Origin of the sequence: Bradyrhizobium sp. 187 (assembly GCF_023101005.1) — a bacterium.
Taxonomy (GTDB): domain Bacteria; phylum Pseudomonadota; class Alphaproteobacteria; order Rhizobiales; family Xanthobacteraceae; genus Bradyrhizobium; species Bradyrhizobium canariense_D.
Map to the genome: position 1 here is coordinate 6408240 of NZ_CP064693.1, position 228637 is coordinate 6636876.

Annotated in this window: 217 protein-coding genes, 1 tRNA gene and 16 pseudogenes (2 of these 234 only partly in view); 96 read left to right on the forward strand and 138 right to left on the reverse strand. The window is 61.0% G+C overall.

Annotated elements, in window-relative coordinates; translation table 11 throughout:
* From IVB19_RS30940 to IVB19_RS30960, 5 genes are all read right to left on the reverse strand, one after another.
* Positions 1-835, reverse strand: partial view of an ABC transporter permease gene (locus IVB19_RS30940; RefSeq protein WP_247820573.1) — the 5' portion only. Its footprint begins 5 nt before the window's first position; only the first 835 of its 840 coding nucleotides appear in the window; the start codon lies at positions 833-835; its stop codon lies off the left edge, out of view.
* Between the two features lies 1 nt (position 836).
* Complete coding sequence (locus tag IVB19_RS30945) at positions 837-1619, reverse strand: ABC transporter ATP-binding protein (RefSeq protein ID WP_247820574.1); 783 nt, start codon at positions 1617-1619, stop codon at positions 837-839.
* Between the two features lie 141 nt (positions 1620-1760).
* Positions 1761-1925 carry a hypothetical protein gene (locus tag IVB19_RS30950; protein WP_247820575.1) on the reverse strand — a complete coding sequence of 55 codons (165 nt, stop codon included), beginning with the start codon at positions 1923-1925 and terminating at the stop codon, positions 1761-1763.
* 37 nt (positions 1926-1962) lie between these two features.
* Positions 1963-2175 (reverse strand): hypothetical protein, encoded by a 213-nt coding sequence (locus tag IVB19_RS30955; protein ID WP_247820576.1) that lies wholly within the window; start codon positions 2173-2175, stop codon positions 1963-1965.
* Positions 2176-2253: 78 nt separating this feature from the next.
* Positions 2254-3540, reverse strand: a complete 1287-nt coding sequence (locus IVB19_RS30960; protein ID WP_247820577.1) for a RidA family protein — start codon at positions 3538-3540, stop codon at positions 2254-2256.
* Between the two features lie 249 nt (positions 3541-3789).
* Between IVB19_RS30960 and IVB19_RS30965 the strand changes: the two genes are divergently transcribed.
* Together IVB19_RS30965 and IVB19_RS30970 are read left to right on the forward strand one after the other, a co-directional pair.
* Positions 3790-4242 (forward strand): SRPBCC family protein, encoded by a 453-nt coding sequence (locus IVB19_RS30965; RefSeq protein ID WP_247820578.1) that lies wholly within the window; start codon positions 3790-3792, stop codon positions 4240-4242.
* Between the two features lie 65 nt (positions 4243-4307).
* A complete protein-coding gene (locus IVB19_RS30970; RefSeq protein ID WP_247820579.1) occupies positions 4308-4781 on the forward strand; it encodes a (2Fe-2S)-binding protein in 474 nt (157 codons plus the stop codon).
* 213 nt (positions 4782-4994) lie between these two features.
* On the opposite strand, the gene IVB19_RS30975 is transcribed toward IVB19_RS30970, so the two are convergent.
* From IVB19_RS30975 to IVB19_RS31000, 6 genes are all read right to left on the reverse strand, one after another.
* On the reverse strand, positions 4995-5306 hold the full coding sequence (locus IVB19_RS30975) for a hypothetical protein (protein WP_247821749.1): 312 nt from the start codon (positions 5304-5306) through the stop codon (positions 4995-4997).
* Positions 5307-5495: 189 nt separating this feature from the next.
* The gene (locus IVB19_RS40515; protein ID WP_346283635.1) at positions 5496-5699 is read right to left on the reverse strand and encodes a hypothetical protein; all 204 of its coding nucleotides are present in this window, start codon (positions 5697-5699) and stop codon (positions 5496-5498) included.
* Positions 5700-5748: 49 nt separating this feature from the next.
* Entirely contained in the window at positions 5749-6675 is a 927-nt protein-coding gene (locus IVB19_RS30985; protein WP_247820580.1) for a PhnD/SsuA/transferrin family substrate-binding protein, read from the reverse strand.
* 64 nt (positions 6676-6739) lie between these two features.
* Positions 6740-7591: a fumarylacetoacetate hydrolase family protein gene (locus tag IVB19_RS30990; protein WP_247820581.1), complete on the reverse strand. Its 852-nt coding sequence runs from the start codon at positions 7589-7591 to the stop codon at positions 6740-6742.
* A gap of 47 nt (positions 7592-7638) precedes the next feature.
* Positions 7639-8439: an FAD binding domain-containing protein gene (locus tag IVB19_RS30995; RefSeq protein ID WP_247820582.1), complete on the reverse strand. Its 801-nt coding sequence runs from the start codon at positions 8437-8439 to the stop codon at positions 7639-7641.
* A 246-nt stretch (positions 8440-8685) separates the two neighbouring features.
* Positions 8686-8856 (reverse strand): hypothetical protein, encoded by a 171-nt coding sequence (locus IVB19_RS31000; protein WP_247820583.1) that lies wholly within the window; start codon positions 8854-8856, stop codon positions 8686-8688.
* Positions 8857-9143: 287 nt separating this feature from the next.
* On the opposite strand from IVB19_RS31000, the pseudogene IVB19_RS31005 reads away from it, so the two are divergent.
* Together IVB19_RS31005 and IVB19_RS31010 are read left to right on the forward strand one after the other, a co-directional pair.
* Positions 9144-9463 (forward strand): annotated as a pseudogene (locus tag IVB19_RS31005) (SOS response-associated peptidase family protein); the annotation flags it as partial.
* Between the two features lie 484 nt (positions 9464-9947).
* Entirely contained in the window at positions 9948-10217 is a 270-nt protein-coding gene (locus IVB19_RS31010) for a hypothetical protein (RefSeq protein ID WP_247820584.1), read from the forward strand.
* Positions 10218-10416: 199 nt separating this feature from the next.
* Here IVB19_RS31010 and IVB19_RS31015 read toward each other — a convergent pair whose 3' ends face one another.
* Positions 10417-10632 carry a DUF3606 domain-containing protein gene (locus IVB19_RS31015; protein WP_247821731.1) on the reverse strand — a complete coding sequence of 72 codons (216 nt, stop codon included), beginning with the start codon at positions 10630-10632 and terminating at the stop codon, positions 10417-10419.
* Positions 10633-10712: 80 nt separating this feature from the next.
* Between IVB19_RS31015 and IVB19_RS31020 the strand changes: the two are divergent.
* Positions 10713-11339, forward strand: a pseudogene (locus IVB19_RS31020) (ATP-dependent DNA ligase); the annotation flags it as partial.
* Between the two features lie 542 nt (positions 11340-11881).
* Here the strand turns inward: IVB19_RS31020 and IVB19_RS31025 are convergent.
* The 7 genes from IVB19_RS31025 to mdcA form a co-directional block, all read right to left on the reverse strand.
* The gene (locus tag IVB19_RS31025) at positions 11882-13252 is read right to left on the reverse strand and encodes an IS1182 family transposase (protein ID WP_026233905.1); all 1371 of its coding nucleotides are present in this window, start codon (positions 13250-13252) and stop codon (positions 11882-11884) included.
* A 421-nt stretch (positions 13253-13673) separates the two neighbouring features.
* Positions 13674-14072, reverse strand: coding sequence for a tautomerase family protein (locus tag IVB19_RS31030; protein ID WP_247820585.1), 399 nt, complete (start codon positions 14070-14072; stop codon positions 13674-13676).
* A gap of 118 nt (positions 14073-14190) precedes the next feature.
* The gene (locus IVB19_RS31035) at positions 14191-14715 is read right to left on the reverse strand and encodes an OsmC family peroxiredoxin (protein WP_524536714.1); all 525 of its coding nucleotides are present in this window, start codon (positions 14713-14715) and stop codon (positions 14191-14193) included.
* A gap of 47 nt (positions 14716-14762) precedes the next feature.
* Positions 14763-15389 (reverse strand): FMN-dependent NADH-azoreductase, encoded by a 627-nt coding sequence (locus tag IVB19_RS31040; protein ID WP_247820586.1) that lies wholly within the window; start codon positions 15387-15389, stop codon positions 14763-14765.
* Positions 15390-15563: 174 nt separating this feature from the next.
* Positions 15564-16343: an alpha/beta fold hydrolase gene (locus IVB19_RS31045; protein WP_247820587.1), complete on the reverse strand. Its 780-nt coding sequence runs from the start codon at positions 16341-16343 to the stop codon at positions 15564-15566.
* Positions 16344-16442: 99 nt separating this feature from the next.
* A complete protein-coding gene (locus tag IVB19_RS31050) occupies positions 16443-17741 on the reverse strand; it encodes a malonyl-CoA decarboxylase (RefSeq protein WP_247820588.1) in 1299 nt (432 codons plus the stop codon).
* A complete protein-coding gene (gene mdcA, locus IVB19_RS31055; RefSeq protein WP_247820589.1) occupies positions 17738-19408 on the reverse strand; it encodes a malonate decarboxylase subunit alpha in 1671 nt (556 codons plus the stop codon). The genes IVB19_RS31050 and mdcA overlap by 4 nt, the downstream gene beginning before the upstream one ends.
* A gap of 103 nt (positions 19409-19511) precedes the next feature.
* On the opposite strand from mdcA, the gene IVB19_RS31060 reads away from it, so the two are divergent.
* On the forward strand, positions 19512-20372 hold the full coding sequence (locus tag IVB19_RS31060; RefSeq protein WP_247820590.1) for a LysR substrate-binding domain-containing protein: 861 nt from the start codon (positions 19512-19514) through the stop codon (positions 20370-20372).
* A gap of 848 nt (positions 20373-21220) precedes the next feature.
* Here IVB19_RS31060 and IVB19_RS31065 read toward each other — a convergent pair.
* The 3 genes from IVB19_RS31065 to IVB19_RS31075 form a co-directional block, all read right to left on the reverse strand.
* Entirely contained in the window at positions 21221-21715 is a 495-nt protein-coding gene (locus tag IVB19_RS31065; RefSeq protein ID WP_247820591.1) for a DUF3455 domain-containing protein, read from the reverse strand.
* Positions 21716-21890: 175 nt separating this feature from the next.
* Positions 21891-22505, reverse strand: coding sequence for a hypothetical protein (locus IVB19_RS31070; protein ID WP_247820592.1), 615 nt, complete (start codon positions 22503-22505; stop codon positions 21891-21893).
* A 105-nt stretch (positions 22506-22610) separates the two neighbouring features.
* Positions 22611-23654, reverse strand: coding sequence for an LLM class flavin-dependent oxidoreductase (locus IVB19_RS31075; RefSeq protein WP_247820593.1), 1044 nt, complete (start codon positions 23652-23654; stop codon positions 22611-22613).
* A gap of 662 nt (positions 23655-24316) precedes the next feature.
* On the opposite strand from IVB19_RS31075, the gene IVB19_RS31080 reads away from it, so the two are divergent.
* The 3 genes from IVB19_RS31080 (at position 24317) to IVB19_RS31090 (ending at position 27404) form a co-directional block, all read left to right on the forward strand.
* Positions 24317-24724, forward strand: coding sequence for a cupin domain-containing protein (locus tag IVB19_RS31080; protein WP_247820594.1), 408 nt, complete (start codon positions 24317-24319; stop codon positions 24722-24724).
* A 143-nt stretch (positions 24725-24867) separates the two neighbouring features.
* On the forward strand, positions 24868-25950 hold the full coding sequence (locus tag IVB19_RS31085) for an amidohydrolase family protein (RefSeq protein WP_247820595.1): 1083 nt from the start codon (positions 24868-24870) through the stop codon (positions 25948-25950).
* Between the two features lie 128 nt (positions 25951-26078).
* Positions 26079-27404 (forward strand): glycosyltransferase, encoded by a 1326-nt coding sequence (locus tag IVB19_RS31090; protein ID WP_247820596.1) that lies wholly within the window; start codon positions 26079-26081, stop codon positions 27402-27404.
* A gap of 200 nt (positions 27405-27604) precedes the next feature.
* Here the strand turns inward: IVB19_RS31090 and IVB19_RS31095 are convergent, their stop codons facing one another.
* Positions 27605-28237: an NrsF family protein gene (locus IVB19_RS31095; protein ID WP_247820597.1), complete on the reverse strand. Its 633-nt coding sequence runs from the start codon at positions 28235-28237 to the stop codon at positions 27605-27607.
* Positions 28221-28829, reverse strand: a complete 609-nt coding sequence (locus tag IVB19_RS31100) for a sigma-70 family RNA polymerase sigma factor (protein WP_247820598.1) — start codon at positions 28827-28829, stop codon at positions 28221-28223. The genes IVB19_RS31095 and IVB19_RS31100 overlap by 17 nt, the downstream gene beginning before the upstream one ends.
* A gap of 298 nt (positions 28830-29127) precedes the next feature.
* On the opposite strand from IVB19_RS31100, the gene IVB19_RS31105 reads away from it, so the two are divergent.
* The 4 genes from IVB19_RS31105 (at position 29128) to IVB19_RS31120 (ending at position 32736) form a co-directional block, all read left to right on the forward strand.
* The gene (locus IVB19_RS31105; protein WP_247820599.1) at positions 29128-29610 is read left to right on the forward strand and encodes a MarR family winged helix-turn-helix transcriptional regulator; all 483 of its coding nucleotides are present in this window, start codon (positions 29128-29130) and stop codon (positions 29608-29610) included.
* On the forward strand, positions 29589-30896 hold the full coding sequence (locus IVB19_RS31110) for an HlyD family secretion protein (protein ID WP_247820600.1): 1308 nt from the start codon (positions 29589-29591) through the stop codon (positions 30894-30896). Before IVB19_RS31105 ends, IVB19_RS31110 begins: the two co-directional genes overlap by 22 nt.
* Positions 30889-32430: a DHA2 family efflux MFS transporter permease subunit gene (locus IVB19_RS31115; RefSeq protein ID WP_247820601.1), complete on the forward strand. Its 1542-nt coding sequence runs from the start codon at positions 30889-30891 to the stop codon at positions 32428-32430. The genes IVB19_RS31110 and IVB19_RS31115 overlap by 8 nt, the downstream gene beginning before the upstream one ends.
* A gap of 78 nt (positions 32431-32508) precedes the next feature.
* Positions 32509-32736 carry a hypothetical protein gene (locus IVB19_RS31120; protein ID WP_247821732.1) on the forward strand — a complete coding sequence of 76 codons (228 nt, stop codon included), beginning with the start codon at positions 32509-32511 and terminating at the stop codon, positions 32734-32736.
* An 82-nt stretch (positions 32737-32818) separates the two neighbouring features.
* On the opposite strand, the gene IVB19_RS31125 is transcribed toward IVB19_RS31120, so the two are convergent.
* From IVB19_RS31125 to IVB19_RS31140, 4 genes are all read right to left on the reverse strand, one after another.
* Positions 32819-34318 (reverse strand): DHA2 family efflux MFS transporter permease subunit, encoded by a 1500-nt coding sequence (locus IVB19_RS31125; protein WP_247821733.1) that lies wholly within the window; start codon positions 34316-34318, stop codon positions 32819-32821.
* A gap of 46 nt (positions 34319-34364) precedes the next feature.
* Positions 34365-34883, reverse strand: a complete 519-nt coding sequence (locus IVB19_RS31130; RefSeq protein ID WP_247820602.1) for an isoprenylcysteine carboxyl methyltransferase family protein — start codon at positions 34881-34883, stop codon at positions 34365-34367.
* Positions 34880-35929 (reverse strand): type III polyketide synthase, encoded by a 1050-nt coding sequence (locus IVB19_RS31135; RefSeq protein WP_247820603.1) that lies wholly within the window; start codon positions 35927-35929, stop codon positions 34880-34882. Before IVB19_RS31135 ends, IVB19_RS31130 begins: the two co-directional genes overlap by 4 nt.
* Before the next feature lie 269 nt (positions 35930-36198).
* Positions 36199-36795 (reverse strand): superoxide dismutase, encoded by a 597-nt coding sequence (locus IVB19_RS31140; protein ID WP_247821734.1) that lies wholly within the window; start codon positions 36793-36795, stop codon positions 36199-36201.
* Between the two features lie 1166 nt (positions 36796-37961).
* Between IVB19_RS31140 and IVB19_RS31145 the strand changes: the two genes are divergently transcribed.
* Complete coding sequence (locus tag IVB19_RS31145; RefSeq protein ID WP_247821735.1) at positions 37962-38510, forward strand: c-type cytochrome; 549 nt, start codon at positions 37962-37964, stop codon at positions 38508-38510.
* 348 nt (positions 38511-38858) lie between these two features.
* Entirely contained in the window at positions 38859-39098 is a 240-nt protein-coding gene (locus tag IVB19_RS31150; protein WP_247820604.1) for an efflux RND transporter permease subunit, read from the forward strand.
* Between the two features lie 164 nt (positions 39099-39262).
* Here the strand turns inward: IVB19_RS31150 and IVB19_RS31155 are convergent, their stop codons facing one another.
* The gene (locus IVB19_RS31155; protein WP_247820605.1) at positions 39263-39547 is read right to left on the reverse strand and encodes a hypothetical protein; all 285 of its coding nucleotides are present in this window, start codon (positions 39545-39547) and stop codon (positions 39263-39265) included.
* Between the two features lie 358 nt (positions 39548-39905).
* Between IVB19_RS31155 and IVB19_RS31160 the strand changes: the two genes are divergently transcribed.
* Complete coding sequence (locus IVB19_RS31160; RefSeq protein WP_524536716.1) at positions 39906-41114, forward strand: efflux RND transporter periplasmic adaptor subunit; 1209 nt, start codon at positions 39906-39908, stop codon at positions 41112-41114.
* Position 41115: 1 nt separating this feature from the next.
* Positions 41116-44298: an efflux RND transporter permease subunit gene (locus IVB19_RS31165; protein WP_247820607.1), complete on the forward strand. Its 3183-nt coding sequence runs from the start codon at positions 41116-41118 to the stop codon at positions 44296-44298.
* 479 nt (positions 44299-44777) lie between these two features.
* Here the strand turns inward: IVB19_RS31165 and IVB19_RS40810 are convergent, their stop codons facing one another.
* Complete coding sequence (locus IVB19_RS40810; RefSeq protein ID WP_524536717.1) at positions 44778-45080, reverse strand: UBP-type zinc finger domain-containing protein; 303 nt, start codon at positions 45078-45080, stop codon at positions 44778-44780.
* Positions 45081-45983: 903 nt separating this feature from the next.
* On the opposite strand from IVB19_RS40810, the gene IVB19_RS31170 reads away from it, so the two are divergent.
* From IVB19_RS31170 to IVB19_RS31180, 3 genes are all read left to right on the forward strand, one after another.
* Complete coding sequence (locus IVB19_RS31170; protein ID WP_247820608.1) at positions 45984-47561, forward strand: tetratricopeptide repeat protein; 1578 nt, start codon at positions 45984-45986, stop codon at positions 47559-47561.
* 52 nt (positions 47562-47613) lie between these two features.
* The gene (locus IVB19_RS31175; protein ID WP_247820609.1) at positions 47614-48189 is read left to right on the forward strand and encodes a tetratricopeptide repeat protein; all 576 of its coding nucleotides are present in this window, start codon (positions 47614-47616) and stop codon (positions 48187-48189) included.
* A gap of 502 nt (positions 48190-48691) precedes the next feature.
* Entirely contained in the window at positions 48692-50287 is a 1596-nt protein-coding gene (locus tag IVB19_RS31180) for a sensor histidine kinase (protein ID WP_247820610.1), read from the forward strand.
* A gap of 387 nt (positions 50288-50674) precedes the next feature.
* On the opposite strand, the pseudogene IVB19_RS31185 reads toward IVB19_RS31180, so the two are convergent.
* Positions 50675-50946, reverse strand: a pseudogene (locus tag IVB19_RS31185) (transposase); the annotation flags it as partial.
* Positions 50947-50955: 9 nt separating this feature from the next.
* Between IVB19_RS31185 and IVB19_RS31190 the strand changes: the two are divergent.
* A pseudogene (locus IVB19_RS31190) lies at positions 50956-51738 on the forward strand (transposase); the annotation flags it as partial.
* Between the two features lie 399 nt (positions 51739-52137).
* Here IVB19_RS31190 and IVB19_RS31195 read toward each other — a convergent pair.
* From IVB19_RS31195 to ku (IVB19_RS31205), 3 genes and pseudogenes are all read right to left on the reverse strand, one after another.
* A pseudogene (locus IVB19_RS31195) lies at positions 52138-52739 on the reverse strand (cell envelope biogenesis protein TolA).
* 25 nt (positions 52740-52764) lie between these two features.
* On the reverse strand, positions 52765-52998 hold the full coding sequence (locus IVB19_RS31200; protein WP_247820611.1) for a hypothetical protein: 234 nt from the start codon (positions 52996-52998) through the stop codon (positions 52765-52767).
* 67 nt (positions 52999-53065) lie between these two features.
* A complete protein-coding gene (gene ku / locus IVB19_RS31205; RefSeq protein WP_247820612.1) occupies positions 53066-53998 on the reverse strand; it encodes a non-homologous end joining protein Ku in 933 nt (310 codons plus the stop codon).
* 139 nt (positions 53999-54137) lie between these two features.
* Between ku (IVB19_RS31205) and IVB19_RS31210 the strand changes: the two genes are divergently transcribed.
* The 3 genes from IVB19_RS31210 to IVB19_RS31220 all read left to right on the forward strand — a co-directional run bounded on the left by IVB19_RS31210 (position 54138) and on the right by IVB19_RS31220 (position 55279).
* Positions 54138-54542, forward strand: a complete 405-nt coding sequence (locus tag IVB19_RS31210; RefSeq protein ID WP_247820613.1) for a hypothetical protein — start codon at positions 54138-54140, stop codon at positions 54540-54542.
* Between the two features lie 33 nt (positions 54543-54575).
* A complete protein-coding gene (locus tag IVB19_RS31215; protein WP_247820614.1) occupies positions 54576-55022 on the forward strand; it encodes a zinc ribbon domain-containing protein in 447 nt (148 codons plus the stop codon).
* Between the two features lie 104 nt (positions 55023-55126).
* Positions 55127-55279 (forward strand): hypothetical protein, encoded by a 153-nt coding sequence (locus tag IVB19_RS31220; RefSeq protein ID WP_247820615.1) that lies wholly within the window; start codon positions 55127-55129, stop codon positions 55277-55279.
* Positions 55280-55294: 15 nt separating this feature from the next.
* Here the strand turns inward: IVB19_RS31220 and IVB19_RS31225 are convergent, their stop codons facing one another.
* The 3 genes from IVB19_RS31225 to IVB19_RS31235 form a co-directional block, all read right to left on the reverse strand.
* Complete coding sequence (locus tag IVB19_RS31225) at positions 55295-55699, reverse strand: hypothetical protein (protein WP_247820616.1); 405 nt, start codon at positions 55697-55699, stop codon at positions 55295-55297.
* A 16-nt stretch (positions 55700-55715) separates the two neighbouring features.
* Positions 55716-55916, reverse strand: coding sequence for a hypothetical protein (locus IVB19_RS31230; RefSeq protein ID WP_247820617.1), 201 nt, complete (start codon positions 55914-55916; stop codon positions 55716-55718).
* 105 nt (positions 55917-56021) lie between these two features.
* Positions 56022-56186, reverse strand: coding sequence for a hypothetical protein (locus tag IVB19_RS31235; protein ID WP_247820618.1), 165 nt, complete (start codon positions 56184-56186; stop codon positions 56022-56024).
* 966 nt (positions 56187-57152) lie between these two features.
* Here IVB19_RS31235 and IVB19_RS31240 point away from each other — a divergent pair.
* A pseudogene (locus IVB19_RS31240) lies at positions 57153-57913 on the forward strand (IS5 family transposase).
* Here the strand turns inward: IVB19_RS31240 and IVB19_RS31245 are convergent.
* The 7 genes from IVB19_RS31245 to IVB19_RS31275 all read right to left on the reverse strand — a co-directional run bounded on the left by IVB19_RS31245 (position 57898) and on the right by IVB19_RS31275 (position 66319).
* On the reverse strand, positions 57898-58959 hold the full coding sequence (locus tag IVB19_RS31245; RefSeq protein WP_247820619.1) for an alpha/beta hydrolase: 1062 nt from the start codon (positions 58957-58959) through the stop codon (positions 57898-57900). The pseudogene IVB19_RS31240 and the gene IVB19_RS31245 overlap by 16 nt on opposite strands.
* A gap of 107 nt (positions 58960-59066) precedes the next feature.
* Entirely contained in the window at positions 59067-60734 is a 1668-nt protein-coding gene (locus IVB19_RS31250) for a dipeptide ABC transporter ATP-binding protein (protein ID WP_346283637.1), read from the reverse strand.
* A gap of 1 nt (position 60735) precedes the next feature.
* Positions 60736-61674: an ABC transporter permease gene (locus IVB19_RS31255; RefSeq protein ID WP_247820620.1), complete on the reverse strand. Its 939-nt coding sequence runs from the start codon at positions 61672-61674 to the stop codon at positions 60736-60738.
* A 10-nt stretch (positions 61675-61684) separates the two neighbouring features.
* On the reverse strand, positions 61685-62626 hold the full coding sequence (locus IVB19_RS31260) for an ABC transporter permease (protein ID WP_247820621.1): 942 nt from the start codon (positions 62624-62626) through the stop codon (positions 61685-61687).
* Between the two features lie 6 nt (positions 62627-62632).
* The gene (locus tag IVB19_RS31265) at positions 62633-64216 is read right to left on the reverse strand and encodes an ABC transporter substrate-binding protein (protein ID WP_247820622.1); all 1584 of its coding nucleotides are present in this window, start codon (positions 64214-64216) and stop codon (positions 62633-62635) included.
* Positions 64217-64295: 79 nt separating this feature from the next.
* Positions 64296-64733, reverse strand: coding sequence for a RidA family protein (locus IVB19_RS31270; protein ID WP_247820623.1), 438 nt, complete (start codon positions 64731-64733; stop codon positions 64296-64298).
* Positions 64734-64798: 65 nt separating this feature from the next.
* Positions 64799-66319, reverse strand: coding sequence for a M81 family metallopeptidase (locus IVB19_RS31275; RefSeq protein WP_247820624.1), 1521 nt, complete (start codon positions 66317-66319; stop codon positions 64799-64801).
* Between the two features lie 238 nt (positions 66320-66557).
* Here IVB19_RS31275 and IVB19_RS40135 point away from each other — a divergent pair.
* Positions 66558-67100: pseudogene (locus IVB19_RS40135) on the forward strand (LysR family transcriptional regulator); the annotation flags it as partial.
* A 76-nt stretch (positions 67101-67176) separates the two neighbouring features.
* On the forward strand, positions 67177-67485 hold the full coding sequence (locus IVB19_RS40140; RefSeq protein WP_253075553.1) for a LysR substrate-binding domain-containing protein: 309 nt from the start codon (positions 67177-67179) through the stop codon (positions 67483-67485).
* 312 nt (positions 67486-67797) lie between these two features.
* On the opposite strand, the pseudogene IVB19_RS31285 reads toward IVB19_RS40140, so the two are convergent.
* Positions 67798-68082: pseudogene (locus IVB19_RS31285) on the reverse strand (excinuclease ABC subunit A); the annotation flags it as partial.
* 117 nt (positions 68083-68199) lie between these two features.
* Positions 68200-68808: a DUF2478 domain-containing protein gene (locus IVB19_RS31290; protein WP_346283639.1), complete on the reverse strand. Its 609-nt coding sequence runs from the start codon at positions 68806-68808 to the stop codon at positions 68200-68202.
* On the opposite strand from IVB19_RS31290, the gene IVB19_RS40520 reads away from it, so the two are divergent.
* Positions 68735-68932: a hypothetical protein gene (locus IVB19_RS40520; protein ID WP_346283667.1), complete on the forward strand. Its 198-nt coding sequence runs from the start codon at positions 68735-68737 to the stop codon at positions 68930-68932. The two genes, IVB19_RS31290 and IVB19_RS40520, sit on opposite strands and share 74 nt — an antisense overlap.
* Before the next feature lie 157 nt (positions 68933-69089).
* On the opposite strand, the gene acuI is transcribed toward IVB19_RS40520, so the two are convergent.
* The 11 genes from acuI to IVB19_RS31350 form a co-directional block, all read right to left on the reverse strand.
* On the reverse strand, positions 69090-70076 hold the full coding sequence (acuI, locus tag IVB19_RS31300) for an acrylyl-CoA reductase (NADPH) (protein WP_247820625.1): 987 nt from the start codon (positions 70074-70076) through the stop codon (positions 69090-69092).
* Positions 70077-70135: 59 nt separating this feature from the next.
* Positions 70136-70363 carry a hypothetical protein gene (locus tag IVB19_RS31305; protein WP_247820626.1) on the reverse strand — a complete coding sequence of 76 codons (228 nt, stop codon included), beginning with the start codon at positions 70361-70363 and terminating at the stop codon, positions 70136-70138.
* A gap of 298 nt (positions 70364-70661) precedes the next feature.
* Entirely contained in the window at positions 70662-71456 is a 795-nt protein-coding gene (locus tag IVB19_RS31310; RefSeq protein ID WP_247820627.1) for an FAD binding domain-containing protein, read from the reverse strand.
* Between the two features lie 11 nt (positions 71457-71467).
* Entirely contained in the window at positions 71468-73816 is a 2349-nt protein-coding gene (locus IVB19_RS31315; RefSeq protein WP_247820628.1) for a xanthine dehydrogenase family protein molybdopterin-binding subunit, read from the reverse strand.
* Between the two features lie 86 nt (positions 73817-73902).
* Positions 73903-74388 carry a (2Fe-2S)-binding protein gene (locus IVB19_RS31320; protein ID WP_247820629.1) on the reverse strand — a complete coding sequence of 162 codons (486 nt, stop codon included), beginning with the start codon at positions 74386-74388 and terminating at the stop codon, positions 73903-73905.
* Between the two features lie 433 nt (positions 74389-74821).
* Entirely contained in the window at positions 74822-75664 is an 843-nt protein-coding gene (locus tag IVB19_RS31325; protein ID WP_247820630.1) for an oxidoreductase, read from the reverse strand.
* Positions 75665-75943: 279 nt separating this feature from the next.
* Positions 75944-76348: a VOC family protein gene (locus tag IVB19_RS31330; RefSeq protein ID WP_247820631.1), complete on the reverse strand. Its 405-nt coding sequence runs from the start codon at positions 76346-76348 to the stop codon at positions 75944-75946.
* Positions 76349-76471: 123 nt separating this feature from the next.
* On the reverse strand, positions 76472-77683 hold the full coding sequence (locus tag IVB19_RS31335) for a c-type cytochrome (protein ID WP_247820632.1): 1212 nt from the start codon (positions 77681-77683) through the stop codon (positions 76472-76474).
* Between the two features lie 75 nt (positions 77684-77758).
* Positions 77759-79468 carry a PQQ-dependent dehydrogenase, methanol/ethanol family gene (locus IVB19_RS31340; RefSeq protein WP_247820633.1) on the reverse strand — a complete coding sequence of 570 codons (1710 nt, stop codon included), beginning with the start codon at positions 79466-79468 and terminating at the stop codon, positions 77759-77761.
* A gap of 341 nt (positions 79469-79809) precedes the next feature.
* Positions 79810-80709 (reverse strand): N-acyl homoserine lactonase family protein, encoded by a 900-nt coding sequence (locus IVB19_RS31345; RefSeq protein ID WP_247820634.1) that lies wholly within the window; start codon positions 80707-80709, stop codon positions 79810-79812.
* A gap of 17 nt (positions 80710-80726) precedes the next feature.
* On the reverse strand, positions 80727-81821 hold the full coding sequence (locus IVB19_RS31350) for a mandelate racemase/muconate lactonizing enzyme family protein (RefSeq protein ID WP_247820635.1): 1095 nt from the start codon (positions 81819-81821) through the stop codon (positions 80727-80729).
* A gap of 500 nt (positions 81822-82321) precedes the next feature.
* Between IVB19_RS31350 and yghU the strand changes: the two genes are divergently transcribed.
* On the forward strand, positions 82322-83197 hold the full coding sequence (gene yghU / locus IVB19_RS31355; protein WP_247820636.1) for a glutathione-dependent disulfide-bond oxidoreductase: 876 nt from the start codon (positions 82322-82324) through the stop codon (positions 83195-83197).
* Positions 83198-83503: 306 nt separating this feature from the next.
* Here the strand turns inward: yghU and IVB19_RS31360 are convergent, their stop codons facing one another.
* Positions 83504-84514, reverse strand: coding sequence for an alpha/beta fold hydrolase (locus IVB19_RS31360; protein WP_247820637.1), 1011 nt, complete (start codon positions 84512-84514; stop codon positions 83504-83506).
* 28 nt (positions 84515-84542) lie between these two features.
* On the opposite strand from IVB19_RS31360, the gene IVB19_RS31365 reads away from it, so the two are divergent.
* On the forward strand, positions 84543-85577 hold the full coding sequence (locus IVB19_RS31365; RefSeq protein ID WP_346283640.1) for a GlxA family transcriptional regulator: 1035 nt from the start codon (positions 84543-84545) through the stop codon (positions 85575-85577).
* A 16-nt stretch (positions 85578-85593) separates the two neighbouring features.
* Here the strand turns inward: IVB19_RS31365 and IVB19_RS31370 are convergent, their stop codons facing one another.
* Positions 85594-86271, reverse strand: a complete 678-nt coding sequence (locus IVB19_RS31370; protein ID WP_247820638.1) for a glutathione S-transferase family protein — start codon at positions 86269-86271, stop codon at positions 85594-85596.
* Between the two features lie 452 nt (positions 86272-86723).
* Here IVB19_RS31370 and IVB19_RS31375 point away from each other — a divergent pair, with 452 nt between their 5' ends.
* Positions 86724-87713: an alpha/beta fold hydrolase gene (locus IVB19_RS31375; RefSeq protein WP_247820639.1), complete on the forward strand. Its 990-nt coding sequence runs from the start codon at positions 86724-86726 to the stop codon at positions 87711-87713.
* A gap of 354 nt (positions 87714-88067) precedes the next feature.
* On the opposite strand, the gene IVB19_RS31385 is transcribed toward IVB19_RS31375, so the two are convergent.
* A complete protein-coding gene (locus IVB19_RS31385; RefSeq protein ID WP_247820641.1) occupies positions 88068-89144 on the reverse strand; it encodes a mandelate racemase/muconate lactonizing enzyme family protein in 1077 nt (358 codons plus the stop codon).
* A gap of 534 nt (positions 89145-89678) precedes the next feature.
* Here IVB19_RS31385 and IVB19_RS31390 point away from each other — a divergent pair.
* A complete protein-coding gene (locus IVB19_RS31390) occupies positions 89679-90329 on the forward strand; it encodes a DsbA family oxidoreductase (protein ID WP_247820642.1) in 651 nt (216 codons plus the stop codon).
* 59 nt (positions 90330-90388) lie between these two features.
* Here the strand turns inward: IVB19_RS31390 and IVB19_RS31395 are convergent, their stop codons facing one another.
* The 4 genes from IVB19_RS31395 to IVB19_RS31410 form a co-directional block, all read right to left on the reverse strand.
* Positions 90389-90844, reverse strand: a complete 456-nt coding sequence (locus IVB19_RS31395; RefSeq protein WP_247820643.1) for an SRPBCC family protein — start codon at positions 90842-90844, stop codon at positions 90389-90391.
* Between the two features lie 344 nt (positions 90845-91188).
* A complete protein-coding gene (locus IVB19_RS31400) occupies positions 91189-92133 on the reverse strand; it encodes a 2-dehydropantoate 2-reductase (protein WP_247820644.1) in 945 nt (314 codons plus the stop codon).
* Between the two features lie 104 nt (positions 92134-92237).
* Entirely contained in the window at positions 92238-92660 is a 423-nt protein-coding gene (locus IVB19_RS31405) for a VOC family protein (RefSeq protein WP_247820645.1), read from the reverse strand.
* A 310-nt stretch (positions 92661-92970) separates the two neighbouring features.
* Complete coding sequence (locus IVB19_RS31410; protein ID WP_247820646.1) at positions 92971-95172, reverse strand: molybdopterin-containing oxidoreductase family protein; 2202 nt, start codon at positions 95170-95172, stop codon at positions 92971-92973.
* A 270-nt stretch (positions 95173-95442) separates the two neighbouring features.
* Here IVB19_RS31410 and moaA point away from each other — a divergent pair, with 270 nt between their 5' ends.
* From moaA to IVB19_RS31435, 5 genes are all read left to right on the forward strand, one after another.
* The gene (gene moaA / locus IVB19_RS31415) at positions 95443-96432 is read left to right on the forward strand and encodes a GTP 3',8-cyclase MoaA (RefSeq protein ID WP_247820647.1); all 990 of its coding nucleotides are present in this window, start codon (positions 95443-95445) and stop codon (positions 96430-96432) included.
* 129 nt (positions 96433-96561) lie between these two features.
* Positions 96562-96780, forward strand: coding sequence for a 4Fe-4S binding protein (locus IVB19_RS31420; protein ID WP_247820648.1), 219 nt, complete (start codon positions 96562-96564; stop codon positions 96778-96780).
* 19 nt (positions 96781-96799) lie between these two features.
* Positions 96800-98179 (forward strand): FAD-dependent oxidoreductase, encoded by a 1380-nt coding sequence (locus tag IVB19_RS31425; protein ID WP_247820649.1) that lies wholly within the window; start codon positions 96800-96802, stop codon positions 98177-98179.
* Between the two features lie 146 nt (positions 98180-98325).
* Positions 98326-99792, forward strand: coding sequence for a MocR-like pyridoxine biosynthesis transcription factor PdxR (gene pdxR, locus IVB19_RS31430; protein WP_247820650.1), 1467 nt, complete (start codon positions 98326-98328; stop codon positions 99790-99792).
* A gap of 307 nt (positions 99793-100099) precedes the next feature.
* The gene (locus tag IVB19_RS31435; RefSeq protein WP_247820651.1) at positions 100100-100474 is read left to right on the forward strand and encodes a nuclear transport factor 2 family protein; all 375 of its coding nucleotides are present in this window, start codon (positions 100100-100102) and stop codon (positions 100472-100474) included.
* 171 nt (positions 100475-100645) lie between these two features.
* On the opposite strand, the gene IVB19_RS31440 is transcribed toward IVB19_RS31435, so the two are convergent.
* From IVB19_RS31440 to IVB19_RS31490, 11 genes are all read right to left on the reverse strand, one after another.
* Positions 100646-102271 carry a GMC family oxidoreductase gene (locus IVB19_RS31440; protein ID WP_247820652.1) on the reverse strand — a complete coding sequence of 542 codons (1626 nt, stop codon included), beginning with the start codon at positions 102269-102271 and terminating at the stop codon, positions 100646-100648.
* Between the two features lie 93 nt (positions 102272-102364).
* Positions 102365-103126, reverse strand: coding sequence for an enoyl-CoA hydratase (locus tag IVB19_RS31445; protein WP_247821739.1), 762 nt, complete (start codon positions 103124-103126; stop codon positions 102365-102367).
* A 119-nt stretch (positions 103127-103245) separates the two neighbouring features.
* On the reverse strand, positions 103246-104511 hold the full coding sequence (locus IVB19_RS31450; protein WP_247820653.1) for a CaiB/BaiF CoA transferase family protein: 1266 nt from the start codon (positions 104509-104511) through the stop codon (positions 103246-103248).
* A gap of 293 nt (positions 104512-104804) precedes the next feature.
* Entirely contained in the window at positions 104805-105515 is a 711-nt protein-coding gene (locus IVB19_RS31455) for an SDR family NAD(P)-dependent oxidoreductase (protein ID WP_247820654.1), read from the reverse strand.
* Positions 105516-105773: 258 nt separating this feature from the next.
* Entirely contained in the window at positions 105774-106040 is a 267-nt protein-coding gene (locus IVB19_RS31460; RefSeq protein ID WP_247820655.1) for a hypothetical protein, read from the reverse strand.
* Positions 106041-106097: 57 nt separating this feature from the next.
* The gene (locus IVB19_RS31465; protein ID WP_247820656.1) at positions 106098-107225 is read right to left on the reverse strand and encodes an acyl-CoA dehydrogenase family protein; all 1128 of its coding nucleotides are present in this window, start codon (positions 107223-107225) and stop codon (positions 106098-106100) included.
* A gap of 354 nt (positions 107226-107579) precedes the next feature.
* Positions 107580-108464, reverse strand: a complete 885-nt coding sequence (locus tag IVB19_RS31470) for a LysR family transcriptional regulator (protein WP_247820657.1) — start codon at positions 108462-108464, stop codon at positions 107580-107582.
* A 228-nt stretch (positions 108465-108692) separates the two neighbouring features.
* Positions 108693-109481, reverse strand: a complete 789-nt coding sequence (locus IVB19_RS31475; RefSeq protein WP_247820658.1) for a molybdopterin-binding protein — start codon at positions 109479-109481, stop codon at positions 108693-108695.
* The gene (locus IVB19_RS31480) at positions 109471-110316 is read right to left on the reverse strand and encodes a cytochrome b/b6 domain-containing protein (RefSeq protein ID WP_247820659.1); all 846 of its coding nucleotides are present in this window, start codon (positions 110314-110316) and stop codon (positions 109471-109473) included. The genes IVB19_RS31475 and IVB19_RS31480 overlap by 11 nt, the downstream gene beginning before the upstream one ends.
* Positions 110317-110440: 124 nt before the next feature.
* Positions 110441-111208: an alpha/beta fold hydrolase gene (locus tag IVB19_RS31485; protein ID WP_148776617.1), complete on the reverse strand. Its 768-nt coding sequence runs from the start codon at positions 111206-111208 to the stop codon at positions 110441-110443.
* A 125-nt stretch (positions 111209-111333) separates the two neighbouring features.
* Positions 111334-111654 (reverse strand): putative quinol monooxygenase, encoded by a 321-nt coding sequence (locus tag IVB19_RS31490; RefSeq protein WP_524536721.1) that lies wholly within the window; start codon positions 111652-111654, stop codon positions 111334-111336.
* A gap of 207 nt (positions 111655-111861) precedes the next feature.
* Here IVB19_RS31490 and IVB19_RS31495 point away from each other — a divergent pair, with 207 nt between their 5' ends.
* From IVB19_RS31495 to IVB19_RS31505, 3 genes are all read left to right on the forward strand, one after another.
* Positions 111862-112824: a GlxA family transcriptional regulator gene (locus IVB19_RS31495; RefSeq protein ID WP_247820660.1), complete on the forward strand. Its 963-nt coding sequence runs from the start codon at positions 111862-111864 to the stop codon at positions 112822-112824.
* A 279-nt stretch (positions 112825-113103) separates the two neighbouring features.
* Entirely contained in the window at positions 113104-114603 is a 1500-nt protein-coding gene (locus IVB19_RS31500) for a CoA-acylating methylmalonate-semialdehyde dehydrogenase (protein WP_247820661.1), read from the forward strand.
* Positions 114604-114748: 145 nt separating this feature from the next.
* On the forward strand, positions 114749-115138 hold the full coding sequence (locus IVB19_RS31505) for a tautomerase family protein (RefSeq protein WP_247820662.1): 390 nt from the start codon (positions 114749-114751) through the stop codon (positions 115136-115138).
* A gap of 286 nt (positions 115139-115424) precedes the next feature.
* On the opposite strand, the gene IVB19_RS31510 is transcribed toward IVB19_RS31505, so the two are convergent.
* The 8 genes from IVB19_RS31510 to IVB19_RS31545 all read right to left on the reverse strand — a co-directional run bounded on the left by IVB19_RS31510 (position 115425) and on the right by IVB19_RS31545 (position 123248).
* On the reverse strand, positions 115425-115853 hold the full coding sequence (locus tag IVB19_RS31510; RefSeq protein ID WP_247820663.1) for an ester cyclase: 429 nt from the start codon (positions 115851-115853) through the stop codon (positions 115425-115427).
* A 347-nt stretch (positions 115854-116200) separates the two neighbouring features.
* On the reverse strand, positions 116201-117310 hold the full coding sequence (locus IVB19_RS31515; protein WP_247820664.1) for an enolase C-terminal domain-like protein: 1110 nt from the start codon (positions 117308-117310) through the stop codon (positions 116201-116203).
* Between the two features lie 152 nt (positions 117311-117462).
* Entirely contained in the window at positions 117463-117648 is a 186-nt protein-coding gene (locus IVB19_RS31520; RefSeq protein ID WP_247820665.1) for a tautomerase family protein, read from the reverse strand.
* Between the two features lie 15 nt (positions 117649-117663).
* Entirely contained in the window at positions 117664-117894 is a 231-nt protein-coding gene (locus IVB19_RS31525) for a tautomerase family protein (RefSeq protein ID WP_044999827.1), read from the reverse strand.
* A 28-nt stretch (positions 117895-117922) separates the two neighbouring features.
* Positions 117923-119347, reverse strand: a complete 1425-nt coding sequence (locus IVB19_RS31530; RefSeq protein ID WP_247820666.1) for an MmgE/PrpD family protein — start codon at positions 119345-119347, stop codon at positions 117923-117925.
* Between the two features lie 518 nt (positions 119348-119865).
* Positions 119866-120756 (reverse strand): LysR family transcriptional regulator, encoded by an 891-nt coding sequence (locus tag IVB19_RS31535; RefSeq protein WP_247820667.1) that lies wholly within the window; start codon positions 120754-120756, stop codon positions 119866-119868.
* Positions 120757-121116: 360 nt separating this feature from the next.
* Complete coding sequence (locus tag IVB19_RS31540) at positions 121117-122094, reverse strand: NAD(P)H-dependent flavin oxidoreductase (RefSeq protein WP_247820668.1); 978 nt, start codon at positions 122092-122094, stop codon at positions 121117-121119.
* Positions 122095-122276: 182 nt separating this feature from the next.
* Entirely contained in the window at positions 122277-123248 is a 972-nt protein-coding gene (locus IVB19_RS31545) for a LysR family transcriptional regulator (protein ID WP_247820669.1), read from the reverse strand.
* Positions 123249-123789: 541 nt separating this feature from the next.
* On the opposite strand from IVB19_RS31545, the gene IVB19_RS31550 reads away from it, so the two are divergent.
* The 6 genes and pseudogenes from IVB19_RS31550 (at position 123790) to IVB19_RS31575 (ending at position 129204) form a co-directional block, all read left to right on the forward strand.
* Entirely contained in the window at positions 123790-124968 is a 1179-nt protein-coding gene (locus tag IVB19_RS31550; protein WP_247820670.1) for an acetyl-CoA C-acetyltransferase, read from the forward strand.
* An 84-nt stretch (positions 124969-125052) separates the two neighbouring features.
* Positions 125053-125391: pseudogene (locus IVB19_RS31555) on the forward strand (SDR family oxidoreductase); the annotation flags it as partial.
* 84 nt (positions 125392-125475) lie between these two features.
* Positions 125476-126603 carry a Re/Si-specific NAD(P)(+) transhydrogenase subunit alpha gene (locus tag IVB19_RS31560; protein ID WP_247820671.1) on the forward strand — a complete coding sequence of 376 codons (1128 nt, stop codon included), beginning with the start codon at positions 125476-125478 and terminating at the stop codon, positions 126601-126603.
* An 11-nt stretch (positions 126604-126614) separates the two neighbouring features.
* Positions 126615-126932, forward strand: coding sequence for a proton-translocating transhydrogenase family protein (locus tag IVB19_RS31565; protein ID WP_247820672.1), 318 nt, complete (start codon positions 126615-126617; stop codon positions 126930-126932).
* A gap of 39 nt (positions 126933-126971) precedes the next feature.
* Positions 126972-128369, forward strand: coding sequence for an NAD(P)(+) transhydrogenase (Re/Si-specific) subunit beta (locus IVB19_RS31570; RefSeq protein ID WP_247820673.1), 1398 nt, complete (start codon positions 126972-126974; stop codon positions 128367-128369).
* Positions 128370-128418: 49 nt separating this feature from the next.
* Positions 128419-129204 (forward strand): response regulator, encoded by a 786-nt coding sequence (locus IVB19_RS31575; protein ID WP_247820674.1) that lies wholly within the window; start codon positions 128419-128421, stop codon positions 129202-129204.
* Between the two features lie 489 nt (positions 129205-129693).
* Here the strand turns inward: IVB19_RS31575 and IVB19_RS31580 are convergent, their stop codons facing one another.
* The 3 genes from IVB19_RS31580 to IVB19_RS31590 all read right to left on the reverse strand — a co-directional run bounded on the left by IVB19_RS31580 (position 129694) and on the right by IVB19_RS31590 (position 133386).
* Positions 129694-131193, reverse strand: a complete 1500-nt coding sequence (locus tag IVB19_RS31580; protein ID WP_247820675.1) for a CoA-acylating methylmalonate-semialdehyde dehydrogenase — start codon at positions 131191-131193, stop codon at positions 129694-129696.
* Between the two features lie 303 nt (positions 131194-131496).
* On the reverse strand, positions 131497-133107 hold the full coding sequence (locus tag IVB19_RS31585) for a sodium:solute symporter family transporter (RefSeq protein ID WP_247820676.1): 1611 nt from the start codon (positions 133105-133107) through the stop codon (positions 131497-131499).
* Between the two features lie 24 nt (positions 133108-133131).
* Positions 133132-133386, reverse strand: a complete 255-nt coding sequence (locus tag IVB19_RS31590; RefSeq protein WP_247820677.1) for a hypothetical protein — start codon at positions 133384-133386, stop codon at positions 133132-133134.
* A gap of 496 nt (positions 133387-133882) precedes the next feature.
* Between IVB19_RS31590 and IVB19_RS31595 the strand changes: the two genes are divergently transcribed.
* On the forward strand, positions 133883-134506 hold the full coding sequence (locus tag IVB19_RS31595; RefSeq protein WP_247820678.1) for a glutathione S-transferase family protein: 624 nt from the start codon (positions 133883-133885) through the stop codon (positions 134504-134506).
* Between the two features lie 99 nt (positions 134507-134605).
* A pseudogene (locus IVB19_RS31600) lies at positions 134606-135950 on the forward strand (IS5 family transposase).
* A 287-nt stretch (positions 135951-136237) separates the two neighbouring features.
* Here the strand turns inward: IVB19_RS31600 and IVB19_RS40815 are convergent.
* The 4 genes from IVB19_RS40815 to IVB19_RS31615 all read right to left on the reverse strand — a co-directional run bounded on the left by IVB19_RS40815 (position 136238) and on the right by IVB19_RS31615 (position 138274).
* Positions 136238-136528: a TetR family transcriptional regulator C-terminal domain-containing protein gene (locus IVB19_RS40815; protein ID WP_524536722.1), complete on the reverse strand. Its 291-nt coding sequence runs from the start codon at positions 136526-136528 to the stop codon at positions 136238-136240.
* A gap of 68 nt (positions 136529-136596) precedes the next feature.
* Entirely contained in the window at positions 136597-137061 is a 465-nt protein-coding gene (locus IVB19_RS31605) for a RidA family protein (protein ID WP_247820679.1), read from the reverse strand.
* Complete coding sequence (locus IVB19_RS31610; RefSeq protein WP_247820680.1) at positions 137055-137774, reverse strand: SDR family NAD(P)-dependent oxidoreductase; 720 nt, start codon at positions 137772-137774, stop codon at positions 137055-137057. The genes IVB19_RS31605 and IVB19_RS31610 overlap by 7 nt, the downstream gene beginning before the upstream one ends.
* A gap of 65 nt (positions 137775-137839) precedes the next feature.
* A complete protein-coding gene (locus tag IVB19_RS31615) occupies positions 137840-138274 on the reverse strand; it encodes an organic hydroperoxide resistance protein (protein WP_247820681.1) in 435 nt (144 codons plus the stop codon).
* A 119-nt stretch (positions 138275-138393) separates the two neighbouring features.
* Between IVB19_RS31615 and IVB19_RS31620 the strand changes: the two genes are divergently transcribed.
* The gene (locus IVB19_RS31620; protein ID WP_148776633.1) at positions 138394-139293 is read left to right on the forward strand and encodes a LysR family transcriptional regulator; all 900 of its coding nucleotides are present in this window, start codon (positions 138394-138396) and stop codon (positions 139291-139293) included.
* A gap of 60 nt (positions 139294-139353) precedes the next feature.
* Here the strand turns inward: IVB19_RS31620 and IVB19_RS40525 are convergent, their stop codons facing one another.
* The 3 genes from IVB19_RS40525 to IVB19_RS31630 form a co-directional block, all read right to left on the reverse strand.
* A complete protein-coding gene (locus IVB19_RS40525; RefSeq protein ID WP_346283641.1) occupies positions 139354-139575 on the reverse strand; it encodes a hypothetical protein in 222 nt (73 codons plus the stop codon).
* Positions 139572-140408, reverse strand: coding sequence for a pyridoxal-phosphate dependent enzyme (locus IVB19_RS31625; RefSeq protein ID WP_346283642.1), 837 nt, complete (start codon positions 140406-140408; stop codon positions 139572-139574). The genes IVB19_RS40525 and IVB19_RS31625 overlap by 4 nt, the downstream gene beginning before the upstream one ends.
* An 88-nt stretch (positions 140409-140496) precedes the next feature.
* The gene (locus tag IVB19_RS31630) at positions 140497-141177 is read right to left on the reverse strand and encodes a TetR/AcrR family transcriptional regulator (protein ID WP_247820682.1); all 681 of its coding nucleotides are present in this window, start codon (positions 141175-141177) and stop codon (positions 140497-140499) included.
* 12 nt (positions 141178-141189) lie between these two features.
* Here IVB19_RS31630 and IVB19_RS31635 point away from each other — a divergent pair, with 12 nt between their 5' ends.
* Complete coding sequence (locus IVB19_RS31635) at positions 141190-142134, forward strand: pyridoxamine 5'-phosphate oxidase family protein (protein ID WP_247820683.1); 945 nt, start codon at positions 141190-141192, stop codon at positions 142132-142134.
* A gap of 138 nt (positions 142135-142272) precedes the next feature.
* Positions 142273-143217: an MBL fold metallo-hydrolase gene (locus tag IVB19_RS31640; protein ID WP_247820684.1), complete on the forward strand. Its 945-nt coding sequence runs from the start codon at positions 142273-142275 to the stop codon at positions 143215-143217.
* Between the two features lie 286 nt (positions 143218-143503).
* Here IVB19_RS31640 and IVB19_RS31645 read toward each other — a convergent pair whose 3' ends face one another.
* From IVB19_RS31645 to IVB19_RS31665, 5 genes are all read right to left on the reverse strand, one after another.
* Complete coding sequence (locus IVB19_RS31645; RefSeq protein WP_247820685.1) at positions 143504-143977, reverse strand: nuclear transport factor 2 family protein; 474 nt, start codon at positions 143975-143977, stop codon at positions 143504-143506.
* Between the two features lie 218 nt (positions 143978-144195).
* The gene (locus IVB19_RS31650; protein WP_247820686.1) at positions 144196-144975 is read right to left on the reverse strand and encodes an MOSC domain-containing protein; all 780 of its coding nucleotides are present in this window, start codon (positions 144973-144975) and stop codon (positions 144196-144198) included.
* A 24-nt stretch (positions 144976-144999) separates the two neighbouring features.
* On the reverse strand, positions 145000-145794 hold the full coding sequence (locus IVB19_RS31655) for a haloacid dehalogenase type II (RefSeq protein ID WP_247820687.1): 795 nt from the start codon (positions 145792-145794) through the stop codon (positions 145000-145002).
* A gap of 386 nt (positions 145795-146180) precedes the next feature.
* Complete coding sequence (locus IVB19_RS31660) at positions 146181-147380, reverse strand: adenylate/guanylate cyclase domain-containing protein (RefSeq protein WP_247820688.1); 1200 nt, start codon at positions 147378-147380, stop codon at positions 146181-146183.
* A gap of 134 nt (positions 147381-147514) precedes the next feature.
* Positions 147515-148396 carry an alpha/beta fold hydrolase gene (locus IVB19_RS31665; protein ID WP_247820689.1) on the reverse strand — a complete coding sequence of 294 codons (882 nt, stop codon included), beginning with the start codon at positions 148394-148396 and terminating at the stop codon, positions 147515-147517.
* 334 nt (positions 148397-148730) lie between these two features.
* On the opposite strand from IVB19_RS31665, the gene IVB19_RS31670 reads away from it, so the two are divergent.
* Positions 148731-149318, forward strand: coding sequence for a TetR/AcrR family transcriptional regulator (locus tag IVB19_RS31670; RefSeq protein WP_247820690.1), 588 nt, complete (start codon positions 148731-148733; stop codon positions 149316-149318).
* A 129-nt stretch (positions 149319-149447) separates the two neighbouring features.
* Here IVB19_RS31670 and IVB19_RS31675 read toward each other — a convergent pair.
* Together IVB19_RS31675 and IVB19_RS40820 are read right to left on the reverse strand one after the other, a co-directional pair.
* Positions 149448-149771: pseudogene (locus tag IVB19_RS31675) on the reverse strand (LabA-like NYN domain-containing protein); the annotation flags it as partial.
* A gap of 692 nt (positions 149772-150463) precedes the next feature.
* Positions 150464-150706 (reverse strand): annotated as a pseudogene (locus IVB19_RS40820) (transposase family protein); the annotation flags it as partial.
* A 138-nt stretch (positions 150707-150844) separates the two neighbouring features.
* On the opposite strand from IVB19_RS40820, the pseudogene IVB19_RS31685 reads away from it, so the two are divergent.
* The 3 genes and pseudogenes from IVB19_RS31685 (at position 150845) to IVB19_RS31695 (ending at position 154032) form a co-directional block, all read left to right on the forward strand.
* Positions 150845-151875, forward strand: a pseudogene (locus IVB19_RS31685) (IS110 family RNA-guided transposase).
* Positions 151876-152248: 373 nt separating this feature from the next.
* Positions 152249-153277: an IS110 family RNA-guided transposase gene (locus tag IVB19_RS31690; protein ID WP_247820692.1), complete on the forward strand. Its 1029-nt coding sequence runs from the start codon at positions 152249-152251 to the stop codon at positions 153275-153277.
* A gap of 389 nt (positions 153278-153666) precedes the next feature.
* Entirely contained in the window at positions 153667-154032 is a 366-nt protein-coding gene (locus IVB19_RS31695; protein ID WP_247820693.1) for a hypothetical protein, read from the forward strand.
* 26 nt (positions 154033-154058) lie between these two features.
* Here the strand turns inward: IVB19_RS31695 and IVB19_RS31700 are convergent, their stop codons facing one another.
* Entirely contained in the window at positions 154059-154763 is a 705-nt protein-coding gene (locus IVB19_RS31700) for a hypothetical protein (protein ID WP_247820694.1), read from the reverse strand.
* 432 nt (positions 154764-155195) lie between these two features.
* Here IVB19_RS31700 and IVB19_RS31705 point away from each other — a divergent pair, with 432 nt between their 5' ends.
* Genes IVB19_RS31705 through IVB19_RS31720 form a run of 4 tightly spaced genes read left to right on the forward strand, consistent with a single transcriptional unit; the run spans position 155196 to position 157973 of the window.
* A complete protein-coding gene (locus IVB19_RS31705) occupies positions 155196-155750 on the forward strand; it encodes a hypothetical protein (RefSeq protein WP_247820695.1) in 555 nt (184 codons plus the stop codon).
* Positions 155751-156629 carry a hypothetical protein gene (locus IVB19_RS31710; RefSeq protein ID WP_247820696.1) on the forward strand — a complete coding sequence of 293 codons (879 nt, stop codon included), beginning with the start codon at positions 155751-155753 and terminating at the stop codon, positions 156627-156629.
* On the forward strand, positions 156613-156891 hold the full coding sequence (locus IVB19_RS31715; protein ID WP_247820697.1) for a hypothetical protein: 279 nt from the start codon (positions 156613-156615) through the stop codon (positions 156889-156891). The genes IVB19_RS31710 and IVB19_RS31715 overlap by 17 nt, the downstream gene beginning before the upstream one ends.
* A gap of 8 nt (positions 156892-156899) precedes the next feature.
* The gene (locus tag IVB19_RS31720) at positions 156900-157973 is read left to right on the forward strand and encodes a hypothetical protein (RefSeq protein WP_247820698.1); all 1074 of its coding nucleotides are present in this window, start codon (positions 156900-156902) and stop codon (positions 157971-157973) included.
* Here IVB19_RS31720 and IVB19_RS31725 read toward each other — a convergent pair.
* Positions 157943-158200 carry a helix-turn-helix domain-containing protein gene (locus tag IVB19_RS31725; RefSeq protein ID WP_247820699.1) on the reverse strand — a complete coding sequence of 86 codons (258 nt, stop codon included), beginning with the start codon at positions 158198-158200 and terminating at the stop codon, positions 157943-157945. The two genes, IVB19_RS31720 and IVB19_RS31725, sit on opposite strands and share 31 nt — an antisense overlap.
* A gap of 124 nt (positions 158201-158324) precedes the next feature.
* Between IVB19_RS31725 and IVB19_RS31730 the strand changes: the two genes are divergently transcribed.
* The 3 genes and pseudogenes from IVB19_RS31730 to IVB19_RS31740 form a co-directional block, all read left to right on the forward strand.
* Positions 158325-159287 carry a hypothetical protein gene (locus tag IVB19_RS31730; RefSeq protein ID WP_247820700.1) on the forward strand — a complete coding sequence of 321 codons (963 nt, stop codon included), beginning with the start codon at positions 158325-158327 and terminating at the stop codon, positions 159285-159287.
* Positions 159284-161389, forward strand: coding sequence for an AAA family ATPase (locus tag IVB19_RS31735; protein WP_247820701.1), 2106 nt, complete (start codon positions 159284-159286; stop codon positions 161387-161389). The genes IVB19_RS31730 and IVB19_RS31735 overlap by 4 nt, the downstream gene beginning before the upstream one ends.
* A 42-nt stretch (positions 161390-161431) precedes the next feature.
* Positions 161432-162322 (forward strand): annotated as a pseudogene (locus tag IVB19_RS31740) (3'-5' exonuclease); the annotation flags it as partial.
* A gap of 300 nt (positions 162323-162622) precedes the next feature.
* Here the strand turns inward: IVB19_RS31740 and IVB19_RS31745 are convergent.
* The 3 genes and pseudogenes from IVB19_RS31745 to IVB19_RS31755 all read right to left on the reverse strand — a co-directional run bounded on the left by IVB19_RS31745 (position 162623) and on the right by IVB19_RS31755 (position 165314).
* Positions 162623-162814 (reverse strand): hypothetical protein, encoded by a 192-nt coding sequence (locus IVB19_RS31745; RefSeq protein WP_247820703.1) that lies wholly within the window; start codon positions 162812-162814, stop codon positions 162623-162625.
* A gap of 986 nt (positions 162815-163800) precedes the next feature.
* Positions 163801-164140: pseudogene (locus tag IVB19_RS31750) on the reverse strand (oxidoreductase dimerization domain-containing protein); the annotation flags it as partial.
* A 124-nt stretch (positions 164141-164264) separates the two neighbouring features.
* Positions 164265-165314, reverse strand: coding sequence for a hypothetical protein (locus IVB19_RS31755; protein ID WP_247820704.1), 1050 nt, complete (start codon positions 165312-165314; stop codon positions 164265-164267).
* Between the two features lie 507 nt (positions 165315-165821).
* On the opposite strand from IVB19_RS31755, the gene IVB19_RS31760 reads away from it, so the two are divergent.
* On the forward strand, positions 165822-166670 hold the full coding sequence (locus tag IVB19_RS31760) for a hypothetical protein (RefSeq protein ID WP_247820705.1): 849 nt from the start codon (positions 165822-165824) through the stop codon (positions 166668-166670).
* Here IVB19_RS31760 and IVB19_RS31765 read toward each other — a convergent pair.
* The 5 genes from IVB19_RS31765 to IVB19_RS31785 all read right to left on the reverse strand — a co-directional run bounded on the left by IVB19_RS31765 (position 166657) and on the right by IVB19_RS31785 (position 172981).
* Positions 166657-167781: a hypothetical protein gene (locus IVB19_RS31765; protein WP_247820706.1), complete on the reverse strand. Its 1125-nt coding sequence runs from the start codon at positions 167779-167781 to the stop codon at positions 166657-166659. The genes IVB19_RS31760 and IVB19_RS31765 overlap by 14 nt on opposite strands.
* Complete coding sequence (locus IVB19_RS31770; RefSeq protein WP_247820707.1) at positions 167772-168122, reverse strand: hypothetical protein; 351 nt, start codon at positions 168120-168122, stop codon at positions 167772-167774. The genes IVB19_RS31765 and IVB19_RS31770 overlap by 10 nt, the downstream gene beginning before the upstream one ends.
* Positions 168122-168694 carry a hypothetical protein gene (locus IVB19_RS31775; protein WP_247820708.1) on the reverse strand — a complete coding sequence of 191 codons (573 nt, stop codon included), beginning with the start codon at positions 168692-168694 and terminating at the stop codon, positions 168122-168124. The genes IVB19_RS31770 and IVB19_RS31775 overlap by 1 nt, the downstream gene beginning before the upstream one ends.
* Before the next feature lie 414 nt (positions 168695-169108).
* Positions 169109-171004: a UvrD-helicase domain-containing protein gene (locus IVB19_RS31780; protein ID WP_247820709.1), complete on the reverse strand. Its 1896-nt coding sequence runs from the start codon at positions 171002-171004 to the stop codon at positions 169109-169111.
* Positions 171005-171133: 129 nt separating this feature from the next.
* Positions 171134-172981 carry an ATP-dependent nuclease gene (locus tag IVB19_RS31785; protein ID WP_247820710.1) on the reverse strand — a complete coding sequence of 616 codons (1848 nt, stop codon included), beginning with the start codon at positions 172979-172981 and terminating at the stop codon, positions 171134-171136.
* A 106-nt stretch (positions 172982-173087) separates the two neighbouring features.
* Here IVB19_RS31785 and IVB19_RS31790 point away from each other — a divergent pair, with 106 nt between their 5' ends.
* On the forward strand, positions 173088-173492 hold the full coding sequence (locus tag IVB19_RS31790; protein ID WP_247820711.1) for a hypothetical protein: 405 nt from the start codon (positions 173088-173090) through the stop codon (positions 173490-173492).
* 166 nt (positions 173493-173658) lie between these two features.
* Here IVB19_RS31790 and IVB19_RS31795 read toward each other — a convergent pair whose 3' ends face one another.
* From IVB19_RS31795 to IVB19_RS31805, 3 genes are all read right to left on the reverse strand, one after another.
* Positions 173659-174450 carry a hypothetical protein gene (locus IVB19_RS31795; RefSeq protein ID WP_247820712.1) on the reverse strand — a complete coding sequence of 264 codons (792 nt, stop codon included), beginning with the start codon at positions 174448-174450 and terminating at the stop codon, positions 173659-173661.
* A gap of 405 nt (positions 174451-174855) precedes the next feature.
* The gene (locus tag IVB19_RS31800; protein ID WP_247820713.1) at positions 174856-175110 is read right to left on the reverse strand and encodes a ribbon-helix-helix domain-containing protein; all 255 of its coding nucleotides are present in this window, start codon (positions 175108-175110) and stop codon (positions 174856-174858) included.
* A complete protein-coding gene (locus IVB19_RS31805) occupies positions 175097-175741 on the reverse strand; it encodes a hypothetical protein (protein WP_247820714.1) in 645 nt (214 codons plus the stop codon). Before IVB19_RS31805 ends, IVB19_RS31800 begins: the two co-directional genes overlap by 14 nt.
* Before the next feature lie 142 nt (positions 175742-175883).
* Between IVB19_RS31805 and IVB19_RS40825 the strand changes: the two genes are divergently transcribed.
* From IVB19_RS40825 to IVB19_RS31840, 7 genes and pseudogenes are all read left to right on the forward strand, one after another.
* Positions 175884-176171 (forward strand): S-4TM family putative pore-forming effector, encoded by a 288-nt coding sequence (locus IVB19_RS40825; protein WP_524536774.1) that lies wholly within the window; start codon positions 175884-175886, stop codon positions 176169-176171.
* A gap of 1486 nt (positions 176172-177657) precedes the next feature.
* Positions 177658-178023 carry a DUF2946 family protein gene (locus tag IVB19_RS31815; RefSeq protein WP_247820716.1) on the forward strand — a complete coding sequence of 122 codons (366 nt, stop codon included), beginning with the start codon at positions 177658-177660 and terminating at the stop codon, positions 178021-178023.
* A gap of 126 nt (positions 178024-178149) precedes the next feature.
* Positions 178150-180513 (forward strand): TonB-dependent receptor domain-containing protein, encoded by a 2364-nt coding sequence (locus tag IVB19_RS31820; RefSeq protein ID WP_247820717.1) that lies wholly within the window; start codon positions 178150-178152, stop codon positions 180511-180513.
* 40 nt (positions 180514-180553) lie between these two features.
* Entirely contained in the window at positions 180554-181375 is an 822-nt protein-coding gene (gene exbB / locus IVB19_RS31825; RefSeq protein WP_247820718.1) for a tonB-system energizer ExbB, read from the forward strand.
* A 3-nt stretch (positions 181376-181378) separates the two neighbouring features.
* Positions 181379-181810 carry a TonB system transport protein ExbD gene (gene exbD, locus IVB19_RS31830; RefSeq protein ID WP_247368159.1) on the forward strand — a complete coding sequence of 144 codons (432 nt, stop codon included), beginning with the start codon at positions 181379-181381 and terminating at the stop codon, positions 181808-181810.
* Positions 181807-182532 carry an energy transducer TonB gene (locus IVB19_RS31835; protein ID WP_247820719.1) on the forward strand — a complete coding sequence of 242 codons (726 nt, stop codon included), beginning with the start codon at positions 181807-181809 and terminating at the stop codon, positions 182530-182532. The genes exbD and IVB19_RS31835 overlap by 4 nt, the downstream gene beginning before the upstream one ends.
* A 704-nt stretch (positions 182533-183236) precedes the next feature.
* Positions 183237-183350 (forward strand): annotated as a pseudogene (locus IVB19_RS31840) (oxidoreductase); the annotation flags it as partial.
* Between the two features lie 33 nt (positions 183351-183383).
* On the opposite strand, the gene IVB19_RS31845 reads toward IVB19_RS31840, so the two are convergent.
* From IVB19_RS31845 to IVB19_RS31855, 3 genes are all read right to left on the reverse strand, one after another.
* Positions 183384-183848, reverse strand: coding sequence for an AAA family ATPase (locus tag IVB19_RS31845; RefSeq protein ID WP_247820720.1), 465 nt, complete (start codon positions 183846-183848; stop codon positions 183384-183386).
* Positions 183848-185125, reverse strand: coding sequence for a metallophosphoesterase family protein (locus IVB19_RS31850; protein WP_247820721.1), 1278 nt, complete (start codon positions 185123-185125; stop codon positions 183848-183850). Before IVB19_RS31850 ends, IVB19_RS31845 begins: the two co-directional genes overlap by 1 nt.
* Before the next feature lie 121 nt (positions 185126-185246).
* Entirely contained in the window at positions 185247-185624 is a 378-nt protein-coding gene (locus IVB19_RS31855; RefSeq protein WP_247820722.1) for a hypothetical protein, read from the reverse strand.
* 177 nt (positions 185625-185801) lie between these two features.
* Here IVB19_RS31855 and ku (IVB19_RS31860) point away from each other — a divergent pair, with 177 nt between their 5' ends.
* The gene (gene ku, locus IVB19_RS31860; protein ID WP_247820723.1) at positions 185802-186731 is read left to right on the forward strand and encodes a non-homologous end joining protein Ku; all 930 of its coding nucleotides are present in this window, start codon (positions 185802-185804) and stop codon (positions 186729-186731) included.
* Between the two features lie 483 nt (positions 186732-187214).
* Here the strand turns inward: ku (IVB19_RS31860) and IVB19_RS31865 are convergent.
* The 4 genes from IVB19_RS31865 to mnmA all read right to left on the reverse strand — a co-directional run bounded on the left by IVB19_RS31865 (position 187215) and on the right by mnmA (position 189953).
* A tRNA-Met gene (locus IVB19_RS31865) sits at positions 187215-187291 on the reverse strand.
* Between the two features lie 362 nt (positions 187292-187653).
* The gene (locus IVB19_RS31870) at positions 187654-188010 is read right to left on the reverse strand and encodes a hypothetical protein (protein WP_063994841.1); all 357 of its coding nucleotides are present in this window, start codon (positions 188008-188010) and stop codon (positions 187654-187656) included.
* Between the two features lie 44 nt (positions 188011-188054).
* Positions 188055-188693: a class I SAM-dependent methyltransferase gene (locus IVB19_RS31875; RefSeq protein WP_018453892.1), complete on the reverse strand. Its 639-nt coding sequence runs from the start codon at positions 188691-188693 to the stop codon at positions 188055-188057.
* A 78-nt stretch (positions 188694-188771) separates the two neighbouring features.
* Positions 188772-189953, reverse strand: a complete 1182-nt coding sequence (gene mnmA / locus IVB19_RS31880) for a tRNA 2-thiouridine(34) synthase MnmA (protein WP_027570436.1) — start codon at positions 189951-189953, stop codon at positions 188772-188774.
* 348 nt (positions 189954-190301) lie between these two features.
* Here mnmA and IVB19_RS31885 point away from each other — a divergent pair, with 348 nt between their 5' ends.
* From IVB19_RS31885 to IVB19_RS31925, 9 genes are all read left to right on the forward strand, one after another.
* Positions 190302-191945, forward strand: a complete 1644-nt coding sequence (locus IVB19_RS31885; RefSeq protein ID WP_247820724.1) for a flagellar hook-length control protein FliK — start codon at positions 190302-190304, stop codon at positions 191943-191945.
* A gap of 13 nt (positions 191946-191958) precedes the next feature.
* Positions 191959-192666, forward strand: a complete 708-nt coding sequence (locus tag IVB19_RS31890) for a flagellar hook assembly protein FlgD (protein WP_085349195.1) — start codon at positions 191959-191961, stop codon at positions 192664-192666.
* A 353-nt stretch (positions 192667-193019) separates the two neighbouring features.
* Positions 193020-193295 (forward strand): CtrA inhibitor SciP, encoded by a 276-nt coding sequence (gene sciP / locus IVB19_RS31895; RefSeq protein WP_002714638.1) that lies wholly within the window; start codon positions 193020-193022, stop codon positions 193293-193295.
* A 192-nt stretch (positions 193296-193487) separates the two neighbouring features.
* On the forward strand, positions 193488-195095 hold the full coding sequence (fliF, locus tag IVB19_RS31900; RefSeq protein WP_247820725.1) for a flagellar basal-body MS-ring/collar protein FliF: 1608 nt from the start codon (positions 193488-193490) through the stop codon (positions 195093-195095).
* 17 nt (positions 195096-195112) lie between these two features.
* Positions 195113-196204 (forward strand): flagellar motor switch protein FliG, encoded by a 1092-nt coding sequence (fliG, locus tag IVB19_RS31905; RefSeq protein ID WP_018453886.1) that lies wholly within the window; start codon positions 195113-195115, stop codon positions 196202-196204.
* Complete coding sequence (locus IVB19_RS31910; protein WP_247820726.1) at positions 196204-196824, forward strand: FliH/SctL family protein; 621 nt, start codon at positions 196204-196206, stop codon at positions 196822-196824. Before fliG ends, IVB19_RS31910 begins: the two co-directional genes overlap by 1 nt.
* 3 nt (positions 196825-196827) lie before the next feature.
* Entirely contained in the window at positions 196828-197178 is a 351-nt protein-coding gene (gene fliN / locus IVB19_RS31915) for a flagellar motor switch protein FliN (RefSeq protein ID WP_007614079.1), read from the forward strand.
* A 44-nt stretch (positions 197179-197222) separates the two neighbouring features.
* Positions 197223-198608 carry a sigma-54-dependent transcriptional regulator FlbD gene (gene flbD / locus IVB19_RS31920; protein WP_247820727.1) on the forward strand — a complete coding sequence of 462 codons (1386 nt, stop codon included), beginning with the start codon at positions 197223-197225 and terminating at the stop codon, positions 198606-198608.
* 216 nt (positions 198609-198824) lie between these two features.
* The gene (locus IVB19_RS31925; RefSeq protein WP_247820728.1) at positions 198825-199973 is read left to right on the forward strand and encodes a M20 family metallopeptidase; all 1149 of its coding nucleotides are present in this window, start codon (positions 198825-198827) and stop codon (positions 199971-199973) included.
* A gap of 60 nt (positions 199974-200033) precedes the next feature.
* On the opposite strand, the gene IVB19_RS31930 is transcribed toward IVB19_RS31925, so the two are convergent.
* The 10 genes from IVB19_RS31930 to IVB19_RS31975 all read right to left on the reverse strand — a co-directional run bounded on the left by IVB19_RS31930 (position 200034) and on the right by IVB19_RS31975 (position 208533).
* Entirely contained in the window at positions 200034-200192 is a 159-nt protein-coding gene (locus IVB19_RS31930) for a hypothetical protein (protein ID WP_247821750.1), read from the reverse strand.
* Between the two features lie 95 nt (positions 200193-200287).
* Positions 200288-200869 carry a flavin reductase family protein gene (locus IVB19_RS31935; protein WP_247820729.1) on the reverse strand — a complete coding sequence of 194 codons (582 nt, stop codon included), beginning with the start codon at positions 200867-200869 and terminating at the stop codon, positions 200288-200290.
* 32 nt (positions 200870-200901) lie between these two features.
* On the reverse strand, positions 200902-201738 hold the full coding sequence (locus IVB19_RS31940) for an ATP-binding cassette domain-containing protein (RefSeq protein WP_247820730.1): 837 nt from the start codon (positions 201736-201738) through the stop codon (positions 200902-200904).
* 20 nt (positions 201739-201758) lie between these two features.
* Positions 201759-202565: an aliphatic sulfonate ABC transporter permease SsuC gene (gene ssuC / locus IVB19_RS31945; RefSeq protein WP_247454006.1), complete on the reverse strand. Its 807-nt coding sequence runs from the start codon at positions 202563-202565 to the stop codon at positions 201759-201761.
* The gene (ssuD, locus tag IVB19_RS31950) at positions 202562-203740 is read right to left on the reverse strand and encodes an FMNH2-dependent alkanesulfonate monooxygenase (protein WP_247820731.1); all 1179 of its coding nucleotides are present in this window, start codon (positions 203738-203740) and stop codon (positions 202562-202564) included. The genes ssuC and ssuD overlap by 4 nt, the downstream gene beginning before the upstream one ends.
* Positions 203737-204690 carry a sulfonate ABC transporter substrate-binding protein gene (locus tag IVB19_RS31955; protein ID WP_247820732.1) on the reverse strand — a complete coding sequence of 318 codons (954 nt, stop codon included), beginning with the start codon at positions 204688-204690 and terminating at the stop codon, positions 203737-203739. The genes ssuD and IVB19_RS31955 overlap by 4 nt, the downstream gene beginning before the upstream one ends.
* Positions 204691-204728: 38 nt before the next feature.
* Positions 204729-205679 (reverse strand): sulfonate ABC transporter substrate-binding protein, encoded by a 951-nt coding sequence (locus IVB19_RS31960; protein ID WP_247820733.1) that lies wholly within the window; start codon positions 205677-205679, stop codon positions 204729-204731.
* 349 nt (positions 205680-206028) lie between these two features.
* On the reverse strand, positions 206029-207195 hold the full coding sequence (locus IVB19_RS31965; protein WP_247820734.1) for a cytochrome P450: 1167 nt from the start codon (positions 207193-207195) through the stop codon (positions 206029-206031).
* 78 nt (positions 207196-207273) lie between these two features.
* Complete coding sequence (locus IVB19_RS31970) at positions 207274-208062, reverse strand: helix-turn-helix transcriptional regulator (RefSeq protein WP_247337666.1); 789 nt, start codon at positions 208060-208062, stop codon at positions 207274-207276.
* A gap of 111 nt (positions 208063-208173) precedes the next feature.
* Complete coding sequence (locus IVB19_RS31975; RefSeq protein WP_085395137.1) at positions 208174-208533, reverse strand: DUF2200 domain-containing protein; 360 nt, start codon at positions 208531-208533, stop codon at positions 208174-208176.
* A gap of 321 nt (positions 208534-208854) precedes the next feature.
* Between IVB19_RS31975 and IVB19_RS31980 the strand changes: the two genes are divergently transcribed.
* Positions 208855-209436 carry a hypothetical protein gene (locus IVB19_RS31980; protein ID WP_247820735.1) on the forward strand — a complete coding sequence of 194 codons (582 nt, stop codon included), beginning with the start codon at positions 208855-208857 and terminating at the stop codon, positions 209434-209436.
* Between the two features lie 28 nt (positions 209437-209464).
* Here IVB19_RS31980 and IVB19_RS31985 read toward each other — a convergent pair whose 3' ends face one another.
* The 3 genes from IVB19_RS31985 to IVB19_RS31995 form a co-directional block, all read right to left on the reverse strand.
* Positions 209465-210670 (reverse strand): LLM class flavin-dependent oxidoreductase, encoded by a 1206-nt coding sequence (locus IVB19_RS31985; protein ID WP_247820736.1) that lies wholly within the window; start codon positions 210668-210670, stop codon positions 209465-209467.
* Positions 210671-210769: 99 nt separating this feature from the next.
* A complete protein-coding gene (locus tag IVB19_RS31990; protein ID WP_247820737.1) occupies positions 210770-211999 on the reverse strand; it encodes an acyltransferase family protein in 1230 nt (409 codons plus the stop codon).
* An 85-nt stretch (positions 212000-212084) separates the two neighbouring features.
* Positions 212085-213209, reverse strand: a complete 1125-nt coding sequence (locus tag IVB19_RS31995) for an AraC family transcriptional regulator (protein ID WP_247821740.1) — start codon at positions 213207-213209, stop codon at positions 212085-212087.
* A 204-nt stretch (positions 213210-213413) separates the two neighbouring features.
* Here IVB19_RS31995 and napE point away from each other — a divergent pair, with 204 nt between their 5' ends.
* From napE to IVB19_RS32025, 6 genes are all read left to right on the forward strand, one after another.
* A complete protein-coding gene (napE, locus tag IVB19_RS32000) occupies positions 213414-213599 on the forward strand; it encodes a periplasmic nitrate reductase, NapE protein (RefSeq protein WP_085349182.1) in 186 nt (61 codons plus the stop codon).
* A 25-nt stretch (positions 213600-213624) separates the two neighbouring features.
* Complete coding sequence (locus IVB19_RS32005) at positions 213625-213939, forward strand: chaperone NapD (RefSeq protein WP_085349181.1); 315 nt, start codon at positions 213625-213627, stop codon at positions 213937-213939.
* 16 nt (positions 213940-213955) lie between these two features.
* Positions 213956-216469 carry a nitrate reductase catalytic subunit NapA gene (gene napA / locus IVB19_RS32010; protein ID WP_247820738.1) on the forward strand — a complete coding sequence of 838 codons (2514 nt, stop codon included), beginning with the start codon at positions 213956-213958 and terminating at the stop codon, positions 216467-216469.
* Positions 216466-216936, forward strand: a complete 471-nt coding sequence (locus tag IVB19_RS32015; RefSeq protein ID WP_247820739.1) for a nitrate reductase cytochrome c-type subunit — start codon at positions 216466-216468, stop codon at positions 216934-216936. Before napA ends, IVB19_RS32015 begins: the two co-directional genes overlap by 4 nt.
* Entirely contained in the window at positions 216933-217586 is a 654-nt protein-coding gene (locus IVB19_RS32020) for a NapC/NirT family cytochrome c (RefSeq protein WP_247820740.1), read from the forward strand. Before IVB19_RS32015 ends, IVB19_RS32020 begins: the two co-directional genes overlap by 4 nt.
* Before the next feature lie 101 nt (positions 217587-217687).
* Positions 217688-218803: an ATP-dependent DNA helicase gene (locus tag IVB19_RS32025; protein ID WP_247820741.1), complete on the forward strand. Its 1116-nt coding sequence runs from the start codon at positions 217688-217690 to the stop codon at positions 218801-218803.
* Between the two features lie 120 nt (positions 218804-218923).
* On the opposite strand, the gene IVB19_RS32030 is transcribed toward IVB19_RS32025, so the two are convergent.
* On the reverse strand, positions 218924-220621 hold the full coding sequence (locus IVB19_RS32030; protein ID WP_247820742.1) for a caspase family protein: 1698 nt from the start codon (positions 220619-220621) through the stop codon (positions 218924-218926).
* Between the two features lie 245 nt (positions 220622-220866).
* Between IVB19_RS32030 and msrA the strand changes: the two genes are divergently transcribed.
* The 4 genes from msrA (at position 220867) to IVB19_RS32050 (ending at position 222784) form a co-directional block, all read left to right on the forward strand.
* Positions 220867-221571 (forward strand): peptide-methionine (S)-S-oxide reductase MsrA, encoded by a 705-nt coding sequence (gene msrA, locus IVB19_RS32035; protein WP_247820743.1) that lies wholly within the window; start codon positions 220867-220869, stop codon positions 221569-221571.
* Positions 221572-221586: 15 nt separating this feature from the next.
* The gene (msrB, locus tag IVB19_RS32040) at positions 221587-222006 is read left to right on the forward strand and encodes a peptide-methionine (R)-S-oxide reductase MsrB (protein ID WP_247820744.1); all 420 of its coding nucleotides are present in this window, start codon (positions 221587-221589) and stop codon (positions 222004-222006) included.
* A gap of 108 nt (positions 222007-222114) precedes the next feature.
* A complete protein-coding gene (locus tag IVB19_RS32045) occupies positions 222115-222279 on the forward strand; it encodes a DUF3309 family protein (RefSeq protein WP_083926348.1) in 165 nt (54 codons plus the stop codon).
* Positions 222280-222490: 211 nt separating this feature from the next.
* Positions 222491-222784, forward strand: a complete 294-nt coding sequence (locus IVB19_RS32050) for a hypothetical protein (protein WP_007596188.1) — start codon at positions 222491-222493, stop codon at positions 222782-222784.
* A 79-nt stretch (positions 222785-222863) separates the two neighbouring features.
* On the opposite strand, the gene IVB19_RS32055 is transcribed toward IVB19_RS32050, so the two are convergent.
* On the reverse strand, positions 222864-223421 hold the full coding sequence (locus IVB19_RS32055; protein ID WP_247820745.1) for a DUF4112 domain-containing protein: 558 nt from the start codon (positions 223419-223421) through the stop codon (positions 222864-222866).
* Between the two features lie 61 nt (positions 223422-223482).
* Positions 223483-223908: a DUF5413 family protein gene (locus IVB19_RS32060; RefSeq protein WP_085349175.1), complete on the reverse strand. Its 426-nt coding sequence runs from the start codon at positions 223906-223908 to the stop codon at positions 223483-223485.
* Between the two features lie 133 nt (positions 223909-224041).
* On the opposite strand from IVB19_RS32060, the gene IVB19_RS32065 reads away from it, so the two are divergent.
* From IVB19_RS32065 to IVB19_RS32075, 3 genes are all read left to right on the forward strand, one after another.
* Positions 224042-224287, forward strand: a complete 246-nt coding sequence (locus IVB19_RS32065; protein WP_085384905.1) for a cysteine rich repeat-containing protein — start codon at positions 224042-224044, stop codon at positions 224285-224287.
* A gap of 37 nt (positions 224288-224324) precedes the next feature.
* Positions 224325-224552: a hypothetical protein gene (locus tag IVB19_RS32070; protein ID WP_018453858.1), complete on the forward strand. Its 228-nt coding sequence runs from the start codon at positions 224325-224327 to the stop codon at positions 224550-224552.
* Between the two features lie 260 nt (positions 224553-224812).
* Complete coding sequence (locus IVB19_RS32075; protein WP_051112961.1) at positions 224813-225088, forward strand: hypothetical protein; 276 nt, start codon at positions 224813-224815, stop codon at positions 225086-225088.
* 156 nt (positions 225089-225244) lie between these two features.
* Here the strand turns inward: IVB19_RS32075 and IVB19_RS32080 are convergent, their stop codons facing one another.
* Together IVB19_RS32080 and IVB19_RS32085 are read right to left on the reverse strand one after the other, a co-directional pair.
* A complete protein-coding gene (locus tag IVB19_RS32080; protein ID WP_085349173.1) occupies positions 225245-226870 on the reverse strand; it encodes a hypothetical protein in 1626 nt (541 codons plus the stop codon).
* Between the two features lie 37 nt (positions 226871-226907).
* Positions 226908-228200 (reverse strand): adenylosuccinate synthase, encoded by a 1293-nt coding sequence (locus tag IVB19_RS32085; RefSeq protein WP_018453855.1) that lies wholly within the window; start codon positions 228198-228200, stop codon positions 226908-226910.
* A gap of 366 nt (positions 228201-228566) precedes the next feature.
* On the opposite strand from IVB19_RS32085, the gene IVB19_RS32090 reads away from it, so the two are divergent.
* Positions 228567-228637 carry the 5' end (the start) of a DMT family transporter gene (locus IVB19_RS32090; protein WP_085395142.1) on the forward strand. 862 nt of this gene lie beyond the right edge of the window, so only the first 71 of its 933 coding nucleotides appear in the window; it begins with the start codon at positions 228567-228569; its stop codon lies off the right edge, out of view.

Here is a 228637-nt window from a genome sequence, read left to right on the forward strand (position 1 = left end):
CGACAGACACGACGGACACATAGCGCGACAAAACTCGATCGACGAGCCAGCGGAAGATCCGGTCCACCACAAATCCCAAAATACTGATCGTCAGCAGTGCAACGAAAATTCGGTGCGTCTGAAGCATTATCGCCGATTTCTGCAGCAGATAACCCAAACCTGAGTCAGCGGCGAGTATTTCTGCTGGGATGATACTCATGAAGGACGAAGCCATCGCGATCCGCATGCCCGTAACAATGTAGGGTGCGGCTGACGGGATGACGACCAGCGCGAAGATCTGAAACCGATTGGCGCCCAGACACTCCGCCGCGCGCTGCCGGACAATTGGAGCCCGCCACACGCCAGCCGTCGCATTCACCAGAACGATGAAAAATGTACCCCAGAAAATTAGAAAATACTTCGACATCTCACCAATACCAAACCAGATCAGCGCGATTGGTATCATTGCGGTGGGCGACAGATAGCGCAGCAATTCGATGATCGGATCGAGCAGGTCGTGCAGCAGGCGAATCCGCCCGAGCAGTACGCCGAGGATGATTCCCGCGCACGAGCCGACTACGAATCCCACAAGCACGCGCACCATGCTGGCCGAGACGTCAACCAGAATTTCGCCGCTCATTATCATCGGAATCGCGGCGCGGATCACTTCCACAGGAGGCGGAACAAGAAACGGATTGAACGCGAAAGTGGAAAGAATCTGCCAGATCAAAAATCCAAGCGCGACCGAAAGCGCTCCCAGCACTTGGCTGCGATAGCGCCAGAGCGGGTTTATCCCATCGAGGGCCACTGACTGCCCAACCCTCGTAGTAGGATTTTCTGAACGGTCGACAGTCATGTCATACCCCTCCGCACTCCACGGCGCCCGCGGCCCGCCGCTCTGAACGCAGAATTTCGGGAGACAGCTCCGCCTCGATTTCGTTGAACAATCTAGCGGCTGCCGGGTTGGTGAAATCGCGCGGCCGCGGCATGTCGAGCGTGATGATCTTGGTAATGTTTGATCCGGGACCGACAGACATCATCGCGATGCGGTCTCCGAGCGATATCGCTTCTCCGATATCATGGGTCACGAATACCACCGTTTTGCCGGTGCGCTGCCAGATATCAAGCAGCACACCATGCATGCGGCGCTTGGTCAGCGCGTCGAGCGCCGCGAAAGGCTCGTCCATCAGCAATACGGCAGGCTCGACTGCGAGCGCGCGTGCGATTTGCAGACGCTGACGCATTCCGCCGGAAAGCTGCGTCGGCATTTTGCGCCGATGCCGATCGAGATCAACCATGCGTAGATAACGGTCAATGATCTCGTCCCAATTCTGCTTCGGCACTTTGCGCACGCGTAAGCCGAAGCGAACATTTTCTTCAACCGTGAGCCAAGGTAGCAACGCCGAGCCGGCATCCTGGAAGAACATCATGCGATCGCGGCCGGGCCGCACGACGGGGGCGCCGTTGAACATCACCGTGCCCGTGTTCGCGACTTCGAAGCCGGCCATAATGTTGAGCAGCGTCGACTTGCCACAACCGGATGGTCCGAGCAGGCAGAGGAATTCTCCGGAGGCAATGTCGAGATCGATACCATCGAGCGCGACATACCTATCCGCTCCTGCGCCGTACGTCTTGCTCACGTTCCGAATTTTTAACAAGCGCACCCCACATGGCTCAGATCTTAGAGCCGACAAGTCACCAGGTCACTTACAATAAGAAGTATCGGCCAGTCCCGCCTTTGTCAACCCAACTAACGGCAGTGTGCGTTAATTGAACGCACCCTAACTTTGTAAATTGCGTAGCTGCCGGCAGCGCACGCGCGCGTCCTCGTGGTCGCCGATCGTGTGGTGCACGGAGCGCGGCCGCTTGCCGGCGCGTCGCAGGATTTCCTTGTGCAGATAGACCTTACGGTGCTTCCGCAGGCCGCCGACGGTCGATGACGTCATCCGGGTCGCGTAGAACGGCACATAACGCGCGGAAGACTCACTGACGCGTGTCCTCTGTGCCGTGCCTGGCGTCGAGTGCGTGCATCAGGAGATCGCACTTCGCCTTGCCGTGGTGCTTGACGAGTGCGCCGAGCGACGTCTTCGCCAACTCCGCGATTATGACGTTCGGGTTGGCGCACGCGAGCACGGCCTGCTCGAAGTCGGCGGGCTCGGCTTCTGTGAACGGCTGCGCGTGCGCGAAGGTGTTCAATGCATTAGTCCAACGGCCAACGGCGTGAGAGCATGGCGACCAACACGGGCCATGCTCTCGTCGTATCGCGCTAGATGCTTACTTGCCGGGGCAATAGAACCAGGCATCGACGGTCAGGTCGCAGCCGGGCACCGGCGTCGGCGTCGACATGGCAACGGCGGCGAATGGTATTGGTGCGCCGTTAAGCTTCCCGTGCCATGCCTGCAGCGCAGGGTACACCGTGGTAATATCGCCGACGAAGTGGTGGACCCGCAAAAGGTTCTCCAACGAGGTTCCTCCGGCCTTGCAGATATCTTCGAGGGCGCCAAGGATCGCGTTCATCTGATGGTTTACCGGCACCCCAAGATGGCGCAAGCCTGCGCTTTTGATCGCGGCCGGTATGGCGCCATTTGAATCCGCCGCATAAAGCGCGGACGGGCACAATAGATCGCCAGCGCGCACTGCCGCGGGGCCCAAACGCATTGATTCCGAACCCTTGTGCTTGATGATCTCTTTCTTGATCTTTCCGTCATCGCGCACGCCAAAGATGTTGATCTCGACTTTGCATTCGGTCACCCCCAACATTTGCGTGTTGACAACTGTCAGCGCGCACGGCTGATCGCCAACGTGGGCGTTCCAAACATCCATGAATTCCGGAAGATCTTGCATATCGGTCAGGTACACTTGCGCCTTGACGGCGTTCTTGAACGAACTCCCGCCTGCGGCGAGTGCCGACTTCAGTCGGCTCACGACTACCTCAGTTTGAAGGCGGATATCGGTGTTCGCCCAAGGAGCAGTCTTGGGACGGAAGGCCTTAGAATCAACGCCAGTCAGCTCCACATTGTTGGCAAGCTGTCCGGCGACGAAAACGTAGTCCCCCACGACCAGCGAGGGGATGAAGCCGGAAGTCGGCGCCACCGGCACATCTGCGGGCCTGGCGGCTTTCGGCTCGGGCACACTTCCTGGCATCACAGCCATCATGGACACGTTCATTCGCGCATCCTTCACCAGAAGGTCGTTCATGATGGCCGACGTGCTTGGTGGGATGTGGTCCTTTAGGAGTGCCTTGCGGGCGTGGTGATAACCGGCCGGGGAGTCTCCGGTTGGATAGAACTGGTCGACGCGAATGATGTGCCGGAGATTGCTGCCCTCCCCCTCAACCAACTTTGCCAGGCGCCCGAGAATAAAGTCACCCTCGCGCCGAGTTCGGGCCTTGCCCGCAAGTGGGAGGGCGGGGACTCCCGCGACAGCCGGCACGATCCCGCTATCGTAGTCGGTAGCCTCGTGGCCCGTGAAGAATAGCCATTGGCCGGCGCGCACGCCTTGGGCAAATCGTAGTCCGGTGTCTCCGACCGGGACAGAGGCAATTGGTCTTACGGTGGACATGCTCAGCTTCTCCTGGAAAAGTGTTTTGAAAGGTGATAAGGTCACCTGGTGAGTTTCGATTATTAACCGATCGCTTTTCGCTTGGCAAGCCAACCGGGGATAGAAGCGACCGCAACGACGAAGATCGATGATGCTGCATGACCTGTCTGGGGTGATGCGACTGCAGCGAGATTTTACGGCGAGCGTATAGTTGGTTGATAAGATAACCAATCGCCCGCTTCGCTTTACGTTTCCAGCAAGGAGTAATTCATGGCAATGACGATGATCGGCGCGGTGCAGCTGCCGGCGCCACGCGAAGTAGTTTGGCAAAAGCTCAATGATGCCGAAGTGCTTAAGGCATGCATCCCCGGCTGCGAGGAATTGGTCAAGACGTCCGACATTCAATTCAAGGCAGTCGCCGTGTCGAAGATCGGGCCAGTCAAGGCCCGCTTTAAAGGCAATGTGCATCTTGCCGATCTCGACCCCCCAAACGGCTACAAGATTTCGGGTGAGGGCGATGGCGGCATGGCGGGCTTCGCTAAAGGAGCCGCCACCGTGATCCTGACCGACAAGGATGGAGGTACCCTGCTGACCTATAACGTCGAGGCGCAGATCGGCGGCAAAATGGCACAGCTCGGTCAGCGACTCGTGAACGGCGCGGCAAAAAAGGTCGCTGACGACTTTTTCGCGAATTTCGCCAAAGCAGTGCTGTCGGGCTCTTAACCGTCCGGACTTTTTCTCGCCTCGACCGCCACTACCACCCTGAGGCAAATACTTGGGAGGACTGAATGCCGAAAGTGTCCATGACCGTGAACGACAAGACTGTTTCCAGCGATATCGAAGAACGCACTTTGCTTGTGCAATTTCTTCGTGAAAACTTGATGCTCACCGGGACCCACGTTGGCTGCGATACATCGCAGTGCGGGGCTTGCGTTGTGCACGTAAACGGTCTTGCGATGAAATCATGCACGCTGCTCGCACTTCAGCTCGAGAGCCAGAACGTCACCACGATTGAAGGCATCGCGCCGTCGGCGGCGGAGTTGCATCCGATGCAGGAGGCCTTCCGCGAAAATCATGGCTTGCAGTGCGGCTTCTGCACGCCGGGCATGATCATGACAGCGATCGATATCGTCCGTCGGAAAGGCAACGATCTCGACGACCACACCATCCGTGAGGAACTCGATGGCAACATTTGTCGCTGCACCGGCTACCACAACATTGTCAAGTCGGTCGCGGCCGGCGCAAAGGCGATGGCGTGCTAATTATAAATTCTCGCGGCCTCACGTGCCTTTGCCTTAAAGTTTTCGTTAGGCTTCGCATTGCTTACATGCGCTACTTGACGAGTTCGATTATTAGCTCTCGAGTGTCAACCTGCGTACCTGGCGTCATGAGGGTCGCGACCGTGCGGTCGCGCAGGGCGGGAAGGATCGTCTCTCAATCCTTATCGCCCCCGGCGTGAGCAGCAGGTCACGGGCCTAATCTTCTGTCCCGCAGCGGCGCTGATCGACGACACCGAGCCCCGGCGTCAGCGTGGATGCATGCGCGTCGTCGCCGTCCTCGGCCTTGCGCCGCGCCTTGATGCTCGTACCCGCTTTGCGGTTCGTCATGATGGTGACGTGCGGCTGGCCGTTGAGCCCAAAGAACACCGACCTGCCCATACTCGCGCGTGTCGCCGAGCGCAGTAAGCGGTGCCACCGCGCCTTGCCCTTCTCGATCTCGAGCGTGACTTCTTCGCCCGGTTCGTGATGTAGAAGAACATCGGCATCGGCAGCATTGAGGCGGGCCATTATTTGGGCCCGGTCGCAGCGTGTTCAGTGAACAGTGGGTGTCGCCGGCGGTGCGCGCCAGCGCTTCGACGATCGAACCGAGACACGCTCGCGAGGTCGCGCCGCTCATCGCATCGTATCGCAGCATCGATGGCATCGGCGTCGGTTTCGACCGTCGCGAGTACGGTCGCGCCGGCAATGCCCTACGTGTCATGGGTGTGGAAGTGGATCGGAAGGCGCATCTCTTCCTTCAGCGCCCTGAACAGCAAGCGCCGCCGCGGCCGGCTTCAACGGGCCTGCCATGTCGTTCAGCTCCACTATCCGATGCTTGACGAGTTTCATATAATACAGCAGCGAATATTTCGCGCGCAGGGTCGAGGATGTCGAATAACAGATCGCGTCTTCGGCGAGCATGCCTCCTGTCACGAACGCCACTTAAGCGTCTAGTAGCGCATTGGTTCGCTTATTCGGCCCACTCGACCGCTTCACTCGGAAACAGCGCTTCCACTGTCGGCCTGTTGGGTATAAAGCCCTGCTCGTTCAAATAACCGATTAACAATTCGATAACTCGCCGATTTGAAGCCGTGAGGCCATATGGATGCGAGTCGCCGTCGAAGTCGTCGAGAATCTCAGACCATACGCGATCAGACCAAGGCAGGAACGTCGTCCCCAGTTTGCGCTTTAATGCGTTCTTTTTGGCTAGAGAGTATGCGTCAAAAATCCGCTTTAAGCCTTCCGGTTCGCCGCTTATTGCCTCTTTGCGGGCCACTACCGTGTGCATGATCGGAAATATCTGCATTCGCTGAAAATACTCTCGTTCCACTTCTTTGGCATTCGGCAAAAGTGTGCGCAGCGCTCGATTCCCTTCGCGTTTACTGAACTCCTTCGGGGGAAATAGCATCGCCGCGTCAAGCTTACCCGCGATTAGCAATTCTTCAATATCTTGCTCGGTCGCGCTTAGGTTGACACCGGCAGGCGGCGTAAAACGTTGAGCTTTTGATGATACCCAATTTACATCGCGCCAATGCACGCCATACTCTTCATTAAGAAGCCCTCGGAGCCATACAGCGGCGGTTTGAGAATAGTCCAATAAGCCGATCGTCTTGCCTGCAAGCTGGCTGAAAGATTTGATTGCGCTGTCCTTTCGGACAACTATATGCGAATGTCGAAAAACGCGGCTTGGAAAGACAGGGACGGCGGACAGCCAGTCATCTCCAGAGCATCTGTAGATTATGTAGTTGGCGAGAGAAAACTCGCTTGCTTCGAATTTGCCCCGGGCAAGAACTAATTTAAAGCATTCAGCCACTGGCCGCGGCTCATATAATACGCCGGATTGATCAGACGAGCCGAGCCCTAACGTATGCTCATAGTCACCACCTATCACTTTCATTACATGCTCCTTCTTGGCAAGTTTGCGTCAGCCACGCATCAGATCACACACGCGTACAAGTCGCTCAGTTCCTGAATTTAACGACCTTCTGCTTTTGCTCGCCAAGGCCTTCAATGCCCAGACTCACGACGTCGCCGGCCTTCAGCCACACCGGCTCGGGCTTCATGCCGAGTGCGACTCCGGGTGGCGTGCCGGTCGCGATGACGTCACCCGGATCGAGCTGGAAGAACTGCGAGCAGTACCAGACAATGTGCTGGATATCGAAGATCATGGTCCTGGTGTTACCGCGCTGGCGCTTCTCGCTATTCACGTCGAGCCACATGTGAAGCTTCTGAACGTCGTTGATCTCGTCCTTGGTGACAAGCCAGGGCCCGAGTGGTCCGAAGGTCGGGCAACTCTTGCCCTTAGTCCATGTGCTGCCGCGCTCGATCTGGAAATAGCGCTCCGACACATCGTTGCAGACGCAATAGCCGGCAACGATGTCGAGCGCGCTCTTCTTCGAGAGGTACTTGCCGCTCTGGCCGATCACGATTGCGATTTCGACTTCCCAATCGAGCTTCGTCGAGCCCTTCGGCACCACGGTGTCGTCGTTCGGGCCGACGATGCAGTTCGGTGCCTTTTGGAAGATGATGGGCTCCTTCGGGATCTGCGCGCCACTCTCGGCCGCGTGATCCGCGTAGTTGAGGCCGATCGCCACGAAGTGGCGCGTACCACCAACGCAGGGGCCGAGCCGTGTGCCCGCCTTGACAACAGGAAGCTTGGACAAGTCCACCTTTGCAATCTTGGCGAGACCCTTTGGCGAGAGCGTCTCGCCGCCGATGTCAGGCACGATTTTGGACAGATCACGGATTTTTCCATGCCTGTCCACGATGCCGGGCTTTTCGCGACCGCGCGCGCCAAAACGGACGAGCTTCATAATGCTTTCTCCCTTGATATCGAGCTTGCGATCGAAGACGCTTGAGCTCACACGTTGGCGACCTGGACTGCGCGGCGCGCGAGCACGCCGATCAGATGCGCGCGATATTCGTCGCTGCCATGGATGTCGCTGTTGAGGCCTTCGGCAGACGCGGTGACACCGTCGAGGCTCTCGGCGGCGAAGCGCGGCTTAAGCGCCTTCTCGAAGGCGGTGGCGCGGAACACGCCGTTCGCGCCCGCGCCGGTGACGGCGACGCGCACTTCCGAGGGACGGCAAGCAACGAATACGCCAACCAGAGCATAACGGGACGCCTGGTTGCGGAATTTCTGATACGCCGCCTTCTTCGGCAGCGGGAACATCACCCGGGTGATGATTTCGTCCACTTCGAGCGCAGTCGTGAACAGGCCCTGGAAGAACTCATCCGCCTTGATACGCCGCTTGTTGGTGACGATAGTCGCGTCGAGCGCGAGGCAGGCTGCCGGATAATCCGCGGTCGGATCGTTGTTAGCGAGCGAGCCTCCAATGGTGCCGCGGTGGCGCACTGCGGGATCGCCGATCATGCCGGCGAGATGCGCCAGCGCCGGGATCGCTTCGCCGACGATCGGCGAGTTCGCGACATCACTATGACGCGCGGTCGCGCCGATCACGAGCGAACGGCCGTTCATCTCGATGCTGCCGAGACCCTGGACACGGCTGATGTCGATGAGCATCGAGGGTTGGGCGAGCCGCTGCTTGAGAACCGGCACCAGCGTATGTCCGCCGGCGATAATCTTCGCATCCTCCGTTTTGGCGAGAAGATTGGCGGCCTGACGGACCGTGCCCGGACGGTGAAATTTGAATTCGTACATTGTTTCAGTGTCCGACGTGATTTCGTTCTTGTGTAATGCCGTTGCTGCGCCATCACCTTAACGCCGACCGCAGACCCTCCCACGCCAAGTCATCGAAATAGATCTTGTCGACAGTGAACGTGCGATGGCGATGTCGTAATCCGCGCGGGTTGCGCTCCCGTTGAGGTCGAACTTGGTCCCGGGATAAGCGGCCACTGCTGCAAAGTCCGTTTAGGCACCCGGCCTTTCCCTTAATGCTGTCGAACATCACCGCGCGCCCGTATTCACGACTTCGAAGTTGGCCATAAGATTGAGCGGCGTCGGCTTGCCGCAGCCAGATGGTCCGAACAGGCACAGGAATTCTCGAGAGGGGATGTCGAGATCGATACCCTTGATCGCGACACGGCTGACCGCCGCGGCGCCACGCGTCTTGCTCACGGTCCGGAATTAACAAGCGCACCCCCGCACGGGTATTACCAAGTCACCAGGTCACTTATATTAAGGTCTATCGACCGACCGAACCTTTGTCAATACGAGCTTGGCATGAATCGCGTTCACACCAGCGCGGTCAGGCATTTCGGACGCACGCGACGCGAGGCGTGCGGGCGAAGCGTTTAAGTCCTGATCATTCCAGCAAGTGCCCGCCTTCATGAAAGGGCTCCGAGCCATGCAAGGAACGGCGCCGACGGCGACGCGCCCAAGTGGGGGGCGTTTTATGCCCGTGGCCGCACTGGTTTGCGCCAGACGAAAGCCGACCGCTGCTCGCGTTCGGCGGCATCGGGCAAATTGGACATCCGTCCGCGAGGCGAGGGAGGGCGAAGTCACCGTCGACGTATATTCGGCTTCCTGACCTGCGAGCCGAACGCCGACGTCAAACTCGTCCATCCGAAGGCGATGCCGGTCATCTTGACCACGACCGAGGAGTACGACGTCTGGATGCGCGCCTCCTGGGACGAGGCCAAGGCGCTGCAGTGCCCGCTGCCGGATGGGTGCGCTCAAGATCGTCGCGACCGGCGAGAAGGAGGACGGAGGGGTCGAGGGATGAGCCGCGGCGCGGCCCGTAGGAATACGGGATCGTCGTTATCCCGCTCTCGAAGGGCTTGCCTTTCCGCAACGCGCGCGAGCGAATGTCTCTTCGGCACGCATGAGGGATCGGTGGAGGAGGGCACGTTCAAACTGGCAAGCCGCCTCCTGGATTTCCAGGCGCTGCGGCTACTGCGCGCCTTTTTCAGGATAGCCGACCCCAAACGCCGACAAGAGGTCATCCTGCACGCTGAGGAGCTCGCTTCTTCGATTCCAGATACCTTTCCGCCTCCGGATGGAGTGGATCGATAGCCCGCTACGTTGCCACTGCGTGGCCCGAAGAATTTGGCACCACGCTGCTGCGCAATTGGCCCAACGCCGTTTTGAAAAGGTGGGCGGAACACGTGGAAAAACTGCAGTCACGACGATTTCGAATCCCTCCCCTGTGTTAGCAGGCCGGAACGAATTGGCGGGCGCAAGGATTCGCCCTGTCAGGAGCGATCCAGATGCTGATGACGAGAGAGAGACGACCCGCGATCCGGACGCTGCGCGGCTGGGCCATCTCGGTGCTGCAGGAGGCCGGCGCCATCCGCGAGTGTGAGGAGCACGGCTGGATGCAGGACCGCGCTGATCCGCACGCCCGCGAGCGCGCAATCGCCATTGCCCGCCAGCATGCGCCCGCCGGGATCTCGGCGGAGGAAGCAGTCTCGGCGGTAAGCAACATACCGGATTCGATCGGCGATACCTGCCCCGAATGCCCGGCTGGCTCCGATTAGCCGACGTTGGCGATCGCGTCGCCAAGGCTGCAATTGGGATTCGAGCGATAGCTGCCCCGTCGTGACCACTCGCTGGCCATCGACAAAGGTTGGCAGGAGGGGCGCATAACCGCGCTGAATTTCGTGGCACGCTTTCTAGCCGCGCTCCAGCAGCCTGGACCCCGCTACCGCAGGCACCACTGGCTGTCGTTCGCGGCCCCTAACGACCGAGGCGCTTCTCAACGCGCTTGCGGGAGTTGCCGACCTTCTTGACGGCCTTCTTGACGGCGTAGGCCGAGCGGCCGGTCTTCTTGGCTTCATAGCCGACTTCGTACTTCTGCCCGCCAGCGATGCGGGCCCGGTCCTGTTTGCGTCCTCGCGCCGTTTCTTCTTCGCTGCTGCAGCCATCGCTCTGCTCCTTAAGAGGTGGAGACAGTGCAACGCCGAAGGATTCAACGGTTCCGGAACGAATCCTCTTGTCTCACTTTGAATCACGGTGTTGCGTGGAGTTCGTTCGTGGCCTTTCAGCGTAAAAAGCCAGCCGATATCGGCGTGAAGGCACCCTTTCCGGATTTCGTCGAGCCGGCCTTGGCATCCTCGATCGAGAGGGTCCCGTCCGGATTCCGGTGGATTCACGAAATCAAGTTCGACGGCTATCGCGTCCAAGTGCATCTGCACCACGAGTCCGTGAAGGTGTTCACCAGGAGGGGCCACGACTGGACGCACCGCTTCAAGAAGGTCACGCAAGACGCGTGGCGCATCAAGGCGAGTTCGGCGGTCATCGACGGCGAGGTCGTCGTGCCGGCTGCCGACGGCACGACCGACTTCTCGGTGCTGCAGAACGAGCTCAAGGGCGGCTCCAAAAGTATCGTGCTGATTGCCTTCGACCTGCTCTACCTGAACGGCCGCGACCTGCGAAAGCTTCCGCTCTACCAACGCAAGGCCGTCCTCAAGAGGATCATCACGGGGACCGACGTCCAGTTCAGCGAGAGTTTCGAGATCGAGGGCGGTGAGACGTTTGTCCACGCCTGCAAGTTCGGACTGGAGGGCGTGGTGTCGAAGGTGCGCGACAGCACATACGCAAGCGGTCGCGGCAAGAACCGGGTCAAGAAGACCTGCGCGCAGCGGGAGACGCTGACCATCGAGTAATGGGATAGGTAAGCAAAATAGCCGACCTGCGACCGACTTTCATGCCGGTCGCAGGTCGATCATACGGACATCGGGCATAAAGCCTTTGAAACTCCTTCGCAGAGGAGGGAATTGACTTCCAATATTCGAACCGGCTCACCGTTCGGAAGCACGTCTCACATTTGTCCGGGTCTCAAGCGGTGAGGGAGACGCGCTGGGCGTACTGTGGCGAATTTAAACTAGGCAACTCCACGCGAGGGGCCGGTCGATGCAACACATTTGCAACATGACGAACCTAAGCTAGTGAAATCGTTGAGCTGAAAAAGGTTTGCGAAACCGTAGGTCGCATGCTCAAGTCATGCGGCGATCCCAAAGTCATTAGCCGAGCAATTCCGCGCTTCTGGCAACACTTCGAATTGTCATGCGATGTCCGAGCGGCAGCTTTTGGCCGATTTTGTTGCAAAAGTTGGCTGCAATGGATTTGGCCGCTGGGCCTTTTGTTGGGCCGCGCTTTGAAGCGCTGGCCCTGACGCATTTTACGCAACTTTGACGCTACGCTACGCGATGCGCAGAACCTGAGCCGGCGGCGGTCGTGCGACCAGCGATGCAAACCGCCTCAGATTCTGAGCGATGGCGGCTAGAACAAACTCATCCTGGGCACCTTGCGGGCCTCGCAATCGGAGCCGACCAAGCTTCAGGATGCGCTTCAAGTGTGCGAACCTCATCTCGATCTTCTTGCGCTGACGCCGAGAGAGCTCGAAGCCCTCGGTGCCAGCGAACGACCGGGCAACGTCTCGGGCATGCTCATGGATATCGCGCGGGATCTTGCGTGATGGTTCCTTTGGGCAGCACTGCGGTTTGAGCGGGCATACATCGCAGTCGAGCTTGCTGGCACGATACAGAAGGGTCTTGCCCTCGTGCACGGTACCGCTCGTCCCAAGCCGCTTACCACCCGGGCAGTGGTAAACGTCCCCGGTTGGGTCATATCGAAAGTCGCTCCGCGAGAAGGTGCCATCATCCCGCTTCGACTTATCGAACACAGGGATATGCGGCGCGATGCCCTTCTCCTCGACCAGCCAGTTCAGCATCGGAGCCGCTCCGTAAGCGGTATCCCCGACAAGTCGCTCTGGCTTGAGACCAAAGCGCTCCTCGGTTCGTTCGATCATGGTTTTTGCTGCACCGACCTCGGCCTGGCGAATGGCGCGGGAGGCCTCGACATCCACGATGACGCCGAACTTCACGTCGATGAGATAGTTGTCGGAGTACGCGAAGAATGCCGGCCCCTTGTGAGCGCCGGTCCACTGCGCTGCCGGATCGGATGGCGAGACAAACTTCGGGATGACATCGCTGGCGGCGCCCCACGCCGGATCGTCGAGGGTTGCCAAATACTCCTTCACCGCGCGGCTGGACCTGGCCGGATCGCGATCCCTGCGCCAGTCCTGACCTGCGATCGAGCGCTGCTTGTTCGCGTCGGCCGCAATCAGGCTCGCATCGACTGCAAATCCTTCGCCACCAACCAGACCGGCGGCAATGCATGTCTCGACAATCCGTTCGAACACGCGGCGGAGAACATCTCCATCACGGAAGCGCTCGTTGCGGGCGCGCGAAAATGCCGAATGATCCGGGACAGCGTCCTCGATACCAAGCTTGCAGAACCAGCGATAGGCGAGGTTCACCTGCACTTCACGGCAGATCAGCCGTTCCGAGCGGATCGCAAAGACATACCCCACGACCAGCATCCGGATCATCAGTTCCGGATCAATCGACGGGCGCCCCATCGACGAATAGTGAGATGCTAGTTCACCGCGAAGCCAGGACAGATCGAGAGCAGCATCGATCTTCCGCACCAGATGATCTTCGGGTATCGCGTCGCCAAGACGAAACTCGTAGAACAGTTGACCTTGGTCACTCTTCAGACGGCCCATCATGGATCGACCTCGCCGAGATTCGCGTCAACACAACGGAATCACGGTTCGTGACTTGTCTCAACCGACTTTTGCAACAAAATCGGCGCGAAGCGGACATTCGCAAATTGCCGATGTGGGTAAGTACCAGCAACGAACTACAAGTATTGCAGCCGTACCAAGTTTAGCAGCAACGGGCTTGGGATCGGACTCGCCACCGATCCGCGTTAAGAACCGATTCAGCAAGTACCTATGGCAGAATTCGCTATCCCCTATCGGAGATGGCTGCACTCACGTCGCCTCACAATGCGGCCTTACGGCCGCCATCAGATATGCCGGGCTTGGCGCGCTTCAGGCTTGAATGTCGCAAGGCGACATGACCCCGTAGCCCACTTCCCCGAGTAGCTCTTTCGCTGCCTCCACGAGCTGGTCGCGCTTCGGCGGCTTAGACATCCGCTGTCGGATCTCGCCTGGTCGACGCAGCAGGAAAGCGCGGGAGGTTCGGTTCCACCTCGTAGAAGGCGAACAGGATGTCCTGGGGCGCGAGGTGTAGGCGCTCGCCGAACAGTCTGACCGCTTCGTCCGCAATGGTGGCGGCGGTTCCCGTCGGCCTTCCGCTGGAGATGATGACCTCAACGACCATGAAGCGATCGGTTCTATTTGTTGCGTAGTCGGGGAAGCGGGGATCTATCAGAAGGTCATCCCGGTCAACCTCGAGAAAGCGGTGAAAGCGGTCGGCTCGGTGATAGCCGGCGGCCACCTGGGCTTCTGACATTGCCTCCGATAAGCGGGACTTGTCGGCGGCGCTGAGGCCGCGCGGGACGGTGAAGGTTACAAACGGCATCTGCAGCCTCCACGGTTTAGGATGCACCAATTGCGTTGATGCGCTGAGTGCGCGCACGCCTTAGCCGCCATCCTGCCGATCCTCGACACAGTCACATCCGCTGAGTGCGCAAACTACTTCACCAATGCCGGATATGACCAAGCCTAGTCTCATTTCGCTCTAATAAGAGAGGCGCACAGCGCGGCGATCCACCCTGCGCGCCCCTTCGGCGCAGACTCACGAGAGGAGAGTGGCTCCGAAGCCAATCTCGACCTTCATCAGTTTGGAGACAGGGCAACCGGCCTTTTGCTGCTGCGGCGATTGACTGGAACGCCGCCTGGTCGATGCCTGGTATCTTCGCGGTGACGGTGAGATGGACCGAGGTAATGGAAAAGCCATCGCCGTCCTTGTCGATAACGACTTCCGATTTGCTGTCGACCCGCTCCGGCACGAAGTTCGCCATGCCGAGTAGTCTGACGAACGACATGGTGAAACAGGCGGTATGAGCCGCGCCAAGCAGTTCCTCCGGATTGGTACCCGGCTTTTCACCGTAGCGGCTGAAGAACGTGTAAGGATAGGTTTCCAGCGCGCGACTTTCGGTCGAGGCCGAACCCTTGCCTTCACGCAGGCCGCCGCTCCAGGTGGCAGATCCAAAGCGTTTCATGGCTCCTTGCTCCTTTCGTGCAGTTCCTGAATTGAACGCGACAGCAGTCAAAACTGCCTCGCCAACGCCGCCGCTTGTCTCTTTCCCGCCTCGATCATGTCGACCGCGCGGCCATCCCAAGTGTGTTCGACGGCAAGCGATACAACGCTGCGGACGCCTATGAACTGCAGCCAAAACTCAACGCAACCGCTGAGATACTTGAAGCCAGGCTGAGAGACAGTTTTGAACCCTGCCTCGTCGCTTTGTCCCCTGACATAAGCGACGAAAGCCTTATCAATGCTCAACGACGGTCCATAGAATTCTCCGTCGAACGTGAACAGCAAATTTCTTTGACAAGACAGATCGATCAGCTGCTTGAGTTTGTAGGGGACAGAGAAATTCCACATCGGCACGCCCAGGACGATGCGATCTGCCCGTTGGAAGCGTGAGGCCAACTCTCTGATCTTTTCCCATGTTGCCGTCTCGACCGGCGTCATCGATTCGCCTGAGACACCCTGGTATTTGGCACTGATCGCTTCCGCGTCGAACTCGGGAAGTTGCTCTTGCCAAATATCCAACGTATCAACGGTGACGTTGCCTGTATGCGCTCTATATTCCGAGAGGAATGCATTGACGATGGCGGTGGACGCGGATTTTTCCTTCCGCGGCGAGGTCACTATGTTCAAGATATCCATGTTCGTTGCCCTTCTCATTAGGGGTGTAGAGGCCTCAAGCCGGTATCCGAAAACATGTCCCGATATGTTTCGTTGAGGTGGACAGCGACGGTCTGAGCGGGGAGACGCGGCCCCGGCTGGACCGTGCCTCTTGTCTGTGAAGCCGAGTCTTCTACTCGGCCTCACCCTCTCACCTCATCCGCGCCGGCCGGCAGCCTCCAGGATCAGTCGCGTGATTTCGTCGGGATGGGAGATCAGCGAGAGATGGCTGGCCTTCACTTCGATGGTCTTGGCGCCCATCCGCTTGGCCATGAAGCGCTCAAGGTCCGGATTGATGGTGCGGTCTTCGGTCGAAACGGCATAATAGCTGGGCTTGGATCGCCAGGCCGCGTTGGTGGTTTTGCCGGTGAGCAGCGTCTTTTGGAATGGCTCCTGGACTGCGTAGAGCACTTTTGCTTTTGCCTTCGGCAGGTCGCCCGCGAAATCGCGCAAAAATGCCTCTTCGCTGAGACGTCCTTCATCGCCGTCGAATACGATCCCGGCGCTCGCCGGCGGCGTCGGATAGGTCTTGGCCAGGGCCATGTAGTCCTCGCCCGCATCCGGCGCGCGCGCCGCCACATAGACCAGCGCGGAGACGTTCGGATGCACGCCGGCCTCGGTGACGATCATCCCGGAGAAGGAATGACCCACAAGCACCGTCGGGCCGTCCTGCCGCGCCAACACCCGCTCGGCAGAAGCCACCGCCTCAGGCAGCGTCGTCAGCGGATTTTGCACGGCCGTGGCGTTGAGCCCCGCCGCCTGCAATTGCGCTATCACTTCGGACCAGCACGAGCCATCGGCGAACAGCCCGTGCACAAGCACGACGTTCCTTGCCCTCACCGGAGTTGAATTTGCGGCCATGCCACGTGTGGAGATCAGCGAAGCCGCGACACCGGTCACGAGGGCGGCGGAAAACGCGCGTCTGTTCATCGTCATGATATCTCTTCCTTCAAGGATAGATGGGAATGTCTGGTTCTATGGCGTGGGCGGTGCTGAGCGGCACCGGACGCCCGAGATTCGATGTCGTATCGTCGTTCACCCATTTTCAGCCACCTTGGTGCGAGTTTCGAGCAGTGCGTCGACATCGGGCGAACGCACGATGGTCCTGTCACGCACAAACGCCTCATGGTTGTCCTCGATGCTGTCATGGTCGTAGAGATAGTTGACCATGACGCCGAAGGATTCCTGGATCGCACGGGGCGTGGCGTTGCCGAGCCAATTGATCCGTTCCAACCGAGCACCGTTGCCGAGGTGAAAGCGCGCTACCGGGTCGATGCGTATCGAGGGTTGCCGCGTCAGATAGCGGGCGCAAAGCCGCAGCAAGGGCGCGCGCAGCTTCTCGCTCTGCGCCGGGTCATTCCACCAGCCGCCGCTCTCGAGTTGTGGCAACAGCGCGGCGTCGGGATCGCCGCCATTCGCAAGCCGTTGACCGAGCCAGCGCCGAAACCCAGGTACCGGCGACAGGGTGGAAAAGCGCTTCAGCTGCGGAAACTCCGCCTCGAGCTCCTCGACCACCTGCTTGATCAGGAAATTGCCGAACGATATGCCGCGCAGGCCGTCCTGGCAGTTGGAGATCGAATAGAAAATCGCGGTGTCAGCGCGCGCAGCTTGCGCCCGTGCGGCCGCTTCATCCGGCTCGAGTGCGAGCAGCGGCGGCATCGCGGTAGCCAACCCCTGCACCAGCGCGACTTCGACGAAGATCAGCGGCTCGCCGGCAAGCGCGGGATGGAAGAAGGCGAAGCAACGGCGGTCGGGCGCAAGGCGCCGCCGCAGATCGTCCCAGCCCTTGATCTCATGCACCGCCTCATAGGCGATCAGCTTTTCCAGCACCGCCGCCGAGGACTGCCAGTCGATCCGTCGCAGTTCGAGAAAGCCGCGGTTGAACCACGAGGCGAAGAGATGCCTGAGGTCGGCGTCGAGCAGCTTCAGTTCCGGCTCGTCATGCAGATGCGCGGTGAGTTCGCTGCGCATCGCGATCAGCGCGCCGGTGCCCCCGGGCGCCATGTTCATGCGCCGCAGCAGCTCCTGCCGCGGCGGATCGGCGGCTCGCGCGAGCGCGGCTGCGGCTTCGGCCGTGGTGGTGGCGAGATAGCGCTCCGCTGCCGTGCGCAGGGCCACTTCGTCGGGCTGGAACTCCGTGGCGAGATAGCGCTCGAAGCCGTGCCGGTCGTCCGCATCGAGGGCGCGCAGCACCTCGTGCAATCGCCGCGCGACCAGCGCTCCTGACGCCTCACTGCGTTCGGACAGCAACGTTGCTGCGAGCTCTTTCGCCCGATCGACGGGCGCGGGTTTCGAGTTAAGCAGGCCGCTTGAGGTTTGCGTGTTCGGGGTCATTGTTGCCTCCTGTGTTCAACGTGGGCGACCGTGGCCGGGAGGAATTTCGCCGGCGGCACGTACAGTCCGCCTGACGCCGACACGAGATCGTCGATGGATTGGGCCGCAAGCCAGTCGCGGGTTGCGGTGCTGACATCGATGCCGAGATCGGATGGGAACATCACGATGCCGCGGCGGCGCAGGCTGTCGCTCGTTTCGGACGGCTGCCGCCTGCCGAACTCGGTATCGCCGGCGACGGCGCGCAATGCCGCCTCGCGTTCCTGCGGCGACCGGCAACGCAAGAGGTTGGCCACGCCACGTTCAGTGATGACATGCGTGACGTCGTCGCCATGGATCATCACCGGCGGTAGCGCAAAGCCGGCCGAGGCAGCGAGATCGAACGCGTCCAGCCGTTCGACAAAGCTCGGTGCGCCATTCGGCTGATGGGTCTGCACCATCTGGACCACAAGCTTGCGTCCGCGCAGGCTCTCGCCCGCCTCTCGGCCGGCGCGCCGCCAGGCGGGGCTGTCGTGGCGGCGGCCACGCGGGTCGGCGCCCATGTTCGGCGCGCCGCCGAAGCCCGTGATCCGGTCCTTGGTGGCCGTCGAGCTGTTGCCCTGCGCGTCGATCTGCAACGTGCCGCCGATGAAGAGGTCGCAGGCATATTGTCCGGCGACCTGTGCGAGAGCGCGGTTGGACCGCAGATTGCCGTCGGCGCCGACCGGGAAAATATCGGCGCGGTTCGAGACGTAGCGTTCCATGCCCAGCTCGGAGCCGAAGCAATAGACGCTGTCGACGAAGCCGGCTTCGATCGCGGGGATCAGGGTCGGGTGCGGGTTGAGCACGAATTGGCTGGCGATCTTGCCCTTCAGTCCGCGCTTGGCGGCGTAGGTTGGCAGGATCAGTTCGATCGCCGCGGTCGCATAGCCGATGCCGTGATTGAGCCGCTGCACCTCGTAGGGTTCGTAAACTGCCGCGATCGCCATCATCGCCATCAGCACGTTCTCGTTCCGGACCTTGGCGGGATCGCGCGTGAACACCGGATCAATCAGATACGGCTTCGGGCTCGGCACCACGACATTGACCCAGTCGCCGGGCACGTCGACGCGCGGCAGCCGATCGACGATCTCGTTTACCTGTGCGACGACGATGCCACCGCGAAATGCTGCGGCCTCGGCGATTGTCGGCGTGTCTTCGGTATTGGGGCCGGTGTAGAGGTTGCCATTGCGATCCGCCTTGTCGGCGACGATGAGCGCCACGTGCGGCGTCAGGTCGACCAGCATGCGGGCATAGAGTTCGAGATAGGTATGGATCGCCCCGATCTTCACCGTCTTGTTCGCGACCAGTTCGGCCAGCTTGCGGCTTTGCGGCCCCGCGAAGGCGAAATCCAGGCGGTTGGCGATACCGCGCTCGAATACGGCGAGATGGTCGGGCAGCGCCAGCACAGACTGCACCATGTGCAGGTCGTGCACCCGCGCAGGATCCACCTTGGCCAGGGCTGAGGCGAGAAAATCCGCCTGCTTCTGATTGTCGCCTTCGATCGTCACGCGGTCGACGGGCTCGATGATGGCTTCGAGCAATCGCGTTGCGCGGTCGGCGGGGCACACCTTTCCGCCCGTGCTGCTGAGCGCGGCAGCCCGCGCGAGACGGGAGGCGCGATCCGCTCCGCGCCGTGACGTGTCTGACATGATGACTCTCCTTCGCTGTCCCTGAAGCGAAAGGTAGGAGGCCATGATTGATTACAAAAACGACATTTCGTAATATGATTGATCGGGAAAGAGGATCAATCCCATGCTGGATTTCGAGCTGTTGCGCGCCTTTGTCGCCGTGGCCGATTGCGGCGGTTTCCACCGTGCCGCGGAGCGGCTCAACCTGACGCAGTCGACGGTGAGCCAGCAGATCAAGCGGCTTGAGCTCGAGACCAAACGGCCCTTGTTCCGGCGGACAACGCGCAGTGTCGCACTGACCGACGATGGCGAGATGCTGCTTGGCGACGCGCGTCGCCTGTTGCAACTTGAGGAAGCGGCCCGTCATCGCCTGGCGGCGCCGCGGCTGTCCGGCATGGTGCGTCTCGGCGTGGTCGAGGAGGTCGCCGGCGGCTCGCTGCCTTCGGCGCTCGGCCGCTTCGCCAAGCTCTATCCGGGCGTGAAGCTCGAGGTGCAAATCGGTGTCAGCGCGGAATTGATCGAGCAACTCAATGCGGGGCGGCTTGACGTCGTGTTCGCAAAGCGCCCGCTCGGAACCTCGAAGGGGCGTCTGGTGTGGCGTGAGCCGCTGGTCTGGGCCGCGGCCGACACGTTCGATCATGTTCCGGGGGCGGCGCTGCCGCTGGCCCTGTATCGCGAGCGATCGGTTTCTCGCGAGGCTGCTCTCGCCGCGCTCGACGGCAACGAACTGACCTGGGAGATCGTCTATACCAGCCCCAGTTTGACAGGCGTGCGCGCGGCGGTGCTCGCGGGCCTCGCCATCACCCCGCTTCCTGCCAGCGCGCTGATCGCGGGCTTGCGCATTCTCGGTGTGGAACAGGGGCTGCCGCGGCTTCCTGACCTCGAATTCGCGATCTACGAGAAGGCACGGCCCGACAAGGCCGCCGCGGCATTGGCTGCCGTTCTGCTGACGCTTGCACAGGGACCGTCGCGCCCGGCGATCTGATGAACCGGGACTTCAATCGTCGGGAGACGACGCTGGGTCAACAGCCGAGTTGAGAAGAATGACTGCTTCTGTGAAGGGTTTCGGATGCCGGCCCCATGACGGTGTTGCCGCGCACACGGGGGCCGGCGTCCGAAAGCCTCCAAAGGAGGAAACCGCGCTGGGGGACGTAGGACGATGCCGCGTGATCGAGCTAGTCGCGTCAAACAACCTTCAGACGATCAGGACCATCGCCTATGGGGATTTAATGTTTGGCGGCACCTGTACTTTCAATGGCTTGGCTATAGCAAAAATACCACACCACACAATCTAAACGTGAGCTCCTCGATATTTGAAGGCCATGAGGCAAACTGATCTCTGGCGGCTGGAAAGCCCCCGGAGCTATCAGAGCCGAAACTGTTTCGAGCTGCTCGTCAAGAGCATCACCGCAATTGTAAGTCTGCTTACGTCGAGATGCCTGGACGGGGTCCAACTAGCGCGACGTTAAACACAATCGCGATCGAGGATTCGAGTTGGCTCTTGTGCAATGGTTGGTGCTCTGCCACGAACTTCCAGATCAGCACGTCCTCGATCATCGGATCGTCGCCAGCTACGCACCAATTGCCCCGCTCGTCACGATGAGAGGTCGCCTATTGCTTCGCCGTGTCGCCAGCCGCGGCGTTCTACCGCGCGAGCGGTTTAGTCCTTTGGCGCGAAGCGGACGTTCGGCAAGCGGGCCATTTCCGCTGAGTGCCAGAGATCAAGGATCGCTCGAAATTAAAGAAGGCAGAAATTTGACGGAGCCCCGCAAGATGGATCCCGCGAGTGTGAGCTCTGTGTTTTTGGCTACAAGCCGATGCCAGCGAACCCAATCACTTGTAGAAGATGTAGTCAGCTGTGTAATCGGCACGCCGCTCTGTTCCGGCCGTGGGACACGCGCCGGTTGGGCCGACTCCGCCGGAGGTATTGACCCGTTGGACGAAACGCGCGCCTCCAAGTACCCCCGATCCCGCGGATGCTGCCGACAACAGCAGCCAAGGAATCGCGCCCGTCTGTGGAGCGGGCTCACTCGCTAAAATCTTGCCAACGATCTTCGAGCCATCGGAAGCTTCCCAGGTCGGGCCGGCGTAGTGCTTGGCGAATGGTTTGCCCTGCGCGTCGATAAGTTCGGCCTCGGGGGCCTTGAAGCTCCATTCGCTACCGGCCCCTTTGAAGGTGCAGACATATATCTGAACGCCTTTCGCGGTGTACTTGCCGACCAGCGGTGCCTCCTGCGGAGGCGCAAGTTTGGCCGGAATGTTCTGAGCGATCGCGGGAATCGCGAAAAGCGAAAGAGCAGTAAAGCTGAATAGAAAGCGGGTGAGCATGAAGTTGTCCTCGCAAAGTTTACAATCATGCGGGCTGAGACGTTGTCGTCGCCGATCCTGTTCGCGTCGGCGACGACAACCGTCCGATGCCTGCGCCTTTTTGCAGAGACGATGCCGCCGTCGCGTCCGGTCGCGGCGCCGATCTGTCGAACTCTTGATTGTTGTCGAATGCGGCTTACATCGGCGGCGTGATGCCGTCACGACCGACCAGCACGCGCTTCGATGATAGTGTGCCGTCGCTCTGTTTCGCGACGAATGCAATGATCTTGGCGCCAGCCGTCAGTTCGCTCTTTGCGCCATCCACAAAGTTGACGATCGGCGTATCCGGGGAAACGATGACTTTCTTCTCGCCGTCCTTGTACTTGATCGAGAGGGATTTGCCGTCATTGCCATCGACTTCCTGTGCGACGGTCGCGTTGGTCATCGTGCTGTTCGGGCGCAAGTCATACTGGCGAAAGCCTTCTGCGGTGCCACGCGCTGACTCAGGAAAAATATGGATCTCGATCGCCTTCTGGCTGCCGTCGGGTAGGGGCATTCCGGTGACGCCGACGTAGGAGCCGGGCTTCACGTCAGCGAGCGTGGTCTTGACGAGACCTGTGACGACCACGTCGCTCGCCAGGCCGATCTTCTGCGTTGTACCGTCGCGCGCCGTAACTGTGAGTTTGTTGCCGTCGACGTTGTCGATGGTTCCGCGGATCCGTGATGGTCCTTGCTGCGCGGCCGCGGGGAACACGTTCAGCAGAGCGCACAGGACTGTGGCGGCAAGTAGCTTTGGAGTGGTGTTGGGCATGAATGACCTTCTTTGGCGGGTGGAGGGTGATACCTGTTCAACCCCCGCTTTGGGGATCGCGATTGATCGTAGTGCCGGCGCGAGCCTTGCTATTGGGGCCAGCCCTCATACGGTCTGACTGGCCCATCCAGTGAAGTCCGGGATGATGGTCGAGCGCATGGCCGAGATCGTCTGGAGCGATGCAGCGAGCGGCAGGTCACCGAAAGCGAGTTGGCACATGACGTATGTAACACCAGCCTCAACGATCTGGCTTTTGAGCGTTTCTCGCACCGTGGAAGGTGATCCGACCAGGCAGAAACCGTCATCCAGGGCTTCCTCGAACGAGTTCGGCAGATTCGACGGAACGGGCAAATTGCCAACGCGCGACAGAAAGGTGAATGTCTTGAACCAGCGCGCATAGGCGGGAGCGGCCAGAGCACGCGCCTCAGCGTCGGACCCGGCGATCACGACAATGCGAACCATGCCAAGCAGCGGCATCAAGTGCGGCGGCCGAGCCACCCAGTGTGCCCGGTACGCATCCGTAATTGCCCGGATCGCGCTGCTCTCTCCGACACAAGCGATGTTGATCGAGTTCTCCGCAGCCCATCGGGCTGTCTCCGGCTTCATCGCCCCGTACCACAGCGGTGGATAGGGCTTTTGGAAGGGTGAGAGCGTAATCGGCACGTCGGAGATGCTGAAATGGCGGCCCGTGTAGGTAAGCGTATCGGTTTCCATGGCCTTGAGAACAATCTCAGCCGCTTCATTGTAGCGATGTTGTGCGTCTGCGGGCGAAACACCGAAAAACGAAAGTTCAAGTGGGACGGCGCCGCGGCCAATGCCAAGATCAAGTCTGCCCCCGCTCAGCTGATCCAGCATGCAGATCTCTTCGAAAGCGCGTAGTGGGTGATAGAGATTCAACAGCATCACCAACGGTCCGAGTCGCAGTGTTCTGGTGCGTTGCGCGACGGCGGACAAGAACAAGTTGGGTGAAGCCGCCAGACCATGTGGTGTGCCATGATGCTCTGCGACGTGATAGGCGCGAAAGCCAGCCTCGTCGCACGCCGCGGCGATTTCCAGTCGGTCGTTGTACTGCTGGCGAAGGCTCCCGCCCGCATGATCCAGATGATCAAAAATGCCAAAGCTGACGGTCGGTGACGTTGCGAAGTCCATGGCCCCTTCCTTTCAGCCCAACAGTTGCGAGTTCACATCATCCAGTTCGTCGCCATTGGCGCGGTCGTAACAAGTTCACGGGAATGTTTTCAACACGAGGCCATTCGTCACGTGTCGGTGACCGTGTTGCGTTGCGTTCTCTTCGGTCGAACTGCTCAAGGCAACGCAATTTTTCCGGCGTGGCCAGTCACGGAGTGTGATCGATGAAGAGTACGAGGATAGTCGTGGCGTTAACCGCGAGCGGCCTGCATCAATACCCGCGGCTCAGACAAAACCTCCCAAAGAGCTTCGGAACGGTCGCGCGGACGAGGGCGTCGATCGCCGTGGTGTTGCGCTTTGGCGGTCGGCGTTTACGTTCTTCGTGGAAGCCCTTGCCGCATATGCAGCTTCGATGCATCCGAGCACGGCATTTTCCGTTGAGGCTGCCCTGATTGCCGCAAAGCGCATCTACCCGTGGCCGGCAGGCCGCACGCCGACACCGCCGAGCATGAGCGTGGTCCACATCCGATATTCGGGCGTGGTAATGCCGTCGAGCTTGAGCACGTTGCGGCGATTCCAGCCATCGAGGTCGCCGGAGTTGGTTGAACTCGTAACGAGAAAATACCACGAGAAACCTGATGCGATTTCGGTGCTTTTGGCTTCACAACGAGAAAGGAAGCGTGATGAATCCGAAAAACTCTTCCAAGGAACCCTTGAACGATCAAGAACGCGAGGACAGGTGGTCGGAGGTCACCCGCGGAGAACGCTATGTCATCCGAACGACTTCAGAAGAAGTGAACGGTGCCTATTCGATGCTGGAGGTTATTGCGGATCCGCGAAACGGTGTGCCCATGCACGTTCACGATAATGAGGAAGAGCACTTCATTATTCTGGAGGGAAAAGCGCTCATCGCAAATGGAGACAGTCGAGCGGAGGCCGGTGCCGGTTCGTCCGTCACCATCGGAAGAGGCGTAGCGCATGCCTGGTGCAATCCTTCCGAAGATAATCCCCTCCGGATGCTGGTGCTCTTCACCCCGGGAGGACTCGAAGAACTGTTCCGAAGAAATGCCGGAACTGAGCCTACCGATTGATCGCCCTGGCCGCTAAATTCGGCACTCGGATCAGGGGCCCTGCGCTGTTCGACAACCTTCACACGATATCGTCGCCTCGGCCCTGAAGGCAATCTGGGTCGTACCTGGTCAACATTGGCATAGCAGTGCCTGAACGAGGCTACATGACAAACGTATTCGGCCGTCACCAGTCTGGTACTTGCACTTATTGCCATTCGTCGCGCCGCGGCTTCATCGAGGGCGCCGCTGCACTTGGCGTGGCTGCTGCCTTGTTCGCGAAGCCATCAGCGGCGGCACCGAGCACGATGCTGATCGACACCCATCACTACTTCTTTCCACCGGCCTACCAGAAGGCGTGGCTCGAATGGGAAGAGGCGCGCCAAGTGCCGCACTTTCCCTCTCAGGTGGCCTGGTCCAAAGGCAAGGCGATCGAAGCGATGGACGAGGCGGGCATCCGAACCGCGGTGTTGTCGATCGCGTCGACCCCCGGGGTCTGGTTCGATCTCGATGCCGAGAGGGCCAGCCAAATGGCCCGTGACTGCAATGATTATGCGGCCGAATGGATGCGCGAGAAGCCCGGCCGCTTTGGCCTGCTCGCGACGCTGTCGATGATCGACATCGACCGAACGCTCAAGGAAATTGAGTATGCGTTCGACACCTTGAAGGCGGATGGCGTCGGTCTCCAGTCGAGCTACGGGGACAAGTGGCTCGGCAATAGCAAATACAGACCGGTGTTCGACGAGCTCAATCGGCGCGGTGCCGTCGTATACGTTCATCCCCTCGTTGCCGACTGTTGCGGCACCCTCAGCGTCGGCACGTTTCCCGCGGTCATTGAAGTTCCGCACGACACCACGCGATGCGTCACCAGCCTCCTGCTCTCAGGCGGTTTTGCACGATGGCGCGAAATCCGGTGGCTGTTCTCATACGCCGGCGGAACGATCCCGATGATGGCGGGCCGTATTGACGCCTTCTACGGGATACGTCCGAATTTGAAGGAGTTCGCGCCGGCGGGGATTCTCGGTGAACTGCGGCGGCTCAACTACGACACCGCCAACGCGACCAGCGCGCCGACGATGGCGGCTCTGACCAAGCTCGTGCCCGCGTCTCAAATCACCTACGGCAGCGACTATCCCTATTTCGGCCTGGGCCAGTTCAAGATGTTGGAAGACGCTGGTCTGTCCGCGGTCGAGTTGGAGTCCATCGGCAGCGGGAATGCCACCCGCCTCATTCCGCGACTTCGAAGCTGAAGCGCAAGGGCGGACGTCGTTACGCTCTTCCGCGCCCGACCCACCCCCCAACTGAGACACCCAAGTCGGACTGACCTCCGGCAATGCCGGATCGCGTTCCACACCAAGATTCACAGCAGGAGAAATACATGAAAGTTCTCATCGTTTCGACGCCCGCGACGGGTCATCTCAATCCGTTGCTACCGATCGGCCGCAGCCTGATGGAAGAACATCACGAGGTCGTGTTCTTGACCGGAAGCGCGCTGCGTCAGCGCATCGAGGGCGTCGGCGCAAAGTTCTTGGCCTTTCCACCGGAGGCCGATCTCGATCTTCGCGACCACCATGCGGTCGTGCCTGAGCTGAAGGAAATCGCCCCAGGCCCGGAATGGCTGCGTGTTGCCCTGGAGCGCATCTTTGTCGACACCATTCCCGCGCAGTATGCCGGGATGCGGCGGGCCTTGCGCGATTTTCCGGCAGATATCATTGTTGGCGATGACATGATGTTCGGCGTCGTCCCGATGCTGCTTGGGCCGCGCTCGGAGCGACCGCCGATCGTTCTTTGCGGCACCTCGATCCTGCACTTGCGACGCGATGACGGCGCGCCACTTTTCCTGGGCCTGCCGCCGGCGAGCAACCAAGCGCAGCGCGACGAATATGCGGCGATCGCGCGCGATTATGACCGGATCGTCAACCTACCAATCGCGCTTCGCCTGAATAAGATCTTGAAAGAGCTTGGTGTCGGACCGCTGTCGACAGGCATGTTCGAATCCGTCGTTGAGCTCGCCGATGCCTATATGCAGCTCTCGGTTCCGGGCTTCGAGTATCCGCGTGACGTTCCGGCCACGGTGCATTTCGTCGGCACGCCGCCGATCATGCCGAACCAGGTGCCGCTACCGTCCTGGGCGCGCGATCTGGATGGTTCGCGCAAGGTGGTGCTGGTCACCCAGGGAACAGTGGCAAATCATGATTTTGACCTTCTGGTCCGCCCCACCCTGGAGGCTCTTGCGAAGGAGCCCGACCTGCTCGTCGTTGCGACCGCGGGCGGTCGCCCAGTCGATGCGATCCCGGGTCCCATTCCCGATAACGCGCGAATGGCAAGCTATTTGCCCTTCGAATGGATTTTGCCCAAGACCGACGTCTTCGTCACCAATGGGGGCTATGGCAGCGTGAACCAGGCGTTGAGCTTCGGGATCCCGATCGTCACCGCCGGGCTGACGGAAGACAAGGCCGATGTCAACGCGCGCATTGCGTGGTCCGGCGTCGGCATCAATCTCGCCACCAACGAGCCTGCACCGCGCGCTCTTGGCGAGGCTGTCCGCACCGTTCTGGCAAAGCCTACCTTTCGCGCGCATGCGACCGCGATGGCCGCCGAGTTCGCAAGGCACGACACCCGGACAGAGATGCTTCGCATCGTCAGCGAGACCGCACGGACCGGCACCTGGCTCAGGACGTGGCATAAACAGCCCGCTTGGTGAAAGAGGCGATCCAGCAAATTCAAGCGCCTATTCGCGCTTGCGAACCGTGCATTTCGGGGGAACTCAAGATAGACGACAGCACGGTGGCTGAGAAAGGCGCAATAGAGCGGGACGCGGTCGATGCTGCAGAGGTGGCATGGGCCAGAGGCACGCAACTTCCGATCCGGACCGATTCGATCCACAGACATAGCGCCGCTATCTCACCAGCGCAGGACACGGTGCCCAACGATGGCGCCAACGGCCGCCATGATGGCGCAGGCCACTGCGTACCAGATCGCGACAAAGGCCGTGCCGTCATTCCTGCATGCCAGGGTATAGGCCAAAGCCCCGATAGATCCGGAAAGCATTCCAAGGACCGCTCCCGCGAAAAGGGGCTGCGTCGGCGCGGCTTTCCACATGAAGACGAAGGTCAGGATCATAGCTGGCAGCGAAAGAAAAAGAATGCGGCCCACGCAGATAGCAGCGGCAGTGCTGGTCATCCCCATGATCGGAAAACCGGTTGGATCGAACATGACGCCGCAGGCCAGGAAAATGGTCGCGGGCAACACAGCGTACAACGCGGTCGCAGATGCGCTGGGTGTCGCGGCGTAGAGGGCCACGACCGACGCTCCCACCACCAGGGCGCCTGCGTAGAAAACCTTGAACGCGAACGGCATGCGGACCGCCATATCGGCGAAGTCATGGCGGATGCCGATAATCGAAAAGAGGAGAAGGAGCGCGAACGCCAACGACGCGACACCAGTGACTGCGAAAACGACCTGGAGGGAAGCGCCCCGCCGCCGCGTGCCGGCCGTGCTCGCAAGGGAATGAATGAGGTCATCGGTGCTCGTCATGCCCGCTCCTTGAGCGTCGTGTGATCGTCGGAGTAGCGTCCGCAGCCTCCAGAAGACGATTGATCGCGCGGTGCAGCGTCATCCGGACCACGCCCTCGCTGGTCGCAAGCTCCTGGGCGACGTTGCGGACGGATGCGCCTTCGACCGCAATCGCGCGGACGACCTTGCGTTGGCCAACGGGCAGTACCGCAAGGTGGCGATCCAGCTCCCATGTTGAGCGAATGGCCTCGTCGGACGGCGGGTCAACCATTTCGAGCCAATCGTCAAGAGGCAGATCGACACGCCGCCGCGTGTCATTTCGGCGGCGGCGCATGAAGTCGATGAACTTGTAGCGAGTTATCGTGTGCAACCATGGCAGGAACGGCCGTGCCGGATTCCAGGTATGCCGCTTGTTGTGCAGAGCTATGAGTATTTCCTGCACCAAATCTTCAGTCTCATGCGCACCGAAGCCCACACGAACGAGACGCGATGCTAGCGATCGACGCAGGGTAGACGCAAGTTCCTTGAGCATGCGCTCATATACGACGGCTTCGCCGCGCCGCTCGGCGCGCATGGCCTCTGCCCAGAGCTGCTCTCGCTCTTCCACAGTCATCTATTCGGCTCTCGCTGCTCTTCGCATGAGAAATTCGGATCGCAGCCCTGTGAGCCGGTCGCAAAAGCTGCATTCGTCCGAAGGACCTATCGGTGCGCATTGTGATGCTTTCAAGGAGAAGCAGCGCAAGCGGCCGACGCAGGGCAGTCGCAACTTCTTTGAGGATGCGCTCATTGCGACCGATGATCCGTCCCCTTCACGATGACGTGTTTACAAGGGACGCGCGCTTGCCGTTTTCATAAGCAAGCTTATTAAAACGATAAGCAAGCTCATAATAAGCTTACGTAGGAGATGGACCATGGAGGTCGAATCCCCCACCCTTGGTTTTCTGCTGCACGAAGTCGCGCGGCTGCTCAGGAAAAGGTTTGAGCAGATTTCCCGCGAATCCGGGTTGACGCGATCGCAATGGCAGGCGCTGGCCTATCTGGCCCAGAACGAAGGCATCAACCAAAGCGGATTGGCAGAACTCCTCGACATAGAGCCGATCACCCTTTCGCGCATCTTGGACAAGCTAGAGGCCTGCGTACTGATCGAACGACATCCGGATTCGTCGGACCGGCGGGTCCGGATCCTCCGGCTTGCGCCGGCAGCCCGGCCAAAGCTGATGCAGGCGCGCAAGCTCGGCGAGATCACCCGCCGCGAGGGGTTGACTGGTCTATCCGAGGCGGACGGTTTGCGCCTGCTGCAGACCCTCAGAGTTCTGAAATTCAACCTCACCGAAGCGTGCGACTTCGGTGGAAAAGCAGAGGCGAGCAAGTCATGGGTAGTACCGGCGAAGTAAATCCCAAACGGCACGGTGACGGCGTCGAAAAGGCCATCCCCCATGGTGATTCACAGGGCGCTGAGGACAAGGTCTATCGTTTGACGCGCCATCCGCCGGAGGCGAGGGATGCTCCAGACGCAGATGCAGCCGCCGAGCCGGCAGCGAAAGAGCGGTCGGACGATCGCAAGTCGTCTGGCGAACCGAAGCACCTGCCTGCGTCGGCCGCTCCGGGAGCACCGAAAAGATCCCGAAAGCGGATTCTGATGTTTGGCTTGTTGCCGGTGGCGCTGATCGTCGGCGGCTATCTCTATGTGACGGGGGGCGCTGTCATGTCGACTGACAACGCCTACGTCCAGGCCGACATGGTCGGATTGTCCACCGACGTTTCCGGGATTGTCACCGACGTGTTCGTTCACGACAACCAGAAGGTTGCGAAGGGCGACGTGCTGTTCAAGCTGGACGACCTGCCATTCCGGCTGGCGCTGGATCGCGCTGAAGCCCAGATCGGAAACACGCGGAACGATCTCGTCGCGCTGCAGGCCAGCTACCGCAACATGCAGAGTCAGGTCGAGCAGGCCAAGACTGATGTCGATTTCAACAATGTCAACTTCAAGCGCCAGCAGCAGTTGATCACCAACGACTTCACCCCGCGCGCGACTTTTGACGCGGCCCGCAATACGCTGCAAGCGTCGCAGCAGAAGCTGGCCTCGCTGGAAGCGCAGCTTGCCGGAATCGCCGCAAACCTTAACAGCAATCCGGACGCTCCGATTGAGGATCATCCGCGCTACAATGATGCGCTGGCCGCGCGCAACGAGGGCGCGCGCCAGCTTTCCCATACCGTTGTCAAAGCACCCTTCGCCGGAATCGTGACCAACGTGCCGTCGTTGCAGCCTGGCCAATATCTCGCCGCCGCAGCAACAGCATTCAACATCGTGTCGACCGATCATGTCTGGGTTCAAGCCAGTCCGAAGGAAACGGAACTGACTTATGTCAAGCCCGGACAGAAGGTAACGGTCGACGTCGATAGCTATCCTGGTAAGCGATGGGTTGGCACGGTCGAAAGCATAAGCCCGGCGTCGGCATCGAGCTTCTCATTGCTTCCGGCCGAAAATACCAGCGGCAACTGGGTCAAGGTTGTCCAGCGCATTCCGATGCGTATCCGAGTCAACAATGCGCCCGACAAGCCGTCATTGCGCGTCGGTATGAGCGTGGAATTGAACGTCGACACCGGACACGAGCGCGGACTGCCCAGTTTCATCGCTGACCTGTTCAGCTCCTCGACCTGGGAAAGCGAAAATGACTGATTCCACGGCCGTCGAGGCTCGGCGGATCAACCGGCCCGCCATCACGGCCTGCGTGATCCTCGCCGTGATCATGCAGGCGTTGGATACCACAATAGCCAACGTCGCGCTTCCCTACATCCAGGGGAGCGTTTCGGCCAGCGCGGATCAGATCAATTGGGTACTGACATCCTACATTGTGGCCGCCGCGATCATGACCCCGCCATCCGGCTTTCTCGTCAACAAGTTCGGGCGCCGGCAGGTCCTGATGGCGGCGGTCGCCGGCTTCGTTATCGCATCCGTGCTGTGCGGCATCGCGCAGTCGCTGGTCCAGATCGTGACGTTCCGCCTGCTGCAAGGCTTTTTCGGCGCGGCGCTGGTGCCAGTGTCCCAGTCGATCCTGCTCGACGTCTACACCCCCGAAGAACGGGGATCGGCGATGGCGTTATTCGGCGTGTCCGTGATGGTCGGGCCGGTGCTCGGTCCGGTCATCGGCGGCTGGCTCACGGACCATTACACCTGGCGCTGGGTTTTCTATATCAATGTGCCGCTTGGTGCCCTTGCCCTTGCTGGCATCTCGTTCTTCCTGCGGGAAACTAAAACCAGCGCAGCCGCCAGGCTCGATTGGGTCGGATTTGGCAGCCTGAGTATCGCTATCGCCGCGATGCAGGTCTTTCTGGATCGGGGCGCGCAGCTCGACTGGTTTTCCTCCTTCGAGATCCTGATCGAGGCCGTTGTCGCGGTATCGGCGTTCTACGTCTTCCTTGTTCATACCTTCACGGCCGACGACTCGTTCGTCAATCCGAAGCTGTTCCTCGATCGCAACTTCACGGTGGGAATGCTGTTCATTTTCATCGTCGGCATCACCTATCTGGCTTCGCTGGCGCTGATGACGCCCTATCTGCAAACGCTGATGGGGTACCCCGTCGTCACGGCTGGGCTGGTCATGGGTCCGCGCGGTATTGGGACCATGGTCTGCATGTTCGTGGTCGGCAGGCTGGTCGGGCGGATCGATACCAGGATGCTTCTCATGATTGGTCTGCTGCTGACGGCGTGGGCGCTGTATGACATGACCGGTTGGAATCCCAACGTCTCGCAATGGACGATCGCGGTGACCGGGTTCATCCAGGGCGCGGGACTCGGATTTCTTTTTGTCCCGCTAACCACTGTGACCTTTGCCACGCTTGCGCCAGGGCAGCGGGCTGACGCAACCGGTCTATACAACCTCTCACGAAACGTTGGCTCCAGTGTCGGGATCTCCGTCGTTTCCTATCTTTTGACCAGGAACGGCCAAATCAACCACGCCATCATCGGAAGCCATGTCACGGCGGTTAGTCCCGGATTGAGAAACAGCGTTATCGCGCACGCGTGGAGCCCATGGACCGCCTCAGGACGGGCCGCCCTCGATCAGGTCATCCAGAACCAAGCTTCCATCATCAGCTACATCGACGACTTCAAATTGATGATGGTTCTCTCGCTGGGCGCCATCCCTCTGGTGCTGTTGCTGCGGCGTACCGTGTCGGAGGCGAGTAGCGACCATGCGATGGCCATGGAGTGAAACGGACATGGAGTGAAGCTGCGCCGCGGCGATCTACGACCGTTGAACACGGCGACCACAAAAGAGGAAGGAACGCAGATGAACAGAGTCCTCCTGGCCCTCGCGGTGTTCGCGAGCCTATCAACCGAAACCTTTGCTCAGCACGCCGGTACCGATCAGGACGAGAAGGCCTGCACCCACGATGTTGAGCGACTATGCCGCAAGTGGAGGGATCAAGGCGATTTTACTATTCTGGCCTGCCTGAAGGAAAATCGCGCCAGGCTACATCCAGCTTGCCGAGACGTGCTGATCAGACATGGGCAGTAGCGGCGCAAGCGCGAAACAAACCCACCGTCAACACTGCCTGAGGCGGTAGCTTCGGCGGCCTCTCTGCGATGTGGCTTCGTTATTAAAGTTGATCCGTGCCCGCATCAGTGTCTTCCGATGGACCAGCCGCGAACGGAATGAGCAATAGTGCGAGCAGCGCCACGCAGGCGAGGAAGGCCCAGGCTTCGTTGGCACTGAGCGCGAACGCGGCCTTTTCGACCATGGGACGCAGATAGGCTTCAATCGTGGCATCGGATACCTGCGGAGGGCGGTGGGTAAACAACGTCAGGTCAAGCCCGATCGCCTGAGCCGCGGTCACATCGCCCGCAATCAGACGCTCGCGCAGAGCGTCGGCGTGCCCGCCGGTGCGCCCATAAAGGATCGTATCGATCAGCGCGATACCGATTGCGCCCCCGACGTTTCGCATTAGATTGAACAGGCCGCTTGCGTCGGGTACCCGTGATGCAGTCAGCGAACCCAACGCCAGTCGGGTCGGAGGCAGCAGGCAGAACATGATCGCAACGCCGCGCAAGACTTGCGGCCAGAACATTTCTTGGAAGTCGGCGACACGGCTCTCGAATGCACTGCAACCCAGTCCGATCGCGAACAGACCAAATCCCGCCGCCGACAACCAGCGGGGATCGAACCTGCTTTCCAACAGGCCCGCAATCGGCGCGGTCATAAGCTGCGAAACGCCGGTGGCGAGCATGATCGTGCCGATTTCAAATGCGTCATGATGTCGAACATAGGCGAGGAAGACCGGCATGAGATAGACCGAGCCAAACAATCCAATTCCGAGGAAGAAGCTCAATGCGCAACCGATCGCAAACGAGCGCGATCGAAATGTCGACAGATCGACCACTGGATGCGCGGCCCTGAGTGTTCGGATGGCGAAGACAGTTGCCGCGGCAACACTCAAGACGATCAGGATAGAGCAGAATGGCGAAAGCCACCCATGTTGCGGGCCTTCCTTCAGACCGATCTCCAGGCATGCAAGCGAACCCGCAAGAAGTGCGAGAGAAGGCACGTCGAGGGTGGCCAGATCAGAAAGCCGGGGTCGTTCGCGCGGGAGCAACATTGGCGTGGCGAGTGCGGCGACCACGCCGGGGGCGACATTGATCAGAAACAGCCAATGCCAGGACCAATTGTCGGTGATCCAGCCACCGACCACGGGCCCGACCGTGGGCGCCAGCACGGCCATGATGCCGGCCATGGTGGTGGCCACGGGATGCAAACGGATCGGAAACAGCAGGAAGACCGCGGAAAAAACCGCAGGAATCAGCACGCCGCCAGCAAAACCCTGAAGTACGCGGAAGCTGACAAGCGTCGTAAAACTGCCGCTGAACGCGCAACCGATGGAGGCGAGGGTAAAGAGGCTGATCGCAATAACGAACAGCCATCGCAGCGTCAGAGCGCGCGTAAGCCACCCGGTCAGTGGAATGGCGATGATCTCCGCGATCAGATACGCGGTTTGAATCCAGCTCATCGCTTCTCGCGATATGGCGAGTGTACTCTGGATCGTAGGTAGCGAAGTGGCGACGACCTGAATGTCGAGGATCGCCATGAACATGCCAAGACACATCAGGACGAAGCCAAGCCACGTAGCCGCGCTCGGCTCGGTAACCCGTTCAGTCATTATGCGCCACGCACAATGTCTCACGGGATGCGGCGAGGGCGCGGTTTTCGGCCCATATGCGGATCGCGAGAGCCGTAGCGTTGAGGATGGTGAAGACGACGGCCAGCAGCGGCAGACCTAGAACCAACGGAAGCACGGCGATCTCGCCAGCGACCACGGCATAGTTTGGATGCGACAGAAATCGATAGGGTCCCGCCGACACGAGCGGCTGTCCGGGCAGAACAATAATCCGCGTCGTCCATCGTGAGCCGAGCGTCCAGATTACCCAGAAGCGAAGGCACTGAAGGAAGAGGTAGCCGGCCAGGGCAACGACACTCACCGGCTGATCTCGTCCGAACACCCACAGCGACAACAGCCAGGCTGTATGAACCGTGATGATCAGCGGATAATGCCGGGGTGCCACCTCAACGGCGCCGCGGGCCAGGAGCTTTCGAGTGTTAGCGCGCGAAATGACAAGTTCGCCCACACGCTGCAGCGTGATGGCGCCGAGAATGAGCTCAGCAAACGTCACGCAGTGTGCCGTAGCGCGACACAGCTCGCGGTGAAGCCGGGTCCGAGCGCCGTCAACAGCGAGCGCGGCGGTAGCCCCTTCGCGCGGGCCTGCTCAAGCACGAACAACACAGTGGGTGACGACATGTTGCCAAAGTCGGCAATAATCTGCCGTTCATGGGAAAGCGTTCCTTGGTCGAGCGCGAGAGCGCTTTCTAATGCACTGATAACCTTCGCACCGCCGGGATGGCAGATGAACCGGTCGATGTCTTGCATCGAAAGGCGCATGCTGGAGAGAATTTCCGTCACGGCGGAGTTGAGATGCCTCGTGACGAAGTCTGGTATGGTACGGCGAAAGATGACGCCGAATCCTTCCGGGTCGACACTCCATCCCATGATGCCAAGCGTATCCGGCCAAAGGTGTTCGCCGGTAGCCTCGATCTGCGTCGCACCGCCATCGCCCGCACGCAGCACGATTGCAGCAGCGCCGTCGCCGAACAGGCTGACGGCGACAATGTTAGCCTTGGTAAGTTCGTCCAGGCGAAGTGCAAGTGAGCAGAGCTCGATCGTGACCAGCAGGACGTTGGTGCCTGGTCGCGCTTGCGCGAGGCGCGCCGCGATCGATAATCCCGAAACCCCGCCCGCACAGCCAAGGCCAAACACTGGTACACGCATCACGTCGGACCGGAACCCCATCCGGCGGCTAACGCGCGCCTCGAGACTTGGAGTCGCGATTCCCGTGGAGGAGACAGTCACGACGGTGTCGATGTCGCCGCCAGCAAGTTGTGCGTTCGCAAGCACTTTCTCGGCGACATCTACAAATAACGCTTCGGCTCCTTCGAGAAAGGCCTCGGTGCGTTCCGGCCAGCCTCGTCGTTCGAGATACCAGTCGAACGGCTTGACACCATGACGTTTGACGATCCCGGTATTCAAAAAAATGCTGGAGAACCTTTCGAATTCAGGAAAGCGGGCGCCGAAGACATCCCAGGCTGCCGTCAGAACGTGCTTTTGCAAAAACACGTGGGGAGGCACCGACGTTGCAAGGGAGACCAGGGCAGCCTTGGGCATCGAGGATCTTCGCGCTTCTGTCATCAGCATAAGAAACATCGGCGCGGTGCAAATATTTCGACGCTTGCAAGAAATGATCTAGCCGGACAGGTCACTAAAACTTGAATGGCGCTACGACTTCCCAGGTTTCGACTGCGACATGCAGAGCATGTTGTTCTGGTTGCGCTAGGATTTGTGACGTTCGGCAGCTCATGACCGAGCTCCGTCGTAAGCGCGCCGCATCGCCGGCAAATTGTGCACCTCTACGCAAGATATCTCGCACCCAACCACTAGCCTTCATGGCTGTACTGATCGTACAGCTTGGCAGCGTTGTCCCAGCGGATTGCCTCCATATAGATGTCGACATAGCGCGCCGCCGCCGCACCATAGTCCATGTGATAGGCGTGCTCGTACATGTCGAGCACCAGCACCGGGCGACCGCCGGCCAGCGTCGTGGTGTGGTCCGCCGCCCATTGGTTCACAAGGCGCTTGTCGCGTGGCGAGTAGGACAGGATCACCCAGCCAGAACCGCCGCCTTCTGCCTTGCCCATCGCGACAAATTCCGCGCGCCAGCGCTCGAGGCTACCGAAATCACGGGTGATAGCCTCCGCCAGCGCGCTGCTTGCGCCGGCACCACCACCGAGTCCGTCGAAATATATCTCGTGCAGGATCATCGAGTTCGCGGCGATCAACTCTTCGCGCTTCAGGCCGTTGACTATGAAATTCGGCGCCTTGGTGAAATCGGGCTCGGCCAGCTGCGCGCCGATCGCGTTGAGGCGCTTTACGGCGCCAACGTAGTTATTCTCATAATGGCTTACGAGAACCTTCTCCGAGATGCCCTTGATGGACTTCGGGTCGAGTGACAGGGGTTTTGCTTGATATGGCATCGTTCTCGCTCCGTTCGGTTGGTTGGCTTGGGCGAATGCGGGGCTCGCCGCCAGCACCGTTGTCGATGCGGCGGCAGCAACGAGTCCCCGCTCCTTGAATGAAGCTTCGGCGTTCGGTTTTGATGGTCTTGGGAATCTCCTTGGGTTGGCGTCTCCCCGAAAGGTGCGCGGGGGCAGATGACTGGTTCGTTGTGGACTCATGGCAACGATGCGATCTCGATCTGGTCGAAGCGCGTGACGCTGTCGCCCTTGGTCCAAAGTGCGATGCGGCCCGGCTTCGATAGAGTTCTGTCGAATCCCGTGAACACCCAAGTGCCATCGAGTGAGACGACGAATTGGTCGTCGCTGGCTCGGACTGCCAGGGTGCGCCAAGTGTGCGGAGCGATGTCGGCATCGACGCCGACTTTCTTTGGGCACCCCATCGGCTACGAGCAAGAACAGAACCCTGTCTCTCAGCGCATCCAATTTGACGAGATAGTAGTTGTTGGGTGTTCTCAGGCGCAGGGCGAAGCCGCCGTCACGATCCGACGTGCCTCCGGTCGTCTCAAGGCGGAGGCTGACCTCGACATTTTTCAGCGGCGCTGTTTTGGAGATTGCGAGCGGAAATCGGTCCTCGGTAGCTTCTACGCCAGGCTGCTCGATCGCGTCGGCAACAAGTGTGTCGGCACCGGCAAAGTCGGTCTCGCGCCGCACATCGACGATGATTGGCGCAGCATCGGTACCCAGCCGCGCATACAGTTCATTGGGTGAAATAGAGTGCTTGCTTTGGTCCATGCGCAAATCTCCTCGACAAGTCGAGCGTTGCGCAGTCGTTGGACCGGAGTCTCAAGGGGACACTGCATTTCCCCTGTGGCAATTACTAATTTCGCCCATTCGAAAATGCAATATGAACAATAATCGGGCGCGGCTGAAGATCTCGTTGTTTCGAACTTTCGCGCCGGATTTCCACAAACCGCGTGGCCTGAAGCCCGCTGATCAGTGATCAAAAAATCGTGGTGTGGTGAAATTTGTTCATTGAGGCGTCGGAACCTTCCCAACCGAAGCGATTTAGGACGATCGGTCTGGTTCACGGGTCTGGCTCTGCTGCGGCGCCAAAACGGAAGTTTGCCATGAAGCGAATTCACATGAGCGTCACAGAGCCCTTTTCTTCGATATTGGCGGCCGTGATGCTCGTCCTGTCGGCCGACGTCGCAAGCGCGGCGGACGAATCGGTCAGGGAAAAGGCCGCACAATGCACGCCATGCCACGGTGAAGCAGGCGCGTCTCAAACCGAGAACACGCCGTCGCTGGCGGGACAGCCTGATTCCTTCTTGCAGTGGCAGCTGGTTTTTTTCCGAGCCGGCTCCCGGAAAAGCGAGGTGATGCAGCCGATCGCCGAACAGATCAGCAATGAAGACATTCGAAATCTCGGTACCTATTTTGCCTCGCTGACGCCGCCGAAGGCTTCGACACCCGATGACAACCCCGATCTATCCAAGAAGGGTGCAGAGGCGGCCGCCGGACGGCGTTGCGCGTCGTGCCATGGCGATACATTCGCCGGGAGCAAAGCGGTTGCGCGCCTCGCCGGCCAGAGGGAGGACTACTTGACCAAGGCGCTGCATGACTACAAGTCAAACGTGCGAGTCGGCGGCGGCGTCGCGGCGATGGCGGAGGTCGCCTATCCCCTGAGCGAAGAGGAAATCACCGCGCTCGCGCATTATCTTGCACATCTTTAGCCGTTACCTTTCCGCAATAAATTTCGGTCTCAAAAGACCGTCGCGTCTGGGCATCACAAATTCGTGCGGATCAGGCGTAGCAAATCTGAAAGTCAATTTACTTGAGACGACCGCATTTGATTGCGATGTTGGATCGTCATTTACCGCCGGGGCCTGCAGACCCCCGGCACTCCAAGACGGTTCGCCGTCCAAGCTCTGCTCACCGCCCGAGATTGATGGACCTCCGGGGGCTGGGCGTTTGGACGAACATATGAGCCGCATTTCTCCGAAACGTCCGGCTGGTTTCCATTGCTGCAGTCAAAGCGCGCCCGGCCGTCCGGGCGCGCCGGCGTGGACTGAGGTGGCACGATGAACTTGGTGTCGTTTGCATTGCGACGTCCGATCTCGCTTTTGACGATGGTCATAGCCGTCGCGTTGGTGGGTTTTCTGGTGGTCGATCGCATGCCTCGGGACATCTTCCCGGATATCGGGGTGCCCGTCCTGTATGTGGCCCAGCCGTACGGCGGCATGGACCCGGCGCAAGTGGAAGGGTTCATACGAAAGCTTATCAGTTGCGGCGGTGCCTACCAGAGCATGAGTCTCTGCTGAGCAGAAGAGATGCCGGCGAAAGAGCTAGACCCATCGCGACGCCGCCTAATCTGGGTTATTGGATTAGGAAATGAACCTAGTCTGAAATCGCCGTCGTGCCGCTGGCGGCATTGTAACCGTAGATTTGGTCGGCGCTGATCGGCGAAGGGACAGCAGGCTGCTTTTCAATTACTGTACTCTGATTTATCCAAGCGCAGGTTCGATTGCTCGAGTTTCGAAAAATCCTCTGTTGCAATGAATACGAGAAGCCCGAGCAAAACCATTGCCGCGATATTCGCACGCATGCTGGCGCCACTCTCGACAGCGGGGCGATTGTGCTCGAACTTCGAGAGGTCGAGCATGCGAAAGATGTTGTCGGACCGCGCATCTTCAACTGGATCTCTGCCGTCTCCTGATCGCGTTCGAAACGGTACGACATTTCCCCGGTGGTTCGGTTGACTGGCCTTCATCTTGCGCCTTATTCCCGTCAAGCAGCGCTTGCTGAATTTTGATGATAAGGCCGGACTTGAGGCGGACGTTCCGGAAATCCTTGATCGCTGGCGCAATTCAGCGTGAGTGCTGCGGCGATCTCTCGTGTCTCCACATCTCGCTTCTGTTTGTTTCTGCCTTTCCTTCGCTGGACGTTTTTCGATTTGAGCGACTGCGTTTCTCGGCAAGCGAGCATGACAATTTGTACAGAGTCTCGCACGCGATCGTCATTTTGACGCTAGGATCTTGTACGCGATACTTTCAATTCCAGGCGGCGATTTCACCTGCAATCAGTCGGTTTACCTGAAGGCAGGTAAAATCAGTTAGAGGGTTATCGATTTGAGAAGGCGACCGAAGTTTAGCGTTGCGCTGTTTGGAATTCTTGCGATAGCTGCTGTCGCCTACGGCCTGTGGTATGAGCTCCTCGGAGGCGTGAAGGCCGTCGCTGCGGCCGCGCAAAGTGCTTCCAGTCAAGCAGCGGTAAAGATTCCCGTAACCTCGTTCGAGGTGAAGCGGGCCGACTTTCCCGTGCACACCTACGGTCTCGGAGTCGTCTCGCCGTTCAGGACGGTAACGGTCAAGAGTCGTGTCGACGGTCAGATCACGAAGGTGTTCTTCAAGCAAGGTCAGATGGTGAAGGAGGGCGATCCGCTTCTGGAGATCGACCAACGCCCCTTTACCGCGGCTCTCGAGCAGGCGGTGGCGAAGAAGGCCCAGGACGAGGCCAATTTGAGGAACGACCAGCTGAACCTGGAGCGATTTCAGAAGCTCGCGAAACAACAATTCGAGACCCAACAGAATCTCGATGCCCAGCAAGCGCTGGTCGATCAGTTGACCGCGCAGGTGAAGGGCGACCAGGCCGCCATCGACAATGCGCAGACCAATCTCGGTTACACCTCGATCAAGGCGCCGATCAGCGGACGAACGGGCTTCCGCCTGGTTGACCCCGGCAACATCGTGCATGCCGCGGATACGACGGGGATCGTCACCATTGCCCAGCTGCAGCCAATAGCCGTGCAATTCACGGAGCCGGAAGAGCAATTACAGGCCATCTCCAAGGCTTACGAGGCCGGCGAGGTGCCCGTCGAGGCGCTGACCTCGGACGGAGTCAGGACGCTGTCGCAAGGTAAGCTCGTGGTCATTGACAATTCGGTGAACCAGGCCACCGGGACCATCAGCCTGAAAGCGCGTTTCGACAACAAGGACAACGCCTTGTGGCCCGGCCTGTCCGTCAATACGCGGATGCTGATCGACACGCGCAAGCAGGTCATCGTCGTGCCGCAGGACTGCGTGCAGCACGGGCCGACGGGTCTGTTCGCCTACGTGATCGGCGACAACGGCAAGGTCAGCGCCCGGCCGATCAAGGTCAGCCAGAGCGGCGACGCAAACGCCGTGGTCTCCGAAGGCCTGAACGTCGGAGACAGGATCGTCGTGGCCGGGCAGTCGCGCTTGTTCGATGGCGCGCTGGTCGACGAAAAGCCGCAGGCCGCGCCAACGGTGGATGCGAGCGCCACAGCCATCCAGCCCAAGACCAGATCGGCTGACTGATATGGCTGGCGGTATCTCGGCTCCTTTCATTCGCCTTCCCATCGCGACGTCACTGCTGATGGTCGGCATTCTTTTCGTCGGAATCATCGCCTATCCGCAATTGCCGGTGGCGCCTCTGCCGGAGGTCGATTTCCCCACCATCCAGGTCTCCGCCAGCCTTCCCGGCGCGGACCCCGAAACGATGGCGTCCTCGGTGGCGCAGCCGCTTGAATCGCAATTCGCCCTGATTCCCGGCGTCTCGGAGATGACGTCCTCGAGCCAGACCAGCTCGACCCAGATCGTTTTGCAGTTCGATCTCTCGCGCAACATCGACGGTGCGGGGTCCGACGTGCTCGCCGCCATCAATGCGGCGAGCGGGCAGTTGCCCAAGAATATGCCGAGCGCGCCGACCTACAGGAAGGTCAATCCGGCCGACTCTCCCATTCTTACGCTCGGCGCCACATCGACGACGCTGCCGATGACGCAGGTATCCGACGAGACCTACACCAAGCTCGCGCAGGCCATCAGCCATATCAGCGGCGTCGGCCAGGTCAGCGTCGGCGGGCAGCAGGCGCCGTCGATCCGTGTCCAGATCGATCCCGCCAAGCTGGTCGCCAAGGGCCTGTCGCTGGAGGACGTGCGCACCCCGCTCTCGGTCATCACCGTCAACAATCCCAAGGGAACCCTCAACGGAGACACCCGCACCTACACCGTCTATGCCAACGACCAGTTCACCAAGGCCGAGGCCTGGAACGACATCGTCATCGCCTATCGGAACGGCAGTCCCGTCCGCGTCGGCGACATCGGCCATGCCGTGAGTGCGCCGCTGGACAATACCCAATACGGCTGGGTTGATGGCAAGCCCGGCGTCTTCCTCGTCATCTTCAAGCAACCCGGTGCCAATGTCATCGACACCGTCGACAACGTCATGAAGCAACTACCGCATCTGCAGGCCGGCGTCTCGCCGGCCATCAAGGTCTCGGTGCTGTCGGACCGCACGCAGACGATCCGCGCGGCGGTGAAGGACGTGCAGTTCACGCTGCTGCTGACGATCGGCCTCGTCGTGATGGTGATCTTCGTCTTCCTGCGCAGCGTCTGGGCCACCATCATCCCGTCGATCACGGTGCCGCTGGCGCTGCTGGGCGCATGCGCGCTGATGTGGATAGCCGGCTACAGCCTCGACAATTTGTCCCTGATGGCCCTCACCATCGCAGTCGGATTCGTGGTCGACGATGCCATCGTGATGCTGGAGAACATCACCCGCTATACCGAGGAGGGCGAGACGCCGATGGCCGCCGCGCTCAAGGGCGCGAGCGAAATCGGCTTCACGATCATCTCGATCTCGATTTCGCTGATCGCGGTGCTGATCCCGCTATTGCTGATGAGCGGCATCATCGGCCGCCTGTTCCGCGAATTCTCGGTGACGCTCGCGATGACGATCGTCGTGTCGGCTCTGGTGTCGCTGACGTTGACGCCGATGATGGCCTCGCGCTTCCTCAAATCGCACGACGAGGAACATCACGGCAGGCTCTATATGCTCAGCGAGCGGATGTTCCAGGCCCTCGTGAACGGCTATGCGCGCGGCCTCGACGTGGTGCTGCGCTTCCGCTTCGCGACCCTGATGGTTTTCTTCGCGACCATCGCGCTGACGGTCTATCTGTTCGTGATCATCCCGAAGGGGTTCTTTCCGCAACAGGATACCGGGCTAATCACCGGCATCGTCGAAACGTCGCAAGACGTGTCGATCGCTGACATGGCGAAGCACATGCAGGAGATCGGCGCTGTCGTGCTGAAGGATCCGGCGATCGACCACATGGCGATGCGGATGGGCGGAAGCGGCAATACGCTCAATGACGGCACCATGTACATCACGTTGAAGCCGCGCGACGAGCGCACCGCCTCGGCCGACCAGGTCATCCGTCGCCTGCAGGCCCAGACGGCGAAGGTTCAGGGCGCGCGTCTCTTCCTCCAGTCGGCGCAGGACGTACGTGTCGGCGGCCGGGCGTCCCGGACGCAATTTCAGTTCACATTGCAGTCGACCGACATGGACCAGCTCAACACATGGGCCCCCAGGCTGCTCGCGAAGATGCAGCAGATGCCTGAGCTGCGCGACGTCGCATCCGACCAGCAGACGTCAGGCACCACGCTGACGCTGTCGATCGACCGCAATCAGGCCGCCCGCTTCGGGCTCACCCCCGACGTCATCGACGCGACCCTGTATGACGCATTCGGGCAGCGGGAAATCGCGACTTATTTCACCCAATTGTCCACCTACTATGTCGTCCTCGAAGTGCTGCCCTCGCTGCAGAAGAACCCGTCCACGCTCGAGCAGATCTACCTGCGTTCCCCGACGACGGGGGGAGAGGTGCCGCTGTCGGCGTTCACCAAGTGGACCACGGCTCCGGTGCGTCCGCTGGCCATTAACCATCAGGGCCAGTTTCCAGCGGTGACGATCTCCTTCAACCTCGCGCCCAACATCGCGCTCGGCCAGGCGACGCAGGCGATCGATGCGGTGCAAAGGCAGATGAACGTGCCGGCCGCCATCACCTCCACTTTCGCAGGCACGGCGAAAGCATTCCAGGAGTCGCTCTCCTCCGTGCCCTTGCTGATCGTGGCGGCGCTGATCGTGGTCTATCTCATTCTCGGCGTGCTCTACGAGAGCTACATTCACCCTCTGACGATCCTGTCGACCCTGCCGTCGGCCGGCGTCGGCGCGCTGGCAACGCTCCTCATCTTCCATTTCGACTTCAGCCTGATCGGGCTGATCGGCCTGGTCCTGTTGATCGGCATCGTCAAGAAGAACGGCATCATGCTGGTCGACTTTGCGATCGTGGCGGAGCGGGATCAGGGCCTGTCGCCGGTCGAAGCCATTCGCCGGGCCTGCCTGCTGCGCTTCCGCCCGATTCTGATGACGACGATGGCGGCCGTGCTGGGCGGCGTGCCGCTGATGCTGGGACACGGGACCGGCTCGGAACTCCGTCAACCGCTCGGGTACTCCATGGTCGGCGGTCTGCTGGTCAGTCAGGTCCTGACGCTTTTCACCACACCGGTGGTTTATCTTTATCTCGACCGGGTCTCGCATTGGTTCAACCCTAAACGGCATGCGGAACGCGATCGTCAGGAAAAGGACTTTACCGAAGACCCCGAGCCGGAAACTATCGACACAGTGCTCGATAAGAAATCGAGGGTCGTTGCTGCCGAGTGATCGTTATTGCGGGTCTAGGTGAACACAAAAGGGTAATGCTCAGCAGTAACCCTTCCGGACGAGGGTGCTGGTGGCTTTTACGGCAATGTTGGAGTCCATGTGGATTCGGTTCGCCATAGGGTTTCGAGTAAAACAGAGTCAGTTCGCGCACTGATAAGCTTTTCGTTATCAGTGCTGAGATGCTCGTCTACAACCTCGGCAAAACGCGTCAGTCGCCCAAGTTTAGTACATCAATTGCGCAAAGCGGTATTGACCTATTTCTCGCTCGTCTCTTGAGCAGCGTGAGATGTCAGCTACATGTCCTCGGCGAGAGGAAAATCTAGTCCGCTATGTCCCACTGAGCCAGTTCAGCGAGATATCGCCGTTGCTGGGCCAATGAGATGGCAGCAAGGAGCTGCTACTTACTCATGACGTAGCGTTGCCAATTTGAAGGCACCGCTTCAGGCGGTCGGGGCACAGCTTGATCTAATGGACGCGAGCTAGGGGGTGAAGATTTGGGCCGGCGAAGGTCTCTCCTGTACGATAGTCGTAAAACCATCGCTCGCCCGGCTCAAGCTCGTGATTGTGGGGTGACCTGTTGTCTCGTTATGCTTCGATCCGTGCTGACTTGGGGAAGGATCACAGCAGCCGATGTGTCTGCATTTGACACATCTGCGAAGATGCAGCTTGGAAAAATCATTGAGGCTTTTCGTCGAGGAGGCGGTCTCGGGAAGCCCATCATTCTGCAAGCGGCATTGTGATGGGCCCCGACCGAGGAGGAAGGTGAAGCCGAGGCGCTCCACCAATGGACTCCAAACGTATTCCCCGCCTAACGCATCGGCTTCGATGCGGTCTATAGCATCGTGGACGAACAGTCTTTCGACGCGGAATTTCGCTGGTGAGATGTTGGAAGCAGTCGCGGTTTCGCGAGAGCCAAGTGCCCTTGTCTGGTCAACGGAGCTTTTCGTTGAGATCGTCGGCTACCATTTCTACAGCGCGCTGGCATTGGCCGTCGTCTCGGAGGAATCGTCTGAGTAGCAGCGCCTGGCGAACATCGAAGAGATCGAGGCGCACCGACGGCAGATAGGAAGGTATGCGAAGGGATGTTCGGAAAATCACGCGCATCGTGAAGCTCTGTTGTCCGCCGAGCTCGCAAGCCTCGCCCCCATTACTGCTCGCTTTAGACCCCCGCCGCCCACCTCGGCGGGTTTTTCTTTGCCGCACGCTGTTGACCAAAGGCCCGAAAGCATCAATTTTGCGCCGGGAAGTAGACTAGGTCTGAAGGCGCTGGCAAGACCAACGAACATAGTCGGCATGTTCAAGAAGCGTCCTAATCCTGGGAATGCGGCTGCCCGAAAAAGGGCAAGATGGCCTTACCTTTTGATCTCCCGCAGGATTGCGATTTAACTAGTGATTCACTGTGCGAAAGCGCACAGTGAATCGATCATCGCCCCGTCTTTGATATTTTCGTACTGGCTGAGAGCGTTGCGCTCCCGCGTCGCGAGGCGAACATCAGGCAATGGCGCGCCTTGGACCGATGCGTTTGTCCGCATCGTAAGCCCTTCGCAGGACACCTGGGCAACAGCCAAAATCTGGAGCCAGAGGAATAGACGGAGCCGTACGCGACCGATGAAGCAATCTCGCGGAACATCGCGCCCGGAAACTCAGAAAGGGCACTTACAATGAACACGAAATTGGGAGGAACCTTGTTTGCCGCCGGCCTGATCACTGCAGCGCTCGCAAGCGGCGCAATCGGCCAGCAAGACGAAAAGCTGGGCAAAGTGGTCTTCCCTACCTCCTGTGCCCCCACTGTGCAGGCCGAGTTCGACCGCGGCGTCGCCATGCTTCATTCGTACTGGTTTTTGATTGCCCGCCGAAAATTCGAAGGGATTCTACAGCAGGATCCCACTTGCGCCATGGCGTATTGGGGCGTGGCGATGGACTTCCTCGGCAACACCCTTGCAGCTACCCCGACGCGCGCCGACGCGCAGGCGGCCTGGGACGCACTGGAAAAAGCCCGCGCCATCGGCGCGAAGACCCAGCGCGAGCGCGACTGGATCGAGACGCTAAGCACTTATTTCCGCGATCATGACAAGGTCGCCGTGAACGCCCGACTGGCAGCCTACAGTGCCGCTATGGCGCAGATGGCGCAAAGCTATCCCGACGACTACGAGGTCCAGGCCTTTTATGCTTTGGCGCTTCAGGCCGCGGCGCCGAAAAGCGACCTCACCTACGCCAATCAGATCAAGTCCGCCGCGCTGTTGGAGAAACTCTTCGAGCAGAACCCGCAGCATCCGGGTGTGACGCACTACCTCATTCACGCCTACGACTTCGCGCCGCTTGCCGAGAAGGGAATCGCGTCAGCGCGGCGCTATGCCGGCATTGCGCCGGCCGTGCCGCACGCGCGGCACATGCCGTCGCACATCTACTCCATGGTCGGACTTTGGGAGGAATCCATTGCCTCCAACGCGTCGTCGCTCGAGATCCAGCCCGACTACTATCACGCGTCGGATTTTACGGTCTACGCACATCTGCAGCTCTCGCAGGATGCCAAGGCCGATGCGATGATCAAGAAGTCGCTCGCCACCGCCGACCGCGGCGATCGTCCGATCAATTTCGTCAATTTCACCGCCAAGGCCGCGATGCCGGCGCGTTACGTCCTGGAACGAGCGGATTGGGCCGGCGCTGCCGCTTTGCCGATGACTGCCACCCAATATCCCATGGCGGATTCGTTGATCCGCTTCACACGCGGTCTTGGCATGGCGCGCACTGGCGATCTTGCCGGGGCCAAAGAAGAGGTCGAAGCGATGAAGGCCTTGCGAACAACACTGCAGCGGGCCGACCAATCCTACTGGGCCGACCGTACCGAGGAGCAGATGCTTGCCGTTTCGGCCTGGGTCGCACTGAAGGAAGGTGCGGGCGATCAGGCGCTGCAATTCATGCGAGCAGCGGCTGACAACGAAGACGGCAGCCTCAAGCATGTGGCGATGGAGAATCGTCTCTATCCGTTCCGCGAATTGCTGGCGGAATTGCTCCTTGAGACGGGGCAGCCCGCTGCTGCCCTGAACGAGTTCGAGATCGCGCTCAAGCAGACCCCCAACCGCTTCCGCGCGTTCTCGGGAGCCGCCCGCGCCGCCGACAGCGCAGGTGACCACCAGAAAGCCTCCGATTACTTTGGCAAGCTGGTGAACCTGGCCAAGAACGCTGACACGGAGCGGCAAGAAATCCGTGAGGCCCGAGCATACTCGCGCCAGGACGATACGACAGGTGCTGCACGAAAATAATTGCCTGGTTGCCCGGACCCCCGCCCGGACGCCATCAGGCCGAGAGATAACGATGATCCGGTTAGTCGCATTGGGAATAATGCTCGGTGTGCTGGTGAGCGGCGTGGCAGCCTATACCATCAACTCGCCGGGCTGGCGGACCCCAACGACACCACCGTCCGGTGGGCTCGAGCGTCGGGCCGAGACGGCCACCACGGCAGAAGCCTGGCCGATCTGCACCACCATGGCATCCGTTGCATCGGACGCCGACTGGGCGCAAGTCGATCCCGATTTCAACGCCGGAAAGAAGGCGCTACGCACCGACAATTGGAATGGCGCAATCGCAGCGTTCAAGCTCGCTGCGCTGCGCGACCCGACCAATGCCGATATCCAGAACTACATCGGCTATGCCTATCGGCGGCTGAGTCAGATAGGTCCGGCTATTGACCATTATCAGAAGGCACTGATGCTAAATTCCCGCCACCGCAGCGCGCATGAACATCTCGGTGAGGCTTATCTGCTGCTTGGGGAGCCGGCCAGGGCACAGCAACAGTTGGGGGCGCTGGAAAACCTCTGCCTCATTTCTTGCGAGGAATATGAAGATCTCAAGCGGGCCATTGCGGCGTACAGAAGGCTGGCCACGCGCTGAGATCAGAAGCTAAAGACAGCTCACCAGCCTTTTCACTGCTGGAGTTCCGCGCGGCGTGTAAGCCACCGCGTTTCGGACGAAGTGCGCCCTCCGCTGATTGCTGCCGTGCATGAGTCCGTTTGTGGCCCATCGCGTCGGCCGGCGCAGTGCACAGGCAGGTCGGGACTCAGGGGCAGAGCAGAAGTCATCGCCTCCGGTGCGGACCGCCGCCTTTGACCCCGACCGGACATCGATCTCTGCGCCCAAACGAGATACACTGAGGTCACGCTGGGTGTCCAATCGAACCGGGGAGAGCCGGAACGATGGAGCGAAAAAGTGTTCTGAGGTCGGTCGCTGGCGCGATCACATGCGCCGCCGGAGGAAACCTTGCCAGTCCAGCCTGTTCAGAGGCCGCGACGCTTCCTTGCTCGTCGTCAGCCGTCCCAATGGACAGAACTGGCCGCGAACCGAGACAGCATGTGACGAGAGTGGCGCGCTCCAGCCGCTGCGAGGAGTCGCTCCGATGGTGAACGCAGCCGCCGCCCCAGAGGAACAGCACTTTATCCTCTCGAACCTGTCGCCGAGCCTGGCGCAAAAGCGGCTCGCGCTTGGCGTCGTGCTGGTTTTGCTTGTCGCATTTTTCATCACGGCAGGGCCCCTCGCGAGGGTTCAACTGGCGCGGATCGACGCCTTCATCCCGGCTTATGCCACGGCGATGTTCGTGAACGATTCGATCACCGCTGTCCTGCTGTTTGCACATTTCTCCATCCTGCGTTCGCGTGCACTCCTCGTGATCGCGAGTGGATATCTCTTCACTGCGCTTATGTTAATCCCGTGGATGCTGACCTTTCCGGGCGTGTTCGCGCCAGGTGGCCTGCTTGGCGCCGGGCTCCAGAGCACGGTATGGCTCTACACCCTGTGGCACGCCGGTTTCCCTGTCTTCGTAATCGCCTATGCCCTCCTGAAGGATGCCGATCCAACCAAGCGGTTGTGGCAGGGCCCCCTGCATGTGGCCATCCTTTTGAGTGTGGCTGTGACCGCGGGCATCGTGTGCGCAGCGGCTTTGCTTGTCACCGCGGGGCACGAAGTATTGCCCCGCATAATGCTCGATACGGTCCATCTTTCGGCTCTCTGGCCTTATATCGGCGGCTTCACGGCACTGTTGAGCGTCCTTGCGATCGTTGTGCTCTGGACGCGGCGACGTTCAGTGCTCGATCTGTGGCTGATGGTGGTGATGTTCGCGTATGTGATAGAGATATGTTTGATTTCACTCCCCAATCCGGGCCGTTTCAGCATTGCCTGGTATACCGGCCGGATCTTTGGGGTCCTGTCCGGCAGTCTTGTGCTGTTTGTCTTGCTGTACGAGATAACGACGCTTTATGCGCGGCTGCTCCGCGCGCTCTTGGCGCAACGTCGCGAGCGCGAGGCGCGGCTGATGACCGGGGATGCGGTGTCGGCTTCGATCGCTCACGAAGTCAAACAACCATTGTCGGCGATGGTAATGAATGCCGAGGCCGGCTTGCACTGGCTTTATCGCACGACGCCCGATCTCGAACAAGCGAAGGCGTCGTTCAAACAGATCAGCCTTGATGGCCATCGTGCCGGAGCGGTGATCGATGGCATTCGGACGATCTTCAAGAAGGACGGCCGGAACAGAACGTCGCTCGACATCAACGACCTCATCGGCGAAGCCCTCGCCTTGACGCGCGACAATCTGCAGAGACACCGGATATTGGTCGAAGCCGAGCCGAATGCACAGGTACCGCGGGTAAGAGGGGATCGAACCCAGCTGCAGCAAGTGCTTCTGAACTTGATCACGAACGCGATCGATTCGATGGCGGCCAAGGATGGCGCGCGGGTCCTGTGCGTGAGGTCCGAGGTCCACGACGGCGGCGGCGTAATCGTATCGGTGGCGGACACCGGAACAGGAATCGGCTCGCATGAGCTCGAGCGGATATTCAATCCGCTGTTCACGACAAAATCGGACGGTATGGGGATGGGTCTGGCGATCTGCCGCTCGATCATCGAAGCCCATGATGGCCGGTTGTGGGTTGCGCCGAACAAACCCGAGGGCGCCGTCTTTCAATTTATGTTGCTCGCCGACGGTGCTACTCGGTAGACGCTCCAGAAATTGATTATGCTGTTTTGTCGCGGGCATGAGTCCGGTGGTGGCCCATCGCGCCGGTTGACGCAGCGCATCGGCAGGTCTGGAGTCTGGGGTAGAGCAGAAGTCCTCGCCTCCGTTGCAGACCGCCGCCTGTGACCCTGGCTGTTCTCTAATTCCGGGCGCGAGGTCAAGCTCTCCTTGAACATCCTTGCCGGGTCCATGGTTCTCTCCGCGGTAGGGGCGTGTGCTCCGCATAATGGCGTAAGATGACGTTAGCGGATCAATGTGTGAAGCGCGCTTTGCCCTCTCGAGCACCGCAAAGCCAGGGGCGATCTCACCAACGCCAGCGTCCCGGCAGGGACGGTTCACTCCCGCTGTTCGGCGGGAACTCGTTATCCTTTATGCAGGCTGATCAGCAGTGTCCTTTGACGACCATTTAAATTCGGTACCATCGATCCACATCCGATGCAGAATGACAGCAAGTTTCGGGCAACCGCAACCTTGGCTTTGCGTAGCCCGCTTCGTTTGGCAAGCCGAATGCCCCACGCTTTGAGTGCTGATCATTTTGCTACGCGTGTGAGCAGCACATTGGCCGCCTCGTAAAGGTAACTTCGCAGCATCTTATCGCCGCATTTCGAGATTCGGCCCGTCCAGTCAATCTCGCCGGATGCGTAAAACAGGTTCTGGCGTCGCCCGATCAGCAGATATCGTTCACGGATGCTGACAGCCGTTCGATGGCCACGAGCGGCCGTGGTTCCGGCATCGTCGGCTACAACGTGCAGACGGCGGTCGATACAGAAAACCATCCGATCGTCGCGCACGAGGTGACAACAAGTGGCTCAGACCGGTCACAACTTGCAAACATAGCACAGCAGGCCAAAGCCATTCTTGAGGCCGACACGCTCGACGTCGTCGCCGATCGCGGCTACTTCAAGGGCGAAGAAATCCTGGCGTGCGAGCAATCTGGCATCACGGTGACGTTGCCTAAGCCGATGACATCGGGTGCGAAGGCTTCGGGGCGCTTCGGCAAACAGGACTTTGCTTATCTGCCAGATCGGGATGTTTATCGCTGCCCGGCCGGTAAGCAACTCAAATATTATTATACCAGCGAGGAAGACGGCCAGAAGCTGCGCAACTATTGGACGAACGCCTGCACAACCTGTCCACTCAAATCGAAGTGCACGCCGAGCCCGCAACGTCGTATCAAGCGGTGGGTGCACGAGGACGTTCTCGAACGCGCTCAGGCGCGGCTCGACAAGAATCCAAACGCCATGCGCACACGCCGCGAGACCGTCGAGCATCCGTTCGGCACACTGAAGATGCGCATGGGCGCGACGCACTTCTTGTGCGTGACGCTGCCGAAAGTAGCGACCGAGATGGCGCTGTGCGTGCTCGGCTACAATCTGACACGCGTGCTGAACATCGTCGGGATGAAACCGCTGCTGGCGGCGGTGAGGGCGTGATACGGGCGCTGGCGCGCGCCTTGCGAGTCATCGGGCGCGTGAAAGAGCCCGACATTGCGTCAGGATGAGTTCTGGTCGAGTGGCCGTAAACTTTGCCCAAATTGATCGAATTGCGGTAGCCTGAGCTCAACCGCGCTGGTCCGCGTCATGCAACAGTGTTTTTACACGACCAAGACCCGTAGCCGACACACGGCGGTGTGCTCACCTACCGCGAGCTGATTTCAGTAGGCCGAGCGCGATAATTAGAAAAACCGGGACGACCGCCACAAAGGAAAGAGTTGCCGTCAGGCTCTTATGCCAAAACAGAAAGTAAGTTGCGCCTGAAATGGCGACCGTCGACAGCACCGAGCCAACCAAAGCCAACGTGTGTTTTGTGCGGTTCATAGCGCCCCTAGACGGTCAGACACGTGCCAGTTCTGCAACACCAAGCAGTAACGCACACCGGGTGTCTTCGGCTTCGACCCGCTTCTCGATCGCGGTCCGCTCCGCATCGAGGGATTCGCTCCGCTCTTCGTGCTCCCGCTGCGCCTTGTCGAGCGCCGCCTGCGCTTTCGCGACCGCCTTCTCGCGCGTGGCGCGCTCCTTTGCCCTCGCCGCCTCTTCCTTGCGGCGCTCAACGTCCCGCCGCTTCTGCTCGCGCTCGAAATCCGCGGCGGCCTTCTTGGCATCCTTCTCGCTGATCTTGGGGGCCGGCCGCCTCTTCGGCTCCAGACGACGGCTCTTCTTTCGTCGGCCACCGGTCTCACCGCTGCCGAGGTCAGAGGGCAAATCGGCGTGCTCGGCGAAGCGTCCGTTCGATCCGGCGGGGCGCTTGAGGACCATGCCGGGCTTGGCTATCGTCGCCGCGACGACGTCGGGGTCATCGGCCTCTCTCGCGAAGCCCTGATGGAAGAGATTGCTGCCGGCGCCCCAGGCTTCCAGAGCCACCTTCATCGAGGGGGCCGCGATCGCAAGATCGTAGAAGCCCAAGACGTCTGAAATGTCTTGAGCTTTCTCGGCATCAAGCTTGCGCAACGGTTCGCGGCTCTAGCGCCGGCGAGCCACCCACACGCCCAGCAGGAACGCGATGCAGAGCGACTGCAGCGGCGCCTTCACGGTCACCTCGCGCAAGCGCTCCGCTAGACGCATCGCGGCATCCGGCGAACGAAAATTTCCTCCCGCAGCGCCGCCTGACCTTGCTCCGGAAGCGCGCCCGGCGCCGTCCAGTTCGTCCACGACGCCCGAGGCTTCCGTCATCGCGGAGGCTTCCCTCATGTCCATGCGCACCCTCCCATGGTCGCGGCGGAGCAACCGGTCCGTGGACCGCTTGGTTCCTACTTGGCCGCACCTATGCCGACCTGCGCTTGGCCTCGGCGGCGGGCTTCTTGGCGGCAGCGTCCTTCGCCGACTTCTTGCCGGAGATCGGCATCAGCATCTCCTTCTGGCCGGCCGCTGCCTTCTTCGGCTTCTTGGCCGGCTTCTTCGGAGCCGCGGTCTCGGCCGCGGCGGCGCCGCCGACGCTCTTGCGTAGCGCGTCCATCAGATCGACGACGTTCACACCGCGCGGGCGCTCCTTCGGCACGATCGGCTTGCCGGCCCGCTTCTGGTTGATGAGCTCGACCAGCGCCGTTTCGTACTGGTCTTCGAACTTGTCGGGCTCGAACCGGCCCGCCTTCTGGTTCACGATGTGCTTGGCGAGATCCAGCATGTCCTTCGTGACCTTCACTTCTTGGATCTCGTCGAAATACTCCTGCTCGCCTCGGACTTCGTAGGGGTAGCGCAGCAGCGTACCGACGAGACCCTTGCCCATCGGCTCCAGCCCGATGATGTGCTCGCGGTTGGTCAGCACGACACGACCGATAGCGACCTTGTCCATCTCGCGTATGGTCTCGCGGATCACCGCGAAGGCGTCGTGGCCAACCTTGCCGTCCGGCCGAATGTAGTAGGGACGGATCAGGTAGCGCGGATCGATATCGGCCTTGTCTACGAACTCGTCGATCTCGATGGTGCGCGTGGACTCCAGGGCGATCTCCTCGAGCTCCTCCTTCGTCACCTCGATGAACTGGTCCTTCTCGAGCTGATAGCCCTTGACGATGTCCTCGTTGGGCACCTCGTCGCCGGTGTCGGCGTCGACCTTCAGATACTTGATGCGGTGGCCGGTTTGCCGGTTGAGCTGGTTGAACGAGATCTTCTCGCTCTCGGACGTGGCCGAATAGAGCGCCACCGGACAGGTGACGAGGGACAAACGCAGGAAGCCTTTCCAGTTCGCTCGGGGGGCCATGTACGCAAAACTCCGGTTCGGACGGCTTGGACTCAAGACGAACGACCGCGACCCGGTTCCGACATACGCCAGGCAGATGGGAAGCATTTTTCTGACAGTCGGACTCGACCTTATGTTCTTGTTATGTTCTATTCAGATCATGACCGACCGACCCGCTAGTTGGCGCTTTCCGACCACGAAACAGATCCAGAAGCTCGCCGATGCCCCTATCGTCGCCAAAAACGAGCCACCGACACCGGCCGTCGGTCCAACCGACGACTTGCCGGCTGCGTATTGGGCATCGCTCCTCGGAGATGCCCGCGCCGATGCCGTCCGCACCGAAAAGCCGATCGAGGCGCAGAAATTGTTCGAGATCGGCCGTCACGTGCTGCGGGTCTCCTGCAGCCGCTGCGAACGGATCGTGGAAATTCAGAAGGCAGACGCCACTCGCTTCTACGGAGCAGACGCGACTTGGCGAGAGGTCGGCCAGCGCCTGTTGAACAACACCTGCACGGCGCGCACCGGCCGCCATGAAGAAGACGGTTGCTGGGCTTCGTTCGAGTAGCTGCGCCGGTGCACCTGACGCCAGGTTATCCAGATGGCTCCTCGTTATCATCCAACGCCCCTCTCCGGAGGAGATCGCAAGGCTCTCGGGAAAGAGCTCTCCAAGTCGCGCGCGATGACGACGGTCTTGGCCCGGCGATCCGAGGAACGTCGGGCAGAAGGCGAGGCTCTGATCCGCGAGGCCGACAAGCTTCTCGCGGAAAGCTGGAACGAGCGCATGTGGGCCGACGGCGGCCCCATCGACCCTTCGCCGTCGATCGACCAAGCCGTGAACGGCGGCTACTCATGGATCGAGATCGAATGCTCGCGCTGCAAGACTCGACGCGAGGTCGATTTGGCGGCGCTGCGCCATCCGCCAACCACCGCCATCCATGATCTGGCTGGACGGCTTCGCTGCAGCAAATGTGCTAAGGCGGGGCGCCGCCCGGCTGCCACCCTCCTGCAAATCACGCCCCGCCGCCGCCAGGCTCCGGAAACCTGAGATGCGCAAAGCTCGCCACCATGGCGGACTGTGAGAACCAGTTCACACGCCTCAGCACCATGATCGGCTAGAATCCAGCCCACCAGTTAGCGAAAGATTTAGCAATGGACGCCGAGGCACGGACGCTTTCCCGAACGACCAGCTCGAATGTCGACGAAGAGCTCAAGACCATCGCGATTTTCTGCGGAATCGGACTGCTGCTTTCCCTGCTGGCGGTCATGAGCTTCGGCATGGATCTCGGGAATGTTCTCTTCTGAAGGCATCGCCGCCAGCTAGGAAGCGGCGGCCCGCGCCCGTTCCGCGGCTTCGAGCCGGCGCTCCCGACGTTCGCGCCGTCGCCTCGCCCGCTCTGCGGGTAGCGGTAGCGCGGGTATCGTCACATCCGCCGACTCGGCGGGAAACACTTCGACGATCTGGCCGGCGGCGGGGCGCGCCTCCATGAATTCCAGCACGGCGCGTCCCTCGTCGGTGATCTTCCAGCCGCCGCTCTCGCGCACGACCAGTCCTTGCGAAAAGATATCGAGGTCCGGCACGCGCGCGGCCAGCCGCCTGGTACGATCGGCCCAGTCGCGACCGCTGGTCGCCAGCAGCGCCATGTCGCGCTTGAGATCGTCCATCACGGCGAACCCGTCCGGATAACTCACCAGGACCTTCAGCACCGTGACTTGGAAATTCACGCCCGCCCCTCGCTCCTCAGCGCCACATCGTCGGCGCTTGCGAGAGCGCTTCGCGACCGACCTGCCTGAGACCCTCGGGCGACATCTCGCCCCTGTTGGCGGCCTCGAGCATCTTGGAAGCGACATGCGTGCGCGCACCGGTCTCTGACCGAGAAACGCTCGCGCAGACCTCGTGGAGCACCACGCGCAAAAGCGTGGTCGTGGCTTGATCGAACATGAAATTGCCCCTCTGAAAAGGCCCTCCTAGCGCAGTTTTCCGATCTTGGGATTCAATAATGTTAAACATCGCAAGAGGTCAGAGTAGCTGACCGAACGACTGCCATCAGGTCGGCAGCTCCACGCCCTCCGGAAGGTCATCCGGATCGAGCTTCATCTCGAGACGGAAGCCGTTCAGCGTCGCTCGCCGGTGAGAGAACCGCGTGCCATCCGCCACGACGAACTTGAAGCGGTCGACGATCATCACCCCGTGATCGCATCGCGTGGCCATCGAGCGACCCAGGGGCCCGTCACATTCCCGCTCAGAGTGAGCGGTGATGGTGAAAACACCGTCGAAGGCACAATCGAACTGAGCGTCCACGGCGACAACATTTCAAATCCACCTCTGGCCCCGCCTTCCGTTCGCATTGCCTTCAAAGAACAGTCGACGATCGAGGCGGCGCGCGCACTTGTTGACGTCCTCGGCCGATCGGCTTGTCAGCAAGGCCGGCTCTGACGGTCGCTTTCAGCAGTCCGCATCCGGTCACGGATCGGCTCTCGCCTTCACCTTTTTTCGTTCGCCAAACGATGGGTGAGCTGTCGGCCCGCCTGTCCCACAAACCCTTCGGGTCGCAGACGAACAGCGAACAAACCGACCTTTCCGTGTTGCATCCGTGTTGCACGGAACAGACGGTACTGGGGCGTAACCCGTTGTAATCAGTGGTACTGAGCGTAATGGACGGTAATATCGTTTTGGCGCTCATTTTTCGCCGGAACGGAGCGCGTACGGCGCAGAAACCCCCTTAATTAAAGGGTTTCCTTGCGGTCGGAGACTGGCGATCCCGGCATGACTCGAACATGCGGCCTACGGTTTAGGAAACCTTTTTCAGCTCAACGATTTCAATAGCTACGTTCGTCATGTTGCAAATGTGCTGCATCGACCGGCCCCTCGCGGGTAGTTGCCTAGTTTAAACCCGCCACAGTACGCCCCGCGCGTCTCCCTCACGGCTTGGAAACCCGGACGAATGTGAGACGTGCTTCCGAATGGTGAGCCGGTTCGAATATTGGCAGTCAATTCCTCCTCTGCGAAGGAGTTTCAAAGGCTTTATGCCCGCTGTCCGTATGATCGACCTGCGACCGGCATGAAAGTCGGTCGCAGGTCGACTATTTTGCTTACCTATCCCATTACTTAGGGTCTGTACCTAATTAGCGAGTTCTGATTCCCTGGTGCCAAGTTGATTCGGCACGGGGGACTTCGATGCGGAAAGGACTGTTCTGGCTCAACGACAAGCAGTGGGCTCAGATAGAGCCGCATCTGCCAACAAACCAGACCGGCCCGGCGCGCGAAGACGATCGACGCATTATCAGCGGTATCATTCACATGCTCCAGTGCGGCGCACGCTGGCGCGATTGCCCGTCCGACTATGGCCCTTACACGACGATCTACAATCGGTTCAATCGCTGGGCTAAGCGCGGACATTGGCAGGCGATCTTTGAAGCGCTCGCCCGCTGCGGCAAGGACCGAGTGGCTTTGTCGATCGACTCCACCTCGATCAAAGCGCATCGCTCGGCGAGCGGCGGAAAAGGGGGGAGTGTGAACAGGCGATCGGCCGCTCGCGCGGTGGGCGGACCACGAAAATCCACGCGCTGAGCGACCCTGATTGCAAACCTTGCGCATTTCATCTCACTCCGGGACAAGCCGCAGACATTGCCGCAGGGCCGGCCCTTTTGAAGCTCGCGCCGCCCATGTCTTCCCTCATTGGGGACAAAGGCTACGATGGCGACGGCTTTCGCGCCGAAATCGTCAATCGCGGCGCGAAACCCGTCATTCCAAACAAATCCAACCGGGTAACCCTCCACAGCTTCAGCAAGCGCCTCTATAAAGGGCGCAATGTTATCGAGCGCTGTTTCTGCCGGCTCAAGGATTTCAGGCGTGTTGCTACTCGCTACGACAAACTTGCCAGAAACTTCTTGGCCGCCGTCCACCTCGCCGCTCTCGTCGCTTATTGGATCAATTGAGTCTGAACCCTAAGATTGTCAGCGTCAATGACCGCTTGAGAGAATGCCAGCGGCGCCTCTTGCGGAAGATTGTGACCGATTCCGCCGGTCAGCGTCCTGTGTTGATATTTACCGCTGAACTTTTTCGCGTAGACGCTTGGTTCAGGATGAGGAGCACCGTTTGCGTCACCTTCCAAAGTGATGCTCGGAACGTTTATATTCGGGAAGCTCGCGAGCTTCTTCTCGATGTCATCGTATTTTGCTTCACCCTCGGCAAGTCCGAGGCGCCAGCGATAATTGTGAACCGAGACTGCAACGTGGTCGGGATTGGCAAAGGCAGTCGCAGAACGCTCGAAGGTCGCGTCGTCAAACGCCCACTTTGGTGACGCTTGTTCCCAGACCAACCGAGCGAACTCTTTAGTGTACTTCTGATATCCAAGCAGGCCCCGTTCGGTCGCGAAGTAATATTGATACCACCAGAGCAACTCCGCCTTGGGCGGCAGCGGCCCCTTGTTGAGCGCCTGACTGCCGATCAGGTAACCGGAGACCGCCACCAAGGCCTCGCAGCGCTCGGGCCAAAGCGCTGCGACGATGGCCGCCGAGCGTGCACCCCAATCACAGCCGCCGACAACGGCACTCTTGATCTTGAGCGCATCCATCAATGCGATCACGTCCGCGGCAACCGCCCCTTGCTGCGCGTTGCGCATCGCGGAGTCGGAGCGGAATTTGGTGGAGCCATAGCCGCGCACATAAGGAACGATGACGCGATAGCCCGCCTTGGCGAGCTGCGGCGCGACATCGACGTAGCAATGGATATCATAGGGCCAGCCGTGCAGCAGCACGACCGGCTTGCCATCCGCCGGACCAACATCGGCATAGCCAATGTTCAGGTCACCCGCGTCGATCTGCTTGATTGTACCGAACGACGTGTGGGTGCCGCGGATCGTGTCCGGCGTGGACTGGCTGGCGCCTTGCGCAGTTGCAGCGCTGATCCGGGTGAATGGCAGCGCGGCGGCAATGCCCGCCGCGGCAACCAGCAAACGTCGCTTGGGATCTACGTCTTCCATATCGTCTCTCCAGTTAACGGGAATTCCCGATTCTATCGTGAGGTGCGCTTGTATCTTGGCTGTGTCCGCATGAGCCGCGCTTGTAAGCTCATGTAGCAATCGGCGGTTTAGGCGACGACCTCGACATTCTCCGACGGCAGATCACCGCCGAAAGCAAAGCCTTGGCCGGGCGCAGCCGCGAATAGTCGGCGGGTATAATCTTCTTTCGGACTACCAAAGACCTCGAGGGTCGTCCCCTGCTCCACCACCCGTCCGTTTCTCATCACGACGATCCGGTCGCACAACTGACTGGCGACACGCAGATCGTGCGTGATGAACAAGATGCCGACGCCAGTCCGTGACTGAATGTCTTCCAGGAGTTGAAGAATCTGCGCCTGAACGGACACGTCGAGCGCGGACACCGGCTCGTCGGCGATAATCAGGCGCGGCTGGCAAGCAAGCGCGCGCGCGATGGCGATACGTTGCCGTTGTCCGCCCGAGAACTCGTTTGGATAACGACGAAGCGCGTCCGGCTGCAGGCGGACCAGCCTCATCAATTCTTCCGCACGCTGCCAGGCGATGTCCGCCGATACACCGAAGTTCAGCGGCCCCTCCACGATCGAGGCGCCCACCGTCTGACGCGGATTGAGCGAACGGTAGGGATCCTGGAAGATCACTTGCACGTCGTGCCGGACCGGCACCAGCTGGCGGGCCTTAAGATAGGTGACATTGCGCGAGTTGACGACGATCGTTCCGCCTGACGGCTCAGCCAGGCGAGCGACACAGCGGGCAAATGTCGATTTGCCCGAGCCGGATTCGCCGACGATGCCGACCGTCTCACCGGCCGCCACCGACAGGGACACCCGCTTGACCGCTGCAACCGTCGTCTTGCGCGCAGGCCACTGGCCTCGAACGAAGCTCTTGGAGACGTCCGTTGCGGACAACAGCGTAGCGGCATCAGCGCGTGCCGGACGTGTCTTGGGGTTCAGTGGAGGGACAGCCGCCATCAGCGATCGCGTATAGGGATGCTGAGGCCGCTTCAGCACGTCTTCCTTGCGCCCGGCCTCGACCATTTGTCCCAGGCGCAACACCACCACGCGATCGGCGATATCGGCGACCACACCGAAATCGTGGGTGATGAACAGGACCGCCGTGCCGTTCTCGACCTGCAGCTCGCGGATCAGCTTGAGGACTTCGGCCTGGGTTGTCACATCAAGCGCAGTCGTCGGCTCGTCGCAGATCAATAGCACGGGCTTCAGTACCAATGCGATCGCGATGACGATCCGCTGCCGCTGTCCGCCCGAGAGTTGATGCGGATAGGACCGATAGAGCCGCTCGGGGTCTGGGAGATTGACGCGTGCCATCATCTGAAGGATTGTCTGAAAGCGTGCGTCCGCACGCATCCGGACGTGCTGGCGCAGCATCTCGTCGATCTGCTCGCCGCAGGTCACCACCGGATTGAGCGCGGTCATCGGTTCCTGAAACACCATGGCCATGGATGGCCCGCGCAAGCCCGGCAGCGCATTCTCGCCCAATCCGACCAGTTCACGGCCTTCGAGCTTGATCGATCCGACTGATGGACGCAGCCCGGTTGGCAACAGCCCCATGATCGCGCTCGCGATCATCGATTTTCCGGAGCCGGACTCTCCAAGCAGACAGACCGTCTCGCCTTGATCGACCTGAAAGGACGCATTCTCGACCGCGTATGGGCGATCCGCCCTCGGCGGCAACGGAATCGTCAGTTCGTTGACCGCAAGCACGGGTTCGTTGCGTGGCATGATTGGCGTCGTCGTCATGTCACTCTCCACGCTTGTTGAACTTGGGATCCAGCGTATCTCTCAAGCCATCGCCCAGCATGTTGACTGCGAGAACGGTGAGCGCGAGGAAGATTCCCGGAAACAGCACGTTGTGGGGGAATTGATTGAACCGGGAGCGTCCTTCCGCCATGATGTTTCCCCAGCTTGGCAGATCCGCTGGCAAACCGATGCCGAGGAAGGACAGAATGGCCTCCACCAGAATCGACGATGCGCAGACATAGGTTGCCTGAATGATCAGCGGCGCAAAGGAATTTGGAAGCACGTGCCGGAGCAGGATCTTCCAGGTGGGACTTGCCAGCGCGATAGCGGCCTCGACATAAGGCTCTTCGCGGATACTCAAGACCAGCGAGCGAACCAGCCGTGCGACACGGGGCACCTCCGGCAGGGCGATCGCAACGACCACGCTGGTCAGCGTCCCGCCGAACAGGGCGATCAGGGTGACGGCAAGCAGAATCCCCGGAATGGCCATGACGCCGTCCATGATCCGCATGACAAGACCATCAAGCCACTTGAAGTAGCCGGCCATCAATCCGAGCGCCACGCCAAGCGTGACCGCGAATACCGCAACCGAAAGGCCCACGACGATCGACACGCGACCGCCATAGAGCGTCCGGCTCCAGATGTCGCGCCCGAGGCTGTCCGTTCCCATCAAAAACCAGTGCGGGATGACATTGCCGTCAAGCGTCGTAAAATCAGCGTGTGTCCCCGGGAGCGCATTGCTGATCGATGGATCGATCGCGGTCGGGTCCAGCGTGCCGAGCCAGGGCGCAAAAAACGCCATCAGCACCAGAACGAGGAGCACCAGGCCCGATATCCGCAGCGACCAATTGCTGAACAGTCGCGCAAAGATCGACCGGCGACGCAATGCGCTGGCCGTGGGCGATGCCGCAGCGAGCGTTTCAATGGTTGCCTCAGTCACGCGAGCCTCCTTATTGGCGGATGCGAGGGTCCAGCAACAGATAGCTGAGATCGACCAGCAGATTGATCCCGACATAGATCGCCGCGAACAGCAGCGTGATGCCCTGGATCAGTGGAAAATCCCGCGACAGCACCGCATCGACCGTCAACGATCCCAATCCTGGAATGGCAAACACAGATTCCGTGATCACGACGCCACCGATCAACAGCGCAATACCGATGCCGATAACCGTCACGATCGGAATGGCCGCATTGCGCAAAGCGTGATGAATGAGGACGCGCAATTCAGAGATACCCTTGGCGCGAGCGGTTCGGATGAAGTCCTCGGTCAGTGCTTCGGCGACAGAGGCGCGGGTGACCCTCGCGATCAGGGCCAGGTAGACGATCGACAGGGTCGTTGCCGGCAGGATCAAATTGCGCAACCAGGGCAGCACGCCGTCGGCGATCCGGTTATAGCCCTGCACGGGCAGCAGTTGCAGGCGGAGCGCAAATATCCAGATCAGGACATAACCTGTCACGAACACGGGCACGGAGAAGCCGAGCGCCGAGAACGTCATCAAGCCACGATCGAGCCAGCCACCGTGCCGCCATGCCGCAAGGACTCCGAGCGGGACGGCGAGCAGGATCGTGACGATGATCGTGAGCGTGGACAGCGCAATGGTCGGTTCGATGCGCTGCCCGATCAGCTTGGACACAGGCTGCTTCATGAAGAACGACTGGCCGAGGTCGCCATGCAGCACGCCGAGCAGCCAGCGTCCGAATTGCAGCAGCAGCGGGTCCTTCAATCCGAGCTGCGCCCGCACCGCCTCAAGTGCCGCAGCGCTGGCATCATTGCCCACGATCGCAGCCGCCGGATCCCCTGGCGCAAGTCGCGTCATGAGGAAGATGATGACCGCCACGACCAACAAGACCGGAATCGTGGCGATCAGCCGCCTGATAAGGAATATGGCCATCGGAGATCAACCCTTCTGGATGCCCCAATACACACACACCGGTGAGCTGACGGTGCCGGTGATCACGTCCTTGCGCGCTGCCGTGATGGTCTTGTACTCGCCAATCGGCGCGACGATTGCCGCATCGTAGTTCCGCTCCTGGATCTGATCGGCCAGCGACTTGCGCTGCTCATTGGTTGTCGCCAACAAGAACTCGTCCTTGAGCGCCTCGAGCTTTGCGTCGGTTGGCCAGCCGAACCAGCCGTTTTCGCCGTTGCCGGTGAGCGGTGCGTAGAACAGCGGGTTGATGTTGTCCGGGATGTTCCAGCCGGTGATGAAGGCACCCCAGCCGCCCTGAGCAGGAGGCGTCTTCAGGGCACGCCGCGCGACCAGTGTCGGCCAATCCATCGACTGCATATCGACGTTGAAGCCGGCCTGCTTCAACAATGCCGCCATTACGGGCGGGAATTTGTTGAGGATCGCGAAACTCGCCGGATACATCAACACGACCGGCTCGTTGTTGTAGCCTGCCTCCTTGAGAAGTGCGCGGGCGCGGGCAAATTGCGGCTTGCCTGTGTAGTAGGAGATTTTTTCGGAATGGTAGACTGTGCCCGTCGGATAAAGCGACGTATTGGTGTTGTACAGATCGGGGTGAACCATCTGCGCCTTCATCAGCGCATCCTGGCTGATCGTCATATAGGCCGCCTGCGCGATCTTCGGGTTGTTGAATGGCGGGTACAGATGGTTGAGATGAAGTGCGAAGGATCCCTTCGGCACGAGATCCACAAACGCGATCTTCGGGTTATTCCTCAGCGCCACATATTGATCGGCCGGCACCCATTCGATCAGGTCGACTTCACCGTTGATGATGGCATTGGTCTGGGTTTGGCCGTCGGTCAGAATGATCCATTCCATGCGGTCGACATTGACCACCTTGCCGCCCGCTGTTCCCGACGCCGGCTCGTTCCGGGGCACGTAATCCGTGTTCTTGACATAGACGACCCGTTCGCCCGGCCGATATTCGTCCGTCTTGAAGACGAACGGTCCGGAACCGATCTGGCTGGTGATCTGTTGATCCGGGGAAGTTTCTGCGACCCGCTTGGGCATGATGAAGGGAGGCACCGACGCCGGCTTCGACAGCGCTTCCAGGACCAGTCCAAAACGCTGCTTGAGCGTGAGGATGAATGTGTCGTCGCCCTTGGCATCCAGCGAGGCGGTTGCCGCCAGCAATCTTTGGCCGAGATTGTCGCGCGCCCCCCAGCGCTTGAGCGACTGGATGACGTCCGCCGACGTCACCGGCGCGCCATCGTGGAACTTGAGGCCCTTGCGGAGCGTGAAGATCCACACCTTGCCATCGTCGCTCTGACTGTATTCGGAGACCATCTGAGGCTTGACCTGGCCCTGGCCGTCTACACCGAACAGCGTGTCGTAAATGGCATAGCCGTGATTGCGCGTGATGATCGCAGTCGTCCAGATCGGATCGAGAATCTTCAGATCTGACTGCGGCACGACGCGCAGGACCTTCGGTCCCGCGGCAACGCTTTTCCGCGGCGCTGCAGCTGCAAGTATGAGGCCGCCAGTCATTGCCAGGAATGAACGCCTATCAGTCATTTGCCCCCTCCTATTGCTTGTTCGAATGTTTGAATGTCGAGCGCGGCCTAGGCGGCCCCTGGCTGGGCAAGTTCGGCGATCAGCTCGATCTCGACACAGCGCGCAGCGGAAGCTGGACGACACCGAATGCGCTTCGCGCATGCGGTCCCTTGTCTGGAAACACCTCGCCGAACAGCTCGCTCGCGCCGTTGGCAACCAGATGCTGCTCGAAGAAATTCGGCACCGAGGCGACCATGACGGTCAGCGTGGCAATGCGCGCGATGGAGTCGAGATTGCCGGTCGCATGCTGAAACGTCGCAAGCAAATCGATCGCGGTGGCGCGCGCCGCAGACCGGCCCTCCTCCAGCGCGATGTCATCGCCGAGTCGGCCGGTCCAGACCGCACCATTGCGCCTGGCGAGGTGACCGGACAAATGCAGAGTTTGGCCCGTACGCAGATAGGGCGCGTAGGACGCCGCCGGCGCTATGATCGGCGGCAGCACGATGTCCATGGCCTGAAGACGTTGATAGATGCTCATCTTGACCTTCTCCATCGTCCGCTTCCCTGGCTCGCACCAGGAGGGCTGGCGGGGTGATCGAGGCTCTACGCCGAGAGTTTGGCAGGTGTTGCGTGGGTTGCGGCCTTGAACACGGGACCGTTCGGACCGAGCCGAATGCCGTCACGCAGATGCTTCCACGGCAGCGCGGTCGGATCGGCCAGGAACGGCCCGGGCGAGGCCACCACGATGATCTCCTCGGAGATGGCCGCGAAGTCGGCACGGAAATGCACCGAGCTCTTGTTGACCAGGATGCTCATCTTTTCCGGATCGATACCGACGGTCCGATACATGTTGCGATCGAGCAACTGGGCTTTCGCCGAGGTCACGACGATGCGGATGTCGTCGATTTTCAGACAGGCGGTCGGGCCAAGATTGGCCTGCTTGCCATTCATCATCGGCCCGCCATAGATGAGCTTGCCGTCTGACAGCGTTTCGACCCGGAAGCGGGCGGTCAACGGGCTGTCGCCCAGGACCTCGGCGCATCCGCCGAGATCGATAGAGATCTCGGCGCCGACACCGGCGGCATGGGCGGCGGCAGCGGCCTTGGCATCGCAGATTAGGCCAATCGCCGCATCCTTGGCACCGTGCCGGATCAGCGCCTTCAACAGGCCCGTTGTTTTGGAGTTACCACCGACACCCGGATTGTCCTGCGTATCGGCAAGGATGACCGGACGCTTCGCGGTCCGTGCGATCGCTATGGCGCGCACCACGGCATTGTCGGCATCTTCAAACTCGATGCTCCAAGCTTGCTCGGCATCGACGATGTGCTGGTAGATCCGTCCCACGGCACGTTCGACCGCATCGCGGTCGCTGCCATAACCCCAGACGGTGGCGCCGCATTCGGGAAAGTCGGCCGCGGAAAAGCCCGGTGCGAATGACAGCGAGGTCACAGCACCCTCTTGCTGTTCCAGCAAGTCGTAAACGCCGCGCGCCGGCTGCAGCATGGTCGACATCGCGTTGACGGGGATCAGGAAGGGGATGCGCCTAGCTGCGCGGTGAAGCGGCGCGCGCGACGACACCAGATGAAGCAGCAGCTCGGCGGCGCGCCGTCCGGTGTCGGCCATGTCAACGTGCGGATAGGTGCGGTAGGCAACGACCGCGTCGGCCAACTCAAGCATCTGATCGGTGACGTTGGCGTGCGAGTCGAGAGACACAGAGATCTTGATCTCGCGCCCGACGATCGCGCGAACCCGCGCCAACAACTCGCCCTCCCCGTCATCGAGATGCTCGGTCACCTGCGCACCGTGCAGGTCGAGATAAATCGCATCGTAATTCTTGCGCTTGACCGCCTCGAGAATTTCGCCCGCGATCCGCTCGTAGGCGTCCTCAGTGGTGTGAGCTGACGCGCCGGCGCCTGCCCAGATCACAGGCAACACCTCGTGCCCATGCGCCTGGACATGCTTGATGAAGCCGCCGATCGGAATGTTCACGTCCAGCAGGCTCAGGACATCCTCGCCCCTCACGAGGCTCGGAAAGTCCTCGCCCCGGACGAAGCTCTCGTAGGTGGCCTTGGACGGCGCGAACGTGTTGGTTTCATGTTGAAAGCCGGCGACTAGAATCTTCAACGGAGCTTCCTCTTCCTTGTTGACCGCGTGCGGGCTCACCGCCTGCCGTACGGAGGCTGTGGGCGGTTCGTGCTGGTCTGGCTCGCAATTTCGATGGACGGCCGGCCTTCCGACCTACGCTGTCGTTGCCGATTGAAATCCGCACCGGCTGGACGTGTGGGAGAATGGGCTTGACCTGCGTTCGAGCAACAGCAATCTTTGTTCTGGTTCGTTGCCCAAATAGCAACAGAGGCCGATCATGCGAGAACCGAGTCAAAGCCGCCTGCGCTATTTCGAGGCCGTCTGCCGGCACGGCACGATCCGTGGTGCCGCCGACCAATTGAACACGGCGCCCTCAGTCATCACCCGCCAGATCGTGCTGCTCGAGAAAGAGCTCGGGCTAAAACTGTTCGAGCGGCAGGCGCGCGGCATGAAGCTGAATGATGCGGCGGCCCATGTCCTCGAGTATTGGCGCAGCTGTCAGGCCCATCGCCAGCAGTTGACGGAGCGGCTGGAGGCCATCGACAGGCTGGACGAGGGCTATGTCAGGATCGTGTTGAGCGAAGGCTATGTCGATCATCTGATCGAGCACATCGTGGGCCCGTTCTGTGCGCAGCACCCGAAGTTGTCGATTGCGATCGACCCGCTACCCGTCCTGGACATCATGAATCAGGTCGGAGAGGACGCCGCCCATATTGGACTGGCGTATAATCCGCAGGCCGATCCCCGCATCCAGTTCATCGCAAGCGTGCCTGCGCCAGCCCGACTGCTGGTCCGCGTCGACCATCCGCTCACGCGGCACCGCCGTCCGATCACCATGAACCAGTTGGCGGAATTCCCGTTTGCATCGATGCCGCGAGTGTTATGGCGTCAGCCAATTGATCGATGCGCTAGAATATTCCGAGCACGTCAAGCTTCGGCCGACCTTCATCAGCAGCTCAGTGGTAGCCCTGCGGCGCTATGTCAGGGCGACGCAAGGCGTCGCGATCCTCGGCTCCGGCGTCGCCGCCGCCCCCGACGTCGCGCGCGGTGAGGTCGTCATGCTGGATATTGACCACACCATTTGTGCCAAGGCCAAGCTACGGCTGATTACACGCCGTGCCCGGCCATTGTCGCCCGCGGCGGCGCGGCTACTGAGCAATATGCGAAACCGGCTTGCCTCGTTCGGCATTACGCAGGGCAAGTAGCCGGCTTTGATGCCGCCTCCGTCGACACTTGCCACGATAGGCACCTGTCAAAGCCCGGTCAGCCGGTTTCGCGCATGATCGTCGAGACGCGAGCGATCTCCTCAAGCTTTGCGATGCGTACCTACAAGGCCGCAGGAGCATTGCCGATAACGGGACGCCATATTTGGTAGTGAACCAGGAGGCAGCTATCCCGGATCGCAATCTGCCTGCCTTGAAAACTGGCCGGGAGCTGTCTGACCCGCCATCCAACACAATGTGTCCTGGCTGCCAGAGCACACTTTGCAGAGCTATTCCAGCAGTGAAGCTGCCAAGCAAGCCGTCGATTGCATCGACTTGCGGGACCGCCATCTGGAAAAACAAGCGCCTCGCATAAGGAGAGACCGACTCCAGGTGGCGGCGTTGTGCTTCGGCGTACAACGTCCCAAACGCGAGCGATGATTTCCCCGATCCGGAAATGCCGGTGAACACAACCAGCGCGCCCCGCGCAATATCCACCGATACGTCCTTGAGGTTATGTCCACGGGCGCCTCGTACGCCGACGAATCCTGTCGATGGACCAACGACCGGTCCGGACTTGCGGTTCGTCAACTCGTCCATTCAAAGATCCCCAAGGCCTCCGATAGTCAGATCCAACGGACCTGAAGCACCCAGTCCGATGATCGCAAAACGACGGCGGTAGCTCTTGAAGCATATGTCCCCGACACACAAACGATTCTAAGGAGGCAGGTCCATCATCGCTGCCTTTTCCAAAGGTGTGCCGCTTACCGTCCGAACCAGCCACCCCTCGACGTCGCGCGAATCGTGCAGTTCGGCTGACAATTCTCCCGCAAACTCCCTCCAAGCGTGGAGATTGCACACAGGAACACCAACGATCGCCGGGATGCCCATCCAGGCCGCTTTCGCGATCAGATCGCGCATACCCGCGCCTTCGGCTTCGACTTTGCCAAACTTGTTCAGTATCAGGAGTTTCGGGCTGCCCTTCAGCTCCCGCTCAATCTGCGACACGACCTGCAGCATGGCATCTTGGTCCAGTTGGCACCCCTTGGCGCCACGGCCTCGGCCCGCGAAAATCGAAGACTGCTGCCCGGTTGCCAGATCCTCGAGCAGCATGTCACATCGATGACCGGCTTCACGTGACCTATGCTGAACGACGCCCGCCAAACGGAAACCCCGCGCGCGACAGCGGTCAACTACTTCCTTTAAGATGTCGTCCGGATAGGCCTGCTCGTTGTAAACGAGAGCGGCCAGAATGGGGCAGGACATCTCGCTGTCGCGCACGGCTACCTTACAGTCAGGTTCGAGCATTGCGGCGGTCGCTCTCATCAGCTACCGGTCATCGACATGTGGCGGGCTCGTCGGTGACCGACCGGCGGTCAAAGATGAAATCATGCCCAAGAGGCTTTCGACGCATGGCGGTGTCGATAGCTTCGGTCAACAGCTCATCTGACGAAGACGCCCGGAGCCGGTCGTCCTTGCCAAGACACACGAACACCGTCCCAAGGTTGCCCAAGAGGCTTACGGGCACGCCTACCCGTTGCGCTGTCCGGGCCGATATGCCTGTTCGGCCTGTTTCACCGACCGCCCATGGACGAATACTCAATCTCTTAGGCAATTTTTACAACAATTCGACCACGAATCCGCCCCTCGAGGATTTCGGAGCCTCTATCGAACACTTGATCAAGCCCAATCTCGTGAGTGATTTCGGATAACTTCCTGGAATCCAGGTCACTGACCAGACTGACCCATGCGGCCTTTCGCAGCTCAATTGGGCACATCACAGAATCGATACCCAATAGACATACACCCCGCAAAATAAATGGCGCCACCGAGGTCGGCAGATCCATGCCGCCCGCGAGGCCGCAAGCCGCGACGGCCCCCCGGTACTTCGTCATCGACACGAGATTAGCCAGCGTGGTTGAGCCCACGCTATCGATCCCGCCTGCCCAGCGTTCTCTGGCCAGCGGCTTGGCTGGGCCGGTGAGCTCATTGCGATCGATCACCTCGGACGCACCGAGGTGGCGCAGATTGTCGGCCTCCGACATGCGCCCGGTCGATGCGATCACCTCGTAGCCACGCTTCGACAACACCGAGATGGCCACCGAGCCGACACCGCCTGCCGCGCCGGTCACTACAATCGGACCGCTCGCCGGGGTAATGCCATGCCGCTCCAACGCAAGTACTGCCAGCATAGCCGTATAGCCGGCAGTGCCGATCGCCATCGCGTTGCGCACGGACATGCTGTCAGGGACACGCACCAGCCAATCTCCGTTGACGCGAGCCTTCTCGGCATAAGCGCCCAGATGTGTCTCGCCCAGCCCCCAGCCGTTACAGATCACCTTGTCGCCGGCCTTCCAATGCGGATGCGACGACTGCTCGACCGTGCCCGCAAGATCGATGCCCGGAATCATTGGAAAACGCCGTACGACCGGCGACTTGCCGGTGAGGGCAAGACCGTCCTTGTAATTCAGCGCCGACCATTCCACCCGCACTGTGACGTCGCCATCCATCAGGTCCGCTTCGTCGAACTGGGTGAGCCTGGCAACGGTGCCCTTGTCCGCCTTGTCAATCCTAATCGCCTTAAACGTCGCCAATGCAGATCTCCACGCGTGGCTTGAGGTGAGGGGCGTGCTCTAAGGGAAGCAGTTTCAGCTCAAGGTCCACGGGCTCCATCCACGATCGACACCTTCTCCATGAGCGATCGAAGTCGAACGAGGGCTTCTCCTGCTCGCATACCATCGTCGGCAATGCTGTTGAGCGAACGTCGGACCTCTTCGAGATTTTGCGGTTCGGCGCTCAGCCATTCAGACCCCGCCTGGGCATTAAGGACATTCGCCGTGATCGCGTTGACGACCGCGGTATAGGTACGCACCAGTTCCACCGGGGCCTCCAACGAATCTTCCCCGTTCGCGGCCGCAATAGCTCTTTCCGTCCGCTGAATGGGGGTCACACTCAGCGCCCCTTGCATATCGATTGATCCATTCCCTTACTCCTTCTAATCATTCGTACTGGCCGAATGGAGGGCAAAGCTTTGGTAAGCCCGGCAAAAGGCGGCAACGGTGTTGGAGCAATGTCAATCATTCCGCCCCGGGGTATCGTCACCACCTTGACTTCATCGATGGCAAGCGCGGTTGCATCGGTGCGAAATGCTAGTTCATCCATTGCCAGACATCGTATATTCAAACTGCCAGCGCTCGCTGCGCCATCACCTTAATCAGGTGAGCGCGATAGTCCGAGGAGCCATGAAGATCGTTCAACAAGCCGTCGTCTGAGATCGCCACATCGTCGAGTGCGGCCGCCGACCAGTCCGCCTGCAGGGCCGCCTCTATCGCCGGCGCTCGCATGACGCCGCTTTGTGAAGCCCCCGTCACGGCGACGCGAACCTCGCCCGACTTGGTCTTGGCCACGAACACACCGGCCAATGCAAAGCGCGAGGCCGGATGTGGAAATTTGGCGTAGCCGGCCCTCGCCGGGATTGGGAAAGACACGGCGGTGATGATCTCCCCCTCCTCCAGCGCGGTGGTGAACAAGCCCTCGAAGAAATCATCTGCCGCAATTGACCGCCTGTTGGTCTTGATGGTGGCGCCTATCGCCAGAACCGCGGCCGGATAATCTGCGGCGGGATCGTTGTTGGCGAGCGAGCCGCCGATGGTGCCACGATGCCGCACGGCCGGATCGCCAATCAGCGAGGCGAGGTACGCCAGTGCCGGAATCGCCGTTTGCACAGTCTTGCTGGTAGCCACGTCGCAGTGAGTCGTCGCTGCCTTGACCGTCACCGCGTCACCCGACGCTTCGATGCCGATGAGTTCCTCGATCTTTCCGAGATCGATAATGTCGGAGGGCGATGCTAGACGCTGCTTCATGACGGGAATCAGCGTATGGCCGCCGGCAAGGTATTTCGATTCCGAGCCTTTAGTGAACATCGTCGCGGCTTCGTCAACGCTGGAGGCGCGGTGGTAAGTTGTCTCGTACATGGCAATGCTCCCTACTGCGCTTCGCCGTGAATGGCGTGCCAGACCCGATTGGGCGTCGCCGGCATTTCGAGTTTGTTGTTGCCAATGGCATCCGTGATCGCGTTGATCACGGCGGCAGATGCGCCGATCGCGCCGGCCTCGCCGCAACCCTTGACACCGAGCGGATTGCCGGGACACAGCGTGGTGGTGTGGCTCAATTGGAACGACGGCAGGTCGTCGGCGCGCGGCATAGCGTAGTCCATAAATGACGCCGTCACCGGCTGCCCGTTGGTATCATAGACGGCGTGCTCGAGCAGCGCTTGGCCGATACCTTGCGCAAGCCCGCCATGGACCTGGCCCTCGACGATCATCGGGTTGATCAACCGGCCGAAATCATCGGCCGCGACAAAGTTGACGAACGAAGTCTTTCCAGTGCCGGCATCGACCTCGAGTTCGCAGATATAGGTGCCGGCCGGGAAGGTAAAGTTGGTCGGGTCGTAGAAGGCCGTTTCTTTCAGGCCCGGCTCCATGCCGTCAGGCAGGTTGTGCGCAGTATAAGCGGCGAGCGCCACCATCGGCAGCGCGATCGCCTTGTCGGTGCCGGCAACCTTGAACTCGCCGTTTTCGATCACGATGTCGCCCTCGGAAGCCTCCAGCGCGTGGGCTGCGATCTTCTTGGCCTTGGCCTCGACCTTCTCCATCGCCTTGATGATGGCCGCGCCACCGACCGCGAGCGAGCGCGAACCGTAGGTGCCCATACCGAACTGCACTTTGTCGGTGTCGCCGTGGACGATCTGTACCTGGCTGATCGGGACGCCTAAGCGCTCCGAAATCAACTGTGCGAACGTCGTCTCATGGCCCTGGCCGTGGCTGTGCGATCCCGTGAGGATCTCGATGGTGCCGACCGGATTGACGCGGACTTCGGCCGATTCCCACAAGCCGACGCCGGCGCCCAGGCTGCCGACCGCCTTTGACGGCGCGATGCCGCAGGCCTCAATGTAGCAGGAGACGCCGATGCCGCGCAGCTTGCCTTCCGACTTGGCTTTGGCCTTCCGGCCCGCGAAGCCAGCGTAATCGATTGCTTTCATCGCGGCATCGAGCGAAGCGCCGAAATCGCCGATGTCATAGGCCATGATCACAGGCGTCTGATACGGAAACGTCGTGATGAAGTTCTTACGGCGCAGTTCGGTCGGATCGACCTTCAACTGACGCGCCGCGGTTTCCATCATGCGTTCCAGCAGATAGCTCGCCTCGGGCCTCCCCGCACCTCTGTAGGCATCGACCGGCGTGGTGTTGGTGTAGACACCCATCACCTCGGCATAGATGGCCGGGATCATGTACTGGCCGGACAACAGCGTTGCATAGAGATAGGTCGGTACCGCTGACGAGAACAGCGACATGTAGGCGCCGAAATTGGCGTGGGTCTTGACCCGAAGCCCCAGGATCTTGTTGTCCCTGTCGAACGCCATCTCCGCCTTCGAGATATGGTCGCGGCCATGGTGATCGGTGAGGAAGGCTTCGGTCCGATCACTGGTCCACTTCACCGGGCGGCCGACCTTCTTCGACGCCCACAGCGCCACCATCTCTTCCGGATAGATGTAGATCTTGGAGCCGAAGCCCCCACCGACGTCAGGCGCAATAACCCGCAGCTTGTGCTCAGGCGCGATGTTGTAGAAGGCCGACAGAACAAGACGGGCGACATGCGGATTCTGCGAAGTCGTGTAGAGCGTGTAGTGCTCTTCGGCCGTGTCGTAGTCGGCGATCGCCGAGCGCGGTTCCATCGGATTCGGCGCAAGGCGGTTGTTGGTGAGGTCCATTTCCACCACGTTCGCGGCCTTGGCAAAGGCGCCTTTTACCGCTGCCTCATCGCCGATATGCCAGTCGTAGACCACATTACCCGGCGCTTCCGGATGCAACTGCGGCGCGCCCTGCTTGATGGCCGCGCGGATATCGGGCACGGCCTCAAGCTCTTCATAATCGACGACGACGGCTTCCGCGGCGTCCTTGGCCTGATTCTTGGTTTCGGCAATCACGACAGCGACCGCCTGCCCCACGAAGCGCACGGTCTCCGGCGCCATCGCCGGCCACGCCCCCATCTTCATCGGCGAGCCGTCTTTCGACGTGATGGCCCAGCCGCAAATCAAATTGCCGACCTTGTCATCGACGATCTGCTGGCCGGTGAGCACCGCGACCACGCCGGGCATTTTCATCGCTTCGGATGAATCGATGCCCTTGACCTTGGCATGCGCGTGTGGACTACGGATGAAATGCGCGTGTGTCAGGCCCACCAACTTGATGTTGTCAACGTAGCGGCCCTTGCCGGTAATAAAACGGCGGTCTTCCTTACGTTTGACGCTTGCGCCAATGCCCTCAACGCCCATGTCCTGTCCTCCCGACCGGAGTTACTGTTTCTGCGGTTTCCATCGAAACGCAGCGGTCATCAATTCAAGCCGATGGTCTGCGGCAGCTATTCCGCCGCCTTCGAGACCTTCATGCGGCCGGCCGCGTCCAGCACCGATTTGACGATATTGTGGTATCCGGTACAGCGGCAGATGTTGCCTTCGAGCTCGTGCCGGACGGTCGCCTCGTCCAGTTTGCCGCCATAGCGGTTCACGATGTCGATTGACGACATGATCATGCCCGGGGTGCAGTAGCCGCACTGCAGGCCGTGGTTGTCGCGGAACGCAGCCTGCATCGGGTGCAGCTCGTCGCCGTTGGCAATGCCTTCAATGGTGGTGACGTCGCAGCCTGCGGCCTGTCCCGCCAGCATGGTGCAGGATTTTACCGCTCGCCCGTCGACATGGACGACGCAGGCGCCGCACTGGCTGGTATCACAGCCTACATGGGTGCCGGTCAGATTGAGGTTTTCGCGCAGGACGTGAACAAGGAGGGTTCTATCCTCAACGTCTACAGATACAGCCTTCCTGTTGATCGTCAAATCGACTGTCGGCACGCCTGAACCTCCCGCCCTTTCACTTCCGAGCATCTCTCTCGAGATCGCACACGGAAGTCCGCACATTGGTTTGCGGATACAAACTGTCAGTATCGCTGCGTCACTATCGTGACGCGAATACGCGAGGTGCGAGGTAGACCACGACACCTCGCACATACGGTCTGGGGCTACGCATCATCCAAAACCTTGCGGGCGTCGGCTCGGCTCCACGTCGAACCCACACCGCAACAGCCGCAGCTGTTCGTCAGTTTTATTCGAACGCATAGGGCGGCCATAGCTCCGGTCGATATGAAATCAGTGGTACCAGACTGCTCGATAGCGGCGGTGTACCGCTTCAACCACTCGTTGGAAGCATTCCCCGCCCATGAGACTGGAAGCCCGACCAACAAATATGTCGCGAGGCCCGCCGCTTGAGCATGTCACCTTCGGCATCCTATGCATATTCAGTCGATCGCGTCATCGATTCCCACGCATCGATCTCTTGCTGAAGCGATTCCAGTTTTTGGCGGATCAGCTTCAGGGCATCGGTACCAAGGAGAAGATGCACCGGCGGGTCCTCGGCTTCCACGACCCTCACCAGCGCTCGGGCGGCCCGGACGGGATCTCCAGATTGTTTTCCACTCTTTTCCGCGCGGGCTTGCCGGACAGGGTCAAAGAGTGAGTCGTAATCGCCTATGCTCCGCGGACTCCGAACCATCGACCGCCCTGCCCAGTCGGTTCGGAAGGAGCCCGGCGCAATCGCAGTTACCCGGATGCCGAGGTGACGAACTTCCTTCGCCAGCACCTCCGAGATACCTTCGAGAGCGAACTTGCTGCCCGCGTAATACGCGATGCCCGCCAAACCCACGTATCCGGCCATCGAAGTGATGTTGATGATATGTCCACGGCGCCTCCCGCGCATGTATGGCAGCACAGCCTTCATCATCGCAACTGCGCCGAATACGTTTACGTCGAATTGACGCTTAATCTCCTCCAGCGGAGACTCTTCGAGAATACCTTCGTGCCCATATCCGGCATTGTTCACGAGAACATCGATCGGAGCCATTTCGCTTTCAACCTTCGCAACCGCAGAATCGATTGCCGCGAAGTCGGTGACGTCCAGTAGCAAGGCCCGGGCTCGCGACGGATGCATTGCCTCGAAGGCCAACCTGGCCTCCTCGCTCCGCACCGTCCCTACGACCGAGTGTCCGGATGAAAGCGCCTCAGTTGCAAATGCTCTCCCCAACCCGGAGCCAGCGCCGGTAATCAGGATGTTGCACCTCGCATGCGTCGTCATAAACTTCTCCGTGGTCGCGCGCGGCGTGGATTGCCGGCAGCGGGTATGTATTGTGGCCAGCGAAGAACCTCGCACTCGCCGAGGCCCCACCATGACCGCGAACGCCCATCCGGACCATCAACCTCGGCTCTCCTAGGCGACACTGACAAGACGAAATGCGCCCTGTGACAGCATGAGATGGCAATCAAGCTCATCATCTTCAGAAGACGCCGGTCCTGATCATCGTTGCAGCGATATGCCAACCGTATGGGCCCCTTGCGTTGCAGGATTCGAAATTCGCTATCCAACAGCAGGGGAAACGCAGGCGAACTCGACCCGGGTACCGCCCGGCTCTCGTACCATAAAGTGCACCTTCGGGCCCTTGCCCGATCGTTCCGGCGCAAACTCAACCACGATGCCGGGCCAGGCCGCGACACGTGCGTGCAAGGCGTCAAGCGCGCTACGGTCCACCACTTTCAGAGCGAGATGATGCAAACCGACGTTGCGACGGCGGTCGAATGGGACGCACTTCTCGGGATCCTCGACTTGCCAGAGCGTCACGATTCCACTTCCATCCGACACGAACGACGCTGGATAATTCTGGTTTTCGCCGACAACTCTCCAGCCGAGGCAATCACAAAAGAAGCCACGCGCAAGCGCTAGATCCTTCACGGCAAGTCCGACGTGATCGACTCCGGCCGTCAACGGAACATTATCTTGCATAGTTCATCTCCTGGCACGCGCGTGCGTTGGTGAAGCATTTCTCATTCAAGCGGTAGCCGAACACACCGGTCGATCGAATTAGGTCCGATTTTCTGGCGGGCCCCTTCAATTCGCCGAACCGGCCGAAGCCTGCACGGTGGTCAGATAGGCGTATATGTTGTTGAAATCCTCGTCGGTAAAGACGTCTTTCCAGGCCGGCATGCCTTTCGAAGGACGCCCTTCGTGGACGGTTGTCCAGAACGTCGAGCGCGCATTCTCGCCGTAACGAAGCTGCAATCTTCGGAGATCGATCCGACGCTCGCCCTGCACGGCGTTGGTCCCGTGGCAATGGGCGCACGTTGAATTGAAGACTTCCCTGCCTGCCTCGATACTGGCGGAGTCACCTGCATGCGCTTTCGAGTCCTTCGATGTAGCCGAAGGAGAGTGCGGAGCAGAAGGAACCTCTGTCGCGGCGGTCGGAGGGACGAGGAGACTCGGCGAATTTTCGGATACCAGGAGCCTGGTCGACGTGTCGCCTGGCAAACCATATTTTGTGGCCAGATCGCCGATTGTCTGATCGAGGTCCGGCAAGACCGCATCGACCTGATCACGGAGTTCTACCGAGGTTTTTGCAAATCCGATCGCGGCGTCCCAAGATAAACCCTTCCCTTCGACGGTGCGGATCTTGTAGCGGTTTTGGTATTGCGTCTTATTAAGCCAGCCGGCAGTTGGCCCCCAGACAAAGGCGACCTCGGCCGTACCGACATCCAGCGCCTTCATGCCTTCGTCCGGGCTCATTACGGTGACTTTTTCGATATCATCCCGAAGAGCGAGCAGGTTTTGTGGTGTCGTTTGGTACTGGACCGCCACCCGCTTCCCCCTCAGATCTTCAATGCTGCCGACGACCAGCTCTTTCCCGGTGACGAGGGCGTAGGCCTGCTCCGAAATCTTTCGAGAGAAGATAACCGCAGGCCCCATAAAGTCGTCGGAGAGTGGCAAGCCCATCATTGCGTCGCATTGCTTTCCCAGCAAGGTGACGCGCACGCTGCGCTTGCCAAAATAGGTCTTGTACCAATTGTAAGTCACAGGACGGCCCAGCGCCTTTCCAATCGCCTGACCGACCTCGAGGTAGAATCCTGGCTCGGAAGCATCATCGCTGGAGTACGGCAGATTAGTCGGATCTGCGCACAAACGTAGCGGCTTGACGTCGTCCGCATCGACGCTGGAGCTCGCACCAACCGACGCAAGAATAGCTATCAACGCAAGAGGACTCGCTCGCAGGAGCACGTAGAATTTGCTGCATGAGACCTTGAAGTTGCCCGTGACGTTCACTGACATCCACGGTTCCCCTCTGTTATGCACGACGTCCGTCACACATTGCGCTGGTGCGACGGACGATGCCCGATTGGTTGGCTATTGAACGGCAAATACGAAGAGCGAGCCACCTTCAGGTGCAGCTGCCGTCATCTTCTTTCCGATCTCTCCCAGGAATGCAGGAATGGAAGCCGTACGACCAACGACGACGGCGACATATTGCTTGCCGTCGACAGCGTAAGTCACGGGGCCTGCTCCGATGCCGGAACCAAGATTCTTCTTCCAGAGGATTTTGCCGTTTGTGGCATCAATTGCGTGGAAGTCACCGTGCAGATTGCCGTAGAAAACCAGGTTTCCACCGGTGGTCAACGTGCCGCCGTTGAACGGTAGGTCCTGCTTGATTGACCACACCTTCTTGTTATTGACCGGGTCCCACGCCATCAACTCACCAAGGAAACCTCCCGGACCTTCTCTGGCTGGGAAATCGGCGCCCAGATAGAACAGGCCGCGCTTATACGAGACATCGGTGTTTGAAAAGTCCATGCAGAAATTGTTGGACGGAATATAGACCAGCCCGGTCTGCGGATTGAATGACATCGGCTGCCAGTTCTTGCCGCCGATCACGTTCGGACAGATGTCCTTGACTGGATGGCCAGGCCCCGGACGTTTGTCGGGATTCTCGACAGCGCGCAACGTTGCGACGTCCCACTTTTCCGCCCAATTGGCGAAGACGAATTTCTCTGCCGACAGAAGCTTGCCGGTTTCTCGATTGGCGACGAAGAAGAAGCCGTTGCGGTCAGCTTTCATCAAAGCGGGAACGGTGCTGCCGCCGATGCTCAGGTCGGCCAGAACATTCTCATTAACGCCGTCGTAGTCCCACGCGTCGGCCGGGGTACTCTGAATATGCCACTTGATCTTGCCGGTATTCGGATCGAGCGCAAGCGTGGAGGACGTGTATAAGTTTGTCAATTTTCCGAAATTTCCGTCGCCGGTAGATCGGACGCTAGTATTCCACGGGCCTGCGTTGCTGGTACCCCAATAGACGGTATCGGTCTTGGCGTCGTACGAGCCGACCAGCCACGGAACTCCGCCGCCCCTCAATCCTGTGTCACCTTTCCAGGTTTCGCTCGCGGGCTCCCCCGGCGCCGGGACGGTAAATGTCTTCCAGACCTGCTTACCGGTATTCAAATCGAACGCCTGAAGCGCACCGCGAACACCATATTCGCCGCCACCGAAGCCAGTAATCACCTTGTCGCGCACGACCAGCGGAGGAGAAGTGATGACTGACCCTTGCTTGTAGTCGACGACCTCAGTGGTCCAGAGTTCCTTACCTGTTTCTGCGTTGAGCGCCGTCAACTTGCCGTCGAGCCGGCCAACGAAAATCTTTCCATCCGCGAAGGTGACGCCACGGTTGTCCACGTCGCAGCAGGCGTACTGCAACACATCGTCCGGAATCTCCGGCTCATAGGTCCACTTGCGTGCGCCGGTCGCGGCGTCGAGCGCGTAAACATATTTCGGACCCCATGAGGTCGAGACATACAGCGTGTTTCCGATCACGATCGGCGACGACTCGTTCGACCGCAGCGAACCGAGCGAAAACGAATAGGCCAGGGACAGCTTACTGGCGTTGTCCGAATTGATCTGACTGAGAGGACTGAAGCGCGTATTGCCGTAATCATGGCCGGCGATCGCCCACTGATCGGTGTTGGCGACGGCCTTGACGACCGAGTCGTTGGCACCGGCAACCGACGCTGCGGCAGCCGCACCGATAGCGATCGAAATAGCCGCAATGAACTTTCTGCCCGTCATTCGTTTCCTCCTGGACATTGTTATCACCGGGTCGACAAGTGGCGACGCACGTACCGACGCAGCCGCAGATTCAGCACGCTAGTTTACGACGATTGCTGCGGGTTCGAAGATCTCCCGCTAGAAAGACACTGTCCCGTCAAGCGAAACAACGGCAGGACCGGCCGACCAAACGCACCCGAAAAACCTGCACGAGCAGTCCGTGCACATCCGCGATATGTTTGCATGCTGCCGGCCATGTTGCGCGTGTGAACGTTACTTGGACGGCGGAACGACGCTTTGACCCTTCGATCAACGATCGCGGAACTGTCTGCGAGTTTGAAGAGCTGGCGGTTCACAACAAGTCAGTCATAGAATGCCGGCAGCAACTTAAGGCCGTCGGTTTGCTTCTTGTCGTGATTGATGAACATTGTGGCATTGTAGGTCTTGATGATCTGCCTGATCTTGTCCATCGATTCCACGGATGCCCGTTTATCGGTATTGAGCGAAGGAACCCTGCTCTTGGCGAAATTCTCTTCGAGATGGACGACATCGCCCGACAGTATGATGAAGCCGGAATTTCTGAGGTGGACGAGCAGCGACTGGCTACCGGGCGTATGCCCTGGCGTAGATATGAGCGTAACACTTCCGTCATCGAATACGTCGAGATCTCCGTCAACCAGTCGCATACCCCTGGGATTTCCAAGCAGGCGGCGCGCCAGCGCCATCAGCTGATTCACGTTTTCGTTTGGCCCATTGCTTCCATGGATCCACTCATACTCCGCGCGCTGCATTAGGATCCTAGCATCGGGAAACAGGCCGACGTTACCGATGTGGTCCCCGTGGGTGTGGGAAATGGCGACGTAAGCGACGTCGGATGGCTTGAGACCGATCTCCGCAAGCTGACCCGTTAGAGTCTTGTCCAAGCGATAAACGATCAGCTTGGGCAGTGTCGACCAACCGTTCGGATCGTTAACCGTCGCCTCCGGCACTCCAGTATCCCAGAGCAACCAGTGGTTTCCGCGCTTAACCAGCCAGCAGGTCGATGAAAACTCGATGCTGTGCCCCTGGTTTTCGCCCGGGGTCCAAACCGATTGATCGTTGGCAAGCGAGTGCCCGCAATCCAGCCTGTAGAGCTTCTCTACGAAACCAGCGCTACTCGCGTCCGGCAACTCCCGCGAAGAAACATTCTTGGTACCCACAGAGACAGATAGCACCAGGAGCAACAACACGCCTGCGTAAACAAGGTATCGCCTGAGAAACATGTTTCTATCCGTCACTCTCAACTTCGGACTCGGAAGCTCCGAACCACGTCGGCATCAGGGTCGAATCCCAGGCCAGGCCCTTGAGGAACTGTAATCGTTCCATTCTTCGGCCGCACTGCATCGCCATATAGCTGTGCCTCGAGGTCAAAGTACCGCCACTCCACCAGGGCGTCTTTCGGGCCTAGCGCGGCGCTTGCGTGTACACTCGCGAGCAAGCCGGGACCGTCATAGAACGAGTGGACCATCACGGTGGTCGCACTTGCCGCGGCAAGCGAGAACACTTTCTGAAGTTCCGAGATGCCCCCCATCTTGGCCGGGCTGGGTTGGACAAAGTCGACCGCGCCAGCCGAAAGCATCTGCTGGAACTCCACCAACGTCGAAGCATTTTCTCCTGCCGCAATGGGTATTCCACCCTCGCGACGCAATCGAGCCAGGCCGCCAAAGTTCTCTGGTGGCCAAATGGGCTCTTCCAACCAGCGCAGATTAAACTGTCGCAGCTTGGCGCTCATATCGAGGGCCTGGCGCACGGTCCATGGGCAGTTGACGTCCAGCGTGATCTCCACGTCGTCGCCGGCGGCATTTCGCGCCTCACGAACCGCATCCACGGTGATCTCATGAAGCTTCAAATGGGAGAAGCCATCGGCCATAGCTCGATCGACGTTCGCGACGAGAAGCTGCGGGTCAGTATAGCGAACGAGACTTGCGTAGCAGGTCAGCTCGGATACTGCCGAGCCACCCAAAAGCCGGTGGAGGGGTTGGCCGGTTGCCTTTCCCAGGATATCCCATAACGCAATATCGATCGCGGAAATCCCGAACATGATGGCGCCGCTTCGCCCGAATATGTGAAGGCGCTTCTGAACGTCGAGCATCAACGATCCGATGTTCAACGCGCTGAGGCCGATACACAAGGGAGCGATAACCTGTTCTATCGCAGCTTTGACGGCGGGAATTGCGGTGAAGCCGAACGCCTCGCCCCAACCGGCAATTCCGCCCTCGGTCGTTACCTTGACCAGCAACGAGTCGGCGTTACCGGCATTCTTTCTTCCCCACGCCGATTCGGCTGACTTACTGCCTCCTGCGAACGGGATACTGACTGCGATGACCTCGATCATTGCAATCTTCACATCTCGGTCCGCAGTTTCCTGGTCAAGCGGCACTGGAGCTCTCCATTGACCTCGTCTCATATGCGGCAGGTGCGCCGGCCTCGCGTGGTGCGAGGACATCGGCAATGGCCCGGTTAAGGGGCGTCGCCACTTGATAAGGGCACAACGTCGATCCGAAAAACGAATAATTCAGATTGCACCTATCTCGGCCGCAGATTGTGAACAGACCGGCGAGGTGTGCCCGTAGGTCAAAGTTGCCCGCGAAATCGCATCACGCCGTGTCAGCGGGCTGAAACGGACTGATCTAACTGGGTCAGTCGAAAGTAGGACGGATCCGTTGCTTCCAAAGATCCAACCTCGATCTCACACTCGATCGCTCAACGAAACAGTGTGCACCGGACAACGGGCATTCACGGTCGTACGGAGGAGACATAGGCTGAAGTGACCGATGCGATTTCTCTCGTACTAGCGATTAGACCTGCGGTGAGGAACGACCTGGAGTTTTTAGAATGACTTCCTCGTTTGAATATGCGCCGCCGAAAGTTTGGAGTTGGGACAAGCCGAATGGCGGACGGTTCGCGAATATCAACCGACCGGTCGCAGGCCCGACGCACGACAAGGAACTCCCACTGGGCCGCCACCCCATCCAACTCTATTCCCAGGGGACGCCAAACGGCGTGAAGGTGGCCGTCATGCTTGAGGAGCTGCTGGCGCTCGGCAACAGCGGCGCAGAATACGACGCCTGGCTTATCAGAATCGACCGTGGCGACCAATTTGGGAGCGGCTTCGTTGCGCTGAACCCCAACTCCAAGATCCCGGCCGTGGTCGACCAAAGCGGACCATCGCCGATCCGGATCTTCGACTCAGGAGCGATCTTGATATACTTAGCCGAGAAATTCGACACCTTCCTGCCGACCGAACCCAGTGCACGAGCCGAATGCATGTCATGGCTGTTCTGGCAGGCAGGGAGCGCGCCATACGTGGGCGGAGGCTTCGGCCACTTTTACGCGTACGCGCCGACCAAGATCGAATATGCCATAAATCGATTCTCCATGGAGACAAAACGCCAACTCGACGTGCTGGACCGGCGGCTCGAAACGAACGAATTTATCGCTGGCAGCGACTACACAATCGCCGACATCGCCGCCTGGCCCTGGTACGCTGGCCTGACGAGGGGTTGGCTTTACGGAGCGGCTGAGTTTCTTCAAGCACAGGAGTACAAGAATATTGCGCGCTGGGTAGACGCGATCGCCGAGCGGCCGGCCGTCCAACGCGGGCGAATGGTAAACCGCGTCACTGGCGACGCCTCAAGTCAACTGCATGAGCGACATGACGCCAACGATTTTGAGACGAAAACACAAGACAAATTGACGACCGGAAGATAGCCGCTTGCAGCGGGCACGCGCCGGCGGCACCATTCCGTAACTCTTGAAGGAACATCTAGCAGCACCGCGTTGTAGCAAGTCAAACGTAGTCGCAGGTCGATTTTAGCGGCTTGAGCGCGAACGAAGATCAATCATCTTCGCAGCGCGGCGGGCTACACGCCGAACGCGCTTTGCGATATGCCCCGGGATTTTTCGTTCAGAGGGAGATATCGAAATCGTCCTGCGGCCACTGATCTTCAAGACGCAGCCGGCTAGACTGCGTCCCGTAAGAATCCTTCCCTACATGCGGATCGCGATCAATCTTGGCTATCCGAGAAACCTCACAAGCTCTGCGTTTACTTGATCGGCGTGCGTCCACAACACACCATGCGAACCTTCCTTGAGTTCAACGAGTTTGACGTCCTTAAGCATTTTCGCCTGCGGCCTGGACGTGGAATCTGGCGGCAAGATCCGATCGGCATCGCCGTGCAGGATCAACGTCGGCACAGCGTTATGCCTGATGTCGTCGCGAAAATCTTCAAGCCAGGCGTCGACACACGCCAACGTGCCGATTGCAGATGCATTGACCGCAATGTCCCAGTTGGCGTCGAGAACACGCTCGCTGACGAGCCTTCCGCCCGTGACGTCGTAATTGTAGAAGTTTTTTAAGAACTCCAGCAAGAACGCCGGCCGATCGGCTCTCAGGGCGGCGCGAGTACGTTCGAACACGCGCGCATCCAGTCCCTCCGGATTGTCTGCCGTCTTTACAAGGTAAGGACCAAGCGTGCCGATAAGTACGGCCTTGTGCACGCGCTTGGCACCATACTTTGCGAGGTAGCGCGTAACCTCACCCGTGCCCATTGAAAATCCGACGAGTGTGACCTCGTTAAGATTCAGCGTCCTCAGAACCACATCGAGGTCTGCTGCGAAGGTGTTGTAGTTGTAGCCGGTCGATGGCTGGCTGGACCTTCCGAACCCGCGTCGATCGTAGGTAATTACGCGGTGCCCTCCCTCAAGCAGCGCCGTCGTTTGCTTCTCCCACGAGGCGCCACTCAGCGGCCAACCATGGATGAGGACGACCGGTGAGCCAGATCCATGGTCCTCATAGTAGAGCTCTATTGGCGTCGAGTTTTCTTGTCCCACTGTGATGAAGCTGCCCGTCGGGCTCCTTCCATTGCCGTTCGCAGTGCGCCCCTGCGCCTCCTCTGCAGCGAGCGGACGAGCCGAAACCAATGGTGTGGCGAGGGCGGCCGCGCCGAGCGTCAGCGCGCTACGCCGGCTAAAGCGGCTTTTCGTTGGGCTAACGGGAGCACCGTCGTCGCCGGGGAGATTTTCCATTGCAAGCTTCCTGTTGAGGTGAACCGGGATGCGCAAAGTAGGCATGCCGCGGCGCTTGTTAGGTATTGGCAAGTTTGCCAAGTTTGATATCATAATTGCCATGCGCGTTCACATTCTCGCTCTCAATGGCGTGTTCGATACCGGCCTGGCCGCGGCACTCGACGCCTTCGGCACCGCCAACGCGTTGGCAGAGATGACCGGCCTTTCCTCGCTGCGCTTCCAGATAAAGGTGGTGGGCCTGCGCAAGATCATCACCACCACGCATGGCCTGAGCGTGCCGGTGACCGCGGCGGCGCGCGCGCAGACACCCGACGTGGTGTTGATGCCTGCCATCAACCACTTGAAGCCGGAACCGCTGGTGCAGGCGCTGGCAAGCGACGAGGTGCGCGAGGCCGGCGCGATACTGCGCAAATGGTCGGGGCGCGGCGCGATGACCGCGGCCGCGTGCGTTGGCACTTTCGTGCTGGCGGAAGCGGCCCTGCTCGACGGCGAGGAGGCCACCACCACCTGGTGGCTGGCGCCGCTGTTCCGACAGCGCTATCCGCGCGTGCGGCTGGACGAGTCGCGAATCATCGTGCAGTCCAACGCGGTGGTCACCGCCGGCGCGGCGCTTAGCCATCTCGATCTGGCGCTGACCTTGATCCGGCGCGCCAGCCCGGACTTGGCCAGCCTCACAGCGAAATACCTTGTGACTGATGTGCGCACCTCACAGGCTGCATACACGGTCGCAGACCACCTGGCCCACGGCGATCCGCTGGTGCAACAGTTCGAGCGCTGGGCGCGGCAACGCCTGGCCGAAGGCTTCTCGCTCGACCATGCTGCGGCGGCGCTCGCCACTAGCAAGCGCACCCTGGCCCGACGGATGCAAAGCGTACTGGGTAAGACACCCCTCGCCTACTTCCAGGACCTGCGGACGGAGCGCGCCGTGCATCTGCTCAAGACCAGCCACGCCAGCGTCGACCAGATCGCCGCTGAAGTTGGCTATGCTGAAGGCGTGACTCTGCGCGCGCTGCTGCGCCGGAGGCTTGGTTGCGGCGTCCGTGAAATCCGCCGCAACCTCTGAGGTCGGCTTGCCCGCCTCAGCTCACGCCCCTACCCGCCGCTGCGGCAGCGAACAACAAATCCCAGCCGAACCGGGGCGCTGTCGCCTGATAGCTCGGCATTGTTTGTATCTGCTCCCACCACCGGGCGAAACCGTCTACCGCGAAGACTTCGTTAGCATCCGGGGTCAGTGAAACGAGGCAACAGATCGGAGCGACGTAGAAATCACCCAGTGAGGGACGCTCACCCGCGATAAAGGCACTAGCGCCACGAATTTTCATAAGCTCCTCCAGCACACGACGGCTGCTAACGATCGCTTGCTTTCTCGCTTCTTCATTCCGCCCGCCGATCAGGTCGGGAAACAAGTGATATCCAGCGGCAGCAATCAGCGCGCCGTAGCCATAGGAATCAATGATGCCCATCGCCATGCGCATTCGCGCTCGGTCCTTTGAACCATCCGGCGTGAACGACGGGCCCGGCAGCACCTCGTCCAGATATGGCGCGATAGCGCCGGTTTCGATGATGCGGAAGCCATCGTGGTCCAGCACCGGCACTTTACCGAACGGGTGGCGCGCCATGTGCTCGGACTGGCGCGGTTCGCCCTTGAGCACATTCACTGGCACCTGTTCGTATTGCGCGCCTTTCTCTGCGAGCAGCATCCGGACTGTCCGGACATACGTACTGCCGTCGAAACCATAGAGGACGATCCCAGTCATTCTATTCCCTTTTGCTTGGACATCGCTCCAGCTTTTTGCATTTGGACGTGTCGCCAATTCGTCAGTTAAGATGACGCGCAAGCCGTCCCTCTGACGGTACCAGCAACGGAACAACTTCAGTGGTTTTGTACGCACTCGTCCCACTGCACTAGCTTATCTGCGTCGTAGGTTTGCGCTCGAGCGAATTCACGCTAGGCACCGACCGGTATCGCTATCAAACGCTTTTCCGAGATAGCCATATCTCTCATTCAGATTACTCGGCATTCTCGAGGTCGCGCGAACGGTTTGGTCCAATAGCGCGTTCGGGCACCGTGTTACACCGAATGTCCACTTCGCGCCGACACTCGACGTCCTCAGATTGACGCGAATGACCCGAACAAACCTCGCGCGGCAATTTGGGCGGTGTTATCGTGCAGACGACAGAGCTACGACCACTGGGGGACGGCCACCAAATGAGCTATTCAGAACTACCGTTGACACGGTACGCGATGAGCGGCGACATAAGTGTCGCTTATCAAACCATGGGAGATGGCCCCATCGATATCATCGCCATCCCCGGTTCCATTTCGCATGTCGAGTTCTTGCACGAGGTGTCCGGGTATACGGCGTTCCTGCAACGTCTTTCAAAATTCGCGCGCGTCATCACCTTTGATAAGCGCGGCCAGGGACTGTCGGACAGGATTTCAGGCGCCCCTACGCTCGAAGAGCGCATGGACGACGTGCGAGCTGTTCTCGACTCCGTTGGCGCACAGCGGGCGGCTCTGCTCGGATTTTCCGAGGGTTGCGCAATGAGCGCCATGTTCGCTGCGTCCTACCCCGAGCGCGTTTCGCACCTCGCTTTGTTCGGAGCGTTTGTCCGCTACCGGGATCTTTTTACGGACGCTGATCCAGAGGTAGTCGCTCAGGAGCAGATGAAGAATTGGGGGACCGGTGCCCTGATGAAAGGTGTGATATCCAGCAGGGCGTCCGACCCTGATGCTGTCGCGAAGTTTGCCAAGTTTGAGCGCCTGTCGGCGAGCCCCGGCGCAATGAAGGCTACTCAATTGTTGAACTTCCAGATCGACGTCGGTCATATCCTTCTGGCTGTGCGGGTCCCGACACTCGTGCTGCACCGGACAGCCGACGCACTGGTCCCCGTCCGTTTGGGACGCGACTTCGCTGCGCGAATTCCCGGCGCCAAATATGTCGAGTATCCCGGCGTGGATCATGCATTCTGGTCAGGCGACGTAGAGGCGTTGCTCGGTGATATTGAAGAGTTCATCACCGGGCATCGCGAGACTGTATCGGCGGATCTGGAGCGCATCCTGGCGACTGTGCTGTTCACCGACATCGTCGATTCAACTCGTCGCGCTGCCGAAATGGGCGACCAGAATTGGCGTGATTGCTGGACAGTCACGATCAGCTGGCACGCCAGATGGTCGAAAGACACCGTGGTAACCTGATCAAGAGCACCGGTGACGGCATACTCGCAACCTTCGACGGACCAGGTCGTGCTGTACGTTGCGCGCTGGCGTTCTCGGCCGCAGCCAAGCAGATTGGCCTGCCCCTGCGTTCGGGTCTGCATACGGGAGAAATCGAGGTCAGGGGCCGCGATATCGGTGGCATCGCAGTTCACGCGGCGGCCCGTGTCATGGCAAATTCGGGGCCCGAGGAGGTCCTCGTATCCCGCGTTGTCTCGGATCTCGTAGCGGGGGCCGCACTGAAATTCGACGAGCGGGGAGCATATGAACTCAAAGGCCTTCCCGGTCGATGGGATTTGTTTGCAGCCAGCGCGTGAAAGATGAGCCCCGGGAGCATCAGTCCGCCAATACGGACGGGTCGATGGTGAAGCCCCAACCTGGCCTGTTAGGCACGATGCTTGCGCCTCTTTCGTCCCTCAACAGGGGCTCCTGGTAGAGCGCGTCAAACCAATTGATATATTCATGATAGCTCGCGTTGGGCACGCACGCCATGAGCGCAAGGCTCATTTGCGGAAAGACATGGGACGACACAGGGATATCGAATGCCTCGCAAATGGCCGCGGCTTTTAGGAACTCGGTCGGCCCGCCCATCCTTTGCAGATCAGGCATCAGAATATCAGCAGCCTTGAGCTGCAGCAGCTCAAAAATGCCTTGGTGGTTATACGTATACTCACCGGTTGCAACCGGGATATCGATAGCGGCGGCGACCTTGGCTTCTGAAAGCGGATTGCTGCCCATGACGGGTTCTTCGTACCAACCGATATCGAACTCCTCGATGCGGCGCGCAAGCTTGATCGACGCCTCAGGCGACGCAATCAGTTGCGCTGCATCAACCAGCAGTACGACATCGGGACCCAACATTTCTCGAACCGCCCTAACACGCTCCACGTCTTTGCCGGGATCCGGCAATCCAACGTGCATCTTGATTGCACGAAAGCCCTGCCTCACAAGGCCCTCTGCTTCCTTGTGAAGTTCGTCGATCGTTGCCGATAGCCACAATGAGTTCACGTAGCTGGGCACGGTGGTTCGACAGGCGCCAAGAATATGAGAAATGTTGACGCCAAATTGCTTGCCTCGCACGTCCCAAAGCGCCTCCTCTACGGCAGAAATCGCCAGAGCCGAAATCCCTTGTCGCCCAAAGGCGCGAACATCATTGAACGCGTTGAGAACAAAGCTGCCGCTCTGACCGAGGTCGAGACCAACGACAAGATGCTCGAGGCTTACGATCATCTCCCGCAGCACCTTTAGTCGGCGCCCGTTCGTCACATAACACATCCCCTCCCCAACGAGACCCTCGTCCGTCTCCAGAAATACGCACACACAGTCGACCGACCGCACGTCGTACCTGCCTGTCGAAAAGGGCTTTGCGACAGGCAAGTGGGCGACGCGGGTACGCAGGCGCGAGATCTTCATAGACTTCCTCTCTGGGCGCTGTCGCGGAAGTGGTTGAAATATCTGTGTCGGCGATCACTGGCGCAGTTCGGGATAGCGCGCCCCTTATCTCGCTTTTGGCAAGATCATGGGCGACGATACAAGAGGCCATCATACCCGGGCATCAACCAACCGCAATCTCCTTGCCGAGTGCTCGCTTACGGGCGGTGCGGCCGCAGCAGGGGTGCGGCGCACTCCGCATTATCGACGTGATCGACAAACAATGCTGGTGGTCTGCTTGTTCTTTGATCGAATTGCGTCTGCCGTCCCCAGAATGAAAAGGCCATGTCCCTCAGCGTAATTCAGTATGTCTGGCTTTAGGTGGCTGTTGCTTCCGGCAGTGTCCGAACGCGCTTATGCATCCGGCCGAAAGCACATGAGTGTACCGATCTACGGAAGAGTGTATTCCAGCCAGCAGCGGTTCAGCCGATGGTTAAGTCACCCTATCTGGCTAATGAGCTCGGAGACGCGTGGCGTCCCCGAAACGTGACCAAGCGAATAGCGAGCGACCTTTCCATGACTAAAACGGTCAAGATCGACTTCATATCTGATGTATCATGCCCCTGGTGCGTAATCGGGCTAGGAAACCTGGATGTTGCCCTGAAGCGCTTTGAAGGGCAATTGACGGCTGACATCCATTTCCAGCCCTTCGAACTCAATCCAGCGATCCCGCCGGAGGGTGAGAGCCGTTTCGACAACGTGGCCCGCAAATACAATGTCGGGCGCGAGCAGGCGATCGCGAACCGTGAGCGCCAGCGTGCCCTCGCCGCGCAAGTGGGCTTCGACATGGTGACTACCGACGAAACCCGCTTCTACAACACATTTGACGCGCACCGCTTGCTGCACTGGGCGCGGATCGAGGGGCGGCAAGAAGAGCTGAAGCGCGCGCTGCTCGCCGCCTACCATACAAACATGCAGAATCCCGGTGATCACAGCGTGCTCGTCGCCGCTGCTGAATCTGTTGGCCTTGAAGGCGCGGCTGCGCGCGATGTGCTCACCTCGGGGCGCTACACTGACGAGGTGCGCGACGCCGAAGAGAAATGGCATCGAGCAGGGATAAGCAGCGTTCCCGCCGTGGTGGTCAACGATCGCTACTTAATCACAGGAGCCCAGCCGCCGGAGGCGTTCGAGAAGGCCATCCGCAAGGCCGTGTCCGAAGTCGTCTGACCGGCGCGGCCCTCGCCGCAGGCTCACCAGGCGCGACGGCGCGCAGATACGCTAAAGAGTTAGCCGGGTGGACCTTTGACTACATCTGCGAAGCGCGAGAAGAACTCGTCGGCGATCTTCTTCGCCGACCCGCTGATCAAGCGCTGACCTAACTGCGCCAGCTTCCCACCTATTTGCGCCTCTACGCCATAGGATAGCAACGTACCTTCCTCGTTCGCCACTAACGCGACCGTGGCTACGCCCTTAGCGAATCCTGCGATGCCCCCCTCACCTTCGCCCGAGATCCGGTAGCTGCTCGGGGGAACGAGATCGCTCAGAGTGACTCGCCCCTTGAATTTCGCCGAGACTGGGCCGACCTTCATCTTTGCAATCGCACTAAATTGATTGTCCGCCGACCTCACGAGTTCTTCGCAGCCCGGAATGCACACCTTCAGAACATCCGGATCATTCAGTTTCTCCCACACAGTTTCCCGGTTCGCGGCAAGTTGGACCTCTCCGGCCATCGTCATAGGCATAAGACGTAACCTCCAATGAAGCGGCCGTCGGACCGCTTTGGCAACATGCGAGCGAGCCAACCGCCGCGCAGACCCGACGGCGTGTCATCCAGGTAGATCTGCATGTGATACGGGACGTTAGGTTCAGAACATTGCTCAACTGATGTCGGTAGTGATAGACGCCCTCATCGAACTTCATCAGCCGTATTCGCGAAGGTCAAACGAATAAACACGATCATCTTATCGCCGGAAGCGATTGGTCCATTTTGGCTTCACGGATCTATTCATGCGATGCGATGTTCTGGCGCGTACCAGCTGACTCGCAGTGCAGTTCAAGTGCGCTATTGTAGTGTGATAGCTTGCGATCAGGGCAGACGGCCTGCCGCGCGTCTCTGCTCGAGAGCTTTTATGTGCGTATAGGCGAGCATCAATGTGCGATGCTCAATGTTCGCGTCAATCGCCCTGTTGAGCATGAAGCCCAGGATGTGATCGACCTCTGTCGACCCACCGCGTTCGACGTCGCGCAGCATCGACGTCGCGTATTGTGACTCCCGCTGCGAGAACGTCTCTTCCCACAGTTTCATAAAGCTATCGCTGGGCTCGTGGCCGCCGGCGGCGGCCACCGCGGCACCGCACCGAAGCTGCTCGAGGAAAAGCTCACGGCCATAGGGCGTGCGGACAATCTCGCCGACATTCGCGCGCATCAGGCAGGTCATCGCAGCAGCCGTCGAGAGGTGGACGATTTTCTCCCACATCCGTTGCACGATGTCGGTTACCGCAAAGGCCTCGACGCCCTTCGCAGGAGCGAATAGAGCCGCCAACGTTGTCACGCGTTCCGTCATCTGGCCAGATTGCTCGCCAAAAGTGAGCGTCCGCCAATCGTTGAATTGGCGGATCGCGCCGCTCGGCGTGAGGGTCGCTTGAATCTTGGCAGTACCCCCGAGCACTCGGCGCTGACCGAATCTTTGGTTCAGGAGGTCGATATGGGCAATACCATTCAGGAATGGCAAGACGTAGCCGCTCGGTGCCACGGCCGGCGCGATCGTCGCTATGGCCGCATCGAGGTCGTATGCCTTGCAGGTCAGAATCACTCCATCGAAAATCGGTGCCACTTCGGACGCGACCACGGTCTTCACAGCCAACTGCGCATCCCCGAATGGGCTCTCGAGCCGTAGCCCTTGCTCGGAGAGGATTTTGCGCCGTCCTTCCCGGACGAGGAACGTGACATCGGCACCGCTTTCGGCCAGACGGCCGCCAAAATAGCCGCCAATACCCCCGGCACCAAGAACCAATATCTTAGGACTACTCACGAAGGTCTTCCTTTTGACACGCCGGGCTCGGCACGACGGAACGGGGCATTACTAGAGAGGCACTTGACCGATCGGCGGGGCGGCGTTCACCAACCGGAGCTCGGCTAACCGGTGGCGGGAGACACGCAGGCAAACTCAATCCGGAGGCCGCCTGGCCCTCGTATCATAAAGTGGAACTTCGGACCCTTGCCCGACCTTTCCGGCGCAAACTCAATCTCATTACCAGGCCATGCCGCGACACGCTCGTGCAATGCGTCAAGTGCCTTGTGATCCACAACCTTCAACGCAAGGTGATGCAGACCGACATTACGGTGGCGCTCGAACGGCACGCACGTCCCCGGATCCTCGACTTGCCACAACGTTACAATGGCATTTCCGTCCGATACGAAGGCTGCTGGATAGCTTGGATTCTCTCCAACAACCCGCCAACCAAGGCAATCGCAGAAGAACTTCCGCGTCAGCGCAAGATCCTTTACGGTAAGCCCTACGTGATCGACACCGATCGTTAGCGGCACATTCTCCCGCATTGCAGCTCTCCAGACGCTCACACGAACCTGCGGCGCGAGCAGCCACGCATACGCAGATCTAAGCATTCAGGCTAGTGCGAGTCGTCACTGACTTGAAGAGCCGTTACTGGAAAGACACTGTTGCTTCTAACGGAACATTGGCTGGTTGGTCGATCTCAAGCCCAGCGGTCGGAGATCGGACAATTTTGCGAGCCTTGGGCGATCGATATTTCCTCTAACGCCGTGTTAGGTGCGGCGCCATGCTGATCATTCCCGCCAGCAGGCCCACAACTATCAAGCTGCGGACCCGCAAGCGCATGTTGTCAGACGGCTAGGCTCGCACCAACGCGACCGGCTCAGGCTCGTACATGCTCCGTGCGGCATTCCTGCCCACGATCCGCTCCACCTGAACGAGATTGTCCGAGAATGTAGGACAGTTGCCCATCCCACCGAACCGGGCTGCGGATACGCTATTGACGGTACCTTCTTCGTTATGCGTCCGCCAATAGCCGACAGTAGCGATAACCAGTCCGGCCTGAACGTCATCGGTGATATGGGCGACGCCGTGGAAGCCGCCCGTCCTGTTGTACACCTTCACCTTGTCGCCGTGCTCGATCATACGCTCAGCGGCGTCCTGCGGACTAAGGAGAACGAACTGATCCCCCTGCAGTCTCCGCTTCTTGGGTTCATTGGCGTAGTTGGTATTGAGAAATGCGTGGCTTTTCGGGGCTATGATGCTCAGAGGATAGAGCTTGGCAAGCTCAGGTTCGTCAGCCGCACTCTCATAGGGCCTGGTATAGCCGGGAAGCGGTTCGATCGGCTCGCCGCTTTGCATTTCGTTGTAAAGTTGACGAAACGGCGGTGCTACGAAATTTGTGGCGCCGGTGAGCAGGATCTCACATTTGCCCGACGGCGTCTTGAAATTTCCCTCAGCGTGCGGTGTTCGCGTATCCGCCGGACCCAAGTTCAACTTGGCAAAGCCTTGCTTCCGCAAAAGATCCATATCGACACCCGCCACCTGCGGCGCGGTCCAGTCGATCGTGCTTTCGGCCAACTCGAGATCCGATTTCAGGAACTCGGGGTCTGTCAATCCCATCGTCTTCGCAAGCCTGCGGAAGATTTCTGCATTCGAGCAGGCCTCACCGGGCGGCTCAATGGCCTTCTGATTGAGCGTGAGGTAGTAGTGTCCCCAGGAGAACATCATGTCATCGTGTTCGGCCGCCATCGTCGCCGGCAAGATGATATCTGCGTAAGCGGCAGTGTCGCTTATGAAATGATCCGCGACAACAGTGAATAGGTCATCACGCTGAAGCCCTCGGACGATCTTGTCGACATCCATCGCCTGGGTCACAGGATTTGTATTGTAGACCATGATCGAGTTGATCGGCGGATCAAGCTTGGTCTCGCCGAGCAGCGCTTCGCCTAGCTTGAGCAAATTCACCACCCGCGTGCCGGGCTTGATCCAATCAGGGCGACAAATCGCTCCGAAGTTTACGGGGAATTCCCACAGCGGTGCTTGGTAGATGCCGCCGGCGACATCCTTCCAGGCACCGGTCAATGCGGGAATCGCGATGACAGCGCGGATGGCCTGAGTACCGCCTGCGGTACGCTCTAGCGCCACACCGATGCGGATCGAGGCGTTGCGCGACTTTGCGTATTCCCGGGTCAATTTTCGTATGTCATCGGCACGGATGCTTGTGATCTTCTCGGCCCACTCGGGCGTGCAGGTTGCCGCATGTTCCTTGAGCTCCGGGTAGCCCAAAACGTACTTGTCGACATAATCGCGATCGACCAGGTCTTCAGCGATCAACGTTTGGATCATTGCCATGGCTAGAGCGCCGTCGGTGCCGGGCTTCGGCGCGATATGCCAATCGGCCTGCTTGGCAGTACGCGACCGGTACGGATCGATAACAACGACTTTCGCACCCTTTTGACGCGCCTCGGTGACGAAGGGCCAATGATGCAGGTTGGTGCTGACGGAATTGCAGCCCCAGATAATGATGTATTTCGAATAGGCGAAGCTTTCCGGATCCAGCGCATTCGTGGGCCCGACCGTGAGGAGCCAAGCGGTGGAAGAACCCGATGCGCAATAGGTTTTCTCGCAAACGGTAGCGCCGAGTCTGTTGAAGAAGGCATCACCGACCGTCAGGCCCTGCACGAGGCCTTCATTGCCGAGATAACTTACTGGCAGGATGGCCTCTGCACCATTGCTTGAAATGATCTTCGTCCAGCGATCTTTAATTTCCGCGAGTGCCTGTTCCCAGCTGATCCGCACAAAGGCCCGGCTGCCCTTCGGCCCATTGCGCTTCAGGGGATACAGCACACGATCAGCGTTGTAGTGGCGATCCGCGTAATCGTTGAGCTTGACGCACAAGCCGCCGCGCGTGATCGGGTGTTTGGGATTACCGCGGACATTGACCAGTTTGTTGCCTTCCACCGTATAAAGCATTGCGCAGGTGTCAGGACAATCGTGGGGGCAACCGCCAAACAATTCTTTCGTGCTCGCCTTTGTTGTTTGGATGCTGGCAGACATCGGCATATTCCTTCTACCGTCCGGTTAAGGGAAATCTGCGCCTGGGACTTACGGTCACCAAGAGCGGCCGTTCGCAGTTAAATCCAACGACTCAATCGAATTGAGTACCGGTTGCCCCGAATCTCTTGGTGCCGGCTTGCCTTTGCCGTCCGTCCGGACTCAGACCTTTCATCTGCACCGGTACTTCACCAACCCGGATCCAGGGACCGATCATTGGTGAATCCTTGGTCGTGCGCATTGCGTGTCGAAATAAAATCGCGGCAGCATCATATGAGATCGCAAGCCCCACTCCTGGTAGACACATTCGGGCGCCGAATTGAATATTTGCGGCTTTCGGTTACCGACCGATGCGATCTGCGCTGTACCTACTGCATTCCAAGCGGATTCCGCGGATTTCAGGAACCAGCCTCCTGGTTGCGGTTCGATGAGATCGAGCGCCTGATATCGATTATGGCTCCTCGTGGACTGAAGCGTATCCGCCTCACGGGAGGAGAGCCACTCGTTCGGCGGGACTTGCCAAACCTTGCGGCAAGACTTGCGGCAATACCGGGCATCGAAGACCTATCTTTGAGCACCAACGCGACCCGCTTGCAGGTGCTCGCCGCCCCTCTACGAGAGGCTGGGGTGCAGCGCATCAACGTCAGCTTGGATTCTCTTCGTGCCGAGCGCATCGCGGCAATCTGCGGCCGCGATGTCCTCGCCACGATATTGGGCGGCCTCAAGGCCGCCAAACAAGCGGGCTTCGCGCCAATCAAGATCAATATGGTCGTGATGCGCGGTGTGAACGACGATGAAATCGACGAGATGATCGATTTCTGCGTCGAGCAGGAATTTGTTCTTCGTCTGATCGAAGCGATGCCGATGGGCACAACAGGCCGGAACGCCCAATACCTCGACCTCCAACCTGTCCGGCGACGCCTGCAGCAAGAGCGCGGTCTCATTGCAGCCGACGTGCCCGGCGGTGGACCGGCTCGGTACATGAAAACGCCAGATGCACGATTGAGCATCGGCTTTATCACCCCGCTGTCAGAACATTTCTGCGCCACCTGCAATCGCGTGCGGCTGGCAGCCGACGGGACAATGTATCTCTGTCTCGGTCAGCGAGAGCAGCTGGCTTTCGGCCCACTCTTGCGTCGCGGCGCCACCGATGACGAGATAGTGGGAGCACTTCGCTCGGCCATGAGCCTAAAGCCGGAGCGTCACGAGTTCAATGAAAAGCCAGAGAAGATTTCACGAATCATGGCCGCGACGGGCGGCTGATGCGCGAAAACAACGTTCGAGTGAGGAACGACCATGCCCCACGTGGTTACTGGAAACTGCAGCGACTGTAGATTCACGGATTGCGTTCTGGTCTGCCCGGTAGCGTGCTTTCACGGGGACGATCAGCGCATGTATATCGATCCCATCGCATGCGTCGATTGCGCCGCATGCATTCCGGCCTGCCCGGTGCACGCGATCAGTGAAAGCGGGGATCTCTCGCAAGACCAGCAGATGTGGATTCAAGTCAATGCCGACAAATCCAGCAGCACGCCGGTGATCCGGAGCAAGCAGACGCCATTAACAGGTGCCGAGGCGCGGCGCGCTGCCCTCGGCTACGGCCCCAGCTAGACAGAATGAGCCAGTCGCCGTGAACGCAATCGGAACGACAAACAACCCCTTACGTGTGGCAATAATTGGCAGCGGGCCCAGCGGTTTCTACGCAGCTGAGGCTTTGCTGCAATCCGAACACACGACAGTAGTTGATGTTATCGAACGGCTCCCGGTGCCCTATGGTTTAGTTCGTTATGGCGTCGCACCCGATCATCCGCGCTTGAAAGACGTGGCCAACACCTACGCCGAGATCGCTCGGGATCCCCGCTTCTCATTTATCGGCAACGTCGAGTTTGGCAAAGACTTCACCCTGCGGGAGCTGACGGACTGCTACCACGCGGTGATCTTTGCCACGGGAGCAGCGACCGATCGGAAGCTTGGCATTCCCGGCGAGGATATTCAGGGATGTCACGCCGCGACTTCCTTTGTCGGGTGGTACAACGGACATCCTGACTATCGCGACCTCAAATTCGATGTGTCGGGCGACTCCGCCATCATCATCGGTCAAGGCAACGTCGCAATTGACGTCTGCCGCATTTTGGCCAAATCGCCTGATGAGCTGCGAAAGACGGATATTGCGGCGCACGCACTGGATGCTCTGGCCGAAAGTCGCATTCGTGAGATCCATCTCATTGGTCGCAGAGGTCCGGTTCAGTCACGGTTCACCAGCAAAGAGCTGCGCGAACTCGGCCAACTGTCTGAATGCGATCCGTTTGTAGATCCTAATGACCTGCTCCTGAACGACGTCTGCAAGTCCGAATTGGCCGATGTGCGCGAGCCGGCTCGAGCGCGGAATTTCGAAGCATTCAAGAGCTTCGCTTCCCGGCGGCGGGAGAAGCCCAAATGTTGTCGGATCCATTTTTTTCTGAGCCCAAAAGAAGCACGTGGAGAGCATAAGCTCGAAGAACTCGTTCTCGAGCGAACCAGGCTCGTTGGCGCTGCCGGCCGTCAGGAGGCCGTCGGGACGGGACAGACGCTGTCGATAAAAGCCGGGCTCATGATCCGGAGTGTCGGTTATAGCGGCCGCGCCCTGGAAGGAATTCCTTTCGACAACGCGCGCGGAACGATTCCTAACAAGGATGGCCGTTTGGAAATGACATCACCCAACGAATTGCCTGTCTACGTCGTAGGGTGGATCAAACGTGGACCAACCGGGATCATCGGCACCAACCGAGCGGACAGCATGGCGACCGTCGCGACGCTTCTTGCAGATTTGCCAACCTTTGAGTCTCGGCAGAAGCCAGGCCGTGAGGCGTTTGCTTCCCTCTTGGCACAACGGGCGACGCGGTCGGTATCGTTTCAAGATTGGGAAATGATCGATCAGGCAGAGAAGGCCCGCGGTACGCCCCTGGGCAAACCGCGAGAGAAGTTCACGAGAATTCCCGAAATGCTTGCGGCAAGCATCGGCCGGCCGTAGGCTTCCCGCAGAACCAGAGGGTCGCCTCCCGGAAGTGCCGCGGCCCCCAAGTTGCCCACGAGCTTTGATCCAACGAGCAGGTGACAGACGCAGTCGCGGACCGGCATCTTTGCCAAGTACCGACTGTCGAACGATTGGAGCAGCCGATGCAATTAGCACTTGAAATTGACCTATCCGCCGCGTCGCTGCAGAATCAAGTTTTCAAGCAAATCCACGGCTTGATCGTGTCTGGCCGCTTGAAACCTGGCGCACGCCTTCCCGGTACCCGTGCCCTCAGTGAGCAGCTCGGGGTCTCTCGTAATACAATCATACTAGCCTATGAAACGTTGACATCCGAAGGCTATCTGGAGTCGCGGGAGGGCGCTGGAACATACGTGTCGACGACTTTTCCCGACAACTCTCTGTCGGTTGCAAGCGGCTCGAACCACGATGCCACCTACCATAAGCCGGTTCACTTGTTCGTTCCGGTTGCTGACGACAAAAAGCGATCCGTGTCCCCCAGTGAAATCGTTTGTGACTTTGCACTCGAGAGCACTGATCCGGCCTGCTTCCCACGCAGCGTATGGCGTCGCCTAACGAATTGGCGCATGCAATCGTCAAAATTCAACTTGACGTATTCCGGAACGCCCAAGGGACTTCGGGAGTTGCGTGAAACGCTTGCCGCGTATCTTGGCGCTTCGCGCGGCATTTCATGCACCCCGGATCAAATCGTCATCGTTACAGGCGTTCAGCAAGCGTTGAATGTCGCCGCTCACCTGTTCGTCCGCGCGGGTACGACAGTAGCAATGGAAGCACCAGGCTGCCGGACAACAGCGGACCTTTTCCGGGCCTATGGCGCGCATATTGCGCCTGTTCCCGTCGATCAAAGCGGGATCGTTGTAAGACACTTGCCGCAGTCCCGGAACTGCGTCGCCTTTGCCACTTCAGCGCGTCAGTATCCGATGGGCGTCATGCTGTCAGCTTCCCGACGCGACATTCTGCTGAGCTGGGCCGATCAAACGGACTCTCACATTGTCGAAGTCGATTTCGACACCGAGATCAGGTATCAGGGTTCACCGCCGCCCCCTCTGAAGAGTCTCGATAGCCACGGGCGGGTCGTCTATGTTGGCTCGTTTGCAGCTTCCATCGGCCCAGGGCTGAGAGTGGGCTACATGGTCCTACCGCCGCATCTGGTTGATCCGGCCGTTCATGCCGCTTCATTGCTCGATCACGGCTTTCCGTGCACCGGCGTCCCTTGGCTTGAGCAGGCGGTGCTGAACGATTTTATCGAGACCGGTGCCTTTGAAAAGCATCTGAGAAAAATCCGCAAGACTTATATGGCGCGGCGCGACTGCTTGATCCTGGCGCTTCAAAAGCATATCGGATCCGTCCAGATAAACCCGGTACATTGCGGCACGCACCTAGTGTGGGAGTTGCCGCCGGATTTTCCGAGCGCCGTCAAATTGCAGACGCTCATGTTGAAGCAGCAGATCGGCGTTTACACGTTGCGCGACCAGAATATCGGCGACGCGGATTACCTCGAGAATTGCGACAGATATCTTCTGCTCGGGTTCGCGGCATTGTCAGAAACGGCGATCGAAGAGGGAATTTCGAGGCTCGCCAAGGCACTTTGACGCTTTCCAGGAAGTGAGGCCAGCCATGGTGCCTAGCTCCTTGGCCAGGCGGCCTTACGCGAAGCGGACTGCGCGCGTGTTGTCTCGCACTGCGTTTTAGAGAATGCCCACCAGCTCAACATCGCTGTGAACCGGTACCATATGCTTTGCCTGCACCGGGGCTGTGAGGAGCACTGGTGTCTTACTAGGTTATGGCTGGAAATTGCGGGCGAGCTCCTACTGCGACGGCGCCGGCAGTTAGGGGCGCCGGCGGGTGTTTTCCACTTCGGCCATGGCGCCACCGCTAGATTTCACAAGGGAGTAAAAGATGAGTGGCACAGCAACGAACTTGGGTGACTATGAAGCCATCACGAAGGTCGTTCAACACTATCTGGACGGCGCCAAGTCGGGCAAAGGAAACGATATGAAGCCCGCCTTCCACAAGGACGCGACGATTTTCGGATATGTCGGGCCCGACTTGTTTGCGGGGCCAATTCAGGGGCTGTTCGACTGGAATGACCAGAACGGAGCGGCCGCGGGAATCCAATCTCGCATTTCAGAGATCGACATCGTCGGCACGATCGCGAACGTGCGTTTGGAGATCGATAACTGGAAGGGATCGCGCTTCACCGACATGTTCACGCTGCTGAAGACGGACGGGAAGTGGCAGATCATGAACAAGGTCTTCCATCTTCACAGCTGAGTTATGCCGTGCTCAAGAGCCTCGCGCGAGATCGATACGGTGTCGATCTCGTGGACTGGGGGCTCTTGACGCCGGCCATTTGCGGCTCCTTTCCACGGCGAATAGCCATGCCGTGGGATACCTCGACCCGGCTTCGGCCGGGTTCTTTCTTGAAGGATCTGCCGCATCGATCTAGACGGCGTCCCACAGAACAAAGTTTGCGCCTTTGTCAGCAATCATGATTGTCGGCGTATTCGTGTTGCCCGAAGTTATCGTCGGCATCACCGACGCATCGATAACGCGCAACCCATCCAGACCAATCACGCGCAGGTGCCGATCCACGACCGCGAGCGGATCGTGCTCCAAGCCCATCTTCGCTGTGCCAACCGGATGAAAGATGGTCGTTCCGATATCGCCGGCGGCCTTGGCGAGAGCGCTCTCGCTGTCATCAACCGACAGGCCTGGGATAAACTCCTCAGGGCGGAAACGGCGGAGCGCCGCTTGCTTCATCAGACGGCGTGTAACGCGAATGGCGTCGGCCGCCACGCGGCGATCGTCGTCGGTCGAAAGATAGTTCGGCGCGATAATAGGCTTCGCCGAGGGATCCACCGAGCGCAGGCGGATGGTACCGCGGGACGTCGGCCGGAGATTGCAGGCCGCGACCGTGATCGCAGGAAAGCGGTGCAGCGGCTCTCCAAACTTATTGAGCGAGAGAGGCTGAACGTGAAACTCGATGTTTGGACGATCGAAGTGGGGCGATGAGGTTGTAAAGATCCCAAGCTGAGACGGCGCCATCGTAAGAGGACCGCGCCGAAACAATGCATATTCGAGCCCCATCAGTGCTCGTCCAATCGGCGAGTGATAGGTCTCGTTGAGTGTCTTGGCGCCGTGGACCCGGTAGATCGCTCTTTGCTGTAGGTGGTCTTGCAGATTGCGCCCAACACCAGGCCTGTCGGCGACGGTGGAAATGCCAAGTTCGCCGAGCCATTCCGCCGGTCCGACGCCGGATAGTTGAAGGATCTGGGGCGAACCGACCGAGCCGGCGCATAGGATCACCTCGCCTTTCGCGCGAACATCGGTCGTCCGCCCATGCTGCTGGAATCGGACACCCACAGCACGCTTGCCGTCGAACAGCACCTTCTCGACCAAAACGCCTGTTTCAAGACGCAGATTGGTACGATGAAGTACTGGCTTGAGGAAGCCGCGCGCCGATGACCAGCGAAAGCCTCGCTTCTGATTGACGTGGAAGTAGCCGACACCGGTATTGACTCCGGTGTTGAAATCGGTCGTCGCTGGGATGCCCATCTCGACTGCCGCTTCCGCCACGCTATCGAGGATATCCCACTTCACACCTGGCCGTTCCACGCGCCACTCGCCGCCGACGCCATGATGCTCAGATTCACCCAGGAAATGGTCATCGAGGCGCTTGAACACCGGACGGACATCGTCCCAGCCCCAACCGGTGAGACCGAGTTGGCGCCAATGATCATAGTCTGACGCCTGTCCGCGCATCGAAATCATGGCATTGATCGCGGACGAACCGCCAATCACCTTGCCGCGCGGATATTTAAGTGAACGGCCGTTCAGCCCCGGTTCGGTTTCGGTCTCGAACATCCAGTCCGAACGCGGATTGCCGATCGCGAACAGGTAGCCAACCGGAATGTGGAACCAGATCCAGTTGTCCTTGCCGCCGGCCTCCAAGAGTAGCACCCGCTTCTTTGTATCGGTCGACAATCGGTTTGCGACGACGCAGCCCGCGGACCCGGCTCCCACCACGATGTAGTCGTAGTCGCCGTCCAGTTCAGTGCTGGAAACCACCGTCTTCTCCGATTGTTGAGGGTTAACGTTGTAGTGCGCTGCGCCTGGGCCAGCGTGTCTAGATCACAGACCGCCGTCCGGAACGGTGAGCTGTCAGCGGTGGCGGAAGACCGGCGCCCGCTTGTTGACGAAGGCGTTCATGCCTTCCTTCTGCCCTTCGGTCGCAAACGCTGCCTGAAACAGAAGACGTTCATGCCGCAGCCCTTCCGAAAGGGGTCCTTCGAACGCACGATTAACGGCTTCCTTGGCCATCTTGACGGCCGGCGCGTTATAGCCGGCAATGGTATGCGCGGCTTCCAGCGCAACCTGTAGAAGATCGCTGCTTGGGACGACTCGCGCAACGAGACCAACAGCCTTCGCCTCGGCGGCTCCAATGGTACGGCCGGTCAGAACGAGATCCATGGCAAGCGATTTGCCGACCGCCCGGGTTAGCCGCTGTGACCCTCCAATACCGGGCAAGATACCGAGCTTGATCTCCGGTTGGCCGAATTGTGCGTCTTCCGATGCAATAATGAAATCGCAGAGCAGCGCCAGCTCGCAGCCGCCACCAAGCGCAAACCCGCCGACCGCCGCTATGATCGGCTTGGAAATGGATTTGACGTCATCCCAGGGTCCGAGAAAATCATTCATGTAGAAATCGGTGAAGGGCTTCTCGGCCATTTCTGCGATATCTGCCCCGGCGGCAAAGGCGCGCGCACTGCCGGTGATCACGATCGCACCGACTCGATCGTCGGCATCGAACGCCTTCAATGCCGCCAATGTCTCGACCGCCAGTTGACCGTTCAGGGCATTCAAACTCTTTGGCCGGTTCAAGGTAATGAGACCTACACGATCGCGGCGCTCCATGATAATCATCTGCGGCGAGCTCGTCTCGGGCGTTACGGCAGGCTGTTCGGAGGAGGATGGGCCGTCCTTACGGATGGGCGCGACGGTATTGCTCATGGCCTGTTTCCTACGTTTGGGAGATGCCCGGGTCATTCGGCCGCTCGCGGCAGCGAGCCGACTGCATCGACATCGTCAGGGTTAACGTCTCCGGCCACTGCGGTCGCATAAGCGCCGTGTGTCGCCATGAGCTCGTTCAGAATTGCTTCGCGGTGCTGATTAAGGCCCGGCGAACAGGCGGGCGTTTCGACATCGTTTTCGGCGTATCCGCTCAGACGGATCGGGTTGCCGGCAGTGCGGATGTGACGGGCGCCCTCACCTCTCACCTTCACGATCATGTTCCGCGCCTTGAGCTGCGGGTGATCAAACAGCTTGTCGATCGTGTTGATCGGTGAGCAAGGAACGCCGGCCCCATTGAGTTTTGCGATCCAGTGCTCAACAGGCTCGCGCGTGGTGATCGCCTCGATGGCCGCAATCATAGCGGGGCGATTGCTGCATCGCAGATCATTGCTCATGAAACGAGGATCCAGTGCCAACGCAGGCGATCCAAGCGCGTCTGCCATCAGCATGAAAAGCGTGTCGTTGCCCGCGGCTATGATGACGCGCCCGTCTTTTGCGGCGAAGCTTTCGAACGGAGCCAATGAAGGGTGACTGTCGCCGGTACGGCCAGGTATCTTACCTTCCACGTCATAGCGTGCGAGAGCCGTCTCCATCAGAGCCGCCTGGCAGTCAAGCATGCCGATATCCACACGCGTTCCTTGTGCGTTTTGTACGCGCTTGTAGAGCGCGGAAAGGATGCCGACTGTCGCGAAAAGAGCGGCGCCGAGGTCACCAAAGCTGGTCCCGACACGCGACGGCGGGCCGTCCGGCCATCCCGTCAAGCTCATCACCCCGCCCATGGCTTGCACGACCATGTCGTAACCGGGCAGATCACTGAAGGGCCCAGTATGGCCAAATCCCGAAATCGACGCATAGACGATGTGCGGGTGAGTTTTGGCGAGCCGTTCGGCGCCATAACCAAGCCGGTCCATGACGCCGGGACGAAAGTTCTCGACAACCACATCGGCCTTGTCCAGCAGCCGCTCGAGCAACTCTCTGTCGCGCGGCGACTTGATATCGAGAACAATGCTCTCCTTGCCCCGATTGAAGCACATGAAGTAGGCCGACTCGCCGTCGACGAATGGGCCGAACGCGCGCGTATCGTCGCCGGTGCCGAACTTCTCGATCTTGATAACGCGCGCACCGAGATCGGCCAGGACCATCGTGCAATACGGTCCGGCCAAGACCCGCGAGAAATCAAGGACCGTAATGCCATCGAGAGGCCCCTTCTTCGACGCCTGAATAGGTGTGCCCTGCATAGTACCTCCTCCCAAGACGCTGCCGGCGTGCTCTCGCCGCGAACAGACACTGGGAATTTCGCTCCGTTAGAGCTCGCGTCGGCTCGTTTCCGCCTTTACCGGCCCGGGGTCGCCAACGCCGAGCTGATGGCATCCCAGCTCAAAGCGGCGAACCGCGATTATCAAATCGAGACGCTTGCCCGGTGAAGTACCGGTCCGGTTGAAAGGTCTGAGTCCGCCAATAGCCCGGGAACCCAACCCGCGGTCCAGAAGAGCGAACCGGAGAACTGGCACCGGCCGCCGCTCCATAGAGATCAGCGACCGGCGCTCTGGCCGCCGTCGACGTGTAAAATCTCGCCGGTGACGAAGGGAGCGTTTTCGAGAAAGAGGATCGCGTCGACGACGTCCTGAATTTCTCCCATCCGCCCGACAGGATGTTGCTTTGCAAGAAATTCATACTTTTCGGGAGCATGCATTGGCGTCTTCATGACACCAGGAGCAACGGCGTTAACCCGGACTCCCTTTTTTGCATACTCGATCGCGAGCGACTTCGTGGCTGCGTTTAGCCCACCCTTGGTCAGCGAGGCGAGGACCGAGGGAACATTGCTGTTGGCGTGATCTACGAGGCTGGTCGTAATCTGCACGATATGGCCGGAGCCTTGCTTCAACATTTCGGCCGCGACGCGTTTAGTGATCCGGAAGAAGCCTCCAAGATTGATCGCAACGACCGAAGCATAATCTTCCTCGGTATAATTGATCAGCGGCTTGGCGATGAATATCCCCGCATTGTTGATGAGGGTATCGATACGTCCGAAACGTGCCAAGCCTTCCTCGACGATGCGATCAGCCGTCTTGGGGTCCGCGACGTCGCCCGCGATCGTCAAGATGTCCGGGTCCGTGCTGGGCTTGATGGAGCGTGAGTTGGCAATCACGCGGTAATTGCGATCGCTGTACGCCTTCACGAGTCCGGCGCCGAAGCCCCGCGATGCACCGGTGATGACAACTACTTTCTGCTCAGTTCCCATGCCTGCCTCACCTCATCAGCGTGCGACGTCAATATCACCCGCCAGACGGTCCACGTCTGATCCCACAAACCTAGTGCGGGTTGGGCACGCGCCGAATGGCCGTCATCCGGCAGGTTCTGTTCCAGAAACTGGAACAATGGGCTGTCACACTAGAAGCAACCGAGGCCGCCATTTTTCGTTCAAAGAGCAGGTGGCCGCCCGCCGAACTCAGCCAGGAGCCGAGTTCGGAAGTGGCAGTCTTTCAATGCACGCGCCCCCTTAGGCCGTTTCGCGCATTTTCGTCTTGGACTGATCTCGCGCGATCATCTGCAGAATCTCATCTACCGCGGCTTCGGCCCACCGATGGAGCTCTGCCGTGGTTCTATTCTGAAGCGGATGCGCCACGTACACCGCGGCACCATCCAGACCGATCGATGCTTTCTGGGACTCGAACGCCTGCCGAAATTCAGTCGTCAGGACACTAACCCCGGCAAGGCGACGCGGCAACTCCGCGATGATCTCATCGACACTAAGCGAACGAGCCACGCACTACCTCCGCACGACTGGCCTTTGCGCTATTCGGCGCGGCCGCTCCATTGACACCTACAAAGCTTGATTTACGCGCGGCCGAAGAGACCTTGCGATGACAACATTCTGTATCTCTGTTGTTCCATCCAGGTACTGGGCAGCTTTAGCGCCAGCGAGATGGCGCGAGATCGCTGTCTCGGCCAAGAGTCCGCGCGCACCGCTAAGCTGCATGCATTGAGCGACCGCGTTCAACGCTACTTTTGTAGAAAATTTCTTGGCGTGCGCAGCATCAATCGTCGCCCGCTCCCCTCGATCAAGCTTCGATGCGGCAGCTCTGAAGAGCAGCTCCGAGGCCGAAAGATCTGTGGCGACGTCGGCCAACATCCATTGCACCCCCTGAAAGTCGATCGTCCTTGAGCCAAACGCTAAACGCTCGGCCGTCGCCTCTATCGCGAATGCGAGGCTTGCTTCCATCATTCCGCAACACATGGCGCTAACCAGCGTACGCGCGACATCAATCCCGCTCATCGCCCGCTTGAACCCATCACCGGGACGAGCAAAAAGCGCTTCATGGGGCACGAAGCAGTCGGCGAGTTCGACGCCGGCAAGACCCATGGAATGACATCCGACGAGGTCATACGGAGCCGTGATGGAGAGGCCTGGACATTTCCTCTCGATGAGAAAGGCGGCAATGCCTGCCGGCCCCGCCCCAGAGTCGGTCTGGGCGTATACAAGAAAGAGATCCGCGGACGTGGCATTGGTAATCCATGCCTTGGATCCGCTTATGCGCCAGCCACCTTTGTCAGGCGTCGCTGTCGTCCGCATGGCGGCCGCATCGGAGCCTGCTGAGGGCTCGGTTATGCATACGGACAGTATCCGCTCTCCGGATTTTACAGAGCGAAGGTATCGACCGATCTGAGCCGGCGTTCCGTGCTCCGATATCGATCCGGCAACCGCGCTGTGCACCGCCAAGCTGAACGCGAACGCGAAGTCCGCGGAGGCTAGGATTCGCAGGACGGCTCCTGTGGACGAATAGTCGAGACCCAGGCCGCCATACTCAGCGCCGATTCTAATTGATCCAATTCCCGCATTGATCGCTTCACGGATTTCGGCCGTGGCCATCGCGCGCGACCTCTCCCAAACAGGGGCTCTGGGCAATATCGTCGTCCGAGCGAACTCCGCCGCGATCGTTGTTATGTTCATCAATCTTCCATAGGAAGCTGGGGACCTGGTCACGTCCGCTGGTCGGGTTGGCGCTTGAGGTTGTGAACAGCATTCAGCGCAATACGTAGGCGGGCTGTGGATGCTGGGTGCGGAATTTCCCGGTGCGTTCGAACTCCCATCGGGTTGATATTAGATCCTGCCGTCTTGAGGGCAGCCTTCGCGTTCCCGCAAAATTCGTGATCAAGCCTGTTCAGAGCTAGGCAGTCACCGGTCTCGCCATCAAGCGCATTTTTGAGATAGACGTATCTCTATTAGAGATAAGTGGAGGGCTGACATCGTTCTTCATGCCGTCCATTTGCTTGACCGCGGAACGACGTGGAAAAGGCAAACCGTTTAACCCGTGAATTCCCGGCGGGCCGAGCGCACCCTCGCCACGATGTGCGCATGAACCTCCGAAACTCTGCGTGTATGGTGCGTGTCGGGATGCGAAATCAGCCAATAATTTCGCACAAAGCGAACCTCAGGTAGCAACCGCTTGAGCTCCGGAAAACGCCGCGCAGCGTAATCGTGAAGTATACCCACGCCGTGACCGCCCCTCACCGCCTCCATCTGCGCCACAACGCTCCCGCACTCGTAGTGCCTGGTCATGACTTTTCCGAGCGAAGACGCGTAGTCGAGCGCGCGGCTGTAGACGAAATCCTCGACATGCGTCACGAAAAGATGGCCGGCGAGATCAGCCTGCTTTCGGATTGGTCCTAAGCGCTTCAGATAGCTCTCTGCACCGTAAACACTGAGTGTGTAGTCCGTAAGCTTTTTGACAATCAGTCGCCCTTGCTTCGGGCGGTCCAAGGTGATCGCAATGTCGGCCTCCCGCCTCGACAGCGAGAATGTCCGTGGTAGCGGAACAAGCTGAATGAGTAGGTCGGGGTGCTGCGCGGCAAGCGCACCGAGGTGGCTGGCTAGAAAGTAGTTGCCCAATCCATCAGGAGCGCCGACGCGGACCGTGCCAGAGATGGCGTCCGATGATCGGCCAAGTTGGGTACCGACCTGAAGGAAGTCGGATTCGGCGCGCTCCGCCGCGGCGACGAGGGCCTCGCCTGCGCTTGTCAGGACACAGCCCGTTGTACGACGTTCGACCAACCGGGCTTTCAATTCCTGCTCAAGCGCGGTGAGTTGCCGTGCAACGGTCGCGTGGTTTACCCCCAAGCGCCTAGCGGCACCGAGAATTTGGCCCGTGCGGGCGACTTCTAGGAATATGCGGATGCGGTCCCAATCCATCGAGTTCAGTTCCCGCAAGCACACCGCGAATTTTTCTCAATGATGTGCAGATTCCAACTTTCCATATCGAATCTATGGAAGCAAGCAGGCTACGCCTGCGTCGCCAAAGCGAAGGATGACAGTCAGAAGCTTGCAGTATTGGTCATTGCGACGTCCAGCGCCTACCTCGCGGCCTTGCCCGCGGAAGGAGGCTTGGATATTGGCCGCTTATGATAAACAAGGATTCGCTCAGATCCCCGCGTACCACTCATAGCCGCGATCTTCCCAATAGCCGCCTTGACCGCCATGCAGGCCAGAGAGGCCTTGCACCAGTTCGATACGCATGATGTATTTGGCCATCTTGTAGCCGAGCTGCCGCTCGACGCGCAATCGCAGCGGCGCACCGTGGCGAACGGTCAGAGGTGTACCGTTCATGTCATAAGCGAGGATCGTCTGCGGATGCGCAGCATCGATGAGATCGATACTCTCATAGTAGCGGATGTTCTCGGAACCAGGAGATTCGCCGCCATCGTCCAAGGTATCGGCGCAATGGAATATGGCAAAGCGCGCCGCTGGTCTCACGCCAGCGTGCAACAGAATTTCCGAGAGCGGCACGCCGGACCATTTAGCTATGCAGCTCCAGCCTTCGACACAATCGTGCCGGGTGATCTGGGTCCGTGTGGGCAGGGAGCGCAACTGTTCAAGCGACAGCGACAGTTCGTGCTCAACGAGGCCGTGAACCTTCAGGCGCCAATCGACGAAATGATTGCCGACGAGCTTGAGGTAGTCCTCGTCCTGCGGATCGATTGAACCATTGGGGCGAAACGCCGGCGAGATGTCGGCCTCACTATATTCAGGCGCGAGCCGATGAGCCCCGATGAGGAGGCGCTGTATTTTATAAGTGAAGCCGCTTGCCGCATTGAGGACAGAACGGATGCGCGGTGCGACCGCGACGCGGTCACAGCCCGACAAAGCGAGGCCACTAGTTGCCGCAAATGCCCACAACAGATCGCGACGCCGTGGATGTTCAAGCGACATCTGGCGTCCTCGGATTGCCGAGATCGTACCAGCCGGTGATCATTGAGCGCAGATTGTTCCAGACACCCGAGGCCAGCACCATCACGAGATGTACGATGACGAAAAACGTGAGGCTCGATGCGACGAGGAAGTGGATCAGCCGCGCCGTCTGGCGCCCGCCGAACAGCGTGAGCAGCTGCGGTACGGCGCTATCAATCCCTGGCGACATCGTAAGGCCTGTGAGGATCATCAACGGGAACAGGACGAAGACGACCATGAGATAGGTAAGCTGCTGCAGCACATTGTACCGCCTCGCCGCTGCACCGCGTGGGAAGCGCAGGCGCAGATGCTCAAGGACCTCCCTTCCGACATGGCTGAGCTCGCGACGGCTGGGAAGAAGATCCCGGTCGAAATGTCGCCTTACGCAGCCCCAGGTAAAATAGACGAGACTATTCAGCACCAGCAGCCAGGCAAAGAAAAAATGCCAACGCCGGCCAGTCGCCAGATCCTGGTTGTTCGGGATCGTGATCCAACTGGGAAAGGCACGCTGCGAGATTTGTCCGTCCTCGTTCGAGATACCGAGTATGCCCGACGTATCGAAGGAATGGCCGGCGAACATCGTCTCCCCGACGAGGCCGTTCTCGGACAGGCGCGCACGGATCGACATGGCCGGATGGTCAAAGTCCGATTGCTCCCCGACATAGAGAGCGGGATGGGCATTAAAGATCTGCAGTCCGCTCATCAGGAGCAGCACGAAGCAGACGGCGTTGATCCAATGCGTCGCACGCACCAGCGCGGCATGGCGGAAGTACCAGCGCTCGGCGACAGGCCGATCGGGGCCGGGAAATGCGGCCATATCATGCTCCGGCGCTTCGGAAGCGCTACCTGCCAAGCGCACATACTTCACGTGTCGGTGGACCGCAAAGTATGCGCGCTCTGGCGGGATGAGGCGATCAAAGGCGTGATCGCCAGTTCTTCATCTACTTCGCGGCGTCCTCGATCACGCGGGCGATCGCGGCGGGCTGCGAGACGAAAACAGCGTGGCTTGCGGGCACTTCGGTGACCTTGGCGCCCGAACGCTTGTACATCCAGCGCTGAAGCTCAGGGCTGATCACGTGATCCTCAGTGGTCAGAATGGCGTAGCTGGGCTTGTTGTGCCATGCCGCCACCGAGAGCGGTGCACCCATGGCTTTCTGAGCAAGCTGCTGCTCCGAGTCGGCCATGAACTGAGCTTGCTCCGCCGGGACGTCCTGAGCATAGGTTTCCCGGAACTTCGCCGCCGGGATGAAGAAATACTTGTTGTCCGGCGTAGCCTTGTTGACGGACACCCGCATGGCATCGTTCGGCGCGGCGAACTTCGACATCAGCGCGCCGCTGGCCTCTCCCTTGTCGGGCTGCAAGGCGGCCACATAGACGAGGGCGCTGACCTTGGGGTCGGCACCGGCTTCAGTGATCACCGAGCCGCCATAACTGTGACCGACCAGCACAACGGGACCGGTCTGCTGATCGATGACCCGCTTGGTGGCATCGACGTCCTCGGCGAGGCCGGTGAGCGGCTCCTGCACGATCGTCACATGGAAACCATCCTTGGTCAGGATGTCGTAGACGGCGCGCCAGCCTGAGCCGTCCGCCAGTGCGCCATGGACGATGACAACTTCCTTCGCAGCCGGCTTCGTCTGGGCGTGGGCGACTGCACCAGTCATGGCAAGCACGAGCGCAATCGCGGAAGTCTTTCGTAGTAAGGACATGGGAGTCTCCTGGTATGTTTCAGTTTGCCCGTTTCGCAGGACCATCTCGGCGCCGGGCGGTGACCGGTGATGACCAATCAGTGTTCGTAGAGGCGAGTTCGCATCTGGCTTGGCAGACGCCAAGATCAGGCCGGCTGATTTTTCACGGCCAGAACGTCGACCGGCTCGACTGACGGCGGTCTTGCCAGCATTTCCTCGACCCGCGACATCAAGGCCTTGGCCATGTTGCCAGCGAGATGTGCTTGGCGATCTTCTTCGCTGGTAAAGGCGTCGAACACGCCGAACGTCGTCGGCGAGAGCTGCATGGCGAACCAGACCGGCGTGCCCGCTCTTGATTTGTTAGGTCGAGGCCACTGACGAGAAAATCCTTCACCGCCCGTTCCTTGCCTGGCTTGGCTTCCAGCCGGACGAATAACCCACACTTGAGCGCCATTGTTCTTCTCCACTCGTTGATTGCCAAAACTGCAGAGTGGATGCATCTCTATGAGATAATCGGCTCAGCTCGTATTGGCAGAATTGCCAATTTTGATACCGATTAGGCCAACACATAGCCGGATTCCGCTAATTTTTGAGCCGTACTGGATTGCAAATCCGAGCTGAGTCCATAGTCCGAGTTTTTGGCAAAACGCCTAATTCTGATATCGTTTTTTGCCATGCGTATCCATGTCCTTGCTCTGAACGACGTACTCGACACCGGTCTCGCCGCGGTCCTCGACGCCTTTGCCTTCGCCAACGCGCTGGCGGAAATGCACGGCATTTCCTCGGTGCGCTTCAAGACGAAAGAGGTCGGATTGCGTGAGACCGTCACAACGGCGCAGGGCCTGAATGTTCCAGTGACCTCGGCAGTACGCGCGCAGAAGCCCGATGCGGTGGTGATGCCAGCCGTCAACCGGATCATGCCGAAGCCGCTGGTACAGATGCTGGCCAGTGGCGAAGTGCGCGAGGCCGGTGCGGTGTTGCGCAAATGGTCGGAGCGTGGTGCGCTGGCTGTGGCCGCCTGCGTCGGAACCTTCGTGCTGGCGGAAGCGGCCTTGCTCGACGGCGAAGAAGCAACCACCACCTGGAGGCTGGCGCCCCTGTTCCGAGAGCGATATCCGCATGTGCGACTCGACGAGTCGAAAATCATCGTTCAGTCCAATACGGTCGTCACCGCTGGCGCGGCGCTCAGCCATCTGGATCTGGCGCTGACCTTGATCCGACGCGCGGACCCTGCGCTGGCCGACCTTACCGGCAAGTATTTGATGGCCGACGTCCGCAACTCGCAGGCCGCCTACGCGATACCTGGGCACGTAGTCCACGGCGATCCACTTGTGCACAAGTTCGAACGATGGGCGCGGCAGCGGCTGGCCGAGGGATTCTCGCTGGATCAGGCTGCCGCGGAGCTCGCCACCAGCAAGCGTACGCTGGCGCGCCGGATGCAGGGCGTGCTGGGCAAATCACCGCTGGAATATCTCCAGGATTTGCGAATCGAGCGGGCCGTTCACCTGCTTACAACCGGCCATGCCAGCGTCGATCAGATTGCGGCGGAGGTCGGCTACGCCGAAGGCGTGACGTTGCGCGAGCTGCTGCGCCGGAAGCTCGGCCGCGGCGTGCGCGAAATCCGCCGCAGCGTCTGAGACCACATCACTCTTGCGGGTGCTACGGAAGCTCACGCTGCCCAATGGCCTTGTGATGATCCGCTCGACCTTTGTCGAGAGGGGCAAAACTCCACTCAATAAATGGACGTCATCAGCGCGATCAACACGCCATGGCTGGAGACGATTCACGCAAATGCCGCGTCATTGCTGATTCCGCTCCCTAACTTGAATTTCCGCACAACAAATGCGCGATAGTTCTCGTTGATGTGCAGGCTTGGGTATTTCATATGGCGCTTGCGGAAAACAAGGAGGTTCATCGTGGTTCGGCAAGTTCAGCACTATATCAATGGCCAGCGCGTGTCTGGCCGTAACGAGCGGTCATCGTTCGTCTTCAATCCTGCGACCGGTGAGCAAGCGGCATCGGTGCCGATCGCGAACGCCGCGGATGTGGCGGATGCGGTGGCGGCAGCCGTGAAGGCTGCGGCGGGGTGGGCGGCGACAACACCCTTGCGACGAGCGAGGATCCTCAACCGTTTCCTCAGAATCCTCGAGGAACGTACCAGCCAGCTGGCAGACGTCATCGTCGCCGAGCATGGAAAGGTCCACTCCGACGCGGTCGGCGAGATTCAGCGCGGCATGGAGGTCGTCGAGTTCGCGACGGCCGCCCCGCAGCTGTTGAAGGGCGAGATCACCGAGAACGTCGGAACGCGCGTCGATAGCTACTCGGTGCGCCAGCCTCTCGGCGTGGTCGCCGGCATTACCCCGTTCAATTTCCCCGCCATGGTGCCGATGTGGATGTTTCCGGTGGCGCTTGCCTGCGGCAACACCTTCATCCTGAAGCCCTCCGAGCGCGATCCGTCGGCGTCCGTGATCGTGGCAGAATGGCTCAAGGAAGCGGGCCTGCCCGACGGCGTATTCGGGGTGGTTCATGGCGACAAGGAGACCGTCGACGCGCTGCTGCATCATCCCGATATCTCGGCGATCAGCTTCGTGGGATCCACGCCGATCGCAAAGTACATCTACGAGACCTCCGCCAGCACCGGAAAGCGCTGCCAGGCGCTGGGCGGTGCCAAGAACCACATGATCATCATGCCGGACGCGGACATGGACCAGGCGGTCGATGCCCTGATGGGCGCCGCCTTCGGCTCGGCCGGTGAGCGTTGCATGGCGATCTCCGTCGCAGTGCCGGTCGGCGAGACAACTGCGAACCGGCTGATCTCGGCGCTGGAGCCGAAGATCCGCGGTCTCAAGATCGGACCCGGCACGGATCCGGAAGCGGAAATGGGTCCGCTGGTCACGAAGCAGCATCTGGACAAGGTCAGGGGCTATATCGACGCTGGCGTCGCAGAGGGTGCCAAGCTGCTCGTCGACGGGCGCGGCTTCAACATGCAGGGCTACGAAGACGGTTACTTCATCGGCGGGTCGCTGTTCGATCATGTCACTCCGAGCATGAAGATCTACAAGGAAGAGATCTTTGGCCCCGTCCTGTCTGTTGCCCGTGCGCCCGACTACGACACCGCCGCGCGCATGATCAACGAGCACGAATTCGGCAACGGCACCTCGATCTTTACGCGTGATGGCGACGCGGCTCGGGAGTTCGCGCACAAGATCAAGATCGGCATGGTCGGCATCAACGTGCCGATCCCGGTGCCGATGGCATTCCATTCCTTCGGAGGCTGGAAGGCGTCGATCTTCGGCGACCACCACATGCACGGCCCGGAAGGCGTCCGCTTCTATAGCCGAATGAAGACGATCACGAGCCGCTGGCCAACCGGCATTCGCGTCGGCGCCGAGTTCGTGATGCCCACGATGTCATGATCGCAACGGCCGGCTCGCTGCTAACCAGCAGCGGGCCGGCCAGAAAAACGGCGGCGAAAGCCCGTCGGTTTCAACACTCGATCTACAGCCGCGATCGCGCTCTTGAAGACGAAGCGACAACCCATAGCGACACGGAAAATGGATAATGCCCCTTTTGTGCTTCGATCTTGTTGAGGGACGTTCGGAACGGCAGCTCAGAAAGATACTAGACGTCACCCATGAGGTGTTGGTCGACACATTCAACGTACCTCATCGCGACCGCTATCAAATCGTGAGGGAGCACCCGCCTTCTAGAATGATCATCGAGGACACGGGCCTTGGTATCAAGCGCACACCCAACATGCTTGTCCTTCAAGTCACGACTCGCCCTCGCAGCCGCGTGATGAAGCAAACATTCTGCAGTTCGTTGGTGGAACGGCTTGCCGATCAATGCGGCATTTCGTCGAGCGACGTTGTCGTGACGTTCGTAACGAACACCGATGAGGATTGGTCATTTGGGCTGGGACGTGCCCAGTTTCTCACGGGTGAGCTCTAACCTGTCGAAGCCACGGTTGGACCTAAAGGAACTCGGGATCAATTTTTGGCTTGCCAGCGGCCGGATGATGCCGCTCGGGGCACCTGTCTGCCGATCATCACAAAATACGCCGTCGGGCACGAAATCGAGTGTCCCGACGGCGCTGAAAACTGGGTCCTTGAAGTCCCCAGCGGTGCTGGATTTTGAATCACAATCCCGCCGGTTGAAATAGCCCGTTTTAGCCGGGCGTCACCCGAGGAGATGTAACTCTCGCAAACACTGAGGTGAAGGCTTGAACAGTTGCCGGTCAGGCCTTCAACTGCGCTAGGACTCCGGCGATATCGCCCATGCCCCAATGCTCCACAATCAGGCCGCCTTGAACCCTGAAGATATCGCAGGAGGTGAATCGGAGCGTGCGACCGGTTGGCGCAACTCCCGAAAGCGGGCCGTTATGGGTGCCGCTATAGACGAAGCTTGCAGCCGCACGATCGCCCGACGCGACCGTGGACTCGATCTCCACCTTGAGGTCCGGTATTCCCGCCAGCCGCGCAGTAAAAACTGCCACCGTCCCCTGCTTCGGCGACTTGCCCTGCGGCGGCGGCGGTGCGGCTGCGCTGAGCTGGTGGTTGACGTAATTATCAGAGAACAGCGCCGCGAACGCCGCGAGGTCGTGCGCGCTCAAAGTCGCTGCAAACTTTTCAATCAACGGTGCGGCTGCGCTCTTCTTGTCAGCCATGGCCGGCGCGACAAGTGCCGGCAGGGCAAGTGCCGATCCCGCCAACGTAACCGTCTTCAAGAGATTCCTTCGATCCATAACGTTTCCCCGATCTGATCATCACATTTCCCGCCGTCGAATGTAGGAGCGGAACGCGCGGCAAAGTGGCACTTATATCTCTTGGTGGCCAAACCACGTTTCGTTGTAGCCGACGAGTCTTTCAGAGAGCCGATATCAGCGGAAACGATCGCTCGAACCTCGCTGCTCAGAGCGCTTCTGACGATCTAGTATCCGTTCGACTGGATACAGCTCCGCAACAACTCGCGCGTTTCGGGAGCCATGGCGTTGGGGGTCTTCTTTGTCCGGACTCAGATTGCAACAAGGCGCTTTAGCTTGGCCTCGTCCCATGAGATCCCGCTGCCGGCACTCTCCGGCGTGAGAACCATTCCGTCACGGATTTTCAATGGTTCTTCGACGATCGAATCTGCCCAATCAACATACTCAAGCCAATGGGCGGTGGGCGTGGCGCAAAGAAGATGCGTGCTGACTTCCGGCATCAGATGCGACGACATTTCGATACCCTGGGCTGCAGCGATACCGGCCGCATGCAGCCAGCCGGTTACACCGCCAATCCGCGCGACGTCGACCATGACGTAGTCGCTCGCGCCGGTCGTGACGGCACGCAACAGGGCATCCGGACCGTTGAGGTTTTCGCCGATCTGGACCGGAACCTTCAGTTCACGCGCCAGTGCGGCGCTCGCCACATAGTCATCGTGGGCTATCGGCTCTTCGAGCCAGTAGATCCCCTCTTTTTCCAGCTCTCGTCCACGAAGAACTGCTTCCGCGGGTGTCAGGGCCTGATTGTAGTCCACCATGATCGCAATATCTGCGCCGGAAACACTATTGCGGACAGCCCGCAACGCGGCCAGGTCCTCAAAAAGCGAGGGGTATCCGAGCCGGACCTTAACTGCTCCTAAACCGCTCTCCAGAAGCGCCCTCACCTCCTTGGCAAGGCTATCCGGTTCCATCAGCCCAAGCCCGCGGCTGTCGTACGCGCGTAGCGATTTGGGCCCTGACCCGAGTAGGGCGGACAGCGGAGCACGATGCATCTGCGCAGTCGCATCCCACATGGCCATATCGAGCAGTGAAAGAGCCATCCGCACAGCGCCGGTCACGCCGAGTAGGGAAAACTGGCGCGTGAGGGTCTGCGATGCCTCAAAAGGTGTGGCATTCTTGCCCTTGAGGAGTTCGACCGCCTCGTGCAAATGTGAGGATATGGCAGTCGCGCCCGAGGGCCGGTAGCAAAACGTGTAGGCCTTGCCCGTCACACCATCTTCGTTCAGCAAATCGACAAGCAACAGCGGCACTGCCCTTACAACGGCCGCGCTCGTTCCCAGCGTAAATCTCAGCGGGACCATCACTCCGCGGGTCGTTACCGAGCGAATTCGTTGCCCTGCGGTACTCACGCTGTTCGTCATTTTGATCTTTCACTACGTTTCGGGAAATCGGATCGACAAGCGATGCGCCCCCTCTACTCGGCAGCCCGCACCCATCTTGCCCGGGCCGGTGCGCCTAGCCTGGGCTTTTCTGTACTGGCGAAGCCGCTCGAAATCGCTTCCTGCCAGCTAAGCTATTCCTCGCCGTGTATCCTTCCGGAAATGCTCATGTTGTCGGCCGGATGCTCAAAAAGGAGAACATTGATGATCTTCGGATCGGAGCCGATCGATTCGTGGGTAACCTTGACGACGTCACGGATCAACTGCGTCTTACGGGTTTTGGTGAGACCCGCTGCGATATGACACTCAATATAGGGCATAGTTGCCTCCCTTTCCTATTTCAGGCGAGCAATGAGCTCTTTGTCGTTGGCATTGCCTTCGACAAATTCGGGCAGGTGTTGCCCATGCTCGACGAAGTTAATGCCTCGTCCCTCTCTGATGACAAAGAAGATATTGTTGGCCGGTTCACCGGTCGCTTCGCTGACGACACGCAGCAGGCCGGCCGAAAGCGCCCGCTTTTGCTCATCCGAGCGGCCGTACCGCATGTCGCAAGAAATCATTGACATCGGGATACTCCTTGGTTGACGCGAATGACTATTGAATTCCGGGGTGAAGCGCAGGGTGGACCGCCTTGGGGTTCACTTTCCCAAGGATATCCATCAAATCAGAGATCGGTCGCTCGTCGATTTTCTCGACCGCCTTGATGATACTGTTACGCAGTGCTTCATCTGCAAACGGCTCGCTCAGCCAGTTGAACTTCTCGACCGTGCGTTCCCATGACATCGGGTTGCCGAGCCCGCCTTCGTATCCAAGCTGCTCGCGATCGAAGGTACGACCGTCTTTGGCCTTGATAGCGATCCGGGTATTCAGCTCGTGCGGGTATCTGGCGGTGAAAGCATCGTCGGAAGCTATCGTTACCTTGCTCAATAGGGCTTGTGCGTCATCAGCCTGGACACGCGCCTGCTCGAGCTGCGCGGGCCCGACCTCATCGTCCAAAAGCGCCGCCGCAATCAGGTACTTCAAGTTGTAATCCGCTTGCTCCTTGGTCTGCGGTCTGTCTTTTGAGCCAAATGCGCCGCCGCCCGCGATGTCGAAACCTGACTGGAAGATGTCGCAACGGACGGTCTCGATATCGCCGGCCGCCAACTTATTGTCGCGCTTCAACTTGAGCACGGCTTCGAGAACCGGCTGACCGTGAATGAGCGAACAGAATTTCTTCATGATCGTAAGCTTGATGATCTCGAGCGAGTCGTCCGACCAATCAACGTCGATCCTTTGATCAAACATCCGCAGCAACCCGTTCGGTCCCTCAAACAGCCCAGATGGACCGGTGAAGCCACGCTTAGCGAGCGATGCGGAATAGACTGCGCGCATCCCTGTCATTCCGGGAGAAAAGCCCTTCCACTGCGATACCGGCTCGACATGAACGCAAGTGAGGGAAATGTTGTCGACAGTCGCGATCGAGATCGCATGCGCGATCTGATCAGCGTTCAGCCCAAACAGCTTTCCTGCTCCAGCGGCGGCGGATATTGCGAGCTGAATTGCATGATTGAACCCCTTCGCCATGACAGGGACGACGGCGGTAAACCGGCATTGGATTTCGTAGGCTACCGCAAGGGCGAGCATGAAGTCTTCGCCGGATGCCTTGGCGTGCTCGGCAGCAGCCAAGATTGCGCCGAAATTGTCGCTTGGATGACAGAGCCCGCCCGGCGACATGTAGCTGTCAAGGAGGTCGACATATCGCACCAACCCCGAGTTATACAGGGCGGCCTGATCCGGAGCGGTCTTACCGCCGCCGATCAGAGTGCACGACCCGCCGGACCGGTACTCAGCAAACTGTTCCCGCAGCGCTGCGAACGGCGCTCCCGGAAGCGCGGAGATCGCGCATCCCAGGCTATCCAGAATATTCCGCTTGTAGAGCTTGCGCGCGTCAGGCTTGAGAGATGCCGAAATGGCCCGGTCGGCAAAACCGGCGATCTCGCTTACTGTGGATACGGAAGTCGCATTCTTCATCAGCATGTAAACGTCCTTGGCCGCGTCCCATACGATTGAACTGGTTTAATTTGGAAAGAGCGTGCCTTTCTCATTTGCGATCAGCAAACGAATAGATTCGAGAAGGCAATCTGCACCGCAGATTACTCGACCAAGTCCAGAGCTCGTCGGATAAAGGGGGCAGGCATCACGCGATGGAATTACGCAGGGCGGTGCCGCCGAGGAGACGACGCCATCAGTTTCAGCGATCGAGCGATCTCTTATCGTTGCTGCTCAGGCAAGAACGCATCAGGTCTGCGTACCCAGAAGATCGGCGACGACCGAGGTCGCGTCGCTCATATCCACCACGATGAAACGCCATCTTGCCGACTAGATGCGTCTCGCGGTTTCCGGACCTTAGGCAGACTTCGCAGTTTAAGAGACAATCGCCCCTGCTTCGTCAGCGCACGGCTGACCGTCGTCTCGGGCCCTGGCAGAAATGACCAGAATGGAAAGCGCCTGGACGACCGCCATTTTCAGAACTTGACGCTCTCGCAACGACCGGACTACTCCGCAGCCGCCGCATGCAACTCGGGGGCCGGCCGCACAATCTGAAGAAAGGCAGAGAGTGCACTGGAGACGTAGGCGTCTGTGCGCCGAATGAACACGGTCTGCACTTCAGAAAACTCGGACTCCAATTCATGCACTGCGACTTGGCCGTCCCGCCATGCCGCAACAACCACTCCCTTGGGCAGCAGTGTAATTCCAACACCCGCCGCCACACAGCCGAGGATGGCATCGATCGAACCGAATTCCAAAGGCTGCGCAACAAGTATTCCCACCTTGTTCAGCAGATTCTCGAGCCTTATCCGATAGGAGCAACCGACACGGAAGACAATTGTTTTCAGTTCGTTGATCGAGGAAAGCTCTTCGATGCTTCGAATTGAGCGAGGCGTTACCAAGACGAGTTCTTCCCGAAAAAGGCACTCCTGTTGCAGATCTGGATGATCCACCGGCCCCGCAACAAACGCACCCTCCAGTCTGCACTCGACAACGTCTTCGATGAGGCTGCAGGTCGTCCCGGTCGTCACCACTGGACGAACCTTTGGGTAAGCTTTCGTGAAGCTCGCAAGCACAGACGGAAGCCGAATCGCCGCGGTCGTTTCAAGGGTGCCGAGTTCAAGGACGCCACCCGGGGTCCCATCATCCCTTGCGGCCGCCTTGGCATCGCTGAGGAGCTTGGTTATGCGTGCCGAAAAGGGGAGCATGCGGCGCCCGGCCGGCGTGACCTTCACGCCGCGTGCATGCCGCTGGAATAGCTGAATACCGAGCTCAAGCTCCAACGCTCTTACGCGCGCAGTGACATTGGATTGGACAGTGTTCAGCTCAGCCGCAGCTCGGTTCATACTGCCGTGCCGAGCAACTGCCTCAAAGACCCTTAGATCGGTTGCGTCCATAACAAGCCCTATCTCCTGAAGCGAACGGTTCGGCATCAACACGCTTGGTCGAGTGATTATCTTGATCCAAGCTACCCGTTTTACAAGGCCGAATCCGAGCGGCTTATGCCTGTTTTCGAACACAAGGACGGATTGCAGCGAGCTATCACTCAAAGTAATACCGATATCTCAAACACAGATATCGACACGATGACCTCGGGTGTCGTCGAAGCCCCCTCCTAAGGATTCGTCGTCCATCAGATTGGAAGCGGTTGGGCGCAGATCGCAACGTTGCCGACCCGGCAACAAACGAGTGCACCGCGAAGGGGATCCTAACGGCTTCGCTGTGTCGGAGGGGGCGCGTCAGCCCACTCCGTTCGGTCACTCCAACGAAGCGCGGTCATACTTGGCGAGCCTCACTTTGGCCTCGGCAACGACACGGCGCACGACGTCACCTGCCGCGGGCAGATCATGAATCATGCCGATTGACTCCCCGACCGTCACATTCGCCACGTCGAAGTCGCCGACGCGCGACGCCGCCTCCACCCTTTCCAGTTCGTCGGCCTGTAGAGCCCTTAGCCTCTCTTCGTGGCCATGCCACTTTTCGATGAACTCATTCTTCAGCAGCCGCCCAGTGTATCCTTCCGGCCAAATTCTCTGCCTTACGATATCGTACACGCTGGTTCGTATCGTCTCGTCGCCCGAAGCTGCCACCACCTTAGCTTTGGCACTTGGATGGATAAGGGCCTCCTTTGTCGCCCAAAAGCGGCTGCCCATGAGAGCACCTTCAGCGCCGAGCATCAAAGCCGCAGCAAGACCTCGCCCGTCGGCGATCCCGCCCGCGGCAACAACGACCACGTCAGGTGCGTAGTTGCTCAGAGCGTCTACCACCGTCGGGACGAACGGCAGTGTCGATCGGGCTGTTTGGCCGTGGCCGCCCGCCTCCGTGCCCTGCGCTACGACGACATCGGCTCCGACATCGGCGGCTCGCCGTGCTTGGTCGACCGTATGGACTTGGCAAATGAGGGGCACCCGGGCTTGTTTGATGCGCTTTGCAAATGGTGCCGGATCAGCAAAGGATAACATGATCGCGCGCGGATGACGCTCTATTGCAAAGTCGAGCAATTCCGGCTGTTTTGCGACCGACCAAGTGATGAAACCGCATCCCACATCGTTGCGCGTGATTTTCGCTGACTCCGTCTCGAACCAGGCGCGGTCGCCATATCCGCCGCCAAGCAAGCCGAGCCCGCCGGCGGCCGCAACCGCGGTGGACAGGTCTGCGCCCGCGGCAGGCGTCATCGGTGCAAGGATGATTGGGTGCTCAATATTAAACAGCTTCGTCAACCGCGTCCTGATCATCGTCCTACCCTTTCCACGTTAGGCCACTAAGCTCCGGCGCTCTCTGCCAAGTGGCTTCTTGTCCACCGCGATGCTCCGTAGGAGTAACAAGCACTTCCTCTTCGAAGGTTCGGCATTTGATTAACCGCCCGACATTCCGACGATGGCCCGACTATTTCGTAGACACCCAACGCCGCCAATACTCACTGGTCGGAAGACACTCTTTCGCGGCACGTACGAATGTCGGCTTTTTGAACCACGGCATCGGTCGAGAGGCGGGAGAATTGCGCTTTGAGACGAGGCACCGCAAAATCGACGAAAGCCCGCACTTTGGGAACGGCAAGGCGTCCCTGTGGGGAAATCAGATGCAGAGGGATCGCGGAAGCGTCGTCCTGCCTGAGAAGGACTTGTAGCCTGTTTTGCGAGAGTTGCTCCGCAATGTGATAGGAAAAGAGCCGGGTGATCCCTCGCCCCTCGACGGCCGGGGCAATGGCGCCACGAACACTATTCACTACGAAGCGTGGCGTGAAATGAACCGATCGCGGTATCGACGATCCTTTCGCCGGTGGAAAGGTCCACGAATCAATTCCGAAGTGGGTCATTGCGATGATCTTGTGCTTTACAAGATCAGCGACCTCTTCGATTTTCGGATGCGCCGACAAATAGCGGGGCGATGCCGCTATGACACGCCTGACCGCTCCCAACCGGATCGCGACGAGCGTGGAATCTGTCAAGTTGCCAATTCGCAAGGCGATATCCATGCCTTCATCGATAAGTTTCACCGGTCGATCCAGCAAAAACAGCCTGACAGAGACGGTTGGATAGGCGTCCATGAACTCGTCCAATACCGGGCGCAAGATATCTTCGCCCGCCGCGACTGGAGCTGTTATGGTCAACGTGCCACTCGGGGTCGATCGTTCACTTGCCGCGACGAGATCAGCCTCCTCAAGATCTGCAATGACGCGGCGACACACAAGCGCATAACGTTCCCCCGCGTCGCTTAGCTTGAATGACCTCGTCGTGCGGTGAAGAAGGGTAACGCCTACATGCGCCTCAAGAGACGCAAGCGCCCGGCTTATCGCAGCAGGTGATCGCCCCAGCTTGCGTCCCGCTTTCCTTAAGCCTCCCTCATCGAGGGCGACGACGAAGATCTTCATGGCGTCGATACGGTCCACTTACCCACCACTTGACACTTGATGTCAGTCAACGCCTCGATGTGCGAACAGCATATGCGCAGCCCGACAAGTCCCGGCAGATCGCGAACTGTTTCCTACACTAGATTATGCGTCGCCGATCGTACGACGATGTTGATTGAGGCTAGGCAGCCGCTGGCGTCACCATCAAACGCTTTTTCAAGATAGCCTTATCTTTTTTGGAGATTGGCAGACGGCGTGCCTAGGATTCCCTGGCGCTACCGATGACTTCGCATGGCCCGTCAATGCTATTCATCGCCGCTGGTCGATCAACCTTAGATCTTCGTCGCCAGCCTTATCGGTGCGACAGATACCGCGTTCGGTTCAAATCGCTTCGCTTGGACACACCAAGTTCATAGGCTCACTTTGGAAGCTACCCTTGGGTGTCAACGTCGGAAATTCAGGGAGCGCACGATTCTATCCGATAGGGCCCGCGCCCGGGCGTTGCGGAAAAGAGAAATCGAACTAGACGGCTACGCAAGCGAGCCGCCCTACATAATCGCATTCAACGGAGGAAACCTCGATGTCAGACGATGTCGTCATCGTCAGCGCCGCCCGCACCCCGGTCGGAAGCTTCAACGGAGCGTTCGCGACCCTTCCCGCCCACGATCTCGGCGCGATCGCCATCAAGGCTGCGCTGGAGCGCGGTGGCATCGAACCCGGCCGGGTTTCGGAAGTCATCATGGGCCAGATCCTGACCGCCGCTCAGGGCCAGAACCCGGCCCGCCAGGCCTCGATCGCTGCCGGCATTCCGGTGGAGAGCCCGGCCTGGGGCGTGAACATGCTTTGCGGCTCGGGCCTGCGCACGGTGGCGCTCGGCTATCAGGCGCTGCTCAACGGCGATTCCGAGATCGTGGTCGCCGGCGGCCAGGAATCCATGAGCATGGCTCCGCACGCCCAGTATCTGCGCGGCGGCGTCAAGATGGGCGCGGTCGAGTTCATCGACACCATGATCAAGGACGGCCTGTGGGACGCCTTCAACGGCTATCACATGGGCAACACCGCCGAGAACGTTGCGCGGCAGTGGCAGATCACCCGCGCCCAGCAGGACGAGTTCGCGGTCGCCTCGCAGCAGAAGGCCGAGGCCGCGCAGAAGGCCGGCAAGTTCAACGACGAGATCGTCCCCGTCACCATCAAGGGCCGCAAGGGCGATGTCGTCGTCAGCGCCGACGAATATCCGCGCCATGGCGCCACGGTCGACGCGATGGCGAAGCTCCGTCCCGCTTTCGAGAAGGACGGCACGGTCACCGCGGGTTCGGCCTCCGGCATCAATGACGGCGCCGCCGCCGTGGTGCTGATGACGGCCAAGCAGGCCGCCAAGGAAGGCAAGACGCCGCTCGCGCGCATCGTGTCCTGGGCGCAGGCGGGCGTCGATCCGAAGGTCATGGGCTCGGGCCCGATCCCGGCCTCGCGCGCCGCGCTGAAGAAGGCCGGCTGGAACGTCGGCGATCTCGACCTGATCGAGGCCAACGAAGCCTTCGCGGCGCAGGCCTGTGCCGTCAACAAGGACCTCGGCTGGGATACCTCCAAGGTCAACGTCAACGGCGGCGCGATCGCGATCGGACATCCCGTCGGTGCTTCCGGCGCGCGCGTGCTGGTGACGCTGCTGCACGAAATGCAGAAGCGCGATTCGAAGAAGGGCCTCGCCACGCTGTGCATCGGCGGCGGCATGGGTATCGCGATGTGTCTGGCGCGCGACTGAACCTGGTCAACGGGAGGACGCGAGATGATACGTGTGGCATTGATAACGGGCGGAACACGCCGCATCGGAGTTGCGATCAGCAAGATTTCGATCTCCTCGATCAACCGCCAGAAGGGACAATTCGGCCAGGTCAACTATTCGGCGGCCAGGGCGGACGACATCGGCTTCACCAAGGCGCCCGCGCCAGAGAATGCCAAGGGCGGCATCAAGGTCAACGTGATCTGTCCGGGCTATATCAACACCGAAATGGTGCAGGCGGTGCCGAACGACGTGCTGGAAAAGGCCGTGATCCCGCAGGTCCCGGTCAACCGCCTCGGCGAGCCCGAAGAGATCGCGCGCGGTGTCGTGTTCCTTGCCTCCAAAGACGCCGGCTTCATCACTGGCTCGACGCTGACTATCAATGGCGGCCAGCATCCGATTTGAGCGTGCGGTCGCTCGCGTACGATGCGTAACGTTCAAATTTGAATGCTTGCGCCCCGATACATCATTTAAATCGACGGGTTGAATATGAAGATCGCCGTTACCAAGGAAATCGATCCGTCGGAGCCGCGGGTGGCCGCTTCGCCTGATACGGTGAAGAAGTTCAAGGCGCTGGGCGCCGAGATCGCCGTCGAGCCGGGCGCCGGCCTCAAATCGGGCCTGCCGGATTCCGAATTCACCGCGGCGGGCGCCACCGTCAGCGCCGATGCGCTGAAGGACGCCGACATCATCATCAAGGTGAAGCGCCCCGAGGCCTCCGAGCTCGCGCAGTACAAGCGCGGCGCGCTCGTCGTCGCCATCATGGATCCCTACGGCAACGAGGCCGCGCTGAAGACGATCGCCGATGCCGGCGTTTCCGCCTTCGCGATGGAGCTGATGCCGCGCATCACGCGCGCGCAGGTGATGGACGTGCTGTCGTCGCAGGCGAACCTCGCCGGCTACCGCGCCGTGATCGAGGGCGCCGAGGCCTTCGGCCGCGCCTTCCCGATGATGATGACCGCGGCGGGCACCATTCCGGCCGCCAAGGTGTTCGTGATGGGCGTCGGCGTCGCCGGCCTCCAGGCGATCGCGACCGCGCGCCGGCTCGGCGCCATCGTCACCGCGACCGATGTGCGGCCCGCGACCAAGGAGCAGGTCGAATCGCTCGGCGCGAAATTCCTCGCCGTCGAGGACGAGGAATTCAAGAACGCGCAGACCGCCGGCGGCTACGCCAAGGAAATGTCGAAAGAGTATCAGGCCAAGCAGGCCGCGCTGACCGCCGAGCACATCAAGAAGCAGGACATCGTGATCACCACGGCGCTGATTCCGGGCCGGCCGGCGCCGAAGCTCGTCTCGGCCGACATGGTCAAGTCGATGAAGCCGGGTTCGGTGCTGGTCGATCTCGCCGTCGAGCGCGGCGGCAATGTCGAGGGTGCAAGGCCGGGCGAGGTCGCCGACGTCGATGGCATCAAGATCGTCGGCTACACCAATGTCGCCGGCCGCGTCGCGGCCTCGGCCTCCAGCCTCTATGCGCGCAATTTGTTCAACTTCATCGAAACGATGTTCGACAAGACCAACAAGGCGCTGGCCGTGAATTGGGACGACGAACTCGTGAAGGCGACCGCGCTCACCAGGGACGGCGCCGTGATTCACCCGAATTTCCAGCCGAAAGCGTAAGGAGAGCCGCCATGGAGCATGTTGCACAGGTCGTTGACCCCTTCGTCTTCCGGCTGTCGATTTTCGTTCTCGCCGTCTTCGTCGGCTATTTCGTGGTGTGGTCGGTGACCCCGGCGCTGCATACGCCGCTGATGAGCGTGACCAACGCGATCTCCTCGGTGATCGTGGTCGGTGCGCTGCTGGCGGCCGGCGTTGCCAATGTCTCGAGCGGCTCGGGCTGGGCACGGGCTTTCGGCTTCGTCGCACTGATTTTTGCGTGCATCAATATCTTCGGGGGCTTCCTTGTCACCCAGCGCATGCTGGCGATGTACAAGAAGAAGTCGAAGTAAGCGGCCACCTCGGGCTGAAGGGATCAATGGGGACCTGAGATGAGCGCTAACCTCTCTGCATTTTTGTATCTCGTGGCGGGAGTGCTGTTCATCCTGTCGCTGCGCGGGCTGTCGAGCCCGGCTTCGTCGCGCCAGGGCAATTTGTTCGGCATGATCGGCATGGGGATCGCGGTCGCAACCACGCTCGCCAGCCATCCGCCGGCCGATGGCCTCGCCTGGGTGCTCGTCATCGTCGGTATCGCCATCGGCGGCGCGATCGGCGCGGTGATCGCTCGTCGCGTGCCGATGACCTCGATGCCGGAACTGGTCGCGGCCTTCCATTCGCTGGTCGGCATGGCCGCGGTTCTGGTCGCCGCCGGTGCGTTTTACGCGCCCGAGGCCTTCGACATCGGCACCCCCGGCAACATCCATCCCCAGAGCCTGGTCGAGATGTCGCTCGGCGTCGCCATCGGCGCGCTGACCTTCACCGGCTCGGTGATCGCGTTCCTGAAGCTGTCCGCGCGCATGAGCGGTGCGCCGATCATCCTGCCGTTCCGCCACATCATCAACATTGCGCTCGCGATCGCGCTCGTCGTCTTCATCGTCGGGCTGGTCATGACGGGCAGCGCGCTCGACTTCTGGCTGATCGTCATCATCGCGCTGGCGCTCGGCGTCCTCATGATCATCCCGATCGGCGGCGCCGACATGCCGGTCGTGATTTCGATGCTTAACTCGTACTCGGGCTGGGCCGCGGCCGGCATCGGCTTCACCCTCGGCAATTCCGCGCTGATCATCACCGGCGCGCTGGTGGGATCAAGCGGCGCGATCCTGTCCTACATCATGTGCCACGCGATGAACCGCTCCTTCATCTCGGTCATTCTCGGCGGCTTCGGCGGCGAGACCGCGGCGGCCGGCGGTGGCGGCGGCGAGCAGAAGCCGGCCAAGCTCGGCTCGGCCGACGACGCGGCCTTCATCATGAAGAACGCTCAGAAGGTCATCATCGTGCCCGGCTACGGCATGGCGGTGGCGCAGGCCCAGCATGCGCTGCGCGAAATGGGCGACATCCTGAAGAAGGAAGGCGTCGAGGTGAAGTACGCCATTCACCCGGTCGCGGGCCGCATGCCCGGCCACATGAACGTGCTGCTGGCCGAGGCCAACGTACCCTATGACGAGGTGTTCGAGCTCGAGGACATCAACTCCGAATTCGCCCAGGCCGACATCGCCTTCGTGATCGGCGCCAACGACGTCACCAACCCGGCGGCCGAAGAGGACAAGACCTCGGCGATCTACGGCATGCCGGTGCTCCAGGTCTGGAAGGCCGGCACCGTGATGTTCATCAAGCGCTCGCTCGCTTCCGGCTATGCCGGCATCGACAATCCGCTGTTCTATCGCGACAACACCATGATGCTGCTCGGCGACGCCAAGAAGGTCACCGAGAACATCGTCAAGGCGATGTAGAGGCGGCCGGCTCTGGACACGACCAAGCCATCTTGGAGACTGCGGATGGGTGTTCGGCAACACGGCTCAATCCGGCTGCCTGCGATCCGCAACAGCCCTACCGAACCTACCGCCAGTGATGGTGAATAAGCCGGGCAGCCTCGTCCTGCTGATCGAAGCTGAGCCCAAGATGCGGAGCCTCTTGCGGTCGGGCTTCACCGTCCATGGCTTTTCAGTCGTCGAAGCGGAGAACGCGGCCGATGGCCTAAAGATCGCAACATTCAATCCGCCTGACCTCGTGATTCTCGATCTCAGTTTGCCGGACCTACACGGCAGCGAGGCACTCGAGCGGCTGCGCTCCTGGTCCAACGTTCCGGTCATCGTTCTCTCCGCCGAATCCAACGAGGACGAGATGGTCCGCCTGCTGCGGTCGGGCGCCGACGACTATGTAGCGAAGCCATTCGGCATGGCCGGGCTTCTTGCCCGCGGCCAAACCGTGTTGCGTCGACAATTCAAGGGCGCGATCGAGAGCCCGGTGGTCGTGGTTGGGCCGCTCGCCGTCGATCTTGCCGGCCGGACGGCGTTGCTCGCCAACACCAGGATCAAGCTGACACGCAAGGAGTATCACTTGTTGCATATACTGGCGAAACATGTCGGGCTCGTGGTCACCCACGGTCAGCTGCTGAGGGAGATTTGGGCCGATAACCAGCGGCATAACATCCAGTATCTCCGAATATTGGTGCGCAAGCTCCGCCAGAAGATCGAACCTGACCCCAATCATCCGCGTCTGCTGATTACCAAATCGGGGATCGGCTATCGGCTCGAAAAAGGTCTAGAAACCAGCTCGACCAATTGACGAGCCCACAGTCCCCGAACCAGCTCACCCGGAACACATTCCGAATGGCCGCAAATGCAGGCAACAAGCAGTCGACCCATTGGCAATATCAGTCCTGTCCGTAGACGAGTAAGATGGCCTCAAGTTGCGAGCACATGGTGTGATGACCGACGAAATTGCCGGCGTGCCAGCACCACCAATGAGGGCTAAATTCTAGAAAAGGACATTTATAGTCGCCCACAAGGCCAGCGGAGTAGCCGGCTTCATAGATTTCATGGAAAGAGAACCATGTGTGCATGTGAGCGGACAGTTCACACCACCTTCCCAAAGCGCCGAACGCAGTGTGTTCGGCTGCTCGCTCAGTGAACTCTGATGATGCCGTAAGCCGGCGTACTTCGCGCAAGGCGATGGAGTAGCTGCATTCCTGGTCACGGCGGCCACGTTTTCACAATCGGCGGTTTCTTCAGGAGCCGGCCCGCTGCTGGGCGAGCAGCGGGCCGGCCGTTGCGATCATGACATTGTGGGCATCACGAACTCTGCGCCGGCGCGAATGCCGGTTGGCCAGCGGCTCGTGATCGTCTTCATCCGGGTATAGAAGCGGACGCCTTCCGGGCCGTGCATGTGGTGGTCGCCGAAGATCGACGCCTTCCATCCACCGAAGGAATGGAACGCCATCGGCACCGGGATCGGGACGTTGATGCCGACCATGCCGATCTTGATCTTGTGCGCAAACTCCCGCGCCGCATCGCCGTCGCGCGTGAAGATCGAGGTGCCGTTGCCGAATTCGTGCTCGTTGATCATGCGCGCGGCAGTGTCGTAGTCGGGCGCACGGGCGACGGACAGCACGGGGCCGAAGATCTCTTCCTTGTAGATCTTCATGCTCGGCGTGACGTGATCGAACAACGACCCGCCGACGAAGTAGCCGTCTTCGTAGCCCTGCATGTTGAAGCCGCGCCCGTCGACGAGCAGCTTGGCACCCTCTGCGACGCCAGCGTCGATATAGCCCCTGACCTTGTCCAAGTGCTGCTTCGTGACCAGCGGACCCATTTCCGCTTCTGGATCCGTGCCGGGTCCGATCTTGAGACCGCGGATCTTCGGCTCCAGCGCCGAGATCAGCCGGTTTGCGGTTGTTTCGCCCACCGGGACCGCAACCGAGATCGCCATGCAACGCTCACCGGCCGAGCCGAAGGCGGCGCCCATCAGGGCATCGACCGCCTGGTCCATGTCCGCGTCCGGCATGATGATCATGTGGTTCTTGGCACCGCCCAGCGCCTGGCAGCGCTTTCCGGTGCTGGCGGAGGTCTCGTAGATGTACTTTGCGATCGGCGTGGATCCCACGAAGCTGATCGCCGAGATATCGGGATGATGCAGCAGCGCGTCGACGGTCTCCTTGTCGCCATGAACCACCCCGAATACGCCGTCGGGCAGGCCCGCTTCCTTGAGCCATTCTGCCACGATCACGGACGCCGACGGATCGCGCTCGGAGGGCTTCAGGATGAAGGTGTTGCCGCAGGCAAGCGCCACCGGAAACATCCACATCGGCACCATGGCGGGGAAATTGAACGGGGTAATGCCGGCGACCACGCCGAGAGGCTGGCGCACCGAGTAGCTATCGACGCGCGTTCCGACGTTCTCGGTGATCTCGCCCTTCAACAGCTGCGGGGCGGCCGTCGCGAACTCGACCACCTCCATGCCGCGCTGAATCTCACCGACCGCGTCGGAGTGGACCTTTCCATGCTCGGCGACGATGACGTCTGCCAGCTGGCTGGTACGTTCCTCGAGGATTCTGAGGAAACGGTTGAGGATCCTCGCTCGTCGCAAGGGTGTTGTCGCCGCCCACCCCGCCGCAGCCTTCACGGCTGCCGCCACCGCATCCGCCACATCCGCGGCGTTCGCGATCGGCACCGATGCCGCTTGCTCACCGGTCGCAGGATTGAAGACGAACGATGACCGCTCGTTACGGCCAGACACGCGCTGGCCATTGATATAATGCTGAACTTGCCGAACCACGATGAACCTCCCTGGTACCCGAATGACCAATGTGAAGAGTTGGCGACCGACCTCGAACACCGGTTGCAGAACGTAAAGCTACGCCGGTCGCGCCGTTCCCGTCCAAGTTATCGGCAAACAACAGCCGCAGAGCCTCGACGAACGTCGCACTCGTCCTTGCGCCGCGTTCCGTCAGTCAGCCTACGAGCGCCATGCTCGCTCGTACTTTCCCCGCGACCTTATGTTTGCTTCTCGCCGTGAATGCGCCCCGAAATGCTCATGTTGTCGGGCGTCGACTTGTGCAGATCGGGATCGCGCATCGATCTACTCCACGTATCGCGCAATGGATGGCCCCGTTAGGCGCCAATCCCCCTCAGGTTCCGCCTTTGTGATCGATACCAGCCAACAGACAAGCAGCGTCAGTGGCAAGGTGACGAGCGCCGGGGAGTCGTACGGAAAAATCGCGGGACCAAGACCCAGCACCTTTGACCAGATCGTCGGGCCCATCGCCGTTAGAACAACCGATGAGATAAGCCCGAAGGTGCCACCGATGACCGCACCACGAGTCGTCAGGCCGTCCCAATAGATTGCCAGGATCAGCAAGGGGAAGTTGGCGCTGGCTGCGATCGCCGTCGCAAGCGCAAGGAGGTAAGCCACATTCTGACCCTCGCATGCCAGTCCGAGCAATATGCCGAGCACTCCCAATGCCACCGCGGAGATCCGCGACACTTGGAGCCGCGTGCGCTCAGTAAGTTGCCGTCCGGACAAACCGACGACGAGGTCGTTGGCAGCTGACGAAGCACCCGCTATGAGCAGTCCGGAGACGACTGCCAGGATCGTCGCGAACGCAACCGCAGAGATGAATCCCGCTAGGATACTTCCGCCAACGGCCCTCGCCAGATGGATGGGAGCCAGATTGTTTCCGCCAAAGAGTGCGCCGTTGGCACTGGCGTAGGTGGCATCGCCACGGAGGAGCGCGATACTGCCATATCCGATAAAAAACAGCATCACAAAGAACAGGCCGATCAGGCAGGTCGCGTAGAACACCGACAGACGGGCTGCGCGCTCGTCGCTAACCGTGAAGAAGCGCATTAGGATATGAGGCAGCCCGGCCGTACCGAACAGGACCCCGACGCCCAGCGACAGAGTCGCAACTCCGTCCTGGGCGAAACCACGAACGTCCATAATCCCGTGGCCGATCGGATGATTGCTCACCGCCGCCTTGAAGAGGTTCGACATATCAAATCCGAACCTAACCAGGACCAGCGCCGCGATCATGGAACTTCCACCAATCATCAGGACGGCCTTGATGATCTGTACCCATGTGGCGGCGCGCATGCCGCCGAGGGTCGAAAACACAATCATGAGCGCGCCGACCATGATGATCGCCGGCGTATAACCGATTCCGAACAGCAAGGAGATAAGCTCGCCAGCGCCGACCATTTGCGCGACGAGGTAGAAGCTCACGATTACGAGGGTAGACGAACCCGCCAGAATGCGAACCGGCCGCTCTCTCAATTTATGAGTCAGCACGTCTGCGAAGGAATACTTCCCAAGGCGACGCAGTGGCTCCGCAACGAGAAACAGCACAATGGGCCAACTGGCCAGATAGCTTGCGGCGAGGAACATTCCGTCCAGGCCGGAAGCATAAATTGCACCTGACAGACCGAGAAAGGCGCCGGCCGACATGTAATCGCCCGCAATGGCCAATCCATTCTGGCCTGACGAGATTGAGCTTCCTGCCGTAAGATATTCCGATGAACTGGTTGCGCGGCGCGCCGTCCAGAAGCTGATGAGCAGCGTAAGCACTGCGAAGACTACGAAGAACAAGATGGTCGAACCGTCAGCCTGGCGAGCTTGAGACTCCGACTGCGCCGAGTACGCCGATCCGCCAACACCGATGGTATATGCAATCGCGAGCAGGAGGCGGCTCATGCCATTCCGTGACATACGCATCACTCAATCTCCGTGCCGCATGAACACAAACAACCCGGTCAGGATAACGCTGACAGCCATGCAACTGGCCAACGCGATCATCGCTGGACTAAAGGTCGTTGAGGCAATGGCGGCAGGCTCCGGGTGCCGTGCGCTGTAGATCACGAAGGCCATCATCCCCAAATATGTGAGGATCATCGCGAGCATCAACTGGACGCGGAGCGTATCTGGCCTGTTGGTAGCAACGCGTAATGGACGCACTTCGGCGATTCTGTGCATATTTCCCACCCTGCTTTGAATTGTGTGCGTCGCATATTTTGCGATCGTGTCGGTTCAACGCTAGGCAACCGCTGGCGCCACCATCAAACGCATTTTCGAGATAGCCGTATCTTCTGTTGAGATTGGCGGACGGCAGATCTGGCATTTGCAGGCTCTATCGATCGCCCCGCACGGCTCCGCCAGAGCGATTCAGCACCACCGATTGACCGGTCGGGAGCTCTTGCCCCCGTCCTATCGACGCGACAGATACCACGTTCAGTTCAAATCGCTTCGCCTGCACATATCAAGTTCATAGGCTAGTTTTGGAAGCCGCGCACTGGAGGACATCTGGCGACGGCAAGTGGTGGATGCGCTCACGAACGACCCAAATGACGATCGACGTTTCCATCGAGAAGATGCTCCGTACTTGACCATGCGATGGCGGTAGCCACACGGCGATTCCGACGCAACATGGCATCGACGGCATCAACTCATAGGTTCTTCTCGGGAGATTCTCATGAAGCTCTATTGGTCGCCGAACTCGCCCTACGCGCGAAAAGTCGTGGTAGTTGCCAAGGAGCTGCGGATCGACGATCGTGTCAAACTCATTGAGACATCTGCGGTGCCGACCAAAGAGAACTCTGAGCTTTCGGCACTCAATCCGTTGACCCGCATACCGACGCTTCAATTGAATACCGGCGAGACTCTCTTCGATAGCAGCCTGATCTGTGAGTACCTGGACGAGTTCGCAGACGGTGGATTGCTGCCGGCGCTTGGGCCAGCTCGCCGGCAAGTGTTTAAGCTCGAACTGTTTGGCCTGGACATCATGGACCGGGCTGTCGTCTGCCGCCAAGAAACCCTACGGCCTGAAGGCTACCGCTGGAGCGGATGGGTCGACGCTCAGTTTGATCGGATCGGCAAGATCCTCGACGTCCTTGACGCCAACGTGCCGGCACTCGATCCCGATCTCGGCACCATAACAGTCGGTTGCGCACTTGAATATCTTGACTTTCGCTTCGGCGACCGCCCCTGGCGATCGCCACGACCGCACCTGACAGCCTGGCAACAGCAATTAGTCGTCCGTGAACAAGGCACTAAGCGATTGAGCAGGAGTCAGTTTTCCGGTTGCGGCGGCATTTGAGATTGCAGGGATTGGGGGCTTGAGGCCCCCAAACCTTGTTTTCGTTTGTGGATTCCCTTTCGCTGCGGACCATGATTCTGTGGTGCATCGGAGGGGCCGATGCGACCGAAGAAGCACAGGACGACGGGATCGAACGATCTGTTCCGGGCGCGGCTGGACCAGATCATCAATCTGAAGCACGAGTTGGTTCTGCTTGCCGGCAAGATCGATTGGGACTGGATCGACGGCGAGATCGCGCCGCTCTACAGCGAGAACGGCCGGCCCGGGATCGAGACCCGCTTCATGATCGGGCTGTTGTTGCTCAAGCATATCTACGGGCTGTCCGATGAGGGGGTGTGCGAGCGCTGGGTCCACGACCCTTATTTCCAGTTCTTCACCGGCGAAGAGTTTTTCCAGCACGCTTTCCCGCACGAACGCTCGGACCTGAGCCATTGGCGCAAGCGGCTCGGCGACAAGCTGGAGCTGCTGCTGGCCGAGAGCCTGCGGGTGGCGCACGAAGCCGGCGCCTTACGCAGCCAGGACCTCAAGCGCGTCACGGTTGATACCACGGTGCAGCCGAAGGCCATCACCTTTCCGACCGACGCCAAGCTGCTTCATGCGGCCATCCAGGGCCTCAATCGCCTGGCGAGAAGGCACGCCGTCAGGCTGCGGCAATCCTATTCTCGCGTGGCCAAGGCCGCTGCGATGATGGCGGGCCGCTACGCCCATGCCAAACAGTTCGGGCGGCATCAGCGGCAGTTGCGTATCCTGCGCAGCCGGCTGGGCCGGATCATCCGCGACATCCGTCGCAAGATCGAGCGCCAGCCAGCCCTCGAGGAGGCATTCGCCCTTCCGCTTGGCCGAGCCAGCCAGATCCGCTCCCAGCAGCAGCGCCAGCGCGGCTGGAAGCTCTATTCATTTCATGCCCCGGAGGTGGAGTGCATCGGCAAAGGCAAGGCCTCAGCCCCTTACGAGTTCGGCGTGAAGGCCTCCATCGTCACCAACAATCGCCGAGCTCCCGGTGGCCTGTTCGTACTGCATGCCAGCTCGCTGCCCGATAATCCCTACGACGGTCATACCCTGCGGGACGTCATCGACCGCACCGAGGCGCTCACCGGCTGTCCGATCGAGCGGGCCTATGTCGACAAGGGATATCGCGGCCACGACACGCAAAATCCACGTCGCGTCTTCATTTCGGGCCAGAAGCGCGGCGTGTTCGGCGCCATCAAGCGCGAGCTCCGGCGCCGCTCCGCCATCGAGCCCATCATCGGACATCTGAAGGCCGAAGGTCACCTTGGCCGCTGCTATCTCAAAGGCCGCGCCGGCGACGCCGCCAACGTCGTGCTCTCAGCAGTCGGCCACAACTTCCGCCGTATCCTCGCCTGGCTCAGAGAACTTGTGCCTCTTCCTGATCCAGCTATCGCATACGCTTGCCTGTCCGCTCCCGCTCAATTCGGCTTCTTAACGGACGACCAATTAGCCTTGCGGCCGAGCATCGCAAGCACAAGGCATCCTCAATGATCAGCGTTCCGAGAACAGCGACTTGCTCGTTAGTCGTACAATTGTGCAGGCTTGCCAAACTCAATCCGCCGCCCCTCGGCAGAGCCGGTCGCTTCTGACTGGCAAAGGAGATCACCACCCTTCTGGTGCGTTCTCCCAGACTCGCCGGGATCTTCTTGAAGGTCCCGGCGCTTTTTATGTCATTATGTCCGCAGCAGTGGTCCGAGCAGCGATTTTTACCGTCGTTCTCACTCAATTGATCGCGATCCTATCTCGGTAGACCCTCGAAACCGCGAAGCCGCCCTGCACTACAGCGATGAGCGCTTTCGCAAGCTCGCTGGCGTCGAGACGTTTCACGAACTTGCCGTTGGTTTGCGCCTCACGGAGGCTGTCTGCGAGGATCTCCTGGAGTTTGCGGAAGTAGCCCGGCCCGCGCGAGTGGATGGCGAAGCACCTTAGGCTCCGCAAATAGCTTGGTACGGTCAAAAGCTCAAACCACACCACTAGGTGGTGGAGAAACCCTTCGTCGCGTGAAGGTCTCACTTCTACCCATCGACTTCAACGCGATAGTTGAGACCGACATCAGCATTCCGCTGAGGTCGGTCCCCAACTTACGACTTCGTCTCCAGGATGACCTCTAATTCGACCGCCGTGTCCATCGGCAACCTTGCAACGCCTATCACAAGCCGAGCTGACATCTTGTCCGGGCCAAACACCTTGTTGAACAGTTCAGAGGCACCGTCCGCCACCCTTGGCTGATCAACAAGATCGCCCGAGGTCGCAATATAGACGCCAAGCCTGACAACGCGTGTGACCTTGTCAAGCGATCCTAGCCTCTCTCTGGCAACAGCCAAGGCATTGAGAGCTGCGAGCTCCGCCGCCTCCCGGCCTGCCGCGCCGTCCAGCTCCTTGCCGATACGTCCAACAAATTTCGGCTTCTGGTTTTCGACGGGTAGCATGCCGGTGAGGAACAGCAGATTGCCGGTCTGCACTGCCGCGACGTAGGCGCCGAAAGGCTTGGGTGCCTGCGGGAGTTGGATACCCAACTCCCGCAGGCTGACTTCCGCGCTTACCATCTTCCCGAATGCGCGCCGCCATCAACGTGCAGCGATTCCCCGGTAACATTCTGCGCTTCGGTCAGATAGACGATCGCATCGACGATATCCTTGACGCTGGAGATCGTGCCCAACGGGGCGAGGGTCTTCAGAAACTCGTGCGGGTCGTCCTTGTGCAGGGGGGTGTCCACCATGCCGGGCGCGACCGTGTTAAAGCGGATGCCCTGCTTCGCATATTCGACTGCTAGGTTGCGGGTCATGGCCTCCAGGCCGCCTTTGGTGATCATCGGCACCGAAACGGTTAGGCCTGCGATGGGGTTTTCGACCAGCGACGAGGTGACGCCGACGACACTGCCGCCCGACTTCTGGGCCAGCATCTGCTTCACGGCATGCTGCGTGATGTAAAGATAGCCTTCCAGGTTGGTTGACGACAGCTTCTTCAGATCTTCACCCGTGTAATCGGTAAATGCCTTGGGAAAGAAGATGCCGGCATTGTTGACCAGCGCGTCGATCGAACCGAACTTGCTGATTGCGGTCTGAGCAACCTTCGCGGCCACCGATGCATCACCGATATCGCCGTCAACCAGCGCGAGCTTGGCGGACGTCGGCAGTTCCTTTGACTTGCTCACGCTGCGGGATGTCGCGACGACGTTGTAGCCCTTGTCGAGGAAAGCCTTAACGACGCCGGCACCGATGCCCTGGGAAGCACCTGTTACGATAACTGTCTTGCTCATGATATTCTCCGTTGTTTTGGGTTGATCGTCGGAAGGTCAGTCGCTTGAACCTTCCGCTCGAAACTTCACTGCGCCGCGACGATCTCTACGCGCACGTCGAGGCTGTTCCGCGTCGCATTCGAGTAGGGGCAGATCTGATGAGCTTTCTGCACGAGCGTCTCGGCGTCAGCCTTTGCCAACCCGGGCAGAAGAACCGCGAGGCCGACCTCAAGGCCGAAACCGCCCTCGGCGCGCGGACCAATTCCCACAGTTGCTTTGACGGTGGTATCGGCCGGCACCTTCGGGCCACCTTGTGTCGCGACGAACTGCATCGAGCTCAGAAAGCAGGCGGCATAACCCGCCGCAAACAACTGCTCAGGATTGGTGCCAGGGGCACCGTCGCCACCGAGCTCCTTGGGCCGGGTCAGGCTGACCTTCAGGTTTCCGTCGGGCGTCGCGGCATGACCGACACGGCCTCCCGTCGCTGTGGCATTGGTTCTGTATAAAACATTGGTTGGCATGGCTTTCTCCTCTTCATGGGCTTGTTGTTCGCTGCTGGGAGGAGAATGGGCGCGGCCGGCCTGATTGATTAGGCGGAAATATCTGGAATTACATTTCCATTTATGGAAAAATCGCCGAAATGGCCGATTTGAATGACATTGCTGTATTCGTGAAGGTCGCGCAGCTCGGGAGCTTTAGTCGCGCTTCGCATGCTCTTGGCATGCCGGTTTCCACCGTGAGCCGGAAGGTATCCGCACTCGAGTCGGAACTGGGTGTCACGCTGCTGCAAAGGACGACGCGAAAGCTCGCGCTTACTTCGCAAGGGCAGGATTATTTCCACCAATGCAGTGAGCCGCTGAACCTCTTATTCGACGCTGAGCGGGTTTTGACACAAACCCAGAGGAAGCCGGAAGGTGCACTCAAGATCTCCGTGCCCGTGGTTTTAGGGCAAGATCCATTTCTTGAGTTTATCTCCGATTTCCTGAAACTCTATCCGAGGATCAAGGTCGACCTTTTCATCACCAATCTGTTCCTGGATCTGATCGCGGAAAATGTCGATGTCGGCATTCGCTTTGGTGAACTGAAAGACTCGAGCTTGATTGCCAAGAAGCTTGGCAGCCAGGTTCGCTATGTCGTCGCCTCTCCTGAATATTTGAAGGATCGCAAGCCTCCAACCAAGCCCGCCGACCTCGGGCTACATCAGTGTGTCCTGCTCAACGGCAAGAATAACGAAGCGGAGTGGGAATTACTGAATGGGCGCAAACGGGCGGAAATCCGGGTCGCGGGCCCTATTTCGAGTCGAGACTTCCAATCGGTCAGCACGTTTGTCTATCGAGGGCACGGCATCGGTCTTTTGCCCTCGACCTATTGCAACGACAAGATCGAAAAAGGCGAACTTGTGAGGTTGTTGCCCGACTGGGCTTCGAGGCAACTCGAAGTGCACGCCGTCTATCCCACCAGGAATTTCTTGCCTTCAAGGCTACACGTATTCCTTGAAGCGTTGAGGGCCTGGAAAAGCCCCTTGTGGACCTTACCTTAGACGAAACAAGCTACATACGTTGTCGCGAAGGCAACCGAACTTTGCCTGTCTTCGGTAGCTCTAGCATCTGTCATGATGCAAAGGGTTCGGGCCAGGCCGAAATTCCTTTCGATAGGCGAATAGCGCTGGAGTTCCGCCAGACATGATGAACAGCACATTTTGTCCAGGCGTGAGGGCTCCATTAGCAATGTCGTCCAGCAAGCCCGCGAAGGCCTTGCCCGAATAGACCGGGTCAAGGAGAAGGCCCTCCTGGCGAGCCATGAGCCGAACCGCCTTTTTCATGGCCTCGGTCGGAATGCCGTAACCCTCGCCAAGCTGTGCGCCGCTAATATTGGTTCGTCAGGGGAAACACCGGGAGATTCAAGCAGCGCCAACGTCGCGTTGATTTTTTCAAGTGTCCCGCGGCGAGCGTCCTCAACTCTTGCCAGCACCGCAAACAACTTGACCTTAGCTGCACCTGCGCCGAGGGCGGCGAAGCCCGCCGACAGGCCAGCATGCATCCCGCCACTGCCATTTGGCACGATGATGTGCTGAAAATGGATGTCCTGCGCAGCCGATTGTGCCGCAATTTCACTCGCGCATGCTGCGTAGCCAAGACACCCTACTGAGGACGCCCCAGTCGGAGCTACGTAGACCTTCCGGCCGCTCGCCCGCAGAATTTCTGCGCGCTCCTCGGCGACGGCCAGCGTGCTCACGTTACCGGCAACATCGTGAATTGTCGCGCCGAACAAGTCATCGAGAATGATGTTACCATTCTCCGTATAGTCTTCGTCGTCACGCGCTACCATGAGCCCGAGAACCAATTCACAACGCAGTCCGTAGCGAGCGGCAGCAGCAGCCGTCAGCCGCGCGTGGTTGGACTGTCGTCCGCCAACGGTGATGATGGTATCCGCGCCTTGTGCAATAGCATCGCCCAACAGGAATTCGAGCTTCCGCAACTTGTTGCCGCCTCCGCCAAGGCCCATCACATCATCCCGCTTCACAAAGAGACCAATTCCGTTCAACTGCTCCCCTAGCGCAGCTTCAATTCGTCGGAGCCGTTGGATCGGAGTCGCTAGATCAAGTAGAGCGACGCGAGGCATACGCCGAAGATGCAAGTCGAGTGTCTGGGTCATGGAGGCGCCTACCTAGGGTGATGCGAAAGGGAGAAACCGCTCAATATCACCCGGCGTCTATTTCAACCCGAAGACCGCCACCTCCTGCTCAACGGCGAGGGAGCGGTTTGAGCAAGGACTTGGCCATCTCAGTGGCCTGATTGATGGCGTTTCGATCGCGGTAAACCCTCGAAACGACAAAGCCGCCCTGCACGACAGTTATGAGCATCAGCGCAAGCTCGTTGGCATCGAGTCGTTTCGCGATTTCTCCGTTGGCTTGAGCTTCACGAAGAGCTGCCGCAAGAAGCTGCTGCAGTTCGCGGAAATAACGTTCGACTGGTTTCCTCAACGAAGCCTCGGCTATGGACGACTCGCAAGCAAATCTACCCATCCTGCAACCTTTTAGCCCGTCGCGAGCAACGTCGAGAAAGCGGAAGACGCGATCCAACCCAGAACCATCCGTTCCGACGGTCTCGCGCGCGAACTCACACATTTCATCGGACACCTCACCCAGAGCCACCGACGCGAGGTCCAGCTTTCCCTTGAAGTGGTGATAGAGACTGCCTTGCCCTGCACCACTTTCTTCCAGCAAGTCGCGCGGACTTACGCCCTCGTAACCGCGCTCCCACATCAATTTCTTGGCCGCCTTAACAAGCTCGCCCTTCGCCTTCATGACATCCTCATGATCGCGTCGAATCAACCGAACGTGATTGTATTGTGTAACTACTAGTACGTAAAGACAACTGGCGATAATGGGGATCAGCCATGTTTTCTCAAGGCGCGCGGCCATGATGGAATTATTATGATGAAGGCCACGTCTCCCTTTCACGCCGGCGAGCAAACGATCCAAAGCCTGGCCGGCGTACGTGATCGCATGGAACTCAGAGGGCGCGCAGTCATCCGAGACTACATGCCGGAGCAGCATCGAGCGTTCTTCGCTGCGCTACCGTTTATGGTCGTGGGAATGGCGGACCAGAACGGAGACCCCTGGGCCACCACTTTGTCTGGCCCTCCAGGGTTCATGAATTCTTCGGACGCGAATCTGCTCACCATCAAGTCATGGCCCGATCCGGGTGACCCCTTGCATTCGTGTATTCGAGATGGTGCTCCGGTCGGGGGCCTCGGAATCGAGCTTTCGACGCGTCGCCGAAACCGGGTCAACGGCCGCATCGAAAATTGCGTTATCGGCGAAGGTTTCTCGATCAGGGTTCAACAGAGCTTTGGAAATTGCCCGAAATACATTCAGGCACGTAGCGAACGGTCGCGGATCTGCTCCAGGCTCGCGCCCAAAACCCGAACGGCTTCCCATCTGGGCGATGACGAGGTTAGCTTCATTACCGAGGCCGACACTTTCTTTATCGCATCTCGGTCGCCGAAGCTCGACCCGCAAGAATCCTCGCAAGGTCTCGACGTCTCCCACCGCGGCGGGCGTCCCGGCTTCGTGCGGGTGATATCGCCAAACGAACTTAGCTTCCCGGATTATAGCGGCAACTTGCTATTCAATACGCTTGGCAATCTGGAAACGGACGCCCGCGCCGGGCTTCTGTTCATCGACTTCCAGAGCGGCCGGATGCTGCACATCATCGGTAGAGCTAGGATCTGTTGGGACGTTTCGGCGACGATGCGGTCCGCTGGGATTGAGAGGCTCATCTTTCTCGACATCCAATGCGTCTTGAACCGCGAGCATGCATTTCCGCATTTGTTCGACTTTGTCAGCTACTCGCCGCATCTGGGGACGGAGGGTTAGGATGCCAAAATTCCCCAATGGAAAGTTTGCGATCGCTTGACACGAGATGCCGGCTTCGGCCGGCGGACCGCGAATGGCCGTCCTCGCAGAAAAAGTAAGGAGACAGCGATGCTAAATCTAACCCGCCGGAACGCTCTGTTGACGGCAGCAGTTGCAGGAGCAGCGTTCGGCCTGCCCAAACCGGTCTCGTTCATCGAGGCTGCGCTCGCCCAAAAGGGACCGGAATCCGGCAAGGGCTTTCGCCCGTTCAAGTTCGGTAAGGTCGAGGGGTTCATCTTAAACGATGGCGTTTGGGAGAAACCTCACGATCCGTCATTTATCAAGGATGTGTCCGTTGACGAAACCAAAGCCGCGCTGGCGGCCGCTGGAATCGCGAATGAAGTCGTGCCGATTCCATTTAATGTCACCTTGGTCAAGCTCGGCAACGAAACGGTTCTGTTCGATGCCGGCACGGGCGGTCAGTTTCAGCCCACAGCGGGAGCGATGATCGCCAATATGGCGGCAGCCGGTATCAAGCCGGAACAGATCACGAGGGTGATCGTTTCGCACTTCCATCCGGACCACGTTTTCGGGCTTATGAGCAAAGCTCCAGATAACACGCCGACATTCCCGAACGCTGTGGTTTACGTACCAAGCAACGAGTATAAGTTCTGGATGGATGAAAGCATCTTCACCAAGCTTCCTGAGAAGCAGCATGGCCTGCCCAAAAGACTTCAGGCGATCTTCCCAGTCCTGAAGGACAAGTTGAAGCAATACGAGTGGGATACGGAAGTTATTCCAGGCATCCGCTCGATCGCGGCACCAGGCCACACGCCGGGCCACACCGCATTCCATGTCGCATCAGGTAGCGAGCAGCTGATGGTGCTGAGTGACACGACGAACATGCCCGCCCTGTTCGCGAAGCACCCGAACTGGCACGGCGCAATCGATGCTAACCCAGTGCTTGCGGAAGCGACGCGGCGCAAGCTGTTCGATCGTGTCGTAGCCGATAATGCGCTCGTTACCGGCTACCATTTCCCGTTCCCGGCCGTTGGTAAGATTGTGACGGACGGCGCGGGTTATACATTCGTGCCCGTTGCATAGCCAAGCACGACGTGGACGGAGGCGGCCATCGATTCCCAATCGGTGGCCGTTTCGGCGCAGCATCTTTTGGATTCTCGAGGCGAGCTTGCTCGGACATCAGAAATAATATGCCCGTACTGCAGTTCCACGAAGGAGGAGCATATCGACTTTCGGAGCTTCTTGCCGCAAGAAGCGACATTCGCCGGCGTTGCTCCGCAGGCCACCTCAAACGGGGCAAACTAGCTGCTCAGAGCGACCTATCAGTTCAGCAACCATGAGAGCACACATGCACGCCTATGCGTGAGCCTCAAAGCCCGAGTTCTGAGAGCCCTGGATGGTCCACGGGACGCGGTCGTGAACGATCCCAATGGAATTTGCGTTCAGATTCCCTGATCGGAAGATCGTTGATGCAGGCAAAGCGCTTTTCCATCAATCCATTGGCCGCGAATTCCCAGTTTTCATTCCCGTACGAACGAAACCAGTTTTCGCTATCGTCATGCCATTCGTAGGCAAACCGCACAGCGATCCGATTCTCCGTGAATGCCCAGAGTTCCTTAATCAGGCGGTAATCGAGCTCCTTCGTCCATTTGCGCCTAAGGAACGCGACTATCTCCGAGCGACCTCGGATAAACTCTGATCGATTTCGCCAGTAACTGCCCGGAGTATAGACGAGCGCGACCCGTTCAGGATCGCAGGAATTCCAACCGTCTTCGGCGCCTCGCACCTTTTGCATGGCGCTTTCACGAGTAAAAGGTGGAAATGGGGGACGGGTCTCAGTCACGACGAATTCCTCGTTTTAGATTTAGATTGAACAAGACGACGCAAGCTTGCTCGAGAAACTTGCGAGGGGCCCTACTCACTGCGCGGCTATGATCGCTATGCCTGTTCGGGTTATTTCACCAATGGCTCGTGGACGGCTGGCACACCGCCCAGCCCCAAAATCGACGATACCCCTCCTGCGACGCGCACGAGGCTGGATCACCGTATCGTGCCGGTTGCTTAACCGGCCGCAGCGACCGTGTCGCCGATGCGCAACACTCCTCCTTTGATCACGGTAAGATAAATGCCGAGATGAATGTGACCGAAAAAGCGCATTAGCTCGCGCGGGACATTGATGTCCCGGGTTGCGCTGTCGGGATTAACCTCAGTGGCTGGACAACGGCGGGTCAGCCGCATGCCCCGACACCGAACGGCACCCAGCATTAGCTCGTGGTTGAGCCACTCGTTTTCCACCCACGGATCGAGTCCCTCGACGAGAACATTCGCCCGGAACCTGCGCGGATCGAGCCGTTCGCCGATGCGCGCTTCGAGGTCCCTAACCGAAGCCAGGTTAAGCACCGATATAGCGTGCATGAGCTTGGACGAGTGCACCCCGACGTCGGTGAAGCAATGATTGGCGGCAGTGACGAGTCGCGGCTTCGATGATTTTTGATCTTCGGGAAGAAATCGTGCGAAGAACGCTGCGATCGCGGCGCGACCCTCGGCGCAGTGGACATTTGCCGACAATCTTTCGGTGCCGTCGATCGCCGACAACAACCCGGTGCTGCCGTCGTAAGATGTGTTCAACCGCGCCAAAGCTTCCTGGCGTGCCAACACCATGAACTCGAATTTGCTTAGCGGCTGAGGATTTCTTTCGTCAAACACGGTCGCGGGCAGCGCCAAAGCAAATGCCCTGTCGCCTGACACACCTCGACCAGCTTGCAATGTCGCCGAGTTGAGGGGCTCATATGAGAGCCCCTTGATCGGGTATCTAGACAATCCTGAAACCTGAGCTGGCATGACGTCCACTTCGTCGCAGGGGAGCTATGCAGTGACGTATCTTGCCAATTCGGTGAGCGTCGTCCCGATGGCATCAGGCCTCACACCCAACTCCTCAATGGGCGAGCTCACGTGATTGACCCAGAAGGTATTGAAGCCGAACGATTTGGCACCTGCTGCGTCCCACCCCCCGAACGCCGCAAACACGATATTTTCGCGCGGCAAATTGAACACAACCTCGGCCATCTGATAGGCGCGCGGGTCCGGCTTGTAAGCCTTCACGCGATCGGTGCTCAAAATGTGCTCGAATAGATCGAGGATGCCGGCGCTCTGGCTCATTTCCGTCAGCATCTTGGGGGTCAGATTCGAGACGTAAGCGAGTCGGATCCCTGCTTGCCGCATCGATTTAAGCGCCTCGACCGCCTCCGGCCATGGTTTCACGCGAAGGAAGGCATCCATAAATTTGTCGCGCGCATCCGGCTTGAGCTCGATCTTCGCAGCCTTGAACGCGAACACCAACGCATCGTCCAGGATATGCCAAAAATCCACATAAGTCTGGTTGAGTGTCCTGAGCCAGCAATATTCGAAGATTCGCGTGCGCCAGGCACTGGCCAACTGAGTACCTTTGCCGGGGAAGATTTCATCAATTACCGCGTCAACCGAGAGCGGGTTGAATATCGTGAACGCATCGAACCCGATCGCCTTGATCTTTCCCATCGCCGCCTGCGCAGATGCATCCGTGCCAAACACCTGCGCAGCTCCCCCTACTACAGCGGTCGCGCCGGTCATTCGCAACAAGTCACGGCGGGTCGTTGTTTTGGGCTCAATCTGACGGATCATCCGAGTTTCCATGGTTGCTTAGTCTTTGGTGGCCAGTGCGGGGCACAATGATAGTAGGTCGGCGCACCTGTCCGTTGTGCCTCGCTTGTCGATCATGGTGTTGAACGCAAGTACGCGCGCGGTCAGCTCCAAATAAAGGGATTGCTTGGGCATCTCCCAAGCCTGGTTAAATCGTACATACTAGTTGGTACAACGCAAGTAAGAACTTTGTGTGGCGCGCTCGACGGCGAGCACTATTTGGAAGCCATATCCGACAGCCGCTTTGTGAGTGGCGGAGGATCTTGCGCGGTCCGAAGCGGTCTCTCGCCCGCCGATCGGCATCAGCGGGCTCCCTAGGCCGATTAAACCCGCTCGAAGCGCTCCGGCGTTTACCAATGGACCGGCATTCAGCCGTGATACGCAAACAGCTCGATTGGATCACTGAAGCCGCGCACCGGATATTCGCCGACGCGTTCGAGGTCGAAATCGCTGTTGACGAAGTCCGCGAACGCACGGGACAGCAGCACCGTTCGCCCCAGTTGTTTGGTGAGGGTTTCGAGACGCGAAGCCATGTTGACCGCCGGACCGATCACCGTGAAGTCGAGCCGGGCCTGTGACCCGATATTGCCGTACATGACGTCGCCGACATGGATGCCGATGCCATAATTGAGCGGCTCACGGCCGGTCTCGCCGTTCTTTTCGTTCAAGGCAATCATGGCCTGGCGGGCCTCGGCCACGGCATGCAGCAGATTTGCACAGGCCGACGGGTTGCTGAGCGGAAAGATGGCGAGCAGACCGTCTCCCATAAATTTTAGTATTTCCCCGCCATGCCGTGCAATCGGTTCCGACATCGCGTCGAAATAGCCGTTCAGAATGTCAATCACGTCATCGCGCGGCCAGTTGTCGGAGATCCGGGTGAAATCGCGAAGATCACAGATCATGATGGCGGCGCGTACCGTCGTTCCGCTTCCGCGCCTGGTGGCGCCAGCCAGAACGAGTTCGCTGGCGTGCGACCCGACATAGGTTTCGAGCAGCGTTCGCGCCAGCCGGTTCTTCATACGGATTTCGCTGACCAACGCCAGAACAGGCAACAGCCTTAACAGGCCGGCGATATGCGCGTCGTCGAAACCTCCGGGCTGGTCGGTTGCAAAAGTCACAATATGCCGCTTGCCCAATGTATGGTACAGCGGCCACGCCACATAGTCGGTGAGACCTTTCGCCCGCATCCTATCATAGAAGACATGCTTGCGACTCAACGCGGGGGCGCGCTCCAGATTCTCGCGCACCTCGGCGGCCCCGTCATGGAGTTCGTTCGCGGGACTGTCGATGTAGTCGGAGCGCTCCCTGACATCGTAGTCGACTCTCCTAAGCTCGGCTTCGCGCATCCCGTCGGCCCACATGATCCGGGAGCCGAGCCACTGCGGATGGACAATCATGAGATGAAGCGTCGCCCGTTTGACCGGAACGCCCGCTCGCTGGAGCCGAAGGCACAGTTCAGCGAAAATATTGTCGAGGAAACGCTCGTCGCGCGTGTCGTTTGTCAGCCAGTGCAGAACATCGCCGTCAGCATGTGCGGTGACGTGATCGATGTTTGGCGGCGCATTCATATCTTGCTCCTGAGCGGTGACTTGGATCCGCCGTGACGGGCCAGAAGTCACGAAAAATCGCCCTGCTTGTGACGGGGCTGCGGCGCCGATTGGACCCAGCCGCGCGGCGCCGCCCTACGTAAACGCGAGCTAACTCACGAACGACGCGGCAGGAAGTCGACGACAAGTTTTGTCGTCGCGGCCGGTTGTTCTTCCGTGATCCAGTGCCCGCAATCCGGGATCGTCACAACTTCGACATTGTCGGCGACACCCCGGATCACCTCGCCGATCATAGGAGCGAATGTAGCTTCGCCACCCAGGGCCAGGACCGGCATCTGAAGCTTACCCTTCGCAAGGAACGCCTTGTTGTCGATCGCATCCTGGCTGAACGACAGGAACTGGGCAAAGCCCGCTCGCATTGCGCCGGGTTGCGCATAGAGCGCGGCGTAGTGCTGGCGCTTCGCTTCATCAAACCGCTCCGGGTGCCGGGAAAGTTCGTTCCAGAAGCGGTCGAGATAGATACGCTCGCGGCCGGCGACCAGGCGCTCCATGTCCTTACCACCGAAGCCAAAGTGCCACATGGCCGGCTCCTGCAGGATCTTTTCCCAAGGTCCGATGCCGGGCAGCGGCGCATCGATCGCCACCCATCGGCTCACGCGCTTGGGGTGGGTGGCGGCAATTGCGTAGCCGACCATAATGCCGATGTCGTGCGTCACCAATTCGAACGTACGCACACCCAGGACATCCAGGACGCCCACCACGTCCACCGCCAGATTCTTCTTCTCGTAGCCGCCATCGGGCTTCGACGAGAGGCCAGACCCACGTAAGTCGGGTATGATAATCGTGTGATCATTGATGAGGGCGCTCGTCAGATGACCCCACATGTCGCCCGATGTGCCGAAGCCGTGCACCAGGACCACCGCCGGGCCTTGACCGCCGACCCGCACATGGATGGATGTACCGTTGGTTTCGATCGTCCGCGTCTGCATCGCAGCCGGAAAGGGTTGAATCCCATCTACTTGGACATGCTCGCTCATCTGTTTGCTCCTGGTTTGGGCGCGTGCCGCGCCCGTTAGTGTGAACTCGGCCACCGCGCCTAGGCCGATAGCGGTCGTGCTCAGAAAGTCGCGGCAGAGAGGTTCAGATGCTTGATCATGCGAATTCCTCCTGCGCAGATCGCGGTCGGCATGTACCGGCAAAGAGCCGAGCCGAAGTCGGGATCAAGTCTCGGACTATCGGTGGTCGAGGCCGGGCGCGGCATCGGCTCAATTCGTTTTATATCGATCGTCACAAAACGCGCAATAGATTTTTTGACGATCGTAATAAAACAGGGTTAAGTTATTCGCTCTTCTCATAGACCGACGGATCTACATGGCCAGGCCCAGGGAATTCGATGAAGACACGGTGCTCGAAGCCGCAACGCAGCGCTTCTGGACGAACGGCTATGAGGCGACATCGATGCGCGACCTCGCGGACCGCACCGGAATGACCACGCCGAGCCTCTACAATGCGTTCGGTGACAAGAGAGCCATCTACCGCCTCGTGCTCGATCGGTATGTTCGTCGGGCGCTCGAATCCTGCTCTGCGATTTTCGGGGACGATGACCCGCCCCTACGCGCACTGGAGCGGTACTTCGACGCTCTCATAGAGGAGACGCGGGCCGACGCCCTGCAGAAGGGATGCTTCGTCGTCAACACCGCGCTTGAGGTCGCCCCGCATGACGCTGACTTCCGTGATCTGGTTACGAACGTCTTCGGCCGAATCGAGAAGTACATGCGCGATTGCATTGTCCGCGGCCAGTCAGACGGGACAATTCGAACCAAACTGCCGGCTGCTGACCTGGCCCGCCTCTTCCTCGGCGCAACGCTAGGCATCCGCGTGCTGGCGCGGACCAGTTCGGAACGCGAACTCCTGACCGGTGTCGTCCGCCCACTGTTCGCGCTGCTAAGGACAAAGTGAAAGGTTGAACGGCGCGCGCCGACCCGCGGCGGCAGACGATGCCGCCATGAAGGCCTACTATGCATTCATGGACAAGTTCGAGCGCATGGATGTATTGCTCGCTACGGACCCCTTGGCCCGGCCGACTACGGCAAGCTCCATGGCATCGACCGCGAGCTCGATATCCATGTTGCCCTTCATCTTGCGGCGGCCGTAGGCGTCGACGAATTCCTTAGTGGCTTTGGTGACGACCGTATAACCATTGTAGTCGAGCCAGTCGATCAAAGGCCGGATCGACGAAAACTCCTGATCTTCGATGACCGCGGTGTAATAGAAGGCGCGCAGCAGCGTGCCGCGATCCTGAAACTCGCCGAGAAGACGCTTGTAGTCGATGTCGAAGCCCAACGCCTTCGCCGTGGCGTACAGATTGGCGCCGTCGATGAAGAGCGCGATCTTGTCGGGTTCGGATGACATCCGGGCGCAGCTGCAAATGGGCGGTGCGGAGGAACGCGCATCCGCACAAGCTCGGTTGCTGAAATGGCTTAAACTGGGGCGCCGTCAAAGTATCGCGAGACGGCCATCGTCTCAGAATCCGTGCCCCGTACATGGGAAGCTACTCTCAATTGGTTGACGTTTCAAAACTTATTTCCTCTGACACGATATGTCTCTCATGGTCACCGCCAGAAATGCCTGAACCTGCGACGAGGCGGAAAGACAAACAGCAGTGGAAGTCGCTCTGATCCATCGGCGGTGGCGATGCGCGAGCACTTTCCTGTTTTCGAGACCCTCCTGAGAAGGCGTGGCCGAAGATGGACGTGGTTTCTATTCACGGCCGACGGTCACCTCATCATGCAAAGCTCGGAAAGCAGGCGGTCTGCGGCGCGGTACCAGGCCAACCGGGCGCTCTTCCAAATGATGCTGCGCACCGCCAGCGAAACCTACCGCTACGGTGAAGCGGGCAGGAGCCAGCATCGCTCGGGCCGCAGCCGGTCAGACAACTAGCCTGACTCTTGCGCCAGGGCTCACGCTGTCTTCGCGGCCGGCCACGCGACCACCTGCCCCGACATGACGAGCCGGTCGCGTCCGCTCTCCTTAGCGGCGTAGAGTGCCCGGTCGGCTGCCGCCACGAGCGAGTCGGATGACATGGCTTGGGCCGGAACGTTGGCCACCTCACATGTGAAGCGCCGCGTGAGCAATCGGAGGCGCACCTTTCTGCCCGCTGATGGCAAATCGGCCACGTGCCGGATGTAACGGCTATGGATTCGGCGCGATGCTGTCGTGCACAAAGGGCACTGGGCCTCCGTAGCCTCTGACCGATCAGCCAGAATAACCGAATCCTCTGAATCACTTACGCCATCAAACACCAAACCACTCGGTACTAGCGATGAAATTCGAAAGCCTGTCCGCATCGCGCCGATTCTCCGTTGAAAAACCACAGTCGCCGGCGAACTTCATCAGAAATGATGGTGTGGAACGGCCCTTCGAACCAGCATCAAAAGTGCCTAACGTGGTCGCGCAGAGAGGCGCCACAAAGGAAGGACCGTTCGATGGAGAAGATTATCACGGTGGGTTTGGATTTGGCCAAGTCGATCTTTCAAGTTCACGGCATCGCCGAAAACGGGAAAGTCTTGGTTCGTCGCACATTGCGGCGATCCCAGGTTCTGCCCTTCTTTCGGAGCCTACCAGCTGCTTAGTAGGCATGGAGGCCTGTGCGAGTGCCCATCACTGGGCACGCGAGATCGCGGCGCTGGGCCACGCTGTCCGCATGATGCCGCCAGCCTACGTGAAGCCTTACGTCAAACGAAACAAGACCGACGTGGCGGATGCTGAAGCCATTTGTGAGGCGGTCACCCGCCCGACAATGCGGTTCGTACCGGTGAAGACTGCCGAACAACAAGCGGCCAGCATGATTTTGCGAACGCGAGAGCTGCTGATGAGGCAGCCCAGCCAGACTGCAAATGCCCTACGTGCTCATATGGCCGAATTGGGCATTATCGCCGGCACAGGCATGGCAAGCATCGCAAAATTCCTGGTGCTTCTCCGGGACGAAAAAGACAATAGGATCCCCGGCGCCGCCCGCTTTGCCCTGATTCTATTCGCTGAACAGATTGAGCTGCTTACAACCCGCATAGAGAAGCTCGACAGAGAGATTTTGGTTGCCGTCAGAAAGGACCCCGATGCAAGGCGTCTGATGAGCATTCCGGGTGTCGGTCCTCTCATCGCCGCTACCGTTCGGACATCGGTTTTGGATGCTCGCAATTTTGCGACTGCACGAGATTTTGCGGCTTGGACGGGGCTCACACCGAGGGCACAGTCGAGCGGCGGAAAAGAAAGGCTCGGTGCGATATCAAAGCGTGGAAATCGGCAACTACGGACGCTCTTGATCGTTGGTGCGACCTCTATCATCAAGCTTGCTAAACGAGGCTTGAAAGTCCCACTCTGGATTCGGACCATGCTGCAAAGACGGCCGGTCAAGGTCGTATCGGTCGCGCTCGCCAATAAGATTGCGCGCACGATCTGGGCCTTGCTGGTCAGAGGCGGCAACTATCAGGCGCCGGCCGCAATGCTGAAATCCTAATCTTAAGAGCTCTCCGGCGGAAGAAGAAAGCTGCCGAGGAGGCAAGGTGCAAATCTGGATGAACCCCGAATGACGTCATTCCCGGTAGCAATCAGACCGCCTGACTCACTGCGCTTCGAGCGCGAGAAATTGATTGGGCGATTGCTTCCGCGGATATCATCGTGGCCAGCGGCCAGGCGCCGCGTTCACAGGCCGAACATATGACCGCACCGTCATCCCTTGTTCAACCAGAGAAAGATCTTGCAGCCCGGGCCGTTCCACATATGAGTCAGAGCCCAATTTGAACACGATGACGTAATTGCGGTCGGCACTCGTGGCAGAGAACCTCCGTTATCGTGGAGCCCTCGCAATTAAATGATTCGAAGGAGCTCCCATGAAGCAGTACGTCGGGCTGGACGTCTCACAGAGAGAAACCGCTGTGTGCGTTGTCAACGAGACTGGTCAAGTAATCTTCGAAGGGAAAGCAAAGTCTAATCCTGGTGCCTTGACTGACCTGCTTAACAAACATGCGCCTCATGCCGAGCGTATCGGCTTCGAGACCGGTGCTATGGCGAGTTGGCTATGGCATGAACTCCGCAGGGTTGAGCTTCCCGTGGTCTGCATCGACGCTCGGCATGCGCACGCAGCTTTGTCGGTCCGAATGAACAAGAGCGATCAGAATGATGCGCGAGGGCTTGCCGAACTGGTGCGGGTTGGATGGTATCGAGAAGTCAAGGTCAAGAGCGAGGAAAGCCAGAAGATCCGAGCGATCCTTGTCGCCAGATCTCGGCTAGTGTCCATGCGCCGAGACATCGAGAACCAAGTTCGCAGCTTGATCAAGGAATGTGGATTGCTGTTCCCTCGCGCGATCGGCCAACAATTCCGCAACCAGGTCAGCGAACTCTTGGGCGCCGATCATTTGCTTCTCAGCGTGATATCGCCGCTGCTCTCGATCCATGAGAACGTTTGTCAACAACAAGGTAAGTTCGACAACGAGGTCCGCCGGTTGGCAAAGCTGGACGACACGACGCGTCGCCTGATGACGGTCCCGGGGGTCGGTGTCGTGACGGCCCTAACGTTCCGCCACACGATCGATGACCCCTCGCGCTTCCGATCGGCTTCGACGGTCGGCGCCTACCTAGGCCTTACGCCGAGGCGCAGCCAATCCGGCGAAACCGACACCAACGGAAAGATATCTCGATGGGGCGACCGGCTTCTCCGTACTTACTTGTTCGAGGCCGCCACTGTCCTTCTTTATCGAACCAAAAAGTGGTCTTCCCTAAAGGCCTGGGGCATGAAGCTCGCCAAGCGGATCGGCATGAAGAAGGCAAAGGTCGCCATCGCCCGAAAGATCGCCGTGATTCTCCACTGCATCTGGGTCGATGGCACGTCGTTCGACTGGGGCCAGCCGAAGCCAATCTGATATTTGCTCGCAAGTTCCTGGTCCGGTCCGCCGGACTGGCGATGTCCCGCTGGGACGGTGGTCGTGGTGACCTCGGTCAATCGGCTGGTGGCGGTTCGCCCGCACTCCGCTGCAAACGTTGAGGCGCCCGATCCGGACATCATCATGAGGCGCTCGCGACCTCGGAAAGGACCATGACCCCAGCTACGACATCAACCCAACCCGACGAAGCCGCCAACGACGTCGATTGCCAAGCCCGCTATGCAATCGTCTCGCCATCCGCGATCGCTCCGTCTCCGCAACCTGATCAGCTCCGACGGAGCAATCGCTACCGGCGTGTCACTGGAGAGAGGAAGAATGGTAGCTTGACAACAAACCGCAATTAAAGGGCCGATTGACAGCTGGAGCGCGTGACCACCACGACCATCAAGAGCCGGTATTGGGCCGGGCTCTATAAGTTCGTCGACTTCGCGATCGCGGAAAAGTTGTATCGCGGACCGCGACCGAAGTTCGTATGCATCGATCCCGAGAACTTGGCGCCGCTGCCGCGCGATGCATTCGATGATAAGGAGCTGCTCGACCTGTTGAGGTTGCCGCTCTTCACCGGCTGCAAGAACCGCCTTCACGTCTGGCAGCCCGGCGAGTACTTCGTCCATTCTCGATCCCGAGATCGCCGCGATGATCGAGAAGCTCGAGCCGCCGGTGATGAAGCAAATGAGGAATATTCTGCTTGCTGCAAAAAGCGGAGCCGACGCCGGCGAGCTCACGTCGCTTAAGACGTACTGAATTCGGCCTAGTTTTGTCACATCGCTGGGCTTGATGGACGTTCGAGTTTCACGGGCCTGAATTCGCGTTCGAAATAGCCTACGGCGTATAGTTCGATGCGCGAAGCACTTATCCTATAAAGGCTAAGGCGATCCCAATAGTCTTTTGTGGGATACGGGACAACGGCGATCACTCGCTCGATTAACGTGTGTGCGGCCACCCCGACTAACTCGGTGAGAAATGCACTCCGGCGTGTCTGATATAGTTCGTCATCCTTATAGGGTCCAAATATCATAACGCTCGCAAAGGACCGCCTTCCGTCTGCGCGCTCGAAGAGCAGCTGGCCGGGCGGACCATTCGGGCTTCTTTCTTGGATAGGCTTGAACCCATCACCGAGCTGCAACACCGCCCACTGTTCGACCCGCCGTCGCAGCTGATAGCCATGTTGCCGACCGGAGAGCAGCTTGGCGTCAGACTCGCGCGCCTTCTTTTCCGCGCGTCGGAGCTTCTCAACGGTCAGCTCGCCGTGGACTAGCTGGTGTGCGGCTTCGAGAGCCGCCACCCTATCGTAGCTGGCCCAGCGGCAGATCAACTCGACGGCACCTACGGGATGCCCTCGCAACTTGACCACATCGTTCACAAACTCTTCGGCAGTGTCGTCCTCAAGACGTTCAAGTTTTTGAAGCGTCGTGATCCAGCGTCGCACCACCTTTGTCTTCGGTTCGACTGTGCCGATCGGCATCAGCTGAGACGGAATCCTATAGAGCGCCTCTTCCAGCGTTGGACTGGGTATAGTCGCCATTGCGCTGCGAACATGGTCCGCCGCCTGAGCCCAGTCCGAAACTCCAGGCCGTCCTATAGACTTGCGTTCTGAGATCGGACCTCCTCGTGGTGTCATTATACCTAAATCTGGCGCCAGTTGGACCGAACTGATCGATCTTAGCTCTAGCAGAGCTGCATCAGCACCGCCAACGGTTGACTAAAGCTCTCTAAGACCTATTAATAGCTCCATGAAGACGGTTCTTCCTCCATTCTCGACGCCCGCGTACTCGGCGAACTCGCTACGGGATGGGTGCAGATTGCGTGCAAACCGCTGCTCGGCAGCCTCCGCGCGCCTGCGCCTGAGCGGCCCCTCCGTCGGCCCCCATGGGAAGCTCATGCCCAGGGTGGCCCAGTGAGCGCCTCCGCCCCCTCGACCATCCTCGACCGCCTCCCCGCCGAGATCCGGGAGGAATTCGAAGAGCTCGGCCGGCGCGGGCGTGGCCCGCTGGGCCGGCTGCAGACCCAAGAGATCGTCGACGACAATATCAATCTCATCCGCCGGCTCTTGAAGTTCGGCTCCTATGCCGACCTCGCCTCAGTGCTGAAGGCCGTCGGCATCAGGACGAAGCATGGCACCCCTTTGAGCACGGCTACGCTTTCGTCGGCGATCAGCCGGACACAGAACAAAGAGAAGCCTCGGGCAGCGCTGCGCCGTGCCGCGATCCCGGCGGGACTACCCCATCCAGACGTCCGCGCCCGACCGAGGATTGAGAAAGTTCGCTCCGATTCCGGCGGCAGTTCGATTTTGCGCCCGAGTTCGGCGGCTCCAGGCGCGGACACGGGCGCCACCTTCGCGAAACGCGCGAAAGCGATCTCGCTGGCTTCCCCCGATGCAGGAACTACCCGCGAGGATGACCCTCGCGCGGCCATCTTCGCCCTGCTGGGCGATCTAAGCGAGGAGGAGTGAATGCCCGATACCACCGAAGACATGGTTGCAGAGGCCCCCGATGCAATGGATGTCGCCGCCGAGCCGCCCTCGGGGCCGACAAAGGAGTTCGATCTGTTCGAGTACTTCTCGATCGGTAGCCATGTCGGAAAGACGCTGTTCGCCAACTTCACCGCGGAGCTGCTGACCACGGTCTTCGGCCGCGAAGTCATCGTCGTCCGCATCGAATCGAAGGGCTCGCGGTCGGCCGGCGATATCCACATCAACAGCGAGGATTTCGCTGCTTCGGCTCGGCTGCCCGGGGGGGAAGTCGCGCTCCTCCGCCCGGTCTTCGACCGGCTGGAAAGCATGGCCCAGAAGGAGGTCCGGCCCGTGATCGTCATTGATTGGGGCGGAGGTCTTTCGGAATATCGGGCGAAGATCTGGGCGGCTACCAGGATCGACAAGAGGCTGGCCGACCTCAATATGCGCTGCCTCTCGGTCGTCACCACGACCAGCCTCATGGACCGGATGCGCCACGCGACGAAGCTGATCGAGCAAACCCGACTCATCACACCGGGTTTGAACCTCGTGTTGCTCCTCAATCGTCGGGTGGGCGGTTTCACCTTCATCCAGGGATCCGAAGAAGCGCGCGTCTTCCACGAGCTCCGCAAGGCGGCGGAGGGCATCTCGATCATCAAGGCCCAGTCCATCACCGGCGAGAGCTGGCAGAGCTGCGAAGCCGCAGGGCTCTCGATGTCCGAGGTTATCAACGCCGATCTGCGCACCCTGCAGCACCGCCTGGGCGGCGAGAGCTCGTTTGTCGCCAGCGCCTACCAGATGCAGGTCGCTGCCTGGTGGAAGAATACTGAACGCGCGTTCCTCAAGATCCTGGGAACCGCAAGTGCGACGCAGCGCTAAGGACTTTCAGGCGAGGCTCGCCGCAATCGAAGCGGCCGCGCCGGAACGACGCCGTCGGGCCGAGCGCTGGATCCGCTCGTACTACCGCACTCATCGCAAACTGCCGCGGGGCGCATTCGCGTGCATCGCCTCGCGCCAACGTCTCTATACGCTCATATGCGTGGCAGAACTCGAACATTTGTTGGGAGTGGCGCCCATTGTGGCGCGCGTGATCAAGCTCCGCAAGCGCGCGAGCGCCTATCTCGCGTACCTGCGCGGCTAGTGGTCGCCATGTCGCTCTTCGACGAAGCCACGGACCTCACGCAGTCTCCGGACACGAGGCGGGCTTACAGGCGGCGCTGCCGGCAGCTTGAAAAAGCGGCCCTGCGCGCGCTCGCCGCCGCGAGGAGACAGCCTCTTAACGCGGTCGAGCTCACCCCAGCGCTTTTCGTGGACTACGTCATCGGGAAGAAGGGGAACTACGCCGCGAACTCCTGGAGGCTTGTGCGCCGCAGCGTCATCTGGACGTTGGAGGAAGACGCCACCGGCGCGGACGAGGCTTTCGCGACCGAGATCTTCACCGCGCTCGCGCGGCTGCGCGACGAACAGGCCGATCCCGACGAGACGCGCGGGCCGATGACTTCGAGCACCAAGGCAAAGAAGTTGCGCGACGACGATCTCGTGCTCATCGAGCAGACGGCGCTCGCGTCCCGCGCCAAGCACAAGACTACCCTCGTGCTCTATCTCAGGGTCGGCGTCCTCACGGGGCTCAGGCCTTGCGAATGGCCCCGCGCCAAGCTGCGGCGATCGAATCGCGATGGCTTCGCCTGGATGCTCGTCGTCGCCAACGCGAAGGCGACCAACCGGCGCGCGCACGGGTCACATCGGACCCTGTATTTCGCCGAGCTTGACCGACAGACCGCCGACGACATCCTGGAGTGGATACAGATCGCGCGCACCAAGCGCTACCTGCGCCTGTTGAACACCATCGGGCGGTTGCTTTGGAAAATCACGCGCGAGCTCTGGCCGGATCGCACCGAGTGGCCGACCCTCTATTCTACCCGTCACCTCGCGGTCGCGGCGTGGAAGGCATACTTCCTGCACCGGGGACAGACCGATGAGGAGCGTCTCGAAGCGCTCGCGATCATCGCGGCCCTGATGGGGCACGGGAGCGACGCCACCGCCAGCCAGCACTACGCCAGGGCCAACGCCGGCCAGCGCGTCTTAGTACCGGCCGCCGATCCCCAAGAGGTCGCACGCGTCAGGCAAGTCGTCGATTTGCACTGGTTCGCGAAACTCATCGAGAGCGCCGCGTCGAACCCCGACAACGGCGCTCAGTCCTTGAGCGCCACTCCTTCACCATGATTCTTGCCCCCATAGAGAAACACGACGCCATGTCGCTCGAGAGCGTCGCGCATTTTCTTGTACGTCGCGACCTTCAACGGATTGACCGGAACTTCCTCATCGGCCTCTAGCCGCGATACGGTACGTCGATCGACGTCGATCTCGCGCGCGAGATCGAGCTGCTCCATCCCGACCAGCGCGCGACCAGCCCTTATCATCCGCCCCGAAGGCAACTTGTCGCTGGCCACTGCGGGCTCCGAATCGAAAACCGATTAACCTTACACCCGGTGACGGCGCGGACGACAGCCCTTGCATAATGCGTCATATGGGATATATATCCCATATGACGCATATCGAATGCGAGACCCGCAAGTGACCCAGTCCGACTTCAGCACGGCTCCGACGAGCACCCCCGGGCGCGGCTTTACGGCTGCCACCGTGTTCGTCGACGGAAGCCCGACCGGAATGCGGCTGGTGAAATCGTTCGGTTCAAGACTATCCATCCTCGTGTTGCCCTTCGCCGAGATTGCGCGTCTCAAGGAGCGCTTGTCGCCATGGGACTACGTCGTCTATGTGATCGACGATCCCATGCCGACCAGCGACCAGAAGAGTTACATCGGCCACGGCGACGGTGAACGGGATTTTGGGGATCGGCTCGGCAACGCCATCAGCGCGACCACGCAGATCTACGTCATCATCGCCGACGGCGACACGTTCAACAAGGTCACGGCACCCTACGTCGAAGGCAGGTTGATCGAAATCTGCACGCATCTCAATATACCGCTCGCAAATTCCGGACGTCCCTTCGGCCGCGGTCTTAGAATCGCGGACGATTTCGAACAGTTGGTCGGCCACGCTCAGGCGCTGCTGTCGGTGGCCGGCTTCACGCGGATCGAGATGGCACGTAAAGAGCCGCCCGCTTTGCGCCATCGGATATCCGTGACCATGGACCGCAGCGAAATGGTCGCGATGACGGAAGAGGAAAAAGTAGTCGTTCCTCAGGAGGGCGTTGCATACCGATTGAATCGCCGCGATTTGCGCGCCGTTGGCTACATTTGGAACAATCGTTTCTACGTGATGGCGGGTTCCGACTATGCACGCCGTTCGCGGTCCGATCTGTCGTACGATCACCAGCGGCGCCGCGATTTGCTGGAGATCGAAAAGTGGGTCGGCCCGAGTAGCGGGACGTCGGACAAGTTGACGCTGAAGGTCGGGTTTCATTGCCGCGGCGCATCGTTCGCCGCCAAGCTGCTGTCCGGCGAACAGATCGATAAGGACAGCTGGCTTGTGATCGAACCGACGGTGGCGGCGCCGACATGCGAGGCGCCGGAATGAACCTGCGTGTCCTTGCCTCGTCTGACAAGCCCCTGCACGAAGTCTTCGTCGACTTCGCCCGTGGCGGCGCGGGGTTCTCGCGCCTCTCGCGGTCCATCTCGGATGACGAGAACGATGAGCCTGCCTCCGAAGACGACAGTGATCCGCTTCCTGTCGCGAAGCCCGTCCCCGCCTGCGCTCCCGACATCGCCACTGTCGCCGCGCTCCTCGGCCGCGCTTTCGAAAACTCACGCGATGCCCTGGCCAGAATGTTGGACCCGGACACAGTCATCATCATCCAGGTGCCGCACCCCGATCTCGTGAAACCGGTACGTCGCTTCTTGCGTCTTCTGCTCGCCGGCGATGCGCCTTTGATCGACGGCAACGACCTCGACGATCGCAACCACATGACACGGGCGGGGGGATCCGCAGTCGTGTTCACCGAGCCGACGAAATCGAAGAGCTCTTCCGAGGAAGACTACGAGGCCGTCGCAATTGCGATGCGCTTGCGCTGCGCGACGATCGGCATAGGGACGCCGTTCGGTAAGTTGCCCAAGACCTTGGTCCGGCTCGCCGAGCGTCGCGTCGTCGTTCCGCCCATCGACGCCGCGGTCGTCGCCGACGTGATGGAAGCCGTGACCGGGACGAGGCCCGCGTCGGTTGATGCTTCGATCGCGTCCCGCACGACCATCAACGACCTCGCCATCGCCGTGCGCAACGATATCGGCCTCGAGCGTTCGCTCGAACGCCTGCGGCGCGTCGTCGAGCCGCAGGCCACCAGCGACGTACCGCCACTTTCCGAACTATCCGGTCTGGGCGATGCGAAGACGTATTGCTTGGAAGTGGTCGAGTCCATGCGGGAATATCTCGCGGGGACGCGTCCCTGGAGCGAATGTCCACACGGACTGCTGGTGTCGGGCCCTCCCGGCACCGGTAAGACCTCGCTGATGCGCTCGCTGGCCCGCGAGTTGCCTAACGTTCACTTCATCGCCACAAGCTATGCGCAATTTCAGGCGCATAAGTCGGGTCACCTCGGGGACGTGACCTCCTGCATCCGCTCCACGTTTGCGGAGGCATTTCAGCGGCGCCCCGCTATCATATATATCGATGAATGCGACGCAATCCCTGCGCGCGGTGAGACGAAGGACAATTCTTGGTGGAATGCGATCGTTGCCGTGTTGCTTGAGTGCATACAAGGCTTCGAGCGGGTCGAGGGCGTCTTCGTGTGCGCCTCCTGCAACGATCCGAATCGTCTCGACCCGGCGCTCATCAGGGCGGGACGCCTCGATCACCATATCAGGGTCGAACTGCCTGACGTCGCCGGATTGATGGGCATTTTCCGGACGCATCTTCGCGCAGATTGCGCGGGTGCCGACCTGCGCGAGGCCGCGCTTGCCGCCCGCGGTCACACCGGCGCCGACGTCGAAAAATGGGTTCGCATGGCCCGCCAGGTGGCGCGCAAGGCTGGACGGGACGTCGCCGTGAACGACCTCGTGCAAGTGGTCCGCGGCGGTGAGCCGGATCTGCCGCCAGATGTTCGCCTGTGTATCGCCTATCACGAAGCCGGGCATGCGATCTCGCACATAGCGCTCGGCACGGCCGTGCCGAAGTCCCTGTCGATCGGTGGCGACGGCGGCGTCGCGGAGAGCGCGCCGGAGCGGGTCCAGCTTCCCACTCGCGAGTATCTAGAGAAACGTCTCGTGACGATGTTGGCCGGACGAGCCGCGGAGCAACTGAGGTTCAACGAGGCGACCTGTGGCGCGGGTGGCACTTCCGCGGATTGCGACCTAGTCCGTGCGACCACCTTAGCCTTACGGATTGAAACGGCGTTCGGCTTCGGTCACACGGGTCTCGTGACGCTCTCGAAGGACCAGATCGATGACGGCCATCTGCTCATGAACGGCCCGCTCCGCACGGCGACCAACGAAACGCTCAAGCGTGCCTACGAGAGATCACTGACCCTGCTCCAGCGGAACAATCGTACGCTGGACGCACTCGCGGAAGCCCTGTTCGCCGCCAGCTACCTCGATCAGGCCGAGATCGTCGAGATCATCACCGCCAACCCGCTCGTTCCGGCAGCGCCTACCGTCGCTCGCGGAGCAGCTTCTCACTTTCCTCACTAACCGACCCGCTAGAGACCGGGCTCATCCGAATGTAAGAGAAGGGCCATGCAGAGCGAAACCAACGAGGCCTTGGCGGGACAGCTGGAGGCGAGCGGACAATACAGGGTTCTCCGCCGCATCGTTCCGCCCACCGTAGGCTTTCGTCCCGACGACGGCGCGAAGATCGGCATCGTGCTCGACGTCGAGACCACGGGACTCGATACCGGCCGTGACGAGATCATAGAACTGGCGATGATCAAGTTCGCCTATTCGGCCGATGATCGGATTTTGGGAGTGGTCGGTGTCTTCCAGGTTCTTCAAGAGCCGTCGTCCCCCATCGCTCCTGAGATCACAGCTCTGACCCGCGTTACAAACGAGATGGTTGCCGGCCGAACAATCGACCCGCTGGCAGTCGATCGTTTCGCGGCCGACGCCAACATCATCGTGGCGCACAACTCCGCGTTCGATCGAAAATTCGCCGAGAGATTTTGGCCGGTCTTCGTGCACAAGCCATGGGCTTGTTCGCTTAGCGGTATCAGGTGGAAGGAATATGGTTTCGCAAGTACCAAGCTCGAGCATCTACTGGCAACATGCGGTCTCTTCTACCACGCACATAGAGCGGCCGATGATTGCTTCGCCCTGTTGAAGTTGCTCGAACAGAAGCTGCCGAACGCCTCGAAATCCGCTCTGGCCGGCCTGCTTGAGCGTGCACGGCGCAAAACCGTTCGGGTCTGGGCGGAGCAGTCTCCGTTCGAATTGAAAGACCTGTTGAAACGGCGCAACTACCGATGGAACGATGGTACCGATGGGCGGCCAAAGTCATGGTACGTAGACGTTCAGGAGGAAGATCTGGCCGCTGAATTCCGGTTCTTGCAGAGTGAAGTCTATCAATGCGAGGCGAACGTCTATCATCAGGAGTTCACGGCACTCGACCGGTTCTCGGTTCGTGCGTAGCGATTTGAACGCCGCGCTCTGTTCAGGTTGCGGCTTCGACTTCTGCAAAATACGCGCTGCTACCGCAAGTTCGCGGGCCTCAGTAGTTTTCCGAGCCTCTGTCATGCAGACGGCGGCCTCGCCCTATCGCCGCGAAAAGGGAACGACAACGCCTTGCGCCCTCGCCGTGCTCGCGTCGCGATCGGCGCTGGGCTTGAGCTGGACAACCTCGGGCGCGGGAGCTGAGAGCCAACCGGGTGGCCGCGAGGCAAGGTTTTCGCCGTCGCCGGCGGACGAGGCATGCGCGGCGCGCCGCTGGCGTCAGGTCCGCGTAGGACGGCCAGTACGGCATGGAATCTCCGGCGCGTCCGGCCGCGACATTCGTGCGGAAAGCTTGGGATTGACGACGTAGCCGTCGATCTCCTGGTCTTCGGAGAGCAGGGCCTGGCCGAGATAGAAGCGACCGGCCGCGATGGTGATGCCCTGGACAGTGACGGACTCTCCCGGCGACACCCACCTCGCCGACGCCGGCGCCCTCCCCTTGCGAAGGGGCGCTCCGGGCCCGTGCAAATAGCGACGACCGCGGCCAGATTTTCCACGACGAACCGATATGCCGCGCTGAGGGCCGCGTAGATGGCGCCCAACACGAGCAACAAGCCCATGCCTGCCGTGGATTCGCCCTTGCGCCGCCCATTCTCGCCGTCGATTCTCCCCGTTCTTCAAGAAATAGCGTGTGACAGCAGGGAAGTACCATCGTCGAAGGTCGAGTCCGGCCCCCGTAGCGCCTCATCGTGGGCAAATTGCGCCCGGAACCGCGCAACTCCTCTGCAAGCGCGGGCATCGTAGGTTCTTGTTATGTCCCGCGCTTCAATTCTCGCTGCCGCTTGACCGCCGGCGGCCAAAAGCATGACGATTAGACTGGATTATCGGCCTCGCATTCCAGATCAAGCTAGGTGTGCGCGGCAGCAGCTTTCCTGATGCGGCCGCAGCCTGCCGCGTGCGGCCGCACGATGCCGGAGTTGCCTTCGGAGTAACGGGGGAGAGCTCAGAGACAGAGACGATCAGCGACGTCACGACAATCGACGGCTTTATCGACGTCTGGCAAACGGATCTTCGAGAAACTCGCAGCGACCGTCGGCTGAAAGCTTGAGGAGAGCGGGAGCGAGCGACCGCTATCTCAACTATCGTGACCAAAGCTTGTTTCGGTTCGCTATCGCTCCGGGGGAGTGGTACTCTCTAGGGAAGTGTACGCCTCAAGTAATTTCAATGAGTTGTCCAAGAGTTTGGGCAAGGAACGTCTCATTGTTCTTCAAGGCGTTTCAAAATAGACGCCCGGCCCCCCCGCGGCAGCCGCGAAAGTCGCCCAACGCTCCTTTGCCGTGCTCGTCACGATAAATGACGGCCCGGCGGTTCGGGCGGCGGCTACGACGTCGTTTTCGACCGCCCTATAGGCCAGGCATATTCCCTAGGACTTTGCCCACTGCAGAATAAACGACATCTCAGATATGCAGCGCGTGCCCCAGCGCCTTCATCGCAGCCTCCGGGAAGGCCTCGCCCCACGTCGGATGGGCGTGGATTGTGCCGGCGATGTCCTGCAAGGTCGCGCCCATCGCGATCGCGAGGCCGAAGGCGGCCGACAATTCCCAGACGCCTTGCCCGACCGCCTGGATGCCGATCACCAGCTCGCTGCCGGCCTGCGCGACGACGCGCACGAAACCAGCCTCGCCGTGGCGGTCATGGCGCGGCCATTGGCGGCGAAGGGGAACTGGCGATCTTGAGCTCGTGGCCGGCGCGCTTGGCTTCATCAGGCGAGAGGCCGACCGAGACGATCTCGGGATCGGGGTCTGGGACGATCTCCAGCTGCGCGTAATCGGTGACGACCGCGATATGGTCTTTCGATTCCGCGAGCCACGCGCGTAGCGGTTGCTTCCGCCCGAGATTCTTCGGATCCTCCAGCATATTCTTATCCACGACCATGCGTTTCATTGAATCGGTTTCGTCCCTGTGCCTGCGCGTCCGACGTTATTCTGTGAGCGGTCCCTTTCGGTTCAATCGAACCCGCGTTGGGGTGACCAGGAACGGCTGTCCAGTGGAGAAGATCGCGGCAACCGGCCGAGCAAGGCCACGCCGTCGCGGAATTGCACGAGGGGATAGCGGGCGTCGCCGTCGTCATCGCGCCGGTCCGGTATCGAAGTGAAAAAACCCGCGGCTCCAGATCCGGAAGGTCCAGCACCATTGGGATTTGTTCATGTGGACTGCCGATCAATCCGGACAGCGTTAGCAGGAACGATTTCGCCGCCACTTTGTCCATCGCGAAGATGTTTGCAAGACCGCTCCAAGGCCAATCGCGCCAGCGCTCAAACACCGCGCGCCGCCATACGAAGTTCGGCGCTTCCTGTTCTTCAATGAGCGCCCAAGGCAGCAAGTAAGGCAATAAATATTCGGCCGCGACCAGGAAGCGTCTTCCAGCGATCCCAACCGCAAAGAATGTCGAGATAGCATTTTCGTCGGGTCGTTCTCCTGCGCCTCGAAGCCAGTCGATCCTGGCGACAATGTTCGACGCGCCCAGGAGTAGGAAGTTCGCGCGATGCGCTGCGAGCGCGAGCGAGGTAGGAACGAGGCCCGGTGCAGGCGTCGCGATTTGAGGCGTCGGCTGTTTCGGCCGTGTTTGGGGCTTCGTGATTTTCGTCTCGGCCACATGAGGAAAGGTGTCGCCGCTGGCGGGATTGCAGCCGAACGCGACGGCGTAGCCGTGGATAACTTTGCCATGCGCGCAAGTGCCGGCGATGTGCGGCTTTACCTGCCGCCGGTATTTGCGCATGGCCTCGCCGCTCATACGGCTGCAGGTGACGCTTTGCGCGAACGACCCGTGCGCTTCGGCCAGCACCACCCCGTGGCCGGTCACCGCGCCACCTGCATAAATAAAGTCGGCATGCAGATCGGTTGTGCCGGTCAAGCACGCCCCGTTGTCGCGCCATACGTAGCCAAGCGCGTTCATCAGAAGATCGGTCACGCCAGCGCCCACGCGCCCCTGGGAAACCGGATCGCTCCGCATCGGCGAGCGCCGTGATGTCAGGTGACAGCGCGAACCGCGCGCCATCGGCGACAAGGTATTCGACCTTGGCCAGCTGGGACCGGATCCAGTGACGGAGCAAGGCCGGGGGGCTGCTCGCAGTGTCAGGGTCCGCGCCATGGCGGCGGCCAATGCTTCGGGGCGAAAACCTATGTGGTCGGTCATTACGGGCGGAACGAAGCCGCTGGATACGGGACTTGGCTTCTGAAGATGCAGGGTATGCCCTGAAAGGGCTACCGTTTTTTGCATGCGCCACAGCGCGGGCGCGGTTGCAACTATCGTCAAGTTTATCCCCCTCCGAAACCTGTATTTCCCTCATCCTAACCCGTGGCGGGCTCAAAGTGTGCCGGTATAAAAGCGCGAAATCGACTCACGGCCCCGGGGCCGACTCACCTAAAATGCCCTTCCCCCGGGTGCCGGGTTCTTCCATTCCTTTTTGAGTGTAACTTGGATTTTCCGAACCAGCCCTTGCCGCGTGCAAACCTGACATTCGAGGTCGTTGACGATCTCGTGGGGGCCCACGCGCGAGGCCGGCTCACCGGGGCGCCGCAGGTTCGTTATGCCGCAACGGACCTGTGCCCACTGATCGAGTTAATGATGGAAGCCAGCGACGGTCGGACCGGGCCGCTGCTGCAAACGGCGTGGCTCGATTCCATTACGCAACGGGACCTTCGCGCCGCGCTCGCCAGCAACCAGAACCTCTGGCTGGATGACACGCGGCGGCGCGGTTTCATGCGGACGACCTTCAATCCACGCCTCGAAGCCGATGACCTTCAGCGTAATCGTTTCCTGATCGCGGCGCGGACGGCGGCGGAAACGTCCGGCCTCGTCACGCCGGTTGCACAATGCCTCGCTGCCGCCTTGCGGGAAATGGAATCCAACATTCACGAGCATTCCGGCGCTGCCACGACGGGCATCCTTGCCTTCCAGGCGCGGCCGTCGCTGTTCGAGTTCGTTGCGGCTGATTGCGGTGCGGGCGTGCTGGCGACCCTGCGCGAGGACGAAGAGTTCGCGGAGCTTACGGATCATGGTCTCGCCATGCACGCGGCGCTTCAGGAAAACGTGTCGCGGTACGGCCGCGCGTCCGGTCACGGCAACGGTTTCCGCGACCTCTTCCTCGGCCTTGCCCATTTAAACGCTGATTTGCGCTTCCGTTCGGGCGATCATGCGTTGCTGATCAGCGGGCCGCAGCCTGAGTTGAAAAAGGCGCGCCTGGCGCAGAAGACGCCGTTCAAGGGTTTTCTCGCCGCCATCCGGTGCCAGCCGATGATGCCGGGATCAGCTACCCGCCATTGAGCAGGCTCTCGACCCGCCCCCGCACCGTGGCGAGGTTTTCGACGAGAAGATCATCGATGGGCTGGCCGATCAGCGTCAGCTCGGGAATTTTCTTCATCACGCCTTCGTTGTTGAGGTAGAGGCGCTGCCGGTGGACCGCGTTCATGAAAGCAGACGTGTCGATGTACGTCACCCGACCGAAGGCCGGGGCCAAGACCGGGATCGCGTTGATGCCGCCAATCATGACGAAGTGGAGCGGGCGGCCCGCGCGGCCCGGCAACTGGGCGAGTTCTTCAAGATGGAAACCGAGCCGGGTGCGCCATGCCGCGCCCGTCTTGAACTCGAACGCCACATCGGTCACTTCGGGACGCGCCGCGAGGAAGGCGGCGAGGCGGCGGTAATCCTGCGGCGTGCGGGCATTGAGATGGTACGCGCCGGGAACGACGGCGCCGACAATTTCCTGCCAGGTCGTTCCGATCCGCTTCATCGCGTGCATGTCGTTGTAGCGCACCTCGTCGGTGAACATCGAATAGTTCGGCCCGGTGATTAGCGCCACGCCGAGCGTGCGAAGCGTCGCCAGCAACGGCCCACGCGTTTCGCTCAGCTTCCACCACGCCTCGATCGCCGCATCGCGTCCGCTGCCGATCAGGACGAGCTGCGTGTGCGGCGCAAGTCCAAACGTCGCCTCGACCTCGGCGCGGCTGGTGAAACGTGGTCGCCCGTCCGCGCGGTAGAACCGGCGCAGCGGCAGCGCGACGGCTTCGACGTCGAGCGGCACCGCGCGGCGGTTGCCGTGATAAATGTAGGGAACGTACGAGGGGAGCGGCGGTGCCGCGCAGGGCGCGGCGCGCGGGATGGTGTCAAGCTCCAGCCCATTGACCTCCCGCATGCGCTCAAGAAATCCAAGCGGATTGTTGGGGCACATGCCGTCGCAGGTGTCTGGCTTGCCGCAGCAATCGTCGAGACACCAATAGGCGTCCTGCTTTTTGCGGATGCCACCACAGGTGCCGAGGTCGGCACACCCAAGGCAACCGAGTGCCATCGGCAACGCCTCGCCTTCATCCCAGCGCCGCCGCCGGCGGCCGAGCGAGGGGGTGCCGGGCTGTTCGTGCGGACGGGTGGTTACTCGCAAATGCCGATCTCCAGGGTTTGGCTGATGGGCTGCACCGACGTGATCTCGCCCTCGGCGATGCCCGCGCCCGCGCGGAGATGGGCGACGAACTCGGCCGGCGCGTTGGGGCATTCGGCGATGGTGGTGTTGAAGCGCTGCACGATCACCTTGTCCTTCACGACGCGGAGCAGCACCTTCTCACCGGGCGTAACATCGGGGTCGCCGCAGAGGTCAGCACGAGCGGTTCGCGAGACGATCGGCAGGTCGCGGCTGAACAGCTTGGGAGAGTGCATCTCGACCAGGCGACGGTCGAGCACGCGGTTAAAGCCCGGCGCGGCGGTGCGGATAAAATCCAGTCCCATCAGGCAACCTCCAGAACGGGCCGGTACTTCTTGGTGCGGCCCTGCAAAATTTCCACAACCAGGCTTTTGGCCGCCAAGGATGCGAGGCGGTTGTTCCACGCTGTCGCGCCGACCATGTCGACGGTGCGGGATTCCTCGTAGAGCTGCGCGGCGGTGGTTTCGCGTTTTCGGCTTACGAGAAGCAGTGTCTCCTGAAGCTTGTCGTCGAGCCTGCCGCAGAGCTGCACATCGGTGATCTGGCCGGAGGCGTCGGTCGCGCAGGTGAGGAAGGCATCACCCGAGCGGCGCAGCATCTCCTCGATCTCTTCGCGCACCTTTTCCGAGAGGTTCGCCGCGACGGCGTAGCCCGGCTGGCGGCGCAGGCGGAGATGATCGCGCAAGGGCACGAGCAACTCGCTCAGGTAGGACGACGTCGCCAAATCCACCCCGGCGAAGTCGAGCACCACGAGGGCGGGTTCGGCTAATTCCGGGAACTGTTCGAGGGTTACCACGAAGGCGCGTTGGCCCGAGAGCCGGCCAGCAAGGATGGGATCAACACCGGGCCGAAGCATGGGAAGAGTGACTATCTTCATTTATCTCACTGCAGTTGATGAGATACATATAGGGGGCGTTTGCGCCATCGGCAACAACATTTTGTAGCTAACCGAAAGGCGATTGGATTCAACGGCTTGGAAGGCTCCTTGCCGCGGGCTGGAACCGGACAGGCAGGGAATCGCCCTCCCCGCGAGATTGCCGGATCTAGCAAGCCGATTTCGGCCGGCCCGTTCAGCGGGACCTAGGCATCGCCTCGGGTCGGCGCACCTATCCGCCGTGATCGGATGCGCCGCGAACCGGCGCCATGGAAGGCCGCTGGCGATGCACTTTGCCCACAATCCACTGGCGACCGTTCCGGCGCCGCGAAGCTCTGGTGTAGGTGAGGATGAGTGGTTCGCAACGCCCGCGCCCGATGCGCCGGGTGAATTTGATCTCTCCCACGTATCGCGCCTTTAATGCGCGATCGTCTGGACTCCCGCGCTTTTAAGAAGCGTGTAAAGCGGAGCGATTGCCGTACGCTGGCCGCGCGTGGCGCAATAGGAAAAAATGACGCGTTGTTTGGCCCGTGTGAACGCGACGAAGAATCCGCACATTTCCTCCTTGGTCTGCGACTGGAACGCAAACCATGCGCCGTCGTCGAGCCCCACGAACATTACCGTGTGGTATTCCAATCCTTTGCTCTTGTGAATCGTCATCAGCGGGACAGCATGCTCGCCTTCGTATATGTCGAGGGCCTCGCTCCACGTCGCGGCACTTCGGCATGAGGCTTCGAGGTGGAGGATGACAGCCGCAACGACATGGTCTAGCCAGTCCCCTTGTCGATAGGCCGCCGACGCCGAGACAATGTTCTGACGACCGACAAAATCGAGCAAGGTGGTGACAACGGCTACAGCGTCCGCCTGTGACGTCACGGGGGTTGGCCGCGCTGCGGCAAAATCGACCGATAACTTATCCAGCGCCGTGGCTATTTTTACGCGTGCAGCGTCATCGTCGAGCGCCAGCCCCTGAATATAACAGACCGCCTCTAGGCAATCGCTCCAATACCGCCCGGCACGAGGAGCGGTAGCGAGGCGCAGCAACGCCACGACAATCTCAGATACCGCTTCACCCAGTAACTCCTGCAACGCCACCTCGCCGATCATCTCCGCTTCGTTGCGCAGCTGCACGCCTTGCGCGGCAAAGGCCGGTTCCAGAATCTTCATATACTCGGCGGCGCGGACGCGCACGAGAACGCAGAAGTCACGCGGCTTCAAGCTGTATTCCTTCATCTCGCTGGCGACATTGGTTGCAAGATATGCGGCCTCCGCGGCAACGCTATGAAAATCCCACACTTCACAGCTGTTGCCTGCAACGGCGGCGGCGGATTGGGAGACCGGCGTGATGGTTTTTGTATCAATCGCCTGCGCCAGGATGTCTTGGATACGCACCAGATCCGGTGACGAACGATAGTTATTCTTCAGAGGCGTTCGTTGCGCCTTAAAGTCCGCCTCGTAGGGCGTGAACGGATCGTCCATCGCCATTGCAAAGCGCATGATCTGTTGCTTGTTATCACCGACGGCCGTGATGACCGTTTGAGAGCCGAGAAATATCTCCTTCACGAGGTCGTACTGAACCTGCGTCGTGTCTTGAAACTCGTCCATAAACAGATGCGAATAGGTTAGCTGCAAGGCTTGGCGAACCATGGGGTTGGTTCGGACAAGATGCGCAGCGAGACGACCGATCATCGCAAAGGTGAGGAAGCTTCGCGGGCCGCGCCGAAGCCAGGCTTCCCAAAACTGATCGGCCGCCCATGCACCCGGCGACGGCTTCGCAACGGGACGTGACGCAAGCGGGAGCGGGACCACCCACTGTTTTTCAAAGCCCTTCACCGTGATAGCCATGATATCGGCGTAGGTGCCGACTGAAGCCGGGGGCGCCAACGAACGCAGAAAGTCGCGCACGATGGGATCACGAGCTTGGGCTATTTCATAATCCGGCGTGGGACGCCACTCCGGCGGCAATGCCTGCCCGAAACGGTCTACGAGGCTTTTCGCGAAGGCGTCGATGGTAAAGGAGTCGAAGCGGTGCGCCTGTTCGGGATGACACCGGGCGGATACGCGCTTGGCGATGTTGAAGGCGGCGTCACGCTTATAACTAACTGCGAGGATCCTTTGAGGCTGCGGGGATAAACCGCACTGAAGAAGGTACGACGCGCGCTGCGCCAGCAATTCAGTTTTGCCAGATCCGGGCCCGGCGATCACGGAGCGGTTGTTGGCTGAGCGTACCACGTCGAGCGCATTTTCCTCCAGCGCGTCGATGCCGGCCGGCTTCCATTCCTCGGGCTTTATGTGCCGCCGCAGCAAGGCCATCTCAGTCTCGTTTAAGGTTATCGCTTATGTGGTTGAGCAACTTCCGGTAGGTTTCGGGCATACCGGTTTCCAGCTTCTCGTCGTCGAGGTGCGCAAAGGCACGCAGGTGGGTCGCGGGCTTGCTGTGTGTCAGGAAATGGTAGCATAGGCGGGCATGTGCACGTCGTAGCCGGGGTACGCGTTCTTATAGGCTTCAAGGCCGGGACCGGTTTCACCGAGGACAACCTTGGCGGCATTCTCCACTGTCATTTTCGGGCCGCCGCCTTTGGGGATAGCCGCCTTGTAGGCATCGGGGAACGCCGCCAGCATCGAAAGGTCGAGGTCAAGCGGTGCTGAAAAGAAAACTCCATAGGGTAGCAGCACGTCGATCCAGGCCGGGAGGTGCTGGTAGGATGTCCAGCCGTGCATTGCTTGGAACTCCTCTTCGGACAGCACTCCTCCACCGTTGGTGACCAGAAGCTTTGCTCGCGGAACACCATGCTCGATCAAGTGGCCAATCGCCGTCTTGATGCGGCCATAGCCGCCGCCATCGCGGCCAAGGTCGAGGTCAAGCAACGTCGCGAACGGAATTTCGAGCCCATTCAGCAAGCGCCAAAAGTGCTGAACATGGCGCCCACCGAGTGGCGCAATGGCAACGAAAGAGGGGTCGACAAGAAAGCCATCGGCTTCGGCAAGGCGCGGTAGCACAATCCGTTCGGAATCCCCTTCGACCAGCACGACGAAACGCGCGAAGTAGAGTTCGGGAAACGCCAGCATCGCACCGCGAACGAACTTGATCGCCTCTTCATCATTATCCGGGAGCTTCACGGCCTTCAGGGTCGTCTGGCGTGTCTTTTCGTCACAGCGGCAATAACGAACTTCCTCCGGGTTGACCCTGCTCAACACGGCCGGGGAATGACTCGTGATGAAGGCTTGCGCGGTCTCGCCCCCGATGATGGACCGCACCTGCCGAACAATTCTAGCTAGGTAGTAGGGCGACAGATGGTTTTCGGGCTCCTCGATGGCAAAGATGCTCAAGGCCGGGACGCGAAGTTCATCGGTGCGGAAGCCTTTGATTTTACCGGCGACCGCGTCCTTCTCGAGATCAAACACGGCGGCGGCCAAAGCAAAGTAGAACAGCGATTGCTGGCCGTCGCTGAGCGCGTCGAGGCCGCGTTCGATTGATGCCGGGCCTTGTTGGAAGAGAACCTGAATCCGGGCAACCACTTCTTCGAAGCGCTGGCTCGTGAGCGTTAGCGCGGGATTGGTGTCAGTCTTCTCGTCATGAAGTTCCTTCCACCGGTCGGACAGCGCGGTGCTGATGGCGCCAATCGCGGCCTCGCGGCCGAACGCGGTTGAAAGAGTCTTTGTTGCGGAATCAACCGTGTCTTTTGTTTTCTTCGACCATTCGATTGCGCGGAGCAAGCGGGCAGCGAGCGCCCCTGTGGATGCGCGGATTTGTGCTTCGGCGTCGCGGGTGGCCGGGGTGTAATAGACCTGAATGTGGCCGCGATCGAGCGGCGCGACGGTGCGCTTGTCTTCTTCAGCGATTTTGTCGCCGAGCTTGTCGACCCAATAGAGATTTTGCGTAACTTCGCCTTCGGTCGTGCCATCGTCTTCCCATTGCGCCTCAAGCCGCATGCGGCAGACTGGCGCCGCGCCCGGACCGGCAAGCTGCATATGCCGAAACGCTGGCGCGACGGTGTGGGATGTCGCCGAGCCTTTGGCGAGTTCGGGCAACGCAATAATGACATCCATCGACATCGAACGCGTCGTTCGGTCGTCAGGGGGAACGCCGGGCGGGAGATGAAAATCGGAACGCCGGACCGTGCGTTGTGCGCGCGTGACGCCAAAAAGTTTGCACAAGGCCTGCAACACCGCCGTTTTACCAGAGGCATTCGGGCCGACGATGGCAAGGAGATCGCTTCCCACCTCGATGAGGTGGGGCGCGGGCCCGAAGCACCGAAATCCGGAAATGGTGATTGATTGAAGTTGCACGGCAAAGCTCGCGGTCGTTGTGGCGGGAAACCATACATCCCTTCGCGTGAGGCGGGAACGCTTTCGAGCCGCAACGCACTGAAAACCCAAGTATTTCGTTGGATGCATGCTTTCTATCTTGTCGTCGAGCCCTGAGATCGAGTTTGTCGCCGCGTCTCTGCTTGAAGCCGCCGCTAAGGCACTCGCGATGGCGGGTGTTCCCCCGACGCTGCTTCAGCTGCAGGAGGAACGCCGGGCCGCACGCATGCGTGCCGCCAAGAGCTGGATCTCGTACATCGCGCGCGGCGCCAGCGGCAAAGGCGCCGTGGGGACGCAATCGACCGGAGAGCGTCTCATCATCGATATCGCCGGCACGCGCCTGCCCTGCGGCAAGCCAGCGCTCGAGCTACTTGATCGCTTCTCCAACACCGAGATCGAGGCCATCAGGGACGCCATGAAGGTGATGGGGCCTGACGGCTGGTACTGGCCTGTCGTCGCCGGGCCGCGTGAAGACGATGCTCCGGCGCCGTAGAGCATGACCGGTTCTGATTGGATCAGGACGGGTCATGCTCTCCGCGCCTGCAACGCCTCTCCTCGCCGAGACCAGCCGACCCCATTGGTAACCCTCCGCTTCCGGTCAGCGACAACATCTAGCGCGGCGCCTTGCACCGCCGGCAAGGTTCGAACCGATTCGGACCTCACTCGTTATCGCGACCGGGCTTGTCGCGCCGGCGACGCCCCAAGGCGCGAGCACGTTCGACGTTGCCGCAACGCGGACGACGCAATGCCGTAATGCTGATGATCCCCTCGCGTTTGCGGCCATATGCGGCGCCGGCGTAGTGGGACTGCGTGCTATCGGTCCCCTGCCCTGCGGCCGCCGCAACGTCTTCACCACCGCCCAGCGTCTTCTTGAAATCAGCGATGAGCTGATGCCGGAAGACGTAGGGCGTCAGCATGACGTTGCCGAGCTCCGGCAAGGCCCGCTTCCCGATCTTCGCCATCGCCTTGCGGACGGCATTCTTGGACTTGGTGCAGATCACGATGGTGTCGCCGGCGGCCTTGCAGCGCGCGGCCAGATAGCGGGCCGGCTCTCCGTAAGCCACGGGATCGACCCGGATCTCTGTCAGGCCCGTTCCAAACAAGCCTTCTTGGGACTTCACCGGCGCGAAGGTGATGGACAGGCAGCGCTCCTTATGGAGGGTGAGAACCACTCCGGGAGACCAGCCATGTGGACGATCGCCCGGCACCGTCTCTTCGGGACGCATCGGCGCCACCATGTGTATCGCGATCACGTCGCGATGGATGAGGTTCTTGGTGTTGACGACCTCGTTCCAGAAGCGACTGTCCCAGGCAGGATCATCCTTCAGCAGTTCGAGCACGCTTTCCTTGCTGTCCTGGCCGCGCTCGCGCGTCGCGTTGGACGAGGTATGCCAGCGCGAAGGCGGCCGTTCGAAGGGCAGGACGCCCTCTGGCGCCGGCGGCTCCAGCAACAGGATCGGCGCCAGGCGTTCGACCCCTGCCGCAGCCGGAAAATCCACCGGCGTGCCGCCATCTCGTCGCCGCGCCTGACCGCCGACAGATATTCGATTGCGCTACCCAACAGAAACTCTCGCGCGCCGAAGTACAATGACGCGCGGCGGTGGTAGTGGTGTCGAGCGCGATGTCGTCCTGCAGCGGATCGAGGCAGTTCGCATTCCACATCCGCAGAAACTCGTCCCGGTGGATTTGCGCCGTTTCGTCGCTGACGTGTCGCGCTGGAATGAGTTCGTACAAGGCTTCGGCCCGTTTCAGCACGTCTTCGCTATCCATCATCACTGCCACCTCGTTATTGTCGGCCCACTTTTGCGCACTTGTCGGCCCACCTTGTCGGCCCGTTTTGTCGGCCTGCCATCTGCTCACGGCTTCGGCGCAGACGGCGGCTCCTCGAGCACAGCCACGATCGCCTTCAAGAGCAGCGCCTGCACCGTGGTGTCGCGCGCGGCCGCCACGATCTTCAGCTCGCGCCGAAGCTCGGGCGTGACGCGGACCAGAATCCCGCAACGTTCGGCCTCGGCATCGCTGGGGGCCGCGCCGGTCCCGAAGCCTTCGTCCGAAGCATGATCGAGGCTGGCGGCGAGCGCCGCGCTCAAAGTTTCGTTAGGCGACTTCATGGATGGGTCCCTCCAGTTTCAGGTCGTTGCGAACGGCATTCCAGAGCGAGCCGAATTCTTGGGCTGCGAGGCCTTCCGGCTCGGTCTCGACAACGGTTGCGCCGCGCACCGTGGCGTAGGGCACGGTCACGCGATTGGTGATCTGGCGCCGCCAGAGGCGCGAGCCGACGTCGGCCAAGCCCTTCATCATGGTGTTCTCGGCCATGGGCTGGAGCTCGAAATTCTTGTTGGCTTCGAGAATTTCCAGCGTCGGCCGGCCCTGCATGTCCGCTCGTTTGGTCACGTTGGCCGGCCAGTACTGCATGCGATTGACGAAGTTCTGCAGGTCGGACGGGAAATACTGGTCCGGCGTGCGATCGCCGATGACGTCGAGGAACACCTGACGACGCAGGATCAGGCTGCGAATGTCGGGATGGTCGCGGTCCCTGTCGTTGCGCATGTCGATATAGGCCTGCGAGATCGCGCTCAAGAGCGGCAAGCTGCCGGTGGCTGCGGTCGACGCGGCGGCCGGCGGCGGGGCGGGAGCGGGCGCGATGGACGGGCCCACGTGCTCGACGGCGGCGAGCGCAGCGAGCGCCTCTTCGGGCACCGAGGCGAGCTTCAGGACGTCCGTCAGCGCGGAGCGCGTCAAGGCTTCTCCTCAACCGACGCGGCCCGCGTCCACGACATTCGAATCATGGTTGCCCATGGATTCAGAAGCCCGCAAACAAAGCAACTGTAATGCTAGGCCCTATGTGGCGCTATACGGACTGATCGCGACTGCACTGGACGTGATGTGGGTCGATCGCATGCAGCGCCGGCTATTGAAGGTTGCGGCAAAAATCAGCGAGGAGTTCGACTGCGCTCTTCTGAAGATGCCGTGGAATTCCTTCGTGGTCGGCAAGCGCGAGGACGCGGAAACGATCGATGCAGCCGCGCGCCGGTGGAGCGACGACGCATCGAGCACCGCGGGCTGGTATATCGGGATCACGGCGACCGCGAGGCACCCGATGGCGCGTCTGGTCTGCCTGCGGATGAACCTTCAATACGACGCTTCGCTGCGGAGGAAATACGGCACCTAGCGACGACGAAATCGCGCCGATCAGCTTGTCCGACAGGATGAGCGAATTGTAGCTGTCGTGTTCTACATGACCAAGCCGGAACGCGTCGTCACCAGTCTCGGCGAGCATCCTGCCCTCATCCGACGCGAAAACACTGCCATCATAGTTGTAGACCAGCGCGCCAAGGCCGGCGCCGGCGGGGCTGCGCAAATCAACGTAGCCGATCGGTCGGTCCGAGAGCATCCGAGTGAGAAGCAACGCCGCATAAAACTCGCGGAACGGCGTACCCTGTCGGTTGATCTCCAGAACCCGGCGCAATCCTCGTTCGTAGAACGCAAGCCACTTCTGCGCGTCGTACTTGGAGAACTGCTTCGTTTTGATCGCAAATCCGAATCTACGCTTCAACCGGTCTCCAACAATCATCACAATCGACGAGCGAAAAGCGGGAAGCGGCTCGCTCTCAGGCGAGTGCGCTTGAGGAATCGGGTGGATTGGCCGCGGCTCGTCAGGACGGCTAGACAGCAGCCGCGTATGTCTGCCGACCCCGGATTGCTACGGTCTCACCGGAGCGTGATCGTTTACGATCTGCAACTATATTGCATCCATGGATCTCCAGTACGACCCCGAGCGCGAGGCCGTCGCGGCCATGAAGCTCGAAGCCGATGGGCCGGAGCGGCAGAGATGGATCTCCGCCGCGCTGGCGTGGTCGGAAGTGACTCGTCTACGAGGGGCTGCCGAGCACAACGTGCCGGAAGGGTGGCTTACGCGGCAGCTCGTCACCGGCCCAGGGCGCAGCGCCTCTCCCCACCCCGTTCCAAGCCGCTAGGATCGCGTTCAGGGCGGAATGCGATGCCGCAACCGTCTACGACCTCAATTCCTCGCTGGTCAGGCCAGGACCACCGGCTGGGTAGGCGAGCTTGGTTATCGGGAGGCTCCGTTGGCGGGCTCTCTCGGCGCGCTGCGGGAAGTCGGCCAGGCTCGATCGGGGGCGCGCTGCGCCAGATCAAGAACGACAGGGGCGTGGCGCGTCAGGCCTCGCCGGGTCCGGAGAAGCTCGATGCAGGGGGCGTCGTGCGCGGCGCCGCCCTTGGAGTCGTACCGCTTGGCCAGATCCAGGAGACGACGCCGGGTGAACGGATCAGCCTTTTCGGCCATACCGCGGACCCGTTAGGCCAGACCTCGGTAGAACTCCTGCTCCATGACACGCCCCTAAACATCGCTGCCCAGAGTTCAGTGCTCTGCGGTCCCGGAGTCAAGAAGGCCCGCAATACTGCGTGAACCGCTACCCGGAATTCATCGGCCAGCTTGAGCTCGACGAAGCGATTAAGGCGCGCGACGGCCCGGTAGGCGGCGAAGGGCCAGATTCACTTGCGTGGCAACTGAGGTCCCTAAGTTGCCCCAAGTCCTGATCCGGCTCCGAAAGCGCTTGCCCTTTCAAGACGAGTTTCCATGGGCTAGGATAACTCGTTGGCGGCAAGTGCGCCGCGCGGATGAGAACTGGCTGAACATGCGCTGGTTTCGGGTTAGTGCCGGGCTGAATACATGGTTCGCGCTGTTCGCGCTGGCCATGAACTTTGCGCTGTCCTTTGGGCATGTTCACGTGGGCCAGGCGTCGGAGCGCGGCTCCATCGTGGACGCTCTGGCTTTGCCTGATCACGGTAAGACGCAGGGGCATTCGAACGACTCTCACCCCGACTACCTGTGCCCAATCTGCGTAGCGAGCGCGGCGCTGGCTAACGGGTTGGCCTCGACACCCCCTGCAACCTTATTGGAATTCAAGCAGGCTGCTGTTGATCGCAGGACGCCCCCGATTCGCCTCGTCGTCGCGCTTCATCGCGCGTCATTTCAGTCGCGCGGACCTCCCATTTCCTGACGCCTCTTGCCCGCTATGCCGCTGCTGGCGGAGCCTCGCCACATCGATGGCAAAGCTTCTTTCCTTTTCGGAACGGCCGCACGGCATTTGTAGCATCTCAAGCGCAGATTTGGTCAGGCGCCCGTCATGGGTCTTTCGCTTAAGTTATCGCGCCGCAAGGCGCTCGTCTCGGCATCATCAGTGGGTTTGCTCGCCCTCACCGGCGCGACAGCGTTGGCGCAGGGCAACGCGCCTCAACCAGCCGCCACAGCCGAGCCGCAAGCGCCGGACAGAACCCCTGCTCCCGCTGTTACCCCTGCGCCGCAGGAGACGCCGGAGCAGAGTGCCACGCCTACCCCGGCTGCAGCTGAGCAGGCGGGGACCGGCAAACCTCTGCCGGAACTGCGCGTCGCCGCTCCGGTGGAACGGCGGCGGTCACCCAAGCCGCCGACCCCGCAGGTCGTCGTCAGGACCCAGCCGCCTGCGCCGACCCAGGCCCAGGTGGTCACCGAGCAGAACCAGCGTTTCGATGCGGCTCGCCAGACCATCTTGGCGCCAACCGGCACGAGCCCCTATCAGATGACACAGCAGGCCATCGAAGCCCTGCCGCAAGGCGAGAATACCTCGCTTGATCGGGTTCTGTTGCAGGCACCAGGGGTGAGTCAGGACTCTGCGGCTGGCGGTGATCTGCACGTCCGCAACGAACACGCCAATGTTCAATACCGCATCAATGGCATCATGTTGCCCGATGGCGTCGGTGCGTTCGGCCAGATTCTCGACACGGGCATTGTCGGCAATCTTGCGCTGATCACCGGGGCGCTGCCGGCACAATACGGCCTGCGCACCGCCGGCGTCGTCGACATCCAGACCAAGTCGAGCGCCTTCGACAACACCGGCAAGGTCGGCATCTATGGCGGCAGCCACGGGACCATCTCGCCCTACGCCGAGTGGGGTGGTACAGTTGGCAGCACTCAGTATTTCGTCTCCGGGCGCTACTTCGGCAGCAATCTCGGCCTGGAAAATCCGATCCCCTCCAATAACGCGATCCACGATCATACGGACCAGGGTAAAGGGTTTGCCTATCTCTCCACTGTCGTCGATCCCACCACGCGGATCGTCTACATGGGTGGTGTCTCCAACAGTCGCTTCCAAATTCCGAACAATCCCGGCCAGACGCCTCAATTCACGGCCTTTGGCGTGTCCGACTTTAATTCCGCCAATCTCAACGAGAACCAGCGTGAATTCAATTCGTTCAACGTGCTGGCGCTCCAATACTCCAGCAATGGGCTGGATCTGCAGACATCTTATTTCAACCGCTATAGCAGCGTGCATTTCGTGCCAGACGTCGTCGGCGATCTCGTCTTCAACGGCGTGGCCTCGGACGTGTACCGTCGAAGCCTGACTCATGGCATTCAAACCGATGCGGGTTACCGCCTCTCAGACGCTCATACATTACACGCAGGCTTCACAGTCAGCGCTGAGAATGCCTTCGTGAGCAACGGATCGGTTCTGCTGCCGGTCGACAACACAGGCGCTCCGGTTGATGCGCCCTTCAATGTGCTCGATCAAAGCAGCAAGACCGGCTTTTTGTTCGGAACCTATATCGCCGACGAATGGAAGGTGACGAACCAGCTCACACTGAACTACGGGTTGCGGTTCGATCAGATGATGCAGTACGCCAATGCGAACCAGATCAGCCCGCGCATCAGCATGACCTACACCCCGTGGGACGGCACGGTGTTCCACGCCGGTTATGCTCGGTATTTCACGCCGCCGCAGCTCGTGCTGGCGGCACCGACCAACCTTGGCCTGGTGCAAAACACCACGCAGCAGCCGGAGGTGAACCTCGCAGATCCGGTTCGTCCCGAGCGTTCGCACTATTTCGACGTTGGCGTCACGCAGAAGCTCTTACCCGGCCTCGAAGTCGGCGTGGATGGCTACTACAAGATGGCCAGGGACCTGCTGGATGATGGGCAGTTCGGCGCTGCCTATGTGCTGACCGCGTTCAACTACGAAAAGGGCGACAATTACGGCGTAGAGCTCTCGGCGAAATACACGGACACGCATTTCCGCGCTTATGCCAACATTGCTTATGCGCGACAAATCGCGACGAACGTCGTGTCGAACCAGTTCTTGTTCGGTGCCGACGAGCTTGCCTACATCGCGAGTCATTATGTCTACACCGATCACTCGCAGTGGGTCTCGGGATCGGCGGGCGCATCGTACAAGTGGGATAATGGCACCCGTCTTTCGATGGATGTCCTTTACGGCAGCGGTCTGCGCAGCGGCTTCGCGAACACCTCCTCGCTTCCCTGGTATTCGCAGGTGAATTTCGGCGTCTCGCATGAATTCAAATGGTTCAACAACACCAAGCCGACAACCTTGCGCTTCGACATCGTCAATGTGTTCGACACGATTTACGGAATCCGAGACGGATCCGGGATCGGCGTGTTCGCCCCGCAATTCGGGCCACGCCGCGGCTTCTTCTTCGGTATTTCGCAGAAGCTTTGAGCGGGGGCGGATGCGAAACCTCAACAGATACGAGAATCAGATGCGTCACACCGATCTCAAGTCACGGACCGCAACCCAAGGCCTGGCACGCCTGCTCGCGCTCCCGAGCGCCGTCGTCCTCTTGCTCGCGACGTCGACCGCTGCGCTGGCGCAGAGTGACGCCCCAAATCCGCTGTTGCCGCGGAATCTATCGCCATGGGGCATGTTTGTGAACGCCGACGTCGTGGTGAAGGCGGTGATGATCGGGCTCGCCTTTGCTTCGCTCGTGACCTGGACGATTTGGCTCGCCAAGACCATCGAGCTGCGCTTGGCAGCCGGGAGCGTGCGGCGACGGCTAAGGATGCTGGAAAGCGGCCCGCAATTGTCCGAGGCGCTTCGCGCCTGCGACGGCGCAAGGGATGCTGTGGCGCAGCTCGTCCTTTCCACAGCGCGCGAGGCCGAACTTTCCGACTTCATCGTCGACGATGGTCTCAAGGAGCGTGTCGCGTTGCGGTTGGAACGCGTCGAGGCGGCAATGACTCGGCAGGTCTCGCGGGGCGTCGGGATCTTGGGCACCATCGGCGCGACGGCGCCTTTCGTCGGCCTATTCGGCACCGTTTGGGGGATCATGAACTCATTCATCGGCATCTCCGAGGCCCATACCACCAACCTCGCCGTGGTCGCGCCCGGCATTGCTGAGGCGCTGCTGACTACGGCGGTTGGCCTCGTCGCGGCGATCCCCGCCGTCGTCATCTACAACCATCTTGCGCGGGTGATCAGCGGCTACAAGGGCTTGCTCGGCGACGCCTCGGCGCAGCTTCTTCTCATGATCAGCCGCAGTGCGAGTTCTCCAGCGTCGATGCGGTTCCGGGCGGCGGAGTAGATCATGGCTGTTCGACTTGGCACGCGCGCGAACGACGATCTCGAGATCCATCACGAAATCAATGTCACGCCGTTCATAGACGTGATCCTGGTGTTGCTGATCATCTTCATGGTGGCGGCGCCGCTCGCAACGGTCGACATCGGCGTCAATCTGCCGGCCAGCACGGCCCCCGAACAGCCGCGGCCGGACAAGCCGGTGTTCGTGACGATCAAGTCGGATGGCACGATTGCAGTTGGGGATGCAGCCGCATCACGCGACGAGCTCGCGACTACGCTCGACACCGCGACCGGTGCGCACAAGGATGAGACGATCTTCATCCGCGCCGACAAGGCGCTCAGTTACGGCGAATTAATGGGAGTGATGAACGTCTTGCGTGATGCCGGCTATCTCAAGCTGGCGCTGGTCGGTCTGGAATCGCCGGCGCACAAGCCATGACGGTATTTGCGCTCCATCTGCCGGACAGACGCGGCCTTTCGCGCTGGAGCCTGGCTGCGATCATTGTTGCGGCCGCGCATGTGGCAATCGTCGCCTCCATTACGCTGTGGTACGCGCGCCAGCCGCGCCAGCCGGCGATCATTCCAGCCATCGCGGTCTCGCTCGCGCCGATGGAGGCCTCCTCACCCGAGGTTCAGAACCAGGATCTCGCGATCGGGCCAGCCATGCAGCAGGCCGATGCGGCGCCAAAAGAGCCGCCCAAGACCGAAGAGCAGAAGCTCGAGCAGCAAGTACAAGCGCCGCCCCCGCAGCAACAGGCTGATGTGACGCTTCCGAAATCCGAACCCAGACCTGTCGAGGAGCCCAAGCCTGAAGCGCCGCCGCCCGCTCCGGAAACCCGCGCGCCGCCGAAAAGCGAGCGCGTCGGCCAGTTCGCGCAAGCCGCTTCGAACCGCTATGATGCTCTTGTTGCCGGTCATCTGGAACGCTTCAAGCGTTATCCCGCGGCGGCACGCGGTGAGGCGGGCACGGCCGTTGTCCGCTTCGCGCTGAACCGCAAAGGTGAAGTGACGCGTGCCGAGGTAACGAGATCGTCAGGCCACACTGTGCTCGATCAGGAGGCCCTCGCGATCCTCCGTCGCGCCAGCCCGTTCCCTGGTTTTCCGTCCGAAAAACCGGGCGACCTCGAGACTTACGTCGTCCCGATCAACTTCCATCACTGAGCTTTCCTAACGAGGGGCCGAAGCGCCCGCAGGAGCGCCGGGATCCAGAATATCCGCGCGAGATGACTTCATCACGATGTTCGTTAGTTGTCGCCGCCGTAATAGCTTCGCTGGAGCCGGTAGTGCCCGCCCGTCGAGACGTACTCCTGTCGCAGGCAACTGGTGCCCTTACAATACCGTGCCCGCTCATCGCAATGCAGATATTCGAAGTGCAGCTTTATCACTCGGGAATTGTCCAAGAACGTCGCAAAATAGTGAGCGGCCTGCGTCGCATTCCCGCACATGTGCGTGAGGGCGGTTCGAACCTCAGGCGGCAGGCGATCGATACGTTCCGAGCTCCACGCAGAGTCTTGACTTCCCTGACTGCTGAAAGCAAATCCAGGTGAATGGCAGGCCGACAAGAGCAGCAGAACTGCGGCCGAGATCGGCACCGTCCGTATGTGGCGCATCCACATGTCAGCCCCCATTCAAGAGTAGCGAAGCTTGGCAAATGCACTTTTGACCAAGCTATCAGAAATGCTAAGGCGCGCCAGCGGCGTAATTGCCCGGCGCGAAACCGGCGCATGAGTTTGAGTAGTTGCTGGTCTTCCCATGGCTAGACGCTCGTGATTCAACCCCCAAACTGAGCTCTGGCGGCATCGGTTGGGCCGCTCGCTGCCGGGTCCGGACTGCGGCGCCGCTATCCGACCTCGCTCTCCACGTTCGTCAATCTGCGCGGTGTCTGGGCCTGCATGAAGCACGAATTGCAGCAAATGCGGACACAGGGAAGCGGAGCCATCGTGAATTGCTCGTCGCTAGGAGGTCTCGTCGGATTGCCGCCTGGTTGGTGGGATGTGGACGGCCCCCACTTGTCAGGATGGTAGCAGACTTTTGACCTGATCGCTTGCTATCAGATGTCCGGCCTGTTTGCGCGGACAAAGTCCGCTGGCCAAGATGGTGTTCGCTACGCAGAGGTACGCGTTGCGGTCGAGACCTCCGAGTTCTCCGAGCAGCACGGCGTCGGCGGCGGGATTGCCGGCATCGTCCAGCAGGCTGTTGTGCGGCAGCTTGAGCCGGGAAAAGCTACGGACGGTCCCGAGGATCTCGAGGTCGGCTTCGATCCGCATTGTCGGATAAGGGTGCAGAAAGTTGAACCGGCTCTGATTGTGGATGCCGTAAAACAGGTCCATGCACGCTGACAGAGCGGTGGATTTACCAGCCTCGTTGGGTCCGTAGACGATGTGCAGGTCGGGCGCGCCGACCGGGCGCTCTCCGAAATCGATGACCGCATCGGTGAACTTGCCGTAGCGTCGAAGCCCGAGCTTTCGAAAGCGCATCAGCGCACCTCCTGCGAGCTGCCTGCGGCGAGACGCGCCAGCACCTCCTCCGATCCCTCGCTGGCGAGTCGGCCGACGAGCAGGTCGAGGCCGGTGTCGTCCGGAGCCAGGCTCCGTCGACATTCTGGAGGCAACTGCGCGAGAAGGTCGCTGACGATACCGTCCGCTTCGGATCGGAAGGCCTCGGAGCCGACGATTTCGTCGCTCATTGTCCTTCGCAGCTTTTCGACGGGGTCCGCGCTCTCCGCCGAATCGACTACCGGCCGGCGGCAATCGGTATCGATCTTCTCGATCCACACGTTGCCTATCGCTTCCGCCCGGGCCTCGGCTTCGGTGCGTAGGAGATCGGCATCACGCCGGATGCTCCAGGCCATGGATGTCGCTCCGGAAACAGCAAGTCGCGCGACGAGATGATCGGATGCAGATCTGCCGGCTGCGTCTCCAAGCGCCTTATCGAGCCGAGCGGCCAAGTCGGACCACGACGTCGCCCCCGAGGCGTCGACGGCAACGCGTTCGAATTGCGCCAGCCCGACGATACGCTCGTCGAGAGTGACGGACCCGTCGTCCAGTACACTGGCTAACGTCACTGATTTGGGACCCTGCTCGCCGACGTCGCGCCCTTGCGGAATGCCCGGCATCACAACGGTGCAGGGGCCCTCAGTCGTCGAGCGCTTGTGGATGTGCCCCAACGCCCAATACCGGAAGCCCGAGCCGAGGAGTTCCGCCGTGCTGCACGGCGCGTAGACGTCATGAGGCGGCGAACCGTCCAGACTGGTGTGCATGAGTCCGATGTTGATGGCGCCGGCGACGGGCGGCCGGTACTTGGCGAGAAGGCTTTCCGGGGCCTGCGGCCTGGTGAAGCTGAGTCCATGGATCGCGATGGGTCTCTCTCCGCGATCCCGAGGGATCTCGACGGCGTCGGCCCGGCCGCCGAACAAATGGACGTTTTCGGGAAAGACGAGTTCCTTCGTTATCTTGGACAGAGCGTCGTGGTTGCCCCGGATGACGAAGACCTTGATGCCTGCCGCATCTAGGCGGCGGAGCTGCTCAGCGAGAAAGCGCGCAGTCTTCATCGAAGCCTGCTCGCCGTCATAGAGGTCGCCGGCCAGGAGCAGTGCGTTCACCTGCTCGTCGAGGCACAAGTCGACGATACGCGAAAAAACCTGCCGGCTGGCGTTGCCGACGAATTCCGCCAGTCGCGGATCGCGCAGCGCGAGCGAACGCAACGGCGAATCGAGATGGACGTCGGCTGAATGCACGAAACGGTAGGCGCCCATAGTTACAACTCACTCCGGTCGAATCAGCGAAGTCTACCGCGTCGCGGAAATCGTTATTGGGTTATCGGAGACAACCGGAGGTCGCCGTCTCGATATCCCCAGCGCTTTGTCGCGACCGCATTCATTCGAACACCGGCCAGCAGCCGTCCTCTTCGTGACGGCCCGTCCGCTGCTGGCAGGTGTCGTCCAGCAGCCGCTCGCCGACGGCCTTCCAGACCGCTGCCGGTCCGTACAGGCGGACCGCGTCGGCCTTCTGGATCTCGACCGTGCGGCCGCAGCGGGAGCACTCCACCCGTAAGACATGTTGGGGAATTTCGGACAGCCGCAGCGTCTGGATCGCAGGGCCCGGCGGCATGGGACTGGCGTCGGCCCGCGGGTCGCGCAAGACGGATTCCCAGTATTCGGGAGGCATCGGGTCGGCCGGGCCAGGCGACCGCACCCTACAGGGCTGCCTGCCGACGGCAGCGGCGAGCTTCTCCATCTGCTTCGGGTTCGGCATGCGCCAGCTTGCGGGTCGATACATGCCGCGAATAGAACATATCATGAACATATAGTCGAGTCCGCCGATGGTTGGACACCGAAAAATGGTCCCGGGGACGGCTGTCCGGTGTCGGAACCAAGCTCCCCCGTTCGTCTTGAGTCCGACCCGCCCTCGCGCTTCGGAGTACCGCGTACCATGGCCCCCCGCGCTAACTGGAAAGGCTTCCTGCGCCTTTCGCTCGTCAACTGTCCCGTCGCGCTTTATCCGGCCACGTCGGAATCCGAAAAGGTCTCGTTCAATCAACTCAATCGTAAGACCGGCCATCGCATCAAATACGCCAAGGTCGACGCCGACACCGGCGAGGAAGTCGCCAACGAGGACATCGTCAAGGGCTACAAGGTCGACACCGACACCTTCATCGAGGTGACGAAGGACGAACTCGAGAATGTGGCGCTGGAATCGACCAGGACCATCGAAATCGACGAATTCGTCGACCGCAGCGAGATCGATCCGCGCTACCTGATCCGCCCCTACTATCTGCGTCCGGACGGCAAGGTGGGACACGACGCCTTCGCCGTCATCCGCGAGACCATCCGGGAGATGAACAAGATAGCGATCGGGCGTGTCGTGCTGACTAATCGCGAGCATATCATCGCGCTCGAACCCTTCGACAAGGGCCTGATGGGAACGCTGCTGCGCTATCCCTATGAAGTGCGCGATGCCGCGGAATACTTCGACGACATACAGGACGTGAAGGTCACCAAGGACATGCTTGAGCTCGCCAGGCACATCGTGAACCAGAAGGCGGGGCACTTCGAGCCGGACAAGTTCGAGGACCAGTACGAAACCGCCCTGATCGATCTGATCAACCAGAAGCGCGCCGGCAAACCCATCGTCGCGAAGGAGCGTCCGCGGGGCGAGAACGTCGTGGATCTGATGGACGCGCTGCGCAAGAGCATCGGCGGTGGCGCGGCCCCGCCGGAATCTTCGAAAAAGCCGGCCAAGAAGGCGAAGAAGGCGACGCCCGGCCAGAAGGAGATGCTGATGCCGATCGTCGGCAAGAAGCCGGCCAAGGAGGCCGCGGCGAAGAAGTCGGCGGCCCGGTCGCAGCGGAAGTCGGCCTGACGGACCGTGCAGCATCCGGTGACGCCGGACGGTCGCTACTTCGTCGTCCGCGGCAGGCTGTGGCGGATGGCGAAACCCGGGCTCGATGAAGCGGAGCGGACCGATCTCGTCGGTCGGCTGATGAGGGCCCGTCGCGCCGTCCGCGACGCCAAACGGAGCGTCGACCTCGAGGCGGAGGCCGCCGCACACACTTGCACACTCTCGCAAGCCGGAGACGCTGTTTTTCAGGGGTTTTTGAAGGTGAAAACTGGCGGAGCGGGTTTAGAAACTGGCGGAGAGGGAGGGATTCGGACCCCCGATAGTCCGCACTTTCCGCAAGGCCTCAACCAAGTTCTCTGCTCGTCGCAGGGAGCCGCGAATGGTTAGGTCTGATCGGCGACGAGAGAATTGATCAACGGCGGTTCCGGATGTATCAATGAGATATCCCTCGAGGCGAAACATCAATCGGCCAAAATCTGGGAAATCAAGGGGTTACGCTGGAATTGGTAGCGGGAGAGGGACTCGAACCCCCGACCCCAGGATTATGATTCCCGTGCTCTAACCAGCTGAGCTACCCCGCCACAGGGTCGCGAGGGCCGAAACAAGCCGATCTCGCGAACGCGCGGCATATAAGGAAGGGGGCGGCGGGCTGTCAATCCGAGTTTGCTTCCGCTTTGGCTAAAGCTTCCGCCTCTGCCAAGGCTTCGGCGGACAAGTCGGCGGGACAAATCCGCGGGCAGGAATGGATGGGTGTGTTTTGGGGCCAAATCTCGGGCCACATTCGTCATGGCCGGGCTCGTCCCGGCCATCCACGACCTTTTCCCGCCCATCCACGACCTTGCGGGCGGTCCAACAACGTGAATGCCCGGGACAAGCCCGGGCATGACGACGAGATTGGGATGCGAAACAGGCTCCGCCTACGCCAAGGCTTCGGCGCGATAAGCTACTTCGGCCGCACCGTCGGGTCGCCGCCGGGGCTGCCGGGGGGCGGGATGACGGGCATGGCGCCGTTCGTGCTGGGCGCCGGGGCGTGCATCTCGGGATCGACGCCGGAGGGCGGGCAGAGCACGCCGTCCGATTTTGCCAATTTGTCGCCGAGCGGTTCCCGGGACTGGCCGGTGGTGGTGCCGTCGGCCGAGCGGTTCGGGCGGTCCTGCGGCGTGCAATTGGTCGCATGCTGCGGGGATGGCGGCGCGGTCGCTTGCGGCGGCGTCGCCGGGGCGGGCGGAGCCTGCGCGATCGCGCTGCCGGAGGCGGCGATCAGGAGGCTGGCCAGAATGATGTTTGATGTCGTGCGCATGGGAGGGAAACGCGCGGGTCAGCCCGCGTGTTCCGCACCCCCGATCACGATTTGAGGTAGCGGATCAGCGAAAAGTGGCCCATCGGCGGCATCGGGCGGCGCTCGGCCAGCGTCACGCCGCCGTGTTTTGCGGCCCAGTCGACCAGGCGCTGCCATGGAAATTCCGGGCGCCAGCCGAGGCGGCGGGCCAGCGGCGCAAACGCGAGCTCGGAGAGTTTGCGCAAACCTTTTTCGGCCCCGATGTGGTTGACCAGGATCAGCTCGCCGCCGGGCTTCAAGACGCGCATGAACTCGTCGAGCGTGCCTTCGGGATCGGGCACCGCGGTGATGACGTATTGTGCGACCACCGCGTCGAAGAAGTTTTCGGGGAAGGCGAGGTTCTTCGCGTCCATCACCGAGAGTACTTCGACATTGCTCAAGCGCATCGCGCGCACGCGCGATTGCGCCTTGCGCAGCATCGGCTCGGAGATGTCGACCCCGCAGATCTTCGTGGTGCGCGCATAGTCGGAGAGCGACAGCCCGGTGCCGACGCCGACGTCGAGGATGCGGCCGCCGATGCGATCGGCCTCGGCGATGGTCGACTGCCGGCCGGCGTCGAACACCTTGCCGAACACGAGATCATAGACCGGCGCCCAGCGGCCATAGGCCTTCTCGACCCCGGCCCGCGAGATGTCTGCTGCCATGCCCCCTGCCCTGCCTAGATTCTTATATTGCGCATGATCTGTTCGGAAAACCGCTGCACACTTTTCCGGATCATGCGCTTAGCCGCGGACCGCTTCTGCGAGCGGCCTCGTCGTGCTGCTTGCGGCCTTCGCGGCGGCGCTTTGAATGAAGCCGCCGCCGAGCACGCGGGCCTGGCCGCCAGGTGCGTCGTAGAACACGCAGGCCTGTCCCGGCGAAACGCCCTCTTCGCCGGCGACGAGCTCGACCTCGTAATGGCCGTTCGCGCCGCGCAGCCACGCCGGCTGGGGCGCGCGGGTCGAGCGCACGCGCACGAACATTTCGAGGCCATTGCCGATGGCGCGGTCGATGTCGCCATCGCCGATCCAGTTGACGTCGCGCAACACGATGCGGTGCATCTTCAGCGCCTCGCGCGGGCCGACGACGACGCGGCGGTTGGCGGCTTCCAGCCGCACCACGAACAGCGGCGCGGCGGCTGCGATGCCGAGGCCGCGGCGCTGGCCGATGGTGAAATTGGCGATGCCGTTGTGACGGCCGAGCACGCGGCCGTCGAGATCGACGATGTCGCCGGGGTCCATCGCGTTCGGCCGCAGGCGGGTGATGATGTCGGTGTAGCGCCCGGTCGGCACGAAGCAGATGTCCTGGCTGTCGTGCTTGTCGGCGACCGCAAGACCGAAGCGCCGCGCCAGCTCGCGCGTCTCGGGCTTGGTCATGTCGCCGAGCGGAAAGCGCAGATAATCGAGCTGCTCCTGCGTGGTCGCGAACAGGAAATAGCTCTGGTCGCGATCGGCGTCGGCGGCACACACCAGCGCGCGCGAGCCGTCGGCGCGGCGGCGCGAGGCGACGTAATGACCGGTGGCGAGCGCGGTGGCGCCGAGTTCGCGCGCGGTCTTCAAGAGGTCGCGGAACTTGACCGAGCGGTTGCACTCGATGCACGGCACCGGCGTCTCGCCGAGCGCGTAGCTGTCGGCGAAATTGTCGATGACGGATTCGCGAAAGCGGTCCTCGTAGTCGAGCACGTAATGGGGAATGCCGAGCTTGGCGGCGACGTCGCGGGCGTCGTGGATGTCCTGGCCGGCGCAGCACGCGCCCTTGCGATGGGTCGCCGCACCATGGTCATAGAGCTGCAGCGTGATGCCGACAACGTCGTAGCCTTCCGCCTTCAAAAGCGCAGCCGTCGTCGATGAATCGACGCCGCCTGACATGGCAACGACGACCCTGGTATCCTCAGGACGGCCTTCGAGATCCAGACTGTTGAGCATGGGCCTTAAAGCGTTGTGGACGGCGGCGTTGGGCGATCCGCTGGGTGCTTCCGGCGGGACAAAGGCAATCCCCGGGAACCGAGAGTTCCCGAAGGGCGCGGCCTGCCCGGTCGAAAGCGGTTGAGAGCTGTCTCTTTAATATAGGCGGCCTTCCGGTGAAGCAATCACGGACCCCGCAAGGTTTACGGCAATTCTTGCCGGGGAGGCAGAAATGGCGGGGCTTTGGGAGGCTCCGCGGCGGGGCGCGAATTCGTCAACGCATTGATTTGATTGGATAAAATTCCTACCCACTAGGGTGGCCCGCTCCTTGCTACCTCTCATGGCGAAGATGTTTCCAAGGGGTTGCCTGTGGTCGGTCGAACGTCAGATGTCGTGGCAAGCGTGCAAGTCCCAAGCGCGCAGCAAAAGCCTGCCCGGTCGCAAGCGCCGAAAGACACGTCCAACGACTCCTTTGGCTCGCTGGTGGACAGCAACACCCAGGCGATCAGCGATAGCGCGGCGTCCTCCCTGCAGGACTCCCCGCGCCGAACCGATTCATCGTCCTCCGCCTCGGACAAGAGCCCGCGCGATCGCTCGGCGACCGACCAGTCCTCGCAGAGCAAGGCCAGCGACGACGCCGACAATTCCGCGTCCGCCAAAAACGACATCAAGAACGACGCCAAGAACGACGCCAAGAACGACTCGACGGCTGATGCGGCCAAGGCTGATAGCAAGACCAAGGACAAGCCGGAGGCGTCCGACGCCAAATCGGCCGACAAATCTGCGGACAAATCCGACGAGACCAATGCGGACAAGGCCGGCGGCATCGATGGCCTCGCCGCCGCCGTCGATACCGCCGCCGCCGCGCAAGTCGACGCGACGCAGGCCGCCGTACCCGATCCGAATGCACTCGTGGTCGCCGTGCCGGTCGATTCCAACGCGGCTGCAAACCAAGCCGCCGGCTCCGCCTCCTCGCCGCTGACGATTGCCGCCGCCGGCATCGCCGCCAGCGCATCCATCGCAGCGCAGATCGCCGGCACCAAGACCGATACCGCGACGCCGGGCGACAAGAGCGCCAAGACCGCAAGCGCCAAGGTCGATGCCGACACCTCGGCGGTGCTGGCCGATGCCGCGACCGGGACCACCGATTCGACCGCGGCCGATGCCAAGACCAATGGCGGCCTGATCGCCGCCGTCGACCAGGGCACGCCAAAAACCTCGTTCAAGGCCGCAGTCACTGCGCAAGGCGCCAGCGACGTCTCCAATATCGGCCAGGACACCGGCAAGGCCAACGCCGCGCAGACCTCGGCGACGGCAGCGTCCGCCAACGCGGCGCATCCGCACGCCGACAAGCCGCCGATCGACGCGAACGCGACCGACGCCAAGGCTGGGACTTCCGACCGCACCGCCGATGCGGCACCGGCGACGGCAGCACCGCATGCCCATGCGGGCACGCAGGCCGCTGTCTCCACCACCGACACCGGCGCGCAGGCGGCCTCGGCCGTGCAGGCGTCGCTGACCAATACGACTTCGGCCGCGACCGCATCGACCGCGACGCTCACGGCGACCGCAGCCACCAATACGGCCATTCCGATCACAGGCGTGCCGATCGAAATTGCCGCCGCCGCACGCGCGGGCAAGACCCGGTTCGACATCAGCCTCGATCCGCTCGACCTCGGCCGCATCGACGTCCGCATCAATGTCGACCGCAACGGACAGGTCACCTCGCATCTCACCGTCGAGAAGCCGGAGACGCTGCAGATGCTGCGGCAGGACGCGCCGCAATTGCAGCGCGCGCTCGACGATGCCGGCCTCAAGACCGGCAGCAACGGGCTGTCCTTCAGCCTGCGCGACCAGAATTCATCGGGCCAGAACTCCGGCCAGAACAACGACAATGGCGGCAATGCCCGCCGGCTGATCGTCAGCGACGAGGACGCAGTTCCCGCGGCCCCGGTCGGGCGCAGCTACGGCCGCATGCTCGGATCGAGCAGCGGCGTCGACATCAGAGTGTGAGGAGTATTCGATCATGACCACCACGAATGCCGCCACCGCCCCATCCGTCGTCTCGGGCACGACCGACCTGCCGAAATCCTCGTCGAACCCGAGCCTGGGCTCGACCACCGGCGCGACGCTCGCCGGCAATTTCCAGACCTTCCTGACGCTGCTGACGACGCAACTGCAGAACCAGAACCCGCTCGATCCGCTCGACACCAACCAGTTCACCCAGCAGCTGGTGCAGTTCGCCGGCGTCGAGCAGCAGCTCAAGACCAACGACTCGCTGTCCCAGCTCGTCACGCTGCAGCAGACCACGCAGGCGACCCAGGCGCTGGGCTTCGTCGGCAAGACCGCCCTGGTCGACGGCACCACCGGGACCATGACGAATTCGTCGGCGACCTGGCATCTCAACGTGCCGAGCGACGCCACCGTCGACATCACCATCGCCAATGCCAGCGGCCAGACCGTGTTCACCGGCAAATACACCGCCGGCGCCGGCACCGACGTTCCATTCACCTGGAACGGCCAGGGCAATGACGGCACGCAATGGCCCGACGGCAAGTACACGATCTCGGCCACGGGCAAGGACGTCGCCAACAACAATGTCGGCATCGCCGCGCAGGTGCAGGGCACGGTGTCGTCCGTCGACCTGACCCAGTCGCCGCCGCTGCTGACCATCGACGGCGCCAGCTACACGCTGAGCCAGGTCAAGAGCATCATCGCGACGACGAGTAATTAAAGGCGGAATGCCGCTGGATATTCGGTGTCGTCCTGGCGAAACCACCGAAGTCGTTTGGTTCGACGAAGTAACCCCGAGTCGTTGTAGCGACTCCTCCCTGGGGTAATGGGTCCTGGCGTTCGCCAGGACGACAATTGAGGCTCTGCGACACCCCGCGCAGGCCTCGTTTGTTAGTAAAGTATTTACGAACACCCCCTCGGCCCGCCTGGACGTACCGTCCCGCCGGCCGAGTCGGCTGCGTTCCAGCCATTTTCAACGAGAATTGTATTGAAGCCTTAGGCTTAGCGGATTTTTAAGCCGGCGCGCGTACGGTTCCTGAGTGAGTTCAGTGGTTGAGAGTTTGTGAGTACGCCATGACAGAACCCCATCGCCCGAGGGTAAAATACGTCATCGGGCCGGACGGTAGTCCGTTGACGATTGCGGATCTGCCTGCACCCGGCACCAAACGCTGGGTCATCCGCCGCAAGGCCGAGGTCGTCGCCGCAGTCCGCGGCGGTCTTCTCTCCCTCGAGGAGGCCTGCAGCCGTTATACGCTGACGGTTGACGAATTCCTCTCCTGGCAGTTTTCGATCGACCAGCATGGTCTGGCGGGACTTCGCACCACCCGTATCCAACAATATCGCCAGTAGGCAATCCGGAAATCTGCGGCTTTTGACGAAAATCGGCCTCGCCTTGCGAGGCCGATTTTTTTCATGCTTCGTTTTGGCGCGACTTTTGTCGCAGCTCTTAACCTTCGTTAACCATATCGAAACCATCACCTAGGCAATAATTGCCCAGTCGGCCTTTCCTGTGAAAGCAGCCGAATCTGTCGGGGCGGTTGCTTGCAAGGTCTTGCGGACTTTCTGAAGGGTATCGGAGCCGCCCGGTTCGGGGCGATGATCGCGGTCACCGCCGCGCTCGTCGGCTTTTTCGCGTTCGTCATCATGCGCGTCACCACGCCGCAGATGACGACGCTGTTCACCGACCTGAGCGTCGAGGACTCCTCGGGCATCATCAAGGACCTGGAGCGCCAGGGCATCCAGTTCGAGCTGCGCAACGAGGGCACCATCATCATGGTGCCCAAGGACAAGGTCACCCGGCTGCGGATGAAGCTCGCCCAGGGCGGCCTGCCCAAGGGCGGCGGCGTCGGCTACGAGGTGTTCGACAAGTCGGATGCGCTCGGCACCACCTCTTTCGTCCAGAACATCAACCATCTCCGCGCGCTGGAAGGCGAGCTCGCCCGCACCATCCGCGCCATCGACCGCATCCAGGCCGCCCGCGTCCATTTGGTGCTGCCCGAGCGCCCGCTGTTCTCGCGCGAGGCGCCGGAGCCGTCGGCCTCGATCGTGGTGCGGGTCCGCGGCGCGCTGGAAGCCCAGCAGATCCGCGCCATCCGCCACCTCGTCGCCTCGGCCGTGAACGGGCTGAAGCCGCAGCGGGTCTCGATCGTCGACGAGACCGGGCAGCTGCTCGCCGACGGCGCCCAGACCGATCCGGACCAGCAGATCGGCGACGAGCGCCGCACCGCCTTCGAGAAGCGGATGCGCAAGCAGGTCGAGGACATCGTCTCCTCCGTGGTGGGCACGGGACGCGCCCGGGTCCAGCTCTCCGCCGATTTCGACTTCAACAAGGTCACCCAGACCTCGGACAAGTACGATCCCGAAGGCCGCGTGCTGCGCTCGAGCCAGACCCGCGAAGAGCAGAGCATGACCGCCGACAACAACGGCCAGGTCACCGTCAACAACGAGTTGCCGGGCAACCAGCAGAACGGCGGCGTCGCGGCCAAGGACCAGAGCAAGAAGAGCGAAGAGACCAACAATTACGAGATCTCCCGCACCACCAAGACCGAAGTGACCGAGGCCGGCCGGGTCAACCGCATCTCGGTCGCGGTGCTGGTCGACGGCATCTACTCCAAGAACGAGAAGGGCGATCTGGCCTACCAGGACCGCACCAAGGAGCAGCTCGACCGCATCGCCACGCTGGTGCGCTCGGCGATCGGCTTCGACCAGAAGCGCGGCGACCAGGTCGAGGTGGTCAATCTGCGCTTTGCCGATGCCCCCTCCACCCCCCCGATCGCCGAGCCGAGCGGCTTGCTCGGCATGCTCCAGTTCACCAAGGACGACGTCATGTACTTCGTCGAGCTCGGCGTGATGATGCTGCTCGGCCTGGTCGTGCTGTTCCTGGTGGTCCGGCCGCTGGTCAAGCGCATCCTGGCATCCGACGAAGTCGCAGCCGCCATCTCCGGCGCCCTCACCGGTCCGGCGAGCGACGAGGCCACGCCTGCCAGCCAGGCGCTCTTGCCGAGCGGCGCCGCGAGCGCGATCGACGTCGCCACGGTCCAGGGCCAGGTCCATGCCCAATCCGTCCATCGCGTCGGCGAACTCGCCGAGCGCAATCCCAACGAGACCGTCGCCATCATCCGCCAATGGCTGACCGAACCCACGAAATAATCGAGAAGTGATCTGATATGGCCGCCGCCCTGCAAAACGCCAATTCCAACGACATCACCAGCGTGATCTCCACGCTCGGTCAGCGTGCCGGCAGCCGCGGAGGCGCGAAGACCGAAGCGGTGGCGGGGCCGAAGCGCGCCGCGATCCTGATGCTGGCGCTCGGCGAGCAATATGGCGGCAAGATCTGGTCGCTGCTCGACGACGACGAGGTGCGCCAGCTCTCCCTGGAAATGTCGACGCTCGGCACTGTCGAGGTCGACACCGTGGAGGACATGCTGCTCGAATTCGTCTCGCGGATGTCGGCCTCCGGCGCGCTGATGGGCAATTTCGACGCCACCGAACGGCTGCTCCAGCAATACCTGGCCCCCGAGCGCGTCAACGGCATCATGGACGAAATCCGCGGCCCCGCCGGCCGCAACATGTGGGAGAAGCTCTCCAACGTGCAGGAAGAGGTGCTCGCCAACTATCTCAAGAACGAATATCCGCAGACCATCGCGGTCGTGCTGTCGAAGCTGAAGCCGGAACACGCCGCGCGCGTGCTCGGCATCTTCCCGGAGGATCTGGCGCTCGACGTCGTCAACCGCATGCTGAAGATGGAGGCGGTGCAGAAGGAGGTGATCGAGAGCGTGGAGAAGACGCTGCGCACTGAATTCATGTCCAATTTGTCACAGACCCGCCGACGCGACGCCCACGAGGTGATGGCGGAAATCTTCAACAATTTCGACCGCCAGACCGAAACCCGTTTCATCACCTCGCTGGAAGAGGACAACCGCGAATCGGCTGAGCGCATCAAGGCGCTGATGTTCACCTTCGACGACCTCGTGAAGCTCGATTCCGGCTCCGCCCAGACCCTGATGCGCAACGTCGACAAGGACAAGCTCGGCGTCGCGCTCAAGAGCGCCAACGAGGACGTCCGCAACTTCTTCTTCGGCAACATGTCCTCGCGTGCGGCAAAAATGCTCCAGGACGACATGGCGGCGATGGGCCCGGTCCGCCTGCGCGACGTCGACGAGGCCCAGGCGCTGCTGGTCAACCTCGCCAAGGATCTCGCCGCCAAGGGCGAGATCATGCTGACCAAGAACCGCGCCGACGACGAGCTGGTGTATTGATGGCCGCCCCGGCAAAATTCCTGTTCGACAACGACTTTGCCGCGCCCGACCGGACGCGCGAGAAGGCCGCAACCGCGGCCGAGATCGCCCAGAAGGTCGCGGAAGCCGAGGCGCGCGCCTATCAGGACGGCTTCGCCGCCGGCCAGCGCGAGGCCAAGGCCGAGAGTGACCGCCGTGTCGCGCTCGCCATGGAAGAGATCAACATCGCCATCCGCGGCATCGCCTCGGGCATCGGCAACATCGAGTCCAAGATGGAGACAGAGGCGGTCGACGTCGCGGTCGCGGTCGCGCGCAAGCTGTGCGCCGATCTGGTCGCCGCCGAGCCGCTCGGCGAGATCATCGCGCTGGTCAAGGACTGCTTCTCGCATCTGGTCGCGACGCCGCATCTCGTCGTCCGCATCAACGACGCGCTCTACGATTCCGCGCGCGAGAACATCGAGCGGCTGGCCAGGCAGAACGGCTTCGAAGGCCGACTGGTGATTCTGGCAGAGCCCGAGATTGCCACCGGCGACTGCCGGATCGAATGGGCCGATGGTGGCGTCGTGCTGGAGCGCGCCGCCATCGCGGCCAAGATCGACGAAATGGTGGGACGCTATGTAGCGTCCCGCAAGGGGAGCTAAACCATGAGCGACACTGACGGACAGGTCCCGCTGCCCGATCTCAACGGCCCGATGCCGCCTGCCGGCACCGACGTCGGCTACAACGAGGACGAATATGCGACGCGCGCCGCCGCCGATCTCGAGGCCGTATTCGACGTGCCGGTGCAGGTTTCGGCTGTGCTCGGCCGCTCGAAGATGGACGTCAGCGAGCTGTTGAAGCTCGGACCCGGGACCGTGCTCGAGCTCGACCGGCGCGTCGGCGAGGCCATCGACATCTACGTCAACAACAAGCTGGTCGCCCGCGGCGAAGTCGTCCTGGTCGAGGACAAGCTCGGCGTGACCATGACCGAAATCATCAAGACTGAACGCGCCTAGAGCGATGACGCGCGGCAGCGCGACCAGACGGACAGGAGACTGACATGCGGCTTCTCATCGTTGGCACATTGAAGGGCCAGCTCACCACCGCCACCAAGATCGCGATGGATAACGGCGCCACCGTGACCCACGCCGAGGATCACGATCAGGCGATGCGCGTGCTGCGGGGCGGCAAGGGCGCCGACCTCCTGCTGGTCGACGTCGCCCTCGACATCCGCGATCTCGTGATGCGGCTCGAGGCCGAGCACATCCACGCTCCGATCGTCGCCTGCGGCATCACCAACGACGCCCGGGCCGCGGTCGCCGCGATCCGTGCCGGCGCCAAGGAATACATCCCGCTGCCGCCGGACCCCGAACTGATCGCGGCGGTGCTGGCCGCGGTCGCCAACGATTCCCGCGAGTTGGTCTATCGCGACGAGGCGATGGCCAAGGTGATCAAGCTCGCGCAGCAGATCGCGGGCTCGGACGCATCTGTGATGATCACCGGCGAATCCGGGACAGGCAAGGAAGTGCTGGCGCGCTACGTCCACACCCGCTCGGCCCGCGCCAAGCGCCCGTTCATCTCGATCAACTGCGCCGCGATCCCCGAGCATCTGCTGGAGTCCGAGCTGTTCGGCCACGAGAAGGGCGCCTTCACCGGCGCGATCGCCCGCCGCATCGGCAAGTTCGAGGAGGCAACCGGCGGCACGCTGCTGCTCGACGAAATCTCGGAGATGGACGTCCGCCTGCAATCGAAACTGCTCCGCGCCATCCAGGAGCGCGTGATCGACCGTGTCGGCGGCACCAAGCCCGTCCCCGTGGACATCCGCATCATCGCGACCTCGAACCGCAACCTGGTGGACGCGGTGCGCGAAGGCACGTTCCGCGAGGACCTCTTGTTCCGGCTCAACGTCGTGAATCTGAAGATTCCTCCCCTGCGTGAGCGTCCCGCCGACATTCTCGAACTCGCCCAGCACTTCGTGAAGAAATACGCCGAAGCCAACGGCGTGCCGGTGCGCCCGATCTCGGCGGAAGCGCGACGCGTGCTTTCCACCAACCGCTGGCAGGGCAACGTCCGCGAACTCGAAAACACCATGCACCGGTCAGTCCTGATGGCGCAGGGCGACGAGATCGGCGCCGATGCGATCCTCACGCCCGACGGCGACCGCCTCGACCTCGCCAAGACCGTGCCGGCCGTGGCGCACGCCACCATGGCCGCCGAGCAGGTGACGCGGGCACTGGTCGGCCGCACCGTCGCCGATGTCGAGCGCGACCTGATCCTGGAAACGCTGAAGCACTGCCTCGGCAACCGGACCCATGCCGCCAACATCCTGGGCATCTCGATCCGCACGCTGCGCAACAAGCTCAACGAATATTCCGACGGCGGCATTCCGATCACCCCCGCCGGCACGCCGGGTGAATATCCGCGCATGCCGATGGTGGGGGCGTAAGATCCACGCCGATTGAGAGAATGCGAATGCCCGGGCCTAGTCCCGGGCATTTTTGTTTGAGATAGAACGTCACCGCGCGCCACGCCCCAGTGTCGTCCCGGCGAAAGTGGAGAGATATCCCGCCTTAAACCGCGACATGGCCGCACCGCATCCGGCGACTAGGTCAAGCCCCCGCAAGGCCCTATAAACCCGCGTGAGAACCACGCGAGGATAAACATGTCTGAAGCTCAAATCACGGACTGGCTGGCGACGCAGCGGCAAGCGATGATCGACCTGCTACGCGATGTCGTGAACATCGATTCCGGATCCTATGACAAGGAAGGCGTCGATGCGGTCGGGGCGCGGTTCGAGCGGCATTTCGCCGAGCACGGCATTCCGTTCCGGCGCGAAAGCCACGGTACTTTCGGCGATGCGATCCACGCCGAAGTGGCAAAGCCCGGCAGCAACGAGAAGCCGGTGCTGTTGATGGGACATCGCGACACCGTGTTCGGCAAGGGCGAGGCCGCCCGGCGCCCGTTCACGATTCAAGACAAGCGCGCCTATGGTCCGGGTGTCGCCGACATGAAGTCCGGCGTCGTCATGAACATCTTCGTGGTAACCGCCTTCCACAAATTCGGCGGCAACCCGCACCCGATCAAGCTGCTGATCACCTCGGACGAGGAGATCGGCTCGCCCTCCTCACGGCCGGTGATCGAACGCGAAGGACGCGCCGCGCGCGCCGTGTTCAATTCCGAGCCGGGCCGCCCGACCGGCAATATCGTCACGGGGCGCAAGGGCGGCATCTTCATGCATGTCGCTATCACCGGCAAAGCCGCGCATTCCGGCGCCAATTTCGTCGCCGGCGTCAGCGCGATCGGCGAGCTCGCGCACAAGATCGTCCATATCCACGCGCTGACTGATCTCGACAAGGGCATCACGCTCAATGTCGGCCTCGTCTCGGGCGGGCAGTCCGTCAACACGACGGCGCCTTACGCCGAAGGACAGATCGACCTGCGCTACGTCGATCCGGCGGACCGCGCGAGGGTGATGGCTGCGATCGAGACCATCATCGCGACGTCCTACGTTCCTGGCACCAGCGCGACGCTGACGGTCAAAGGCGAGTTCGTGCCGGTGGTACAGAGCGCCGATTCAAGGGCGCTGTTCGAGAACTATCAGGCCGCCGCAAGGCAGGCCGGCCTCACCACGCTCCAGGGCGAGTTCTCCGGCGGCTGCGCCGATTCCGGCTTCACCGCCGCGGTCGGGACGCCGACCATCTGCGGGCTCGGCCCCGTCGGCGGGCTCGCGCACACGCCGGAGGAATATCTCGAGCTCGACAGCATCGTGCCGCGCGCACAGGCGCTGGCCCTGGCGATCTTGCGGGGATAGTCGCCCGCACTCCGCCGTCATACCCGGGCTTGTCCCGGCCATGACGAATTGAGAGAGCCGTCACGAATAGCTCGGCGCATCTGGCCTGCGGAAGATCTGGATGGGGTCGCCCGGCACGATCGGATGGCCGCTGAACATCGCATAGGCGTAGAGCGCGAGGTAGGCGATCGCGAGCGCGCCGACTGCGTAGAAGGCCCAGGTCGCGAGGCGTTTCAACATTGCGCTCCATTGCTGTCCCGGCGGGAGGCTCAGGCAGCGCTTCTAGAGCGATGACGGGGAAAACGCCAGCCTGCACGGCCGGTGGTCGGCGGCGATCAAATGCCGCGCCGGACCTGGGTGGGAACGCTGACGTCCGCAAGCCTGAGTGCGTCTTCGTCCTGATCCACCGCCACGTACTGGCCGTGCCAATAGGCCAGCGCAGCGTTGCGGGTCGAATTCCTGACGTCTCGCACCCGCCCGATGACGATCCCGTGCGAATGGCGTTCGAGGATCTCCTCGACTTCGCAATCGACGGCGGACAATGCGCCGACCAGCAGCGGAACACCGGAGACCGCCGTCACCCATCTGGCGCCCGCGAAACGATCGGCACCCTTGAGCCCGCCCTTGCCGGCAAAGCGCTCGGCGATGTCGAGCTGATCGGCCGCGAGGATGTTCACGCCGAAGGCGCCATGGCGCCGGATCAGCGGGAAGGAGGAGGCGTCGCGGTTGATGCTGACGATCAGCGTCGGCGGATCGACCGAGAACGAGCTGACCGAGGTGACCGTCATGCCGGTGATGTCCTTGCCCCGTCCGGCGGTGATGACGCTGACGCCGCCGGTGAGATGGCGCATGGCGCCGCGGAAGTCGGCGGACGAGACGGCACTTTGGGTCATGAGATCGCGGGGCACTACATTCATGGCATCGTCCCCAAGTGGGGGTCCCTCTCTATTTAGGTACGATCGTCCGCCGACAAAAGGTGGCTCAGGATCGAGCCTTCGAGACCCGCGAGCTCGGCCGAGCCGCGTTGGCGGGGCCGGGCCGTGTTAACCACGACGTCGTGGGCGATCCGGCCTTCCTCGATCACCAGCACCCGGTCGGCCAGCGCGACCGCCTCTGCTACATCGTGGGTCACCAGGATCGCGGTAAAGCCCTGGTCGCGCCAAACGCGCTCCAGCAACCGCTGCATCGAGATGCGGGTCAACGCGTCCAGCGCGCCAAGCGGCTCGTCGAAGGCGAGCACGCGGGGGCGCGAGACCAGCGCGCGGGCAAGGGCTACGCGCTGCTTCTGGCCGCCCGACAAGACCGAGGGCCACTGGTCGCGCTTGTCGGTCAATCCGACTTCGGTCGACGCCTTATCGGCGCGTGTATGCGCATCACTGGATGAACGATCGCGGCCGAGGCCGACCTCGACATTGGACAGAACGCGGGCCCAGGGCAACAGCCGAGGCTCCTGGAACATTACGCGGATATCCTCGGGCTTCACCGCGTCGCCGAGCGAGATGCTGCCGGCGTCGAACTTCTCCAGGCCGGCGATGAGGCGAAGCAGCGTGCTCTTGCCGCAGCCGCTCTTGCCCACGATGGCGACGAACTGGCCGGCGGGGATGTGCAGGTCGATGCCGCGCAGCACCTCGTTGTCGCCGTAGGATTTGCGCAGGCCGCGGATGCTGAGCGGCAAGCCAGAGGTCTGCACCGGGCGCTCCTCGCGCACGACGCGGGCGTGAGGCGCGAAATTGGCGCGGCTGGCGAGCTCGGTTTCGGGAAGGGAGGTACGAAGGGCTGTCTGCATGTGATTCCCAGTATTTTTTCTCAACGTTTCAAATAGGCGGGGTGCCAGGAGAGCGTGAGGCGCTCCAGCACGCGGGAGGCGCTGTCGGCGAGCTTGCCGAGTAGGGCGTAGATCAGGATCGAGAGCACGACGACGTCGATCAGCATGAACTCGCGCGCCTGCATCGCCATGTAGCCAAGGCCCGAAGACGCCGCGATGGTCTCGGCGACGATCAGGGTCAGCCACATGATGCCGAGCGCGAAGCGGATGCCGACGAAGATCGAGGGCAGCGCGCCCGGGAAGATCACCCGGCGAAACAGCTCGCCGTCGGTCATGCCGTAGATCCGGCCCATCTCGATCAGCTGGGGATCGACGGTGCGGATGCCGTGCAGCGTATTGAGGTAGATCGGGAAGAAAACGCCGAGCGCCACCAGGAACAGCTTCGCGCTCTCGTCGATGCCAAACCACAAGATGACCAGCGGGATCAGCGCCAGATGCGGCACGTTGCGCACCATCTGCAGCGTCGTATCGGTGAGCTTGGCCGAGAGCTGCGACAGGCCGTTGGCAAGACCGAAGGCGAAGCCGATGCTGCCGCCGATCAGGAAGCCGATCGAGGCGCGCCAGAACGAGACCCAGATGTTGCGAACGAGCTCGCCGGAAAGCAGCAGCTTCCAGCCGGCAAGCAAGACGTCGCTCGGCGCCGGCAACACCCGCGTCGGCACGAAGCCGGTGACGCTGGCGACCTGCCAGATCGCAATGATGGCGAGCGGCACGATCCACTGGATCAGGCCGTCGACGCGCGGCAGGCGCAAACTGCGGGGAAGTGAAACGCTGTCGATCAGACTCATGACTGCGACACCTTCTGTTGCGGACGGAAGTCGCTGCCGACCGTTTCACCAAAAGGACCACCGTTGAAGTGCAGCCTGGTCACGTTGCTGGGCTGCTCCAGCGAGAGCAGCGGAAACACCAGCTCGGCGAAACGATAGGCTTCTTCCAGATGCGGGTAGCCCGACATGATGAAGGTATCGATGCCGATGTCCTGATACTCCCTAATGCGGGCCGCGACCGTCTGGGCGTCGCCGACCAGCGCCGTGCCAGCGCCGCCGCGCACGAGGCCGACACCGGCCCACAGGTTCGGCGCGATCTCGAGCTTGTCGCGCTTGCCGCCGTGAAGCTGCGCCATGCGCTGCTGGCCAACCGAATCCATCCGCGCAAAGTTCTTCTGCGCGGTCGCAATGGTTTCGTCGCTGACGTGCTTGATCAGCTCATTCGCCGCACGCCAGGCCGCGTCATTGGTCTCGCGGACAATCACGTGGAGCCGGATGCCGAAGGATAGTTTTCGACCGCGAGCTGCTGCGACCTCCCTCACCCTCGCGATCTTCTCGGCGACCAAGGCCGGCGGCTCGCCCCAGGTGAGATATTTGTCGACAGTGTCGACAGCGACGTCGATACCGGCATCCGACGAACCGCCGAAATAGAGCGGCGGACGCGGCGACTGAACCGGCGGAAACAGCAGTTTGCCGCCTTCGACATGGATGTGCTTGCCCTCGACATTGACGGTCTTGCCGGCGAGCAGCTCGCCATAGACGTTGAGGAACTCGCGGGTGACCTCGTAGCGCTCGTCATGGGCGAGGAAGATGCCGTCGCCCTTGTTCTCGACGGGATCGCCGCCGGTGACGACGTTGACCAGAAGCCGGCCATTGGTGATGCGGTCCAGCGTCGCGGTCATGCGCGCGGCCACGCTCGGTGATTGCAGGCCGGGCCTGACCGCCACGAGATAGCGCAGCCGCTCGGTGAACGGCGCGACCGAGGAGGCGACGATCCAGGAATCCTCGCAAGACCGCCCGGTCGGCAGCAGCACGCCGAAATAGCCGAGCTGGTCGGCGGCCTGCGCGATCTGGCGTAGATAGTTGAAATTGACCTCGCGGCCGCCGATGCCGGTGCCGAGATAGCGGCCGTCGCCGTGGGTCGGCAGGAACCAGAGGATGTTGGCGTTCGCTTGCTTGCTCACGTTCTCGCTCATGAACCTGGCCTCCGCGCCACGTCGGAAATCTTGATGGATTTGGGGATCAGGTTGAGCGCGAAGAACGCGTCCGCAACCTGCTGCTGATCGGCGATGACGGCATCGGTCAGCGGCTTGATGCCGTAGGATTGCCGCTTCAGCGCGACCTCGACCACCGGGACTGACAGGCCGATCGACGGCGCCAGCTGCTCGGCAACCGCGTGGATATCGCCCTTGGCCCAATCGTCGACCGCGCTGAGCTCGGCCAGCACGGCGTCGACGATTTCAGGATGGGCCCCGAGGAATTTCTTCGAGGAAAAATAGAACTGGTAGTTGGCGACGATGTCGGTGCCGTCGGCGAGCGTGCGGGCGCCGGTGGCGGCTTCCGCGGCGGCCTGGAACGGATCCCAGATCACCCAGGCATCGACCGCGCCGCGCTCGAAGGCGGCGCGCGCGTCGGCAGGCGCGAGAAACACCGGCTCGATCTCGGAATATTTAACGCCGGCCTTCTCCAGTGCCTTGACCAGGAGGTAGTGGACATTGGAGCCCTTGTTGAGCGCGACCTTCTTGCCCTTGAGATCGGCGATGGATTTCAGCGGGCTGTCCTTCGGCACCAGGATCGCCTCGCCTTTCGGCGCCGGCGGCTCGTAGGCGACATACTGGATCGGCGCGCCGGCGGCCTGCGCGAAGATCGGCGGCGCTTCGCCGGTGTTGCCGAAATCGATCGCGCCGACATTGAGCGCTTCGAGCAGCGGCGGGCCGGAGGGGAATTCGGTCCACACCACCTTGTAGCCGTCGGCGGCGAGCTTCGGCTCCAGCGTGCCCTTGCTCTTGAGCAGAACCAGCTTGCCGTATTTCTGGTAGCCGATACGGACCACCTTGTCCTGACCGTAGGAGGTGCCGACCGCGGCGGCGACGATGCCGATCGACAGCACGATGGCTGCGATCAGACGCTGGATGATACGCCTCATGTTCAAACCCTTTGGGATGGGAAGATTGGTTGGCACGATCAGGCTGCCGGGTTGCGCCAGACGATGTCGCGGATCACGATCGGCTTCGGGATCAGGCCGAGCTTGTGAAAGCGGTCGGCGACGCCCTGCTGGGTGGTGACGATGTCGTCGGTGACCGGGCCGACCACGAAATTCGCGCGATTGGCGGCGACGGTCTGGATGTCCAGTGGAACGCCGGTGACCGCGGCGAGCGATTTGGCGACCTCGTCGCGGTGCTGTTCGGCCCATTGACCAGCCGCGGTCGTCACATCGATGATCTGCTGCAGGATGGCGCCGTGATTCCTAGCGAAATCGCGGTTGGCGATGAAGAAGGAATTGGTCTTGGTGACTTCGCGCGCATTGATCAGGATGCGGCCGCCCTGCTTGGTTTCACCGATCGCAAAATACGGATCCCAGATCGCCCAGGCCTCGATGCTGCCATTGGCAAAGGCAGGCCCGGCATCCGGCGGCGTCAGATAGACCGGCGTGATATCGGCATAGGTCAGGCCGGCTTTCTCGAGCGTCTGCACCACGATGTTGTGGGCGCTGGAGCCCTTGGTGAAGCCGACGCGCTTGCCTTTCAAGTCGGCGATGCCGCGGATCGGCGAATCCTTCGGCACCAGGATGCCCTGCCCGTTGGTGATGGGCTGGCCGGCGGCATAGACGATCGCCGCGCCCGCGGCCTGGGCGAACACCGGCGGGGAGTCGCCGACCGCGCCGAAATCGATGCTACCGACATTCATTGCCTCCATCATCGGAGGCCCCGACGAGAACTCGACCCATTTCACGTCGATGCCCAGGGGCGCGAAATGCTTTTCCAGGGCGGCCTGCTGACGCGTGATAACCAGCACGCCGGTCTTCTGGTAGCCGACACGAATTTCCTTCACCGCGCCTTGTGCTTTGGCGCTTGAACCCAATGCCGCCGCTGCCGCAGTTCCAACGGATAGTTTGAGAAAGTCCCGACGTTGCATCCGACACTCCCGGCCGCGTGCGGCCGTCCTTCATTCGTGCTCGGGAATGATGGGGCGGCTTATCGGAGGTGTCGAGACGCGCGGAAAAATAGCGATGCATGCACTGCGCACGTGGCGGAGCGCATGATTAATCTTTCGATCCACGGAGCGAACGCAGGGGATATTTTTCCGCACGCGAATGTGAAAAACGCACGCAACCGAGCCAAGAAATTAAAAATCGCGAAAACAACCCGCCGGGGCGCGCGAAAACAATGACTTACGCTTATCCGAAATTGACCTTGACTCGTCGGGCAAAACAGGAGCAGGATGGCATCGTGGCGGCGTTGCGGATGGACCGGTCCCTGCCGGCCTAATGCAGCCATCTCACCGGTAGATTCTGCAGCCCGCGAAAGGCCCATCCGCCGATCCGTACCGGCTCGTCGTCGGCGATCTCGAGCCGGCCGGCACGGGCGAACAAGGTCGGCAGTGCGACGTCGGCAATCATGGCGCGGGAGGCCCAGGCGCCGGCACAGAAATGCGGACCGGCGCCGAACGCGACGCTCTTGGCCGTATCACGCCGCACGTCGAACTGGTCGGCGCGTTCAAAGTGCTTCTCGTCGCGGTTGGCGGAGCCGAACATGAGGAATACGCGTTCATCGGTTTCGAAGGCGACGTCGCGGATCGACCACGGCTTTGCGATGCGCCGCGGCGACATGCCGATCGGCGAGATCCAGCGGGCATATTCCTCGAAGGCCTGGAGCCACGTCACCTCGCCCTTGCGCACGAGATCGAGCTGGTCGGGATGGCTCAGCAGCGCCCACACCGTGCCGGCGATCGCCTTGCGCGGCTCGTTCTGGCCGCCGGAGATCGCGAGCTTGACGTTGGCGCGCACGCTCTCCATCGCCATGCCGGACGCGAGGAGCACGCCGAGGATACTCTGGTCGGGATGCTTGCGCATCACCGGCAGGATGTCGTCGATCGCGGCATCGATGCCCGACGTCGCCGCATGGCAACGCGCCTCGACGGCCGCGCCGCCGCTGTAATTGGCGATGCCCTCGATCATGCCCTGTGACCAGGCGTCCATGTCGGCAAAGCCGATATTGGTGAGGCCGGTGATCGACTTCAGGCATTCGCCTGAGAACGGCAACGCGAAGTCGCGCATGAAATCGATCCGCCCGGGCGCGATCGCGTCGATGATGCGATCGGCATGGGCCTGGAACAGCGCGGTCCAGTGCGCCTTGACCGTCTTCGGCGACACCGTTGGAAACATCGCGCGGCGCTCGACCTGGTGCGCCTCGCCGTCCTTGCGCATCATGTTGTGGCCCATCAGCCGGTTCATCAGGCCCGCGGGCTGGTGCGAGGAGAACACGTCGATCTGCTTCTCGGAGATCGAGATGTCGTCGCGGCTGGTCAGCAGCGTCGAGCCCAGCTGCGGCACGAAGGCGATCGGCGCCTCCTTGCGCATCTTGGCGAGCATCGGATAGGGATCGGCCCAGAATGCGGCCGGGTCGATGTCGATGCGCGGCGCGGTGCTCAAGCTTCGCTCCATTGCTGGTTAGCCGCCAAGGCTAGCGGCTTCACGAGGCGCCGTCTGTCCCCAGCGATTGGGACAGCTTCAGTTCAGGCTGCGCGGGCCGGCGAGCAGGCGCAGCACGATCGCAAACAGCTCGCTTTGTGACGAGATGCCGAGCCGCTCATAGGCGCGCTTGCGATAGGTTAGCGTCGAATGCAGGCTGATGCCGAGCGTCTGCGAGATCGCCTCGGAGCTGAAGCCGGAGAGGATGCGCCGGCAAACGTCCTGCTCGCGCGGGGTGAGGCTGGCGAGCGGCGCGCGCGTCGCGAAGAGCGCGGCGAGAGACTGCTCGGTCGTCGCAGCCGAGCCGTGCTGGAAATGGCGTGCCACGCTCGCACTGATGGCCGGTGCGATGGCCTGAAGCCGCGCACGCTGGGGGGCGCTGAAGCGGCCCTGGACAGCGATGCGATAGAAATTGACGTAGAAGCAGGTGTCGTCGACCCAGATCGCGGTCGCGCATTTGTCGACGATGCCGGAATCCACAAAGAACATTTTTCGGTAGCGGGCGCCGTACATGCGCGGCGCGAAGGCGGGCAGCACGAGCGTGGCGCGGCCCTCACCTTCGAACAGCGCATCGCGGTTGGGATCGGATTGGTGGAACTGGCCGGCATAGGCAGCGCCGAGATCGCCGCCGATCGGGATGTTGCCGGCATCGAGCAGGCAGTGTGCGGCGCCCGCGCGGCTCAGCGCGAACACCATGCAATGCCCGACCCCGGCCTGCCGACGCAGTGTATCGATCAGGACATCAGGAAAATCCGGACGACCGATGGCAAGCACCGCGGGTGTGACATCGCCAGCCGCCGGCTTTGCGGGCGTCCCGTGAGGGCGCATCGTTTTCTCCCCATCGCCTTTTGACGAAATTTATCAGCAATGGCCGCGCAGCGGAAGGCGGGTGTCGCCCGATACCTCCTGCCACGTCGCCGAGCCGGCGGACGAAGGGGCTCAGGAAGCACTTTTGCGCAGAATCCTGTCCATTGCTTTTCCCTTCGCCAGCTCATCGATCAGCTTGTCCAGGTAGCGGATCTCTCGCATCGTGGGTTCTTTGACGTCCTCGACCCGGACGCCGCAAACCACGCCTGTGATCAGGGTTCGCGAAGGATTGATCTTGGGGGCCTTCGCAAAGAAGGTTTCAAAGTCCGTCCCCTGCTCCAGTTGAGCTTCCAGTTCGTTCTGACCATAGCCTGTCAGCCAGGAGATGACCTGATCAACCTCCGTTTTGGTGCGCCCTTTCTTCTCCGCCTTCGCAACGTAAAACGGGTAAACGCTTGCGAAGCTGGTGGTATAGATCCTGTGTTTCGCCATGACCACTCCATGGATCACTCGCTGCGGCCGAAGGCCGATACGATATCATCGATGGAGTTGCCTGTAGAGGTTCTGACTGAGAAGCCCCGCGAAGCAATATACGGCGGCAAATGCGCTCCATCAAAGCGCCCGTGATATCGGTCACTGAGCGTTCAAGGCAGTTGCGGCACTCTGCATCGTGCCAGCGCAATCACCTTCCGGGCGGCCGCTGAGGTGACTGTCTCGACAGTGTTTTGCCGGCATCCCCTGCTAGGTTAGCAGAATTCGCACCCAGCAGGGTATGCTCGGATGTGAAGCTTACTCCAAGGCAAAGGCGCAGCTATGTTCAAGGTCGAACCCACGCTTGAAAATCTCGCATCGCATATCCGGCGGCAGGACCGGTCGCTGAAGGCTATGAGTTGGAGCGTTTTGGGGGCTACGATCCTGGCGGCTGCGGCGATCATTTCATCGCAATGGCATGCGACCGCTAATGCCGATACAGTCAAGGCCAAGACCCTGTCTGTGGAAACAATTGCCTTGCGAAATGGCACCGGCAAAATCGTCGCCTTGATCTCATCCACTTCCGACGGAACGCCGCACATCTCGCTCTTGGATAGCCGCGAGAAGGTGCGTCTCAGCATCGGGCTTCGCCAGGATGGCGTACCTTCGGTGTCGCTCCTCGATACGGAGCAGGGTCAGCGGGCAGTGCTGTCCCTGAACGATCATCAGGATGCGTCCTTGACGATGTACAATGCTGCAAAACTCCCCCGCGCGACGCTCGCTGTGGACTCCGTCAGCTCGGGTCACATGGTTCTCTTCGGGACCGGCGGGGGTCTAAACCTCTCCGCTTTGGATGGCCGCGTGCAGTGGACTCCCGTGGGCGGAGCCGTTCAGAACATCCAGACAAAAACCGAATCCAAATAAACTCAGCCGGCCGCAGCGGCGAAAGACCCTACCCCGCCGCCGCCTTCGCCGGCGGAACGTTGATCGCGAGCTTGCCATAGCGGTCGGTGAACGCCTGCGTGTCGATCTCCTCGAGCTTGATCTCGCCGCTCATGACGCCCTGCTTCCAGGCCGCCTGCGCGGGATCGTTCTGGAATTCCGGCATCACCTCGCGGCCGAACAGCTCCAGCGATTCGCAGATGTGCTCGTGGCTGTTCTTGCCCGCCTGGTTCAGCAGGATGACCTGGTCGATATGCGAGCCCTGGAAGCGCTTCAGCTTCCTGCGGATCGTCTCGGGCGAGCCGATCAGTCCGCCGCGCAGCGCAGCCTCCTGCGCCTCGGGATTGTCGCGTTTCCACTTGTTGTACTCGTCCCACATGTTGACGGTATAGGGCGCCGGACGCTGGCGATTCTGCGACGCGCCGTAGAAGCGTAGCGCGAACTGGAAGAAGGTGGCGCCGTCGGCGCGCGCACGCGCCTCCTCGTCCGTCTTTGCGCACATGAAGAACGACACCAGCGCCATGTTCGGGTTGATCTCGTAGTCGGCGAGCTTGGCGAGGCGCTTGGTCATGGCGTTGTAATAGGCGTGCACCCAGGCGTGCGCGGCGTCTGCGCTGACGAACTGGAAGCCGAGCGCGCCAAAGCCATGGCGGCCGGCGCGTTCGATGGTCGGCAGCTGCGAGCAGGCCATCCACAATGGCGGATGCGGCTTCTGCACCGGTTTTGGCACGACGTTGCGCAACGGGATGTCGAAATATTTGCCGTGGTGCTCGCTTCCTGCGTCCTTGAACATCGGGAAGATCGCGGCGACGGCCTCCTCGAACACCTCTTTCTTGGTCTCCATGTCACGGCCGAACGGCGTGAGCTCGGTGATGGAGGCGCTCTCGCCCATGCCGAATTCGCAGCGGCCGTTGGAGAGCAGATCGAGCACCGCGACGCGCTCGGCGACACGTGCGGGGTGGTTGGTCGTGAGCTGGAGGATGCCGTGGCCGAGCCGGATGTTCTTGGTGCGCTGGCTCGCGGCTGCGAGAAACGATTCCGGCGAGGGCGAATGCGAGTATTCTTCGAGGAAGTGATGCTCGACAACCCAGGCGTGGTCGTAGCCGAGGCTGTCTGCGAGTTCCATCTGCGAGAGCGCGTTCTGATAGAGGCTGAGCTCGTCGCCGGCCACCCACGGCCGTGGCAGTTGCAGCTCATAGAAGATGCCGAACTTCATGACGCCGTCTCTCCCCAGGTTTTTTTGCAGGTTTTCTTGCAAATTTTCTTGCCGCTTATGTTTTTGTTGCGGGCATCTTAATGGGCGGGGCGGCGCTGTCTACGCAGTCGCAATTCCGCCTTGCGGGAGAAGGTGCTTTTCGGCGCGGCGGCCATTCAGGACCACGCCGATGAAGGTGAAGCGCACCAGCAGATGATAGCTCGCCAGCATCGGAGGAAGCGCGACGACGAGAAGAACACCGAACTTGATCAGACCGGGCCAGTCGAGCTGCGACAGCGCGACCTGCAGCGCCATCACGATCGGCAGGTGGATCAGATAGAGCCAGTAGGATGCATCGGCGAGATAGCGCCAGGTCGGGCTGAAGCCGGACATGAACCGGAGCGCGAGGCCGATGACCGCAAAGGTCGAAATCCATATCGCCGGCGCATACAGGATCACGGAGACAAGCCGGAGCGTGGCGAAGCCGAAAGGCAGTTTCGGTGCACCCGGCGCGGACGTCATCGCCCCAACCAGCACGAAACTGATCAGGATCAGAGTGATTGCGAGCAGAAGATGCGGGAGCCAGCGCCGCTCAATCAGTCGCAGCAGATCGATCTGCCGATGCAGCAGCCAGCCGATCGCGAAGGCGGTGCCGAAGCCAATCCAGGCCTGCGCGTTGGTGACGAGCGATTGATCCGGCGTCCTCACGCCCATCACGTTGATCCAGCGTTGGTCGAGGCAGAAGGCGGCGCCGATCGGGATTGCCAGAACAAGGGGGGCCAGCGGACTTTTCATGATCCCGGCGAAGACGCGGTCAATCACCGCTCGCCACCTGCCTGACGCATTTAGCCAGACAAATGCGCCGCGCAGCAGCAGCACGACGACATAAAGCTCCAGCAGCACATAGATGAACCAGAGATGGGTCAGGGGGAAATTCGGCAGCACCGGTGGCCAGCTGCGGGACCAGCCGCCGTTCGGGAAATGAGACGCCCAGATCGCGATGAAGTACATGGGCGTGAACAGGATCGGCCAACCGATCACGAGCGGCAGCCCGATTCTCAGGAGCCTGTCGCGGACGAAGCCCCTGACGCCCCGGCGATGAAAGCTCATGCGCGCGAAGAAACCCGCCATCAGGAAGAAGGTCGTCATCCGGAAGACGTGGATGGTGAAGGTCAGCAGCCCGAGGAGCAGGCTTGGATGGGTGTCCTGGATGAACCAGAACCGGGGCGTGGCGGGCGCGAACGACATGGCCGCGTGCAGGACGATGCCGAGCAGCAGGGCGCCGCCCCTGAGTGCGTCGAGAGCGTGCAGCCGTTCCGATGCAGGGGTGGCGGCGGTCGAAGGTGACATGGGTGGGCTCATTCGGCTGGCGAGAGGATCTGCCGGACAGTCTGCCCAATCGGGGCGCGGCGCTCTTGCCTGATCCAAAAATCGGCTAGCCGATTTCGCGGCGCGGCGGGCTAAGTTCAGCGCTGTCGGGCCGGCTCAGCGCCTCACGCCGGAATTCGGTCGGGGTCATGCCGGTTTCGGCCTTGAACGCGCGATTGAAAGGTCCGATCGACTGGAAGCCCGCATCCATGGCGATGGTCAGCACCGGGACCTCCCGTTGCGTCACGTCGGACAGCGCGAGCCTGGCGTCCTCGATACGGTAGCGGTTCAGGAAAGCGTTGAAGTTGCGATAGCCCAGCCCTTCATTGATCGCCTGGCGCAGCCGATGCTCGGGAACGTCGAGCCGCGCCGCGAGCGCTCCGATCGCAAGGCCTTCCTGGCGGTAGGTTCGCTCCACTGTCATCAGATGGTCGAGGCGCCGGAGCAGGATCGGGTCGACGACGACCCGACCCGCGGCTGGGCCGGCGGCCGGGGCTTGCCTCCCCGCCTCGCCGGATGCGATCGCGGCCGTGGCGTCATTGACGGCCATCGCCGGCGCGCTGAACAGGCCGATGCCGGCAAGCATGGCCACCACGAACAGCCCGAGCGCGGTCGGGAGACTGCCCGGCGCGCCAGGAACCGCGACGGGAATTGCGGCGAAGCCGGCGACGGCGACGGTCGCGATGAGCACGACATTGATCGCAAGCATCGCCAGCCGCAGTCGGCGTCGCCGCGCGACCAGATCGGCTCGCCAGGTCTTGACCGTCTGAACCGCAGCAGCGAGGGCCAGCACCAGGGTGGCCAGAGCCAGGACTCGGCCGCCTGCGCCGGCCAAAGCGGGCCAGTTCGCCAAGGCCAGCGTGATCGCAAATCCGAAAACCACGATGCTCAGCCACAGGGCGCCGTGCCAACGCCTCAGCACGAAATCGTCGTCGAACGCCGCGCGCGCCCACAGCCAGAAGACGGCAGGCTGCGCGGACAGGATCGGCAACACCCACCACCACGCCGTTTTGGGGAGATTGGGCGCCGTCGCGATCGCATAGAACATGCCGCCTGCGCACATCGCGATGCCCAGCAAAGCCTGTTGGCCGGTTGCACGACGCAGCAAGGCCACGAGAACGATCAACAGGAACACGCCGCTGGCCGCGCCGCGAAGTCCGAGATCGATCGCCGTCAGCCCTGTCGCGTTCACAACCCGGATCCCCGTTCGATGCCAAACTGTCGCATCGCCTTCGCACGGGTACAACCCAAACTTGCCGTCGTGGCAACGGCCGCAGCGACAGCCGCAGATTGGCGGATTGATCCAGATCAACGCGGCAGCGGCCCGAATGCATCAAAAATGCAGCAAGGCAACGGCCCGGATGCCGTCCCAATCCCCCCATTCAGAGAGACGAGCATGTCGGCGCGTGACGACACGACCGGGCGCGTGCGCCGCAAGCGCATGGAGATTTTCGCATTCCTGTTCCTGACCGCGGTCGTGATGCCCGTCCTCGCGGTCGGAACGGTCGGCTCCTACGGCCTCGCCGTCTGGATCTACCAGATGTTCGCCGGCCCTCCCGGCCCACCGCCCTCCCTGCATTGATCCCTTAAAGCGAAAGACAGGCATCATGGCCCACGCCACACTCAACCGCCGTGCCTTGATCACCGGCCGGGTGCTCAGCGCCGAGCGCGTCATCGCCCCGCCCGGTTGCGAAATCGCCAGCATCATCGTGCAGGCGCGCCCCGAGCGCCTGGACCAGCTGGAAGCCGCGATCACCGCCCTTGCCGGCTGCGAGATTCACGGCCGCGACCCGCGCGGCAAGCTCATCGTCGTGACCGAGGCGCCGGATTCCGGCAGCCTCGGCACCCTGCTCAACACCATCCAGTCGCTGCCCGACGTCTATTCCGCGGCGCTGGTCTTTCACGCCATCGAAACGGCTTAAGGCCGGGAGAGTCGTCATGACATCGCCAAAGCTCGACCGCCGCCAGATGCTGAAGCTCGAGGCCGCCGCCATCGCGGCCGCCGCTGCGGGCATGCCGGCACCGGCGCTCGCCGCGAACCTCATCGCCGAGCGCGACGTCGCCGAACTGAAATGGGACAAGGCCGCCTGCCGCTTCTGCGGCACTGGCTGCTCCGTGATGGTCGCGACCAAGAACAACCGCGTCGTCGCCACCCATGGCGACACCAAGGCCGAGGTCAATCGCGGCCTCAACTGCGTCAAGGGCTACTTCCTCTCCAAGATCATGTACGGCCACGACCGCCTGACGCAGCCGATGCTGCGCAAGACAGGTGGCAAATACGACAAGAACGGCGAGTTCACGCCTGTTACCTGGACCGAAGCCTTCGACATCATGGAGGTGAAGTGGAAGGAGGCGATCAAGAAGCGCGGGCCGAACGGCGTCGCCATGTTCGGTTCCGGCCAGTGGACGGTTTGGGAGGGCTATGCGGCCGTGAAGCTGTTCAAGGCCGGCTTCCGCACCAACAACATCGACCCCAATGCACGGCACTGCATGGCCTCCGCGGTGGCCGGCATGATGCGCACCTTCGGCATCGACGAGCCGGCCGGCTGCTATGACGACATCGAGGCCACCGACGCCTTCGTGCTGTGGGGCTCCAACATGGCGGAGATGCATCCGATCCTGTGGACGCGCCTCGCCGACCGCAGGCTCTCCGCGCCGCATGTCCGCGTCGCCGTGCTCTCGACCTTCGAGCATCGCTCGTTCGACCTCGCCGACATCGGCATGATCTTCAAGCCGCAGACCGACCTTTACATCCTCAACGCCATCGCCAACCACATCATCAAGACCGGCCGGGTCAACAAGGACTTCGTCGCCGCGCATACCATCTTCAGGCGCGGCCAGACCGACATTGGTTATGGTTTGAGGCCCGAGCATCCGCTGCAGAAGAAGGCGACGGGCGCGACGAAGGCCAACGATTCCACCGAGATGAGCTACGACGAGTACGTCAAGTTCGTCTCGGACTACACGCTGGAGAAGGCGGCCGAGATGTCGGGCGTGCCGCTCAATCGGCTGGAGGCGCTGGCCGAGCTCTATGCCGATCCCAAGACCAAGGTGGTCTCGTTCTGGACCATGGGCTTCAACCAGCACACCCGCGGCGTCTGGTGCAACAACCTCGTCTACAACATCCATCTTCTGACCGGGAAGATCTCCTCGCCCGGCAACAGCCCGTTCTCGCTGACCGGCCAGCCCTCGGCCTGCGGCACCGCGCGCGAGGTCGGCACGTTCTCGCACCGCCTGCCGGCCGACATGGTCGTCACCAACAAGGAGCACCGCACCAAGGCCGAGCACATCTGGCAGCTTCCCGAGGGCACCATTCCCGACAAGCCCGGCGCGCACGCCGTGTTGCAAAGCCGGATGCTGAAGGACGGCCTGATCAATGCCTATTGGGTGCAGGTCAACAACAACCTCCAGGCCGGTCCCAACGCCAACGAGGAGACCTATCCGGGCTTCCGCAATCCCGACAATTTCATCGTGGTCTCGGACGCCTATCCGTCGGTGACGGCACTCGCCGCCGATCTCATCCTGCCGACCGCGATGTGGGTGGAGAAGGAAGGCGCCTACGGCAATGCCGAGCGCCGCACGCAGTTCTGGCACCAGCTCGTCGCTGCCCCGGGCGAGTCGAAGTCCGATCTGTGGCAGCTCATGGAGTTCTCAAAGCGCTTCAAGATCGAGGAGGTGTGGCCGGAGGAGCTGATCGCCAAGAAGCCCGAGGTTCGCGGCAAGACGCTGTTCGACGTGCTCTACAAGAACGGCCAGGTCGACAAATTCCCGACGTCTGAGATCGAGGACGGCTACGCCAACGAGGAGTCCAAGGCGTTCGGATTCTACGTGCAGAAGGGCCTGTTCGAGGAATATGCCGCGTTCGGCCGCGGCCATGGCCACGACCTCGCGCCGTTCGACGCCTATCACCGCGAGCGCGGCCTGCGCTGGCCCGTCGTCAACGGCCAGGAGACGAAATGGCGTTTCCGCGAGGGCAGCGATCCGTACGTCAAGCAAGGTACGGACGTGCAGTTCTACGGCTATCCCGACGGCAAGGCGCGCATCTTCGCACTTCCTTACGAGCCGCCGGCGGAATCGCCCGACAACGAATATCCCTACTGGCTCTCGACCGGCCGCGTGCTCGAGCACTGGCATTCCGGCACCATGACGCGCCGGGTGCCCGAGCTCTACAAGGCCTTCCCCGAGGCCGTGTGCTTCATGCATCCTGACGACGCACAGGAGGCGAAGATCCGCTGCGGCGACGAGGTGAAGGTGGTCTCTCGCCGCGGCTTCATCCGCGTCCGCGTCGAAACGCGCGGCCGCGACCGGCCGCCGCGTGGCCTCGTCTTCGTGCCGTGGTTCGACGAATCCAAGCTGATCAACAAGGTGACGCTGGACGCCACCGATCCGATCTCGCTGCAAACCGATTACAAGAAGTGCGCCGTGCGCATCGAGCGGGTGAACGTGTCATGATGAAACGATTTGGAATCGCGCTGCTCGCAATCGCGATCGCGGCCGGCGCGAGTTCGCTGACCGCGCAGACCGTGACGTCAGGCCTGCGCGGCCCGACGCCGCTCAACGACGAAGGCCCGGCCCCGCCGATGCTGCCGAACCGCAACACCTCTGAAAGAGAAGTGCGCAACTATCCGGAACAGCCGCCTGTCATTCCGCACACGATCGACGGCTATCAGATCGACCTCAACGGCAACAAGTGCCTGTCCTGCCATGCGCGGGCGCGCATCGCGGAATCGCAGGCGCCGATGGTCTCGATCACCCACTTCATGGACCGCGACGGCCAGTTTCTGGCTTCGATCTCGCCGCGCCGCTTCTTCTGCACGGAATGCCACGTGCCGCAGAACACCGCCAATCCGCCCGTCAGCAACGACTTCACCGACATCGACACGCTGCTGTCGCGCGCAAGCCCCGGTGGCCGCCGATGACGACGACCGCTGATGAACCCGGCGAGGGACTGAAGGCCAGACGCGGCTTCGTCGCGCGAAGCTTGGACTTTGCGCGCGAGCTCTGGCAGGTGCTGATCCGTCCGAGCTCGGTGTTCGGGCTCGGCGTGCTGGTGCTGGCGGGCTTCATGGCCGGTGTGATCTTCTGGGGCGGCTTCAACACCGCGCTGGAATTGACCAACACCGAAAAATTTTGCACCGGCTGTCACGAGATGAAGGACAACGTCTTCGCCGAGCTGAAGTCGACCATCCATTTCGCCAACCGCTCCGGCGTGCGCGCGACCTGTCCGGATTGCCACGTGCCGCACAACTGGACCGACAAGATCGCCCGCAAGATGCAGGCCTCCAAGGAGGTCTGGGGCAAGATCTTCGGCACGATCGACACCCGCGAGAAATTCCAGGATCACCGGCTCGAACTGGCGGCGCATGAATGGGCGCGCTTCAAGTCCAACGATTCGCTGGAATGTCGCAACTGCCACAGCGCCGATTCCATGGACATCACCAAGCAGTCGCCGCGGGCCTCGGTCGCCCACCAGCGCTTCCTGTTCACCAAGGAAAAGACCTGCATCGACTGCCACAAGGGCATCGCCCACCATCTGCCCGACATGCGCGGCGTTCCCGGCTGGCAGTAGGGACGCTGGCAACCGGATTTGCGCCGCTTGAACCAGCGGTGCGAATGGTTAGTTTTGGGGCTGGCGAATCGCTCCGTTTTCGCCCCCTCCTCAAGACAGACATGGCCACATTCACCCCGCATCAGGATGCCGCGCTCAAGGCCGTTGGCGACTGGCTCAAGGCCAAACCCGGCCGCAACGGCACGCCGCCGGTGTTCCGCCTGTTCGGCTATGCCGGCACCGGCAAGACCACGCTGGCGCGGCACATCGCCGACGGCGTCGACGGCGAGGTGAAGTTCGCCGCCTTCACCGGCAAGGCGGCGCTGGTCATGCGCAACAAGGGGTGCGATGAGGCCTCCACCATCCATTCGCTGATCTACCGCACCCGCGAATCCGGTGAGGAGCAGCCCAGCTTCGAGCTGTGGGACGACGCCCCGGCCTCCAAGGCCAAGCTGATCGTGATCGACGAATGCTCGATGGTCGATGCCGAACTGGGCCGCGACCTGATGTCGTTCGACTGCCCGCTGCTGGTGCTAGGCGATCCCGCGCAGTTGCCGCCGATCCAGGGCGGCGGCTTCTTCACCAATACCGAGCCGGACGCGATGCTGACCGAGGTGCACCGCCAGGCTCAGGACGATCCGATCGTGCGGATGTCAATGGAGGTCCGCGAGGGCCGCGAGCTCGACATCGGCCGCTACGGCGAGAGCGAGGTGGTGTCGCGCAAGGAGCTCGACCCTGATCGCGTCATGGCCGCCGACCAGGTGCTGGTCGGCCGCAACAACACCCGGCGCGCGTACAACATGCGGGTGCGCCAGCGCCAGAACATCGAGGACGTCTTCCCCGTCGCCGGCGACAAGCTGGTCTGCCTGCGCAACAACCGCAAGAAGGGCCTGTTCAACGGCGGGCTATGGCGCGTGAAGTCGCGCAACACCTCGCGCTCGAAATCCAGCATTCTCAGCATGCGGCTGTCGCCGGACGAGGATCTCGGCCACAAGGTGACCAAGGTCTCGGTGCGTGCCGATTGCTTCGAGGGCGGCGTCGAGGCGATCGCCTGGGAGCAGCGCAAGCCCTATGACGAGTTCGACTACGGCTACGTGCTGACCGTGCACAAGTCGCAGGGCTCGCAATGGGACGACGTCGTGCTGTTCGACGAGAGCTTTGCGTTTCAGGAGAGCCGCGCGAGGTGGCTGTATACTGGGATTACGCGGGCGGCGAAGCGGCTGAGCATCGTGGTTTAAAGCTGCGCTGCTGTAGGGTGGGCAAAGGCGCAAAGCGGCGTGTCCACCATCTCTCCACAGACGCAATAAAAACGGTGGGCACGCTTCGCTTTGCCCACCCTACGGCACCGGCATCGCGGTTCACTTCCCCGCGACGAAATAAAAATCCTCGCGCCCCGGCGGCGAGCCGTAGGAAAACGGCTGTTGCTCGTGCTTGGTCACAAGCCAGACGTCGTCACGGACGATGTCGAACAGTTTTCGGATCTCGACGCGCGGCATCTTGATCTCGCGAGCGAGCGCGGTGGCGAACGGGCTGTCGGCACCGCCGTCGCCATCCATCGCGGTCTCGCCGTGCTTGGCGGCGTAGACCACCATGAAGCCAGCGCCCGGCTCGATGTTGGAAAAGCCCTTGTCCACCAGCTTGAGCGACAGCGTACGCTGCATGGTCGGCGCGAACGGATTGTCGCGGCAGGCGTCCAGCATCACCAGACGCACTTTTCGCGCAGCGCCCACCGCCGCGATCACCTGCTCCAGCGCGACCGCCTGGGTCTCGGCGTCCCTGTCGGCGACAAGCTTGGCGTCGACGGGAACGAGATAATTCACGCCGCCGATCTCGAACCCGTGGCCGGCATAATAGACCACCGCCCAATCGGCCTTCTCCGCCTCGGCCGCAAACGTCTGCAACGCTTCGAAGAACTTGTCGCGGGTGAGGTCGCTGACGGATATCACGGTCTGGAATCCGACATCGCGCAGCGCGGCTGCGATCATTTTCGAGTCGCGTGGCGGATTGGGCAAGGCGTGGACGTTCTTGTAGGCGCCGTTTCCGATCACAAGCGCCACACGGCGCCCCGTTGATCCGGCCGGCGCCTGCGGGGTCAGCGCGGCCAATCGCTCCTGCGCGATCGCGCGGGCACGCGCGACGTCGAGCTCGTCGAACTTCGTCAGCGAATAGGCCGCCGCACGATAGTCGGCACGGGCCTGGGCGAGATCCTTCTTGCGCTCGTAGATCTGGCCGCGACCCGAATGTGCCCGGACGTTGTTCGGGTTGATCTGGATGGCCGTGTTGTAGTCCTTCAGCGCGGCGTCGAAATCGCCCTTCAACATGTTGACGTCGGCGCGATTGTTGATCGCGTACGTGTTCTTCGGCTGCTTCTCGATTAGGCCGTTGCAGTCGGCGAAGGCCTGGTCGAACTTGCCCATCATGCCGTAGGTGATGCAGCGGTTGCCGGTGATCTGCTGCGCGGCCGGTTCGATCTTCTCGGCCTCCGCGAAATCGGCAATCGCTCCGTCAAAATCCTGCATCAGCGTGCGCACGCGGGCGCGGTTGGTGTAGCCGAGCAGGAACCTGGGCGCGTATTTGATCGACAGGTTGAAATCGTCGAGCGCGCTTTGCAGCGCACCCCGGCGCAACTGGATGACGCCGCGGTTGTTGTAGGGGACACCGTAGGTCGGGCGCTTCTGGAGCGCGAGGTCGTAGTCCGCCATCGCATGATCGTCCTGGCCCGTCCGCTCATAGGCGAGGCCGCGCAAATTGAGCGTGACGACGTTGTCGGGATCGAGGTCGACGGCCATGGACAAGGTCTCGATCGCGTGGCCGTAGTCGCGCTTGTTGAGCAGTGTGTTACCGCGCACGGAGAGCGCGATGGCCTTGTCCTTGCCGGTGAGCCGGTCGGCGTTGAGCAGCTTGTCGCAGGCCTGCGCCCTCGCCTGTGCATCCGCCTGGCGGTCGCGGCAAATGGCGAGGTCGTCGCCGGGTTGCGGTTCGGCCGCCGCGAGCGAGCTCCAGCCGGCCAGGATGGCGAGCACGACGACGAGGGTCAGGGATGCCACGCGCAGCATGTTGTCAGGTCAGCTCCAGCCACGATTCTCTTAAGTCGATCACCGATCGCGCCGGTTCATCTAGCGCGGAGTTCCGGTCGTCGCCAAGCCGGGCCGCTGGAGGCGGCGCGTTTCACGGACTCGTGTCCCTCCGGCCGTAACAATCGCCCGGTCCGCCCGTATCTCGAATGTCCGAAAATGCCGGCCAGGCTGTTCGCCCGGCCCCAACCGCCCTAGACTGTCAGACCTTCCGAAAGAGGATCGCCATGCGCCGACCTGCCGTCCTGTCCCTGCTCGCCGCAACCACCGCCCTGACGCTGGCCTTTGCCGCGCCGGCCCGGGCCGCAGAGGATGCGGTCGTGATCCCCGCTCCTGCCGTTGATGTGGCCCCCGCAGGCGGGATCCAGACCGCCGTGATCGCCGGCGGCTGCTTCTGGGGCGTGCAGGGCGTGTTCCAGCACACCGCGGGCGTCGTCAACGCGGTCTCCGGCTACGCCGGCGGCACCAAGGCGACGGCCGACTACCAGACCGTCTCGAGCGGCCGGACCGGCCACGCGGAATCCGTCGAGATCAAATACGACCCCAAGAAGATCTCCTACGGCAAGATCCTGCAGATCTACTTCTCGGTGGCGCACGACCCGACCCAGCTCAACCGGCAGGGCCCCGACACCGGTCCGCAATATCGCTCGGCGATCTTCACCACGTCCGACGAACAGAAGAAGGTGGCCGAGGCCTATATCGCCCAGCTCAACGGCGCCAAGGTTTTCAGCAAGCCGATCGCGACCAAGGTCGGCGCGCTGGAGGCATTCTATCCGGCGGAGGCCTATCACCAGGATTATCTGACCCTGCACCCGAACCAGCCCTATATCGCCTACAACGACCTTCCGAAGGTCGAGAACCTGAAAAAGCTGTTCGCGGATAACTATATCGAGAAGCCGACGCTGGTGAGCGCCAGCAAAGCCACCAACTGAAAAAACGGGAGACCCATGCCCGACACCAAGACGAAAACCACGGACGACAAGGTCATCAAGAGCGAAGAGCAATGGCGCAGCGAGTTGTCGCCGATGCAATTCGCGGTGCTGCGCGAGAAGGCGACCGAGCGTCCCTTCTCCGGCGAATATGAGCACGACCACCGCGCCGGCACCTACACCTGCGCCGGCTGCGGCAACGTGCTGTTCGACTCCGACGCGAAGTTCGATTCCGGCTGCGGCTGGCCGAGCTTCACCCAGCCCGCCGCCGAGGGCCATATCGAGGAGGAGCGGGACGTCAGTCACGGCATGATCCGCACCGAGGTGCTGTGCGCCAAGTGCAGCGGTCATCTCGGCCATGTCTTCCCCGACGGCCCGGGGCCGACGGGCTTGCGTTACTGCATCAATTCCGCCGCGCTGAAGCTCGAACCCAAATAAACCTTGCGTGGCGCCGAGTTCCGTCATGGAACCCGGCGCCGCGATGTGCTTTTCTTCCCTGGTGGTGCGGCTGGCCATGGCGTGGCGGCGGCCGCCAGGGAGGATGCCATGACGCTTGGGACCATCCTGATCATCCTGGTGATCATTTATCTCGTCGGCGGCCTGTCGGGCCGCTTCGGCGGCTACGGCTACGGAATGGGTCATTCCGGCATGGGGATCGGCGGCCTCGTCCTGGTGGTGCTGCTCGTGCTGCTGCTCCTTGGCAAGCTGTAGACCATTCAAGTCGCTGATATTCCTGCAATTTCCCGGGCTGCGGAGCTGCCATGCGCGGATTCATCATCTCGCATCGCGGGGGTCGCAATTTTGTCAAAACGGGCTATATTAGAGGACGAAAATGACATGTGCGGCGCCCACTCAATCGTGGCCTCTGCCCGTCCCAACCCCACGCGCTTAAAGCCCCAGAGAGATCACGAGGTCTTTGACCATGCGTCCACTGCGTCCGTTCAACTTCAACACTTCCGCCGAACTCTTCCCCGCTGCGATCCGCAAGAAGAAGCGTGCAGGCTTCACCTATCGCCGGTTCGGCACCGCGGCCGAAGCCGTCCAGTTCGCGATGGAGCAGTTGCCGACGGATTCGCTGAACGGCGCCTATCTCCAGGTCGAGGAAGCGCGCTTCGACCAGAACGGCATCCGGTCGCTTTATGAGAGCGAAGCCTTCCCGCTGCCCCGCCACCGCAAGCCGGTGGAAGCCAGCACCGACGCTGCCGACGCGGCGTAAGTTTTCGTCACGCGCTCCGATGTGCGCTGAAAGCGCGATGGACCGAAAGGCCGTCGCGCTTTTTGCGTTTTGGGGCGTGTCAGATGCGAGGCTGCTTGTCGAGCCAGCGGCGGAGCAGGCGCACGTTGCGCATGTTGGCACGGAACATGACGTCGAATGCGTCGCCCGCGAACGGGACGATGCCGACGACGCCGTCGAGGGCGACATTTCCGAGCATGCGCGCGGTGATGTACCAGGGCGCCCCGAGCGCCCTCGCCTCTTGCACCAGCCAGAGCGAGATCGCGGTGGTGATGATGTCGCCGACGACGGGGATCAACCCGATCAACCCATCGATGCCATAGCGGATATTGGTTCCGGGCAGCACGAAAGCGACATCGAGCAGCTTTGCGATCGCCTCGATCCGCGCGATCCGCTGCTCGCGCGTCAGATTGCCAAACGGGTTGCCCGCGAAGGGACTGTCCTTCCCGAATTCGAAGCGAAATTCGCGAAAGCCCTGCCCCAGCGTTTCGGGCCGGATCTCGTGACCGTCCTGATCGATGATCGGCCCACGCCCGTCGGGGCCCGAATAGGCCGCACCCGAGCGGCTTCCCGAACGGGATCGACGCGGAGCAAGAATATCGTCATCGGACATGGTCATGGCCTGTAGGGAACGCGCCAGCGCGGCGGAGGTTGCTGCGGCGTGATTGAAGGTCGCGCCCTCAAGTCTGTGCCGCCGCCGGCTGCGGCTCCGCGACATATTTATGCACGAGCCAGGATGAAATCACCGCCGGCACGAACCCGACGAGGCCGTACAGGATGAACTGCACCGCGCCCGAGTCCGGCCCGCGCGAGCTGTAGGTCAGCGAGGCCAGGATGAAGGCGAACACGCCGACCAGCAGCATCCGCAGCACCGGGCCGATCCGGCGGACGTGGACCAGGATATCGTCGACCGCACCGATCATCAGCGAGGGCAGGAAGCCGAACAGATAACTGTATTGCAAGGATTTGAAGAACACCGCGAACAGCTTGCCGACCTCAGCGAGACTGGTCTGGGTCCAATAGCCGGACTGATAGGTCGTCGTCAGCAGCAGCAGGAACCCGCCCACGAACGGGCCGACCAGCGCAAACACGAGATAGCGTTTCATCAGGCACCCTCATCCTTCACCTTACTATAGCAGCGCCGCGGGAACCTTGAATAGCGGGGGGTGCGGGCTCTGCGCTGGGAACAAGCGGCATAGCGACGGACTTGAAATTCACCTGTCAGATTTGGAGCCGCCGATGTCCCGCAAACTGTTCTTCCTGGCGACGATCGCACTGACGGCCGTGAGCGGCCTGTCGAACGCGCCCGCTCTCGCACAAGGCCATATGGGTTCGCCGCAGGAGCAGCAGGCCTGTTCGCGGGACGCCTCGCGCTTCTGCCGCAAGGACCTCGGCAATGACGGTGCGGTGCAGGCCTGCCTGCAAGCCAACCGGGCCAAACTGTCGCGGTCTTGCAGCAAGGTCTTTCAGAGCCACGGCATGTGAGGACCGGAACCATCCCCGGCGAACGGAGAGTGAAGCCATGTTGCGCGACGAACAGCTCTCGATCCTCAGGGACATCAGCCAATCCATCGCCTTTGCCGACGACCGGCACGGCAAGATAGGCGAGCTGATCGCCGACGGTTACGTGATGAAGGACGGAGATCTGTTCGAGCTCACGGCAAAGGGCGTTACGGCGGTCGAAGAGCATGCAGCGCTTGGCGCAAGCGATGTGGAACAAGCGAGCGTATCCTCCGATCGGTTGATCTGATCGCACGCGAGTCGCGTTGTGCGTGACGTGCGCGCAACAATTGCGAATTCCTTTTTGCCTGCCATTGCGGTCGCGCAACAATGGCGCATACTTGGCTCGGGCGGCGCAGCACTTTTCGATTCGAACATCACCAGAGATCGAGCAACCACATGCGGGATTGAGGTCCCGGCGTGATGGCTGAGACATGCGGCAGGTCAAGCCGCGTGCGGCGCCCCAAAACCAAGTGGCTCAAGCCCACGGAACTCGGGGACGCATTCTGCATGACACGCAATCAGACGATCGCAACTCTCTTCGCCCTCGCCACCACCGCCATCGCAATCCCGACATCGCCAAGCTTCGCGTTCTCGTCCGAAGCGCAGCAGATGTGCTCGGGCGATGCGATGCGGCTGTGCTCCAGTGAGATCCCCGACATTCCCCGGATCAGGGCCTGCATGGTGCAGAAGAAGGCTCAGGTCAGCCCGGGCTGTCGCGCCGTGATGGACCGCGAGCATGCCGCCGCGACAGGATCGCGCAAGCGGGAAGCAGCCGCGCAATAGAGAGAGCGTATCTGCGGCCATCGTGAGGGCCCGCCCAAGGGGCGGGCCCTCAGGATGAGGTCTCGTTTCGCGGCGAGATATCGAACCCTCATGGTGAGGAGCCCGCCAAGGCGGGCGTCTCGAACCATGCAGGCCAAGGTCTCACGGGGTAGAGATCTAGTCGCCCCACTGCGCGAAGGCGTCGTTGAAGGCGCGCTCGCCGGGAGCGCCCTTCTCGATGGCGATGATGGCGCGGCGCTGGTTGGCGTAGACCAGGGGCACGTCGAACCAGGAGCGCTCCTTCAGCAGCTGGACGTTGCGGCTGCGGTCGGCATCGACGTTGGAGAGGCCGACCAGGAAGAAGCCGTCGGTGACCTTGACCGCGAGGCCTGCGAGTGGCGTGCCGCGTGCCTGCTCGTTCGACTTCATCAGGATGCCCGGCACGTTGGAAACGCCGCCGCCCGGAAAGTCCGGCGGCAGGACGAAGGTCAGCTCCGCGGTGTGGCTCGCCGGCAGCGAGGAGTCGGTGTTGCGGCGGAACGACATCGTCATCTTGAACTTGCGGTCGGGGATCTCGATGTCGGCGCGCACGGCGACGTCGGCCTTCTGGTTGCCCGACGCCTTGATCGGCTCGAGCCGCCACACCACCGAGCCGACATATTGCTTGCCCTTCGGATCGGATGGATCCTCGTCGTAGAGCACGACTTTCTGCGCCACCGGCGCGACCGGCTGGTCGCTGGCCGAGGGCTGGCCGACGCGATCCGGAATCTTGGGCTTGCTCTGCGGCTGAGACGAATCCTTGGGCGCCTCCACCACCTGCGTCGGCGAAGACTTCAACAGGTTGGTCGCGGTCTGGACCAGCTGCTTGCCCCACAGGATGCCGGCACCGACCAGGATCAGCACGATGCCGACGGCGATCGCGCTCTTGAACGGAAAGGCGCGGCCGGTGCGGGCGCGCTTCTTCTTGGGTTCGCGGTCGAGAACGGGGATGTGCGGACGTTGCGACGGCGGCTGCGACGGCGGCGCGTAGCGCTCAGCTTCCTCGATCGATTCGTCGTAGGAATACGGCGCGTCGGCTCCGGCGCCGCGATTCTCCAGGCTCGGCTCGAGCCGGTCGAATTCCGGCGAGGGCGAGGGCACGTTGGCGTAGGTGCGGCGCGCCGCGCGGTTGGCCTGCGCGGCGGCGCCGCCGAGCTCGTTGGCGTCCGCCGTGATGTCGCGGAAGCCGCGCACGCCCGGTGCGGGCGGCAGCGGCGGTGGCGGTCCCATGTCCGGCGGACGGCGCCCACCAGCGCGATCACGTCCGACCGGCGGAGGCTCCGGCATCGACGACGGGGCCGGCGGACCCGGCTGCCGCGGCGCGTCGAAACGCGGGGCCCGCGGCGCACGCGGGGCGTCGCCCTGGTCATCGACATTGAAGGAGGGCCGGTCGGCCCGCGGCGGCGGCGGAGCCGGACGGGTGCGCGGCGGGGCAGCGGTTTGCGGCGCGGGCGAGTTGCCCTCGGTGGCGCGGGTGCTGGCACGGCGGAAGGCGTCGCCGCTGCCGCTGCTGCGGGCGCCGCCACCGGGGCGCGAGGCCTCGCGGGCACGCTGGGCCGCCTCTGATTCGACCTTGCGGACGGCCTCTTCCAGCGAGAGGCGCTCGCGGGTGATCTCGGATTCGGAGAGCGGCGGCTGCACGCTGCGCAGTTGCGCGATCAGCGCCGTGCGCGCCCGCTCGTAGAGCGCGCGACGGCTCTCGCCGGGAGCGTTGGGGTCCAGGGCGGCAATAGCGCGGGCGATCAGCGGGTAGTAATCAGCCATTTCTACTCAATTATACGCGCGTCCCGGTAAGAGATCGTTAAGCCTCAAACGGATTTTGTACCAGGATAGTATCCTCGCGTTCGGGGCTGGTGGAAAGCAGCGCCACCGGGCACCCCACCAATTCCTCGATCCGGCGGACATATTTGATCGCCTGGGCCGGCAGCTGGGCCCAGGACCGCGCATTGGCGGTCGGCTCCTTCCAGCCCTCGATGGTCTCGTAGATCGGCTCGACCCGGGCCTGGGCGCCCTCGCCCGCCGGGAAATGATCGATCTCCTTGCCGTCCAGCCTGTAGCCGGTGCAGACCTCGATCGAATCGAAGCCGTCGAGGATGTCGAGCTTGGTCAGCGCCAGACCGTTGATGCCGCAGGTCCGGACCGCCTGGCGAACCAGAACCGCATCGAACCAGCCGCAGCGGCGGGGCCGCCCGGTATTGGTGCCGAACTCGCGGCCGCGCTCGCCGATCTTGCGGCCGGTCTCGTTGTCCTGCTCGGTCGGGAACGGGCCCTGGCCGACGCGGGTCGTATAGGCCTTGCAGAGGCCGAGCACATAGCCGACCGCGGCGGGGCCGAGGCCCGAGCCGGTCGCCGCCTGCGCCGCCACCGTGTTGGACGAGGTGACGTAAGGGTAGGTGCCGTGATCGACGTCGAGCAGGGCGCCTTGCGCGCCTTCGAACAACATGCGCTTGCCCTCGCGCCGCTTGATGTCGAGCAGCCGCCACACCGTCTCGGCATAGGGCAAGAGCTGCGGCGCGAGCGCGGTCAATTCCTTCACGATCTCCTTGCCGTCGAACTCCGGCAGGCCGAGGCCGCGGCGCAATGCGTTGTGATGCGCCAGCAGCCGGTCGATCTTGTGCGGCAGGGTGTCGAGATCGGCGAGGTCCATCAGGCGGATGGCGCGGCGGCCGACCTTATCCTCGTAGGCCGGGCCAATGCCACGGCGGGTGGTGCCGATCGCGGTCGCCGCATTGGCGGATTCGCGATGCGCGTCGAGTTCGCGGTGCAGCGGCAGGATCAGGGTGACGTTCTCGGCGACCCGCAGATTGTCCGGGCCGACCGCGACGCCCTGCGACCGCAGCTTGGTGACCTCGTCGAGGAAGGCGGCGGGATCGAACACAACGCCGTTGCCGATCACCGACAGCTTCTGCTCGCGCAGCACGCCCGAGGGCAGCAGCGCCAGCTTGTAGGTCTTGCCGTTGATCACCAGCGTGTGGCCGGCGTTGTGGCCGCCCTGGAAACGGACGACGATGTCCGCCTGCTCCGACAACCAGTCGACGATCTTGCCCTTTCCTTCGTCGCCCCACTGGGCGCCGACGACGACAACATTGGCCATTCGCGGGTAATCCCTATGCAATCTGTCAGATGCGCCCAGCCCAATCACGGCCGGGGCCGCTCGAACGCGAGGCAGCCAACCGGATAAAGGATGCAGCCCCTCTAGGCAAGCAAGAACGGGACTTTTTCGAGGCCGCGAGCGCATCCCAAGCCTTTGATATCCCCTGAAAATCCAGAAACCTTCGCGGCGGGTGCAATGCTTCGACCAAAGCGTGAGAGGCTGCTTCCGCCGCTGCATGGTCGCGATGCATCCGGCCCCCGTTGATGCAACCTCGATTTCCGTGTCTTTGAACGGGGCCGGGTTTGAACCGGCCCGGGGGCCACCGGGCTGGAGGCTTGGCGCATGACGCGGGGCCACAACAATCCAATGTCCGCCACCGACGAGACCACCGGCGCCGCCACGTCCGGCCACAACTGGATCGCCAACCAGCCTTATCT

Coding starts and splice junctions, on each gene's coding strand:
- IVB19_RS31405 (WP_247820645.1), bottom strand. CDS start 92,660: ATGCGGGAGAATGTGCCGCTAACGATCGGTGTCGATCACGTAGGGCTT.
- IVB19_RS31660 (WP_247820688.1), bottom strand. CDS start 147,380: ATGAATGCGCCGCCAAACATCGATCACGTCACCGCACATGCTGACGGC.
- IVB19_RS31095 (WP_247820597.1), bottom strand. CDS start 28,237: ATGACGAGCACCGATGACCTCATTCATTCCCTTGCGAGCACGGCCGGC.
- IVB19_RS31845 (WP_247820720.1), bottom strand. CDS start 183,848: ATGCGCTTTCGAAAGCTCGGGCTTCGACGCTACGGCAAGTTCACCGAT.
- ssuD (WP_247820731.1), bottom strand. CDS start 203,740: ATGAGCGAGAACGTGAGCAAGCAAGCGAACGCCAACATCCTCTGGTTC.
- IVB19_RS31070 (WP_247820592.1), bottom strand. CDS start 22,505: ATGCCCAACACCACTCCAAAGCTACTTGCCGCCACAGTCCTGTGCGCT.
- ssuC (WP_247454006.1), bottom strand. CDS start 202,565: ATGAGTCTGATCGACAGCGTTTCACTTCCCCGCAGTTTGCGCCTGCCG.
- IVB19_RS31325 (WP_247820630.1), bottom strand. CDS start 75,664: ATGACGACGCATGCGAGGTGCAACATCCTGATTACCGGCGCTGGCTCC.
- IVB19_RS31815 (WP_247820716.1), top strand. CDS start 177,658: ATGCGCTGGTTTCGGGTTAGTGCCGGGCTGAATACATGGTTCGCGCTG.
- IVB19_RS30975 (WP_247821749.1), bottom strand. CDS start 5,306: ATGGCCCGCCTCAATGCTGCCGATGCCGATGTTCTTCTACATCACGAA.
- IVB19_RS31955 (WP_247820732.1), bottom strand. CDS start 204,690: ATGAGGCGTATCATCCAGCGTCTGATCGCAGCCATCGTGCTGTCGATC.
- IVB19_RS31090 (WP_247820596.1), top strand. CDS start 26,079: ATGAAAGTTCTCATCGTTTCGACGCCCGCGACGGGTCATCTCAATCCG.
- IVB19_RS31115 (WP_247820601.1), top strand. CDS start 30,889: ATGACTGATTCCACGGCCGTCGAGGCTCGGCGGATCAACCGGCCCGCC.
- IVB19_RS31265 (WP_247820622.1), bottom strand. CDS start 64,216: ATGACTGATAGGCGTTCATTCCTGGCAATGACTGGCGGCCTCATACTT.
- IVB19_RS31465 (WP_247820656.1), bottom strand. CDS start 107,225: ATGAACATAACAACGATCGCGGCGGAGTTCGCTCGGACGACGATATTG.
- IVB19_RS31110 (WP_247820600.1), top strand. CDS start 29,589: ATGGGTAGTACCGGCGAAGTAAATCCCAAACGGCACGGTGACGGCGTC.
- IVB19_RS32060 (WP_085349175.1), bottom strand. CDS start 223,908: ATGAAACGCTATCTCGTGTTTGCGCTGGTCGGCCCGTTCGTGGGCGGG.
- IVB19_RS31075 (WP_247820593.1), bottom strand. CDS start 23,654: ATGGACTTCGCAACGTCACCGACCGTCAGCTTTGGCATTTTTGATCAT.
- IVB19_RS31025 (WP_026233905.1), bottom strand. CDS start 13,252: ATGATGGGCCGTCTGAAGAGTGACCAAGGTCAACTGTTCTACGAGTTT.
- IVB19_RS31085 (WP_247820595.1), top strand. CDS start 24,868: ATGACAAACGTATTCGGCCGTCACCAGTCTGGTACTTGCACTTATTGC.
- IVB19_RS30995 (WP_247820582.1), bottom strand. CDS start 8,439: ATGTACGAATTCAAATTTCACCGTCCGGGCACGGTCCGTCAGGCCGCC.
- moaA (WP_247820647.1), top strand. CDS start 95,443: ATGAGATCGCAAGCCCCACTCCTGGTAGACACATTCGGGCGCCGAATT.
- IVB19_RS31220 (WP_247820615.1), top strand. CDS start 55,127: ATGGACGCCGAGGCACGGACGCTTTCCCGAACGACCAGCTCGAATGTC.
- IVB19_RS40520 (WP_346283667.1), top strand. CDS start 68,735: ATGGGGCAGGACATCTCGCTGTCGCGCACGGCTACCTTACAGTCAGGT.
- IVB19_RS31875 (WP_018453892.1), bottom strand. CDS start 188,693: ATGGCAGCAGACATCTCGCGGGCCGGGGTCGAGAAGGCCTATGGCCGC.
- IVB19_RS31315 (WP_247820628.1), bottom strand. CDS start 73,816: ATGGGCGTTGAGGGCATTGGCGCAAGCGTCAAACGTAAGGAAGACCGC.
- IVB19_RS32005 (WP_085349181.1), top strand. CDS start 213,625: ATGGCCCACGCCACACTCAACCGCCGTGCCTTGATCACCGGCCGGGTG.
- IVB19_RS31200 (WP_247820611.1), bottom strand. CDS start 52,998: ATGGACATGAGGGAAGCCTCCGCGATGACGGAAGCCTCGGGCGTCGTG.
- IVB19_RS31620 (WP_148776633.1), top strand. CDS start 138,394: ATGGCCGATTTGAATGACATTGCTGTATTCGTGAAGGTCGCGCAGCTC.
- IVB19_RS31550 (WP_247820670.1), top strand. CDS start 123,790: ATGTCAGACGATGTCGTCATCGTCAGCGCCGCCCGCACCCCGGTCGGA.
- IVB19_RS31820 (WP_247820717.1), top strand. CDS start 178,150: ATGGGTCTTTCGCTTAAGTTATCGCGCCGCAAGGCGCTCGTCTCGGCA.
- IVB19_RS32020 (WP_247820740.1), top strand. CDS start 216,933: ATGACGACGACCGCTGATGAACCCGGCGAGGGACTGAAGGCCAGACGC.
- IVB19_RS31435 (WP_247820651.1), top strand. CDS start 100,100: ATGAGTGGCACAGCAACGAACTTGGGTGACTATGAAGCCATCACGAAG.
- IVB19_RS31635 (WP_247820683.1), top strand. CDS start 141,190: ATGATGAAGGCCACGTCTCCCTTTCACGCCGGCGAGCAAACGATCCAA.
- IVB19_RS31390 (WP_247820642.1), top strand. CDS start 89,679: ATGACTAAAACGGTCAAGATCGACTTCATATCTGATGTATCATGCCCC.
- IVB19_RS31800 (WP_247820713.1), bottom strand. CDS start 175,110: ATGAAGTCGCCTAACGAAACTTTGAGCGCGGCGCTCGCCGCCAGCCTC.
- IVB19_RS31165 (WP_247820607.1), top strand. CDS start 41,116: ATGGCTGGCGGTATCTCGGCTCCTTTCATTCGCCTTCCCATCGCGACG.
- IVB19_RS31455 (WP_247820654.1), bottom strand. CDS start 105,515: ATGGGAACTGAGCAGAAAGTAGTTGTCATCACCGGTGCATCGCGGGGC.
- IVB19_RS31855 (WP_247820722.1), bottom strand. CDS start 185,624: ATGCCGAACCCGAAGCAGATGGAGAAGCTCGCCGCTGCCGTCGGCAGG.
- msrB (WP_247820744.1), top strand. CDS start 221,587: ATGCCCGACACCAAGACGAAAACCACGGACGACAAGGTCATCAAGAGC.
- IVB19_RS31990 (WP_247820737.1), bottom strand. CDS start 211,999: ATGTCACCTTCGACCGCCGCCACCCCTGCATCGGAACGGCTGCACGCT.
- IVB19_RS31570 (WP_247820673.1), top strand. CDS start 126,972: ATGAGCGCTAACCTCTCTGCATTTTTGTATCTCGTGGCGGGAGTGCTG.
- mnmA (WP_027570436.1), bottom strand. CDS start 189,953: ATGCTCAACAGTCTGGATCTCGAAGGCCGTCCTGAGGATACCAGGGTC.
- IVB19_RS31345 (WP_247820634.1), bottom strand. CDS start 80,709: ATGTTTCTCAGGCGATACCTTGTTTACGCAGGCGTGTTGTTGCTCCTG.
- IVB19_RS31125 (WP_247821733.1), bottom strand. CDS start 34,318: ATGTGTCTTGGCATGTTCATGGCGATCCTCGACATTCAGGTCGTCGCC.
- IVB19_RS31615 (WP_247820681.1), bottom strand. CDS start 138,274: ATGCCAACCAATGTTTTATACAGAACCAATGCCACAGCGACGGGAGGC.
- IVB19_RS31010 (WP_247820584.1), top strand. CDS start 9,948: ATGCTGATGACGAGAGAGAGACGACCCGCGATCCGGACGCTGCGCGGC.
- IVB19_RS31375 (WP_247820639.1), top strand. CDS start 86,724: ATGAGCTATTCAGAACTACCGTTGACACGGTACGCGATGAGCGGCGAC.
- sciP (WP_002714638.1), top strand. CDS start 193,020: ATGACAGAACCCCATCGCCCGAGGGTAAAATACGTCATCGGGCCGGAC.
- IVB19_RS31970 (WP_247337666.1), bottom strand. CDS start 208,062: ATGCGCCCTCACGGGACGCCCGCAAAGCCGGCGGCTGGCGATGTCACA.
- IVB19_RS31155 (WP_247820605.1), bottom strand. CDS start 39,547: ATGAAGGCCAGTCAACCGAACCACCGGGGAAATGTCGTACCGTTTCGA.
- IVB19_RS31980 (WP_247820735.1), top strand. CDS start 208,855: ATGTTCAAGGTCGAACCCACGCTTGAAAATCTCGCATCGCATATCCGG.
- IVB19_RS31560 (WP_247820671.1), top strand. CDS start 125,476: ATGAAGATCGCCGTTACCAAGGAAATCGATCCGTCGGAGCCGCGGGTG.
- IVB19_RS31710 (WP_247820696.1), top strand. CDS start 155,751: ATGCCCGATACCACCGAAGACATGGTTGCAGAGGCCCCCGATGCAATG.
- IVB19_RS31690 (WP_247820692.1), top strand. CDS start 152,249: ATGAAGCAGTACGTCGGGCTGGACGTCTCACAGAGAGAAACCGCTGTG.
- napA (WP_247820738.1), top strand. CDS start 213,956: ATGACATCGCCAAAGCTCGACCGCCGCCAGATGCTGAAGCTCGAGGCC.
- IVB19_RS31510 (WP_247820663.1), bottom strand. CDS start 115,853: ATGGCTGACAAGAAGAGCGCAGCCGCACCGTTGATTGAAAAGTTTGCA.
- napE (WP_085349182.1), top strand. CDS start 213,414: ATGTCGGCGCGTGACGACACGACCGGGCGCGTGCGCCGCAAGCGCATG.
- IVB19_RS30950 (WP_247820575.1), bottom strand. CDS start 1,925: ATGACGTCATCGACCGTCGGCGGCCTGCGGAAGCACCGTAAGGTCTAT.
- IVB19_RS31250 (WP_346283637.1), bottom strand. CDS start 60,734: ATGACGACGACGCCAATCATGCCACGCAACGAACCCGTGCTTGCGGTC.
- IVB19_RS31775 (WP_247820708.1), bottom strand. CDS start 168,694: ATGAAGATAGTCACTCTTCCCATGCTTCGGCCCGGTGTTGATCCCATC.
- IVB19_RS31540 (WP_247820668.1), bottom strand. CDS start 122,094: ATGATCAGGACGCGGTTGACGAAGCTGTTTAATATTGAGCACCCAATC.
- IVB19_RS32045 (WP_083926348.1), top strand. CDS start 222,115: ATGACGCTTGGGACCATCCTGATCATCCTGGTGATCATTTATCTCGTC.
- IVB19_RS31105 (WP_247820599.1), top strand. CDS start 29,128: ATGGAGGTCGAATCCCCCACCCTTGGTTTTCTGCTGCACGAAGTCGCG.
- IVB19_RS31245 (WP_247820619.1), bottom strand. CDS start 58,959: ATGGAAGACGTAGATCCCAAGCGACGTTTGCTGGTTGCCGCGGCGGGC.
- IVB19_RS31935 (WP_247820729.1), bottom strand. CDS start 200,869: ATGAATGTAGTGCCCCGCGATCTCATGACCCAAAGTGCCGTCTCGTCC.
- IVB19_RS31505 (WP_247820662.1), top strand. CDS start 114,749: ATGCCCCTTTTGTGCTTCGATCTTGTTGAGGGACGTTCGGAACGGCAG.
- IVB19_RS31770 (WP_247820707.1), bottom strand. CDS start 168,122: ATGGGACTGGATTTTATCCGCACCGCCGCGCCGGGCTTTAACCGCGTG.
- IVB19_RS31360 (WP_247820637.1), bottom strand. CDS start 84,514: ATGGAAAATCTCCCCGGCGACGACGGTGCTCCCGTTAGCCCAACGAAA.
- IVB19_RS31395 (WP_247820643.1), bottom strand. CDS start 90,844: ATGCCTATGACGATGGCCGGAGAGGTCCAACTTGCCGCGAACCGGGAA.
- IVB19_RS40515 (WP_346283635.1), bottom strand. CDS start 5,699: ATGCTCGCCGAAGACGCGATCTGTTATTCGACATCCTCGACCCTGCGC.
- IVB19_RS32070 (WP_018453858.1), top strand. CDS start 224,325: ATGTTGCGCGACGAACAGCTCTCGATCCTCAGGGACATCAGCCAATCC.
- IVB19_RS31960 (WP_247820733.1), bottom strand. CDS start 205,679: ATGCAACGTCGGGACTTTCTCAAACTATCCGTTGGAACTGCGGCAGCG.
- IVB19_RS31420 (WP_247820648.1), top strand. CDS start 96,562: ATGTATATCGATCCCATCGCATGCGTCGATTGCGCCGCATGCATTCCG.
- IVB19_RS31210 (WP_247820613.1), top strand. CDS start 54,138: ATGACCGACCGACCCGCTAGTTGGCGCTTTCCGACCACGAAACAGATC.
- msrA (WP_247820743.1), top strand. CDS start 220,867: ATGCGCCGACCTGCCGTCCTGTCCCTGCTCGCCGCAACCACCGCCCTG.
- IVB19_RS31940 (WP_247820730.1), bottom strand. CDS start 201,738: ATGCAGACAGCCCTTCGTACCTCCCTTCCCGAAACCGAGCTCGCCAGC.
- IVB19_RS31650 (WP_247820686.1), bottom strand. CDS start 144,975: ATGCCAGCTCAGGTTTCAGGATTGTCTAGATACCCGATCAAGGGGCTC.
- IVB19_RS31870 (WP_063994841.1), bottom strand. CDS start 188,010: ATGCGCACGACATCAAACATCATTCTGGCCAGCCTCCTGATCGCCGCC.
- IVB19_RS31535 (WP_247820667.1), bottom strand. CDS start 120,756: ATGGACGCAACCGATCTAAGGGTCTTTGAGGCAGTTGCTCGGCACGGC.
- IVB19_RS31975 (WP_085395137.1), bottom strand. CDS start 208,533: ATGGCGAAACACAGGATCTATACCACCAGCTTCGCAAGCGTTTACCCG.
- IVB19_RS31060 (WP_247820590.1), top strand. CDS start 19,512: ATGCTGGATTTCGAGCTGTTGCGCGCCTTTGTCGCCGTGGCCGATTGC.
- IVB19_RS31385 (WP_247820641.1), bottom strand. CDS start 89,144: ATGAAGATCTCGCGCCTGCGTACCCGCGTCGCCCACTTGCCTGTCGCA.
- IVB19_RS31565 (WP_247820672.1), top strand. CDS start 126,615: ATGGAGCATGTTGCACAGGTCGTTGACCCCTTCGTCTTCCGGCTGTCG.
- IVB19_RS31470 (WP_247820657.1), bottom strand. CDS start 108,464: ATGGATTGGGACCGCATCCGCATATTCCTAGAAGTCGCCCGCACGGGC.
- IVB19_RS31080 (WP_247820594.1), top strand. CDS start 24,317: ATGAATCCGAAAAACTCTTCCAAGGAACCCTTGAACGATCAAGAACGC.
- IVB19_RS31735 (WP_247820701.1), top strand. CDS start 159,284: ATGAACCTGCGTGTCCTTGCCTCGTCTGACAAGCCCCTGCACGAAGTC.
- IVB19_RS32065 (WP_085384905.1), top strand. CDS start 224,042: ATGTCCCGCAAACTGTTCTTCCTGGCGACGATCGCACTGACGGCCGTG.
- IVB19_RS31235 (WP_247820618.1), bottom strand. CDS start 56,186: ATGGCCACGCGATGCGATCACGGGGTGATGATCGTCGACCGCTTCAAG.
- IVB19_RS40825 (WP_524536774.1), top strand. CDS start 175,884: ATGTGGGTCGATCGCATGCAGCGCCGGCTATTGAAGGTTGCGGCAAAA.
- ku (WP_247820612.1), bottom strand. CDS start 53,998: ATGGCCCCCCGAGCGAACTGGAAAGGCTTCCTGCGTTTGTCCCTCGTC.
- IVB19_RS31585 (WP_247820676.1), bottom strand. CDS start 133,107: ATGAGCCGCCTCCTGCTCGCGATTGCATATACCATCGGTGTTGGCGGA.
- IVB19_RS31665 (WP_247820689.1), bottom strand. CDS start 148,396: ATGAGCGAGCATGTCCAAGTAGATGGGATTCAACCCTTTCCGGCTGCG.
- IVB19_RS31040 (WP_247820586.1), bottom strand. CDS start 15,389: ATGGATATCTTGAACATAGTGACCTCGCCGCGGAAGGAAAAATCCGCG.
- IVB19_RS31365 (WP_346283640.1), top strand. CDS start 84,543: ATGCGCAAAGTAGGCATGCCGCGGCGCTTGTTAGGTATTGGCAAGTTT.
- IVB19_RS31595 (WP_247820678.1), top strand. CDS start 133,883: ATGAAGCTCTATTGGTCGCCGAACTCGCCCTACGCGCGAAAAGTCGTG.
- IVB19_RS31035 (WP_524536714.1), bottom strand. CDS start 14,715: ATGAAACGCTTTGGATCTGCCACCTGGAGCGGCGGCCTGCGTGAAGGC.
- IVB19_RS31150 (WP_247820604.1), top strand. CDS start 38,859: ATGAACTTGGTGTCGTTTGCATTGCGACGTCCGATCTCGCTTTTGACG.
- IVB19_RS31480 (WP_247820659.1), bottom strand. CDS start 110,316: ATGGCCGCATTTCCCGGCCCCGATCGGCCTGTCGCCGAGCGCTGGTAC.
- IVB19_RS31230 (WP_247820617.1), bottom strand. CDS start 55,916: ATGTTCGATCAAGCCACGACCACGCTTTTGCGCGTGGTGCTCCACGAG.
- IVB19_RS31100 (WP_247820598.1), bottom strand. CDS start 28,829: ATGACTGTGGAAGAGCGAGAGCAGCTCTGGGCAGAGGCCATGCGCGCC.
- IVB19_RS32050 (WP_007596188.1), top strand. CDS start 222,491: ATGCGTCCACTGCGTCCGTTCAACTTCAACACTTCCGCCGAACTCTTC.
- IVB19_RS31670 (WP_247820690.1), top strand. CDS start 148,731: ATGGCCAGGCCCAGGGAATTCGATGAAGACACGGTGCTCGAAGCCGCA.
- fliG (WP_018453886.1), top strand. CDS start 195,113: ATGGCCGCCGCCCTGCAAAACGCCAATTCCAACGACATCACCAGCGTG.
- IVB19_RS31180 (WP_247820610.1), top strand. CDS start 48,692: ATGGTGAACGCAGCCGCCGCCCCAGAGGAACAGCACTTTATCCTCTCG.
- IVB19_RS31260 (WP_247820621.1), bottom strand. CDS start 62,626: ATGGCCATATTCCTTATCAGGCGGCTGATCGCCACGATTCCGGTCTTG.
- IVB19_RS32030 (WP_247820742.1), bottom strand. CDS start 220,621: ATGCTGCGCGTGGCATCCCTGACCCTCGTCGTCGTGCTCGCCATCCTG.
- IVB19_RS31700 (WP_247820694.1), bottom strand. CDS start 154,763: ATGCCGATCGGCACAGTCGAACCGAAGACAAAGGTGGTGCGACGCTGG.
- yghU (WP_247820636.1), top strand. CDS start 82,322: ATGACTTCCTCGTTTGAATATGCGCCGCCGAAAGTTTGGAGTTGGGAC.
- IVB19_RS31145 (WP_247821735.1), top strand. CDS start 37,962: ATGCTCGTCCTGTCGGCCGACGTCGCAAGCGCGGCGGACGAATCGGTC.
- IVB19_RS30990 (WP_247820581.1), bottom strand. CDS start 7,591: ATGAAGCTCGTCCGTTTTGGCGCGCGCGGTCGCGAAAAGCCCGGCATC.
- flbD (WP_247820727.1), top strand. CDS start 197,223: ATGCGGCTTCTCATCGTTGGCACATTGAAGGGCCAGCTCACCACCGCC.
- IVB19_RS30985 (WP_247820580.1), bottom strand. CDS start 6,675: ATGAAAGTGATAGGTGGTGACTATGAGCATACGTTAGGGCTCGGCTCG.
- IVB19_RS31790 (WP_247820711.1), top strand. CDS start 173,088: ATGCTTTCTATCTTGTCGTCGAGCCCTGAGATCGAGTTTGTCGCCGCG.
- IVB19_RS31370 (WP_247820638.1), bottom strand. CDS start 86,271: ATGACTGGGATCGTCCTCTATGGTTTCGACGGCAGTACGTATGTCCGG.
- IVB19_RS30960 (WP_247820577.1), bottom strand. CDS start 3,540: ATGTCCACCGTAAGACCAATTGCCTCTGTCCCGGTCGGAGACACCGGA.
- exbB (WP_247820718.1), top strand. CDS start 180,554: ATGCGTCACACCGATCTCAAGTCACGGACCGCAACCCAAGGCCTGGCA.
- IVB19_RS31925 (WP_247820728.1), top strand. CDS start 198,825: ATGTCTGAAGCTCAAATCACGGACTGGCTGGCGACGCAGCGGCAAGCG.
- IVB19_RS31515 (WP_247820664.1), bottom strand. CDS start 117,310: ATGACGAACAGCGTGAGTACCGCAGGGCAACGAATTCGCTCGGTAACG.
- IVB19_RS31530 (WP_247820666.1), bottom strand. CDS start 119,347: ATGCTGATGAAGAATGCGACTTCCGTATCCACAGTAAGCGAGATCGCC.
- IVB19_RS31045 (WP_247820587.1), bottom strand. CDS start 16,343: ATGACGATGAACAGACGCGCGTTTTCCGCCGCCCTCGTGACCGGTGTC.
- IVB19_RS31625 (WP_346283642.1), bottom strand. CDS start 140,408: ATGACCCAGACACTCGACTTGCATCTTCGGCGTATGCCTCGCGTCGCT.
- IVB19_RS31215 (WP_247820614.1), top strand. CDS start 54,576: ATGGCTCCTCGTTATCATCCAACGCCCCTCTCCGGAGGAGATCGCAAG.
- IVB19_RS40525 (WP_346283641.1), bottom strand. CDS start 139,575: ATGAAAAAGGCGGTTCGGCTCATGGCTCGCCAGGAGGGCCTTCTCCTT.
- IVB19_RS31135 (WP_247820603.1), bottom strand. CDS start 35,929: ATGCCCAAGGCTGCCCTGGTCTCCCTTGCAACGTCGGTGCCTCCCCAC.
- IVB19_RS31050 (WP_247820588.1), bottom strand. CDS start 17,741: ATGACCCCGAACACGCAAACCTCAAGCGGCCTGCTTAACTCGAAACCC.
- exbD (WP_247368159.1), top strand. CDS start 181,379: ATGGCTGTTCGACTTGGCACGCGCGCGAACGACGATCTCGAGATCCAT.
- IVB19_RS32080 (WP_085349173.1), bottom strand. CDS start 226,870: ATGGCTGATTACTACCCGCTGATCGCCCGCGCTATTGCCGCCCTGGAC.
- IVB19_RS31495 (WP_247820660.1), top strand. CDS start 111,862: ATGCGTATCCATGTCCTTGCTCTGAACGACGTACTCGACACCGGTCTC.
- IVB19_RS32025 (WP_247820741.1), top strand. CDS start 217,688: ATGGCCACATTCACCCCGCATCAGGATGCCGCGCTCAAGGCCGTTGGC.
- IVB19_RS31605 (WP_247820679.1), bottom strand. CDS start 137,061: ATGGTAAGCGCGGAAGTCAGCCTGCGGGAGTTGGGTATCCAACTCCCG.
- IVB19_RS31590 (WP_247820677.1), bottom strand. CDS start 133,386: ATGCACAGAATCGCCGAAGTGCGTCCATTACGCGTTGCTACCAACAGG.
- IVB19_RS31520 (WP_247820665.1), bottom strand. CDS start 117,648: ATGCCCTATATTGAGTGTCATATCGCAGCGGGTCTCACCAAAACCCGT.
- IVB19_RS31985 (WP_247820736.1), bottom strand. CDS start 210,670: ATGAAGTTCGGCATCTTCTATGAGCTGCAACTGCCACGGCCGTGGGTG.
- IVB19_RS31835 (WP_247820719.1), top strand. CDS start 181,807: ATGACGGTATTTGCGCTCCATCTGCCGGACAGACGCGGCCTTTCGCGC.
- IVB19_RS32015 (WP_247820739.1), top strand. CDS start 216,466: ATGATGAAACGATTTGGAATCGCGCTGCTCGCAATCGCGATCGCGGCC.
- IVB19_RS31335 (WP_247820632.1), bottom strand. CDS start 77,683: ATGTCAGTGAACGTCACGGGCAACTTCAAGGTCTCATGCAGCAAATTC.
- IVB19_RS30965 (WP_247820578.1), top strand. CDS start 3,790: ATGGCAATGACGATGATCGGCGCGGTGCAGCTGCCGGCGCCACGCGAA.
- IVB19_RS31720 (WP_247820698.1), top strand. CDS start 156,900: ATGTCGCTCTTCGACGAAGCCACGGACCTCACGCAGTCTCCGGACACG.
- IVB19_RS31930 (WP_247821750.1), bottom strand. CDS start 200,192: ATGTTGAAACGCCTCGCGACCTGGGCCTTCTACGCAGTCGGCGCGCTC.
- IVB19_RS31350 (WP_247820635.1), bottom strand. CDS start 81,821: ATGATCGAGGTCATCGCAGTCAGTATCCCGTTCGCAGGAGGCAGTAAG.
- IVB19_RS31450 (WP_247820653.1), bottom strand. CDS start 104,511: ATGCAGGGCACACCTATTCAGGCGTCGAAGAAGGGGCCTCTCGATGGC.
- IVB19_RS32085 (WP_018453855.1), bottom strand. CDS start 228,200: ATGGCCAATGTTGTCGTCGTCGGCGCCCAGTGGGGCGACGAAGGAAAG.
- IVB19_RS32075 (WP_051112961.1), top strand. CDS start 224,813: ATGACACGCAATCAGACGATCGCAACTCTCTTCGCCCTCGCCACCACC.
- IVB19_RS31475 (WP_247820658.1), bottom strand. CDS start 109,481: ATGTCGCTTGAACATCCACGGCGTCGCGATCTGTTGTGGGCATTTGCG.
- IVB19_RS31120 (WP_247821732.1), top strand. CDS start 32,509: ATGAACAGAGTCCTCCTGGCCCTCGCGGTGTTCGCGAGCCTATCAACC.
- IVB19_RS30970 (WP_247820579.1), top strand. CDS start 4,308: ATGCCGAAAGTGTCCATGACCGTGAACGACAAGACTGTTTCCAGCGAT.
- IVB19_RS31175 (WP_247820609.1), top strand. CDS start 47,614: ATGATCCGGTTAGTCGCATTGGGAATAATGCTCGGTGTGCTGGTGAGC.
- IVB19_RS31525 (WP_044999827.1), bottom strand. CDS start 117,894: ATGTCAATGATTTCTTGCGACATGCGGTACGGCCGCTCGGATGAGCAA.
- IVB19_RS31890 (WP_085349195.1), top strand. CDS start 191,959: ATGACCACCACGAATGCCGCCACCGCCCCATCCGTCGTCTCGGGCACG.
- IVB19_RS31340 (WP_247820633.1), bottom strand. CDS start 79,468: ATGACGGGCAGAAAGTTCATTGCGGCTATTTCGATCGCTATCGGTGCG.
- IVB19_RS31610 (WP_247820680.1), bottom strand. CDS start 137,774: ATGAGCAAGACAGTTATCGTAACAGGTGCTTCCCAGGGCATCGGTGCC.
- IVB19_RS31410 (WP_247820646.1), bottom strand. CDS start 95,172: ATGTCTGCCAGCATCCAAACAACAAAGGCGAGCACGAAAGAATTGTTT.
- pdxR (WP_247820650.1), top strand. CDS start 98,326: ATGCAATTAGCACTTGAAATTGACCTATCCGCCGCGTCGCTGCAGAAT.
- IVB19_RS31445 (WP_247821739.1), bottom strand. CDS start 103,126: ATGATTATCATGGAGCGCCGCGATCGTGTAGGTCTCATTACCTTGAAC.
- IVB19_RS31140 (WP_247821734.1), bottom strand. CDS start 36,795: ATGCCATATCAAGCAAAACCCCTGTCACTCGACCCGAAGTCCATCAAG.
- IVB19_RS31780 (WP_247820709.1), bottom strand. CDS start 171,004: ATGGCCTTGCTGCGGCGGCACATAAAGCCCGAGGAATGGAAGCCGGCC.
- IVB19_RS31065 (WP_247820591.1), bottom strand. CDS start 21,715: ATGCTCACCCGCTTTCTATTCAGCTTTACTGCTCTTTCGCTTTTCGCG.
- IVB19_RS31310 (WP_247820627.1), bottom strand. CDS start 71,456: ATGTACGAGACAACTTACCACCGCGCCTCCAGCGTTGACGAAGCCGCG.
- IVB19_RS31910 (WP_247820726.1), top strand. CDS start 196,204: ATGGCCGCCCCGGCAAAATTCCTGTTCGACAACGACTTTGCCGCGCCC.
- IVB19_RS31270 (WP_247820623.1), bottom strand. CDS start 64,733: ATGAGCATCTATCAACGTCTTCAGGCCATGGACATCGTGCTGCCGCCG.
- IVB19_RS32055 (WP_247820745.1), bottom strand. CDS start 223,421: ATGACCATGTCCGATGACGATATTCTTGCTCCGCGTCGATCCCGTTCG.
- IVB19_RS31655 (WP_247820687.1), bottom strand. CDS start 145,794: ATGATCCGTCAGATTGAGCCCAAAACAACGACCCGCCGTGACTTGTTG.
- IVB19_RS31290 (WP_346283639.1), bottom strand. CDS start 68,808: ATGAGAGCGACCGCCGCAATGCTCGAACCTGACTGTAAGGTAGCCGTG.
- ku (WP_247820723.1), top strand. CDS start 185,802: ATGGCCCCCCGCGCTAACTGGAAAGGCTTCCTGCGCCTTTCGCTCGTC.
- IVB19_RS31630 (WP_247820682.1), bottom strand. CDS start 141,177: ATGGCCGCGCGCCTTGAGAAAACATGGCTGATCCCCATTATCGCCAGT.
- IVB19_RS31485 (WP_148776617.1), bottom strand. CDS start 111,208: ATGTCCTTACTACGAAAGACTTCCGCGATTGCGCTCGTGCTTGCCATG.
- IVB19_RS31030 (WP_247820585.1), bottom strand. CDS start 14,072: ATGCCGTTTGTAACCTTCACCGTCCCGCGCGGCCTCAGCGCCGCCGAC.
- fliN (WP_007614079.1), top strand. CDS start 196,828: ATGAGCGACACTGACGGACAGGTCCCGCTGCCCGATCTCAACGGCCCG.
- IVB19_RS31850 (WP_247820721.1), bottom strand. CDS start 185,125: ATGGGCGCCTACCGTTTCGTGCATTCAGCCGACGTCCATCTCGATTCG.
- mdcA (WP_247820589.1), bottom strand. CDS start 19,408: ATGTCAGACACGTCACGGCGCGGAGCGGATCGCGCCTCCCGTCTCGCG.